This is a genomic window from Actinacidiphila glaucinigra, from assembly GCF_900188405.1.
GTDB classification, from domain to species: Bacteria; Actinomycetota; Actinomycetes; order Streptomycetales; family Streptomycetaceae; genus Actinacidiphila; species Actinacidiphila glaucinigra.
Genome location: NZ_FZOF01000006.1, coordinates 56159 through 281434 on the forward strand (window position 1 = coordinate 56159; position 225276 = coordinate 281434).

Here is a 225276-nt window from a genome sequence, read left to right on the forward strand (position 1 = left end):
GCCGGGCCCGGAATGGATCGGAGGGGACCGGGTGCCTGGACGCACCCGGCCCCCTCCGGGCCTTTCGGGACGGACGCCGGTCAGCCGCGCAGGGCCTGGACGGCGGCCTCCAGCCGCTTGCCGAACTCCTCGTCGGCACGGCGGAAGTTGCCGATCGCGCGCTCGGCGATGTCGTCGCGCGACACCTTGGCGATGAAGCCGGAGAGGTTGGCGACCAGGCGCTCCCTCTCCTCCTCCGACATCAGCCGGTAGAGGTCGCCGGCCTGAGCGAAGTCGTCGTCCTCGGCGTGCGAGGGCGCCTCGTGGTTGCCGGTGTACCCGGTGACCGCGGTGGCCGACCACAGGGGACGGCCGGTCTGGGCCGGGCCGCCGAAGCTGTTCGGCTCGTAGTTCCTGGCCCCGCCGTGGCGGCCGTCGTAGAGCGCTCCGTCGCGGCCGTGGGTGCGCGCCTCGGTCGCGTGCGGGCGGTTCACCGGCAGGTGGTCGGCGTTGATGCCGACGCGGTACCGGTGGGCGTCGCCGTAGGCGAAGAGCCGGCCCTGCAGCATCTTGTCCGGGGACGGGCCGATGCCGGGCACGAAGTGCGCCGGGGAGAAGATCGACTGCTCGACCTCGGCGAACACGTTCTGCGGGTTGCGGTTGAGCTCCAGCCTGCCGATCTCGATCGGCGGGTAGTCCTCGTGCGGCCACACCTTGGTGAGGTCGAACGGGTTGAAGCGGTAGGCCGCCGCCTCGGCCGCGGGCATGATCTGCACCTGCACGGTCCAACTGGGGAACTCGCCGCGCTCGATGGCCTCGCGCAGGTCGCGCTGGTGGGAGTCGGGGTCCTCACCGGCGATCCGGTTGGCCTCGCCCTGGGTGAGGTTCCTGATGCCCTGGTCCGTCTTGAAGTGGTACTTGACCCAGAAGACCTCGTCCGCCTCGTTGGTCCACTGGTAGGTGTGCGAGCCGTAGCCGTTCATGTGGCGGTAGCTCGCGGGGATGCCGCGGTCACCGAACAGCCAGGTCACCTGGTGCGTCGACTCCGGGGACAGACTCCAGAAGTCCCAGACGTTGTCCGCCTCCTGGGAGCCGGTGTACGGGTCGCGCTTCTGGGTGTGGATGAAGTCGGGGAACTTGACGGCGTCCTTGATGAAGAACACCGGGGTGTTGTTGCCGACGAGGTCGTAGTTGCCCTCCTCGGTGTAGAACTTCAGCGCGAAGCCCCGGGGGTCGCGCACCGCGTCCGCCGCGCCGAGGTTGCCCGCCACGGTGGAGAACCGCAGGAAGGTCTCCGTCTGCTTGCCGACCTCGGAGAGGAACTTCGCCCGCGTGTACTTCGTCACGTCCGAGGTCACGGTGAAGGTGCCGTAGGCGCCGGCGCCGCGGGCGTGCACCACGCGCTCCGGGATGCGCTCGCGGTTGAAGCGGGCGAGCTTCTCCAGCAACTGCTGGTCCTGGACCAGGACCGGCCCTCCCAGGCCCGCGGTCTCGCTGTTCTGGTTGTCCGCGACCGGGGCGCCCGCCTCCGTCGTCAGCGGGCCGGTCTCCTGAACCGTCACGTGCCTCTCCCTGGGTTGGTGCTGTGCCGTGGCTTTCGCCGGAAGCGATCCTACGATAGACAGAGTCCAAGTCAAGAAGAGTCCCAAACTCATACCCGGTCGGAACACGGACTGTCACTGTTAAGCTGTTCGCATCCCACTGATAGGTGAAATGGAATGAGTGACCTGCTGGAACGACTGCGCGGCCGCGGGTGGCGCATGACCGCGCAGCGGCGCGTCGTGGCCGAGGTCCTGGACGGCGACCACGTCCACCTGACCGCCGACGAGGTGCACGCCCGGGCGGCGGCCCGGCTGCCCGAGATCTCCCGCGCGACCGTCTACAACACCCTGGGTGAACTGGTCTCGCTCGGCGAGGTCATAGAGGTCGCCACCGACGGCCGCGCCAAGCGCTACGACCCCAACGCCCACCGGCCGCACCAGCACCTGGTGTGCTCCGGCTGCGGCACCGTCCGGGACGTCCACCCGCACGGCGATCCGCTGGCGGACCTGCCCGACGCGGAGCGCTTCGGCTTCACCGTCTCCCAGGCGGAGGTCACCTACCGGGGCCTGTGCCCCGCCTGCGCCTGACGCTGGGCCGCCCGCCGCACGCGTTCCGCGGCCTTGCGCACCCCCGGCTCCGGCCGGGTGCGCCCCACCCACACCGTCTCCACCGGCACCTGCCCCGCCACCTTGGAGAGCGCCTCGAAGGCCTCCCTGGCCACCCCGGGGTCCGGGTCCACGGCCAGCGGCGCCAACTGCCGCAGCAGCCCCTCCCGCGGTACGAGCCGGCCCGCCGCGCGCACCGCGGCCCGGCGCACCACCGGCGGCCACGGGGCGCGCACTTCACGCGCCACCCGCAGCAGCAGCGGTCCGTCCGAGGCGTCCCCGCACTCCCCCAGCCCCGTCACCAGCCCGGCCACCAGCCGCGGCGGACTCTGCGGGCCGCAGCGCAGCAGCTGTCTGCGGTACGCCAGCGCCGGGGGCTCGCCCCTGCTGTACAGCCGCCAGCGGGCCTGGGCGCGGACGATCCGCGCCGGATCGGCCAGCGGCGCCGTCAGCCGGGCCGCGGGCACGTCGTCCGGCAGCGCCGCGACCGCCAGCTCCCGCACGGCCGCCGAGCGGGCCCACAGCAGCCGCCCCGCCTGGTCCGGGTCCATCTGCAGCAGCCGCTCGGCGCACAGCCTGCGGCAGACCTGGTCCGGGTCGCGCAGCGCCGTGCGCACCAGGTCGCCGCGTACGAACTCACCCAGCTGCAGGGCCAGCTCGACCCCGAACCGCCGGGTCAGCGGGTCCGCGTCGGCCGCCAGCGCACGCACCGCACGCCGGGCCTCGGGGGCCGCCAGCACCCCGCGGTACGCCTCCGGGGTGTGCACGGCCCGGCTCCGTCCGCGCAGCCTCAGCAGCAGCCGTACGGCCGCGGCGGCCTCGTCCGGGGCGGTACGGCGCAGCAGCGCCTCCAGCGCCGGGTCACGGACCTGGTCCACCCAGTCCGCCGTGCGCAGCGCCAGGGCCGACGCCACCAGCGGGCCGCTGTGCACCGCGAGCTCCTCCACGGCGGCCTGCCGGGTCCGCCCGTCCCGGTCCATCGCGGCCAGCAGCAACCGCAGCGGCTCGCTGTCGCCGGGCGCCGGGGGTGCGCCCTCCTGCGCCCGCGCGGCACGGTCCAGCAGCAGCCACAACCGGGGCGGCGCCGCGGCCAGCGCCTTCAGCGCCGCCGCGCGGTCGTAGGCGGCGTCCTCGTCCCCGGCGGCGCCCCGCAGCTCACGGAGCAGCCCCTCCACGTCCGCGGCCGCGCACAGGCGACCCCACCGCGTCACATCCCTGAGTTCCGTCGGCCGCCGCTTACGCCGCCTGCGAAGCAACCCCGCCTCCTCGCGCCGCCTGAGGGCCCGCCCTCAGGATCGCGCGCCGGCGCCGGCCGGCCCAGGACCGTCCGCACCCTTTTGCCCGAACCATGCCTTGGCTGTACCGAACGCATACGAGAAGGGCCCGGAAGCCATGGCTTCCGGGCCCTTCTCTTCAGTAGCGGGGACAGGATTTGAACCTGCGACCTCTGGGTTATGAGCCCAGCGAGCTACCGAGCTGCTCCACCCCGCGTCGTTGTGCCCTTAGATTAACCTCCCCGGGCTGAGCAGCGCAAATCGCTTCTCACGCGGAGAGCTCGTGCTCCAGGGCGTCGGTCAGCCGGGCCGCCCGCTCGGCCACCTCGGCGGGGCCGCACTCGATGGCGCGGGCGCACCACGCCTTGGCGTCCGCGAGCTGTCCGTGCCGCGCGGCCAGCAGTGCCAGCCGCAGCGCGGCGCGTCCGTGCCCCGCGTCGGCGGCACGGGTCCACCACAGGGCCGCCTCCGGCTCCGCGCCCTCGCGGGCGAGGAGCAGCCCGAGGTTGAAGGCCCCGTTGCGGCTGCCGCCCTCGGCGGCCTCGCGGTACCAGTGGGCGGCGTCGACGACGTCCCCGCGCTTGGCGGCGCACATGCCGAGCCGCACCTGGGCGCGGCGGTGCCCCTGGCCGGCGGCGCGGGCGTACCACTCCTCGGCCTCGGCGGCGGCCTCCTGCGTGTCCTGGGCGTCCAGCAGCGCCCCCAGCCGGAACGCGCCCTCCGGGCTGCCGCCGCCCGCGGCGCAGCGCAGGTGGCGCTCGGCGCCGTGCGCGTCGCCCTCCTTCTGCAGGGCGATGGCCACCTGGAGCGCGGCCTCGCCGTGCCCGCTGGCCGCGGCGCGCTCGTACCAGCGCCGCGCGGTGGCGTCGTCGCCCCGTCCGGCGTACAGGATGCCGAGGTTGAAGGCGGCGTCCACGCTGCCCGCCTCGGCGGCCTTGGAGAACCACGGCTCGGCACCCGCGGCGTCGCCGCGCTGCAGCAGCAGCACGGCGAGCGCGTTCGCGGCCTCGCGGTGCCCGGTGTAGGCGGCCTTGCGGTACCACTGCTCGGCCTGGGTGGTGCGGCCCTGGCCGGCGCAGAGCAGCCCGAGGTTGAAGGCGCCGTTGACGTCCCCCGCATCCAGTGCCGCCCGGTACCAGCGCTCGGCGGTCTGGGTCTCGCCCTCCCGGGCGTGGAGTGCGCCCAGGGCGTTGGCCGCGTTGCCGTCGCCCGCGTTGGCGGCGCGCCGCCACCAGGTGGCGGCGCCGTCGACGTCGCCGGCGTCGCGCAGCAGGAAGCCGAGCGCGCAGGCGGCGCGCGGCTCCCCGTCGCGGGCGGCGGTCAGGTACCAGCGCTTGGCCTCCTCGAACTCGCCGCGCTCCTCCAGGAGCGTGCCGAGACGCAGGGCGGCCCTGCGGTGCCGGCGGGCGGCGGCCTGCCGGTACCACTGCTCGGCCTCGCGCTCCTCGCCGCGCTCGGCGCAGATGCGGGCGAGCCGGTAGGCGGCCTCGCGGTGGCCGTGCTCGGCGGCGGCGTGGAACCAGCGCTCGGCGCCGACGTCGCGCCGGTGGTCCAGGAGGTCGGCCAGCGCGTACGCGCCCAGGGTGTGCCCGGACTCGGCGGCCTGGCGCAGCCAGTACTCCGCCCCGGGTTCGTCGCCGCGCTCGCGGAAGTGCCGACCGAGCGCGTGCGCGGCCGCGGCGGAACCGGCGACCGCGGCGATCCGCCACCATGCGGCGGCCTCTTCGGCGTAACCGCGCTGGTGCAGCAGCAGGCCCAGGTTGTTGGCGGCGGGACGGTCCCCTCCGGCGGCGGCGCCGCGCAGATGGGGCTCGGCGCCCTCCAGGTCGCCGCGGCGCAGCAGCATGGTGCCCAGCACGCTCATGGCCCCGATGTCGCCGTGCTCGGCGGCCCGCCGGTGGCGCGCCTCGAGTTCGGCCTCCTCGCGGGCCTCCAGGGTCTCCTCGTCGGGGAGTTCGGACTCGATGAGGCGCTCATCGTCGAGGCCGCCCACCCGCGGGCCGGGCAGCAGGTCGGCGACGGCAGGCACGAGTGCGGCCCCGGCCGCGGGCACGGTCGTCCGCCCCGCGGACCCGGTATCCCGGATCTGACGAGTGTTCAGCAGCCTTGCACCATCCCCCATGAGGTCCATCGTCGCATCACCCGTACCCGCAGTACACCTGGTATGCGGCAAACCTGCAGGTTCTGCCGGTCCCAGTCGGTCACTTCGTAGGTCACTACAGCGTTTTGTCGACTTCCCGACAGGATGCCAGCCGAAACCTCTGCGGAAGGAGTTCCCCCCAACAAGTGAAAGGGCCCGGAGTCTATTGACTCCGGGCCCTCTCCAACAGTAGCGGGGACAGGATTTGAACCTGCGACCTCTGGGTTATGAGCCCAGCGAGCTACCGAGCTGCTCCACCCCGCGTCGGTGCACCAACAGTACCACGACGCGGGATGGGTCTCTTCAGCCCGTCTTCTCCGCCTGCTGCTCGGCGTCCTTCGCGCGCTTCAGCGCGTCGGCGAGATCCTTCTGCGCCTGGCCGTACGCGCCCCAGTCGCCGTCCTTGAGGGCCTTCTGACCCGCGTCGTACGCCTGCTGGGCGTCCTCCAGGGCCTGGGCGACCGTCGGGTTGCCCGCGGCCGGCGGCTCGGTGCCCCCGCCGCCACCGGTCTCCGGTGGCGTCACGGGCTCGCCGCCGTCCGAACCGAAGACGGCGTCGAGCGCCTGCCCGAGCGTGTCCTCGAACTCGGTCTGGCCGCCGTAGCTCACCAGCACCTTCTTCAGCAGCGGGTAATTGGTGCCCGCGCCGCGGACGTAGACCGGCTCCACGTAGAGCAGCCCGCCGTCGAGGGGCACGGTCAGCAGGTTGCCGTACTCGACCTCCGAGTCGCCGCCCTTGAGCAGCCTGATCTTCTCCGCCACATTGGGGTCGGAGTTGAACTGGCTCTGCACCTGCTGCGGGCCGGACACCGTGGTGTTCGACGGCAGCTTCAGCACCCTGATCGCGCCGTACTCCGGACTCTTCGCGTCCGCGTCGACGGCCATGAAGGCGCTGAGGTTCTCGCGCTTGTTCGGCGTGAACGTCGTGGTGAGCGAGAACGCCTGGTCGTTCTGGCCGGGCATCTTCAGGCTCAGGTAGTACGGCGGCACCGACTTCCCGGTCCTGGCGGCAGGGTCGTTGGGCACCGCCCACACCTCGCTGCCGCTGTAGAAGGTCGACGCCTTGGTGACGTGGTAGCGCGTCAGCAGCTCCCGCTGCACCTTGAACAGGTCCTGCGGGTAGCGCAGATGCGCCATCAGCGCGTCGCCGATCGCCGTCTTGGGCTGGACGGTGTCCGGGAAGGCCTTCATCCAGGTCTTCAGCACCGGGTCCTTCGTGTCCCACTGGTAGAGCGTGACCTTGCCGCTGTACGCGTCGACGGTCGCCTTCACCGAGTTGCGGATGTAGTTGACCTGGTTCTGCTGCGCCAGCACGGCGCGCTGCCCGTCGGTCAGCGAGTCCGCGGTGGTGTCGCCCAGCGTCGTGCGCGACGAGTACGGGTAGCCGTTGCTCGTCGTGTACGCGTCGACGATCCACACGATCCGGCCGTCCACGACCGCCGGGTAGGAGTCGCCGTCGATCGTCAGCCAGGGCGCGACCGCCTCGACCCGCTCCTTGGGCATGCGGTTGTACAGGATCTGCGAGTCGTCGCCGACGGCGCCCGAGTAGAAGATCTGCGGCTCGCCGAACGACACCGCGTAGGCGAGCCGGGTCACCGGGTTCTTCAGGCCGACACCGCTCTTGGCGGTGTACGTGTACGGCTTCTCACCGTTGTCGTCGGTGTAGTCGATCTCCGGGGTGGACTTGTCCCCGACGATGGACCACTGCTTGGTCTGCTCGCCGTAGTAGATCCGCTGCTGGTACGTCCCGAGGTCGCCCTTGGTCGGCAGGTTGTACTCGGTGAAGTCCGGCTCGCCGCTGGCCGTCGTGGTGGTGCCCTTGGCCGCCACCATGCCGTAGCCGTGCGTGTACTTGAAGTGGTCGTTGATCCAGCTGTGCTGCGGGATGCCCTCCAGGTTCAGCTCCCGCAGGCCCACCACGGTGTCCTGCTCCTTGCCGTCGATCGTGTAGCGGTCGACGTCGAGCGTGGACGGGAAGGCGTAGTAGCCGCGCACCTTCTGCAGCTGCTGGTAGGTCGGCGAGACCACGTTCGGGTCGAGCAGGCGGATGGACGCCGCCGTGTCGGCGTCGCTGCGCAGCTTCTCCTTGGCGTCGCCGCTCGTGCCCGTGTAGTCCGTCACATCGGCGTGGTCGATGCCGTACGCCTCACGCGTGGCGTCGATGTTCTTCTGGATGTACGGCTGCTCCTTGGCGGCCTCGTTGGGCTGCACCTGGAACTTCTGCACGATCGCCGGGTACAGGCCGCCGATCAGGATCGCCGAGAGCACCATCAGGCCGAAGCCGATCAGCGGCAGCGACCAGGTGCGCCGCCACAGGGTGGCGAAGAACAGCAGCGCGCAGATGATGGCGATGGCGAACAGGATCGTCTTGGCCGGCAGGTAGGCGTTGGCGTCCACGTACCGCAGACCCGTCCAGTCGCCCGACCTGAGGTTGCCGGACTTCACCGCCAGGGAGTACCGGTCCAGCCAGTACGCGACCGCCTTCAGGGTGACGAACAGTCCCAGGAGCACCGACAGGTGCCCGGTCGCCGCCGCCGTGGCCCGGCCGCCCGGGGAGGTGATCCGCAGGCCCCCGTACAGGTAGTGCACCAGCGCCGCCGCCAGCAGAGACAGCACGACGGCCGCGAAGCCGAAGCTCAGCAGGAAGCGGAACCAGGGCAGGTCGAAGGCGTAGAACGAGATGTCGACGTGGAACTGCGGGTCCTTGGTGCCGAACGGGGTGGAGTTCGTCCACAGCAGCCATGTGCGCCACTGGCTGGAGGCGGACGCGCCCGCGATCAGCCCCACGAGCGCGCAGACGGTGAGCAGCACCCACTTCTTGTAGGGGGCGATGCCCATCCGGTAGCGGTCGAGGCTCTGCTGCTCCATCGACATCGCGCTCAGCGGCGGCCGCAGCCGGTGCGCCAGGTACACGTTGACGCCGACGGCCGCGGCCATCAGCAGGCCGAAGACGAAGAACAGGCCGATCTTGGTCCACAGTGTGGTGGTGAAGACCGAGGAGTAGTCGACGGAGCGGTACCAGAGCCAGTCGGTCCAGAAGCCCGCGAACATGACGAACGCCATGGCCAGCACGGCCAGTACGCCCAGGGTCATCAGCAGTGTCCGGGCTCGCCGCGACGGGCGGCCCACTCTGATCCGTGGCCCGTGCGGACCCCCGCCACGGTCCGGCATCTGGAATACCAAGGTGCGCACCTCGAAGTGTCGGTCTCCGTCGGACGCCGTCCCGGCGCCCACTGATGCAACTTACTCAGCGTTTACTCAGTTCCCCAAGGCTCCCGATTGGGGATGCGGGTCACAGAACAGGCAGGATATTGAGCATGTCCAACATCACGTCCGAGGGTGCGCCGCTCGCCGCGAACCCGCTCACCCGTGCCGTCCTGGAGATCGACGACTACGCGTCCGGCCTGGGCTGGGACCAGCCCGCCCGGCTCTTCGCCCTGGTCGACACCGCGGCGCTGCGCACACAGGAACCTAAGCTCGCCGAGGAACTCGGCCTCGGCGAACAGACAGCGGCCGGGCTGACCCCCATCGAGCAGGACGAGCTTCCGGCGGGTGCCGCGCTGGACGAGTTCCTCGCCACCATCGCCTGGCCGGGCGTCGTCAGCGGCTGCGCGCTCACCGTGGAGCGGCTGATGCTGCCGCCGTCCGCGGAGGAGTCCATCCCGGAGGGGCTGGACGACGCCGCGCTGGCCCGCTGGGTCGCCGGGCACCCCGACCGCCAGGAGGTCCGCATGACGGTGGGCGTGCTGCGGGACGGGTCCCGGGAGGCGGCCGTACGGCTGCGCGAGAAGGACTCCCCCACCGAGGTGCTGACCGGCTCCGCTCTGGTGCCGGGGCTGGCCGAGGCCCTGGCGGCGACCTTCGAGGACTGACGCCGACGGCCCCGGGGCGCGTTGCCCCGGGGCCGTCGGACCGTGCGCACGCGCCCCGGCTCAGCCCTTCGTGCAGGAGGGCAGGGCCGACGTACGGCCCTCGCGGATGTCCTTGAGCGCGTCCATGGCGTCGTCGATGGTCTTCACCTTGACCAGGGTGAGGCCGCTCGGGGTGTCGGCCGCCGCCTCCGCGCAGTTGTCCGCGGGGGTGAGGAAGTACTCGGCGCCCTTCTGGCGCGCGCCGATGGTCTTCATGTCTATACCGCCGATGGGGCCGACCTTGCCCTGGTCGTCGATCGTCCCGGTGCCCGCGACGAACTTGCCGCCGGTGAGGTCCTCGGGGGTGAGCTTGTCGACGATGCCCAGCGCGAACATCAGGCCGGCGCTCGGGCCGCCGACGTCCGCCAGCTTGATGTCGATCTTGAACGGGAAGGTGTGCTCGACCCCGGCCTGGATGCCCACGACCGCCCGGGCCGCGCCGTCGTCGTCCGACTTCGCCGTGGTGATGGTCACGTCCCGGGTGGCGTCGCCCTTCGCGCCCTTGGGCACGACGGTGAAGACCACCTTCTGCCCCGCCTTGTGCTTGGTGACCAGCTCGGCGACATCGCCCGCCACCTTCACCGGCCGGCCGTCCACGGCCTTGACCACGTCGCCCGCGTGCAGCTCGCCCTCGGCGGGGGCGCCCTTGACCACGGCGGCCACGATCACCCGGGAGCCGACGGGTATGCCGAGCTCGTCGAGCGCCGCGACCTTCGCGCTGTCCTGGGACTGCGTGAACTCCTCGGCGTTCTCCTGGTCGGCCTGCTCGGCCGTCTGTCCCTTGGGGTAGAGCGTGTCGTGCTCGACGACCTTCTGGTCGTGCGCCAGCCAGCCGACGACCGCCTCGACCAGGTTCATCGAGTAGTCCGCGCTCGTCACCCGCACCGTGGTCATGTTGAGGTGACCGCTGGTCGGGTACGTCTTGTGCCCCGAGATCTGCAGCACCGGATCCCCGCCGTGCGACCCGAGCGTGTTCACCGTGGGCCCCGGCGACATCTCCGCGTACGGGACGCGCCACAGCAGCGCGACGCACAGCAGCGCTATCAGGGTCAGAGTCGATGCGAGCAGCGTCGCGGTGCGGCGTGGCATGGAACGACAGTACGGTACGTGACCGTCGGCCGCCCCGTGGGCCCTCAGGCCGGTCCGCCCGATCCGGTGCGCTGCATCGCCTCGCGGAAGCGCTCGTAGTCGGCGAGCGAGGCACCGTCCCCGGTGGAGCGCGTACGCGCCGCCCAGCTTCCCCAGACGGCCGCGGCGATGGCGGCGACCAGCGGGATGAGCAACCATGCGAGCGCTGCCACTTCGGCCTCCTGGACGCGCATGCCGATCAAGAACTATGAGCAGACTAATCTTCTGCTGCTACAACGTTCAGAGCGGGTCGCAGGTTACGCAACCGCAGGTGGGCCACCCAGTGGAGAGGCCGGTGGGGGACCGCGCGCCCGGTGGTCAGTGGGCGCAGGCTCCGACCCACTCCTCGGTCCCGTCGGCGAAGGCCTGGTGCTTCCAGACGGGGACCTCGCGCTTGAGGTCGTCGATCAGCCTCCGGCAGGCGGCGAAGGCCTCGGCCCGGTGCGGGCAGGAGACCGCGACGACGACCGCGAGGTCGCCGACCCGCAGTTCGCCCACACGGTGGACGGCGGCCAGTGCCCTGACCGGGAAGTCCGCGGCCACCTTCTCCGCGACCCGGCGCAGCTCCGCCTCCGCGCTGGGGTGCGCCGAGTAGCCGAGCCCGGTCACCTCGGCGCCCGAGGGGCCGTCGTGATCACGGACCGTGCCGACGAACAGCGCGGTGCCCCCGGCGGAGTCGTGCCCCACCGCGCGGAAGACCTCGTCCACGGACAGTTCGGTGTCCCGGATCGCGATGAGCCGGAGGGGTTCGTCGTGCGTCTGTGCCATGCGGCTCATGCTGCCCCATCGCCCGTCATGCGGAAACCCCCTTCCGGAGCGAGTTCGCGCGGCGACGCTCAGACACCGCGGCGTCTGCGCGCCCTCCGCACCATCGCCGCCGTGCCGACCAGGGCGACCGTCGCGCCCGCCGCCCCGAGCGTGGCCGCGTCCTTGCGCCCCAGGCGCCGCCCGACGACGGAGTTGCGGCCGGAGACCTCCTCCAGCAGGACGGCCAGCACCTCCTCGTTGGTCCACCTCGGCCGCCAGCCCGACTCGTGCAGCCTGCTGCCGCTGACCACCCAGGGATGCATCGTGTACGCCAGGTCGCCCGCCGGGGAGGGGGTGAGCCCCAGCCGGTGCAGCCGGGAGGCCGCGCCGAGCGCCACCGCGGGCGGCAGCTCCATGCGCCGGATGCCCGAGAGCTCCTCGACCTCCTCCTGCTCCAGCCAGCCGTCGCAGCCCACGGCCATCTCGCCGTCGACCTTCTCCAGCGCCGCGTCCTCCAGCGCCGTCACCAGGTCCTCGACGTGGCAGAACTGCCAGCAGGGGCGGCTGCCGCCCACCACCAGCAGGCGCGGCGACTCGAAGTAGCGGGTGAGCGCGGTGTCGGTGCCGCCCACCAGCACGGCCGGGCGCAGGATCGTCACGTTGAGGCCGGGATGGGCACGGGGGGCGCGCTTGCCGAGCCGCTCGATCTCCAGCAGGTCGCCCACGAAGGACGCCTCCGCGGTCGCGCGCAGGGGCGCGTCCTCCGCGAGCGGCACGTCGTTGTCCGCATGGGCGCCGTAGACCATGGCCGAGGTGCACAGCACCACGCGCCGCACGCCCGCGGCAGCCGCCGCGGTGAGCACCGTCTGGGTGCCGCGCACGTTGAAGGCGCTCCGCGCCTTGGGGTCGGACTCCAGGTCCAGGTCGAGCGCGAGGTGGACGACGACGTCCACGCCGCGCAGCCGCTCGGCGATCGCCGGGTCGCGTACGTCGAGCACCGCCCACTGGGCGCCGGGAACGTCACCGCGGCGCTCGTCGATCGCCACGACCTTCTTGACCTGGTCGGATTCGGCCAGCCGCAGGGCCAGCAGCAGGCCGACACCGGAAGCGGCGCCGGTGACGGCGACCACGGGTCCGGCGGGGGCCCGGCCGCCGCTCCGCTCTGGGCGAACGGTCGGTTCTGGGGAACTCACCAGGTGTCTCCCACGGTTGTCTCTGGTACCGGGTGCGCGGTCCGCAACCGCGGTCCGTACGCAGCCATCCTGCCTGACGGGTGTCTAGGCTGGAGGTACAGCCCACAACACACAGAGCCGAGGAAACCGTGAGCGACATCCCATTCGGATTCGGAGTCCCTCCCGAGGAGCCCGAGGAAGGGGACGACGGCAAGAAGCCGGGCGGTTCCGGCGACGGCTCCCGGGGACCGGCCGGTCCCTTCGGTTTCGGGGGCGCGAATCCCTTCGGCGGCGGCGCGGGCGGGGACAACCCCTTCGCCGCGATGTTCGGTTCGCTGAACCCCAACGACCTGGGCGCGGCCTTCCAGCAGCTGGGCCAGATGCTCTCGTACGAGGGCGGCCCGGTGAACTGGGACATGGCCAAGGACATCGCCCGGCAGACGGTGGCCCAGGGCACCCCCGATGGCTCGAAGGACGTCAGCGTGGGCCCCGCGGACCGGGCGAAGGTCCAGGAGGCGCTGCGGCTGGCCGACCTGTGGCTCGACGGGGTGACGTCGATGCCCTCCGGCGCCGGCTCGGCCGTGGCGTGGAGCCGCGCCGAGTGGGTCGAGGCGACCCTTCCGGTGTGGAAGGAGCTGGTCGACCCGGTCGCCGAGCGTGTCGGCACGGCGATGGGCGACGTGCTGCCCGAGGAGATGCAGGCCATGGCGGGCCCGCTGCTGGGCATGATGCGCTCCATGGGCGGCGCCATGTTCGGTACCCAGATCGGGCAGGCGCTGGGCACGCTCGCCGGTGAGGTCGTGGGCTCGACCGACATCGGCCTGCCGCTCGGCCCGGCCGGCAAGGCCGCGCTGCTCCCCGCGAACGTCGAGGCCTTCGGCCGGGGCCTGAGCGTGCCGCAGGACGAGGTCCGGCTCTACCTGGCGCTGCGCGAGGCGGCGCACCAGCGGCTGTTCGCCCATGTGCCGTGGCTGCGGGCACACCTGTTCGGCGCCGTCGAGGGTTACGCCCGCGGTATCAAGGTGGACACCGCGAAGCTGGAGGACGCGGTCGGCCACCTCGACCCGTCGAACCCCGAGGCGCTCCAGGACGCCCTGCAGCAGGGCATGTTCCAGCCCGAGGACACCCCGGCGCAGAAGGCGGCGCTGGCCCGCCTGGAGACGGCCCTCGCCCTCGTCGAGGGCTGGGTGGACGCGGTCGTGCACGCGGCCGCGGCGCCGCACCTGCCGTCGGCCGGGGCGCTGCGCGAGACGCTGCGCCGCCGCCGGGCGAGCGGCGGCCCCGCGGAGCAGACCTTCGCCACGCTGATCGGTCTGGAGCTGCGGCCCCGCCGGCTGCGGGACGCCTCCCGGCTGTGGGCCTCGCTCACCGACGCGCGCGGCGTCGACGGGCGCGACGGGCTGTGGGCCCACCCGGACATGCTGCCGACTGCCGCGGACCTGGACGACCCCGACGGCTTCGTCCACCACGAGCAGCTGGACTTCTCCGAACTCGACAAGATGCTCGGCGAGGCCGCGGGCGGTCATGTGAAGGACGTCCGGCGGGACGAGGACGAACGCGGCGGCACCGACGAGGGCAAGGGCGAAGACGAGAAGTGAGTCTGCACGACGACGCGGTGCGCGTCCTGAAGGACTGGTCCGCGCCCGACACGGGCCAGGAGCGGCTCCGGGAGACCTATCTGGCCCACCTGCAGGAGCACCCGGACGGCATGTGGAAGGCCTGCGCCGAGGGACACCTCACGGGCAGCGCGCTGGTGGTGGACCCGGAGCGCGGAAGGGTGCTGCTGACCTTGCACAAGAAGCTCGGGATGTGGCTGCAGATGGGCGGTCACTGCGAGCCGGAAGACACCTCGCTGGCCGCTGCCGCGCTGCGCGAGGGTGTCGAGGAGTCGGGCATCCGCGGGCTCGCCCTGCTGCGCCCCGAGCCGGTCAACCTCGACCGTCACCTGACGCCGTGCGCCTGGCACCTGGACGTGCAGTACGCGGCGGTGGCCCCGCCCGGCGCGGTGGAGGAGATCAGCGAGGAGTCGCTGGACCTGAAGTGGTACTCCTACGACGAGGTCGCCGACGTCGCGGACGGTTCCGTCCGGACGCTGCTGGCCCGCACCCGCGCGCTGCTCTGAGGCGGCGCGCGGGGCGGGACCCGCGGCGGGCGGTCAGCGGTTGCTGAAGATGTTGCCTTGGTTCATGCCGTGCGCGCCCTGCTGGCCGAAGCCGTACTGCGCGGCGACGCCCCCGCCGAGCTGGGCGTTCTGCGGCGGCATCAGCTCGCTGGGCTGCACCAGGACGTAGCCCTGGCCGAGGAAGTTGAGCTCCCAGCCCTCACCGGTGTTGCCGCGCCGCCGCCAGACGCCGGAGGAGCTGGTCTGGGCCTGCATCTGCACCCGCAGCGACGACGACCAGGCGACGACCGCGTCGGAGTCGGCGGAGACGTACTTGTCCGGGGTGACCGGCATCAGCAGCGGCTTGCCCGAGGTCATCAGCGCGACCTTGCCGTGCCCCGTGATGTTGAGGTTGTAGGCGCCGCTGCCGGAGATGCCGAACTGGCTGTCGACGGAGATGACCTCCCAGTGCAGCCCGGAGTCGAGCGCCAGCACATAGGCGCCGTCCACGGTCAGGCCCTCCTGGTCCACGTCGACGACGTGGACGTGCTGGGCGAGGTTGGCCAGGTAGACCGTGCCCTGCCCGGAGCAGCGCATCAGGTCCAGGCCCTCACCGGTGCGGTGGCGGGCCGAGCGCTGGGCGTGGCTCTGGTACTCGCCGTCGAACTCGATCAGGCCCTGGTACGCGACCATGGCTCCCTTGCGGGCCAGGCAGTCGGTGCGGCCGTCGAGCCTGACCCGCAGCAGGTACGGGTTCTGGAGTGCGTACTGGTCCTCGGTCTGGACCTCGGTGTAGCCGAAAAGCGGGCTCTGCATGGTCTCTCGCTCCCCCTCAGCCCCGGACTCGGAGGCGGTCGGTGCTGTCCTCGCTGGGCTGTACGACGACGAAGCCCTGGCCGGAGAAGCCGATCTGGAAGGCCTCGCCGCTGCCGCGCCCGATGAGGGCGGACGCCTTGAAGCTGCGCTTCGCCTTCGTCTTCAGCCCGCTCGACCAGGCCACGAGCGCGTCCGGGTCGACGTAGGTCTCGTCCTCGCCGCGGCCGCAGTCGACCACCACCGGGGTGCCGCGCGAGGTGATGGCCACCCAGCCGGTACCCGAGATCCCGACGTTGAACAGACCCTGGCCGGCGAACTTGGCCAGCCCCTTCACCCGCTCCACGCCCCACTGCAGGTGGGCGTCGAAGGCGAGCAGATTGCTGCCGTTGACCGACAGGGCCTCGTTGTTGAGGTAGACGCACACGACGTCGGCGCCGTAGTCCGCGAGGTACAGCAGGCCGTCGCCGGAGCACTTCATGATCGGTGCGCCCTCGCCGGTGAGCCACTGCGAGGCCATCTGGCGGACGGCGGGCGGGTTGGGCTCGTACTGGACGAAGCCCTCGTAGGCGACCATCGAGCCGGTGCGCGCGAAGAGGTCCTGGCCGCTCTGCATGGCCACCTTCAGCATGCTGCTGCCGTGGTTCTCCATGCGGGCGGTGACCGGTGCCGGGGCGTACCCGGAGATCATTGACTGGTCCATGACGGGCTCCCCCTCAGACCTCGTACGGCTGGACGATGATGAAGTTGCCCGGGGCGCCCCGGAACTGCAGGTTCACGGTCTCCCCGCTGTGTCCCGGGTAGGCGTTCCGGCGCAGCCTCACCTGGCTGGAGAGCACCACCTGCGAGGCCGCCGACCAGGCGACGATCGCGTTGCTGTCGGCGTAGGTGGTCGGGGTGACCGGCAGCACCACCGGGGTGCCGTGGGTCTTGACCACGACCGTGCCCGTGCCCTGGAACTGCATGGTGAACAGGGCGCCGCCGGGGATGCCGTGGCCCTCGATACGGCGGACCTCGTGCTGCAGGGACTCGTCGAAGGCGAGCACGTTCTCGGCGGAGACGCAGATGGCGTCGCCCTGGAGCTCGATGGGGTGCAGGTAGGCCGCTTCCTCGGCGAAGAAGACCTGGCCGCGGCCGGTGCAGCGCATCAGCTGCATCTCCTGGCCGGTCATGTTGCCGACGACGCGGCCGGTGAACCCGGCCCCCTTGTAGCCGAATTCGACCTTGCCCTGGTAGAGCACCATGCTGCCCTGGCGGGCGAGTACGGGCTGGCCGCCGGCCTGGGAGAGGTCGGCGCGCATCAGTTTCGGGTTCTGCTGGGTCCAGCGCTGGCCGGTGGGCAGCTCGCGGTACTTCTGCATGGCGGCCGCCAGTCCGGCGCCGGGGGTCTGCGGTACCTGGCCGGCGTGCGGGGCCTGCGGCGGCTGGCCGAAGGCGGGCTGACCGAACGCGGGCTGACCCGGCATGCCCTGACCGGGCATCGGCTGACCGGGGACGGGCTGGCCGTACGGCGCCGGGCCCGGCGCGGGCTGGCCGTACGCGGGCTGGCCGAAGGGCGGCTGACCCGGCATCTGGCCCGGGACCTGACCCGGAGGCGCCTGCGGCGGCGGGACCTGGCCGAACGGCGGCTGGCCCGGGGGTGCCTGCGGCGGGGCCTGGGGCGGCGGCGTGGTCATCGGCGCCACCATGGTGGGGGCGGCGTGCACGGGCGCCGGGGCCGGAGCGGGCGGAGCGCCGAAGGCCGGTGCGGGCTGCGGCGGGGCGGGCGGCCCGGTGGCCACCGGCGGCGCGAAGCCGGGCGCGGGGCCCGCCGGCGGCGCGAAGCCCGGTGCCGCGGCCGGCTGCTCGGGCGCGGCCTGCTGCTCCTCGGCGACCTCGCCGCCGAAGTTCTTGAGCAGGGCGTCCAGTCCGCCGTCGAAGCCCTGGCCGACGGCGGCGAAGCGCCAGACGTCCTTGAGGTAGAAGTCGGCGAGCATGACCGCGCGCTCGGTGCTGAACTCGGCGCCGGTGAAGGCGTAGCGGGCGACCTCCTCGCCCCCGGCGACGATCCTGACGTAACCCGGGGCGATCTGCGACATCTGCCCGGCGCCGTCGATCGTCGCGGTGAAGCTCAGCTTCTGGATCTGCGCGGGAATCCGGTCCAGGGTGACCCGGAAGGACTCGGTGTCCCCGGCCTGCGTCCCCAGCTGCTGGATCGCCTCCTCGGGCGACTTGGGCTGGTTGTAGAAGATGAAGTAGCGGTCGTCGGAGAGCTGTTCCCCGGCGTCGAGCCCGAAGCAGCTGATGTCGAAGCCGAGACCGGGTCCGCTGATCTGCACGCCGATGTACAGATCCGTCCCCGCGGTCAGGTCGCTGATCTTGGCCTTGTGGCCGCGCTGGAATTCCCTGGCCATTGCTAAGGACCGTCCCCCCATCCGTACGAACGTACTTGTTGCGTTGCGCCAGGCTAACCGCTGGCCGTGACAGGGGCTATTCCCCCGCTATTCCTCGCGTGCCGTGGGCGGGTGCGGCAACCGGGCCGCGGCGACGACGCCCTCCAGGTAGCCGCGCGCGCGTTCGGTGCGCGGGTAGGACTCCAGCAGCTTCCAGAAGTCCGGCCCGTGACCGGGCACCAGGAGGTGGGCCAGTTCGTGGAGGAGGACGTAGTCGACGACGTACTCGGGCATGCCCTGGAGCCGGTGGGACAGGCGGATGCTGCCCTCGGCCGGTGTGCACGAGCCCCAGCGGGAGTTCTGGTTGGTGACCCAGCGCACGGTCCGCGGTATCGCGCGGCCGCCGAGGTATTGCGCGGACAGCTGCGCCGCGCGGGCGGACAGCTCGTCGTCGCCGAGCCGGCGGCGGCTCTCCTGGGCGGCGAGCTTGTCGAGCATGACCGTCACCCAGCGCTTCTCCTCGGCGGCGGACATCCGGGCGGGGATGAGGACCACGGTGACGTCGCCCTCGCGGTACGCCGAGACCGTCCGGCGTCGTCGGGCGCTTCGGCGCACTTCCACCGCGCTGGTCCTGGAGGCGCGCGGGGGCTGGCCGGAAAGGCTCTGGGCGGGGTCGGCGGACACGCCCCGACGTTACCCGTACCGGGTCCGGGAAGTCCCGCCCCCGGTGGTGCCCGGTGAAAAAGGAGGGCGGGAAGTTGCCGGGTGCCGGTCATATCGAATGATCATTTGCAGCGCCTGTGGATAACTTTTGCGGTCCCTCCGCGGATTCCGGGCATGCTGGTCCGGTACGGAATCGGAACGATCTCTCGATCGGGAACTGAGCCCACGGGGGTGGCGATGCGTCCCATGCTCAAGCCGGCGATGCGCCGCAGTTGGCGCAGCCGGGAAAGTCTGCAGTTCGGCGTCGACCCGGCGCACGCGGTGGTCCTGGACCCGGTGGACGGCGCGGCCGCCGCCTTCCTCGACCTGCTCGACGGCACGCGCGGGCTCGGCCCGCTCGCCCGCGAGGCCGAGTCGCTGGGGCTGCGGCCCCCGCAGGCCCGGCGGCTGCTCGGGCTGCTGGCCGAGGGCGGTGTGCTCGACGACGCGACGGCGCACACCGAGCTGTCCGAGACCATACGGCACCACTCTGCCGCGCTGGACCGGCTCCGCCCCGACCTCGCGGCGCTGTCCGTGGTGCACTCCGACCCGGGCGGCGCGGCGGACCGGATGGGCCGGCGGCGGGCCGCCCGCGTACGGGTGGCCGGGGCCGGCCGGGTCGGCGCGACGGTCGCGGCGGTCCTCTCCGCGGCGGGAGTGGGCCGGGTCGACGTGCGCGACGGCGGCCGGGTCGAGCCCTGGGACACCGCGCCGGGCGGCATCCCCGCCGAGCACATCGGCGAGCGCCGGGACGCGGCGGCGCGCGGTCTGGTGCGCAGGGCGGCGCCCGATCCGCGGGCGGCGGCGGTGGGCCGCCGGGGGCCGTCCGCCGTGCCGGAGCCCGGACTGTCGCTGGTGGTGGTCGCGCCGCGGGACGGCCTGGCCGCCTACGCCCCCGACGCACGGGAGGCCGAGCCGCTGATGGCCGCCGGGATCCCCCACCTCTACACGGGGGTGCTGGAAGGCCGGGGAGTGGTGGGTCCCCTGGTGGTGCCGGGGAGCACGGGGTGTGCGGGATGCCTGGGACTGCGGATGGCCGACGCCGACGCGGCCTGGCCGAGGGTGCTGGCGCAGTTGCGGTCCGGCCGGGGCGGGGTCCCCGCCTGCGACATCGCGCTGGCCACCACGGTCGCGGGGCTGGCCGCGGCGCACGCCCTGGCCTTCGTCGACGGGGGGCGGCCGCCGAGCTGCGGCGGACGCGTCGAGATGGGCCTCGCCCGGCTGACGACGGAGGTGCGGCCGGTGCCGGGGGACCGCCGGTGCGGGTGCGGTGCGCACACGGCGGATGCCGGGGTGACCGACGACGCAGGAGGTTTGTGACACCGCCGGTGCCATGGTCCGGGAGGGGCGGGGGACAATGACGACGTGACCGATCGGAAAGAGGGGGCGCATGTCTGATCTTCCGCGCAAAGCGGTGACCCGTACCGCCAAGTTGGCGGCGCTCCCACTGGGATTCGCCGGGCGGGCGACGCTGGGGCTGGGCAAGCGGCTCGGCGGGCGCCCCGCGGAAGAGGTCGCCACCGAGCTGCAGGAGCGGACGGCCGAACAGCTCTTCAAGGTCCTCGGTGAGCTGAAGGGCGGTGCCATGAAGTTCGGCCAGGCCCTGTCGGTCTTCGAGGCGGCCCTGCCCGAGGAGGTCGCGGGCCCCTACCGTGCCGCCCTCACCAAGCTTCAGGACGCGGCGCCGCCGATGCCCGCCCGTACCGTGCACGCCGTGCTGGCCGAGCGCCTCGGCGAGGACTGGCGCGGGTTCTTCGCCGAGTTCGACGACCGGCCGGCGGCGGCCGCCTCGATCGGGCAGGTGCACCGGGCGGTGTGGCACGACGGCCGCAAGGTCGCGGTGAAGGTCCAGTACCCCGGCGCGGGGGACGCCCTGCTGTCGGACCTCAACCAACTCGGCCGGGTGGCGAGGCTGTTCGGGCCGCTCATTCCCGGCATGGACATCAAGCCGCTGATCTCGGAGCTGCGCGACCGGGTCGCGGAGGAGCTGGACTACGAGCTGGAGGCGCAGGCCCAGGACGCCCACGCGGTCGAGTTCGCCGACGACCCCGACGTGGTGGTGCCCGACGTGGTGCACCGCACGGACCAGGTGCTGGTCACGGAGTGGATGGACGGGGTGCCGTTGGCCGAGGTGATCTCGGGGGGCACCGCGGAGATGCGCGACCGCGCGGGCCAGTTGCTGGCGCGCTTCCTCTTCGCCGGTCCGGCCCGCACCGGGCTGCTCCACGCCGATCCGCACCCGGGCAACTTCCGGCTGCTGGTCGACGACGGCCCCGCGCAGGGCTGGCGGCTGGGCGTGCTGGACTTCGGCACGGTGGACCGCCTCCCCGAGGGCCTGCCGCTGCCCATAGGGTCGGCGCTGCGCCTGGCGCTGGCCGACGACGCGGACTCGGTGCACGCGATGCTCTGCCAGGAGGGCTTCGTCAAGCCGACGGTCGAGCTCGACCCCGACGCCGTGCTGGACTACCTGCGGCCGATCATCGAGCCCGCGGCGGTGGAGGAGTTCACCTTCGCGCGCGGCTGGATGCGCGCGCAGGCGGCGCGGATCGCCGATCCGCGCTCGCCCGCGCACCAGCTGGGCAAGCAGCTCAACCTGCCGCCCTCGTACCTGCTCATCCACCGGGTGACGCTCAGCACCATCGGGGTGCTGTGCCAGCTGGCGGCCACGGTCAGGCTGCGGGACGAGCTGCTCGCATGGCTGCCCGGCTTCTCCGGGGAGGACCTGGCCCCGCTGCCCGAGACCGAGGACGCCTCAGCCTAGGCGCAGCGGGGCCGGCGGGCCCTACCACCAGGAGGAGTCCAGCCGGCCCTCGATGCCGCGGATGTTGGTACGGGCGCAGTCGTCGCAGAAGTACACGCGACTGCCGTTCTCGACGGAGCAGGTCCAGGTGAGGGGAAGTCCCTCGGCGACGGCCCCGCACCGGGCGCATGTCGTCGTCGTGGGAGCAGTCCCGACCCGTTCGAATTGAGTCTTCTGGTCCACTTTGTGACGATATCGCGGGGGCGGTCGAAAACGACCGGCCCCGCGGTTGTGTGTCGTTGCCGATGTGTGAGCGCTACTGCATCACGGCCATCGCCAGCGCCCGGCGGGCGCGGAGCGAGGCGCGTTCGGCACGGCGCTGCAGGCGCCGGGCGTTGAGCACGCGGAGGGCCATCCGTTCGTGCTCGGCCTCGTAGAGGCGCTCTTGCATATGGGCACGAGCCAGGGCTTCTGGCATGAGTTGCATTTCGAGGTTCCTGTTCTGGCGCTCAGTGGGAGCGTCGGACGGCGGGGCGGGGCGTTCGGTGACGGACGGGTTCATCGGGGCCTGCTTCTTGGGGTCGTGCGTGAGGGGACGGTCGATCGTTCCGACGGCGGGACGCTTCATGCCACAACAGCGTTCTTGCGCGGACGGCCACGGGGACGCTTGCGCGGCACCACGACACCCTGGACGAAGAGCTCGCCACCCCAGACACCCCAGGGCTCACGGCGGTCCTTCGCACCGGCGAGGCAGGCCTCGCGGACCGGGCAGGTCTGGCAGAGCGACTTGGCGTACTCGACGTCGGCCGGGGACTCGGCGAAGAAGACCTCCGGGTCGAAGGTCCGGCAGGGGACGGGGACGCCGAGGCGGTCGATCTCGTCGTCGAGCTCGGTGAGGGGCAGCAAGGGGACCTCCGGGTCAGGGTCGGGCGGAGCGGCGCGGAACGCGGGCGGGTGTACGGGGGCGGGTACGGACGGTGCGTGCGGGGTGAGATGCACGATCGCTTCGTTCCTCATCTGTTTGTCGGGGGGTGGGGAAAACAGAAGGGCCGCGGATCCCGGTCTGGGATTCCGCGGCCCTGAAGGCGCCGGCCTGATCGTCGATCAGACTGGATCACTCCAGGGTTCGAGCCCGCGGAAGGCCCACTTCGGGTGCTGCTGCTTCTGGGTTCCGGCACCATTGGTCGCCGCAAAGGCATAGGCCTGGGCCTCAGCCATCACTGCCACCGCCGGCGCCTGCGTCGGTCGCTCGCCGCCGCGCTCCCGAATGGAGAGAACGGTGGTGGGCAGTTCGACGGACAGGCGGCTGGACAGACCGGTGCCACGGAGTGAGACACCAAGGGAGCAGGCGGCGGCGACCGGACGATCGGTCATTTTCGTCATGAAGCTGGTCACTGGTCTCGCCTCCTCTCGGCGTCTCGTAGGGCTGGTCTGGCAGGTGGTGCTGGGTCAGTACATCACGGATTGCACCGCTCCGGGAAGGTCCTTCACAGAGCCGCGTCGTCCGCGCTCACGCAGGCTATGGGGATTTCCTCGGGGCGCGCAAACTATTTTCCGGGCTCTTCTTCGACAACTTCCCCAGCAGCTTCCTCAACGGCCTCGTCACCGGCCGCACCGCCGGGCTCGCCACCCGTACACAGGGCGAGGACGTCGGCACCGAACTTGTCCAGTTTGCGGGCCCCGACCCCGGAGATGACGGACAATTCACCCTCAGAGGTGGGCCGCACCTCGGCGATCGCCAGCAGCGTCTTGTCGGTGAAGACGCAGTAGGCCGGCTGGCCCAGCGCCTTCGCCTGCTCCACCCGCCACTCGCGCAGCCGCTCGTACAGCGCCTCGTCCATGTCGGAGGGGCAGTCCTCACAGCGCATCAGCTTGATCTCGCCCGCGTCGGACAGGGTGCGGCCGCACACGCGGCACTGCACCGGCCCGCGCCGCTTCCTGCCGCCGGAGCCGCGCTCCACGCCGCCCGTGGCGGCCGAACGGCCGCCCGCCCTGCCCCGGGCCGCCGAGCCCGGCCGCAGCCCGTCCAGGAAGCGCGAGGGCCGCCTGCCGCCGCGTCCGCCCGGCGAGCGGGACAGCGCCCAGGACAGGGAGAGGTGGAACCGGGCGCGGGTGACGCCGACGTAGAGCAGCCGGCGCTCCTCCTCGACCTGCTCGTCGGTCTTGGCGTAGGTGATCGGCATCGTGCCCTCGGTCAGGCCGACCAGGAACACCGCGTCCCACTCCAGGCCTTTGGCGGCGTGCAGCGAGGCCAGGGTGACGCCCTCGACGGTCGGGGCGTGCTGGGCGCCGGCGCGTTCGTCGAGCTCGGCGACGAAGTCCGCGAGCGTGGCCTGCGGCCGGGCCCGGTGGAAGTCCTCGGCCAGCCGCACCAGGGCCGCCAGCGACTCCCATCGGTCGCGGACCGCGCCCGACCCGGCCGGGGGTTCGGTGGACCAGCCGCGGGTGCTGAGCACCGCCCGCACGTGCGCGGGCAGATCCGCGTCGTCCAGGCCCGGGTCGGAGCCGCCGCCCGCCCGCGCGGCACCGCGCAGCAGCATCCCGGCCTCGCGGACCTCGGGGCGCTCGAAGAAGCGCTCGGCGCCGCGCAGCTGGTAGGGCACGCCGGCGTCGGCGAGTGCCTGCTCGTAGACCTCGGACTGCGCGTTCACCCGGTACAGCACGGCGATCTCGCTGGGGCGCACGCCCTCGTCCATCAGCTCGCGGATCCGCCGGGCGGTGCCCTCGGCCTCGGCGGGCTCGTCCGGGTACTCGGTGTAGACCGGCTCGGGGCCGGCCTCGCGCTGCGAGACCAGCTCCAGGCGGTGCTGGGCGGCCTGGCCGCGGGCCTGGGACAGCAGCCCGTTGGCGAGGTGCACCACCTGAGGGGTGGAGCGGTAGTCGCGGACCAGCTTCACCACCGTCGCCTGCGGATGCCGGCCGCGGAACCCGAGGAGGAACTCCGGGGTGGCGCCGGTGAAGGAGTAGATGGTCTGCGAGGCGTCGCCGACGACGCAGACGCTGTCCCGGCCGCCGAGCCACAGGTCCAGCAGGCGCTGCTGCAGCGGGCTGACGTCCTGGTACTCGTCGACGACGAAGTGCTGGTACTGGGAGCGGACGGCGTCGGCGACGTCCGGCCGGTCCTCCAGGACGCCGACGGTGAGCAGCAGCACGTCCTCGAAGTCGATGACCCCGCGGTCCCGCTTGAGCTGCTCGTAGGTGGTGTAGATCCGGGCGATCTCGGCGGGGTCGCGCGGCACGTCCCGGGCGGCCTTGGCGGCGGCCGCCGGATAGTCCTCGGGAGCGGTCTGGGTGACCTTGGCCCACTCGATCTCGCCGGTGACGTCGCGCAGTTCGTTGCGGTCGAGCCGGATGCGGGAACGGGCCCCGGCCTCCGCCACGAGCTGGATCTTGCGCTCGGCCAGCCGCGGCATCTCGCCGCCGACGGCCCGCGGCCAGAAGTACTGCAGCTGACGCAGCGCCGCGGAGTGGAAGGTGCGCGCCTGCACACCGCCCGCGCCGAGCTGCCGCAGCCGCCCGCGCATCTCCCCGGCCGCGCGGGCGGTGAAGGTGACGGCGAGCACACTGGACGGCTGCAGTATCCCGGCCCGCACCCCGTACGCGATCCGGTGGGTGATCGCGCGCGTCTTGCCCGTGCCGGCTCCCGCCAGCACGCACACCGGGCCGTGCAGGGCGGTGGCGACGGCGCGCTGCTCGGGGTCGAGCCCGGCGAGCACGGCGTCCGCCGAGTCCGGTACGGCGGGGAAGTCCGGGAAGAGCGGGGTGTGGGTTGGTGCAGTCACCCCGCCATGCTGCCAGGTCCCGGGAGACGGCCGGGAAAGTTATCCACAGCTGAGGTGGGATGGTCGTACCGCGAACGATTGCAAGGAATGCCGCGGCGAGGGGTTAGCGTTCTCGGGATCGACGTCATCCCCAGCCTTGAAGGAGCGAACGCCGATGTCCGGCACTGTGACGATGTACAGCACCACGTGGTGCGGATACTGCCGACGCCTGAAGGGTCAGCTGGACCGTGAGGGCATCGCCTTCACGGAGGTCAACATCGAGCACGACCCGGACTCGGCGAAGTTCGTCGAGAGCGTCAACGGCGGCAACCAGCTCGTCCCGACGCTCCTGGTGTCCCCCAAGAGCGGCGCCGAGGCTGTCGCGCTCAGCAACCCGAGCCTGGCCCAGGTGAAGCAGGCCCTCGCGGGCTGAGGCCGCAGCGGCCCGGCCGGGCGGCAAGCCCGGCCGGGCCGCACGGGCCCGCGTTCAGCGGCGGGCGGGCAGCGGCATCCCGTACCAGCGCTCGATCAGCCGCGCCGCGATGGAGATCCCGTAGGGCGGCAGCACCTCGCCGGTCTCCATCGCCTTGCGGTACTCCTCGCGGGAGAACCAGCGCGCCTCGTGCAGTTCCTCGCCGTCCACGGTGATCTCCGCGGACGTGGCGCGCGCCATGAAGCCCAGCATCAGGCTGGAGGGGAACGGCCAGGGCTGGCTGGAGACGTACGACACCTCGCCGACGGTCACCCCGGCCTCCTCGGCGACCTCGCGCACCACGGCCTGTTCGAGGGACTCCCCCGGCTCCACGAAGCCCGCGAGCGTCGAGAAGCGCCCCTCCGGCCAGTGCACCTGGCGGCCCAGCAGCGCCCGGTCCTCCTCGTCGGTGACCAGCATGATCACCGCGGGGTCGGTGCGCGGGTAGTGCTCCGCGCCGCAGGCAGGGCAGCGGCGGATGTGGCCCGCGGCCGCCACCACGGTGCGCTCCCCGCAGCGCGAGCAGAAGCGGTGCATGCGCTGCCAGTTCTCCAGCGCGACCGCGTGCACCATCAGGCCGGCGTCGCGGTCCGACAGCAGGGCCCCGACCTCCCGGAGCCCGGCCGGGCGGGCCGCCTCGTCCAGGCGTCCGGGCAGCGAGTCCTTCTGCAGCGCGAAGTAGCGGACCCCCTCGTCGTCGACGCCGAGGAAGTAGCGGTGCACCTCGCTCTCCGGCGCCTCGAAGCTCGGCATCATGACCAGCTCGGTGCGGCCGTCCGGGGTGTCCTCGACCAGGACCTGACCCCCGGAGACCACGAACACCTGCGTCTTGGGGTGGCTCCAGGCGGCGGCCAGCCAGGCCTCGTCGAGCCGGTGCTCGGCGGCGCGGTCTACGCCGGACGGGCGGGCGAGGGGCGGCGGGAAGGCCGTCGTGTCGAAGGTGGGACCGGTTCCGGACGTATCGGACAAGATTCCTGTCAACTCCCCGTAGCGCGCGGATGGGTGCGGATGCTCACAGAGTCGTGAACTCGCTCCAGAGGTACGCGGACGTCTCCACGCCCTTGAGCAGAAGGTCCAGTTCCACCTTCTCGTTCACCGAGTGCCAACCGTCGGACGGCACGGAAATTCCCAGGAACAGGACGGGGACATCGAGAACGTCCTGCAGGTCGGCCGCCGGGCCCGAGCCGCCCTCGCGGGTGAACAGGACCTCCTTGCCGAAGGCCCGGCTCATCGCCCGGGTCACCGCGCGCAGCGCTGGGTGCTCCAGCGGGGTCAGGCAGGGGCGGGTGGCCCCCCAGAAGGTGATCTCGTGCCGGATCCCGGCCGGGACGCGTGCGGCGACCCAGTCGGCGACCAGCCGCTGCACCCGGTCGGTGTCCTGGCCGGCCACCAGCCGGAAGGACAGCTTCAGCTGCGCCGAGGACGGCACGATCGTCTTGCCGCCGGGACCCTGGTAGCCGCCGCCGATGCCGTTGACCTCGGCGGTCGGCCGGGCCCAGACCCGCTCCAGGGTGGAGTAGCCGGCCTCGCCGCTCGTCGCGTGCGACCTGGCGGTGCGCAGCCAGCGCTCCTCGTCGAAGGGCAGCCGGGCGAACAGTTCGCGCTCGTGGTCGGTGAGCTCCTGGACGCCGTCGTAGAAGCCGGGGATCGCCACCCGGCCGTCCGCGTCGTGGAGCGCCGCGGCGAGCCGGGCCGCCTCGGTCGCCGGGTTGGGGACGGCGCCGCCGAAGGACCCGGAGTGGATGTCCTGGTCGGGGCCGTGGAGGTCGATCTGGCAGTCGGCCAGGCCGCGCATGCCGGTGCACACGGTCGGGGTGTCCTCGTCCCACATGCCGGTGTCCGAGACGATCACGGTGTCGCAGGCCAGCCGCCCGGCGTGGGCGCGCACGAGGTCGGCGAAGTGCGGGGAGCCGGACTCCTCCTCGCCCTCGATCAGCAGCTTCAGATGCACCGCGGGGGCGGTGCGGCCGGTGGCGGCCAGGTGCGCGCGGACGCCGAGTGTGTGGAAGAACACCTGGCCCTTGTCGTCCGCGGCGCCCCGTCCGTACATCCGGCCGTCGCGGATCCGCGGCTCGAAGGGCTCGCCGTCCCAGCCGTCCTCGAGGGCGGCGGGCTGCACGTCGTGGTGGCCGTAGACGAGCACAGTCGGCGCGTCCGCGGCGTCGGAGGGCCACTCGGCGAAGACCGCGGGGGCACCGGGGGTCTCCCACACCTCGGCCACCGGGAAACCGGTCTCCTTCAGCTTCGCCGCCAGCCACTCGGCGCTGCGCCGTACGTCGGCCGCGCGCTCCGGATCGGCCGAGACCGAGGGGATGCGCAGCCATTCGGCGAGGTCGCCGAGGAAGGCCTCGCGATGGGCTTCGACGTACGTACGGACGACGCTGTCCGGGGTGGTGCTCATGGCCTTGAGCCTATCGGGCCGTGCCGGGACCCCCGGCGTCGGCACCGTGCGCGGCCCCCGGCCCGGATTCGCGTCCGGGCGCCGGCCCGCCCAGCAGCAGGCGTTCCAGCGCGGCCCGGTCGGGCAGCGGCCCGGGCCGGGTCAGCTCCCCGGTACGCACGTGCAGGAAAGCCGCGGTGACCTGCGACAACGGCACTCCGCGCTGCTCGGCCCAGGCGAGCCGGTAGACGGCCAGCTGCAACGGGTCGGCGGTGCCGGCCCGCCCGGTCTTCCAGTCGACGATCTCGTAGCCGTCACCCTCCCGGTACACCGCGTCGATCCGGCCGCGGATCACCCTCCCGGCGAGACCGAGCTGGAACGGCGCCTCGACGCGGTAGGGGGTGCGCTCGGCGTACGGGGTCCGCAGGAAGGCCTCCTTGAGCGCGGCGAGGTCGCGCTCGTCGGCGATCTCGTCGTCGCCCTCCATGCCGGGCAGATCCTCGGGGGCGATCAGCGGCAGCTCCTCGAAGCGGGACTCGACCCAGGCGTGGAAGCGGGTGCCGCGCCGGGCCGCGGGCCGCGGCGGACGGGGCATGGGGCGGGCCAGCTCGCGGGCGAAGCCGTCGGGGTCGGCGGCCAGCCGCAGCAGCGCGGAGGCGCTGAGCGTGGTGGGCAGCAGGACGTCCCGGACGGCCGCCCGGGAGCGGAGCAGCTCCTCGGTGAGGGCGTCGAGGTCCCGGTCCCAGGACGCGACGGCGCGGGCCTCCTCGGGGAGCAGGGCCCGCGCTCCGCCTCCGTACCCGTGCGCGGGCGGACCGGGCTGGTCGGGGATGGCGGGGCGGTCGGCCGGCAGGTCCTCCCGGCCGCCGGCGTCGTCCTCGCCGTAGGGGCCTTCGTACGGATCCTCGTACGCGTCGTAGTCGCCGTACGTGTCGTAGTCGCCGTACGCGTCGTAGTCGTCGAACGCCTCGTACGGCGGCTCCTCCTCGTCCTCGGGGGGCGGCGGCCACTCGGGGTCGGACGGCGCGGCCGCCGGGTGCGCGGCCGGGGCCTGGAGATGGGCCAGCACATTGCGCGCGGCCTCGCGGCGACGGGCCATGGCGGCCTGGTCCAGGGGCAGCGGCCACGGTGTCTCGCCCGTACGGGCCAGGGCCGGGTTGCCGGCGTCGGGCGCGGGCTCCTCGGCCCAGTGCTCGACCTCGCCGTGGCCGGCCTCGCAGTGCGCGCGCAGCGCCTCGAGGAAGGCGGACGGGCCGAAGGGCCGCTTCTGGCTGGGCCCCCACCAGTGGCCGGAGCCGAGCAGCAGGGAGCGCGGCCGGGTGAAGGTGACGTAGCCGAGCCGCAGCTCCTCGACCCGGTTGTGCTCGGCCATGGCCGCCTTGAAGCCGGCCAGGCCCGCCCGCGACCACTCCTCGACGTCGGGGAGGGTGGCGGCGTCACCGCGCAGCGCGTGCGGCAGCACCTTGGCGTTGAAGTGCCACAGCTCGCGGCCCCGCTCGCTCGGGAAGCCCTTGCGGACCAGCCCCGGGACGGCCACGACGTCCCACTCCAGGCCCTTGGACTTGTGCGCGGTGAGCACCTTCACCGTGTTCTCGCCGCCGGGCAGGGAGCTGTCCAGGCCCTTCTCGTACTGCGCGGCGGTGCGCAGGAAGCCGAGGAAGGCCAGCAGCGTGGCCTCGCCGTCCAGGGAGGCGAAGCCGGCCGCGATGTCCAGGAAGGCGTGCAGGGTCTCCCGGCGGCGGGCGGCCAGCGCGTGCGGGGACGCGGAGAGCTCGACCTCCAGGCCGGTGACGGCGAGCACCCGGTGCAGGACGTCCATGAGCGGGTCGGCGAGGGAGCGGCGCAGCTCGCGTATCTCGGTGGCCAGGCGCGCGAAGCGCACGCGCGCCTCGGCCGAGAAGGGCAGGCGGTCCTCGGGCTCGCCGTCGACGAAGGTCTCCAGTGCGTCGGCGAGCGAGATCACCTCGGCCGGGTCGACGCCCTCCACCGCGGCGGCCAGCCGGTCCGCGGTGTCGCCGCGGCCCGGCACCAGCAGCCGCGCGCGCCGCCCGAGCAGGGCCAGGTCGCGCGGCCCGATCCGCCAGCGCGGCCCGGTGAGCAGCCGGACGAGGGCGGCGTTGGCCGTCGGGTCCTGCAGCACCTCGCAGACGGCGACCAGGTCGGCGACCTCCGGCAGGTGCAGCAGCCCGGAAAGGCCGACCACCTCCACCGGCACGTCGCGGGCGACGAGGGCCGCGTGGATGTCGGCGAAGTGAGCCGCGGCCCGGCACAGCACGGCGATCTCGCCGGGCGCGGTGCCCGTGCGGACCAGGTGCGCGATGGAGTCGGCGATCCAGGCGATCTCCTCCTCCTGGGTGGGCAGCAGCGCGCAGCGCACCACGCCGTCCCGTTCGGCGCCGGGTGCGGGCCGCAGGGCCTCGACGCCCTCGTGGCGCTCGCGCAGCTCTACGGCGAGGTCGTTGGCGAGGTCGAGCAGCCGGCCGCCGCTGCGCCGGTTCTCCGACAGGGACTGGCGGCGGGCGGGCGTCCCGTCGGCGTGCGCGAAGTGGAGCGGGAAGTCGTCGAGGTTGGCCACCGAGGCGCCGCGCCAGCCGTAGATGGCCTGGCAGGGGTCGCCGACCGCGGTCACCGGATGGCCCGTGCCGTCGCCGAACAGGGCGGAGAGCAGCAGGCCCTGGGCGACGGAGGTGTCCTGGTACTCGTCGAGCAGCACCACGGCGTACTGCTCGCGCAGGATGCGGCCGACCTCGGGGCGGGTGCGGGCCAGGGTCGCCGACAGGGCGATCTGGTCGCCGAAGTCGAGCAGGTCGCGCTGCTTCTTCTCGGCGCGGTACGCGGCGGCGAGCCCGGTCAGGTCGGCGCGGGCGCGGGCCGTCTCGGGGAGCCTGCGCAGATCCGCGTTGGTGAGCCGGACGCCGTCGAGGGCGGCGAGCCACTCCCGGTCGTGGGCGAGCAGCCGCTCGGGCGGCACGAGGTGCTCCGCCAGCTCGCCCTCCAGCGCCAGCAGATCGCTGACCAGGCTCGGGATGCCCTTGGTGAGCGCCGGGAAGGGGCCGGGCGCGGCCCGCAGGACGCGCGCCGCGAGCTGGTAGCGCGTCGCGTCGGCGAGCAGCCGCGCGGTCGGCTCCAGCCCGATGCGCAGCCCGTGCTCCTTGAGCAGCTGTCCGGCGAAGGCGTGGTAGGTGGAGATCTGCGGCTCGCCCGGCGCGTGGTCGGGGTCCGCCGGGTCGGGGTCGCCGACGCCGGCCCGGACGAGGGCCTTGCGCACGCGCTCCGACAGCTCCCCGGCGGCCTTGTTGGTGAACGTCAGCCCCAGCACCTGCTCGGGCGCGACCTGCCCGGTGCCGACCAGCCACACCACGCGGGCCGCCATGACGGTCGTCTTCCCGGAACCGGCACCGGCCACGATCACCTGCGGGGCGAGCGGCGCGGTGATGCACGCCGTCTGCTCCGGGGTGAACGGGATGCCCAGCAACTCCTTCAGCTGCTCGGGACCGGTGATGCGGGAGGACACGAAGGGGAGGTTATCGGGCGCCACCGACAGCGGACCCCGCCGCCCGGCCGGCCGGCTGTCATCGGTTCGGGCGCATTCCGCCCTACCGATGTAGAACATCGCGTTCTACGCTGGAAGCATGGAGCGCATCCCGGTACGCGAGCTGAACCAGAACACCAGCGCCGTGCTCGCGCGCGTGCAGCACGGCGAAACATTGGAGGTGACCGTGAGCGGAACCCCGGTGGCCCGTCTCGTGCCCGTCTCGGGCAGCCAGTCCGTACTGGACCGCATGGTCGCCGAGGGACGCGCCACCCCACCCGCGGCCTCAGGTCCGATCCCGGCGCCGCCTGTGCTCGGCGATCCGGGGATCGACACGGCGGCCGCACTCGTCGCCATGCGCGAGGAGGAGCGCTGGTGATCTACCTGGATTCGGCGGCGATCGTGAAGATGGTCCGCCGGGAGCAGGGCACACGGGAGTTGATCGCTTGGCTGAACGACCGCCCTGGCGAACCCCTGGTGTCGTCGTCGCTCGTCGAGGTGGAGGTGCCACGTGCCTTGCGCCGGTCGGCCCCGCAGGCACTCGCCGGCGTCCCCGGTGTGATCACCCGGCTCTACCGGATCGAGATCGACGCGGCCGTCCGTGCCACGGCTTCCGCCTACAGTGATCCGCTGCTCCGCTCGCTCGACTCGATCCACCTCGCGACGGCGCAGCTCCTGGCCGGTCAGGCGGGCGCGGATCCGCTCGTGTACGTCACGTACGACCAGCGCCTGCTGAAGGCGGCGCAGGACATCGGGCTGCGGGCCGAGGCACCCGGCGGCTGAGCCGTACCCCCGTCACTCCACGACGTGCCGTCCCTCCGAGCGGGCGCTGCAGGAGGCGCGGAAGGCGCAGTTCTCGCAGTGCTGGCCGGTGGAGGGGGTGAAGCGCTCGTCGAGGACGCGGGCGGCCGCGCCGGCGAGCAGGGCGTCGGCCCAGTCGCCGCTCAGCGCCTCCTGGTGCTGGACGGTGGGCTGGGTGTCGCCGCCGTCGCGGCGGGCCGCGCCGATGCGGAGCTGGACGAGCTCGGCGCCGCCGGGGGCGGGCCGGGTGCCGTGGAAGAGCTCGTCGACGGCGCCCTCGCGGACGGCCAGCTGGTAGACGGCGAGCTGCGGGTGGCCCTCGACCTCGGCGGCGGTGGGCTTGGCCTTGCCGGTCTTGAAGTCGACGACGTAGGCGTTGCCGTCCGCGTCGGTCTCGACGCGGTCCATGCTGCCGCGGATGCGGACGGCCACCTCCCCGGCCTCCAGGGTGACGTCGAAGCCGTGCTCGGAGGCGACGGCCTGGCGGCCGCGTTCCATGACGTGCCAGCGCAGGAAGCGCTCCAGGGCGGCGCGGGCGTTCTCCTTCTCCTGCTGGGACTTCCAGGGCGCGTCGAAGGCCAGCGCGTTCCACACCGAGTCCAGCCGCTCCATGAGCACGTCCAGGTCGGCCGGGGTGCTGCCGGAGGCGACCTCGTCGGCGAGGACGTGCAGGACGTTGCCGAAGCCCTGGGCCGCCGTGGAGGGCGGCTCGGCCTTCACTTCGCGGCCGAGGAACCACTGCAGGGCGCAGGTGTTGGCCAGCTGGTCCAGCGCGCTGCCGGAGAGGGTGACCGGCTTGTCGCGGTCCCGCAGCGGCACCTCGGAGCGGGTCGGCTCGTACAGGCCCCACCAGCGTTCGGGGTGGGCGGCGGGCACCAGGGGCTGGCCGGCGTCCTCCAGGGCCGCGAGCCGCGCCAGGCGGCGGGCGGCGGCCTCACGCAGGGCCGGGGAGACGGCCGGGTCGACGGTGGTGGCGCGCAGCTCGGCGACGAGGGCCGCGACCGACAGCGGGCGGCGCGCCCGGTGGGTGACGTCGGCGGGCTCGACGCCGAGCTCGGTGAGGAAGCGGGAGGGCTGGTCGCCGTCGTCGGCGGCCGCCTTCACGGCGGTCACGACGAGCCGCTCGCGGGCCCGGGTGGCCGCGACGTAGAAGAGCCGGCGCTCCTCGGCGAGCAGCGCGCCCGGGGTGAGCGGCTCGGCGAGGCCGTCGCGCCCGATGCGGTCGGCCTCCAGCAGCGAGCCGCGGCGCCGCAGGTCGGGCCAGAGCCCCTCCTGGACGCCGGCGACGACGACGAGCCCCCACTCCAGGCCCTTGGAGCGGTGCGCGGTCATCAGCCGTACGGCGTCGGGGCGTACGGCTCGGCGGGTCAGCACGTCGGCGGCGATGTCCTGGGCGGACAGCTCCTCCAGGAAGTTCAGCGCGCCGCGGCCGCCGGTGCGCTCCTCGGCGCGGGCGGCGGCGTCGAAGAGCACGCACATCGCGTCCAGGTCCCGGTCGGCGTTGCGTCCGGCCGCGCCGCCGCGCGCGGCGGCCCGCTCCAGCCGGCCGGGCCAGGGGGTGCCGTCCCACAACCCCCACAGCGCCTCCTCGGCGGTGCCGCCGCCGGCCAGCAGCTCGCGTCCCTTGCGCAGCAGCCCGCCGAGCCGCTGGGCGCCCCGTGCGTACGAGGGGTCGTGCGCCACCAGCCGCTCGGGCTCCGCCAGCGCCTCGGCGATCAGCTCGTCCGACGGCCGCGGCACGGCGGCCCCGGCGGCCCGCTCCTCCTCGCGCAGGGCGCGGCCCAGGCGGCGCAGGTCGGCGGCGTCCATGCCGCCGAGCGGGGAGCCCAGCAGGGTGAGGGCGTCCTCGACGCGCAGGCCCGGCTCCGGGGCGTCGGGCAGGGCGGCGTGGGCGCAGACCCGCAGGGCGAGCAGCAGCGGGGCCACGGCGGGCTCGTCGCGCAGCGGGAGGTCGTCGCCGTCGATGTCGACGGGCACCCCGGCGGAGGTCAGGGCCCGCCGCAGCACGGGCAGCGAGCGGGAGCCGGCGCGGACCAGGACGGCCATGTCGGACCAGGGGACGCCGTCCTCCAGGTGGGCGCGGCGCAGGACGTCGGCGATGCCGTCGAGTTCGGCGCCGGGCGTGGGGTAGGTGCGGACGGCGACCGAGCCCCCGTCGCGGACCGGCGCGAGCTCGCGGTGGGCGCGGACGGCGGCGGCCGGGAGCCGGGTCAGCGGCATCCGGCGGGTGAGGAGCCGGGTCGCGGCCAGCAGGCCGGCGCCGGAGCGGCGGGACGTGGTCAGGACCCGGACGCCGGCGGGGCGGCCGTCGGCGTGCCGGAAGGCGTCGGGGAAGCCGAGGATGCCGTTCACGTCGGCGCCGCGGAAGGCGTAGATGGACTGGTCGGGGTCGCCGAAGGCCACCAGGTGGCGGCCGCCGCCGGCGAGCGCCTGCAGCAGCCGCACCTGCGCCGGATCGGTGTCCTGGTACTCGTCGACGTAGACGGCCTCGTAGGCCCCGGCGAGGTGGCGGGACACCTCGGGACGCCCGGCCAGCAGCACCGCGCGGTGCACCAGTTCCGCGTAGTCGACGACGCCCTGGAGGTCGAGGACGTCCAGGTACTCGGCGAGGAAGCCGGCCGCCGCCGACCAGTCGGGGCGGCCGGTGCGGCCGGCGAACGCGGCCAGGGCGCGCGGGCCGAGGCCCAGCTCGCGGGTGCGGGCCAGCACCGCCCGCACCTCGTCGGCGAAGCCGCGGGTGGTCAGCGCCGCGCGCAGCTCGTCCGGCCAGCGCACCCCGGTCCGCCCCCGCCGCTCCAGTTCGGCCTCGCCCGCCAGGAGCTCGCGCACCGCCAGGTCCTGCTCGGGGCCGGACATCAGCCGCAGCGGGTCGGCGAAGAGCTCGGGGTCCTGGTGGGCGCGGACCAGGGCGTAGCAGAAGGAGTGGAAGGTGGTGGCCTGCGGTGCGGCCGCGCCGCCCATCCGGGCGGTCATGCGGTCCCGCAGTTCACCCGCGGCTTTGCGGCTGAAGGTGAGGACGAGGATCCGTTCCGGGTCGGTGCCGCGCCGCACGCGTTCGGCGACGGCCTCGACCAGGGTGGTGGTCTTCCCGGTGCCCGGTCCGGCGAGGACGAGGAGCGGACCGCCCGGGTGCTCAACCACCGCGCGCTGTGCGGCGTCCAGTTCAGGGGGCGTCACCGGTTCCGGAGCGGTCCGTAGCAGCCGGTAGCCGCCGGAAGGCCCGACCGTCCCCCCGGAGCGCCGTGCGGCGGCGTCCGTCTGGCGTGTGGAGGAGGAGGTCACGTGGTTCGCCGGTTCCGTGTGCGTGCGGGTGCTTGTGCGGTGGCCTGTGCCGCCGGTGGCCGGGTGAGGCCGGGTGCCGACGGTACGCCACCGGTCACCGGGGCCGCCGCGCGTCCCGTCCTTCCCGTACGGATGCGGGAGCGGCCGGGCGCGGGCTGCCGTACTCCGTCCGGACGGCCGATCGCATCAACCGGTCCCGGATGGCGGAAGCTGGATGGTGTGAGCGTCCGGTCGTCAGTCGTCCTTGCCGGGGCCGGGCACGGGGTCCGTGCCGTCCCAGCGGGCCCCGCGCATGTCGAGACGGGGTATGTGGCCCTTAGCCGCCCGCGGAGCCGGGCGAAGCGGGGTGCCCTCGGCGCGGTAGTGCTCCAGGGCGCGCAGCTCGTGGCCCGGCAGCAGCCCGCCGTCCGCGCGCACCACGCGCCACCACGGCACGGCCCCGCCGTACAGCGCCATGACGTGGCCCACCTGCCGGGGGCCGCCCTCCCCCAGCCATTCGGCGACGTCGCCGTACGTCATGACCCGTCCGGGCGGGATCCGCTCGGCGACGTCCAGCACGCGCTCCGCGTACGCGGGGAGCTCCGGGACGTCGTCCGGAGCATCCTCCGGGTCGTGCGCGGTGTCCTTGCTCATCCGTCACATGGTGCCCCACGGCACCGACAGCGGCGGGCGCAGGGAGCGCGCGCAGGGGCGCCCAGAACGGCGAATTGCCCCCTCCTGCGCCCATGCGCGGGCTGCTCGTGCCACCATCATCCGGGCGGTGACTGGTGATACGAGATCAAAAAGAGACAGCCGGAGAGCACGACGTGAGCGGGAACGGAGCCGCTCGCGCGGTCCCCGCTGCCTCCGAGGGCCCGGGGGACGCCGCCCCGGCCGGAGGTTCGTCCGCCGTGCCGCAGGCCCCGCGGGCGCCCGGTGACGCGGACGAGGCGGCCCGCGGCCTGCCGTCCACGGGTGCCGCGGCGACCCCCGGCGACGACGCCGTGACCGCAGCGGACGACGGGCCCCCCGGTGAGACGCCGGCCACAGCCCCGCCCGCGCGGGCCGCCGCGTCCTGCGGGCCGGACGACGGGCCGCGAGCCGCCGGGGCGACCGGCGCGGACCACTCCGACGGTGACGGCGCGGCCGCTCCGGCGGAGGAGCCGGCCCCGTCCGCACCGCGGTCGGCCGATGTCACCGCGGAGCCCGGCGCGCCGGAGGAGGACGCCGGGGACGAGGCCACCGCGGCGAAGCCGCCTCACGGTGGACACGGACACGACGCGGACGACGGCTCACGGGCCACCGGAACCTCCCCGCACACCGACCCGGTGGCGCGCGACGAACCGCTGCTGCCCGCGCGCGTGCACCGGCCCGTCGACCTCGTGCGCTTCCTCTTCGGGCTGCTCGGCATCGCGATCGTGCTGATGATCGCGGGCTTCGCGCACGCGACGACCTCCGGCGTGGAGCAGGACATCGCCGAGGGCGCGACGCACGCGCCCGAGCCGCTGATCACGATCGCCGGGCTGCTGGCGACCGTGGCGGTGCTGATCGTGCCCGTGGCGTTCGCCGTGGAGCGGCTGATCAAGCGGGACGGGCTGCGCATCGCGGACGGCGTGCTGGCCGCGGTCCTGGCCCACGGGGTGTCGCTCGCGACCGACCTGTGGGTCTCGGACGCGGCGCCGGTGGCGATCCGGGACGCGCTGACCCGGGACGCGCCCGGCGGCGGGATCACCGACCCCGTCCACGGCTATCTGGCCCCGGTGATCGCCTACATGACCGCGGTCGGCATGGCCCGGCGTCCGCGCTGGCGGGTGGCGCTGTGGTTCGTGCTGGTCGTGGACTCCTTCGCGGTGCTGGTGGGCGGCTACACCACTCCGTTCTCGATCATCGTCACCGTGCTCATCGGCTGGACGGTGGCCTACGGCACCCTCTACGGGGTCGGCTCGCCGAACGTCCGCCCGACCGGCCAGAACCTGCTCGCGGGCCTGCGCAGGGTGGGCTTCGCCCCGCTGACGGCGGTCCGCGCCGAGGACGAGTTCCCCGACGCGCCGGACTCCGACCGCGGCCGCCGCTACCTGGTGACCCTGGAGGACGGCCCGCTGCTGGACGTCACGGTGGTGGACCGCGAGCAGCAGGCGCACGGCTTCTTCTACCGGATGTGGCGCCGCCTCCAGCTGCGCGGGATCACCCAGCGGCGCAGCCTGCAGTCGCTGCGCCAGGCGCTGGAGCAGGAGGCGCTGCTCGCCTACGCGGCCATCGCCGCCGGCGCCAAGGCCCCGCGGCTGATCGCCACCTCGGAGCTGGGCCCGGACGCCGTGATGCTGGTCTACGAGCACATGGGCGGACGCTCGCTGGACGCGCTGCCGGACGAGGAGATCACCGACGACGTCCTGCACGGCGCCTGGGAGCAGGTGCGGGCGCTGCAGTCGCGGCGGATCGCGCACCGCAGGCTGGTCGGCGAGGCGCTGAAGATGGATCGTTCCGGCGGCGTCTTCCTGACCGATCTGCGCGGCGGGGAGATCGCCGCGGGCGACATCGTGCTGCGCATGGACGTGGCGCAGCTGCTCACCACCCTGGCGCTGCGCGTCGGCCCGGAGCGGTCGGTGGCCTCGGCCGTGGCCGTGCTGGGCCCGGACGCCGTCGCCGACTCCCTGCCGCTGCTGCAGCCGATCGCGCTGAGCCGCACCACCCGGGCCACGCTGAAGCAGCTCGCCAGGGAGCGGGCGCAGCGCGAGCGCGACGCCGTGCTGGCCGCGTCCCGGGCCCGGCGCGCGGACGGGGAGGCCGGGGAGACCGCCGCCAAGGACGCGGGCAAGGAGACCAAGGCCGAGCGGCGGGCCGAGAAGAAGGCGATGGAGGACGCGCTGGAGGGGGTCCGCGAGGAGGACCTGCTCACCCGGATCCGCCACCAGGTGCTGCTCATCCGTCCGCAGGCCCCGGTGGAGCCGGTGCGGCTGGAGCGGGTGCGGCCGCGCACACTGATCAGCATCATCGCCGGTGCCTTCGCCGCGTACTTCCTGCTCTCCCAGATCAGCAGCATCGACCCGGCGACACTGCTGGGCCAGGCGAACTGGATCTGGGTGATCGTGGCCGTGCTGGCCTCCGCGCTCAGCTACGTCGCGGCGGCGATGGCGCTGTCCGGCTTCGTGCCGGAGAAGCTGTCCTTCCTGCGCACCACGCTGGCGCAGATCGCCGGCTCCTTCGTGAAGCTGGTGGCCCCGGCCGCCATCGGCGGTGTGGCGCTCAACACGCGCTATCTGCAGAAGTCGGGCGTACGCCCCGGCCTCGCGGTGGCGAGCGTGGGCGCCTCGCAGCTGGTCGGCCTCGGCTCGCACATCAGCCTGCTGCTGGTGTTCGGCTACATCACCGGCACCGAGAAGACGCCCTCGCTGTCGCCGTCCCGGACGGTGATGGCGGGGCTGCTGACGGCCGGCGTGCTCTTCCTGGTCGTCACCGCCGTACCGCCGCTGCGGCGCTTCGTCTCCACCCGGGTGCGGGCGCTGTTCGCCGGGGTGGTGCCGCGCATGCTGGACGTGCTGCAGCAGCCGATGAAGCTCACCACGGGCATCGGCGGCACGCTGCTGCTGACCCTCGCCTTCGTGCTGTGCCTGGACGCGAGCATCCGCACCTTCCACGGCGAGGTGAACTTCGCGGCGATCGCGGTGGTCTTCCTGGCGGGCAACGCCCTGGGCTCGGCGGCCCCGACCCCGGGTGGCCTGGGCGCGGTCGAGGGCGCGCTGATCGCCGGTCTGACCACCATCGGCCACCTGGACTCGGCGACGGCCACCTCCGCGGTGCTGCTGTTCCGGGTGCTGACCTTCTGGCTGCCGGTGCTGCCGGGCTGGCTGGCGTTCACCACGCTCACCAGGCGGCAGGCGCTGTGACGCGGGCCCACTGACAGGAGATGTCAGTGGGCCGCCCCTACGGTCCCCGGTCATGGAGACCACGCACATCGTCGAACTGCGGCAGTACACCCTGCGCCCCGGCGCCCGGGACACCCTGACGAAGCTGTTCGAGCGCGAGTTCGTCACCGGCCAGGAGGCCGCCGGGATCCGGGTCGGCGGCCGTTTCGCCGACCTGGACGACCCGGACCGCTTCGTGTGGATGCGCGGCTTCCCCGGGATGCCCGCGCGGCTCCGCTCGCTGCGCGCCTTCTACGGGGGCCCGGTGTGGCGGGCGCACCGGGACGCCGCCAACGCCACCATGACCGACTCGGACGACGTCCTGCTGCTGCGCGGCCCCGGCTACCGCGTACCGCCGGACGCGGGCCAGGTCGTCGTGACCGTCTGCCACCCCGCCGACCCGGAGGTCTTCGCCGGGGCCCTCGCGGGGCCCGGCGGGCTGCCGGCGGACTCCGCGGTGCACCGCAGCGAGCACGCGGTGAACGACTTCCCGGCGCTGCCCGTCCGTACCGGCGAGGACGTCGTCCTCTGGTTCACCGCCTTCGCCGACGCCCGGGAGCGGCCCGGAGGGCCCGCGCTGCCCGCCGCGGCGGCACGGCTCCCGCTGCTGCGGCCCCCGCAGCGACTGCGGCTGGCGCCGGTACGCGTACCGGCACCCGAGGACCGGGGGCCTCAGCGCAGGATGTCGCCGAGGTCGTAGCCGACCGGTTCCTCCAGCTGAGCGTAGGAGCAGCCGGCGGGGTCGCGGTCGGGCCGCCAGCGGCGGAACTGGGCGGTGTGCCGGAAGCGGTCGCCCTGCATGTGGTCGTAGGCCACCTCCAGGACGCGCTCGGGCCGCAGCGGGATCCAGGAGAGGTTCTTCCCCGCGCTCCAGCGGCTCTGGGCCCCGGGCATGCGGCCGCCGGGCTCTGCCTCGGCCCAGTCCGCCCAGGGGTGGCCCTCGGCGGACTCCATGCGCAGCGGCTCCAGTTCGGCGACGAGTTCCTCGCGGCGCCGCATGGGGAAGGAGGCGCAGACGCCGACGTGCTGGAGCCGGCCGGCGGCGTCGTGCAGGCCGAGCAGGAGGGAGCCGACGATGGGGCCGGACTTGTGCCAGCGGAAACCGGCGAGCACGCAGTCGGCGGTGCGCTCGTGCTTCACCTTGATCATCACGCGTTCGTCGGGGCGGTATCCGACGTCGGTGGGCTTGGCGACGACGCCGTCCAGTCCGGCGCCCTCGTACTGCTCGAACCACCGCCGCGCGAGTTCGACGTCGGTGGTGGCGGGGGCGACGTGGACCGGCGCCCGTGCCGGGCCGAGCGCGTCGACGAGGGCCTGGCGGCGCCAGGTCTGCGGGTCGGCCATCAGGGAGCGGTCGCCGAGTGCCAGCAGGTCGAAGGCGACGAGGGAGGCGGGGGTGCGTTCGGCGAGCTGGCGCACCCGGGAGTCGGCGGGGTGGATGCGCTCCAGCAGCGCGTCGAAGTCCAGCCGGCCCTCGCGGGCGATGACGATCTCCCCGTCGACGACGGCACGCGGCGGGAGTTCGGCGCGGACCGCCTCGACGACCTCCGGGAAGTAGCGGGTCAGCGGCTTGCCGGTGCGGCTGCCGATGTCCACCTCGGCGCCGTCCCGGAAGACGATGGCGCGGAAGCCGTCCCATTTGCCCTCGTACAGCATGCCGGGCGGGATCGCGGCGGCGGACTTGGCGAGCATCGGCTTCACGGGCGGCATCACCGGGAGGTCCATGCCGCGATTCTCCGCCCGACAGGCGCCGCCCGCCCGTCGGGCCTACCGTGTCGGGGACGGGAGAGGCGGTCACGCGAGAGGCGGTGGCGGCATGGCGGAGGCGGTCGAGCTGACCGTCGGCGAGCGGACGGTCCGGATCTCGAACCCGGGGAAGGTGTACTTCCCGGAACCGGGCTTCACCAAGCTGGACGTGGCCCGCTACTACCTCGCGGTCGGCGACGGCGTCCTGCGGGCGCTGCGCGACCGGCCGACGACGATGGAGCGTTACCCGGACGGGGTCGAGGGCGAGTCGTTCTTCCAGAAGCGCGCGCCGAAGAACACCCCGGACTGGATCCCCACCGGCCGCATCCGCTTCCCCTCGGGCCGGCACGCCGACGAGATCTGCCCGACCGAGACGGCCGCGGTCGTCTGGGGCGCCAACCTCGGCTGCCTCACCTTCCACCCCTGGCCGGTCCGGCGCGGCGACCTCGACCACCCGGACGAGCTGCGCATCGACCTCGACCCGCAGCCCGGCACCGACTTCTCCGACGCGGTGCGCGTCGCCGTCGAGCTGCGCGGGCTGCTGGAGGAACTGGGACTGCGCGGCTGGCCCAAGACCTCCGGCGGGCGGGGCCTGCACGTCTTCGTCCCCATCGAGCCGGAATGGACGTTCACGGGGGTGCGGCGGGCCGCCATCGCCATCGCCCGCGAGATGGAGCGGCGGATGCCCGACCAGGTCACCAGCGCGTGGTGGAAGGAGGAGCGCGGCGAGAAGATCTTCGTCGACTACAACCAGACCGCGCGCGACCGCACCATCGCCTCCGCCTACTCCGTACGGCCCAAGCCGAACGCCCCGGTCTCCGCGCCGCTGCGCTGGGAGGAGGTCCCGCAGGTGCACCCGCTGGACTTCGACCTGGTCACGATGCCCGCGCGGTTCGCGGAGCTGGGCGACGTGCACGCCGGCATGGAGGCGCAGGCCCACCGGCTGGACGCCGTCCTGGAACTGGCCGAGCGCGACGAACACGACCGCGGGCTGGGCGACATGCCGTACCCGCCGGACCACCCCAAGATGCCCGGGGAGCCGCTGCGGGTGCAGCCGAGCCGGGCCAGGCGCAAGCCGGACGGCGAGGCCGGCGGGGACTGACCGCGCGGCACGGGGCACGGCACGACCTCTTCCCACCGCGACCGCGCTGACGCATCATCAGGCGCATGCCCGCGCCTCGACCCGTGCCCCTGGACGAGTACCCGGTCCATCAGATCGCCCGTTCCATGCGCCATGTCGCGACCGGCGACCGCAACGCCTACGACCGCTCGATCTTCCACTTCTTCGACCACGAGGGCCGCGCCCTGCTCGTCACGGGCCTCGGCGTCTACCCCAACCTCGGTGTCACCGACGCCTACGCGACCCTGACCCGCGGCAGCGCCATGCTCGCCGTGCGCGCCTCCGACGCGCTCGGCGAGGACCGCATGCGGCAGCATGTCGGGCCGCTGCGCGTGGACGTCCTGGAACCGCTTCGCAGGCTCCGGCTGACCTGCGACGACGAGTTCCTCTCCTACGACCTGGAATGGGAGGCCGCCTTCCCGGCCGTCGAGGAGCCGCACCACGCCCAGTACCGGGGCGGCCGGCTCTTCCTGGAGGCCAGCCGCTTCGTCCAGGCCGGCACCTGCCACGGCGTGGTCCGCACCGGCGACGGCGAGGAGATCCGCGTGGAACGCGGACGCTGGACGGCCACGCGGGACCGCAGCTGGGGGGTGCGCCCGGTGCCCGGCGAGGCCCCGGGGCGGGCCGAGGAGGAGCACCGCCCGCACGGTTTCCACTGGCTGTGGATACCGATCCGGTTCGACGACCGCTTCGTCATGGTGATCGCCCAGGAGGACGCCGACGGCTACCGCTCCCTGGACGAGGCCCTGCAGATCACCGAGCACGGCCCGGACCGGCAACTGGGCCGGGCCGCGGTCGACATCACCTACCGGGAGGGCACCCGGGTGCCGGTCTCGGCCGTCGTCCACCTCGACAGCGGGAAGATCGAGGCCGAGGTGATGGTCTCCAGCCCGCTCGCCGTCGGCGCCGGATACCCGCCCGCCCGCGACTGGCAGCACGGCGAGTGGAAGGGCCGCGGATGGCTCGACCGCCGTGCGTATGACCTGACGGATCCGGCGGTCATGGCGCCCACCGCGTACGGAGTCACCGACCACGCCGCGCGTTTCGCCTGGGACGGCCGGGTCGGCTACGGCATCTTTGAGCACGGCAGCTTCGGCCGCCACACCCCCAGCGGCTTCACCGGTCAGGAGGCCATGTGACAACGGTGCGCACCACCACCCGCGATCCCCGACTGCTGCGCAGCCGCCTCGACGAGTGGCTGGCCGCGAAGCACCCCGGCGCCCACAGCCGCGGCGTGCACCTCCCCGCCGCCAACGGGCTGTCCAGCGAGACCGTCCTGTTCGACCTGGCCGTCCCCCACCCGGAGGGCACCGCGCGCCAGCGCATCCGCCCCTGCGTGCTGCGGCTGGCCGGCGACCCCGACGCCTACGCCGTCTTCCCGACGTACGACATGGCCGAGCAGTACCGCGTCATCCGCACGGTCGCCGCCCGCACCCGCGTCCCCGTGCCCGAACTGCTGTGGCTGGAGCCCGACCCGGGGCCGCTCGGCGCGCCGTTCTTCGTCATGGAGCGCGTCCCCGGGCGCGTCCCGCCGGACGTCATGCCCTACACCTACGGCGGCAACTGGCTCTTCGACGCCTCCGAGGAGGACCGGGCCCGGCTGGAGCGCTCGACGGTGCGGGTCCTCGCCGAACTCCACACCGTCCCCGGCGAGGGGACGCTGCGCGCCCACGTCGACGCCCAACGCGCCTACTACGAATGGGTCGTCGACGGACCGGCCCGCTCCCGACTGATCGAGCGGGCCTTCGCCTGGCTGGAGAAGCACTGGCCGGCCGACCCCGGGCCGTCCGTGCTCAGCTGGGGCGACGCCCGGATCGGCAACATCGTCTACGACGCGGACTTCTCCCCGGTCGCCGTCCTCGACTGGGAGATGGCCTCCTCCGGCCCCCGCGAACTCGACCTCGCCTGGCTGGTGTACCTGCACCGCTTCTTCCAGGACCTCACCGTCACCGCCGGCTTCCCCGGCATGCCGGACTTCCTCGACCGCGACCGCATCGCCGCGACCTACGCGGAACTCACCGGGCACACCCCGCGCGACCTGGACTTCCACCTCCTGTACGCCGCGCTGCGGCACGCGGTCCTGATGCTGCGCATCGGTCACCGCCAGGTCCACTTCGGGGAGCGCGAGATGCCGGCCGACCCCGACGCGCTGATCCTGCACCGGGACACGCTGGAGGCGATGCTGGAGGGCCGCCACCGCTGACCCCCACGACCGGCCCGGAACCTCACGATCCGTGACCACGGGGTCGCCCGGGGCGCCCGCAGCGGCGCTCCCGGCGGCCCCGCGGCCTGTTCCGGCGCGGCCCGGCGGGCCCGGGCGTCCCACGAACTGCGGCCGGACGTCATCCGTGCCACCCTGACGGGGGAACGGGATGTGTTTATTCACCCGTTTGTCATGTCGTGCACCGCTGTGTCCCGGTACGGGCTGCGACCCTCGGTCGGAAGGGCTCGCGCCGTCGTGAGGAGTACGCATGCACCAACACCTCGCCCGCACCGTCACGGCAGCCCTCTTCCTCGGAGCCTCCGCGTTCGTCACCATGCCGGCCCAGGCCGCCCCCGCGGACCCCTCCTCCCCCACGGTCTTCGCCCACCGCGGCGCCTCCACCGAGGCCCCCGAGAACACCCTGGCGGCCGTGCGCCGGGCCCACGAGCAGCACATCAAGTGGATCGAGAACGACGTCCAGCGCACCAAGGACGGGGCCCTGGTCGTGATCCACGACGCGACGCTGAGCCGCACCACCGACGTCGAGCAGGTCTTCCCCGACCGCTCCCCCTGGCGCGTCGCCGACTTCACCCTCGCCGAGATCCGCCGGCTCGACGCCGGCAGCTGGTTCGCCCCGCGCTTCCGCGGCGAGCGCGTCCCGACGCTGCAGGAGTACCTGACCCTCCTCGACCGCGACCAGCAGGGCCTGCTGCTGGAGCTCAAGCAGCCGGAGCTCTACCCGGGCGTCGAGAAGCAGACCGTCGACGCCCTCGAGAAGGCGGGCTGGCTCGACCAGGCCCACCTCGCCGGCCGCTTGGTCATCCAGAGCTTCAGCGCCGACGCCCTGCGCCGCACCCACGAACTGCGCCCGGCCGTCGTGACCGGCTTCCTGGGCAGCCCGCCGGTCTCCCGCCTGAAGGAGTACGCGGCCTTCGCCGACCAGATCAACCCGGACGAGAAGGACGTCACCTACGCCTACGTGCAGGCCGTCCACAGCGTCGACGGCCCCGACGGCAAGCCGCTGCGCGTGAACGCCTGGACGGTCGACGACCTCACCACCGCCGTCCGCATGGCGGCCCTCGGCGCCGACGGCATCATCACCAACCGCCCGGACGTCATCCGCAACGGCGTGCAGTGACCCGGACAGGAGGGTGCGGGACCCGTTGAACCGCGCGGCCCGCGGCGACGTACCAGTCACCGTGGGTGGCACAGGGTCGCCGACGCCGGAGAAAGGTCCCGCCGATCCCGTGGATGCCAGCCGTCCCGTCAGCGACACCCGCGAAGGCCACGCCCGGCCCGAGGTGCCGGGCCTCGAAGGGCTCCGCGGCCTGGCCGCCCTGTACGTGCTCCTGTTCCACTGCTGGCTCTACACGTTCCCCGGGTATCCCGACAGTTCGGCCCCCTGGTGGCTGGACGGGCTCATGTACGGGCGCCTGGCCGTCGTCTTCTTCCTGGTGCTGTCCGGGTTCTCCCTGGCCATCTCCCCGGCGCGGGACGGCTGGCGGCCGGGCGGTACCGCCCCTTTCCTGCGCCGCCGGGCCTGGCGCATCCTTCCCCCGTATTGGGCGGCGCTCGCGTTGAGCCTGGTCGTCGCCTGGTTCGTGGTGCCGGCCTCGCACTTCGGGCCGCCCACCGGCGCGACGGTCCTGGTGTACGGCCTCGTCGCCCAGGACGTGTTCACCGCGCCGACGCCGAACGGCACGTTCTGGTCGATCGCGGTGGAGGCGGAGCTCTACCTGCTCTTCCCGCTGCTCCTGCTCGTGCGGCGGCGGCTGGGCACGGTGGTGCTGGTCGCGGGCGTGACACTCCCGGTCGTCGCCCGCGGCCTGATGGCGCCGGGCGCGTCCCCGGTGGAGGGCGACAACTGGCTCACCCCGCATCTGGCCCCGGTGTTCGTCGCCGGACTGGTGGGCGCGGGGATCGTCGTCGCCCCGGCCCGGGTCCGGCGCCTGCCGTGGCACTGGTTCGCCGTGGCGGCCGCCGCGCCGGTCGCGGTGCTCGCCGCCGTCAAGGGCCCGGTCTGGACGGTGGACCACTACTTCTGGGTGGACCTCGCCGTCGCGCCGGCCATGACGATGCTGATCGCAGCGGTCGCCACGGGGCGACCGGCCCTCCTGCTGCGGCTGCTGACCGCGCGTCCCGTCCGGGGCCTGGGCAATGTGTCGTACAGCCTCTATCTGATCCATCTGCCGGTCGTCATGGCCGTCATCCGGCGCGTCGCCCCGCGGTTCGTCGCCCCCGGACTGCCCACGTTCTGGTTCACGCTCCTGGTGGCGCTGCCCGTCTCACTGCTGGGGGCGTGGCTGTTCGCCCGGGTCTTCGAGCTGCCCTTCAAACGGCACCGCTCGTGGAAGTCCCTTCCGGTGCCCCGCCGTTCCGTCGCCGCCGCCCCGGCGGCACGGCGTGAACCGGCCGGGGCCACGACGGCAGGTCCGTGACGTCCGGCCCGTGACATCCGGCCCGTGACATCCGGCCGATAGGGACGACGAAGGCCCACGGCGTCCGAACCGGTCGGACGCCGTGGGCCTTCGCTCTCCCGTCGGTCAGTAGACCGGCTTGTCCGGCTCGATCGTGTTGACCCAGCCGATGACGCCGCCGCCGACGTGGACCGCGTCGGCGAAGCCCGCGGACTTCAGCACGGCGAGCACCTCGGCGGAACGGACACCGGTCTTGCAGTGCAGGACGATCTTCTTGTCCTGCGGCAGGTCCTGCAGGGCGCTGCCCATGAGGAACTCGTTCTTGGGGATCAGACGGGCGCCCGGGATGGAGACGATCTCGTACTCGTTGGGCTCGCGGACGTCGATGATGTCGATGTTCTCGCCGTCGTCGATCCACTCCTTGAGCTGCTTCGGAGTGATCGTCGACCCCATCGCCGCCTCCTGCGCCTCCTCGGAGACGACACCGCAGAAGGCCTCGTAGTCGATGAGCTCGGTGACGGTCGGGTTCTCGCCGCAGACCGCGCAGTCCGGGTCCTTGCGGACCTTGACCTGGCGGTACTGCATCTCCAGGGCGTCGTAGATCATCAGCCGGCCGACCAGCGGCTCGCCGGTGCCGGTGAGGACCTTGATCGCCTCGGTGACCTGGATGGAGCCGATGGACGCGCACAGCACGCCCAGCACGCCGCCCTCGGCGCAGGAGGGGACCATGCCCGGCGGCGGGGGCTCGGGGTAGAGGCAGCGGTAGCAGGGGCCGTGCTCGGACCAGAAGACGGACGCCTGGCCGTCGAAGCGGTAGATGGAGCCCCAGACGTACGGCTTGTTCAGCAGCACGCACGCGTCGTTGACCAGGTAGCGGGTCGCGAAGTTGTCCGTGCCGTCGACGATCAGGTCGTACTGGCTGAAGATGTCCATCACGTTGTCGGCCTCGAGCCGCTCCTCGTGAAGGACCACGTTGACGTAGGGGTTGATGCCCTTGACGCTGTCGCGGGCGGACTCCGCCTTGGAGCGGCCGATGTCCGCCTGGCTGTGGATGATCTGGCGCTGCAGGTTGGACTCGTCGACCTCGTCGAACTCCACGATGCCGAGCGTGCCCACACCGGCGGCGGCCAGGTACATCAGGGCGGGCGAACCGAGACCGCCGGCGCCCACACAGAGCACCTTCGCGTTCTTCAGCCGCTTCTGCCCGTCCATCCCCACATCGGGGATGATCAGGTGGCGGGAGTACCTGCGGACCTCGTCGACGGTGAGCTCGGCGGCCGGCTCGACCAGGGGTGGCAGCGACACGGGGACTCCGTTTGTCGATCGATCACTACGGATGTTCTCCCCGTAACACTGCCACGCCCTTCTTCATTCCGAGACTGCCGTTCCGAAGGCCGAGACGGATTTTGGTCACATGCTGGGCGGCGGCTGACGGCGCAGCATGCGCGATGCCTCGTCCCAGTAACCCGGCAGGCCGTCCCAGGCAGCGTGGTCGGTGCGGTCGGTGAAGTAGACCGTCGCCGCGCCCTGCCAGCGGGCGATCCGCATGGCGTTCTCCAGGTGCGGTGCGGGGACGCCGTGCACCAGGTGGCAGAAGCGCTCCGGCGGGTACGCGGCCGTCCATTCCGGGGCCTCCGACCAGCGGTACTGCGTCCACGGCCCGGCGAAGGTCACCAGTTGGTCGGCGGCCTCGGCGTAGCCCTCGTACGGATGGCAGCCGTGGCCCAGCACGACGTGGCCGGTGCTGCCGCCCTCCACGCTCAGCAGCGCGCGCACGGTGGTGATCACCCGCCGGCAGTCGGCGAGCTCGGAACTCGTGGTCGGGGCACGGTCGAGGTAGAAGCCGTCGACCCGGTACCAGTCGAGGAAGCGGTGCGCGTCGGCGACCAGCTGCCCGAAGGGGCGCGCCCCGTGCCGGGTGTCCAGGTAGCCGAGCACGGGCACCGCCGCGTCGCGCAGCCGGGCGCACGCCTCGGTGTAGAGCGGGTCGATCCGGGCGCCGGGGCCGCGCGCCACATTGAGCACCACCCAGTGCATCGGGGCCTCCGGGCGGGCCAGTTCGGCCCATTCGCCCGGGGCGACCAGCGGGTGCGCGTACGCGGGGACCCCGAAGCCCAGTCCGTCACAGCGGTCGACCGGCCTGCGCAGGCCGCTCGGATTCACACGCGGCATGCCGCCTCCATCCAGACGTCGGCGAGGGATTCCTCGAGGGCGATGCGCGGACGCCACCCGAGTCGGTCGCGGGCGGTGCGGATGTCGGCCTGCTGCCAGACCCCGCAGCCGTCCGGGTAGTGGGCGTGGCCGCTGCCGTTCGCCATCAGGTGCGGGTCCTCCACCTCGTGGAGGGCGCCCGTGTAGCCCGCGGCGTTGGCCAGGGCCGCGGCGACCTCGCGCAGCGGTACGGACCGGCCCGTGCCGATGTTGACCAGGCCCTGGGCGGCGGAGAGCGAGGCCGCGTGCACGGCACGGGCCACGTCGCGCACATCCACGAAGTCCCGCTGCACGCCGAGGCCGGTCAGCTTCAGGTCGCCGTCGCCGGTCTGCATCGCCCGGCGCATCGCCTCCGCGAGCCGCCCGATCGGCGAGGCGGTGGACGTCCCCGGTCCGACCGGGGTGAAGACCCTCAGCACCACGGCGTCGAGCCCCGAGCCCAGGACGAGTTCCGTCCCGGCCAGCTTGCTGACCCCGTACGGGCCGCCCGGCCGGGGCACGGCGTCCTCTGCCGTCGAGGAACCGGTGGGCGAGGGCCCGTACTCCGCGGCGCAGCCCACCTGGACCAGCCGGGCCGAGGTGGCGCTGCGGCGCATCGCCTCGCACACGGAGGCGACCGCGATCGTGTTGTGCCGGGTGAGTTCGCGTGCCCCGCCGCGTGTGGCGCCCGCGCAGTTGACGACGACCCCGGGGTGGACGGCGTCCATGAAGCGCGCCAGCGCGCCGGGACTGCCGGACGACAGGTCGAAGCGCACGTCGGCGTCGTCGCTGCGGCCGAGCGCGGTCAGCTGCACGGCGGGGTCGGCCAGCAGCCGCTCGGCCACGTGGCGGCCGACGAATCCGTTGGCGCCCAGGAGGAGGACTCTCATAGCGAGCGCCTCCGCTGCGCGTGCCGTGGCCTGGGGTGCGGGTGGGTCATCGTGGGTTGCTCCTTGGCTTCTTCTTCGGAACGGTGGGGTGTGCCGGGCCGGACCGGCCGCCGCCCGCTCATCGCGGCGCCGCCGCGGCCGTGTACGCCGAGGCGCGCGAGAGCGTGGTCAGGGCGTGGGCCGCCAGCGCAAGGGCGGCGGCCCCGCAGGCCAGGGCGGGGACGGCGCCCGGCGGCAGGGGGAACCGGTCCAGCAGGGCGGCGGCGAGGGCCACGGCCTCGGTGGCGCAGGCGAGCCCGGTGCCGATGGCGGCGGGGTCCGGGTGGCCGTGCACCGCGAGCAGCCGGGCGGTGAACAGCAGCAGGGCGAGCGCGGCGGGACCGGCCAGCGCGGCGGGCGTGAGCGGGGCGCCGGCCACGGCGCGGGCCGCGCACAGCAGCGCGAGCGCACAGGCGAGGAAGAGCGCGAGCGTGCCCGCCAGCAGCGGCCGTACGGCGCCGCCGAACTCCTCCAGGGTGCGGCTGCGCAGCAGATGGCCCCGGGAACGCACCGCGAAGCGGTGGGCGCACCAGGCGGCCGGTGCGAGGGAGAGTGCCAGCGCGGTCAGCTCGGCGGCGTCCGCGGCGGGCAGCGCGCCCCCGGCGAGACCGTCCACGGCGCGCGGCCCGTACAGCCCGAAGACCACCAGCCAGCAGCTCCACACCGCCCCGCCCGGGCCCGTGCCGTAGGGCGCCCTCAACGGTCCGCGGCGCAGGGCGGCGAGGAGCGTCAGCAGCAGCAGCGGCACGGCCACGGCGACCACCGTGACCGACGGCAGCACGCGCAGCGCCCCGCTCGCGGCGGCGCAGACGGCGCCCGGGGCGAGGGTGAGCAGCAGCGCGGGGCGGTCGGCGGGCCGTCCCGCGGCGGACGGGGCGCCGGCGCGGGGCACCCGGGCGTACAGCTCCTCGGCGAGGGTGAAGACGTCGCGGTGCCGGAAGCCCGCCGCGACACGGTCGGTGACGCCCTGCGCCTCCAGCCCCGCCACGATCTCCAGCGGGTCCACGGCCTCGGCGCACAGCCGCTGGTGACGGTGCATCAGGGCCCGGACGGGGTCGGCGGGGCCGCGCTTGCGGGGGGCGCCCCTGCGGGCGCCGGTGCCGCTCTCCTGTACGTGGCTCATGCGCGCTCCCGCCTCTCGGCTCCGGCGTACGCGGGCTCGCGGGCGGCGAGCGCCCAGGCGGGCGCGGCCGTCCAGCGGCCGGGGACCCGGGACTCCGCGGGCCTGCCGAAGGGGACGGGGGTGCCGTCCGGGTCGCGCAGCGGGGCGTGGCGCCCGGGCGCGTGGGCGACCAGGTCGAGGTAGATCTCGCGGAACGCCGCCAGGTTCCGCTCGACGGTGAAGAGCTCCAGGGCGCGCTCGCGGGCGGCGGCACCGAGCCGCTGCCGGCGCTCGGGGTCGCGCAGCAGGGCGACGCAGGCCTCGGCGAGCGCCTTGGGGTTGCGCGGCGGCACGACCAGGCCGGTCCCGCCGATGACCTCCCGTACGGCGCCGGCCTCCGTCGACACGGTGGCCCGGCCGCAGAGCATGGCCTCGACCAGGGTGACCGGGAAGCCCTCGACGACGCTGGAGAGGACGACCACGTCGCCTGCCGCGTACGCGTCGGGCAGCGCCGGGGCGCCCGGCGAGCCGAGCTCCTCGAAGGTGACCGGGCTCTCCCCCGCGGTGACGGCGTCGGCCGCCTCGTCCGGGAAGAGCTGCGCCGCCAGGGAGCGGCACTGCTCCAGGTACGCGGGGTCGCCCTCGCCGGCGCGGACGACGCGCAGCCGCGCCCCGGGCTCCTCCTTGCGCACCTCCCCGAAGGCGTGCAGCAGCCCGATCAGGTCCTTGCCGCGGTCGGCCCGGCCGACCCAGACCAGCGTGGGGTCGCCGCCCTCGGCCTCGGCGGCCGGCTCGGGCAGGGGCCCCTGGTAGCCGGGGTAGACCGTGCGGACGCGCTCCCGGTCGGCGCCGCAGTGCTCCTGCCAGCGGCGCGCGTGGGCGTTGCCGGGGGTGACCAGGGCGGCCCTGCGGTAGGCCTCGCCCGCCAGGTGGCGGTGGAAGGCGGCGAGCAGGGCGCGTACGGGGGCGGACAGGCCCGCGGCGCGGTGCAGCAGCAGGGTCTCGCGCAGCCGCACGCCGTACTCGGTCACCAGCAGCGGCGTGCCGAAGAACCGTTTGGCCAGCAGCGCGGGCAGCAGCGCGGTGCCTCCTGTCACGGCGTGGCAGAGGTCGGCGGTGGCGAGGGCGTCGCCGAACTCGTCGTACCAGGGCGCGGAGAGCGGCCGCAGCACGCGCTCCACCTGGTCGGCGGCGAGCAGCAGGTCGCCCACCCCGGCCTGCGCGACCAGGGGTCGCGCGCCGGGCGCCCGGCACACCTCCTCCAGTACGCGCACCGCGTGCTCGGAGCGGAGCAGCGCCGGGATGCCGCCGTCCTCGCGGGCGAGTTCGGCGAGGCCGTAGAGCACGGAGGCGAAACGGTCCGCCACACCATTGGCCCCGGCGTCCCCGGCCAGCACCCCGACCAGGTCGCGGTACTGCTCCAGTGCCTGCGCCCGCCTGCGGCGCGCCTTGCCGGACACGGCCCCGGCCCCCGGCGCGGGCCCCCACAGCGGCAGCGCGCGCACGTCCCGCACCTGGGGCGGCAGCGCCACCATCCCGGCGGCCTCGGCCCGTTCGCTCCTGCCGAGCGCGTACACCGCGAACTCGTGCCCGGTGAGCCCGCGTACGAGCCGGTCGACCCAGGCACCCCCCTCACCCCGGGCGTACGGATAACCACCCTCCGCGAGTAATGCGATACGCACGTCTGCCCCCTCTCGGCACCGGTCTGTTCGGGCGCGATGACCGTATTCCGGCGAAGTGGGGGCACGGCGGACGGTTGTCCGCCGTGCCACCGAAAGGGGTGAAGAGACGTAACTTTCCCCACCGTTGTGCGTTGTGACCGAGTAGACGTTCGCCGGGGCAGTGCCCCGGGCCGGGCGGAGCGCGTTCCGCTCGCCCGGGGGGCACCGCGGGTGCCCGTCACCGTGACCGGCCAGGAAACGCGCCTGCTCGTGTCACGAGGAAGCCCCGGGGCGAGTGCCCCGGGGCTTCCGCTTGCGGTCGATCGCGCGCCGTCCGGCACGCGCCGCGGGATCCGGCTGAGGGAGCCCCGGCGGACGGCGGCGGCGCGAAGCGACCCGCCGGGTGCGAGCCCGGCGGGTCAGGCGGGTCAGCCGGTGGTCGCCAGGGCGCGCCGGCGGGCGGCGCGGCGGGCGGCGGACTCGTCCGGGTCGAGCACCGGGACCGCCGCCAGCAGCCCCTTGGTGTACTCGTGCTCCGGCGCCTCGTAGACCCGGCCCGCGGGCCCGTACTCCACGATCCGCCCCGCCCGCATCACCGCGACGTTGTCGCTGACCTGGCGCACCACGGCCAGGTCGTGGGCGATGAAGACCAGCGCGAGTCCCAGCTCCCGCTGCAGTTCGCCCAGCAGCCGGATGACCTGGGCCTGCGTCGTGACGTCGAGCGCCGACACCGGCTCGTCGCAGACGATCAGCCGCGGCTCGGGCGCCAGCGCCCGGGCGATGCCGACCCGCTGCCGCTGCCCGCCGCTGAACTCGTGCGGATAGCGGTGGTACCAGTCGGGGTCGAGCCCGACCCGCTCCAGCAGTTCCCGCACGCGGGCGACGATCGCGGCGTCGTCGAGCACGCCCGCCGTCCGCAGCGGGTCCGCGATGGACTCGCCGATGCTGCGCCGCGGGTTGAGCGAGGACACCGGGTCCTGGAAGACCATCTGCAGTCCCGGCGTGCCCGCGCCGGAGCGCGCGCCCGGGCGCCGCAGTTCGCCGCCGGTGGGCTCCAGGAGCCCGACGAGCATCCGCCCCAGGGTGGTCTTGCCGCTGCCGCTCTCCCCGACGACGCCGAGCGTCTCTCCCGCGCGCACGGTCAGCGAGACGCCGTCGACCGCCGCGACCCGGGTGCCTCGCCGACCGAACTCCCGCCGTACGCCGACGGCTTCGAGGAGGACCTCGCCCGTGGCGGCGCCGCGCGGCTCGGCCGTGCCCAGCCGCGGGACCGCGGCCACCAGGTCACGGGTGTACGGCTGGCGCGGCGCGCCCAGCACGGTGCCGACCGGTCCGCGCTCCACGGCGCGGCCGTCCTTCATCACCAGCACCTCGTCGACGCTCCCGGCCACCACGCCGAGGTCGTGGGTGACCAGCAGCAGGCCCATCCCGGTCTCCTGCCGCAGTTCGCCGAGCAGGTCGAGGATCTGCGCCTGGACGGTGACGTCGAGGGCCGTCGTCGGTTCGTCGGCGACGAGCAGCCGCGGCTCGCAGGCGAGCGCCATGGCGATGAGGGCCCGCTGGCGCATGCCGCCGCTGAACTCGTGCGGCCGGAAGCGGGCCCGCCTCGGTGCGTCGGCGATGCCGACCCGGTCGAGCACCTCGACCGCCCGCCCACGGGCCGCCCGCCGGGAGGCCTTGGGGTGGTGCACCCGGTACACCTCGGCGATCTGGTCGCCGATCGCGAAGTACGGGTCGAGCGAGGACAGCGGGTCCTGGAAGACCATCGCCGCCAGCCCGCCGCGCAGCCCGCGCAGTTCCCTCTCCCCCGCGGTGAGGACGTCGACGCCGGCCACCCGCACCGAGCCGCCGATCCGCGCGCCGCTGCCGCGGTGCAGTCCCAGCAGGGCGAAGGCGGTGGCGCTCTTGCCGCTGCCGGACTCGCCGACGACGCCCAGGGCACCGCCCTGCTCCACGGAGAAGGACAGCCCGTCCACGGCGCGGACGGTGCCCGTGCCGGTGGGGAAGTCGATCGTGAGGTCCTCGACCTCGATCAGCGGTGACGTCATGCCAGCACCACCCGTCGGTCGGCCACCGCGTACAGGACGTCCGCGACGGCGTTGGCGAGGACCACGAAGAATCCGGTGACCAGCACGAGCCCGACGACGACCGGCAGGTCCTCGGTCCTGACCGAGTCCACCAGGCTCTTGCCGAGCCCGGGGATGCCGAAGAGCGACTCGGTGAGCACCGCGCCGCCGAACATCGTCCCGAGGTCCAGTGCCGTCAGCGCGATGACCGGGGGCAGGGCGCCGCGCAGCGCGTGCCGTCCGATGACGGAACGCTCGCGGACGCCGTAGGCGCGGAAGGTGCGCACATGGTCCTCGGAGAGTGTGTCCAGCATCGAACTGCGGGTCAGCCGGGCGTACTTGGCGCTCTCCAGGATGGCCAGGGAGAGCCAGGGCAGCACCAGGTTCCAGGCCCACTGCTCGGGGTCCTCGGTCAGCGGGACGTAGGAGGGGAAGGGCAGCCAGCCCAGCACCGAGACGAAGAGCAGCATCAGCAGGATGCCGATGATGAAGACGGGCACGGCGTTGCCGGCGAGGGTGACCGCGGTCAGCAGCCGTTCGGTGATCCCGCCGTGGCGCAGCGCCGAGAGCACTCCGGTGCCGACGCCGATGACCAGCCACAGCGCCATCGCGCCGAGGGAGAGCGAGGCGGTGGCCGGCAGCCGCTGCGCGAGCAGGGAGGTGACCTGCTCGCCGTTCTGGTACGAGAAGCCCAGGCACGGGGCGCCGCAGTGCTCGGTGCCGACCCCGGTGCTGATGTCGGTACCGGCGAACAGGCCGTGCAGGAAGTGGGCGTACTGCGCGAGGGCCGGGTCGTCGAGGCCGAGCTGGGTGCGGACCTGGGCGACCTGGTCGGCGGTGCACTTGGGCCCGCAGGCCAGCCGGGCCGGGTCACCGGGCAGGACGTAGAAGAGCGCGTAGACCGCGATGCTCAGCACGAGGAGCACCAGCAGGGCGGCCAGCAGGCGGCGCAGCGCGAACCGGGTGAGCAGCGTCACGGCCGGGCCCCCTTCCGCCCGCGGGCCACGGCCCGCAGGCGGGTGCCCGCCCGCGGGTCGAGGGCGGTGCGCACGCCGTCGCCGAGCGCGGTGAACGCGAGGACGGTGACGAAGATCAGGCCGGCGGGCAGCAGCACGTACGTCGGATCGGCCTGGTACCAGGTGGTCGCGGAGGAGAGCATCTGTCCCCAGGAGGGCGTGGGCGGCTTGACGCCGATGCCGAGGAAGGACAGTCCCGCCTCGGAGGCGATGTTGGAGGGCACCAGCAGCGCGCTGTAGGTCACCACGGGCGCGGCCAGCGACGGCAGGAGTTCGCGGCGGGCGATCCGCCACCGGCCGGCGCCGCCGAGCCGGGCGGCGGCCACGTAGTCGAGGGACTTCAGGCTCAGGGTCTGGGCCCGGACGATGCGGGAGGTGCCGCCCCAGCCGAGCAGGCCGAGGACGAGGACCAGCAGCACCGGCCGCGGGAAGCCGGCGGGGACGATCGCCAGCAGGGCGATGGCGAAGACCAGGGTGGGCAGCGCCAGCATGACGTCGGTGGTCCGGCTGAGCAGGTTGTCCAGGAAGCGGTTGCCGAGTCCGGCGGCGAGGCCGACCGCGACCCCGAGGACGACCTGCACGACGGTGGCGGCGAGGCCGATGCCGAGCGAGATCCGCGCGCCGTACACGAGGCGGGCGAACAGGTCGCGCCCGGTGCCGGGTTCGACGCCGAGCCAGTGGTCGGCGCTCACACCGCCGAAGGAGCCGACCGGGACGCCGCCGAGGGCGGAGTCGACGGCGGAGGCGTGGTACGCGTCCGGGTCCTGGCCCTCCAGGGCCGCGAGCAGCGGGGCGGCGAGGGCCACCAGGACGAGCAGGACGATCACGGCGACGCCGGCGAGGGCCGCGCGCTGGGCGCGCAGCCGCCGCCAGAGCTGCCGGGCGCCCGGCGCGGCCTCGGGGGTGTCCGAGGCCGCGCCGGGCGCGGCGAGCACGTCGGAGGTGGTCACTTGACCGAGACCTGCGCGACGTCGAGCACTCCGGTCCAGTCGCTGATGACGACGTTCTTGACGTCCTTGCCGTACAGGCGCTTGTAGACGGGGTGCACCAGCGGCACGGTCAGCGCCTGCTCGCCGATCTTCTTGTCGAGGGCGCCCCAGCGGACGGCCGCGGCCTTGAGGTCGGTGAGCTTGTTGATCTCGTCGATCTCCTTGTTCACCGCCGGGTCGTCCAGCTGCGCGTTGTTGAAGTTGTAGCCGTCCTGGACGATCTGCCGGCCGTCGAAGATCGGGGCCAGGAAGGGGCCGCCGGACGGCCAGTCGGCGCCCCAGCCGGCGAGGAAGAAGCCCGGCTCGGTCTTGACGCCGTGGATCTTCTCGCTGTAGGCGCTGGACTCCAGGCCCTCCAGCTTGACGGTGATGCCGGCCTTCTTCAGGGCGTCCTGCAGGGCGGTGGCGACCTCGGGGCCCTGCTCGTCGCCGCCGCTGCTGTCGTGGGTCAGCGTGACGGTCAGGCCCTTCGGGTAACCGGCCTCCTTCAGCAGCTCCTTGGCCTTGGCGGCGTCGCCGCTCTTGCCGGCCGGGAACGCGTCGTACGGGGTGTAGCCGAAGGACTCCTGCGCGGGCAGGAAGGTGGTGGCGGGCTCGGCGAGGGAGGAGCCGCCGAGGGCGTTGACGACGGTGCTGCGGTCGACCGCGTAGGAGATGGCCTGGCGCACCTTGGGGTCGTCGAAGGGCTTCACCTTCGGGTTGAAGGAGATGTAGTCGGTGTAGCCGAAGTGGCCGGTGCCGACGCGGCCCGCGAGCTCCTTGTCGCCGGTGATCTTGGCGAGTTCGGCGGCGGTGAGGTTGGTGTCGGTGGTGACGGCGGCCGCGTCCTTGCCGGAGCCGGAGGACAGGCGCTGGTTGATCACGGCGGCGTCGAGGCCGGAGCGGACGTCGATGCGGTCCGGGTAGGCCTTGCGCTCCTCGTCGGTCTTCGCGTCCCAGTGGGTGTTGCGCTCCAGGACGAGGTGCTCGCCGTCGTTCTCGTTGGCGACGACCTTGTAGGGGCCGGAGGAGACCGGGTGGTTCTCGTACTTGGTGCCGGTGTCCTTCGCCTTCGGCACGGGGGCGAAGGAGGTCTGGGTGGCCAGGAGCGGGAAGTCGCCCTCGGGCTTGTTCAGGTGGAAGACGATGGTCTTCGCGTCCGGGGTCTCGATGGAGGCCAGGCCGCCCTTGTCCTTGTACGGGCCCTGGTACTCCTTGCCGCCGGTCAGCCAGTCGCGCAGGTAGGGGGCGCCACCGGACAGTTCGGCGGCGAAGGAGCGCTCGATGCCGTACTTGATGTCGGCCGTGGTGATCGCGCTGCCGTCTTCGTACTTCAGCCCGTCCTTGAGGTGGTACGTCCAGACGGTGGCGTCCTTGTTGGGCGTGCCGGTGTCGGTGGCCAGGTCGGGGACGACCTTCGAGCCGTCCGCGCCGTTCTCGCGGTTGCGGGTCGTCAGCGTGCGGAAGACCAGGCCGGGGACGTTGCCGCCGCCGGAGGTGTAGAGCCGCGCCGGGTCGAAGTCCTCCTGCGGGGACTGGTTGAGGACGTAGAGCGTGCCGCCCTTGGCGGGCTTGCCGCCGGCCGCCTTGGCCCCGCTGTCCTCCGGACCGCACGCGGCGGCGCCGCCGGTGATCGCCAGGACGACGGCGGCCGCTGCGAGGCGGCGGGGTGTGACGGACAGGTGAGACATCGAAGATCCCTTTCGCGGCTGCGAGATGGAGAGGAAGGCGGGGCTGGTGAGGACCCGCAGGCAGCGGCGACGGACCCCGCGAAGGGGACCGTGAAGGATCGTTCGAACGTCGAGACGCGCGCCCACGGGTCGGAGAGGACCGGGGCGAGGGGAGATGTGCCCTCTACGCGCCCGGCACCGTGGAACGGCGACACAGGATGTCGGCGACGCAGTGCCCGGCCACGCCGATGAGCGCCAGCTCGATGCTGGCGTCGGCGTCTGTGGCAGGGCTGTGCGGCATGCCGAAAACATTGAACGATTAATCGCCCGATGTCAAAAAGCTAGCCCCGGGGGTAGGGCCAGGCGTTGGGCTTGCAGGTCAGGCCTCCGTAGTTGAGGAACTTGGTCTGCTGCATCATGACCGGGGCGAGGGCGCCCTGCTTGGGGCAGAGCACATGGCCGTAGCCGAGCCGGTGCCCGACCTCGTGGTTGATCAGCATCTCGCGGTAGGCGAGCATCCGGTCCGGGCCGTAGGTCTCCGATCCCTGGGCCCAGCGGTACGCGTTGATCATCGTCCGCGGAGTCGACGCCGCGTCACATGACACATTGTCAACCGTCGTGTCCAGGCCGGACTTGGCGCACCAGACGGCCGTGGTTCCCGGACTGGCCAGGGTGATCACGATGTCGGCGGGGCCCGTTGAGACCCGCTCGAAGGTGCGGGCCCCGCCGTGGGCCCAACTCCGCTTGTCGTTCAGTGTCCTGTAGACCGCGTCCGCGAAGAGCCGGGCATTCAGCGGCAGGCCCTTCTCGACGTCCACCCGCACCCGCAGCAGCGTGCCCTTGCCGGGGGCCTTCTCGCGGCCGCTCACGGTCTGGAACTTCCCGGCCAGGCTCAGGTCCTGGTCGAGCGGGTAGGCCTTGGTCATCGCCTGGCCGTAGGTGAGCGGAGCGGCGACCGCGGAGGGTGAGGTCGAGGGGGTCGGCCGGCCCTGGGAGCGGGACGCGGCGTCGTCGGCGCCCCGGCTGCCGTCCGGCGCCGCACCGGCGGCGGACGAGTGACGCTTCTCACCCCCGGCGGCCATCTGGCCCGCCACGACGACGGCCAGCACGGTCACGACCGCCGCGGCCGCGGCGCCGCTGAGGGCGCGAGTCCTGACGGTCTTCTTGGGCTGTTCGGGTGGTTCCCCGCCTTCCCCGGCCTCCCCGGCGCCCTCCACGGGTGCCCCGGGTCCGGTGGCGGCGGATGAGGCGGAGGCCCGGGGGGCGTCGAAGGCCTCGACGAAGTCCTGCCGCGGGCCGGGGACGTTCCGGGCCCCCGCGCCGGACGCCCGGCGCTGGCGCGGGAAGCCGGATATTCGGGGCGCGGTGCGGACGCGCCCGTCGAGGGGGTCGTCGTCCTCCGGGTACTCGGTGCCGAGCGCGGTGTCCGCCAGCTCGGCGGGCCGGGTGCCGCGCGGCGTGCGCGGCGGGACCCAGGAACCGGCCCGGCCCCAGGCGGAGTGCTCCTGGTGCTCGGGGTGGGAGCGGCCCGGGGCGTCCTGGTGGCCGTGCCCGGGGTCGCCGGGCCGGAAGCCGTCCCGGCCGCCCGGCGCGGAACCACCGGGCGCCTGGCCCGGTCCGCCCGTACGGGGCGGGGTCGGCGCCGGGCCGGGACGCCGGCGGCGGCCGTTGCCCGAGGTGCCGCCGGCTATGCCCGGTACGTCGTCGCGGCGGCCGTCACGGCCGCCCGGTGCGCTGTGCCTGCCCATGAAGTCAGTGATCCGTCCGCGCGTCCGTGGCGTCCAGCAGTTCGCGGAAGGCCCGCTCCACCGCATCGGGGTGCTCCATCATCGCGACGTGCCCGCTGTCGGGGAGCGTCAGCAGCCGCGCGTCACGGAACGTCCGGGCGGCACGGTACGCCATCCGGGGGGAGATCAGCTTGTCCCGGCCGCCGTACACCAGCAGCGTCGGTGCGAGCACCCGCTCGGCCTGCCGCCACAGGTTGTGCTGGCCGCCGAGTGTGTAGGCGTCGACGATGCCGCGCGCCGAGCGGGTCAGCGCGTCCCAGAAGTACGGCAGTCTCAGCCGGCGCTCGTACTCCGTGGCGTGCTCGGCGAAGGACTCCTCGCTGACCTGCGACGGATCGCCGTAGCAGAGTTCCAGCAACTGCTTGGTGCGCCGCTCCGCGGACCAGTCTCGGGTCGCGCGGGTCACCACCGCGGTGGCGCCCGGCACCCCGAGGAGGGCGGTCGGCCACGCGCCGCGCCGGGGCGGCACCTCCGGCAGCGCCGGCGAGATCAGCGTCAGGGTGCGGACCAGGTCGGGCCGGGCCGCGGCGACCTTGGTGACGACGGCTCCGCCCAGCGAGTTGCCGAAGAGGTGCACGGGCCCGCGCCCGGAAGCCTCCAGCAGGCGCACGACGGCACGCGCGTGCCCCCCGATCGAGTAGTTGCCGTCGTCCGGCGGCGGCGAATGCCCGAAACCGGGCAGGTCCAGGGCCTCGCAGGTCACCCGGTCCGCCAGCAGCCGCATCAGCGCCGACCAGTTGGAGGAGGACCCGCCCAGGCCGTGAACGAAGAGCGCGGGCGGCAGCCCTCCGGCCTGCTCCGCCCGCGCTCGTACGGTCAGCGTCCGCCCTGGCAGGGCCACCGTCCGCACCGTCTCCCCGTCCCCGGCTCTGGCTCCCGAAGGCGGTACGGGCACGGCGGCGAGTGCGGCTTCGGAAGACTCCGTCGAGGACATGGGGCAATGTTACGAGGTGATCACGCGTGGGCTCGTGTGTTCGCACTCACACGCGTCGTGGGGATTTTCCGCCTCTCCCGTCACTCTGCACACCCCTTGCCTGTCTCCTACGCTCGCATAAGGGGAAAGAGGGGGACAGTGGGTAGCAGCGGGGGACGGCAGCGCACGACCAGAGGAATCGGGAGGTGCCCGTGTCCGACGACATCGAGACCTTCGACGACGACGTCATCGACGACCTGGAGGACGCCGAGGCCGACATCGAGGCCCCCGAGGCGGACATCGCCGAACAGCACCTCGAACTGCTGCAGCACCGCGATGTCCCGATCACCGAACGCCCTGACGACGCCGATCCGGCGGACGTGGCCGAGCAGCACAGGGTCGTGGAACTCGACGAGGACGACTATCGCTGAGTTCCACTTGGTGAGAATGTGCGTTCGCACAGCGCATGCCCCCGCTACCGAAAAGTACGATGGCACCCGCAGCGCAGAACGACATCACTTGGGAGGCGGCGTGACAGCCATCGAGCAGACTGAGGCGCGCCCTCGCGGCACACGCCTGCCGCGCCGGGCCCGGAGGAACCAGCTGCTGGGCGCGGCTCAGGAGGTGTTCGTCGCCCAGGGGTACCACGCCGCCGCGATGGACGACATCGCCGAGCGTGCGGGCGTCAGCAAGCCCGTGCTCTACCAGCACTTTCCCGGCAAGCTCGAGCTCTACCTGGCCCTGCTGGACCAGCACTGCGAGGCACTGCTGGACGCGGTGCGCACCGCACTGGCCTCCACCACCGACAACAAGCAGCGGGTGGCGGCGACCATGGACGCGTACTTCGCGTACGTGGAGGACGAGGGCGGCGCCTTCCGCCTGGTCTTCGAGTCCGACCTCACCAACGAGCCGGCCGTCCGCGAACGCGTCGACAAGGTCGCGCTGCAGTGCGCCGAGGCGATCAGCGAGGTCATCGCCGAGGACACGGGGCTGACCACCGAGCAGTCCATGCTGCTCGCCGTCGGCCTCGGCGGCGTCTCGCAGGTCGTGGCCCGCTACTGGCTCTCCAGCGGCAGCTCCATGCCCCGCGACACCGCGGTGCAGTTGCTGACCTCCCTGGCCTGGCGCGGCATCGCGGGCTTCCCGCTGCACGGCTCCGAGCACTGACGACGTCCCGTCGGGTGTTCGCTCTGGGCGTGCCCGTCCGCGGGTGTCCCGGTGCCGGGCGCGGCTAATGTGTCCTGCGTACGGCGCGATTTCCAACCGCGCACACCGCAGACCGTTCGGAGGGACAAAAGCCGTGGAGGTCAAGATCGGCGTGCAGCACGCGCCGCGCGAGATCATCATCGAGAGCGCGCAGACGGCCGAGGAGGTCGAGAAGGCCGTCTCCGAGGCGCTGACGGGCACCGGCAAGCTGCTCAGCCTCACCGACGAGCACGGCAAGCGCGTGCTCGTGCCGGCCGACCGGCTGGCCTACGTGGAGATCGGCGAGCCGGCGACGCGCCGGGTCGGCTTCGGCGCCCAGCTCTAGGTACAGCCTGGCCGCTCCCGTGACGGGAGGACGTACGGCGGGTCACCCCCGAATGGGGTGACCCGCCGTTTCGCCGTCCGGACCCGCGGGGTAGGACCCGTGCGACCGAAGTCTCCGGGAGGGGCCGCACGATGATGTGGGAAGCGCTCGCGTTCGCCGCCGTCGGACTGTCCGTCGCGTACGCCGCCACACGATTGCTCCCCCGCCGGCGCCTTCCCGCGGCGACGCTGGTGCTCGCCACGGGAGCCGTCGCCGCCGTGCTCGGCGGCCTCATCACCCGTACCGTCCTCGGTTCCGACCGGTTCCTGATCAACCTCGCCGTGTCGGTGGGGGTGGCCGCCGTCCTGCTCTCGCTGCTGGTGCGCCCACCGCGGAGCACCCGCCGGTCCTCGCCGCGCACGGCCTGAGCCGCGCGGTCCGCTCAGGCGGACAGGCCCAGCGCCGCCATCCGCTTGGTGTGGGCCTCGGTGATCCGGGTGAACATCCGGCCGACCTCCGCGAGGTCGAAGCCGTCGGCGACCCCGCCGACCAGCATCGTGCTGAGCGCGTCCCGGTCCGCCACGACCCGCTGCGCCTGCGACAGCGCCTCGCCCATCAGCCGGCGCGCCCACAGCGCGAGCCGCCCGCCGACCCGGGGCTCGGCCTCGATGGCGGAGCGCACCTTCTCCACCGCGAAGGAGGCGTGCCCGGTGTCGTCCAGCACCGCCAGCACCAGTTCGCGGGTGTCGGTGTCGAGCCGGGCGGCGACCTCGCGGTAGAAGTCGGACGCGATGGAGTCGCCGACGTACGCCTTGACCAGGCCCTCCAGCCAGTCCGACGGAGCGGTCTGGCGGTGGAACTCGTCGAGTGCGGCGGCGAAGGGCTCCATCGCCGCGGTCGGGTCCGCCTCGATGGTGGTGAGCCGCGCGCGGAGCTGCTCGAAGTGGTGGAACTCGGCGGACGCCATCGCCGCGAGCTCCGCCTTGTCCTCCAGGGACGGCGCGAGCTTCGCGTCCTCCGCGAGCCGCTCGAAGGCGGCCAGCTCGCCGTACGCGAGTGCCCCGAGCAGGTCCACGACCGCCGCGCGGTACTGCGGCTCCGCGGAGGCCGCGGCCCAGTCCTTGGCGGCGATGGTCGTCTCGGCGGGGGTGTCGGCGGGGGTGTCAGGCGTCTCCATGCTGCGCACAATAGCCAACCCCACCAGTGCGGCAACCATCCCGTGCGGCCCGCCGCGCGGGAGCCGCGGCGTGACCTGTCCCACGTACCGGAAAATCCATCCTCCGCGGGTGCGTGATTCCGGGGTACAGTGATATGGACCCGCCAGGTGACCCGGCGGGTCGCGCATGAATGGATGCCCGGTCGGTGGCCCGATCGGCTCCTACCGACCGCCCTCCCCACGTGGGGAGGGGACAGCTTCGCGGCGCGCACGAGGGCAGTGGTCCCGCGCACCTCGGCCATCAACGGCCGGACGACACTCCGCGGTCAGCGCAGTTCCTTGCGCCCGACCCTCCCCGGAAACCGCTCGGCGCCGCGTCCCAATAGAAGAGGCAGCATCCTGACCACCACCACGACTTTCCGCGATCTGGGGATCCTCCCCGAGACCGCCGAGGCCCTCGAGGCCGTCGGCATCATCACTCCCTTCCCGATCCAGGAGATGACGCTTCCCGTCGCCCTCGCGGGCAACGACGTCATCGGCCAGGCCAAGACCGGCACCGGCAAGACCCTGGGCTTCGGCCTCCCGCTCCTGGAGCGGGTCGTCGTCCCGGTCGACGTCGAGGCCGGGCGTGCCAGGCCCGAGGACCTCGTCGACGGGCCGCAGGCCCTGATCATCGTCCCCACCCGTGAGCTGTGCACGCAGGTCAGCAACGACCTGCTGACCGCGGGCAAGGTGCGCAACGTCCGCGTTCTGGCGATCTACGGCGGCCGCGCGTACGAGCCCCAGGTCGAGGCCCTGAAGAAGGGCGTCGACGTGGTCGTCGGCACCCCGGGCCGGCTGCTCGACCTCGCGGGCCAGAAGAAGCTCAACCTGCGCAACGTCCGCGCGCTCGTCCTCGACGAGGCCGACGAGATGCTCGACCTGGGCTTCCTGCCCGACGTCGAGAAGATCATCGAGATGCTGCCCGCCAAGCGGCAGACGATGCTGTTCTCCGCGACGATGCCGGGCGCCGTCATCGGCCTCGCCCGCCGCTACATGTCGCAGCCCACGCACATCCGGGCCACCTCGCCGGACGACGAGGGCGCGACCGTCGCCAACATCACCCAGCACATCTTCCGCGCCCACTCGCTGGACAAGCCGGAGCTCGTCTCCCGGGTGCTGCAGGCCGACGGCCGCGGCCTGGCGATGATCTTCTGCCGCACCAAGCGCACGGCCGCCGACCTCGCGGAGCAGCTGGAGCAGCGCGGCTTCGCCTCCGGCGCCGTCCACGGCGACCTCGGCCAGGGTGCCCGCGAGCAGGCGCTGCGCGCCTTCCGCAACGGCAAGGTCGACGTCCTGGTCTGCACCGACGTCGCCGCCCGCGGCATCGACGTCGAGGGCGTCACGCACGTGATCAACTACCAGACGCCGGAGGACGAGAAGACCTACCTCCACCGCATCGGCCGCACCGGCCGCGCGGGTGCGTCCGGCACGGCGATCACGCTGGTCGACTGGGACGACATCCCGCGCTGGCAGCTGATCAACAAGGCGCTGGACCTGCCGTTCAACGAGCCGGAGGAGACCTACTCCACCTCGGCCCACCTGTACGAGCTGCTCGGCATCCCCGAGGGCACCAAGGGCGTGCTGCCGCGTGCGGAGCGCACCCGTGCCGGACTGGACGCCGAGGAGATCGAGGACCTCGGCGAGACCGGCGGCCGCGGCCGTGGCCGTGGCGGCCGCAAGTCCGGCCCCGCCGCCTCCGCCGAGGCGGAGGAGCGTCCGGCACGTACCCGTACGCCGCGCCAGCGCCGCCGCACCCGCGGCGGGCAGTCGGTCGGCGAGGCGCCCGCCGGGGCGGAGGCGGCCGTGGAGACCGCCGAGGCTCCGGCGACCGAGGCCGCGGCCCCGCGCCGTCGCCGCCGCACCCGTGCGGGGGCCGCGGGTACCGCGGGCACCGAGACCGTCGCGGACGCCCCGGTGGCCGAGGAGGTCCCGGCCCCGCGCCGCCGCCGCACCCGGTCCGCCGCCACCACCGCCACCGGCGCCGAGGCTCCGGCCGCTTCCGAGGCCCCGGCCCCGGAAGCCGCACCCGCCGAGGGCGAGGGCGCGGCCAAGACCGTCCGCCGCCGTCGCCGCACGCGGGCGGCCAAGCCGGCCGACGAGGCCACCGGCTGACGTCACACCCGTACCGCCGACGGCCGGGCGCCCCTGACGGGGGTGCCCGGCCGTCGGCGTTCCGTCTGCGCGGCGCCCGGGGTTGGGGATCGCGTCGTGTGAGGGCAACCCGGCCCGGCTAGCCTCGCCCCATGAGCCGACCGCCCTTCCTGACGCTGCCCGAGAACGCCACCGCGTACCCCCTGGAGACGGCCCGCGGCGTCTTCGCCGTGCTGGACGCCCTCCCGCCGGCCGGCACGCCGCGGCGCGGCACCGCTCTGCTGGTGCCCGGGTTCACCGGCAGCAAGGAGGACTTCCTCGCGCTGCTGGAACCGCTGGCGGCCGCCGGCTACCGCACGGTCGCCGTGGACGGCCGGGGCCAGCACCAGTCGCCCGGCCCGCGGGACGAGGCGGCGTACGCGCAAGGAGAACTGGCCGCCGACGTGGTCGCGCAGACCGCCGCGCTGGCCACCGCGGCCGGCGAGCCGGTGCATCTGCTGGGGCACTCGATGGGCGGCCTGGTCGTCCGCGCCGCCGTCCTGGCCGCGCACGACGAGGGCGCCGCCCTGCCCTGGGCGTCCCTGACCCTCATGAGCTCCGGCCCGGCCGCCATCGAAGCGGCGCAGCAGGCCCGTACGAAGCTGCTGGTGGAGGCCCTGTCGGCGATGGACATGGAGAGCGTGTGGCACGCGATGCGCGAGCTGGACGCCGAGGACCTCGAGGGCACGGCGAACGCCGCGGGCCCGGTCGAGGAGTTCCTGCACCGCCGCTGGCTGGCGACGGTGCCCGAGCAGCTGATCGTCACCGGCCGGCAGCTGATCGACGAGCCGGACCGGGTGGCGGAGCTAGCGGCGGTGCCGCTGCCGAAGCTGGTGCTCTCGGGCGCGGTGGACTACGCGTGGCCCGTCCCGTGGCTGGACGCGATGGCCGAGCGCCTCGGGGCGCGCCGGGTGGTCGTCGAGGGGGCCGAGCACTCCCCCAACGCCGAGCGGCCGGCCCCCACCGCGCGGGCCCTCGCCGACTTCTGGGACGGCGCCGGACCCGGGGCCTGAGCCCGGTCTACAGGCGCGCCTGGAGGTGCTCCCAGAAGCCGTCGCGCAGCACGCGCCGCAGGTCGGCGTGGCCGCGCAGCGAGATGTTGAGCATGCCCTCGGCCTCGACGAGGAGTTCCTGGTCGAAGGCCGGCGGCAGGTACGGGTGGCCTGGCAGCAGCTCGGCCAGGGAGTCGCGGCCGCGGGTCGCCAGCCACTGCGAGGCGACCCGGGCCCCGACGAAGTGCACGTCCTCGCGGCTCGGGATGGGACCGGTGGGGATCGGTGCGTCGCCGTAGACGGGGGTCGTGCGCCGGGTGATGTACGACTTGCAGAAGTCCAGGTCGAGGGTGCGCAGGCTGTCGACCTCCCACAGCAGCGGGTCGGCCTGGTTGCGGCCGTCGGCGGCCTCGATGCCCCACAGGTGGACGCGGGCGCCGTAGCCCTGGGCGGCCTCGACCGCGGACACCAGGTCCTCGTCGCCGCCGATGAGGACGGCGTCGCTGATGGCGCGGTGCCGGGCCAGTGACTCCAGGTCGCTGCGGATCAGGGAGTCGACGCCCTTCTGCTGGCGGCTGGCGTTGAGGTTGCCGAGCCGGACCTTGACGTCGGGGAGCTCGGCGATGCGTTCCTGTTCCGCGGTGTGGATGCGGCGGCGGGCCCCGTCGTACCAGTAGACCCGCAGCAGGCGGCTGTCGGCGAAGAGGGTGCGGGCCCGGTCGATGAAGGCCTCGATGATGCCCTCGGCGTCGAGTTCGAAGGCCCTTCGGTCCTCGGTGCCGGCGACGAGGCGACCGGCCGCGGCGTACACGTACCCGGCGTCGACGAACACGGCGTGGGTCGCCGGGGTCGTGGCGACCTCGGCGAGCACCCGCTGCAGGAGCTCGTTCGTGCGCTCGATGCCGGCGGCGATGGCGGAAAGGGCGTCGTCGTTCATAGAGATCACATTGTCCGGCGCTTCCGTCCGCACACACAACCGGAACCAGGACCGCCGGTACCGGTGGCTACCCGCCAGTAGATGCGTGGGAAAAATTTTCTTTAGGACAGGGAAGGTTTTCGTCGGGGCAACTGTTGTTGGTACATGAATGACCCCGGCAGGTAACGGCTGCGAAGCAGCCCCGTACTCCAATGGAGGAGTGCCCGGACGCGAAGGGAGAAGCCGTGAACACCATGCGCTTCGAGATCATGCGCCTCAACGACCAGGACGGCCGTGCCGTCGACTGCACGGTCGTGGACGCCGCCTCCGTCGACCAGATCGTCCAGCAGGCCGCCGCGATCGGCCAGCGCATCTACATCCGCCCCGCCCAGTAAGGCTCCGTCACCCCGGCGCGGCCGCACGGCCGTACGCCATGAACGCGAAGGGCCCCGTACACCACGGTACGGGGCCCTTGTCGCGTCCGGATTCCGCCGACGGGCCGTCAGCCCTCGCCGCGGATGAAGCCGAAGACCCCGTTGGCGACCTGCTGCACCGCGATCGCCGAGAGCAGCATGCCGGAGAGCCGGGTGACCAGCACCACGCCGCCGTCCTTGATCAGACGGATGATCACCAGCGAGTAACGCATCGTCAGCCAGAGCACCACGTGCATCGCGGCGATGGCGATCCACACCGACAGCTGCTGCCCGAGACCGTGCGCGCGCTGCACCGCGAGGATCACCGTGACGATCGCTCCCGGTCCGGCGAGCAGGGGCATGCCCAGCGGCACCAGCGCGACGTTGACGTCCTTGGTCTGGGTGGGCTCGTCCGCCTTGCCGGTGAGCAGGTCGAGGGCGATGAGCAGCAGGAGCAGGCCGCCGGCGATCATCAGGGCCGGCACCGAGACGTGCAGGTAGTCGAGGATCTGCTGGCCGCAGATGCCGAAGACGGTGATGACGCCCAGCGCGACGGCGGCGGCCTGCCAGGCCATGCGGCGCTGGACCTTGGCCGCGCGGCCGGAGGTGAGGGCGAGGAAGATCGGGGTGATCCCGGGCGGGTCCATGATCACGAAGAGTGTGACGAAGACCGAGCCGAACAGGGTGAGGGAGAAGAGATCCATGGGCCTAGCGGTGGTGCGGTTACAGGGGCAGGGGGAAAAGGTCGGAAGCGTCGGGCGGTCACGGGACGATGGGCGCCGCGCCGGTGGCCCGGCGGACGATCTCCCGGTAGACCTCGGGGTCGGTCGTGTACTCGCCGAGCCGGACGGTCTTGCGGGTGCCGTGGTAGTCGCTGGACCCGGTGGTGAGCAGTCCCAGCTCCGAGGCGAGGGCGCGCAGGTGGGCGCGGGTGGGCTCGTCGTGGTCCATGTGGTCCACCTCGATGCCGTCCAGCCCGGCCGCGGCCAGCTCGTGGATGACGCTCTCGGGCACGCAGGTGCCGCGCTTGACGGCGGCGGGATGGGCGAAGACCGTCACCCCGCCCGCGTTCCTCACGAGCCGGACCGCCTCGAAGGGGTCGAGTTCGTGCTTCTCGGCGTAGGCGCGGCCGCCCGGCCCGATCCACTCGGGTGTGAACGCCTCGGCGATGCTGTCCACCAGCCCCGCCTCGATGAGCGCCTGGGCGATGTGCGGCCGGCCCACGGCACCGTCGCCGGCGATCTCGGCCACGCGGTCCCAGGTCACCGGCACGCCGTGCTCGCGGAGCCGGGCGACCATGGCCTGCGCGCGGGGCAGCCGGTCGTCGCGTACGAGCTCGCGCTCCCGGTGGAGCTCCGGTTCCTGCGGGTCGAAGAGGTAGGCGAGCATGTGCAGGCTCACCCCGTCGATGCGGCAGGACAGTTCGGCGCCGGTGACCAGGACGGGGGCCGGGGCGCCCGCGGCGCGCAGTTCGGCCAGCGCCTTCTCGGCCTCGGCGTGGCCGCCGACCGTGTCGTGGTCGGTGAGGGCGACGACGTCCAGCCCGGCCGCGCCCGCGGCGCGGACCAGCTCTGCGGGGGTGTCCGTGCCGTCGGAGGCCGTGGAGTGGGCGTGCAGGTCGATTCGCACTCAGGTCACTCCAGGCGCTCGGTGCTCGGACGGATTCAGGGGTTGCGATTACCAGGATAACTGCCCGGCCAACCTCTGAATCTCAGGAGAGCAAGCGAGGGGAGAGCGCCCCGCACGGTACGAGATCGACTTCGGCGCCGGCCTCGCGCAGATCGGTCAGTATCAGCTCGTCGTACATGAGCAGGCCCGACTCCTCCGGCCACACGATCGCCCACAGCCAGAGCCCGAACGACTCCCCCGCGAAGACCGCGCGGTCCGGTGGCGTCCCGTTCACGTGCCACAGGCCGGTCGGCCGCCCCGCCGCGATCACCTTGGCGGCCGGCGGCTTGCCGAGGCACATCGCCGGTCCGGGGTCGGGCCCCGGGATCCCGGCGAACCTCGCCCCGAGCCCGACCCCGAGCTCCTCCGCCACCAGCACCATCTCGCCCTGCCCGCCGAGCGGCCCCGGACCCGAGCACGCCACCGCCGTGGCCCGCCCGCCGCTGCGGTCGTCCCCCGCGGACGCGACCCCGGTGAACAGCCAGCCGACGGGCAGCGGCCAGGGCATCCACACCGGGACGCGCGACCGGCTCACCACCACGCCGAGGGCTTCCACACTCGGCGGGACGACAGGCTGCAACGGGTACACGGCGCCGTGCTCGTCGCACTGCCAGGAGTCGGCGAAGAGTCCGGGCGCCCGGACCCGGCCACCGCACTTCGGGCAACTGGGTTCGCCCCTCATAACGCCCCACGGTCCTCCGGCGGCGTGCCCGCGTCAAGGACGATCACCCGTCCGAGTTCGGCGCGTGGCGCCGTCGTACGGCACACCTCCCCCACCGGCCACTCCCCGGCCGGCGGAGGGCCCGCCGGGCCCGCCTGAGGGGCTGTCACGGGCCCCCGGGGCTCAGTCCGTCAGCCCGACCGCGGCGCGCAGGGGGTCACGCAGGTCGGTCCCGGCCTGCAGCCAGCGCTCCTGGAGCGCCCCGGCGCCCCGCACCCGCTTCCAGGCGGCCTCGTTCGCCGTCATCGGCAGCAGCGGGAAGAAGCGGACCGGGTCCATCGGGTCGTCGAGTTCCAGGTCCTCCACGAGACCGCCGGGCTCGGCGACCAGGACGGCCGAGAACGCCGCCCCGGGCCACAGCGGTTCGCCCACGTCCAGCGAGTTCCCCGGCGTGACGACGACGCCCTCGACCTGGGGACTGGCGGCCAGCACGGCGAGCGGCCGCAGGACCTTGTCGGTGTCGGCGCCGCGCCCGCCGCGCAGGGTGAGCACGAGTTCCGCGCGCGGGCCGCGCACCGGGTCCGCGACGACGGTGACGGGGTCGTTCATCGGCGCGCGCGACATGCCGAGGGTCGCGTAGCGCAGCAGCTCACCGTCGCGGAAACGCAGCACCTCGATCCGCTCGGTGCCCAGGAAGGTGACCGCGGCGCGGGCGTCCGGTTCGCCGAAGGCCATGCGCAGCCGCGTCTCCACCAACCCCAGTACGTCGACCATGGAGTGAGCATAGAGCGCGTATGGAACGTGCAAAGCCGCGGTTTCGCTCCAGGGCCGCCTGATAAGGTGGGCCGTCGGCTACGCCCCTTGAGGCGTACACGTCTTTCCCCCAGCGGGGATCGGCCGGAGGAGGTGGGGCTGCAATGGATCCTAGTCGACCGTGCAGTACCGGCAGCTCTTCCGCCCGGCAACCCTCCTGATCCCCAGCGTTCCGTACCCGGTCGTCCGGGCGTGAAACCAAAGAACCACGGAACCGCCGGGGAATCCCGGAAATTTCCGCGAGCGCGATCGCGTGACATCACCGCGTGCCCGCTCCCGAGACCTGTCCGGGTCACCCTGCCGCTTCCGGAAGAGCTCCCTGAACTGCGCAGTGATCAACGGTGATCACCCCTGCCCTGATCCGCATTTCAGCCCGGCCAGTCCGTGAAGGAGCTTGCCATGTCGATGATCCGCGACCTGCGCGCAGTCGTCCGCCCCGCCCTGCGCAAGAGCAGCACGTCATACGACTACGGCCCGGACCGCTCCCGCACCTCGTCGGCCACGCCGAGCTCGGTCGTGGACTGCGCCGTCTACCGGGACGGGCGCCGCGGCAGCGACCACATCTCACCGCGCGAGGCCCTGGAGAAGGTGTGCGGCGGCGACGAGGGCTTCGTCTGGATCGGCCTGCACGAGCCGTCGGAGCGGGAGTTCGCGGAGATCGCCGAGGTGTTCGGGCTGCACCCGCTGGCCGTGGAGGACGCCGTCCACGCCCACCAGCGGCCCAAGCTGGAGCGTTACGACGACACGCTCTTCATGGTCTTCAAGACCATCCGCTACGTCGAGCACGCCGAACTCACCGCCACCAGCGAGGTGGTGGAGAGCGGCGAGGTGATGGTCTTCACCGGCCGGCACTTCGTCATCACCGTCCGGCACGGCGGCCACGGCTCGCTGCGCGCCCTGCGGCACCGCCTCGAGGACGACCCCGAGCTGCTCGCCAAGGGCCCCTCCGCGGTGCTGCACGCCATCGCCGACCAGGTCGTCGACGACTACCTGGCGGTCAGCGAGGCCGTCCAGGACGACATCGACGAGGTGGAGATCGACGTCTTCTCCGCCCAGGGCAAGTCACCGCGTGCCACCGACGCCGGGCGCATCTACCAGCTCAAGCGCGAGGTGCTGGAGTTCAAGCGGGCGGTCTCCCCGCTGCTGCGCCCGATGCAGATGCTCAGCGAGCGGCCGATGCGCGTGGTCGACCCGGAGATCCAGAAGTACTTCCGGGACGTCGCCGACCACGTCGCCCGCGTCCACGAGATGGTCGTCGGCTTCGACGACCTGCTCAACTCGATCCTGCAGGCCAACCTCGCCCAGGCGGCCGTCGCGCAGAACGAGGACATGCGCAAGATCACCTCGTGGGCGGCGATCATCGCCGTCCCGACCATGATCTGCGGTGTCTACGGGATGAACTTCGACTACATGCCCGAGCTGCGCTGGAGGTTCGGCTACCCGATGGTGCTGGTCGCCATCGGCGGGATCTGCTTCGCCATCCACCGCATCCTGCGCCGCAACGGCTGGCTGTAGGGCGGGCCCTAACCGGCCTTCCTGCGGTCCGCCATGATCACCAGGGCCAGCCCCGCGAGGATCACCGCGAGCGCCGGGTAGGCCGCCGCGGGCGGGGTCTGGCCCAGCCAGACCGCCGCCACCAGGGCGGCGCCCGGCGTCTCCAGCAGGATCGCGGTGGACGTGGTCGACGCCCCGAGCCCGCGCACCACGCGGTTGAGCAGACTGTGCCCGAGCAGCTGCGCGGCCGCGGTCAGGGCGATGAGCTTCGCCCAGGTGCCGCCGTCGTAGCCGCCGAGCGCCGAGCCCGAGGCCAGGCAGGCGGCCAGCAGGGCCACGGCCGTGGTGGAGTAGCAGACGTAGGTGTACGCGGTCGTGCTGACGGTCCGTCGCACCTCCGCGCCGAGCAGGACGTACCCCGCCGCCGCGATGCCGCCGCCCAGCGCCAGGGCGTCCCCGGCCAGGGCGCGCGGTGACAGCGACAGGTCGACGCCCGTCAGCAGCACCACGCCGGCGACCGCCAGCGCGGAGCCCAGCCAGACCATCCGCGGCGGCCGGTGGCCACGCAGGAACAGGATCAGGGTGGTCCACACCGGCGTCGTCGTGGCCAGCGCCGTCGAGGACGCGACCGAGGTCATGGTCACGCTCGGCAGCCACAGCCCGAAGTGCAGCGCCAGCACCAGGCCGGACGCGATCGACAGCCAGAACGCCCGACGTCCCATCCCCCGCAGCTCCCGCCGGTGCCGCAGCCAGGCGAAGGGGCTCAGCACCCCGACGGCCATGGCGTTCCGCCAGAAGGCGATGGCCAGCGCGGGCGCGGCGGTCGCCGCGATCAGCGGCGCGGACAGGGAGACACCGGCGATGGCGACCGCCAGGAGCGCGAAGTCCAGGGGTGCCTTCGCGTGCGGGGCCACGCCGGACTCGGCGTCCGCCTTCGGTACGGCGGGCATGGTTCTGGCGGGCGGCGCGGCGGACACGCGGGGTCTCCTCGGGCAGGGCGGGACGGTGACCCCCTTAGCGTAAGGCCCGTACTGGCCCAGAGCTCCTGTCGTCTCAGCATGTGTGCGGAACCACGGCGGCGCCCGGCGCGGGCCACGCCATAGGGTGGGACGCATGACGGACACCGTGACGCAGCCGCAGCTGGACCAGGCCCTGATCGAGGAGGCCGTGAAGAAGTCCGGTCTGCTCTGGGCCGACGGTCAGGCCCTGTGGCACGCCTGGGTCGACGGTGCCGTGGTGGTCGTCGGCGGCGGCCCCGGCGAGCAGCCGCTGCCCGGGCCGGGACTCACCGACGGCGGCACCGCCACGGTCACCGTCCGCAGCAAGGACAAGGGCGGCCGGCTGGTCGTCTTCCCGGTCCGGGTCACCGAGCTGCGCCCGGACGGCGAGGCGTGGACGGCCGCGGTGGAGGAGCTCAAGGGCAAGCGGCTCAACGCGCCGGACGCCGCGACGATGACCCTGCGCTGGGCCCGCGAGTGCCGCGTGCTGCGGCTGGAGCCCGCCGGCGACCTCCTGGAACGCCCCGGCGCGATGCCGGACGGCCGCGGCGCGGCGGCCCCGGTGCCGACGGCCGCGATCACCCGCCGCCCCATCCCGGCGGGCCTGCCGAAGCTGCTGCTGCGGCGCCGCAGGAAGGCCTGAGCCCCGTCGCCCCCTACTGGGTGACGGTCTTGCCGTAGTCGACGACGTCGTCCTCGTCCGGCGCGCGCAGCGTGAAGTCCTTGCCCCAGTCGTCCATGGTCAACGTGCCCGCGCCGCCCGCGCGTTCGTAGCGCAGCGGGTACGGCTTGCCCTCCAGGGACACGTCGATCGTGCCTCCGTCTCCGCCGTCCGCGGAGACGGCGATGGTGCGGACGCCGCCGACCGTGCGGTGGTCCCCGACGGTGAGCGCGCCGCGCAGCACGAACAGGCCCTCCAGCAGCACCTCCTTGTCGGTGAAGCCGCTGAACTGGTCGTACGCGGGGTCCGCGGCGGGCACCTTGACGTACTTGTTCTTGAGCTTGGCGCCGACCTGGTCGCCGTAGAAACCGGCGCCCGCCTTGAGGTAGAGGTCGTCGCCCACCCGCAGTAGTTCGAAAGTGCTGCCCTTGGAGGTGACCTCGCCCAGGCCGCCGTTGCCGCGCAGCCGCATGTCGAGCGTGTAGGTGAGGCCCCTGCTGACGACGGTGCCGGTCAGCCGCACGGTGTCGGCCGCGTCGGCGGCGGTGCGGGCACGCTTCTCGATGGTCTCGGCCGGCAGCTTGCCGACCCCGTTGGTCCCCGCGTCCGGATCGCCCGCGCACCCTGTCGCTCCGGCGAGGAGGAGGGCCGCGCCCAGAAGGCTCACGAGGACGGACGACCTGCGGCCGAGAATCACGTGTTCTCTTCCTCCTGCGGTGGTGCGCGCCCGTCACACGAGGGGAGCGGCGAAGCGGAGCCGAAGCCACCGCAGCGTACCGCTGGCCGGGTGAACCGCTGTGAACGCCGTGCGAAGCCCCCGTGGAGCATTACCGCGCGCCCTGTCCTCGGGGGCGGCGTTAGCCTGGCGGCATGCCAGCGGGAACCTCCCGGGTCTTCGTCTCGCACCTGTCCGGGGTGCGGGTCTTCGATCCCAACGGCGACCAGGTCGGCCGGGTCCGGGACGTGGTCGTGATGCTGCGGGTCGGGGGCCGGCCCCCGCGTGTGCTGGGACTGGTGGTGGAGGTCGTCAGCCGGCGCCGGATCTTCCTGCCGATCACGCGGGTGACGGGGGTGGAGTCCGGCCAGGTGATCACCACCGGTGTCGTCAACATGCAGCGCTTCGAGCAGCGCCCGACCGAGACCCTGGTCCTCGGAGAGCTGCTCGACCGCCGGGTGACGCTCGTCGAGACCGGCGAGGACGTGACCGTGCTGGACGTGTCCATGGTGCGGCTGGCCGCGCGCCGGGACTGGGAGATCGACAAGGCGTTCGTCCGCCGCGGCAAGGGCGGCCCGCTGCGGCGCAGCGGCCTGACACTGACCGTGGAGTGGTCGGCGGTCACCGGTTTCTCGCTGGACGAGCACGCGCAGGGCGCGGAGGCGCTGCTCGCCACCTTCGACCAGTTGCGCGCCGCCGACCTGGCGAACGTCCTGCACCATCTGTCCCCCAAGCGCCGCGCCGAGGTCGCCGCCGCCCTCGACGACGACCGGCTCGCCGACGTCCTGGAGGAGCTGCCGGACGACGACCAGGTGGAGATCCTCGGCAAGCTGAAGCAGGAGCGGGCCGCCGACGTGCTGGAGGCGATGGACCCGGACGACGCCGCCGACCTGCTGGCCGAGCTGCCCGTGGAGGAGCAGGAACGGCTGCTCGGGCTGATGGAGCCGCACGAGGCGGCCGACATGCGGCGGCTGATGTCGTACGAGGAGCGCACCGCCGGCGGTCTGATGACCACCGAGCCGATCGTGCTGCGCCCCGACGCCACCGTCGCCGACGCCCTGGCGCGGGTCCGCAACCCGGACCTGTCCCCCGCGCTCGCCGCCCAGGTGTACGTCTGCCGCCCGCCGGACGAGACCCCGACCGGCAAGTACCTGGGCACGGTGCACTTCCAGCGGCTGCTGCGCGACCCCCCGTTCACCCTCGTCAGCGCGCTCCTCGACAGCGATCTGCAGCCGCTGGCGCCGGACACCCCGCTGCCGGCGGTGACCAGCTTCCTCGCCACGTACAACATGGTGTCCGTGCCGGTCGTCGACGACAGCGGCTCGCTGCTGGGCGCCGTCACCGTCGACGACGTCCTGGACCACCTGCTGCCGGAGGACTGGCGCGAGACGGAGTTGCACGAGGCGGAGCTGAACGAGGCGGACCAGTGAGCGACGAGCGCCCCCGCATCCGCCTCGACCAGCCGCGGGTGCGGCGGATCAGCCTCCTGCCCTCCTACGACCCGGAGGCCTTCGGGCGGCTGTCGGAGAAGATCGCCCGCTTCCTGGGGACCGGCCGCTTCATCGTCTGGATGACGGTGGTGATCATTGCGTGGGTGGCGTGGAACGCGCTGGCGCCGCGCCATCTGCGCTGGGACTCGTACCCCTTCATCTTCCTCACCCTGATGCTGTCGCTGCAGGCCTCCTACGCCGCCCCGCTGATCCTGCTGGCGCAGAACCGGCAGGACGACCGCGACCGGGTCAACCTGGAGCAGGACCGCAAGGCGAACGACCGCAGCATCGCCGACACCGAGTACCTGACCCGCGAGGTGGCCGCGCTGCGGCTGGGCCTGGGCGAGGTCGCCACGCGCGACTGGATCCGCTCGGAACTGCAGGACCTGATGAAGGACATCGACGAGCGGCAGCGGGCCGAGGCGGAGTGACCGCCGCGGTCCCGGCCGGGGCGGGTGTGAACCCGCCCACCGGGGGTCCTGCGGGCACGGTGCGGGACGTACCATCGACGCATGGCTACCGATGCGTACGGCTCCTCCCCCTCGCCCGACGCGGTGCGCGCCGCGCTCGCGACGGTGAACGACCCCGAGATCCACAAGCCGATCACCGACCTCGGCATGGTCAAATCGGTCGACATCGCGGACGACGGCGCCGTGCGGGTTGCCGTGTACCTGACGGTTTCGGGCTGCCCGCTGCGGGACACCATCACCAACCTGGTGACCACCGCCGTCGCGAAGGTCCCCGGGGTCACCGGGGTGAGCGTCGAGCTGGACGTGATGAGCGACGAGCAGCGCCGGGAGCTGACCACCTCGCTGCGCGGCGGCCAGGCGGAGCGGGAGATCCCGTTCGCCAAGCCCGGTTCGCTGACCCGGGTGTACGCGGTCGCCTCCGGCAAGGGCGGCGTCGGCAAGTCCTCGGTGACGGTGAACCTGGCCGCCGCGATGGCCGCCGACGGCCTGAAGGTCGGTGTCGTCGACGCCGACATCTACGGCCACAGCGTGCCGCGGATGCTGGGCGCGGACGGCCGTCCGACCCAGGTCGAGAACATGATCATGCCGCCCTCGGCCAACGGCGTGAAGGTCATCTCCATCGGCATGTTCACCCCGGGCAACGCCCCGGTGGTGTGGCGCGGGCCGATGCTCCACCGCGCGCTGCAGCAGTTCCTCGCCGACGTGTACTGGGGCGACCTGGACGTGCTGCTGCTCGACCTGCCGCCCGGCACCGGCGACATCGCGATCTCCGTCGCGCAGCTCGTCCCGAACGCCGAGATCCTCGTGGTCACCACGCCCCAGCAGGCGGCGGCCGAGGTCGCCGAGCGCGCGGGCACCATCGCCGTGCAGACCCACCAGAAGATCGTCGGTGTCATCGAGAACATGTCCGGGCTGCCCTGCCCGCACTGCGGCGAGATGGTCGACGTCTTCGGCACCGGCGGCGGCGAGCGCGTCGCCGAGGGCCTGACCCGCACCACCGGGGCCACCGTGCCGGTGCTCGGCCAGATCCCCATCGACGTGCGGCTGCGCGAGGGCGGCGACGACGGCCGCCCGGTCGTCCTCACCGACCCGCAGTCCCCGGCCGGCTCGGCGCTGCGGGGCATCGCGGGCAAGCTCGGCGGGCGCCAGCGCGGCCTGGCCGGCCTGTCGCTCGGTATCACCCCGCGCAACAAGTTCTGATCCGGGCGCGTTCGTCCGGCGGGCCGGACGCGAGCGGCCCCGGGAACACCTCAGGGGCGCCTCCCAGGCCGGGAGGCGCCCCTGAGCCGTCTCTCACGGCCGGTACGCGGTGATGTCCTTCACCTGGGCCAGGCCGAGGCCGTAGGCGCTCGTCCCGCGCCCGAAGGCACCCAGGTGCACCCCGCGCGCCGATCCGGCCATCACCCAGCCGTACTCCGACTCCCGGTAGTGGAAGGGCGTGGGGACGCCGTCCACCGGCAGGGTGAGCGCCGACCAGCCGGGGCCCTCGAGGCTGTCCGCGAGGTCCCAGGCGATGGCGGTCTGCTGGTCGAGCCAGTTCTGCCGCAGGTGCCGCTCCATCTGGGTGGGCCAGGTGCAGGACAGCAGCCCCGAACCCGCCAGCCAGGCGGCCGTGGCGACCGAGGTGGCCTCCAGCACGCCGGTACCGTCCGAGCTGCGCCGGACCGGGCGCTCGGCGACCGTGACGACCACCACGAAGCGGCGGTTGTCGGGGGTGGGCTCGACCTTGACGGACGGTTCGTCGCCGTGGCCGGTCGAGCCGTGCTCGACCGTGCCGTCGGCGTTCATGCCGACCGGGGCGAGCCAGCGGTCCCCGCTGAACGCCTCGTCCAGCCCGTACCAGGGGAAGTCGGCCTTGAGATAGCCGTCGGCCATACGATCCGCCGGATCAGCTGTGGTCTCCATACGCGCGGCGCCTCCTCCATAAGGGCAAACAAAGGGAGAATAGCCACTCGCGCTGCGTGATCGGGGCAGGCCCCCGGATCAGGTGGCGTCGGAATCGAACGGCGGGGCCTCGCCGGGCGTCAGGCCGTCACGCTTGCGCAGCCGGTCCGGGGTGCCCGAGGAGCCCGACGAAGCCGCGCCGGTGCCGCTGTCACGGCCGTGCACGGCGTCGGTGACCGACGACATCTCCTCCTTGAAGTCGAATCCGTTGCGGATCTCCTTCAGGCCCAGCTCGTCGTTGTCCAGCAGCTGCTTGCGGACGAAGTTCTTGGGATTCAGGTCCTCGAACTCGAAGTCCTTGAACTCCGGACCCAGCTCGCTGCGGATGTCGGCCTTGGCGCTGTCCGAGAACTCCCGCACCTTGCGGACGAACTGCATCACGTCCTTGATGACCTTGGGCAGCTTGTCCGGCCCGAACACGAGCACGGCAAGGATCACGAGCGCGACGACCTCCAGCGCGCCTATGTCTGAAAACACCGTGCAGCTCCTCGTGGTCCTCGGCCGATGGACGGAATCCGGCGGATCTCACCGTACCTGCCCCAACCGTCTGCACGGGAGTGGGCAGGGTCAACAGTAGGCCGCGCCCCGGTAAATCCCGAATTCGCCGGGCTCAGCTCCCGCCGGCTGCCGAGCCGAGGGTCAGTTCCACGGCGCGCTCCTTGCCGTCCCGCTTCACGGTCAGCTGCAGCGTGTCGCCGGGCCGGTGGGCGCGGATCCGCACGATCAGCTCCTCGCCGTTGTGCACCCGCTTGCCGTCGATGGCGGTGATCACATCGCCCGGTTCGATGCCCGCCTTGGCGCCCGGGCCGTTCGGGGTCACCGAGTCCCCCTCGCCCTGGCCCTCGGGGCTGACCTGGGCGCCGTCCCCGGAGTACTGCAGGTTGATGCTGACGCCGATCACCGGGTGGGTGGCCTCGCCGTCGTTGATCAGCTGCTCGGCGACCCGCTTGGCCTGGTTGACGGGGATGGCGAAGCCGAGGCCGATGCTCCCGCCCTGGCTGCCGTTGCCGAAGGGGTCGGTGCCGCTGTCCGCCGAGCGGATGGCGCTGTTGATCCCAATGACCAGGCCCTTGGCGTCGACCAGCGGGCCGCCGGAGTTTCCGGGGTTGATCGGGGCGTCGGTCTGGATGGCGTCGACGTAGCTGACGTCGTTGCTGTTGGTCTCCCCGCCGGCGGTGATCGGGCGCTGGGTGGCGCTGATGATGCCGGAGGTGACGGTCCCCTCCAGGCCGTACGGGGCACCGATGGCCACGACCGGGTCGCCGACCTGGGCGGCGTCGGAGTCGCCGAGGGTCAGCGGATGGAGCCCCTTGACGCCGTTGACCTTGATGACCGCCAGGTCGTAGCCGGTGTCCCGGCCCACGATGGTGGCGGGCTTCACCTGGCCGCCGTTGAAGGTCACCGAGATGGTGCCGCCCTTGGCGACGCCCTCCACCACGTGGTTGTTGGTGAGGATGTGGCCCTCGCCGTCCAGCACGAAGCCGGTGCCGGTGCCCTCCCCGTCGTCGCCCTTGACGTGGATGTAGACGACGCCGGGCAGCACCTGGGCGGCGATGCCCGCGATGCTGTCCGGGGCCCGGGTGCCGGCCGACGCGGTGGCCTGCGGCAGGGTCACGTCCGGCGCGCCGCCGCTGTCGTGGACGTAGGCGCCCAGCGCCCCGCCGATGCCGCCGGCGATCAGGGTGACGGCGACCAGGGCGGCCGCCAGAGGGGCGCGCCGGCTGCCCGTCGGCTGGGGGGTGGGCCGCTGCGGGCCGGTGGTGCCGCCCGGAGGCGCCCAGGGGTCGTAACGCTGCCACTGGCCGACCGACAGCGGCGGCGGGGGCATGGGCGCGGGGTGGTGCGGCGGGGCCGCGGGGTGGTGCGGCGGGGCCGCGCCGGCGGGGTGCTGCACGGGCGGCGCGGGCGCCCAGGGGCCGGGCTCGCCGTACGGCGGGGTGTCGTACGGGTCCGGGGCGTGCCGCGGGGCCGCTTCGGCGGAGGGCCCGGCGGGTGCCTCGGGCGCGTCCGGGGCGGGCCGGTCCTGCGGCTCAGGGGGAACCGGCGTGACCGTCTCCGGCCGGCTCCACCACTTCGGCCCTTCGGCCTTCCCCTCGTCCACGGTGCTCCCCTACGACGACCAGTCCTCCCTGGATTGAACCAGGAGTCGGCGCCGCCCGCAGCCGACCGCTCAGCGGGTCACGGGGAAGTGGCCGACCAGGGGGACGACCGAGTCGAGCGGAACGGGCGCGATCGGGGAGGCCGCGGTGCCGCTCGTCGCCTCGGGGGAGGCGGACGGGGCCGCCGTCGACGGCGGGGCCAGGGCGGGTGCCGGGGTCACCCCTGGGACGGCGGACGCGGCCGGGGCGGCGATCGACCGCTCGTCGGCGGACAGGCCCAGTGGCCGGGTCACGGTGCCGCCGGGCCCGCGGCCGTCGGGCGCGCCGACGCCGTACGGGTGCATGCCGCCCGAGACGGGGTGCAGCAGGTCGCTGGTGGCGGTGCTCCACACGTCGGCGGCCGCGCGGGCCGTACCACCGGTGAACGGCGTCGTGGGGGCACCCGCACCGCTGCGGGAGAGCGGGCTGCCGCCGGCTCCGTCGACCGCTGCGTCCAGCGGCAGGGCGCCGCCGAGCGCGATGGCCGCCATGGAGACCGCGCCGGCCGCGGCGAACGCGAAACGGCGCCGGCCGCGGACCGCGGCGACGGACGGGGCGGGGCCGACGGGCGCGACCGCGGCGCCTGAGCGGCCGCTCTCGTGGATCCGGAAGCCGCGGGACGCGGAGGCGGACAGCGGCAGCGAGAACTCCTCGCGCGCCTTCCCGAACAGGCCGTCGCCGAGGCGCTCACCGCCGAGGCTGGCCGTCTCCATCAGTCCGCCGTCGCCGAAGGGTCCCCTTCCGCCGTCGCCGTCACCCCCGGGCAACTCCTGGAGGCGGGCGAGCAGGCCCGCCGAGAGCGCGGGCGGCGCGGTGGCGGCCACCACGTCCTTCATCCGGCGCTGCTCGTCGGCCGCGGACTTGCAGTCGGCGCAGGTCGCCAGGTGGGCCAGCACCCGGTCGCGGGCGTCGTCGTGCAGCTCGCCGTCGACGAAGGCGGCGAGATGGTCACCCAAGTGCTGGTCGGCACACGTGAGGTGCCGGCTGACACCGTTGCTCACGTGCTCCCGCCCTCCAGGGCCGGCCGGCCGGTGGCCAGGACGGGCGCGCGGCCCGGACGGGCGGCCGGCGCGCGGTGCTCCAGCGCCTTGCGCAGATGCGAACGACCGCGGTGGATACGGCTGCGCACGGTGCCCAGCTTCACGCCGAGCGTCGCGGCGATCTCCTCGTAGGAGAGCCCCTCGATGTCACAGAGCACGACGGCCGCGCGGAACTCCGGGGCGAGGGTGTCCAGCGCCTGCTGGATGTCCGCGTCGAAGTGGGTGTCGGCGAAGTGCTGCGCCGGGGACGGCTCGCGGCTCGGCAGCCGCTCGGCGGCGTCGTCGCCGAGGGCGTCGAAGCGGATGCGCTGCCGCCGGCGGACCATGTCGAGGAAGAGGTTGGTGGTGATGCGGTGCAGCCAGCCCTCGAAGGTGCCGGGGGTGTACGTCGACAGCGAGCGGAAGACCCGGACGAAGACCTCCTGCGTGAGGTCCTCGGCGTCGTGCTGGTTACCGGTGAGGCGGTACGCGAGGCGGTAGACCCGGGCGCTGTGCGTACTGACGATCTCCTCCCAGGAAGGGGGAGTCCACGCCTGGTTGTCCCGGTCGGTGGCGAAGGTCGCATTGGCGGCCACAGTCGCGGACTCGTCGGTGCGCGGACGGTCGTCAGCTGTATCGGTCACGGATTTCGGCTCGCCGGCCGCCCTGCGGAAGCGCGACAGCACTCCCCGGTGACCCGCCGCAGCCGCACCTCCCCTGTCGGCTCTGGTGGTGTCCAGTAGAGCCCCTACCATAGCCACCTCGCCCGTTAGCTCCGGATAAATGCCGGGCGCATCGCTCCCGGCCCCTGTCGTTCAGGTCCGTCGCAGATACCAACGCGCGGTCCCATCTGCGGGTTCCCGACCGCAACGGATACAGTCGCCGGGCGGGCTGCAACCGTCAGGCGGACAGGAGAGGGCAATTACCGGCAACCGGCAGGCGAGCTGGGCGTTCGCGGACGCCTTCGTCGCCGAGGACGACGCGCTGATACGAGCCCGCGGGCGAGCTCGTGAGGCAGGCGTGCGCCCGGTCTCCCCCGGCACCGGCGCCGCGCTGCGGCTGCTGGCCGCCGCCACGGACGCCAAGGCGGTCGTGGAGATCGGTACCGGTGCCGGGGTCTCCGGCATCCACCTGCTGCACGGCATGCGCCCCGACGGCGTGCTGACCACCGTCGACACCGAGCCCGACCGCCAGCAGCTCGCCCGCACCGCCTACCGGGAGGCGGGGTTCGCGGGGAACCGCGCCCGCTTCATCCCCGGGCGGGCGCTGGACGTCCTGCCCCGGCTCGCCGACGGCGGCTACGACCTGGTGTTCTGCGACGGGGACCGGCTGGAGTACCCGGACTATCTGGGCGAATCGTTGCGCCTGCTGCGTCCCGGGGGGCTGGTCTGCTTCGAGGGGGCCTTCGCGCAGGGCCGCTCCATGGACGCCGCCCACTCCGAGCCGGAGGTCATCCGGCTGCGCGAGCTGATGCGGACGGTACGGGACAACGCGGCCCTCGCCCCCGTCCTGCTGCCCACCGACGACGGTCTGCTCTGCGCGGTACGGCGCGGCTGAGAATTCCCCCGCCCGGAATGCACCCGTTTCCGGAGCGGCGCCCGAACGGACAAACAAGTGGGCCCCCGGCGCATGACGCCAGGGGCCCAAGGCTTGGATTGGCCGGTTCAGGCGATGGCCTTCTTCAAAGCCTCGCCGAGTGCATCCGCCTCGTCCGGAGTCAGCTCGACGACAAGCCGTCCGCCGCCCTCGAGCGGAACGCGCATGATGATGCTCCGCCCCTCCTTGGTCACCTCGAGCGGGCCATCACCCGTCCGCGGCTTCATGGCCGCCATGCTCGTTCCCCTTCCTGAAACCAGCTCTTCGCACACGGTGGCCCAGGCGCCACCGGACTCGAACACATTGGTTCTCAGCCATTATCCCGCATCGGGTGACCCGATGACCAACATCGGTTCCCATCCGTTCGAGAACCCTGTCCCGCAAAACCGTCCATTTCGGTGATCGCACTCTCGGGCGCGTTTGACGGAGGTCACATGTCCGCACCCGGCGATCTCCGGCATGCTGACCCCGAACGTGAGCCGCGACGAAGGGGACCACATGGCCGACACCGTGCTGTACGAGGTGAGCGACGGGCTCGCCACCATCACCCTGAACCGCCCCGAGGTGATGAACTCACTGAACGTCGACACCAAGGTCGCGCTGCGGGACGCCCTCCAGGCGGCGGGCGCCGACCCCGCGGTGCGGGCCGTGCTGCTGACCGCGAACGGCAAGGCCTTCTGCGTCGGCCAGGACCTCAAGGAGCACGTCGGGTTCCTCCAGGAGGAGGGCGGCGGGCCGGCCATGTCCACGGTGCGGGAGCACTACAACCCGATCGTCACCGCGATCGCGACCATGCCCAAGCCGGTCGTGGCGGGGGTCAACGGGGTCGCCGCGGGCGCCGGCGCGGGCTTCGCCTTCGCCTGCGACTACCGCGTGGTGGCCGACACGGCCGCCTTCAACACCTCCTTCGTCGGCGTCGCCCTGACCGCCGACTCCGGGGCCTCCTGGACGCTGCCCCGGCTGGTCGGCCGCAGCCGCGCCGCCGACCTGCTGCTCTTCCCGCGCACGCTCGGCGCGCAGGAGGCGTACGAGCTGGGTATCGCCAACCGCCTGGTCCCGGCCGGCGAGCTGGCCGCCGAGGCCGCCTCGGTCGCCCGCCGGCTCGCCGAGGGCCCGACGGTGGCCTACGCGGCGGTCAAGGCCTCGCTCGCCTACGGCGAGGGCCACTCACTGCTCGACACCCTGGCAAAGGAGGACGAGCTGCAGACGGCCGCCGGCGCCTCCGAGGACCACCGGATCGCCGTCGAGGCCTTCCTGAAGAAGGAGAAGCCCCGCTTCCTCGGCCGCTGAGCCGGGGCTGCGGAGGCGCGGCCGGGGCGCTCAGCGACGGGCGCAGCAGTCGGCCAGGTGGTCGTCCACCAGGCCGCAGGCCTGCATCAGCGCGTAGGCGGTGGTGGGGCCGACGAAGCGGAAGCCGCGCTTCTTGAGGTCCTTGGCCAGCGCGGTGGACTCCGCCGTGACGGCCGGCACGTCCGCGACCGTGCGGGGTGCCGGACGTCCGGCGGGGTCCGGCGCGTACGACCAGATCAGGGCGTCCAGGCCGCCCTCGTACCCCTCGCGCAGCGCCAGGGTGGCGTGCGCGTTGGCGATGGCGGCGTCGATCTTCGCTCGGTTGCGGATGATGCCGGGGTCGGCGAGCAGGCGCTCCCGGTCCTCGTCGGTGAAGGCGGCGACCGCCTCCGGGGAGAAGTCAGCGAAGGCCTTCCGGAAGCCCTCGCGGCGCCGCAGGATCGTGATCCAGGACAGGCCCGACTGGAAGGCCTCCAGGCTCAGCCGCTCGTACAGGGCCGCCTCGCCGTGCACCGGGCGGCCCCATTCGGTGTCGTGGTACTGGACGTAGTCGTCCGTGGACAGCCCCCACGGGCAGCGCGCCAGGCCGTCCGGCCCGGTCACCGCGCCGCCGTCGCTCACAGCCCGCCCCCGGGGCCGCGCGGGTCCTCGGGCGGCCGCGGGGCCTGCTCGGCGTCCTTGACCAGCGAGTGGCCGCCGAGCCGGGTGGCGTGGGCGCCGGCCAGCGCGGCCTCCAGGTCGGCGATGTGGGCGTCGCGCTGGGCCAGTTCCGCGCCGAGGCGCTCCAGCACGTCGTCGACGTCCAGCATGCGGTAGCCGCGCACGGTCACCGGCAGGCGCAGCCGCTCGACGTCCGCACGGCCCACCGGCCGCTCCGGCGGCAGCCTGTCGTCCACCCGGTCCGGCTCCACGTCGCGGAGCACCCCGCTGTCGCCGAGCACCGCGAGGGCGACCGCGGCGACCACCGCGACCAACGCGATGAGAATGAACCAGAACAAGACCTCTCCCGGGGTCGGCGCGACGTATACGCCACGATCGTGCCACGTCGCGCCGCGCCTGCGGTGTGCGGTCGGCGACTATCTTCGATCGGCGTACGACATTTCGAGGGAGCGCGACATGCTGCGGCTGGGCACACGGGAATTCGGCGGGCACGAACCCGTGATCATGGCGATCGTGAACCGGACGCCGGACTCGTTCTACGACCAGGGCGCCACGTTCACCGACGCACCGGCCCTCGAACGCGTCGAGCGCGCGGTCGCGGAGGGCGCCGCGATCATCGACGTCGGCGGGGTGAAGGCGGGCCCCGGCGAGGAGGTCTCGGCGCAGGAGGAGATCCGCAGGACCGTGGGTTTCGTCGCCGAGGTGCGCCGGCGCCACCCCGACGTGGTGATCAGTGTCGACACCTGGCGCCACGAGGTCGGTGAGGCCGTCTGCGAGGTGGGCGCGGACCTGCTCAACGACGCCTGGGGCGGCGTCGACCCACGGCTGGCCGAGGTCGCCGCGAAGCACGGCGTCGGCCTGGTGTGCACCCACGCGGGCGGCGCGCGGCCGCGGACGCGGCCGCACCGGGTGGGCTACGAGGACGTGATGGCCGACATCCTGAAGGTGACGGTGGACCTCGCCGAGCGGGCGGCCGCGCTCGGGGTGCGGCGCGACGCCATCCTCATCGACCCCGGCCACGACTTCGGGAAGAACACCCGGCACTCGCTGGAGGCGACGCGGCGGCTGCCGGAGATGACGGCCACGGGCTGGCCGGTGCTGGTCTCGCTGTCCAACAAGGACTTCGTGGGCGAGACCCTGGACCGCCCCGTCAAGGAGCGGCTGATCGGCACCCTGGCGACGACCGCCGTCTCGGCGTGGCTCGGCGCCCAGGTGTACCGGGTGCACGAGGTCGCCGAGACGCGTCAGGTGCTGGACATGGTGGCCTCGATCGCGGGACACCGGCCCCCGGCGGTCGCCCGGCGGGGGCTGGCGTAGGGCCTGTCAGTCGCCGGTCTCCTTGGTCACCAGGGCGACCGCCTCGTCGACGTCGTCCGTGACGTGGAGGAGTTCCAGGTCGACGGGGGACGCCTTGCCGCCGTCCACGACGGTGTCGCGGACCCAGTCGACCAGGCCGCGCCAGTAGGCGGAGCCGAACAGGACGATGGGGAACTGCGTGACCTTGCGGGTCTGGACCAGCGTGAGGGCCTCGAAGAGCTCGTCGAGGGTGCCGAAGCCGCCCGGCAGCACGATGAAGCCGGAGGCGTACTTCACGAACATCGTCTTGCGGACGAAGAAGTACCGGAAGTTCACGCCGATGTCGACGTAGGGGTTGAGCCCCTGCTCGAAGGGCAGCTCGATGCCCAGGCCCACCGAGACCCCGCCGGCCTCGCAGGCGCCCCGGTTGGCCGCCTCCATGGCGCCCGGGCCGCCCCCGGTGATGACGGCGAAGCCCGCCTCGGCCAGGGCGCGGCCGATGCGGACCCCGGTCTCGTAGTCGGCCGAGCCCTCGGCGGTACGGGCGGAGCCGAAGACGCTGACCGCCTTGCCGAGTTCGGCGAGCGCGCCGAAGCCCTCGACGAACTCCGACTGGATGCGCATCACACGCCACGGGTCGCCGTGAACCCAGTCGGAGGGTCCACGGGTGTCCAGCAGCCGCTGGTCGGTCGTGGACTTCTGCACCTGGCCCCGGCGCCGTACGACGGGCCCGGTGTGGCGCTCGGGCCAGCCGCGCCCCGTGGGGCGGCCCTCCGCCGCGGCTGTCTCGGCGGCGGCCGCCTCCTCCGCGTCAGTGTCCATGTCGCGCTCCTTTCGCTGCCGTCCGGTCAGGGTACGACCGTGTCCGCCGGGCGGATCAAGAACGCGCCGCTGAATTGCTCGTTACGAGAGCCAGGCACGCAGCTTCTCCTCCGCCTCCAGGACGGCGGCGACGGCGACGTGCTCCTCGCGGGTGTGGGCGAGCCGGGGGTCGCCGGGACCGTAGTTGACCGCGGGAACGCCCAGCACGGAGAAGCGGGCCACGTCGGTCCAGGCCTCCTTGGGCGCGGGCTCGGTGCCGATGGCCTCGACGAAGGCGGCCGCCGCCGGGTGGGACAGGCCCGGCAGGGCGCCGGGGGCGCTGTCCGTGAGCCGCACCTCGTAGCCCTCGAAGACCTCGCGGACGTGGTCGAACGCCTCGGCCTCGGAACGGTCCGGGGCGAAGCGGAAGTTGACGATCACCGCGCAGGAGTCGGGGATCACGTTGCCGGCGTGACCGCCCTCGATCATGACCGCGTTGAGCCCCTCGCGGTAGACGAGGCCGTCGACGGCCGCCTGCCGGGGCTCGTAGGCGGCGAGCCGGGCCAGCACGGGCGCGGCCTTGTGGATGGCGTTCTCGCCCAGCCAGCTGCGCGCGGAGTGGGCGCGGCGGCCGGTGGTCTCCACGCGGACCCGCAGGGTGCCCTGGCAGCCGCCCTCCACCTTGGCGTCGGTGGGCTCCAGCAGGACGGCGAAGTCGCCGGCGAGCCATTCCGGGTGGTTCTCGGCGAGCCGCTTGAGCCCGTTGTGCTCCGCCGCGATCTCCTCGGCGTCGTAGAAGACGAAGGTCAGGTCGCGGTTGGGAGCGGTGAGGGTGGCGGCGAGCCGCAGCTGGACGGCGACCCCGGACTTCATGTCGGAGGTGCCGCAGCCCCACAGGACGCCGTCCTCGTCGAGGCGGGACGGCACGTTCTCGGCGATCGGCACGGTGTCCAGGTGCCCGGCGAGCACGACCCGCTCGGCCCGGCCCAGCCGCGTGCGGGCGACGACCGCGTCCCCGTCCCGGTCCACCGTCAGGTGCGGCAGGGCGCGCAGGGCGCTCTCCACGGCGTCCGCCAGCGGTTTCTCGGCGAGGCTGACGGAGGGGATGTCGACGAGCTGCGCCGTCACGGCGGCGGCGTCCTGACTGAGATCGAGCACGGGCCGTTCCATGCCGCCGACCCTACCGGGGGGCGGGTCGGGGCCCCGGCACAGCGGGCTTCGGTACGGTGTGCGCGTGCCGAAGCCACCGTCGACCTCGACACCCGCCGCACGCGCCCCCCGCAGGCGGGGGCGCGCAGCCCGTCTGGTCACCGCAGGCCTGGTCCTGCTGGGGGTCGCGGGCTACGCCGCGTACCACCTGGCCGGGGTCGGCGGCGGTCCGCGCCATCCGGCGTGCACGGTGACCACGCAGGCGGGCAGCCTCACCCTGGAGCCGCAGCAGGCGGCGAACGCCTCGACGATCGCCGCGGTGGCGACCTCGCGCGGGCTGCCGGAGCGGGCGGTGACGATAGCGCTGGCCACCTCCATGCAGGAGTCGGCGCTGCGCAATCTCGACCACGGCGACCGCGACTCGGTCGGACTGTTCCAGCAGCGCCCTTCGCAGGGCTGGGGCACGGCCGCGCAGATCATGGACCCGGTCTACGCCTCCAACGAATTCTTCGACGGCCTGGTGAAGATCCACGGCTATTCCCGACTGCCCCTCACGGTGGCCGCGCAGAAAGTGCAGAAGAGCGGCTTCCCGCAGGCGTACGCCAAGCACGAGGCGGACGCCGCGCTGCTGGCCGGCGCGCTGACCGGCCGCCACGCCGGGGCGCTGACCTGCGTCACCCCGGTCGCCGCGGGGACGGTCTCCGGGGGCGACCCGGCGAAGGTGCGGCAGCGGCTGGTGCGCGAGTTCGGGGCCGATGTGGCGCCGCGGACCACCGAGACGCCCGCGGACCCGCGGGACAAGGCCGCGCAGGACGCCAAGAACGGTGCGCGGGGCGGGGGTCCGGCCCGGCGCACGGTGTCCGTGCCGTCGGCCCAGGCGGGGAACGAGGCGCGCGGCGACGAGAGCCGGCGGGGCTGGGAGCTGGCCCAGTGGGCGGTGGCGCACGCTCATGAACTGAAGGTGGAGAAGGTCTCCTTCGGGAACCACGAGTGGGCGGCGGAGACCTCCGACCGCGGCTGGACCGCGTCGAATTCCGACGCCGCGCACAAGACCGCGGGCGACGTCAGGATCACCGTCGCGCAATAGTGCGGGTATTCACCCCCAGGCGGGTGATTGATACGCCAAACCCATCAGATGTGAATCCCCTCGTTCGGGGGTGCGAAAAAAGCTTCTGATCAAGGGCTGTGACGTTTCCGCGGCACTTCCGGCTCCGTCCGAATTGATCCGCTTTACCGCCCCGGGAATCCGATCGCATTACCAACTCTTTACTCTTCGCGGCCGCAACCTTCGGCCCCCTTCACGCGGTAGTCACGACGTCCGCCCCGCGGACATGTCACGTCGAAACTGTCGTCTCTCCGTAAAAGGAGCACCATGTCTCTCCCCCTCGCGCGTCGGATCGCCCGGGCCGCTCTGCTGGTCGGCGCGGCCGCGGCTCCCCTCATCGGTGCCGGTGCCGCGTCCGCCGCCGCGCTGCCGCAGGTCGGCGACCTGGGTGGGCTGACCAACGTGGACAAGGCCCCCGAGCTCACCGGCACCGTGAACGGTGTGGCCAAGCAGTCCGGTGCCGTCAAGACCGTGCAGGAGGCGCTGCCCGCGACGACCGAGACGGTCGGCGGCCTGGCCAAGAGCGCACAGCCGACCGTCAAGGGCACGGCGACGCAGGCCGCCACGACCGTCGGCGGCGCCGCCCAGGAGCTCGGGAAGACCGCCAAGGGCTCCGGGCTGCCGGGCGGCCTCCCCTCCACCGGCCAACTGCCCCTCCAGGGGCTCCCCATCGGCGGCTGACCCCCCACAGCCGCACCGAAAGGGCCCGGGGAGCGCTGCTCCCCGGGCCCTTTGCGCCGTCGTCGCGGTGCCGCGGCTCAGGAGGACAGCCGGCGCACCGCCGCCGCCACCCGCTCGTCCGTGGCCGTGAAGGCGATCCGTACGTACCGCTCCCCCGCCGCGCCGTAGAAGTCGCCGGGCGCCACGAGGATGCCCTGCTTGGACAGGTCCGCGACGGTGTCCCAGCAGGACTCGTCGCGCGTCGCCCACAGATACAGGCTCGCCTCGCTGTGCTCGACGCGGAAGCCGGCGGTCTCGAAGGCCTCCCGCAGCGCCGCCCGCCGCCGCGCGTAGCGCTCGCGCTGCCGGGCCACATGCGCGTCGTCCCCGAGCGCGGCGACCGTGGCGGCCTGCACCGGGGCGGGCGTCATCATGCCGCCGTGCTTGCGGATCTGCAGCAGCTCGCCGAGCACGGCCGGGTCGCCCAGGAGGAAGGCCGAGCGGTAGCCGGCCAGGTTGGAGCGCTTGGACAGGGAGTGGACGGCCACGATGCCCTCGTAGGAGCCGCCGCAGACGTCCGGGTGCAGGACCGAGACCGGGTCGGCGTCCCAGCCCAGCTCCAGGTAGCACTCGTCGCTGAACACCAGCACGCCGTGCTCGCGCGCCCAGGCGACCGCACGGGTCAGCTCGTCCTTGGACAGCACCCGACCGGTGGGGTTGGAGGGGCTGTTGAGCCACAGGAGCCGCAGTCCGGCCGGGTCGGGCTCGGTCGGTTCGTCGTAGACGACCGCCTCGGCGCCGGCCAGCCGCGCCCCGACCTCGTACGTCGGGTAGGCCAGCCGCGGGTACGCCACCTTGTCGCCCGCGCCGAGGCCCAGTTGGGTCGGCAGCCAGGCGACCAGCTCCTTGGAGCCGACCACCGGCAGCACGTGCGCGTCGGTCAGCCCGTCGGCCCCCAGCCGGCGCCCGGCCCAGCCGGTGATGGCGGCGCGCAGCTCGGGCGTCCCCCACACGGTCGGGTACCCGGGGCTGTCCGCGGCCCCGGCCAGGGCCCGCTGCACGATGTGCGGGACGGGGTCGACCGGGGTGCCGACCGACAGGTCGACGATGCCGCCGGGATGGGCGGCGGCCGTGGCCTTGTACGGTTCGAGCCGGTCCCACGGGAAGACGGGGAGTCTGGACGAGACTGGCTGCGCCACGGTGGTGCTCACTTTCCGTTCCTCGCAGGCACGCGGCCTGCCACTGCCTCAAACACGGCGGTCCCGTACGGCGGGGTGCCGTACGGGACCGCCCGGCAACTGTCGGGTCACTCGCCCTGCGGGGGCAGGGCGGCGATGAAGGGGTGGTCGCGCTCGATCAGCCCGAGCTTGGAGGCACCACCGGGCGAGCCGAGCTCGTCGAAGAACTCGACGTTCGCCTTGTAGTAGTCCTTCCACTCCTCCGGGGTGTCGTCCTCGTAGAAGATGGCCTCCACCGGGCAGACCGGCTCACAGGCTCCGCAGTCGACGCATTCGTCCGGGTGGATGTACAAGGACCGCTGGCCCTCGTAGATGCAGTCGACGGGGCACTCCTCGATGCACGCCTTGTCCTTGACGTCGACACAAGGCTGCGCGATGACGTAGGTCACGCTGTCGTTCCTCCTCGATAGGGCTGTCTCGCGCGGGAGCGCGGCGTCGTAGATGCCCGCCCCTAGTATCTCCGTTCTTGGGCAGCAGACGAACAGGAGGGGCGGTCATGAGCATGGATTTCACCGCCGGAGGCCGGCTCGAGGTGCGCATAACCCCTTCTGACGTGGGCAAACGCGTCTCGTTGCGGAGGGTCGCGGAGATCGTCGAGGGACGGCCGGTGTTCGCCGACGCCGTCGGGATTCTCACATCGTGGGACGAAGGGGTGCTTATCGTCACCCGTAGGGACGGGGAAACCGTCCGCATCGCGGAATCGTCCCTGGTGGCGGGCAAGATCGTGCCCGACGCACCGGCGCGCCGCGGGGCCCGCGCGCCCCGCGCGACGGCCCGGGAACTGCAGGAATCGGCCTCCCGCTGCTGGCCCGCGCAGGAGACCGCCCGGCTGGGCGCATGGACGCTCCGGGCGGCCGGCGGCTTCACCCGGCGCGCCAACTCCGTGCTGCCGCTCGGCGATCCGGGCGTCCCGCTGACGGAGGCCGTCGCGCGGATCGCCCGCTGGTACGGCGACCGCGGACTGCCGCCGTATGTGCAGGTCACCACCGGCGGGGAGGACTCCGACGAGACGCTGGCGGAGGCGCTCGGCGGACTCGGCTGGACGGCGGAGGGCCACGCCCTGCTGCGCACGGCCGCCCTGGCGCCGATCGCCGACCTGCCGGGTGCCGAGGCCGTGCACCTGTCCCGCGAGGCCGACGCGGAGTGGCTCGCCCGCTACCACCGCACGGGTGACGTGGGCGACGCGGCGCTGAAGGTGCTGGGCGGCGGTCCTTCGGTCTGGTTCGCCACGGTGCCGGGGGAGGGCGACTCCGCCGGCGCCGGTCCCGCGGCGATCGGCCGCTGCGCCGTCGACGGCCGGTTCGCCTCCTTCGGCGCCGTCGAGGTGGCTCCGGACCACCGGCGGCGCGGGCTGGCCCGGGCCGTGATGGCGGCGCTCGCCCGCAAGGCCCTGGACGAGGGCGCCTCCGGCGCGTACCTGCAGGTCGAGACCGACAACGAAGGCGCACGCGCCCTCTACGACCGGATGGGCTTCACCACCCACCACGCCTACCACTACCGGCGCGGCCCGCTGCCCGCGGGAGGGTGAGAAGCCCGGCATGGACGACGCCATCACGCAGCGCTTCAGCGAGGCCGCCCGCGAGCCGCGCCCCGACCTCGCGGAGCTGTGCCTGCTCATCGGGGCCGTGGCCGACCCTTCCCTCGACGAGGCCGGGACGGACGCGGCGCAGATGGAACTCGACCGCCTCGCCGGGCTCCTGCCGTACGGTCTCGCCGCACCCGCCGACTGGGCCGACGCCGCCGCGGAACTGCTCGGCGGCCGCTGCGGGTTCGGCGGCTCGCCCGCCGACTACCAGCGGCTGGAGTCCTCGCTGCTGCACGAGGTGCTGCGGCGGCGGCGCGGGCTGCCGATCCTGCTGTCGGTGGTCTGGATGGAGGTCGTCCGGCGCGCCGGCGGCCCGGTCCACGGGGTCGCCCTCCCGGGGCACTTCGTCGTGGGCTTCGGCGACCCCGCCGGCGCCTTCGTACTGGCCGACCCCTTCAACGGCGGCCGCCGGCTCGGCGAGGAGGACGTACGGCTGCTGGTGGCGGGCGCGACGGGGACCGCGCCGTCCCCGGCGATGATGGAGCCCGCGGATCCGCTGGACATCGTGCTGCGCGTGCTCAACAACATCCGCGCCTGGGCCTCGGCGCGGCCCGAGCACCTGGGCACGCAGCTGTGGGCGGTGGAACTGGCGCTGCTGCTGCCCCACCATCCGGCACGGCTGCGCTTCGAGCACGCGCAGTTGCTGGTGCGCAAGGGGGACTTCGCGCGGGGCGCGACGGAGATGGAGGCGTACGCGGAGGTACTCGCGGAAGCGGAACCGGACGCCGCGACGGCCATGCGCCGGCAGGCGCGGGCCGCCCGCGCGCTCCTCAACTGACCCCTCCGGGGGTGAGGGTGCTGCGGGTGGGCGGGTGCGGGTTCGTCTCGCTCCCTTCGGTCGCAAAGACGCGGGCTGCGGACGGGAAGGTGGCGGCCTGGGGCTTCACCGCAGGGTGCGGGCCGGTGGGTCGCGAGGGTTCAGGCGCCGTAGCGGGGTGCCTTTGCGTTGGCGGGGGGTCTCGTTTCCGTCCGCGGGCAGATGGCCGCTTCCACGCCTTCGCCGTGCGGTGGGCGCGCCCGCCGTAACCCGCGTCTGCGGCTGATTCGAGGTGCTGACGAGGGGCGGGCGGGACATCGGGCCCGCTTTCGCCGAACATTTCGGCGAAACAGAGCCCGATCTCGAGAAGGCCACCCGCCGAGCCCCGTGCCTGCCGGGGAAGCACCCGCAGACGCCGGTTACGGCGGGCGCGCCACCCACGAACGGTGGGCGTGGCCACCGGCCATCTGTACCCGCGGACGGCGACGAGACCCGCGCCGCCGGAAACGCCATCCGCTCCGGAGCCTGAACCCCCGCCACGCACCCACCCGCACACCGCCGAGGAGGGCCGCCCCACCCTCCCCCCTCCGCAGCCGGCCGCATTGCGCCCGGAGGGCGCGAGACGGCGGGAGGGCCGAGTCCCCTAGAGCCAGCCGCGTTCCAGGGCGATGCGCACCGCTTCGGCGCGGTTGCGGGCGGCGGTCTTCTGGATCGCGGTGGAGAGGTAGTTGCGGACGGTCCCCTCGGACAGGTGGAGGCGGCGGGCGATGTCCGCGTTGAGGGATCCGTCGGCCGCCGCGCGCAGGACGTCGCGCTCGCGCGGGGTGAGGGGGTCGGCCCCCTCCGACAGCGCGGCCGCCGCGAGCACCGGGTCGATCACCTTCTCCCCCCGCAGCACCCTGCGTACCGCCTCCGCGAGTTGCCCCGCGGGCGCGTCCTTGACCAGGAACGCGTCGGCGCCCGCCTCCATGGCCCGGCGCAGGTACCCGGGCCGGCCGAACGTGGTGACGATGACGACCCGCACCTGCGGCAGTTCCGCCCGTACTGCGGCGGCCGCGTCGAGGCCGGTCATCGCGCCGGGCATCTCGATGTCGAGCAGCGCCACCTGCGCCCCGGCGTCGCGGGCCGCGCCGACGACGTCCTCGCCGCGGGCGACCTGCGCGACCACCTCGATGTCCCCCTCAAGGCCCAGCAGCGCGGCCAGGGCCTCGCGCACCATCGACTGGTCCTCCGCCAGCAGCACCCGGATCATGGCCGTGAGCGTAGTCGGCCGGGACGACGGCGCGGAGGGTGAAGCCGCCGTCCGCTGCGGTCTCCAGGCGGCCGCCGGCGAGCAGCAGGCGCTCCTGCAGGCCGGTCAGGCCGTTGCCGCGGCGTGCGCCGCCGGTCCCGGGGCCCCGCCCGTCGTCGGCGACGGTGAGCCGTACCGTGCCATCGTCCTCGTCGACGGTGACCGTGCAGCAGGAGGCCCCGCTGTGCCGTACGACGTTGGTGACGGCCTCGCGCAGGGCCCAGGCCAGCGCTCCCTCGGCCTCCGGGGTGAGCGGGGCGGTCACCGTCCCGGGCAGCCGGGGGCGGATGCCGGCGGCCTGCAGGACCTCTCTGGCGCCGGCGAGCTCGGCGGCGAGGGTGGGCCTGCGGTAGCCGCTGACGGCCTCGCGGACGTCCACCAGGGCCTGCCGGCTGACCCGCTCGATGTCGGCGACCTGCGCGGCGGCGTCCTCGGGGCGGCCAGGGAGCATGCGTCCGGCCAGTTCGCTCTTGAGGGTGATCAGGGACAGCGAGTGGCCGAGCAGGTCGTGCAGGTCGCGGGCGAGTCGCAGCCGCTCCTCGGTGGCGGCCAGCTGGGCGACGGCCGCCCGGGCCTCGCGCAGCTCGCGGGTGGTCCGCACCAGCTGGCGCACGCCCGTCATGGCGTATCCGCCGAGCAGGCAGGGCACGAGCAGCGAGAGCACCAGGTCCGCGCTCGCCCCGGTGAGCCCGGCGACGGCCGCGAGCACCGCGGTGACCAGCGGGATCGCCCAGCGGGCCTGGCGGCCGGGCAGGACCGCCCCGCAGCCGACGGCGAGGTAGACGAACAGCACGAGGAAGGCGTCGCCCAGGGTGAAGGTCATCAGCAGGCCCAGCGCGCCGAGCAGCAGGAGCTGCCCGTACACCCAGCGCGGCTGGTGTTCGGCGTTGGTCCGCAGGAAGACGATGCACAGGTAGGCGGTGACGAAGGCGGCGAGCCCGAGCCAGCCGAGCACGGTCGCGGTGAGGCCGTGACCGCCCTCGGCGAGGTCGCTGACCGGGGCGCCGAGGTAGAGCATCCACATGGCCACCCAGACCAGCTTGACGATGGCCTGGCGGCGGTTCTCCGGGGCCCTGCCGATCGCCGGGGCGTCCCGGGGCTCGGCGGGCTCCCGCTGCTGCGTCGTTCCGGCGGGCACGGTCCCTCTCCTCTCAGGCCTTCGCGGTGTCCTTGCGGTACATCCAAGCGGCTGTCGCAGCGAACACCAGCCCGTACACGACCAGCACGGCGACGTCCCCGGCGTGCGGGGCCCGGCCGGACTCGACGGCCTGTCCGAGCGCCGCGTACGGCCGGGCCGGCAGCAGGTTCGCGATGTCGCGCAGCCAGCCGGGGAAGGAGTCGAAGGGCACCCACAGGCCGCCGAGCAGGGCGAGCCCGAAGTAGGCGATCATCGCTACGGGGCGGGCGGTCTCCGCCGAGGCGACGTAGCCGATGGCCACGCCCAGCGCGGCGAAGACGAAGCTCCCGGCCCAGCTGGTGAGCAGCACCCCGGCCCACTGCCAGGCGGCCATCCGCACGCCCTTCACGGCGCCGCCGGCGAGCAGTACGAGCAGGATCGAGGGCAGGCTGACGGTGGCGGCCGCGGCGACCTTGGCCAGCACGTAGCCGCGCCCGGGGAGGGCGGTGAGCCGCAGCTGGCGCACCCAGCCCTTGTCGCGCTCGCGGGCGATCCGCTCGGAGTTGCCCATGAGCACGGCGGTCATGGCGCCGAAGGCGCACATCGCGACCATGTAGTACGGCACCATCGCGGCCTTCTGACCGGCCGTCAGGATCATGAAGAGCAGCACCGGGTACAGCACCGAGAAGAACATGAACTTGCGGTTGCGCAGGACGCGCAGGATCTCCAGCCGGGCCAGCGTCCTCATCGCGCCGCCACCTCCTTCTCCTTCTCGGACGACTCCGTGATGGCCAGGAAGGCCTGCTCCAGGCCGAGCCCGGCGACCTCCAGGTGCCGGGGGTAGAGCCCGGCGGCGTAGACGGCGTGCACCGTCGCGTCGGCGTCCGTGGAGCGGATGCGCACCGTGCGGCCGGTGATCTCCACGTCCGTGACCCGCGGCAGTGCCCGCAGCGCGGACTCCTCCGGCGGGGTGTCCAGGTCGAAGACGATACGCCGGACCCCGGCCCGCGCCTTGATCTCGGCGGCGGTGCCGTCGGCCACCAGCCGGCCGCCCTGCAGGACGAGCACCCGGTCGGCGACGGCGTCCGCCTCCTCCAGGTAGTGGGTCGCGAAGAGCACCGTGCGGCCCTGCTTCACCTGGCCGCGCATGGCCTCCCAGAAGGCCTGCCGGGCGGAGACGTCCATGCCGGTGGTGGGCTCGTCGAGGATCAGCAGGTCGCTCGCGCCCGCCGTGGCCAGGGCGAAGCGCACGCGCTGCTCCTGGCCGCCGGAGAGCTTGTCGACCTTGCGGTCGGCGACGGACTCCAGTCCGGCGGCCGCCATCACCTCGGCGACGGGGTGGGCGCGCGGGTGCAGGTCGCAGGCGAGCCGTACGAGCTCGCGCACGGTGACCTCCTCCATGAGGCCGCCGCTCTGCAGCACGGCGCCGACCCGGCCCTCGGCGATCGCCCGGCGCGGGGTGGTGCCGAAGACCTCGACGGTGCCGGAGTCGGGGGTGCGCAGCCCCAGCAGCAGGTCCAGGGTGGTCGACTTGCCCGCGCCGTTGGGGCCCAGCAGGGCGACGGTCTCACCGGGGTGGAGGGTCAGGCTCAGGTCGTCGACGGCCCGGACCTGACCGAAGCTCTTGCTCACGTGCGTGAACACTGTTGCGGTCATGGCTGCAGCCTCGCCGACGGCGGGACCGGGGCGGCAGTGCCGGGCGTCCTGTCCCGCGGATGACAGATGTCATGGGTGTGGCCCCGGTACGGGTACCGGGGCCACAGCCGTCACACGTGGATCGGGCGACCGGGGGTCAGGAGCTGCCCTCGATGGTCACCGTCTTCTTGGCGGCGTCGGAGGTCTGCAGCGCGGGCAGCATCGCGGAGGCGACGTCCTCCGGGGTGACGGCGGTCTTGCTGCCGTCGCCGCGTTCGACCAGCACGCCGTCGAAGGCGCCGCCGTACAGGCCCTGGAGCACCTTGCGGTCGATGTACGGGGTCAGCTTGCCGTCCTGGTCCGGCACCATCGTGAGGATCTGCGACAGCGACTTCTGCGGGCTGAACGGGATCTCCGCGGCGCCCGCGCGGACGGTGACGAAGCCGGACATGGCCGTCTTCCCGAAGCCGTCGACGGCCTTGTCGAGCTCCTCCTGGGTCACCTTGGGCTCGACGGTGGTGGCCTTCAGGCTCACCGTGCCGGGCTTGCCGGTGGCGACCTGCGTGGAGTACGCGCCGATCACCGCGTCGATCGAGGCGGCCGCGTCCACGCCCTGGTGAGGCTTGCCGGGGACGGCGACGGCCTTGCCGTTCACGAACTTGACCATGCCCTCGGAGCCGGAGCCGCCGAGCCCCTGGGAGAGCTTCTCCAGCTGGGCGCGGAGCTTCTCGCTGTCCGTGGTCAGCACCGGGTCGGCCGCACGCGAGACGCCGAACAGCGAGCCGATGACGGTGACCGGGTTGTAGTCGCGGTGCGCCACGTTGCCGACGGTGGCGTCGGTGTCGAAGACGAGACCGGCGGCCGCGGGCTTGAGCGCCTTGCGCTCGTCGCCGATGGTGACGGTGAGCGGCGCGTTCTTGCGGGAGCCGAGCGCCTGGTCGAGGAGCGCGACGGCCTGGTCCTTGGTCTTGCCGCCGATCCCGACGCCGTAGACGGTCGTGCCGGCCGGCACGTCGGAGTGGTCCATCAGCAGTCCGGCGCCGTAGGCGATGCCGAGCACGCCGAGCACGCCGACGCCCACCAGTATGAGCTTGGAGCGGCCCTTGGCCTTGGGCTCCGCCGCGCTCTGGCGGGCGGGGGGCGCCGCCGGCTCGTCCTGCTCGAAGCGGTACATCTCGCCGCCGGCCGGGGCCGGCCGGGTGACCGACGGCCCCGCGGGGGGAACCGCCGGGATGCCGCTGACGACGGTGTCCCCGGACAGCCGCCCGGACGCGGAGGTCGGGAACGGCGTCGGGTACGGCGAGCGGCCGGTCGCGGGCCCCGCCGGGGGCACGCGCATCTCACCGGTGACCGGGCCCGCGGTGGGCCCGGACGGCGGCTGCTGCCCCGGGAAGGGCATACCGGCCCCGGGACCCGCGGGTCCCGCGCCGGGACCGCCGGGGAACGGGCGCTGCGGCGGAGCGGGGCGCCCCGGTCCGGCCGGACCACCGGGACCGACGGGGCCACCGGGGCCACCCGGAGCACCGGGTGCCACGGGGCCGGCGGGACCCACCGGCCCGCCGGGGCCACCCGGCGCCACGGGACCGCCGGGACCGCCGGGGCCGGCCGGGCCGACCGCGCCGTCGTTCAGGTACGGGATGCCACCGCGCCGGGGCCCGCCGGGGGCGGCACCCTGTCCGGGGACCGGACCGCGCTCCGGGGGGCCGGGCTGGGCGGGGATGTCGCCGCGCTGCATCGGCTGGGTGAGCTCGGGAGCGGAGAACTCCTGGGTCGCCTCGGGAGCGGCCGGCGAGGCCTTCCGCGGCGCGAACCAGTCGCTCGTCGGCTTCTCGCCCCTCGGCGCGGGAGCCGGCTCCGCGGCGGGCTCGGGCGAGGGCGCCGGGGCGCCCTGACCGGCCCCGGTGCCGCCGCCGGCGTTCCAGCCGGCGGGCGGGGCCGACTCGGCCGCGGGGGCGGCCGGTGCGGACCCGCCGGGTGCCTCGCCCTCCGCGCCGCCCTCGACGGGCGTACGGACGACGACCGGCGGGATCGGCCGGGACCCGGGGATGTTGATGCGCACCCGGGTCGTCAGTGTGGTCTCGGTCTTGGTCTCCTCCGCTGCGGGAGCATCGGCGGGCTCCCCGTTCGCAGCACCCTCGCGCGGGCCCTCCTGCGGATGCAGCGACGGAAACGGTCGGGTTCCGTACGGCGGGGTACCCGACGGGTACGCGGCTCCGCCCCGGCCCTGGGGGCCGGGGGACGGACGATCAGTTTCACGACTCAAAGCAGGCTCTCCCGGTTCGCTTCGCCACCCGTCACGGCCTTTCCGCGGGCGGCCCGGCGGCGCGCACCACCATACTGGGCACCGCGTCGGAGCCGCCTGCCCGCCGGATGGAGACCGCCCTGATCAAAGGGGTTTATGTGACGCCGGCCATCAAAACGGACGACGTTCGCTCCGTAACGGACGCAACGTGGCGCCTATGGTGCCTCAAGTGATCCACCGGCGGGAGGACGGGGTTGCACAAGCGTGGCCGACATCACGCCCGCCATCGCTCCGCCCAACAGGTAGACGTACGGGCTGATTCCGTTGGCGAACAGGAAATCACCCTCCGGGCGGGCGGAACTGAGCAGCATCACGGTGATCAGCCACAGCGCCGCCGGCACCACGGCGCCCAGCCGCGTTCCGGTGAGCCTGGCACCGCCGTGGAAGAGCGCCGCGCTCCCGGCGAGCGCCAGCAGCAACCCGCCCGGGAACCAGGCCGCCTGGACCAGCGACCCCGCGACGCCGACCAGGGCGCCCAGGACCGCGAGCACGGGGTAGGCCGCGCGCCTCATGCCCCGGTCCCCGCGAACAGGTCGTCCTCCAGGTCCCCGGCCGGCTCGGGGACGCCCTTGACCAGGCGGTAGAACTCGGCGCCGAACAGGGGCTGTCCGAGGTCGTTGGAGAGCGCGAAGAACGGGCCGTCGACCGCGATCTGGGTGACGTGGGCCTTCATCGCCGCGGCCTTCCGCTCGGCGTAGCGGGCCTCCACGTCGATGGCGGCGGCCACCTGGTCGTCGTCGACCAGGCCCGGTACGTCGTCGGCGGTCGCGATGCCCTCGAAGGGGATCTGCCCGCCCGCCGCGTGCAGCCGGGCGAAGCCCTCCTCGACCACGCGGCGCGGGATGCAGTTCCAGTAGACCTTGGCGATGGCGTGCGGGGCGCCGAGGTCGCGCCGGTAGGCCGGCTCCGCGGCCAGTTCCGCGGCGCGCATGGCGACCCGGTGCGCCTTGATGTGGTCGGGGTGGCCGTAGCCGCCGTCGGGGTCGTAGGCGACCAGGACCTGCGGACGGACCTCGCGGATCACCTCCACGAGGTACGAGGCCGCGAGGTCGAGGTCCGCCTGCCAGAAGCTGTCGGGCCGGTCGTTCTGCGGCACGCCCATCATCCCGGAGTCCCGGAAGCGGCCGGGGCCGCCCAGGAAACGGTGGTCGGTGACGCCGAGCTGGACCATGGCGTCGGCGAGTTCGCCGGTCCGGTGCGCGCCGAGGGTGTCGTCGCGATCCGGTGCCAGGTGGGCCAGCTCGGGCGGGATGACCTCGCCCTCCTCACCGAGGGTGCACGTCACCAGGGTGACGTGCGCGCCCTCGGCGGCGTACTTGGCCATGGTGGCGCCGTTGTTGATCGACTCGTCGTCGGGGTGCGCGTGGACGAGCAGCAGTCGCCGGGCGGGCAGTGCGGTCATGAGAAGAGCCTAGGGCAGGCCCTGGGGCTGTCCCGGGGTGAGCCACGGGCTCAGAACTTGAAGTCCCCGATCATGCCCGCGACATTGCTGGTGAGGTCCCGGATCGTCGGCGCGATGGAGGAACTCGCCAGGTAGAACCCGAGCAGTACGCAGACCACCGCATGCCCCGCTTTCAAACCGGCCTTCCTGACCAGCAGGAAGACGACGATCAGCAGCAGCAGCACCGCCGAAATCGAAAGTGCCACAGCGGCTCACCTCCAGGGCCTCGTGGTCCGACAGCAGTTGCCAACCGTTTGTTACCCACTCTCGGCAGTGGATCATAACTTTGTGGCGCACCGCATAGCTCGTCGCACGGGAGCACGCGGGGGCGCATGGCCGGATCTCGCGGTTGGCGTGCGCGGGGCTCGGCCGGCGGGCGGGTGACACACTCCCCCCATGACGCAAGCGCTCTCGTTCCCGCGGCAGTACGCCCGCACGCAGCGGTTCTCGCTCGGCGCCCCGCGCGCCTTCACCGTGTCGCCGGACGGCGACCGGGTCGTCTTCCTGCGCTCCCGCTCCGGCACCGACCGCTCGCACCTGCTGTGGGTGCTGGACCCGGAGTCCGGCGCCGAGCGGGTCGCGGCGGACCCCGAGGTGCTGCTGTCCGGCGCGGCGGAGGAGCTGTCGCCGCAGGAGAGGGCGCGCCGGGAGCGCAGCCGGGAGGGCTCGGCCGGAATCGTCGGCTATGCGACCGACGACGCCGTGGAACTGGCCGCGTTCGCCTTGTCCGGGCGGCTGTTCACGGCGGAGCTGCGGGCGGGCACCGCCCGGGAGATCGCCGTGCCGGGTCCGGTGGTGGACCCGCGTCCGTCGCCGGACGGCCGCCTGGTGGCCTACGTGGCGGACGGCGCGCTGCGCGTGGTGGCCGCCGACGGCGGCGGGGACAGGGTGCTGGCCGGACCGGAGGGACCGGACGTCACCTACGGTCTGGCCGAGTTCATCGCCGCCGAGGAGATGTCCCGCAGCCGCGGCTACTGGTGGTCCCCGGACGGCACCGGTGTGCTGGCGGCCCGGGTGGACGCGTCGCCGGTCCGCCACTGGTGGATCGCCGACCCCGCGAACCCGGGCCAGGCTCCGGCCGAGGTGGCCTACCCGGCGGCGGGCACGCCGAACGCCGAGGTCACGCTGGTGCTGCTGACGCTGGACGGCACGGCCACCGCGGTGGAGTGGGACCGCGAACGCTACCCGTACCTGGCGCAGGTGCACTGGTCGGCGGCGGGCCCGCCGCTGCTGCTCGTCCAGACCCGCGACCAGCGCGAGCAGCTGTACCTGACGGTGGACACCGCCACCGGCGGCACCCGGGAGGTGCACCGGGACCGCGATGGAATCTGGCTTGATCTTTTCGCCGGGGTGCCCGCGTGGATGTCCGGCGAGCGCCTGGTCCGGATCTCCGACGAGAACGGCTCGCGGTCGCTGTTCGTCGGCGAACAGCCGTGGACGGGACCGGAGTTGCACGTACGTGCGATGCTCGGCAGGGATGGCGACGGCATCCTGCTGTCGGCCTCCGCGGGGCACGGCGCCAAGGACCCGGAGACCGGCGAGATCCATGTGTACCGGGCCGACGGGGGGCCGGGCGGACCGGTCCGGCTGAGCGATGCGCCGGGCGTGCACTCGGCGGTGCGCGCCGGGGCCGTCACGGTGCTGTCGTCCGCGTCGCTGGAGTCGGCGGCCACGGCCGTACGGGTGCTGCGGGACGGCGAGCGGGTGGCGGAGATCGCCTCCCACTCCGAGACCCCGGTCCTCACCGCGCGCCCGGCGCTGGTCGCCGCCGGCGAGCGCGGCGTCCCGGCGGCGGTGCTGCTCCCCTCGGGGCACCGGGAGGGCGACGGGCCGCTGCCGGTGCTGATGGACCCCTACGGCGGGCCGCACGGCCAGATGGTGGTGAGCGCCCAGCGCGGCTATCTGCAGGCGCAGTGGCTGGCCGACCAGGGCTTCGCGGTGGTCGTCGCGGACGGCCGGGGCACCCCCGGTCACTCCCCCGCCTGGGAGAAGGCGATCGCCGGCGACTTCGCGGGCGTCACGCTCGACGACCAGGTCCACGCGCTGCACGCGCTGGCCGGCCACTACCCCCTGGACCTCACCCGGGTGGGCATCCGCGGCTGGTCCTACGGCGGCTACCTGGCGGCGCTCGCGGTGCTGCGCCGCCCGGACGTCTTCCACGCCGCGGTGGCGGGCGCCCCGGTCACCGACTGGCGGCTGTACGACACGCACTACACCGAGCGCTACCTCGGGCACCCCGAGGAGGAGCCGGCGGTGTACGCCGCCAACTCGCTGGTCACCGACGCCGGTCTGAGCGACCCGGCGGACGAGGTCCGGCCGCTGATGATCATCCACGGCCTCGCCGACGACAACGTGGTGGCCGCCCACACCCTGCGGCTGTCCTCCGCGCTGCTGGCCGCCGGCCGCCCGCACGAGGTGCTGCCGCTGTCCGGGGTCACGCACATGACGCCGCAGGAGGAGGTCGCCGAGAACCTGCTCCTGCTCCAGGTCGCGTTCCTCAAGCGCTCCCTGGGCGTCTCGCGGGGTTAGGCCCCGGAAAGGGCCCGCCCTAGGGCGGGTCCTGCAGGTACGCCGCCCGCGCCTCGGAGGCGGGGCCGGGCGGCGGCGGCTGCCCGTAGGAGCCGAAGACGGGGAGGACGGCGGTCTGCTCGTACAGCGGCATGGACAGGTTGTCGGCGGCCGCCGGGATCTCCGCCTCCACATACGGGTCGCCGCCGGGCACGCCCACCGCCGCCAGATCGCCGGGGACGAGCAGCAGCGTCACCACCAGGGCGGCGCCCACCGCGAAGGCGGCGGCGAAGTCGTCGGCGCCCGGGGCGTCGATCCGGGAGGTGCCGATCACCGGGACCGCGGTCACGGTCGCCAGCGCGGCCACGGAGATGCCCAGCGCACGGGCGAACGGGGCCCGCGCGAACGCGGCGAGGCCAGCGGCCGCGGCCAGCCCGGCGGTCGCCCAGACCAGCCACTCGTAGGGCGCCCCCAGTTGGGAGTCGACCAGGTAGCCGCCCTTGGCGGTCCGCCAGAAGAAGCCCGGCGGCAGCGGCGCCCGCGGGTCGGACCGCCGGGAGAACTCCAGGACGCCGGCGATGAGCGCGACCACCAGCAGCAGCATCCCGGCCAGCACCCCCGCCGCGGGCCGCGGCGGGGCGGGCGCGTCCTCGCCGGTGCGCCGTACGACGAGGAGCAGCACGAGGGCGCCGGCGATCTGCGCGCCCGCGGTCAGCAGCAGCGCCCCCTGCAGCCCGGGCGGGCCGCCGCCCGCGGAGGGGGCCAGGAGGTACACCGTGGGGGTGCGCAGCGCGAGGGTGACCACCGCGGCCGCCCCGAGGACCCCGACGCCGCCGGGCTTGAGGGACGCGACCGCGGCGGCCACGTAGAGCCCGAGGAGCAGCAGGTCCACGGTCGAGGTCACCAGCGGCGCCCCGCCGACCGGCACCACGAGTCCCGCCCACACCCTGACGGCGCCCTCCGCCCGGAACTGCACGAGGTCCTGGCCCAGCCAGACCGCCTCGGCGGCCCCCAGGGCCGCGCAGACCGTTCCTCCGAGCCGATACGCCTGCCGCATGGCCACCTCCCCGGCCCTTCCGGCAGCACTGTCGTTTGGCCTTCCCAGGGGATACGCAGCGGACCGCCCCACCGTTCACCGCGGACGCACGGCGGCCGGCCGGGGTGATGCGCGATCACCCCGGCCGGCCCACGGCACCCGCACGGCCGTACGCTGCTCAGCGTGGCACGTCCGTATATCGGTGATGCGTCGGTCAAGTTGCCTGCGTGTAAAAGAGTTTCATCCTGAATCCTCCGCATTCGCCGACGGAATGCGGAAGGTGTCAAGCACGCGTTCACGACAGTATCCAAAACCTTGCCCCAAGATAACGGCGATCTTCTCCTCGGATCGCTTCACCCCCTTGACTGGCCGCCAAATCCATTGCCCAATACCGGCTAGCTAGCCACGGGCGTTCACAGGCGCCACCAAAACTCTTTGGTGCGGGGGCAGATGAGCATGTCCAGTCCGAGCACGGCCGCGAAGGGGCCGGAACCCGTTCCGGCAGAGGCGCCCGCCCATGTCGAGGGCACCGGGCAGCAGCCCCCGGAACTCGTCGGGCGCTCCCCCGGCCGGCTCGCCTGGCTGCGCTTCCGGCGCGACCGCACGGGCATGATCTGCGCCGGCGTCGTCATCTTCTACCTGGTCGTGGCGCTGGCCGCGCCGCTGATCTCCAAGGTGTACGGGAAGAACCCGTACGAGCTGTACGGCCAGGACCTCGGGCTGCTGAACAGCTACGGGATCCCGCTCAAGCCCAACGGCGGCATCGACGGCGACTTCTGGTTCGGGCTCGAACCCCAGCTCGGCCGGGACGTGTTCACCCTGCTGATCTACGGGATCCGCACCTCGCTGGGCATCGCCCTCGCCGTGACCACGGTCTCCGTCGTCGTCGGCGTGCTGATCGGGCTCGTCCAGGGCTATCTCGGCGGGCGCAGCGACTACTTCCTGGGCCGGTTCTCGGACCTGATGCTCTCCTTCCCGCAGCAGTTGTTCTTCATCGCCTTCACCCCGGTGATCGTGGCGCTCTTCGTCTCCCCGCGCGACGAGGAACCGACCTATGTGCGCATCGCGGCGCTGGTCATCGTCCAGTTCGTGCTCGGCTGGATGAGTGTGGGACGGCTGGTCCGGGCCCAGGTGCTGAGCCTGCGCGAACGCGAGTTCATCGAGGCCGCGCGGATCAGCGGCGCCTCGTCGGGGCGGATCATCCGCAAGGAACTGCTGCCCAACATCTGGTCCACGATCCTCGTCCAGTCGACCCTGCTGCTCCCGGTGAACGTCACCGCCGAGGCGGGCCTTTCCTATCTCGGCGTCGGAATCCTGCCGCCCACCCCGGACTGGGGACTGATGTTCCAGCAGGCCGCGGCGTACTACGAATCCGACGTCACGTTCATGTTCTTCCCCGGCATCGCCATGGTGATCTTCGTGGTCGCCTTCAACCTGCTCGGGGACTCGGTCCGGGACGCACTCGATCCCAAGACCGTGCGCTAGGTGTCCAGGCCGCCGCGCCTGGCCCCTGTGGGGGGAGACCGGGCACGTCGGTATCCGCAGTTCGGTTCACTGACAGGCAGGGATCAATGAGAATTCGCAAGGCGCGTCATGCCTCCGCGTTCCTGGCGTTGGGAGCTCTGACACTGTCCGCCGCGTGCAGCAGCGGTGGCGGCGGGGGGACGGGCACCGGCGGCGGCGAGGGCAAGCAGGCCACCGTGCAGAACTTCGGCATCGGCACGGCCGCCGACTCCAAGGGCCCCGCCCCGGAGGTCCCGGGCGCCGCGAAGGGCGGCACGGCGTACGACCTCGACCAGGCGGGCTTCGACTACCTGGACCCCGGCCAGCAGTACGTCAGTGACCAGTTGTCGGTCCAGCTGCTCTACAACCGCTCGCTGACCGGCTACAAGATCGACGCCAAGACCGGGAAGACGATCCTGGTGGGCGACCTCGCCACCGACACCGGCAAGTCCTCCGACGGCGCGAAGACCTGGACCTACACCCTCAAGGACGGCCTGAAGTTCGAGGACGGCTCCCCGGTCACCTCCAAGGACGTCAAGTACGGCATCGAGCGGCTGTTCGCCGACTACCAGACGCAGGGCCCGCAGTACATCCAGAAGTGGCTCTACGGCGCCGACTACCGCAAGGCCTACACCGGCCCGTACGAGGGCAAGGAGATCCCGGCCGACAAGATCGACACGCCGGACGACAAGACCATCGTCTTCCACTTCCAGGAGGCGCACGCCGACGCGCCCTACGCGGCGGCGATGCCGAACATCTCGCCGGTGCCGAAGGCCAAGGACGACAAGCAGAAGTACAACAACCACCCGGTCGCGACCGGCCCGTACAAGATCGCCAGCTACAAGCCGGGCAAGGAGCTGGTCTTCGAGCGCAACACCAACTGGGACCCGAAGACCGACCCGATCCGCAACGCCTACCCGGACAGCTGGAACTTCCAGCTGGGTATCGCCGAGCCCGGCCTGACCAACCGGCTCGCCGCCGAGGACGGCAACGACAAGTACGCGGTGAACCTCTCCGGTTCCTCCGACCCGTCGAAGATGCAGACGCTGACGACGGACGCGCAGTACAAGTCGCGGACGGTGAACCAGTACCAGCCGTACGTCGAGGTCATCAACATCAACACCAAGCGGATCACCGACCCGAAGATCCGCCAGGCGATCATGTACGCCTTCCCGATGACCCAGGTCCAGCAGGCCTTCGGCGGCGGCGCGCAGGGCGAGCTCGGCACCACCCTGCTCAGCCCGACGGTGGCCGGCTGGAAGAAGTACGACCCCTTCGGCAAGCTCGACAAGCCCACCGGCGACATCGAGAAGGCCAAGGAACTGCTGAAGGAGGCCGGGGTCACCGGCAAGATCAAGCTCTCCTACGCCTACGCCAACACCCCGCGCTGGCAGAACGTGTCGCTGACCCTGGAGAAGGCCCTGGAGAAGGCCGGCTTCGACGTCCAGCGCAAGGCCATCGACCCGACCTCGTACTACACGGTCGTCGGCAAGCTCGACACCCCGTACGACATCTACCGCACCGGCTGGGGCGCGGACTGGCCCAGCGCCTCGACCGTGGTCCCGCCGACCATGGACGGCCGCAACCTCGCCGACGGCACCAACAACTACTCGTTCCTCAACGACGAGCACGTCAACTCCGAGATCGACCGGATCCTGGCGGTCACGGACATCAAGAAGCAGAACGACGAGTGGCGGACCCTGTCGGAGTACGTGCTGAAGAACGACACGTCGCAGATCCCGTTCATCTTCGACAAGTACTTCAACATCCACGGCTCGGGCCTCGGCGGCGTCACCTACAACGAGGTCTACGGGACCATCAACCCGAACACGATCTTCGTCAAGCAGTAGCCACACCGCACCCGCGCCGGTCCCGGCCTCTCCCCGGGCCGGGACCGGCGCCCCGACGGAACCGACGGAGCCTGACCCATGCTGCGTTTCCTGGTACGCCGTGTGCTGGGCGCGCTGGTCATCCTGCTGCTGATCAGCGCCATCACGTACTTCCTCTTCTTCTTCCTGCCGTCCGACCCGGCGCTGCTGTCCTGCGGCAAGAACTGCAGCCCGCAGAACGTCGCCCTGATCCGCAAGAACCTCGGTCTGGACCTGCCGATCTGGACCCAGTACTGGCACTTCATGGTCGGCATCTTCGCCGGCCGGGACATGCCCATCGGCCACTGCCCGGCGCCGTGCTTCGGCTACTCCTTCGCCGACCAGCAACTCGTCTGGGACACCATCGCCGACCGCTACCCGACCACGCTGTCGCTGGCGATCGGCGGCGCCACCGTCTTCCTGTGTGTCGGCGTCGGTCTCGGCCTCGTCTCCGCCTGGCAGCAGGGCAGGGCCTTCGACCGCATCGCCAGCGGCGTCTCGCTGGTCGGCAACTCCGTGCAGATCTACTTCCTCGGCCCCATCGCCATCGGCCTGTTCGCCTCCAGCTGGCACGTGCTGGACCGCGGACACGACCCCGACTGGTCGCACGACCCATGGGGCTCGGTGCAGGGGCTGATCCTGCCCTGCATGGTGCTCTCGGTGATCTTCTGGTCCAACTACAGCCGGCAGACCCGCTCGCTGATGGTGGAGCAGATGTCCGAGGACCACATCCGGGCCGCGCGCGCCAAGGGCATGTCCTCCCGCTACGTGTTCCTGCGGTACGCGCTGCGCGGCGCCGCCGCGTCCATCATCACCATCTTCGGCATCGACCTGAGCGCCGTCCTCGGCGGCGCGATCATCACCGAGGTCACCTTCGGACTGCACGGCCTCGGCCTGCTCTCCGTGCAGGCGGTGCTCCGCAGCGACCTGCCGCTGGAGATGGCCGTGATGCTGATCGGCGCCACGATCATCGTCGTCTGCAACATCGTCGTCGACGCCGCCTACGCCCTCATCGACCCGCGGATCAGGCTGTCGTGAGCCGGGACGCCTGCCGGCACGCAGAGGAGAAGCACCGTTGAGCATCCTCACCAAGACCGAGGCGGGGCCGCCCGGGCCCGGGGACCCCGCGCCGTCCGGGCCGTTCCTGTCGGTCCGCGACCTGTACGTGCAGTTCGCCACCGAGGACGGCGTGGTCAAGGCCGTCGACGGGCTCTCCTTCGACCTGGAGCGGGGCAGGACCCTGGGCATCGTCGGCGAGTCCGGCTCGGGCAAGTCGGTCACCAACCTGGCCGTCCTCGGTCTGCACAACCCGCGCAACACCACCATCCGCGGTGAGATCGTGCTGGACGGGCAGGAGCTGACGGGCGCCTCCGAGCGGACCCTGGAGCGGCTGCGCGGCCGGAAGATGGCGATGATCTTCCAGGACTCGCTCACCGCGCTCTCCCCGTACTACACGGTCGGCCGGCAGATCGCCGAGCCGTACATGAAGCACATGGGCGCCTCGCGGAAGGCCGCCCGGGAGCGGGCGATCGAGATGCTGGCCCGGGTGGGCATCCCGCAGCCGCGGCTGCGGGTGGACGACTTCCCGCACCAGTTCTCCGGGGGCATGCGGCAGCGCGCGATGATCGCGATGGCGCTGGTCTGCGACCCGGCGCTGGTCATCGCGGACGAGCCGACGACGGCCCTGGACGTCACCGTGCAGGCCCAGATCCTCGACCTGCTCAAGGACCTGCAGCGGGAGACCGGCACGGCGATCGTCATCATCACCCACGACCTGGGGGTGGTCGCGAACACGGCGGACGACGTGATGGTGATGTACGCGGGGCGCTGCGTGGAGCGCGGCACCGTGCGCGAGATCCTGAAGTCGCCCGAACACCCCTACTCCTGGGGCCTGCTGGCCTCCATCCCACGGCTGTCGGCACCGGTGGACCTGCCCCTGTCCCCGATCCCCGGCGCCCCGCCCAGCCTGCTCAACCCGCCCTCCGGGTGCCCCTTCCACCCGCGCTGCGCCTTCGCCGAGGAGGTGGGCGGCGGGCGCTGCGCGACCGTGCGGCCCGGCATACCCGAGGACGAACGGCGCGGCTTCGCCTGCCATCTGGGCCGGGAACGGAAACGGGAGATCTTCACCGGGCAGATCCAGCCGCGGCTGGGCGGAGGTGCGCGGTGAGCGTCCCGCAGCAGGACCACGCGCCGAGGGAGACCATGAACCCGCTGCTCGAAGTGACCGGCCTGCGCAAGTACTTCCCCGTGCGGGGCGGCTTCCTGGTCAAGCGCCATGTGGCGGACGTACGGGCGGTCGACGGCATCGACTTCACCATCGCCGAGGGCGAGAGCCTCGGTCTGGTCGGCGAGTCGGGCTGCGGCAAGTCCACCACCGGGCGCCTGGTGACCAGGCTGCTGGAGCCCAGTGCGGGACGGATCGCCTACCGGGGCCGGGACATCACCCACTCCACGCGCAAGGAGCTGGCCCCGATCCGCTCCGAGATCCAGATGATCTTCCAGGATCCGTACGCCTCGCTGAACCCGCGGCAGACCGTCGGGCACATCGTGTCGGCACCGCTGGAGATCAACGGGATCAATCCGCCGGGCGGCCGCGAGAAGCGGGTCCGCGAGCTGCTGGAGACCGTGGGCCTCAACCCCGAGCACTACAACCGCTTCCCGCACGAGTTCTCCGGCGGCCAGCGGCAGCGCATCGGGGTGGCCAGGGCGCTGGCGCTGGAGCCCAAGCTCATCGTGGCGGACGAGCCGGTCTCGGCGCTGGACGTGTCGATCCAGGCCCAGGTGGTCAACCTGCTGCAGCGCCTGCAGCGGGAACTGGGGATCGCCTTCCTCTTCATCGCCCACGACCTCGCGGTGGTACGGCACTTCTCGCAGCGCGTGGCCGTGATGTACCTCGGGCGGATCGTCGAGGTCGGCGAGCGCCGGGACATCTACGAGCGGCCCCGCCACCCGTACACCCACGCGCTGCTGTCCGCCTCCCCCGAGCCGGACCCGGACGACCGGAACGCGACCGAGAGGATCCGCCTCGCCGGCGACGTGCCCTCGCCCGTGTCGCCGCCGTCCGGCTGCCGCTTCCGTACGCGCTGCTGGAAGGCGCAGGACAGGTGCGCGGCCGAGGAGCCGCCCCTGGTCCGCCTGGAGGGGAACCGGGAGGGGCACCTGAGCGCGTGCCACTTCCCCGAGGAGCCGACGACCGCGGCGCGGGGCGAGGACATCGTCCTCGACCCCGCACTGGCCGCGCTCGAGGAGACGACCGCCGACAAGACCCTTTGACCCGGGCCGACAGACGTCTCCGTTCGGACCCCGGCCCGCGCCCACACCCCTGCACCACCGGGCGCGGGCCGTGCCCTGTTGTGGCTCGGTTCGCCTCCGGGGCGCCCTCGGCGCCTTCGGCTCACTCGCCCCCGGCCTCGGGCGGCACCACCGTCTTCTCCTCTGCGAAGTGGCAGGCGCTGTCGTGCGCCGCCGGGGAGTCCACGTCGCGGAAGACCGCGGGCACGGCCAGTGCCGGCACCTCCAGGGTGCAGCGTTCCCGGGCCTTCCAGCAGCGGGTGCGGAAGCGGCAGCCCGACGGCGGATCGGCGGGCGAGGGGACGTCACCGGTGAGGATGATGCGCTCGCGGTGCTCGCGCGCGTCCGGGTCCGGCACCGGCACGGCCGACAGCAGCGCCTGGGTGTACGGGTGGGTGGGGTGCTCGTAGATCTGGGTGTCGTCGCCGGTCTCGACGATCCGCCCGAGGTACATCACCGCCACCCGGTCGGAGATGTGCCGGACGATGGACAGGTCGTGCGCGATGAAGACGTAGGAGAGGTCGAACTCGTCCTGCAGCCTCTCCATCAGGTTGACGACCTGCGCCTGCACCGAGACGTCCAGCGCCGAGACCGGCTCGTCGGCGACGATGACCTCGGGGCGCAGCGCCAGGCCGCGGGCGATGCCGATGCGCTGCCGCTGGCCGCCGGAGAACTGGTGCGGATAGCGGTTGAGGTGCTCGGGGTTGAGGCCGACGACGTCCAGCAGTTCGCGCACCCGGCGGCGCCGGTCGCCCTTGGGCGCGACGTCCGGATGGATCTCGTAGGGCTCGCCGACGATGTCGCCGACCGTCATCCGCGGGTTCAGCGAGGTGTACGGGTCCTGGAACACCATCTGGATGTTCCGGCGCACGGCCTTCAGCGCCCGGCCCGACAGCTTGGTGATGTCCTCGCCCTTGTAGAGGATCTGGCCCTTGGTGGCCCGCTCCAGGTGCACCAGCAGCCGGGCCACGGTGGACTTGCCGCAGCCGGACTCGCCGACGACGCCCAGGGTCTCGCCGCGGTACAGGTCGAGGTCCACGCCGTCGACCGCCTTCACGGCGCCGACCTGCCGCTTGAACAGGATCCCCTGGGTGAGCGGGAAGTGCTTGTACAACCCGCGTACCTGGAGCACGGGCTCACCGCTGGTGCTCACCGAGGCACTCCCTCCAGAAGTGGCAGGCGCTGCCCCGCCGGGCGCTGATCCGGTACAGCTCCGGCTCGTCGGTGGCGCACACGTCGCGGGCCAGCGGGCAGCGCGGATGGAAGGCGCAACCGGTGGGGATGTTCAGCAGGTTCGGGGGCAGGCCCTTGATCGCGTAGAGCTCCCGGCCCTTCTGGTCCAGGCGCGGGATCGACTCCAGCAGGCCCTTGGTGTACGGGTGCGCCGGGCGCTTGTAGATCTCGTGCACGGGCGCGGTCTCCACGATGCGCCCGGCGTACATCACCGCGATGTGGTCCGCGACGTCGGCGACCACGCCGAGGTCGTGGGTGATCAGGATCAGGCCCATGCCGTACTCGCGCTGCAGCTCCGCGAGGAGCTCCATGACCTGCGCCTGCACGGTGACGTCGAGTGCGGTGGTCGGCTCGTCGGCGATGATCAGCTCGGGCTCCAGGGCGAGCGCCATCGCGATCATGACGCGCTGGCGCATGCCACCGGAGAACTGGTGCGGATACTGCCCGACGCGATCGCGCGCCGCGGGGATGCGCACCCGGTCCATCAGCTCCACGGCCCTGGCCCGGGCGTCCTTGCGGGACATCCCCCGGTGCACCCGGAACATCTCGCCGAGTTGCTCGCCCACGGTCAGCACCGGGTTGAGGGCGGACAGCGCGTCCTGGAAGATCATCGCCATCCTGGCGCCGCGCACCCTGCGGCGCTCCTCGGCGCCCATGGTGAGCAGGTCCTCGCCGCGGAAGAGGATCTCGCCTCGGGTGACGAACCCGGGCGGCGAGTCGAGGATGCCCATGACGGCCTGCGCGGTCACCGACTTGCCGGAGCCGGACTCGCCGAGCACGGCGAGCGTCTGGCGGGGGCGCACCGCGTAGGAGACCCCGTTGACGGCCCGGGCGACGCCGTCCCGGGTGCGGAACTCCACGTGCAGATCGCGTACGTCGAGCAGGGGCGGCTCGTCCTGGGCCGCGGTGGCCGTCGCTCCTTCGTCCATCAGCGCAGCTTGGGGTCGAGGGCGTCGCGCACCGCGTCACCGAGCATGATGAAGGCCAGCACCGTCACGCTCAGCGCGCCGGCCGGCCAGAGCAGCATGTGCGGGGCGTTGCGGATCTGGGTGGAGGCCTGGGAGATGTCGATGCCCCAGGAGACGGTGGGCGGTTTCAGCCCGACACCGAGGTACGACAGGGTGGCCTCCAGGGAGATGTACGTGCCGAGCGCGATGGTCGCGACGACGATGACGGGCGCGACGGCGTTGGGCGCGATGTGCCGCAGCAGCACCCGGGTGTTGCCGGCGCCGAGGGCGCGGGCGGCCTGGACGTAGTCGTTCTGCTTGGCGGTGATCACCGAGCCGCGGGCGATGCGGCCGATCTGCGGCCAGCCGAGCAGCACGATGAAGCCCACCACCGGCCAGACGGTGGTGCTGGTGACCACGGACAGGAAGACCAGTCCGCCGAGGACGATCGGGATGCCGAAGAAGATGTCGCTCACCCGTGAGAGCACCGCGTCCGCCCAGCTCCCGTGGTAGCCGGCGAGGCCGCCGAGCAGCGCGCCGAGCAGGGCGGCGCCGACGGTGGCGCAGACGCCGACGGTCACCGAGGCGCGCGCCCCGTGGACGACCCGGGTGTAGACGTCGCACCCCTGGGTGTCGAAGCCGAAGGGGTGGCCGGGCGCGGAGCCCTGCTGGGAGTTGTCCAGGTTGCAGCTGAGCGGGTTGCCGGGGGCGATGAGCCGCGGCCAGACGGAGATGACGACGAGGAAGAGGATGACCAGCGCGGCGATCACGAAGACCGGGTTGCGCCGCAGGTCCCGCCAGGCGTCCGACCACAGGCTGTGCGGCCGGTCCGCGCCGGGCCGGTCCGCGGGGACGGCCGGTGCCCTGCCGGGGCCGGGCGCCCGTTCCAGGCTGCGTGCCTCGTCCTGGCCGAGTCCCATGGCGGCCCCCGTCCCGCCGGCCGGCTCCACGGCCTCGTCGGGGTGGTTGCGCGGCTCAGGCATAGCGGATCCTCGGGTCGAGGACGGCGTAGAGGAGGTCGACCAGCAGGTTCGCCAGGAGGAAGACGATGACCAGGATGGTCACGAAGCCCACCACGGTGGCCGAGTCCAGCCGGAGGATGCCCTGGTAGAGCTGGTAGCCCACGCCGTGGATGTTGAAGATGCGCTCGGTGACGATGGCCCCTCCCATCAGCGCCCCGATGTCGGTGCCGATGAAGGTGACCACCGGGATGAGCGAGTTGCGCAGCAGATGACGGGTGATCACCCGGCGGCGCGGCAGGCCCTTGGCGACGGCGGTCCTGACGTAGTCGGCGCGGATGTTCTCCACGACGGAGGTGCGGCTGAGCCGGGTGACGTAGGCGAGCGAGGTCAGGGCCAGCACGAGCGCCGGCACGATCAGTTCGTCGAACCGGGCCTCGGAGGAGACCGAGGGCGCGATGAGGTTCCACTTGACGCCGAGCAGGTACTGCAGCACGTAGCCGGTGACGAAGGTCGGCACGGAGATGACCAGGAGGGTGCCGAGCAGCGTCGCGGTGTCCGCGGGACGGCCGCGGCGCAGCCCGGTGAGCACACCGAGGGTGATGCCGATGACGATCTCGAAGAGGATGGCGAGGACCGTCAGCCGCAGCGTGACGGGCAGGGCGGAGGCCAGCAGCTCGGTGACCGGCCGGCCGTTCCAGGCGACCCCGAAGTCGCCCCGGAAGATCTGCCCCATGTAGCGCAGGTACTGCTGCCACAGCGGGTGGTCCAGGTACAGGTCGTGGCGGATCTGCGCGGCCGTGGCGGGGTCGCAGGCGCGGTCCCCGCAGCGGGCCTGGACCGGGTCGCCGAGCGCGTACACCATGACGAAGATCAGCACGGTGGTGCCGGCGAAGACCGGGATCATCTGCAGCAGACGGCGGATGACGTACCGTCCCATGGGCGTCAGCCGACCTTGATCTGGTTGAAGACGGGGACGCTGAACGGGTTGAGGGCGACGCCCGAGAGCCGCTGCGACCAGCCCGCGCTGCCGTTCTGGTACCACAGGGCGATCGCCGGGACCTGCTGCGGCAGGATCCGCTCGGCCTCCTTGAAGGTGTCGACGGCCTTGGCGCGGTCGCTCTCGGCGTTCGCCCGGTCGATCAGCCGGTCGAAGCGGGGGTCGCTGAAATGGGCGTCGTTGGAGGAGGCGCCGGTGTAGTACAGCGGCTGCAGGAAGTTCTGGATCAGCGGGTAGTCCATCTGCCAGCCGGCCCGGAACGGGTTCTTCATCTGCCGGCCCACGATCTGGTTGCGGAAGTCGGCGAAGGTGCCGACGGGGTCGCCGACGCAGGCGTCGTCCTTGCCCAGCGCGTTGTTGATGCTGTTGCAGACCGCGTCGACCCAGTCCCGGTGGGAGCCGCTGTCCGCGTTGTACGTGATCCTCATGGTGCCGCCGGGCAGGCCGCCGCCCTCCTTGACCAGCTGCCTGGCCCGGGCGGGGTCGTACTCGCAGACCCGGCCGCAGAGCGTGTCGTCGAAGCCGCCCTCCGCGCCGAGCACGGGTGAGGTCCAGTCCCGTGCCGGGATGCGGGTGTTCTGGAAGATCTTCCGGGTGATCTGCTTGCGGTTGATCGCCATGGAGATGCCCTGGCGGAGCTTCTCGGAGTCCTCGCCCGACCAGGCCTTGTCGTAGAGCGGGAAGGCGAGGGTCTGGATGATGCCGGCCGGCGTGTTGAGGTAGCGGCCGTCCAGGTCGGCCCGCACGTTCTTCAACTGGGCGGCGGGGACGTCGTCGACCAGGTCGAGGTTGCCGGCCTGCAGGTCGGTGTAGGCGGTGTTGTTGTCCGTGTAGACCTTGAGGTCCACGCCTCCGTTGACGGCCGCGTCGCCGCCCTTGTACCCGTCCCAGGCGCGCAACTGCATGCCCTGGCCCTTGGTGTAGGACTCGACGCGGTACGGGCCGTTGCCGACGGGCTTCCTCAGCCAGGCGGCGTGGTCCGTGAAGAAGACCCGCGGCAGGGGCATGAAGGCGGCGTAGCCGAGGGTGTCGGGCCAGGTGGAGAACTTCTGGTTGAGTTCGACGGTGAAGTTCAGGTCGTCCTGCCTGGTCAGGCCGGAGAGCTTTTGGGCGGCCGGCTTCCCGGACTCCGGATGGACCTTGTCGTAGCCCTCGACGTACCGGAAGAAGGACGCGTTGATCTGCTTGTTCGTCACGAGCGCCGCGTAGTTCCAGGCGTCGATGAACGAAGCGGAGGTGACCTTCTCGCCGTTGCCGAAGGTCCAGCCGTCCTTGAGCCTGATCCTGAACGTCCGCTGGTCCGTGGTCTCGATCGAGTCGGCGAGGACGTTCTCCGCGGCCGCCGTCCTCGGGTCGTACTTCTTCAGACCGCGGAAGATCATGTCCAGCACCTTGCCGCCCTGCACCTCATTGGTGTTGGCGGGCTCCAGCGGATTCTGCGGATCGGTCCACGAGGCGCTGAGCACCCCGGAGCCGTCCGTCGCGCGGCCGCCGTCCCCACCTCCGCAGCCCGTCGCCACCAGGGCGGCCACGGCCGCGCCGACGGCCCACCTCGCCGCGCTCCGTCGCATCGGATGCCTCCTCGGGGAGCTCTACGCCATGAAGGACACGAGGCTCACCATGACATCGCAAACCCTGACATATTGCACAGCGGCTCACCGGCCCGCGGGCACCCCCGAAGAGGACTGAGGGTTTTCCCTATACGCCGGGCCGTCAATAAGGGCCATCCCGATAGTCGGGTTAAATTTCGACCAAAAAAATAAAGGATCCATCACGACGAACCGGCGCTCGTTGACGCGGCCATAATTCGGTTGCGAAAGTCCCATCAACCCGTCAGGCCCGGCCGGAATACGCACGACCTGCGCAGACGACCCGGGTGCAAATGTTTCGGCCGTGCTACACGAGTATGTCAGAAGCGGCCGGCGAAGAAAGTTCAATCTTGCTATTCGTTCGAACGAACCGACTGAGAGTGTGAGCCGTGGGCCGTTACCTGCTGCGCCGACTGATCAACCACGTGGCGCTGGTTCTCATCGCGGCTTCACTCACGTACTTCCTGGCGGCGATCAGCCTGAACCCGCGCGCCAACTTCGCCGGCCGCAACCCCCCGGTGGCGGCCTCCTCGGTGACGGCCACGCTGAACGACTACAACCTCAACCCCGACACCCCGGTCGTGGTCCGCTTCGCCCACTGGGCGAACGGCGTGGCCCACGGGGACCTCGGACGGACCGTCACCGGCGGTGAGGTCAACGACGAGTTCGCCCGGCGCGTCGGGGTGAGCACGCGCCTGCTGCTGATCGCCACCATCCTCGGCTCCATCGGCGGTGTCCTGGTCGGCGCCTGGGGGGCCATCAGGCAGTACCGGACATCGGACCGGGTCACCACGCTGGCCTCGTTCTTCGTCCTGGCCATGCCGGTGTTCGTCATCGCGGTGACGTTCAAGCTCTGGGCGATCGACATCAACGACGCCGTCGGGCACAAGGTCATCGAGTACACCGGTGAGTACGATCCCGGCCTGACCGGGACGGGGGAGATCCTCCTCAGCCGGCTGCAGCACCTGCTGCTGCCCAGCCTGACCCTGATCGTCATCCAGGTCGCCCTCTACAGCCGCTACCAGCGCAGCACCATGCTGGACGTGCTCGGCAGCGACTTCCTGCGCACCGCCCGGGCCAAGGGCCTGTCGCGGCGGGCGGCGCTGATGAAGCACGGCCTGCGCACCGCGGTCCTCCCCGTGGTCCCGCTGCTGGTCTACAACGTCGTCCTGCTCTTCACCGGTGCGACCTTCACCGAGAAGATCTACGGCTGGCACGGCATGGGCGAGTGGCTGGTCAACTCCATCAGCACGAACGACGTCAACGCGGTCGCCGCCGTCGGCATGTTCACGGCGTTCGTGGTCCTGATCGCCGGCCTTCTGTCCGATGTGCTCTACGCGGCGCTCGATCCCCGCGTACGGGTGCGCTGAGACCCACCGCACCCCTCCGCCGCCCCGATCCCGCGTTCCCAGGAGCCTCCACCCATGGCCGTCCAGACCCCCTCCGTACAGCCGCCCTCGCAGGCGCCCGCCGCGCCGGGCGACCAGCCCGCCCGGCGCCGCGCGAGCGGCCGGCTCCGGCTCACCGCAGTCCGCTTCTCGCGCAACCGCATGGCCCTGTTCGGGCTGGTCATGCTGGTCCTGCTCTTCCTGATGGCCTACGTCTCACCGCTGTTCTACAAGTGGGACTACACCGAGCTCGACTTCACCGCCTTCCAGAAGCCGCCCTCGGGCGAGCACTGGTTCGGCACCGACCAGACGGGCTCCGACCTCTTCGCGCTCACCGCGCGCGGCATGCAGAAGTCGCTGGTCATCGGCATCCTGACCGGCCTCATCTGCACGTTCGTCGCCGCCGCGGTCGGCGCCGGCGCGGGCTACTTCGGCGGCTGGACGGACCGTTCCCTGATGTGGGTGGTCGACCTGCTGCTGGTGATGCCCAGCTTCCTGATCATCGCGGTGCTCTCGCCCCTGTTCCAGGGCACGACCTGGCTGGTGTTCGTGGTGCTGCTGGCGGCGTTCAGCTGGATGATCACCGGACGCGTGGTCCGCAGCATGACGCTCACCCTCAAGGACCGCGAATTCGTCAAGGCCGCCAAGTACATGGGCGTGCCCGCACCGGTCATCATCTTCCGGCACATCCTGCCGTCGATGGCCTCGATGCTGATCATCGACGGGACGATCCAGGTCGGCGCGGCGATCATCGGCGAGACCAGCCTGTCGTACTTCGGCTTCGGCGTGCAGTCCCCCGACGTCTCCCTGGGCACCGTCATCGCCACCGGCACGCCGGCGGCCCCGTCCTTCCCGTGGCTGTTCTACTTCCCGGCCGGGTGCCTGGTGCTGATCTGCCTGTCGATCGCCTTCATCGGCGACGGCCTGCGCGACGCGCTCGACCCCAACTCCAGCGGCGCCAAGGCCCGCGCCCCCCGCACCGCCAAGAGCACGTCCACGGAAGGACGCACGTCGTGAGCGAGACGCCCCCCGCCCTCGAGGTCACCGACCTCCACGTCTCCTTCCCGAGCGAGGCCGGGCCGGTCAGGGCCGTACGGGGTGTGTCCTTCTCCGTGCGTCCCGGCGAGGTCCTCGGCATCGTCGGCGAGTCCGGCTCCGGCAAGTCCGTCTCCTCCCTCGCGGTCCTCGGGCTGCTCCCGGAGACCGCCGACATCAAGGGCTCGGTCAAACTCCACGGCCGCGAGCTGCTGGAGCTGGACGACCGGGACATGACGGAGATCCGCGGCAAGGACATCGCGATGGTCTTCCAGGACCCGTTGTCCGCGCTGACCCCGGTCTACTCGGTCGGCGACCAGATCGTCGAGGCGCTGCGGATCCACCAGGACCTGGACAAGGCCCAGGCCCGCAAGCGCGCGGTCGAACTGCTGGACCTGGTGGGCATCCCCGACCCGGCGCGGCGCGCCGGCGCCTTCCCGCACGAGTTCTCCGGCGGCATGCGCCAGCGCGCGATGATCGCCATGGCGATCGCCAACGACCCCGAGGTGATCATCGCCGACGAGCCGACGACCGCCCTGGACGTGACCATCCAGGCGCAGATCCTGGACGTCCTGAAGAAGGCCCAGGAGGTCACCGGCGCCGCCATCGTCATGATCACCCATGACCTGGGCGTGGTGGCCGGCTTCGCGGACCGGGTCCAGGTGATGTACGCGGGCCGCCCGGTGGAGACCGGGACCGTGGACGACGTCTACTACCGCCCGCGCATGCCGTACACCATCGGCCTGCTCGGCTCGATCCCCCGGCTCGACGACGGCGGACGCCACGCGCTCACCCCGATCGACGGCAACCCGCCCTCGCTGGTGGACCTGCCGGCCGGCTGCCCCTTCGCGGCCCGCTGCCCCATCGCGACCGACCTGTGCCGGCGCGTCGAGCCCGAGCTGACGGTGCGCGAGGGGGGCAACCACCCCACGGCCTGCCACCGCAGCCACGAGCTGGTGGCGGGCGGCTCCCTGGACCCCGCGACCATCTACCCGGTGCCGCCGCTGCCGAAGGCCCCGGCCGATTCCGTACCCCGCGAGGACCGTACCCCGGTGCTGGAGGTCGACGGGCTGGTCAAGCACTTCCCGCTGCTCTACGGCGCGGTCGTCAAGCGCAAGGTGGGCGAGGTACGCGCCGTCGACGGCATCAGCTTCGACATCCGCGAGGGCGAGACGCTCGGCCTGGTGGGCGAGTCGGGCTGCGGCAAGACCACCACGCTGCTGGAGATCCTCGACCTGCCCTCCGGGCAGTCCGGCACGGTCACCGTCTTCGGCAAGGACATCCGGGGCCTGAAAGGCGCCGAGCGCAAGGCGCTCCGCCGTGACCTGCAGGTGGTCTTCCAGGACCCGATGGCCGCGCTCGACCCGCGGATGCCGGTCGGCGACATCCTCGGCGAGCCCCTGAAGACCCACGGCTGGTCCCGGGACCGCATCGCCGCCCGGGTGCCGGAGCTGCTGGGCCAGGTCGGCCTCGACCCCGACCACGTGGACCGCTTCCCCGCGGAGTTCTCCGGCGGTCAGCGGCAGCGCATCAGCATCGCGCGGGCGCTGGCGCTGGAGCCCAAGCTGGTCGTCCTCGACGAGCCGGTCTCGGCCCTGGACGTCTCCATCCAGGCCGGTGTGCTCAACCTGCTGGACGAGCTCAAGGCGCGCATGAACCTGAGCTACCTCTTCGTGGCGCACGATCTGTCCGTCGTACGGCACATCGCCGACCGGATCGCGGTGATGTACCTCGGCCGGATCGTCGAACTCGGCTCCGCCGAGGCCGTCTTCGGGGCGCCCTCCCACCCGTACACCCAGGCGCTGCTCTCCGCCGTGCCGCTGCCCGACCCCCGCAAGGAGCGCGAGCGCAGGCGCATCCTGCTCACCGGCGACCTTCCCAGCCCCGCGGACGTGCCGACCGGCTGCCGATTCCGCAACCGCTGCCCGAAGTTCGCCTCCCTCGACGAGTCCGACCGCGGCCGGTGCCGCGAGGAGGACCCGGCACCGACCGGCCTGGCGGGCGACCACACCGCGGCCTGCCACTTCGCCGCCGCCGTCACCGTCGTGTGATGTCCCACCCCGCAAGAGGAGAGAGAGTCCGTTGAAGAGAACACGTATGTCCGTCGCCGTGGTCGCGCTGGCCACGGCGAGCGCGCTGGCCCTGACCGCGTGCGGCGGCGGGGACGGGAAGAGCGCCGCGTCCAAGAAGGACTCGGTGCCCAAGTCCAGCGTCAACAACATCAAGGCCACCGACCGCGACCAGCTCAAGCAGGGCGGCACCCTGAACTGGCCGATCGGTGAGATCGCCGAGAACTTCAACTACAACCAGATCGACGGCACCCTCGCCGACGGCATCGACGTCGAGCGCGCCGTGATGCCGATCATCATGATGGCGGACGCCACCGGCACGGTGACCCCGAACCCGGACTACCTGACCTCGGCGGAGGCCTCGGACAGCTCCGGCAAGCAGGTCGTCACGTACAAGATCAACCCCAAGGCCAAGTGGTCCGACGGCACGGCGCTGTCCTGGAAGGACTTCGAGGCCAGCTGGAAGGCGCTGAACGGCAAGGACGCCAAGTACAAGATCTCCTCCAGCACCGGCTACGAGCTGATCAGCAGCGTCGCCAAGGGCGCGAACGACCAGGAGGCCGTGGTCACCTTCTCCAGCCCCTTCGGCGACTGGAAGAGCCTGTTCACCCCGCTGTACCCGGCGCAGGTCATCGGCACCCCCGACGGCTTCAACACCGGCTACCTGGGCAAGTTCCCGGTCACCGCGGGTGCCTTCAAGTTCCAGGGCATCGACAAGACCACCAAGACCCTGACCGTCGTGCGCGACGACAGCTGGTGGGGCAACAAGGCCATCCTGGACAAGATCATCTACCGCGCCCTGGACGCGGATGCCACCGCCGGCGCCTTCGCCAACGGCGAGGTCGACTTCTTCAGCGTCGGCCCCGACCCGGCCGGCTACAAGCAGGCCCAGCAGGTCAAGGGCGCCGACCTCCGCAAGGCGGCCGGCCCCAACTACCGCCATGTCACCTTCAACGGCGCCCGCGGCCCGCTGAAGGACGTCAAGGTCCGCCAGGCCATCATGTCCGCCCTGAACCGGCAGGCCATCGCCGAGTCCGACCTGCAGGGCCTGGACTGGGACGCCAAGCCGCTGAACAACCACTTCTTCGTCACCAACCAGAAGGGCTACAAGGACAACTCCGCCGGCATCGGCACCTTCGACCAGGCCAAGGCCAAGAGCCTGCTGGACGAGGCCGGCTGGAAGCAGGGCGGCGAGTTCCGCACCAAGGGCGGCAAGACCCTGGAGCTGGACTTCGTCATCCCGGCCAACGTCAGCACCTCCGCCAACGAGGGCAAGCTGATGCAGCCGATGCTCAAGGCGGTCGGCATCAAGATGAACATCAAGTCGGTGCCGCTGCAGGAGTTCTTCGACAAGTACGTCAACACCGGCAGCTTCGACCTGACGGCCTTCTCCTGGCTCGGCACGCCCTTCCCGGTGTCGTCGACCAAGTCGATCTACGCCAAGCCCGTGGGTGACAACATCCAGCAGAACTACACCGGCGTGGGCAGCGACGAACTCGACGCGGCCATGAACAAGGCCGCCGCGGACACCGACCCGGCCCAGGCGATCGACGACGCCAACGCCTCGGACCTGCTGATCTGGCAGCAGGCCAACCTGCTCCCGCTGTACCAGCGTCCCGACATCTACGCGGTGAAGAAGAACCTGGTCAACATCGGCGCCTACGGCTTCCAGGACCTGCGCTACGAGAACATCGGCTTCCTGAAGTAGACCCCGCCGGCTCCCGGTACCCCGTCCGCCCCGTCACCGCCCGGTGACGGGGCGGACGCGTTCCCGCGAACGGGTGCCGAACGCCCGAGGGGCGCCCGCGCGGTGTTCTCGCGGGCGCCCCTCGTGGGTGGTGCGGGTGGTGCTCAGTTCACCGCGTGGACGACGTCCTTCTCCTCGGCGAAGTGGCACGCCGACTCGTGCGCGGCCGGGGTGTCGTCGCCGACGAAGCGCTGCGGGATGGCCAGCAGCGGCTCCTCGGTGGCGCACCGGTCCTGGGCCTTCCAGCAGCGGGTGCGGAAACGGCACCCGGACGGCGGGTTGGCGGGCGACGGGACGTCACCGGTGAGGATGATGCGCTCGCGGTGCTCGCGCGCCTCCGGGTCCGGCACCGGCACGGCCGACAGCAGCGCCTGGGTGTACGGGTGGGTCGGGTGGTCGTAGATCTCGGTGTCGGTACCAATCTCGGCCATCTTGCCCAGGTACATCACGCCGACGCGGTCGGAGATGTGGCGGACGATGGACAGGTCGTGCGCGATGAAGATGTAGGAGAGGTTGAACTCGTCCTGCAGCTTCTCCATCAGGTTGATGACCTGCGCCTGCACGGAGACGTCCAGCGCCGAGACCGGCTCGTCGCAGATAATGATCTCCGGGTTGAGCGCCAGGCCGCGGGCGATGCCGATGCGCTGCCGCTGACCGCCGGAGAACTGGTGCGGGTACCGGTTGATGTACTCCGGGTTGAGGCCGACGACGTCCAGCAGCTCCTGCACCTTGCGGCGCCGGTCGCCCTTCGGGGCCACCTCGGGGTGGATGTCGTAGGTCTCGCCGATGATGTCGCCGACCGTCATGCGCGGGTTCAGCGAGGTGTACGGGTCCTGGAACACCATCTGGATGTTCCGGCGCACGGCCTTCAGGGCGCGGCGGGACAGCTTGGTGATGTCCTGCCCCTTGTAGAAGACCTCGCCGGCGGTGGCCCGCTCCAGGTTCATCAGCAGCTTGGCCACGGTGGACTTGCCGCAGCCGGACTCGCCCACGATGCCCAGGGTCTCGCCCTGGTACAGGTCGAAGGAGATCCCGTCGACGGCCTTGACGGCGCCGACCTGCTTCTTGAAGAGGATGCCCTGGGTCAGCGGGAAGTGCTTGACCAGGTTGCGCACCTGGAGGATCGGCTCGCCGCGCTCGACCGGCTTGGCGATCGCGGCCTCCACCGCCGCCACCTCGTCGGAGACGGCCTCGTCGTTCTTGGTGACGTCAGCCATGGATCGTCTCCTTCCAGAAGTGGCACGCGCTGCCGCGGCCCGGCAGCTCGCTGCCGTCCTGCTCGGTCACCCGGTGCAGCGTGGGGACCTCGGTGCGGCAGATGTCCTGCGCCATCTCGCAGCGCGGGTTGAAGGCGCAGCCAGTGGGGATGCGCAGCAGGTTCGGGGGCAGGCCCTTGATCGCGTAGAGCTCCTGGCCCTTCTGGTCCAGGCGCGGGATCGACTCCAGCAGGCCCTTGGTGTAGGGGTGCGCCGGGCGCTTGTAGATCTCGTGCACGGGCGCGGTCTCGACGATCCGGCCCGCGTACATCACGGCGATCTTGTCCGCGACGTCGGCGACCACGCCGAGGTCGTGGGTGATCAGGATCAGGCCCATGTTGTACTCGCGCTGCAGATCCGCGAGCAGGTCCATGACCTGCGCCTGCACCGTCACGTCGAGCGCGGTGGTCGGCTCGTCGGCGATGATCAGCTCGGGCTCCAGGGCGAGCGCCATCGCGATCATGATGCGCTGGCGCATACCGCCGGAGAACTGGTGCGGGTAGTCGTTGACCCGCTCCCTCGCCGCCGGGATGCGGACCCGGTCCATCATCTCGATGGCCTTGGCCTTGGCTTCCTTCTTGGACAGGCCCTGGTGGACCCGGAACATCTCGCCCAGCTGGTAGCCGACGGTGAGCACCGGGTTCAGCGAGGACAGCGCGTCCTGGAAGATCATCGCGATCTTGCGGCCGCGGATCTTCCGGCGCTCCTCGTTGGACATCTTGAGCATGTCCCGGCCCTGGAAGAGGATCTCGCCGTGCGGGATCTTCCCAGGCGGCATGTCGAGGATGCCCATGATCGCCTGCGCGGTGACGGACTTGCCGGAGCCGGACTCGCCCAGCACCGCCAGGGTCTCGCCCGCCGACACCGTGTAGTTCACGCCGTTGACGGCCTTGGCGACGCCGTCCCGGGTGTGGAACTCCACGTGCAGGTCGCGCACTTCCAGCAGCGGCGTGGCGGCGTCCCCGGTACGGGGCGCGGGCACGTCCGCGTTCTTGTCGATGATGGTCACGTACGCCTCCCTCAGCGCAGCTTGGGGTCGAGGGCGTTGCGGACCGCATCGCCGAGCATGATGAACGCCAGGACCGTGATGCTCAGCATGATCGACGGGTACAGCATGATGTGCTGCGCCGTACGGATCTGCTGGGCACCGCCGGAGATGTCCTGGCCCCAGGAGACCACGGACGTGGGCAGACCGAGGCCGAGGTAGGACAGGGTCGCCTCGGCCGAGATGTAGCCGCCGAGCGCGATGGTGGCGACCACGATCACCGGGGCCACGGCGTTCGGAAGGATGTGCTTCATCAGGATCCGGCTGGTGCTCGCGCCCAGCGCCTGGGCCGCGTGCACGTAGTCGGCCTGCTTGATCGTGATCACCGAACCGCGCATGACGCGGGCGATCTGCGTCCAGCCGAGGAAGGCCAGGGCGCCGGAGACCACCCAGACGGTGCGGTCGGTGAAGGAGTTCAGGACGACCAGCGTGCCGAGCAGGAAGGGCACCGCGAAGAAGACGTCGGTGAGCCGGGACAGGATCGTGTCGACCCAGCCGCCGAAGTAGCCGGCGATCATGCCGACCAGGCCGCCCAGCACGGTGACCAGGACGGTCACGCTGACGCCGACCGTGATCGAGGCGCGGGTCCCGTAGATCACACGGGCGAAGACGCTGCGGCCCTGCCCGTCGTAACCGAGCCACTCCGCGGAGAAGACCTTGCCGTACTCGGGCTTGCCCAGGTAGTGGTTCCGCAGGTCGGCGTAGGTCGGCGAGGCGCTGGTGAACAGGCCCGGGAAGACCGCGATCAGCAGGAGGAGCAGGATCAGGATGCCGGAGACCACGAAGTAGGGGTTGCGGCGCAGGTCCCGCCAGGCGTCGCCCCACAGGCTGCGCGCCTTCTCCGCCTGGGGCGCGGGCCCCGTGGCGGCAGCGGCGTCCGCGGCCGTGGCGGCCATCGGGTCCGCGTTCTCGACGGCGGTCTTGGTGACGTCAGGCATAACGGATCCTCGGGTCCAGGACCGCGTAGAGCAGGTCGACGAGCAGGCTGGTGAAGAGGAACACCAGCACGAGGACGGTGACGAGGCCGACCAGCGTGGTCCCCTCGCGGCGCAGGATCGACTCGTAGATCGTGCCGCCGACACCGTGGATGTTGAACAGGCCCTCGGTGACGACCGCGCCGCCCATCAGGGCGCCGATGTCGGTGCCGAGGAAGGTGACGACGGGGATCATCGAGTTGCGCATCAGGTGCACACCGATCACGCGGCGCCGGGGCAGGCCCTTGGCGACGGCGGTCCGCATGTAGTCGGCGCGCAGGTTCTCGGCTATGGAGGTACGGGTCAGACGCGCCACGTACGCCAGCGAGAGGGCGGCCAGCACGATGGCCGGCATCAGCAGCTGGCTGTAGTTCGTGTCGTCCTGGACGTTCGGTGTCATCCAGCCGAGCTGGAAGGCGAAGACCAGCTTGAAGATGAAGCCGAGGACGAAGACCGGGACCGAGATCAGCAGCAGGGTGAAGATCAGCACCAGCGAGTCGGCGAGCTTGCCCGCCCGCATGCCGGCCCAGACACCGAGGGCGATGCCCACGACCAGTTCGATCGCGAAGGCGAGCGAGGCGAGCCGGATCGTCACCGGGAAGGCCTCGCCGAGCACGTCCCGCACCGGCCGACCGCTGGCAATCTGGTTGCCGAAGTCGAAGTGCAGGATGATGCCCGTCATGTAATCCCAGTACTGCTTCAGGATCGGCTGGTCGAGCCCCAGGTCGTGACGGATCCGCGCCACGGTCGTCGGATCCGCGCCCTTGTCACCGAAGAGCGCCCGTACGGGGTCGCCGGGGAGGGCGTAGACCATGAGAAAGATGAGCAGAGTCGTCCCGATGAAAACCGGGATCATCTGGAGCAGTCGCCGCGCGACGTAACGCCCCATCGTGCCTCCATGTCAGTCGCTGTGGCAGCAGAGATGGGCCCTTCTCCCGTCCTCCTCTTCGGGAAGACGGGAGAAGGGCCCCCCAGCCGTTGCCTGCACCCTGCGCGTCCGACGTCCCCGTCAGTCCCGCACCGGTGTGCTCACTACGCGATGGTTACTTCTTGACCTCGACGCCGGTGAGGACCGGGTCACCGTTCTGGGCGTACTGGACGTTCGAGACGTTCTCCGAGTAGCCGGCGTTGACCTTGTAGTACCAGAGCGGGATGGCGGGCATGAGCTCGACCATCTTCTTCTCGACGGCCTGGTACTCCTTGACCGACTCGTCCAGGGTGGGCGCGATGTCGGCCTTCTTGATCATCGAGTCCAGCTCCTTGTTGGAGAAGCCGGACTGGTTGCCCGCCGAGGTGGTGGCGTACAGGTCGCGGATGAAGTTGGCGTTCACGGGGTAGTCGAGCACCCAGCCACTGCGGTAGATCGACTTGACCTCGTGGGCCTCACGCGCGTCCAGGTCGCTCTGGAAGTCGGCCTTGGAGTCGCCGGCGCACTTGATGCCGGTCGCGTTGGAGATGCTGTTGCAGACAGCCTCCACCCACTCCTTGTGGCCGCCATCGGCGTTGTACTGGATGGAGATCTTGTTGCCGGGGACGCCGCCGCCGGCCTTGATGAGCTCCTTGGCCTTCGCGGGGTCGTACTTGAAGACGTCGCCGCCCACGTTGTCCTGGTAGCCGAGAACGCCCTTGGCGACGAAGCCGGTGGCGGGCTCACGGGTGCCCTGGAGAACGGTCTTGGTGATGGTGTCGCGGTCGATCGCCATCGACAGACCCTGGATGACCTTGGGGTCGACGTTCTTCCACTGCTTGGAGTAGAAGGCCGGGACGATGGACTGGATGGCGGAGTACGCCTGGTCCACGGCGCGGTCACCGAGGTCGTCGCGGTAGACCGGGAGGTCCTTCGGGCCGATCTGACGCAGGACGTCGACGTTGCCCGACTTCAGGTCCTCGTACGCAGCCTCGAGGCCGGTGTAGTTCTTGAAGATCACACCGCCGTTCTTCGCCTTGTCCGGGCCCTTGTAGCCGTCGAAGCGCTTGACCTCGATCTGCTTCTTGTGGTCCCACTTGACGAACTGGTACGGGCCGTTGCCGACCGGGTTCTCGCCCGCGGCCTTCGGGTCCTTGTAGAAGGACTCCGGCAGCGGCGAGAACACCTCGTAGCCGAGCTTGTACACGAAGTACGGGATCGGGGTGGTGAGCTCGATCGTGAAGGTCTTGTCGTCGACGACCTTCAGGCCGGACATGGCGTCGGCCTTCGGCTTCGCACCCTCCTTGGCGGGGTGGACGTCCTCGAAGCCCTTGATGTCGGCGAACCACGACGCGTTGGTCTGGGCGTTGTTGATGTTGGCGGCCCAGTTCCACGCCTTGACGTAGGACTCCGCGGTCACCGGGGTGCCGTCGTGGAAGGTCCAGCCGTCCTTCAGGGTGACCGTGAAGGTCTTGTTGTCCTTGGTGTCCACCGACTGGGCGTTCACCATGACGATCTTGCCCTGGGGGTCGTAGTCCACGAGCTGCGCGAACAGCGAGCGGACGACGATGCTGCCGTTGGACTCCATGGTGTTGGCAGGCTGCAGGGGGTTCTGCGGCTCGCCGACCTCGACGGAGAACTTGCCGTTGGGGTTGACGCCGCCAGCGTCGTTCTTGCTGCCCTTGTCGCCGCCGCCGCCACCGCAAGCGGTAGCAGCCATAGCGACGATGATCGCACCTGCGACCCAAGTGGCGCTCTTGGCACCGCGCATGGGTTTGCCTCCTCAGGAGTCACTGTTCTTACGTGAAAGGGCCGGCCTCACTGACACCCCTGACAGTGATTCCGGTCACCTGTGCTCGTGAGTCGGCGCTCCCCATAAGCGCTTGGACCCATTGACCCGAGCTCAACGGCTCCAACTATCGGTCACGTTGGGCCTACGAACCACACACTTACGATCTCGTTTTGGTCACAACCGGTCCAAAACAATCCCGCAATTCGGACATTTGGATTGTAGACAGACACCGACGAAACGGACTTGTAACACAAGTACCGGTGAACGCCGTCCGGTATCCGGACGTCGCCGGACTGAAATCCGGTTGCCCTCAAAGCGCGTAGATTCCACGCGAATGTACGTGGCTGACGGGCCGACAGGGAACGAGCTGTCGCGCCCACGCCACTGGCGCAACCGCGACACATCGGCACCCCTGGAGCCGCACCGCGCACGGCGGGCGCCGCGGCGGTGAGTTCGGTCACATCGGACCCCGGAAAGGGCCCCGATTGTGACCGGCCTCACGCGGAACGGCGCTCCGGCCGCTCCGGGATCACCACAGATGTGCCGCCATGTCGTACATACGCCACCGCCGACCGCAAGCGGCCGCGAAGCGGCCCGGCCGCCCCCGTGGGACCGGGGACGGCCGGGCCGGTGTCTGCACCGCCGGGGGCCCGGTCCGCGCCGGCGGGGCGCGGACCGGGACGGCCTCAGCGCTTGGCGCGGGACGCGGTGCGGCCGCGCTCCTTCTGGTCCAGGACGACCTTGCGGATGCGGACGGTCTCCGGGGTCACCTCGACGCACTCGTCGTCGCGGCAGAACTCCAGCGACTGCTCCAGGGAGAGCTTGCGCGGCGGGACGATCGCCTCGAACGAGTCGGCCGACGAGGACCGCATGTTCGTGAGCTTCTTCTCCTTGGTGATGTTGACGTCCATGTCGTCGGAGCGGGAGTTCTCGCCGACGATCATGCCCTCGTACACCTCGGTGCCCGGGTCGGTGAACAGCACGCCGCGCTCCTGGAGGTTCGTCATCGCGAAGGCGGTGACGGCACCGGCGCGGTCGGCGACCAGGGAGCCGTTGTTGCGGGTCACCAGCTGGCCGAACCACGGCTCGTGACCCTCGTGGATGGAGTGGGCGATGCCCGTGCCGCGCGTTCCGGTCAGGAACTCGGTACGGAAGCCGATCAGACCGCGGGAGGGGACGACGAACTCCATGCGGACCCAGCCGGAGCCGTGGTTGGACATGTTGTCCATCCGGCCCTTGCGGGTGCCCATGAGCTGCGTCACGGCGCCCATGTGCTCCTCGGGCACGTCGATGGTGATGCGCTCGACCGGCTCGTGGACCTTGCCGTCGACCTCGCGGGTGACCACCTGCGGCTTGCCGACGGTCAGCTCGAAGCCCTCACGGCGCATCTGCTCGACCAGGATGGCGAGCGCGAGCTCACCGCGGCCCTGGACCTCCCAGGCGTCCGGACGCTCGGTGTCCAGCACCCGGAGGGAGACGTTGCCGATCAGCTCGCGGTCGAGACGGTCCTTGACCTGGCGTGCGGTGACCTTGCGGTCCTTGACCGCGGACTTGACGGCGCCCTTGCCGCCGGGGCCGCGACCGACCAGCGGGGAGGTGTTGGTGCCGATGGTCATGGAGATCGCGGGCTCGTCCACCGTGATCAGCGGCAGCGCGACCGGGTTCTCCGGGTCGGCCAAGGTCTCGCCGATGGTGATGTCCGGGATGCCCGCGACGGCGCAGATGTCACCGGGGCCGGCCTTCTCGGCGGGCTTGCGGGTGAGCGCCTCGGTCATCAGCAGCTCGGTGATGCGCACGTTCTGGATCGAACCGTCGCGCTTGATCCACGCGACCGTCTGGCCCTTCGTGAGCTCGCCCTGCTCGACGCGGAGCAGCGCGATACGGCCCAGGAAGTTGTCGGCGTCCAGGTTGGTGACATGCGCCTGCAGCGGGGCGGCCTCGTCGTACACCGGCGCCGGGACGTGCTCCAGCAGCGTGGAGAAGAACGGCTCCAGGCTGTCGCTGTCGGCGGGGACGGTGCCGTTCTCCGGCTTGGTCAGCGAGGCCACACCGTCGCGCGCGCAGGCGTAGACGATCGGGAACTCGATCTGGTCCTCGTCGGCGTCCAGGTCCAGGAACAGGTCGTACGTCTCGTTGACGACCTCGTCGATCCGGGAGTCCGGGCGGTCGGTCTTGTTGATGCAGAGGATGACCGGCAGCTTCGCGGACAGCGCCTTGCGCAGCACGAAGCGGGTCTGCGGCAGGGGGCCCTCGGAGGCGTCCACCAGCAGCACGACCGCGTCGACCATCGACAGGCCGCGCTCGACCTCGCCGCCGAAGTCGGCGTGGCCGGGGGTGTCGATGATGTTGATCGTGATGGGCTCGCCGCCACCCTTGGGGTGGTACTTCACGGCCGTGTTCTTCGCGAGAATGGTGATGCCCTTCTCGCGCTCCAGGTCGTTGGAGTCCATCATCCGGTCGTCCAGATGCTGGTGCGCGGCGAAGGCTCCGGCCTGCTTGAGCATGGCGTCCACCAGCGTCGTCTTGCCGTGGTCGACGTGGGCGACGATGGCGACATTACGAATGTCGTTACGCGTGGGCATACTGGGGCGCTTCTCCCGGGTAGGTAGGTGGGGCGGCGTGCCCTCGTCGGCACACCTAGCCCGCCGGGCGAGTCAAGCCACGGCCTCACCCCATGGTACGGGGCCCCGGCGGCAAGGACCGCCCGGGCATGATCGTCCGACCTCCGGCCACGGCCTGTGGGGCCCGCACCCGGGCGGGGGCGAGGGAGAGCGGTACGTCCCCCGCGGGGAGCGCGGGTCCCGGCCATGACGGAGGTCACAGGCGTGTGCGCGCGGCGCACAGGGCCGGGGCCGCGACGAACGGCGTCACGGCCCCGGCCCTGTGCGGCGCCCGACGGCGCTCCCCCTGTTACTTCCTGTTATTCCCTGTTACTTCCTGAAGCCGATGTCCTGGAAGCGCGGCGTCGCGAAGCCGAAGGCGCCCGCGTTGAGGACGTCCTTGCGCAGGGCGACCAGCTCGGGGCGCTGGTAGAGGGGGATGGAGCCGGCGGCCGACCAGATGCGGGCGTCGGCGCGGGCGGCGTAGTCGCGGGCCTTGGCCGGGTCGAGCTCGCCGGCGGCCTGGTCGAAGAGCTGGTCGATGAGGTCGGTGCCGACCCGGGGGTAGTTCTGCTCGACGACCAGGGAGCCGTCCGGCGCGGGCTCGGGCTTGGCGAAGATCGGTCGGGTGTCGGTCGCCGGGAAGGGGGTGCCGGGCCAGCCGTAGAGGGCGAGGTCGAAGTCGCCGGCCGCGACGTGGTCGCGGAAGAAGCTGTCGTCGGCGACCCGCTGCAGCTCGGTGCGGACGCCGATGCCCGAGAGCATGGTGGCGATGCGGTCGCCGACCGTGTTCAGGGTCGCCGAGGACTTGGGCAGGACGAAGCGCAGCGTCAGCGCCTTGCCGTCCTTGCGCAGCACCGTCTTGGCCGGTTCGACGACGCTGACCTCGACCTTGTGCGCGGGCGCCGCCTGGTTGCGCTCCGCGGCCCCGGCGCCGCTGCGGGCCGCTCCCCCGGACCCGGGGTCCAGGGCGGTGCGCTGCCAGCCCGCTGCGGCGAGCATGGCGCGGGCGGCCTTGGTGTCGGCGGTGCCCAGAGCGGAGCTGTGGTCGGCGTACCCGGACTGGGTGAGCAGCAGCAGATGGTTGCCGAGCGGTTCGTCGGGCAGGCCGAGCGGTCCCAGCACCGCCTTGGCGATGGCCCGCCGGTCCACCGCGCGGGCCACGGCGTGCCGCACGTCCTCGTCGGCGAGCGGCCCGGTGGAACCGTTGAGCGCGAGCTGTGTGTAGGAGGCGGCACGCGTCCGGTAGACGGCCACGTTCTTGCCGGTCACGTCACGGTCGACCTCCGCCACGTCCAGCGCGCCGGAGGCGAGATCGGCGGCCCGCTGGTGTGCGGGCGTGGCGGTGAGGACCAGCTCCGACAGCTTGGCGCGGTCGCCCCACCACTTGGTGTTGCGGACCAGCGTGACGGACTTGCCGCTCGCGCTGCGGACGGAGAAGGGCCCGCCGGTCACCTTCAGCGCGCGGCGCGCCCCCTCGTTGAAGGCCTTGGCGGTGCCGGTGACGGCCTTGGGGTAGAGCGGGGTGAACAGCGACTGCCAGTCCGCGTACCGCTTCCCGAAGGTGACCTTCACCTCGTGCGCGTCCTTGCCGGCGGTGACCGAGGAGATCCGGTCGTACCCGGCGTTGCGCGCGGTCCAGTACGCGTCGTCGGCGCCGCGCAGCGCCTTCCACTGGGCGGTGAAGTCGGCGGCGCCGATCGGGCGGCCGTCGCTCCAGACCGCCTTGGGGTTCAGCCGGTACGACACGACCTGCTGCGGCTCGGTGCGCACCACCTTCGCCGACCGCAGCAGATCGGTGTCCATCTGCGGGCGGCCCTGGCCGTCCAGCCGGAAGGCGGCCGGCAGTGCGGCCCCGGCGACCAGGGAGGTGGTCTCGTTCGCCCCGGCCTGGAACGCGTTCAGGGTGCCGGGGGCCGCGTCCACGGCCCAGCGCAGGGTGCCTCCGTCGCGTACCCCGTTCCGGGGCGCCGAGGCGAGGTCGGTCCCGGCGAGGGGGTCGTCCTTGCCGGCCGTGCACCCGGCGGAGGCGGCGACCACGGCGGCGAGTGCCACGGCGGTCGCGGAGCGGATCAAGGTGGCGCTGCGGGCCATGCGTGCGTACCTCCGCGAGGGGGCCATGATCACAGGGCGGTCTATTTGCCGCTTATCGCACCTACTGAAAGCCATTTCGCGACCGGGACGCCCTCGACACGTCGCGTGCCCCCGTCCTCCCACCCGCCCGGCGCAACGCCTCGGCGGGCTCCTGCCCCCGCGCACCGGAGACCGCCCCGCACGGGTGCGCGGCCTTCGGGGGAATCGCGCGCCACGGCGCGTTCGCACCGGGCGCGCTCCACCCGTAGGTGGGAGAATCCCTGCAGATCTCTTCCCAAGCGCGACTGTGACGCGCGACACTCGCTTGGCGCCAGCGTCGTGCACCCGCAACGTGGCGGAGGTGAGGACAGCCATGTCCCTGCAGGACGAACTTGCTTCGGTACAGCGCCGGCTGGATGAACTGGGCCGGGCCGTGTCCAAGCTGGAACAGCACGTCGGCGACAGCCTGGACATGAGGCGTGTGCGTGCCGACACCAAGCACCTCAGCGACGATCTCGCGCTGCTGCGCGACAGCGTCGGCACCACCCCGGCCGGGCAGAAGCCGCGGCAGGAGATGGTGACGATCCCCGATACGCCGTACGACCCCAGTCTCTGGTCCGGCGCGGAAGACGAAGGGCTGGGGGCGCCGGACCGCCGAGCGCCCTAGGGAGTAGTCCTTGGCCACCGACACACAACCCCCCGCTCCACCGACTCCACCCGCTCCACCCGCGCGCCACGGCGTCCTTTCCGCCGGGCGCGCGGCCATTGCGGCACGACATCTGCGCACCGACCGCTGGTGGCTGCAGCCCCTGCTGACCGCGCTCGGCCTGAGCGCCTTCGTCGTCTACTCGACCTGGCGGGCCTTCGCGAACGCGTACTACTACGCCGAGCCGTACGTCTCGCCGTTCTACTCGCCCTGTCTGGGCTCGAACTGCGTGGACATGCCGCTCGGCGCCCGCTGGCCGCTCTTCGGCGAGTGGTGGGGGCTGTCCCCCGCCCTGCTGGTGCTGATCTTCCCGCTGGGCTTCCGGCTGACCTGCTACTACTACCGCAAGGCGTACTACCGAGGCTTCTGGGCCTCGCCGCCCGCCTGCGCGGTGGCCGAGCCGCACGAGAAGTACACCGGTGAGACGCGGTTCCCGCTGATCCTGCAGAACATCCACCGGTACTTCTTCTACTTCGCCATCCCGGTCGCCCTCATCCTGACCTACGACGTCGTGCTCGCCTTCCGGGACGAGCAGGGGGCGTGGGGCCACATGGGCCTGGGCACCCTGGTGCTGCTGGTGAACATCGCCCTGATCTGGGCGTACACCGCCTCGTGCCACTCCTGCCGGCACATCGTCGGCGGCCGTCTGCGGCACTTCTCCAAGCACCCGGTGCGGTACCGCATGTGGACCTGGGTGGGGAAGCTCAACTCCCGCCACATGCTTCTGGCCTGGCTGTCGCTGGTGAGCGTGGCGCTCGCCGATCTCTATGTCTACCTGGTCGCCAGTGGGGCGTTCGACGATCCGAGGTTCTTCTGATGGCACAAGTCGAACGGCACGCGTACGACGTCGTCGTGGTCGGCGCGGGCGGGGCGGGGCTGCGCGCCGCCATCGAGGCGCGCGAGCAGGGCATGCGTACCGCCGTGATCTGCAAGTCGCTCTTCGGCAAGGCGCACACCGTGATGGCCGAGGGCGGCATCGCCGCGAGCATGGCCAACGTCAATCCGCACGACAACTGGCAGGTCCACTTCCGCGACACCATGCGCGGCGGGAAGTTCCTCAACCAGTGGCGGATGGCGGAGCTGCACGCCCGGGAGGCGCCGGACCGGGTGTGGGAGCTGGAGACCTGGGGCGCGCTCTTCGACCGCACGAAGGACGGGCGGATCTCCCAGCGCAACTTCGGCGGCCACGAGTACCCGCGCCTGGCGCACGTCGGCGACCGTACGGGCCTGGAGCTGATCCGCACCCTCCAGCAGAAGATCGTCTCGCTGCAGCAGGAGGACCACCGCGAGCACGGGGACTACGAGGCCCGGCTGAAGGTCTTCCAGGAGTGCACGGTCACCCGGGTGCTCAAGGAGGACGAGGGAGGCGGGACGGAGGAGTCCGCCGGCCGGGGGCGCGGAGGGAAGGTCTCCGGCGTCTTCGGCTACGTCCGCGAGTCGGGCCGGTTCTTCGTCATCGAGGCACCCGCCGTGGTGCTGGCGACCGGCGGCATCGGCAAGTCCTTCAAGGTGACCTCGAACTCCTGGGAGTACACCGGCGACGGGCACGCGCTGGCGCTGCTGGCCGGGGCACCGCTGATCAACATGGAGTTCGTGCAGTTCCACCCGACGGGGATGGTCTGGCCGCCGTCGGTGAAGGGCATCCTCGTCACCGAGTCGGTCCGCGGCGACGGCGGGGTGCTGCGCAACTCCGAGGGCAAGCGGTTCATGTTCGACTACGTCCCGGACGTCTTCAAGGAGAAGTACGCGCAGAGCGAGGACGAGGGCGACCGCTGGTACGAGGACCCGGACAACAACCGCCGGCCGCCCGAGCTGCTCCCCCGGGACGAGGTGGCCCGCGCGATCAACTCCGAGGTCAAGGCCGGCCGCGGCTCCCCGCACGGCGGGGTGTTCCTGGACGTCTCGACCCGGCTGTCCGCCGAGGTCATCCGGCGCAAACTGCCGTCGATGCACCACCAGTTCAAGGAGCTGGCGGACGTCGACATCACCGCCGAGGCCATGGAGGTCGGCCCCACCTGCCACTACGTGATGGGCGGTGTGGACGTCGACCCGGACACGGCGGCGGCGACCGGGGTACCGGGGCTGTTCGCCGCGGGCGAGGTGGCCGGCGGCATGCACGGCTCCAACCGGCTGGGCGGCAACTCACTGTCCGACCTGCTGGTCTTCGGGCGCCGGGCGGGCCTGCACGCGGCCGAGTACACGGCCGGGCTCGGCGGCGCACGTCCGGCCGTCGTGGAGTGGCAGGTCGACGCCGCCGCCGCCGAGGCGCTGCGGCCGTTCAGCGCCGAGGCCGAGACCGTACCGGACGGCGTCCCGGAGAACCCGTACACGCTCCACCAGGAGCTGCAGCAGACGATGAACGACCTGGTCGGCATCATCCGCCGGCAGGGCGAGATGGAGGAGGCGCTGACCCGGCTGGACGCCCTGCGGGTGCGGGCCCGGCGGGCCGGCGTCGAGGGGCACCGGCAGTTCAACCCGGGCTGGCACCTCGCCATCGACCTGCGGAACATGCTGCTGGTGAGCGAGTGCGTGGCCCGGGCGGCGCTGGAGCGCACGGAGTCCCGGGGCGGTCACACCCGGGACGACCACCCGGCGATGGACCGCCGCTGGCGCAAGCTCAACCTGGTCTGCGAACTCTCCGATCCGGCCGACGCGTTCGGCGAGGTGTCGGTCGGGCGGCGTGAGATGGACCCGATCCGGCCCGACCTGCTCGCGCTCTTCGAGAAGGACGAGTTGCTCAAGTACCTGACGGACGAGGAGCTGGACCGGTGAGCACGTACACGGCGCACTTCAGGGTCTGGCGCGGCGACGCGGACGGCGGCGGGCTGCGGGACTACCGGGTCGAGGTCCACGACGGCGAGGTGGTCCTCGACATCATCCACCGGCTGCAGGCCACCCAGGCGGGCGACCTGGCGGTGCGCTGGAACTGCAAGGCCGGCAAGTGCGGCTCGTGCAGCGCGGAGGTCAACGGCAGGCCGCGGCTGATGTGCATGACCCGCATGTCGGTGTTCGGCCGGGACGAGACCATCACGGTCACGCCGATGCGGACCTTCCCCGTGGTGCGGGACCTGGTGACGGACGTGTCCTTCAACTACGACAAGGCGCGGGAGGTGCCGTCCTTCGTCCCGCCCGAGGGGGTGGCACCGGGCGAGTACCGGATGCTCCAGGAGGACGTGGAGCGCTCGCAGGAGTTCCGCAAGTGCATCGAGTGCTTCCTGTGCCAGGACACCTGCCACGTGGTCCGTGACCACGAGGAGAACAAGAAGGCCTTCGCGGGTCCGCGCTTCCTGATGCGGGTGGCGGAGCTGGACATGCACCCGCTGGACGCGGCGGAGGAGCAGGGCCTGGACCGCAAGCGGTCGGCGCAGGACGAGCACGGGCTCGGATACTGCAACATCACCAAGTGCTGCACCGAGGTCTGCCCCGAGCACATCAAGATCACCGACAACGCGCTCATCCCGCTCAAGGAGCGCGCGGTGGACCGCAAGTACGACCCGCTGGTCTGGCTCGGCGACAAGATCCGGCGCAGGACCTGAGCCCCCGGTTCTCCCCCGTGGTGGAGGCGCTGCTCAGAAGAGGCTGAGCAGCGCCTCTATCGTGTCCTCGCCCGTGCTGCCCCCGCCGTCCGAGGGCAGGTCCAGCTCGAACCAGACGGTCTTGCCGCGGTGGGTGCGGCGCGAGCCCCAGCGGGTGCTGAGCAGGGAGACCAGTTGCAGTCCGCGGCCGCCCTCGTCGGTGGCGCGGGCCCGCCGGCGGCGCGGCTGGGCGAGGGCGTCGTCCCAGACCTCGCAGACCAGTGTGCGGTCGCGCAGCAGGCGCAGCCGGATGTCGCCCTGGCCGTGCCGCAGCGCGTTGGTGACCAGTTCGCTGACGAGCAGTTCGGTGGTGTCGACCAGCGCGGCCAGGTCCCAGGAGACCAGGCACTCGCGGGCGAGCTCGCGGGCGCGGGCCACGGAGCGGGGGTTGGGCTCCAGCGTCCAGTCCCCGACGGAGTCGGCGGGCAGGCCGTGGACGCGGGCCATGAGCAGGGCGATGTCGTCCTCGCCGTGGGCGGTGTCGAGCCGGGCGAGTATGTGGTCGCAGACGTCCTCCAGCGGGCGCTGGGGTTCGTCCAGCGCGGCGCGGAAGGCACGCAGGCCCTCGTCGAGCGGGTGGTTGCGGGACTCGACGAGACCGTCGGTGTAGAGGGCGAGGAGGGCGCCGTCCGGCAGGTCGACCTCGACCTCCTCGAAGGGCTCGCCGCCGACGCCCAGCGGCATGCCGGTGGGCACCTCCAGCATCATGGCCTGCTCGCCGGGTTCGACGAGGACCGGCGGCAGGTGGCCGGCGTTGGCGATGGTGACCCGGCGGGTGATGGCGTCGTAGACGGCGTACACACAGGTGGCGAGGTAGACCTCGGACAGGTCCGAGCCGTCGCCCCCCTTGCCGCGCCGGCTGCTGCGGCCGTCGCCGCTGCCGCCGAGCCCGCGGGCGACCTCGTCGAGGGCGGAGAGCACGTCGGCGGGTTCGATGTCCAGCAGCGCCAGGGTGCGTACGGCGGTGCGCAGTTCGCCCATGGCGACGGCGGCGCGCAGACCGCGGCCCATCACGTCGCCGACGACGAGCGCGGTGCGGTGGCCGGGGAGTTCGATGACGTCGAACCAGTCGCCGCCGACCTCGGTCTCCATGTTGCCGGGCAGATAGCGGCAGGCGATGTCGAGTCCGGCGGCCTCGGGGTTGCCGGGCGGGAGCAGGCTGCGCTGCAGGATGAGGGCGCGTTCGTGCTCGCGCCGGTAGAGCCGGGCGTTGTCGATGAAGACGGCGGCGCGCGCGGCGAGTTCCTCGGCGAGCATCCGGTCGCGCTCGGAGAAGGGCTCACTGCCCTTGGCGCGGGCGAACTGGACCAGGCCCAGCACGGTGTCGCGGGCGACGACGGGCACGGCGAGGGTGGACTGCACCAGGCCCCCGCCGAGTTCGCCGAGCTCCACCTCCCCGTCGCCGGCGTCGGCGCCTATGACCTGGGTCTGGGCGGTGCGCAGGGCGCCCGCCCAGGGCGAGTTGAAGGGGTAGCGGTGGACGGCGCCCACCGAGACCGGGCCGCCCGCGTGGCCGCCGTCCAGCGGGGTCACGGGCGCGTCGGAGACGGCGCTGGCGAAGGCGACCCGGCGGACCTCGCCGCTGCCGTCGGCGGTGCCGACCGGGCCCTCCTCGCCGACCAGGAGCGCCTGGTAGAGGTCGACCGAGGCCAGGTCGCAGAAGTGCGGCACGGCGACGTCGAGCAGTTCGCGGGCGGTGGTCTCCAGGTCCAGGGAGCTGCCGATGCGCCGGCTGGCCTCGTTGAGCAGGGCGAGGTTGCGGCGGGTGTGCGCGGCCTCCCGCTCGGCGCGCTGGCGTCCGGTGACGTCCTGGGCGACGCCGGCGACGCCGATGGGCCGTCCGCTGCCGCTGTGCAGCCGGTACAGGGAGATCGCCCAGCGCCTGCGGTTGTTGGTGCCGGACCCCGAGGGGACGGTGCCGACGATCGTCATGTCCAGGACCGGGTCGCCGCTGTCCAGCACCTGCTTGAGGGCGGCGGTGAGCCGGTCCGCCTCGACGCGGGAGAGGAAGTCGTGCGGGGTGCGGCCGCGGTGGTCGCCGGGGTTGCGGCCGAAGACGGTGGAGAAGCGCTGGTTGACGCGGAGCAGCTTGAGGTTGGTGTCGAAGAGGATGAAGCCCATCGGCGACTGGCCGAACACCGCCTGCGAGGAGGCGAGGTCGGTCTCGATCTGGCGCAGCACGCGGACGTCCACGGCGATGCAGAGCGCCCCGCGCCGGCCCGTCTCGCTCCGCGAGGGCATGACGTAGACCTCGGCCAGGCCCTCCTGGCCGGCCTTGTCGCGGTACGGCACGGTGCCGATCCACTCGCGCCCGTCGAGGATCTCCGCGACCCGCTCGTGCGCCCGGGTGCGCTGGTCCTCGGGGACGAAGGCGGTGATGGGGTCCTGACCGAGCGCCTCGGACGCGGATACGCCGAAGAACTCCTCGGCGCGCTCGCTCCACTGCTCGATCCGCCCGTCGGGGCCGAGGGAGAACGAGGCCACCCGGATGTAGTCGTAGAGGGAGCCGGGCGGACTGGACTGCCAGGCGCTCTGTGTCACGGCCTCAGCGTTCCGGGGCCCAACAACCCCCGACGGCTCATCGCTCACGCCCGACCCCTCCAGCTCACACATACGGACCGGCTGGTGCCGAGTATTCAGCATTACCCCCGTTCCGCACATGCACTTGTCGATCACAGCATCATCTCGAGGCGTACGAATTCCGCCGACGCCCCACTTCAACTACCCTGCTCCGGGCCGCCGAACCGTGCGTGACCGGTCATCCGCGGAGGCCGCCGGCGGGGGTCGCCGCGGCGGGGAGGGCGAGCTCGAACCAGACCGTCTTGCCCTGCGGGCCGTGCCGGGTGCCCCAGCGCCGGGAGGTGCGGGCGACCAGTTGCAGCCCGCGGCCGCCCTCGTCGTCCTCGCCCGCGGCGCGCCGGCGGGGCGGGTCGGGCAGCGGGTCGGAGACCTCGACCAGGAGCGAGGTGCCGCGCACCATCCGCACCCCGATGGGCCCGCGGGCGTACCGCAGGGAGTTGGTGACGAGTTCGCTGACGAGCAGCACGGTGACGTCGGTGAGCTCGCGCAGCCCCCACCGCGCCAGGGTGTCCGTCACGTTCCGCCGGGCACGGCGTACGGCGCTCGGCTCGGCCGTGAACACCCAGTGGGCCGTGCTGCCCTCCGGGAGGCCGCCGAGGCGGGCCATGAGCAGGGCCACGTCGTCGGGTTCGCGGCCCTGGGCGAGGGTGGCCAGCAGGTCGTCGCAGGCCTGCTCCAGGGAGCGCAGCGGCCGGCGGGCGAGCACCGACCGCAGCCGGTCCATGCCGACCCCGATGTCCTCGCCGCGCGCCTCGACCAGCCCGTCGGTGTAGAGCACGAGGACGGAGGCGTCGGGCACGTCGAGCTCGACGGACTCGAAGTCGACGCCGCCGACGCCCAGCGGCACGCCGGCTGGGGACTCCAGCAGCCGGGCCCGGCCGCCCCCGTGGGTCGCGGGCTCCACCAGGACGGGCGGCGGATGCCCGGCGCGGGCCACGGCGAGCCGCCGGGTGGAGGGGTCGTAGACGGCGTACACGCAGGTCGCCGTCCAGCCCTCGGCGGTGCCCGCGGCGAGGTCGTCACCGAGGTCGTCGACGCGGCGCAGCAGTTCCTCCGGCGCCATCTCCAGCGCGGCCAGGGTCCGCACGGCGGTGCGCAGCCGGCCCATCGTGGCGGCGGCGCGCAGCCCGTGGCCGACGACGTCCCCGACGACGAGGGCGACCCGCCCGCCGGCGAGCGGGATGACGTCGAACCAGTCGCCGCCGGCGGCCGCCCCGCTGCTGCCGGGGACGTAGCGGAAGGCGAGGTCGACGCCGGGCGGCTCGGGCACGCTCCGCGGCAGCAGGCTGCGCTGCAGCATCAGGGCGCCCTCGCGTTCGCGGATGTAGAGGCGGGCGTTGTCCAGGGCGGCCGCGGAGCGGTCGCACAGCTCCATGGCGAGTTCGACGTCGTCCTGGTCGAAGGGTTGCCGGCCGCCGGCGCGGCTGACGACCAGCAGCCCGAGGACGATGCCGCGGGCGCGCAGCGGGGCGACCAGCAGCGAGTGGATGCCGAGGTCCAGGGCGGCCTGCACCTTGGGGTCGCCGGGGAAGGTGGCGACGGAGTCGCGCAGTTCGTCCGCGCCGCGCACCAGGGCGGGCCGCGCGCTGTGCAGCACGGAGCCGAAGACGGACGCCCGGTCGACCTGGATGACCTTGCCGATGCCGATCATCCGGTCGACCGCGGGGCCCTCCTTGATCGCCCCGATGCCGAGCTGGCGCATCTCCGTGCGCTCCCCGTACAGGGCGCCGGGCAGCTCCCCGCCGTCCGGCACGGCCGCGTGCAGGATCACCCCGCTGTAGTCGCTGAACCGCGGGACGACGGTCCTGGCCAGCTGCTCGGCGATGCGCCGTACGTCCAGCAGGTCCGCCAGGCGCGAGCCGACGTCGTTGAGCAGGGCCAGCCGGCGCCGGGTGCGCTCGATCTTCTCGGCGCTCTGCTGGCGCTCCGTCACGTCCATCACGCTGCAGCTGATCCCCAGCACCCGGCCCGCGCGGTCCTCCAGCCGGTGGTACGACACCGAGCGCCAGCCGCCGGACGGTCCGGGCACGACGACGTCGATGACCGGGCGGCCGGTGGCGAGCACGTGCCGCTGGAGGGTGGTGAGCTCGTCGGCGGCCCCGGCGGTCACGATCTCCTCGACGCGGTGGCCGAGGGTCTGCGCGGCGGGGACCTCGTTCATCCGCGTCAGGGCGTCGTTGACACGGACGTAGCGCAGCTCGGTGTCGAAGATCGCGACGCCCAGGGGCGAGGAGTCGAAGAGCGAGTCCAGTGCCGCCAGGTCGTGCTCCATGCCGCGGATCCGGCTGGTCTCGGCGATCGACACCAGGACGAAGGGCCGGCCGTCGCCGTCCACGAGGAGCGAGGCCCGCGCCTCGACCTGCACCCGGTGGCCGTCGCGGTGCCGGACGGAAAGCACGCCGTCCCAGTGGCCGGTGCGCAGCAGTTCGGCCAGGATCGGCTCGACGGGGCCGGGGCGGGGCACGGAGGCCGTCCGGCGCCCGGCGGGCGCGGCTTTCCCGGGCCGCTCCGCCCGCCCGCCGTCCTCGGCGGGGTCGAGCAGGGTGGAGACCCGGCGGCCCACGACCTTCTCGCCGGGCCAGCCGAGCATCTCCTCCGCGAGGGGGCTCCAGAGCAGGACCCGGCCCGAGGTGTCGAGGATGACGACGGCCGGCCGCAGGGTGTCCATCAGCGTCCCGGAGCCGGTGGGCCCGCCCGCCGCCGGTCCCGGGGATCCGGGCCGGAGCCCGGCGTGGGCGCGCTCGCGCGCGGCCGGGGACTCGGGGTGTCCCGGGTCCTCGCCCTTCGCAGTGCCGCCCTCGCTCCCGCTCACGTGTGGGGACCCCAGACCATTGCAGGGCCACCGGCTCGGGGCCGGCCGACCGCCTACGGATCAATCCCCACATACCCGATATTCCGCGCTGCGTATCCCGCACGGGGTCCGTCTCCGGCTCTCCCACCGTCTCGCGCCCTTCGGGCGCAAAGCGGCGGGCTGTGGATGGGAGGGTGGGGCCGGAGCCCTCGTGGCAGTGTGCGGGTCCGGGGGTGGCGGGGGTTCGGGCTCCGGAGCGGATGGCGTTTCCGGCGGCGCGGGTCTCGTTGCCGTCCGCGGGTACAGAGGGCCGGTGGCCACGCCCACTCTTCGTGGGTGGCGCGCCCGCCGTAACCGGCGTCTGCGGGTGCTTCCCCGACAGGCACGGGGCTCGGTGCGTGGTCTGCCGGGATCGGGCTCTGTTCCGCCGACATAGTCGGCGAAAGCGGGCCCGATGTCCCGCCCACCCCTCACCAGCACCTCCAATCAGCCGCAGACGCCGGTCACGGCGGGCGCGCCCACCAGCGGCAGTAGGCGTGGAAGCGGCCATCTGCACCCGCGGACGGCAACGAGACCCCAGCCACCGGACACGCGACCGCTCCGGAGCCTGAACCCCCGCCGCCCACCGGCCCGCACCCTGCGGTGAAGCCCCGGGCCCCCACCCTCCCCTCCGCAGCCCGCATCTTTGCGCCCGAAGGGCGCGAGACGGACCCGCACCCGACCACCCACCCCGCCCGTCGACCCGGTGCGTGCCGGGTGGGTGCGGTCAGCCCCGGGTCGGGCCCCGGTCGGCGGCCCGGGCCGCCGCCCAGGCGGCCGCGGGACGGTCCTGGTCGAGCCAGTCGACCTCGTCGAGGCGGTCGGGGGTGAGCCAGCGCAGCTCGTCGTGGTCCTCCAGGGGCCGCGGCTCCCCGGAGAGGATGCGGGCGGTCCACACCTGCAGGACGTAGCCCGGCTTGAGCGGCCACTCGCCGGGGACCCGTTCCAGCGCCTCGGCCTCCACGCCCAGTTCCTCGCGCAGTTCCCGGATCAGCGCCTGCGGCGCCGTCTCGCCCGCCTCGAGCTTGCCGCCGGGCAGCTCCCAGCGCCCCGCCAGCTCCGGCGGCGCGCTGCGCCGCGCCGCGAGCAGCCTGCCGTGGTCGAGCACGGCCGCGCCGACCACCACCGTCACGTCGTGCGTCGTCATGGGCGGCACCCTATCCGGGCGTCTGTCCCCGTCGGCTCCTGCGGCGGCTCCCGGGGCGGACGGCTAGGACGCGCGCCGGTCGATCCGCTCGACGAGGTAGAGCTGCTTGTGGCCGCGCGCGTCGAGGGTGTCGGCGACGCGTTCGGCCTCCTGCCGGGTGGCGTAGCGGCCGACCCGGTAGCGGTTGCCGTTGTCGTCCTGACGTATGACGACCCAGACCAGCTCGCTCATCGGATCTCCTCCAGGTGCGCCACGTTGGCCCGGTCGTCGTCCTCGCCGCTCGGGGCGCCGGCGAACCAGGCGTCGAGGATCTCCCTGAGCAGGGGTTCGCTGGTCAGACGCAGGCTCAGGGCGAGGGCGTTGGCGTCGTTCCACTTGCGGGCGCCGTCCGCGGAGTACGCGTCGGCGCAGAGGGCGGCGCGGACTCCGGGCACCTTGTTGGCGGCGATGGACGCTCCCGTGCCCGTCCAGCAGCACACGACGGCCTGGTCGGCGCGGCCCTCCGCGAGGTCCCGGGCGGCGCTCTCCGCGCTCCAGGCCCAGTCCTTGCGGTCGCCGGCGCGCAGGGCGCCATAGGCCATCACGGTGTGGCCGCGGCGGCGCAGTTCGTCGACGAGCAGCCGCGCAACCGGCTCGTCCATGTCCGAGGAAACGGCGATGCGCATATGCCGGAGCCTACGCCCGAACGTGACGCGCCGGACACGTTCGGGCAGTATTCGACTCGATCGGGCCATGTTCGATTGGGAGTTGACTCAGAAGGGGCTCTTGTCCGCGCCGTTCGCGCATCGGCGTGCGCCCCGGCGCCGCCCCGCACGGCCCGCGCACCGCCGGCGCCGCGCCGGCACCCGGCCCACCAGCGGGCTTGCCGGCGACGGCGCACAAGGGGCGCGGCCCGCGGTACGGACCCGGACCCGGCCGCCCCACCCCGCCGGCGCCGCCCGGCGTCCGGGCGGGGTCACTTCACCGGCATCCGGTACGACACCCGGTAGCGGTCGGCCGGGATGACGAGGTCCGCGGTCTCGACGGGCAGCCCCGACGCGTAGTACGTACGGCGGATCTCGATGACCACGTGCCCGGGCACCCCGCCCAGCACCGCGGTCTCCTCCGCGAGCCCGGGCCGGGCGCCGACGTCCTCGGCCACGTTGTCGACCACGACGTCGAGCGCGGCCATGCGCTCCACCACTCCCTGCCCGGCCAACGGGCCCTCCTCCGGCAGCAGGACGGGCGAGCGGCCGGTCACCGACAGCGGCTCCCACGAGGTGGCGAGCATCATCGGCTCGCCCTCCGTCCGGTAGAGGTAGCGCGTGCGCATCACGCGGTCGCCGGGCTTGATGCCCAGCCTCTCGGCGATGCGCGCGGTGGCCGTGTCCTGGAAGCTGTTCGACTCCCAGGTGCCCTTGAAGCCCTCGTCGGCCTGCTCCTGACGGAACGGCGTCGCCTGGCCGCTGCCCGGCCGGTAGCCCGTGCGCACGACCAGCCGAGGGTCGGGGCGCTCGCGCACATACGTGCCGGAGCCGGACCGGCCCTCGACGAAGCCCTCGGCCATCAGCACCTTGCGGGCTTCCAGGGCGACGGTGTCCGACACCCCGTACTCCGCGCGGATGCGTGCCTGCGACGGCAGGCGGGTGTGCGGTGGGAGGCTGCCGTCGAGGATCTTCCGGCGGAGATCCTCGGCGACGCGCAGGTACGCGGGCTGCTCACCGAAAGGCACGTGCCCCTCCCTCGGGTTGACTGTGTGCAACAGCTTGACAACTCAGGGTTGCCACCCGCAAGCCTTCCGCAGGGCTTTACCCGTGTCGCGTCACCCGGGCAGCAGATCGAAGGCCGCGAGAACCACCCTCGCGTGCTGCTCCGCCTGCTGGCGCACCGGGATCCAGCGGGCCCGGTGCGCCGTCTCGTACGCCTCGCACCACTCCGCCACCAGCCGCTCCAGCAGTTCCCGTACGGCGGCCACCGGGGCGGGCGGGAGTTCCGCCGTACGCACCACCCGCAGCAGCATCGCGGCGGCGCGCAACGGCAGTCGCTGCGCGTAGATCTCGACGCTGCTGACCCGGGCCCGGGTCATCGCGGGCAGCGGCGGAGCGGCGGCCGTGCGCAGCGCCGGGTCCCAGTCCGCGGCGAGCGCCGGGCCGACCGCGACGATCTCCTGCGCGGCGCGCAGCAACGGCCCGCCGTCATCGGGCAGGTGCGGCCGGACCTCCCCGATGAGCCCGCCGACCAGCAGGCTGGCGCGGCGCAGCGCCTCCCCCGCCGTGCGCAGCGCGTGCTCGGCACTCGGGTGCGGCGAGGTGTCGGCGGCGCGGTCGCACGCCCACATGGGCACCTCGGCGATCGCGGTGACCCCGCCGTACCGGTGGGCGTACGTCCAGGTGGAGTTGGACGCGTCCTCGCGCGGGCCGCCGGGCGGCGGCAGCACGTACACCCCGGGACCGGGGCTCGGCCAGTGGAAGGCGTCGGAGGAACCGGCCTCCAGGGGGATGTCGAACTCGGCGGCGGACTTGGCGATCCGCTCCGCGAGCCGCGGGATGTCCCGGGTCACCTGGATGAAGGTGCCGCCCACGTCGATGCCGTGCAGCGAGCACTGCAGCACCGGCCGCAGTTCGTCGATGACCCCGATCAGCGCCCGGGTCTCGGGCAGTGCCCCGTCCAGCGTGCCGTCGTCCGGCAGCCACTCGGGCTGCTCCGCGGCGCGCGGGCGGAAGAAGTGCCGGTAGTGGCCGAGCATGGTGAACCGGGCGTCCGGGACGGCCTCGTTGAGCCGGGCGCCGTCCGGGTCCGCGCAGAGCAGGAAGTGCCAGGCGGCGTCGGTGCCGTCGCGCAGCACGGGGTCGGCGGTGACCCGCCGGGCCAGCAGCAGCGCGGTGGCGCCGCCGACCATCTCGTTGGCGTGCGGGCCGGCCACCACCAGGACGTTGCGCGTTCCGTGCCCGACCGAGAGCAGCAGCAGCGGCTCCCCGGCCCGGGACAGGCCCACCGTCCGCAGCCGGCAGACGTCGGGACGGCGGAGCACCAGGGCCCTGGCCGCCGCGGCGACCTCGTCCACGGTCGGGTAGCGCTCGCCGACAGCGGTGTCCCCCCGAGATGTCATGCAGCCCCCCGCCTCGGTCCCTACGGTCAGGTTCGGATTGTTCCAATCCGTACGGAGCCGGGGCTAGGCCCTGTCGTCAAAGTGGCTCCTCCCGGCCGGATGCGGGGGGAGCCACCGCGGCGACGGGGGTCTCGAGCGTGTCGGGCGGCGGTCCGGCCCGACACGACGGAGGGGTACGGCTGCGTCGGCAGCCGTACCCCTCCTCCGCTCGGCGGGTGTCAGTGCCGGCGGGCGGCCTGGCGGCGACGGGTCGCGAGGACCACACCGCCACCGGCGGCCAGCAGCACGGCCGCGGCGGCCGAGAGCATGCCCACGTTGCCGCTGCCGGTCTCGGCGAGGTCGCCCGAGCCGCCGTTGGGGGACTCGGAGGTCTCGGCCTCGACGGACTCGGACGCCGAGGCGGACGCCGACGCCGACGCCGACTCCGAGGCGGGGGCGGTGGCCGAGGGGGTCTCGGTCGCGGCGGGGGTGGTCTCCTCGCCGCCGGCCGGGGTGGTCTCGTCACCGGCGGGGGTGGTCTCGTCGCCCGAGGGGGTGGTCGGGGTGGAGGTGGCGGGGGTGGACGGGACGGTCTGCGTGGTGCAGTCCTTCGTGCCGCCGTTCCACCAGGCGATCTTCTTGTCGCCGATGACCGCGTGGTTCGGGCCCTCGGGCAGGTCGCCGTGCTCGTAGCCGTCGTTGGCGTCCAGGACGCCGTCGTACTTCTTGTTGCCGTAGTACAGGTCGATCTGCGCGAAGCAGGTGACGTCCGGCACGGCCACGTCCAGCGTGTCGGTGCCGGTGGTGATCTTCACGGTGTCCCAGTCGTGGAACACCTGCTTGCCGGAGGTCTGGAAGGTGGCACCGTGGGTGCGGTAGGAGGCGAGGGACACGGTGCAGGACGCGGAGCCGTCCGCGACCCGGACCTTGACGTGGACCTTGCCGTCCTCGCCGGGCTTGAGGTTGACGTCGTCGACCTTGACCGACGGGTACCAGGCCGTGCCGTCGAGCGAGAACTCGCAGCGGTCGGTGGAGGTCTTGGTGCCGCCGCCCTGGCCGGGCTTGTAGCCGTGGTGGCCACCGCGGTCCCAGCCCTTGCCGCCCGGGCAGTCGCCGGCCCAGGCGGAGGTGGCACCCACGGCGGTGAGGGCGACGGCCGCGGCGCTCACGCCCAGCAGCCGTCCGACGGTGACACGTCGCGATATGGACATGCAGAAACCCAATCTTGGCGTTGCGTGGCCCGGCAGGCGCGGCTGACGGCGGCTCTCCCCGTACGTGAGCAGGCCGAGGCGTCACCGGGCGAGTGGTCGAAGTGCACACGGGGCTCATCGGCCCCAGTGGCACCACGCATCGTCGTGGCTCTGTCAATGGGCTGTCAACCTGGGGCGGTGCAAAGGCTCGTGGACCGAGGTCTCGATCCGGCACACCGCGGCCATGGCGCCGAAGGCCAGCACCCGCACCAGATCGGCGTCGTAGGGGTCCGGATCGGCGATCCGCCAGGCCTCCGCGTCCGCCTCGGTGATCCGGTACGGGGCGAGGGCGGCGAGCAGCGCCAGCCGGGCGCCGGGGCGTTGGGCGGCGGGCACCCCGGCGAGCACCGCGGCGGTCCGGTCGCCGCCCAGCGGCTCGGGAGTGCCGTCCCAGGCGTCCACGGCGGCCACCACCGCCTCCCGGGCGGCGTCGCCGAGCCGTCCCCCTCCCACGGCGGCCGCCCGCCGCAGCGCGGCGAAGGCGGTGCCCACCGGGGCGTCCTCGGCCCACTGCGGCGCGGGGCCGGCCGGGCCGCGCAGCAGGGGCAGGCTGGCCCCGGGCGGCAGGGGCCTGCGGACGGTACGGGCCAGTGCCCGGCCACCGAGGCTGCGCACCAGCCGCAGCCGCTGCAGCCCGCCGGGCAGCAGGTCCTCGGTCAGCAGCGCGGACACCATCCGGTTGACGAAGTGGAAGGCGAGGGCGGTGCCGATGAACTCCGGTGCGTCCCGCGGGCCGAAGGGGCGCACCGCGGCCCCCGGAGCGCCGGGGTTCGCGGTCGCCCTGCCCCAGGCGACCAGCGCGGCCCGGCCGGGGTCGTCCGGCGTGCCTCCGCGGGCGACCGTCTCGGCGAGGCGGTGGTCACCGGTGGCGTGCAGCAGGACGGTGTGCGCGTCCACGCAGAAGGGGCAGCGGTTCGCGGCCGACACCCCCAGGGCGACCAGCTCCTTGTCGGTGCGCGGGACCCGGCCGGCGAGCAGCGACTCGCGCAGCACGGCCCAGGTCGCCGCGAGCAGGTCGGGGGCGGCGGACAGCGCGACGAAGGTCGGGGCGTGGCCGACGCCGAAGTCGGCGGTGAGCTGGGCGTAGACCTCGGCGGTCCGGCCGGTGGCGTCGCCGGGCGGCGCGGGAGTGGTGAGACGGAAGGGCGTGGCCATGGCCGGGCCTCCTCGCTGGACGGCTCGTGGACGGTGGTGTTCGCGTCGGGACGATCGTGGCCGCCCGGGGGCCGTCCGGTCGTCGTCCGGGGGAAGGGATCCGGCACTGCTCCGGGCGCCTGGGCCGGGGGCTGGACTACTCCACCGGGAGTAGCCGCGGAGCCGTCTTCGGGGAGGACGTGCCGCCCGGGGCGGCGGCGTAGGGTGCGGGCATGGGTGGCACGCTGATCGGGCGTCAGGGGTTGGCCGGGCTGCGGGGGTGGCGGGGCGTCGCCTTCGACGCGGTGATCGGCGTCGTCCTGGCCGTCGACGTCCTGCTCCTTCCCGGGGTGCCGCGCCCCTCGAACGCCCTCGACCTGGCACTGGGCCTGGTGGGCGCGCTGGCGGTGGCCGGGAGCCGCCGCCGGCCCGCGGCGGCGCTGCTGCTGTGCACCGGCTGCATGCTGGCCTACGCGCTGCGGGTGCACCCCGGCCCCTCGGCGGCGTTCCCCGTGCTGGTCGCGATCCACATGGCGGTCAGGGCGGGCGGCAAGCGGCTGCCGGTGCAGCTGTCGGCGCTGGCGTTCCTCGCCGGCTACCTCGCCTCCGGGCAGCCCGCGCCCACCTCCGCGCAGTCCACCGCGCTGCTGCTCGGCTGGTTCCTGGCCTCGGTCGCCATGGCCGTGGTGGGCCGGCACCGCCGGGCCTATCTGGAGCAGCTGGAGCAGCGGGCGCTGGACGCCGAACGCACCCGCGAGGAGGCGGCGTTGCGCCGGGCCGGCGAGGAGCGGCTGCGGATCGCCCGGGAGCTGCACGACTCGCTCACCCACAGCATCTCGATCATCAAGCTGCAGGCCGGGGTCGCCGTCCATCTGGCCCGCAAGCGCGGCGAGGAGGTGCCCGACGCGCTGCTGGCGATCCAGGAGGCGAGCGGGGAGGCGATGCGCGAGCTGCGCGCGACCCTGGAGGTGCTGCGCGGCACCGGGGGCGGCCACGGCGTGGACCGGATCGAGGACCTGGTGGAGCGCTCGCGCACGGCCGGGCTGCCGACCGGCGTCACGGTCGGCGGACGCGAACGGCCGCTGGGCGACGCGGTCGACCGGGCCGCGTACCGCATCGTGCAGGAGGCGCTCACCAACGTCACCCGGCACGCCGGGCCGGAGCCCCGGGCCACCGTCCGCATCGAGTACGGCGACCGCGAGCTGGTGGTGCAGGTCGACGACGACGGCACGGCGGCCCCCGGGGACGGCCTGGTGCCCGGGGTCGGGCTGACCGGGATGCGGGAGCGGGTGACCGCGCTCGGCGGGCGGCTGCGGGCCGGACCGCGGCCCGAGGGCGGCTTCTCCGTACGGGCCGAACTCCCCCTGGACCCCCTTCCCCCGGCCGACGGCGGGACGGCGGCCGGGGCGGCGGGGGCGGCCGGGGCGCCGCTGGAGGAGGTGTCGTGATCCGTGTGCTGATCGTCGACGACCAGGCGCTGATGCGGGCCGGTTTCCGCGCCCTCCTCGACGCCGAGGAGGGCATCGAGGTGGTGGCCGAGGCGGGCGACGGGCAGCAGGGCGTCGAACTCGCCCGGCGGCATGTGCCCGACGTGGTGCTCCTCGACGTCCAGATGCCCGTGCTCGACGGGATCGGCGCAACCCGGCTGATCGCCGCCGATCCGCGGCTGGCCGGGGTGCACGTGGTCATCCTCACCAACTACGGCCTGGACGAGTACGTCTTCGACGCGCTGCGCGCCGGGGCCAGCGGCTTCCTGCTGAAGGACACCGAACCCGCCGACCTCGTCCAGGCCATCCACGTCGCCCGGCGCGGCGACGCCCTGCTCTCCCCCGCCATCACCCGCAGGCTGATCGGCGAGTTCGTCTCGCGGCCGCCCGACGCCACGCACGCGGCGGGCCTGGAGGCGCTCACCAACCGGGAGCGCGAGGTGCTCGCGCTCGTCGCCCGCGGGCTCGCCAACGACGAGATCGCCGGGCGGATGGTCATCAGCCCGCTGACCGCCAAGACCCACGTCAGCCGGGCGATGACCAAGCTGGGCGCCCGCGACCGCGCCCAACTGGTCGTCTACGCCTACGAGTCCGGGCTGATCACACCGAAGGGTTCGCCGCAGCGACCGTCGTGGCCAGCCCCAGCGCCTCCCGCGCCCTGACCGCCTCCGCGTGGCCGCTGTGCGCGTCCGCGTCCTCGTAGTGCTCGTAGTAGGCGTCCGCGTCCTTCGCCGCGGCAGCCTGGGCCCAGTACGCGCGTGCCTTCCCGGCCTCCGCCGCGAGCGCGGCGACCGGCTCCGCGGCGTCGGCCGGCCAGTCGTGTGCCCGCAGCGCCCGGGCCTCCATGGCGAGGGCCACCGTGACCTCGCCTGCCCACTTCCGGTAGCCGTCGAGGTCGTCCTCCACGTACTCCTCCTCCGGCCCCCCGGCCATGGCCTCGTTGAGGGCGTTGGCGGCCTCCAGATAGGCGACCTGGTGGGCGTCGAGCGTGCTCGCGTCCTGCCGCAGAGAGCCCTTGAGCGTGCCCTTCTCCTTGCCGAACACGCAGGTCACCTCGCGGTCGCCGAGCTTCCAGGTCTCCCGGTCCGGGGCGTAGTAGTACACCTTGACGTCCGCCGGCACCGCCCAGGCGTCCATGGCATAACCGTCGGCCAGCCGCTGGCAGCGCTCCTCCACGCGGTCCCTGAGCGCCGCGTCGCCCGGGTAGGCCTGGGGCCCGGGCAGCCGGAACGTCCCGACAACCTCGGCGGCGTGCCTCTGGGCGCAGGGCACGGTGTCCATGTCGGCGGCGGGGGCCTGCAGGCCCCCGCCGGGGGTGTCGAAGCACTCGCCCCGGCGCAGCGAGAAGGCGCCGCCGTCCCGGGCCCCTTCCCTGGCGCCCTCCTTGAAGCCCTTGACGAAGGCGCCGGCGCCGCCGCCGACGAGCACGAGCGCGCACAGCAGCGTGCCGACGGACGAGAGCACCAGGCCGGTCACGGCCATGCCCTTGCCGCGCTCGCCCGTCCGCCGGATCTGCACCAGCGCGATCGCCCCGAGCACGACGCCGACCACCGGCACCATGCACAGCAGCCCGGTCACCAGCGCGGCCACGGCGAGCCCGTTCAGCGGCGCCCGCCGCGGCGCGGGCGGCAACGCGTTCGGCGGCGCGGGCTGGTGGGGGTACGGGGGATACGGCGGAGGCTGCACGGAACGGCTCCTCACGGACGGGCGAACGTGGCGAACGGCCGCGCGAATATATCCCGGCCTCCGCCACCGGCAGTCGGCGGCCGCCATCAGGGTTCTCCGAACCGGGCGCAGACACCCGAGGGGGAGCCACGATGTCCGCCGACGCGGCCCAACAGGCCTGGGACCGCATCGACTCCTGGCTGGGCGCGCACGCCCCGGCGTACGCCATGCTCAACCCGCCGGCGCCGGAGGAGGAGATCGCCGCGGTGCAGCGGCGCATGGGCGTCACCTTCCCGCCGGACCTGGTGGCCACGCTGCGCCGCCACGACGGGGCGCACGAGGACTTCCTCCTGCCGACACACGATCGCCTGCTGGGCACCCGCGGATGCGAGGAACGGTCCGGGTTCCTGCGCGGCATGCTGGCCGAGGTCCTCGACGCGGACGACGAGGAGGACGACGAGGAGGACGACGACGGCGCCTACTGGCACCACCACTTCGTGCAGTTCGCCTCCTACGACATCACCGCGGACGGCCTGACCGTGGACTGCCGCCCCGGCACGTCCTTCGGCGCCGTCGGCCGCTTCTTCGACGAGTCCGGCACCGACTTCGGCCACGCCCCGTCGCTGGGCGCGTATCTGGGCGACGTCGCGAACAGCCTGGAGCGCGGGCTGCCCTTCCAGGGCGGCCGGACCTGGCCCGTCGTCAGCGACGGCGCCCTGGAGTGGGACGCCTCCGAGCGCTCCCACCCCGAGTGGGGCGATCCGTCGGACCCGCCGCCCTCCGCCGACGACGCCTCGCTGCCGGCGCTGCCGCCACGCGGCTCCGAGGAGCCGCTGCGCGCCGTCCACGTGCGCAAGCTGGGCGGTCTCGGCGCGCTCGTGGCCACGCTCCCCCGCGAGACGGTCGCCACCGCCGCCGCCCGGCAGACCCGCCGCCTTGCCGACGAGACCGGCCTGGCCCGGTACCCCGAGGTCGCCGCGGCCCTGGACGCCCTCGTCGGCGGCCGCCCCGTCGAGCTCACCGGCACCGGTCCGCTCGGGCTCCGGCTGCGCCAGGTCCGCCGCGAGGCTTCCGCCCACCACAACGGCGTCCGCGGGCAGGCCGTGACATGCCTCGTGCTGCTGCTCACCGACCTGCCGCACCGGGCGCTGGTGAGGACGGCCGACGTGCGTTCCCGGATCTCGCCGGACTGGCGCGCCGCGCTCCACGCCGACCTCGGCTCCCCTCCGCTGCCGCCGGAGCCGGACACCGCCTTCTGGACGACGCTGGACAACCCCGCGATCGATGCGGGCCGTCGGAGCACGGGCGTATGACGACGCGACGGACTGTGCCGGCCGCGGGGGCGGCGCTGCTCGCGGCCGGGTGCGCCGCGCGGCGGCCGGAGGCGGAGCGGCACGAGGGGGCGCAGGGCCCGGCACGGACGGACACCGTCCCGTTGCGGCGGCGCTTCCCGCTGCCCCGCCCTGTCAAAGGCCCGGGGGCTGGTCTGCCTCGACGGCGTCGACCCGGTGGCCGCCGCGTCAGCGTAAGCCGGGGCAGGTCAGGACGTGCAGAGCGTCCGCTCCAGCACCTCGTTGACGGCCTTGGCCTGTTCCTCGGTGAGCTGGTGGCCGGCACTGCCGAAGCGCGACTGCGCGGCGGCCACCGCGTTGCCGCCTCCGTTGATGGTGGCGCACTGCTGGCGCGCGTTGGCGACGGCCTTGTCCGCGTCGGCGGCCAGGGCCGGGTCGACGGCCTTGAGCGCGGCGAGGAGCGCCGCGCGCTCGACCCCGGTCGGTTCCTCCGGGATGCCCTCGCTGATGTCCGGCACCTTCGAGCCGGGCGCCCCGGCGGACGGCGTGGCGCCGCCCTCGGGCCCGCCGCCGGCGTCGTCGGTGCCGGAGCTGCAGGCGGGGACCGCGAGGAGCACGGCGGCAAGGAGCACTGCGGTGCTGAGGCGTGTACGCATGCCCGCCATGGTGGCCCGCGGCACGCCCGGCCCCCGCCGGTGCGCGGTTTCCGTCGCCGTGCTGTGACCTACGGGAGGACGCTCAGCGCCCCGTCACCCTGCGCAGCAGCCGCCGTACCCGCGACGGCGCGGGGGCGGGGGCGGCGTCCTCGCCGAGGGCACGCCGGAGCTGGGCGAAGTGGTCGGCGCGGGTCTCGGAGAGGTACGGGTCCTTCAGCAGCGGCTCGGCGATCCGCCAGGCGCGCCGGTGGTCGCCCTCGTAGTGGCACACGTACGCCTTGGCCAGTTCCAGGACCTGCTTGAAGGGCACCCGCCCGGTGTGGTCGAGATCGACCTCGTCCTGCACCGCGCTGATCAGGGCCAGCCGCTCGTCGACCGTGTACTCGTCCTTGGCGATGCGTTCCAGCAGCTCGGCCGGGATCGGCCGGACGACCTCGAAGACGAGTGTGGAGCGGATCGGCGCGCCGGCGATCTCGATGTACGGCAGCAGGGCGCCGGTGCTGTGGTGCAGCCAGGGCAGGCGGGGGCTCGCGAAGTCCTGGTGCAGCACGACGGCACCGGGCTCCAGGCGCGGGAGGAAACGTTCCGCCACACATCGGAACACCCGCGCCGTCTTGGCGATGTCGATGTGCAGGAACTCGATGGGGCTCTTGTCCTGCGGGTCGGAGGTGTTCCAGATGTCGCCGGCGTGGACCTCGACGAACCCCATGAACGGTGCCAGCGCCGCCTCGAAGTCCTCCCGGAAGGAGTTGCCGCCCTCCGGCGCCTTGCCCGCCTTGAAGAACCGCTGGGTGGCGAAGGTGCCCTTGCCCACGCGGAAGAAGTCGTAGGCGTGCAGCCGGCCCTTCTTCTCGTCGAACGCCGGGTTCTCCCGCAGCCCCTTGGCGATGGCGTAGGTGGAGCCGCCGCCGCCGGAGCCCAGCTCGACGAGGGCGCCGGTGCCGTTCACGTGGTGACGGGCCACCAGGTAGAGGAACTTCTGCTCCCAGTCGCTCATCTGGGCGTAGGGGATGTCCTCGGGGAGTACCACGTCGTCGAACATCGAGTAGAGCCTGCCGAGGGAAGCCATCGTTTCCTCACGTCTCGGAGCCGGGATGCGCCGATTCCACCTCGCGTCCCGCGTGCCCGGAAAGGACCTGCACACGATGTGCATCCCGGCGACCCGAACGATTCACCGCCCGGCGACCCCCCGTACACCCACCGGCCCCCGCCTGGCATGTGCGCGCGAAACGACGAGGGGCCGGGCCCCGAGGGGCCCGGCCCGGACGCCGGACGGGACGTCGCGCGGGCGACGTCGCCGGAACGCGGGATCAGACGTTGAAGCGGAACTCCACGACGTCGCCGTCCTGCATGACGTAGTCCTTGCCCTCCATGCGGGCCTTGCCCTTGGCGCGGGCCTCGGGGATGGAGCCGCACTCGACGAGGTCGCCGAAGGAGACGATCTCCGCCTTGATGAAGCCCTTCTGGAAGTCGGTGTGGATGACACCGGCGGCCTCGGGGGCGGTGGCGCCCTTCTTGATCGTCCAGGCGCGGGCCTCCTTGGGCCCGGCCGTGAGGTACGTCTGCAGGCCGAGGGTGTCGAAGCCGACGCGCGCGAGGGTGGCGAGGCCCGGCTCCTCCTGCCCCATGGACTGGAGCAGCTCCAGGGCCTCCTCGTCGTCCAGCTCGATCAGCTCGGACTCGATCTTGGCGTTGAGGAAGATCGCCTCGGCGGGCGCCACCAGGGCGCGCTGCTCGGCCTTGAAGGCCTCGTCGGTCAGCTCGTCCTCGTCCACGTTGAAGACGTAGAGGAAGGGCTTGGTGGTCAGCAGGTGCAGCTCGTGCAGGAGGCCGGCCTTCTCCGTGCCGGCGGTGATGCCGGCGGAGAACAGGGTGCGGCCGTCCTCAAGGATCTGCTGGGCCTCCTGGACGGCGGCGAGCACCGCCGCCTTCTCCTTCTGCAGCCGCGCGTCCTTGGTCAGCCGCGGCAGGACCTTCTCGATGGTCTGCAGGTCGGCGAGGATCAGCTCGGTGTTGATCGTCTCGATGTCGTCCTTGGGGGACACCTTGCCGTCGACGTGCACCACGTCCGGGTCGACGAAGGCCCGGATGACCTGGCAGATGGCATCGGACTCGCGGATGTTCGCGAGGAACTTGTTGCCCAGGCCCGCGCCCTCGCTGGCGCCGCGCACGATGCCGGCGATGTCGACGAAGTCCACGGTCGCCGGGAGCTTGCGCTGCGAGTCGAAGATCCCCGCGAGCTTGTCCAGGCGCGGGTCGGGGACACCGACGACGCCGACGTTGGGCTCGATCGTGGCGAACGGGTAGTTGGCCGCCAGCACGTCGTTCTTGGTCAGGGCGTTGAACAGGGTCGACTTGCCGACGTTCGGCAGGCCGACGATTCCGATCGTGAGCGACACGTGACGACTTCCCAGGGCGAGAGGTGGGTGGAATGGGCCGCCACGCCCGGGCAGGGCGACCGGCGGACCGATCCACCAGTCTACGGAACGCACCGGCCCTCGGACGGGCCGCGGCCCCGAGCGGCCCCCTCGGGCGGTGAAAAGTCGTGTCCTGCCCCCGTTTCCCCCCTCCTCGGCGCCTACGTTGGGTGCGTGGAGCAACACAGCGCGCGCACACCCCACAAGAACAGCGGTGCACCCACCGCCGCCTCCCCGCTGCCCCGGCCGGCCCGCCCGCAGCGCCGCCCGCAGGGCGCGACAGCCGTCCGGGGCGGTCTGCCCCGGGGGCCGCTGCTGCTGCGGGCCGCCCGGCTGCGCCGGACGGAGCCCCGGCTGACCGGACTGGGCACGGGCGTCTTCATCACGCTGGCCGCCCTCGCCGGCGGCGCCGCGGACTCCCTGATCACCGGCGAGCCGGGCACCCTCTTCGGGGTCGTCTTCCTGCTGGCCTGCCTCGCCGCCGGGCTCTTCGTACGGCCGTACGACCTGTCGGCGGCGCCGGTCAGCGCGCCCATCGCCTTCACCATCGCGCTGGCCGTGACGGCCGACGGCGAGGGCGGGGGCTTCACGGGCCATGTGATGGGCCTGCTGACCGGGCTGGCCACCCTGACGGGCTGGCTGTACGGGGGCACGGTCGGTGCCGCGGTGATCGCGGCCGCGCGGAAGGTGGCCTATGTGATGCGCGAACGGCGCCGCTGAGCGCCCCGCTCCCCCCGGCCCCGCGGCCGGGGGGCGCCTTCGCGGGCACCGTTCCCCGGCCACCTGCCGCCGGCCGCCGTGGTCAGGAGCGGACCGCGGCCGCCGCCATGCCCGCGCCGACGATGCCCGCGTTGTTCTGCAGCGCGGCCGGCACGATCTCGGCCCTGATGCCGGTCAGCAGCGGCAGGAACTTGTCGGCCTTGCGGCTGACCCCGCCGCCGAGGATGAACAGCTCGGGCGAGAAGAGCATCTCGACGTGGGCCAGGTACTTGTCCAGGCGCTTGGCCCAGTGCTCCCAGGTGAGGCCCTCGTCGTCCTTGGCCTTGGTGGAGGCCTTCTTCTCGGCGTCGTGGCCGTGCAGTTCCAGATGGCCGAGCTCCGTGTTGGGCAGCAGGCTGCCGTCGACGAAGACGGCGCTGCCGATGCCCGTGCCGAGGGTGAGCACGATGACCGTGCCCTTGCGGCCGCGGCCCGCCCCGTACTCCATCTCGGCCATGCCGGCGGCGTCCGCGTCGTTGAGCAGGGTCACCGCGCAGCCGACCTTCTGGGACAGGAGCCCCGCGGCGTCCATGTCGATCCAGCCCTTGTCGACGTTCGCCGCCGTACGCGTCATGCCGTGCGTCACCACTCCGGGGAACGTGGCCCCCACCGGGCCCGTCCACCCGAAGTGGTCGACGACCTGCTTCACGCACTCCGCGACGGCGTCGGGGGTCGCGGGATGGGGGGTGAGCACTTTGAAGCGCTCCTCCGCCAGTTCACCACGCCCGAGGTCGACCGGGGCACCCTTGATGCCCGATCCGCCGATGTCCACACCGAAAACGCTCATGCCCCAACGCTACGACGTGGCACGGTCGGTCACCCCTCGGAGGTGTCGCCCCGCATCAGTTCGCCGGCCTCGGCGCGCAGGTCCCGGCGGAGCTCCTTGGGCAGCGAGAAGGTGATCGACTCCTCGGCGGCCTTGACGATCTCCACGTCCTCGAAGCCGCGGCCGGCCAGCCACTCCAGCACCTGCTCGACGAGCACCTCGGGCACGGAGGCCCCGGAGGTGACGCCGACCGTGGAGACGCCGTCCAGCCACGCCGGGTCGATCTCGTCGGCGAAGTCCACCAGGTACGCGGCACGGGCGCCGGCCAGCTTGGCGACCTCGACCAGGCGCACGGAGTTGGAGGAGTTGCGCGAGCCGACCACGATGACCAGGTCGGCCTCGGCGCCCATCTGCTTCACGGCGAGCTGGCGGTTCTGCGTGGCGTAGCAGATGTCGTCGCTCGGCGGCGAGATCAGCAGCGGGAACTTCTCCTTGAGCGCGTCGACGGTCTCCATGGTCTCGTCCACGGAGAGCGTGGTCTGGGAGAGCCAGACGACCTTGGACGGGTCGCGGACCTCGACCTTCTCGACGTCACCGGGGCCGTCGACCAGGGTGATGTGGTCGGGGGCCTCACCGGAGGTGCCGATGACCTCCTCGTGGCCCTCGTGGCCGATCAGGAGGATGTCGTAGTCCTCATTGGCGAACCGCACGGCCTCCTTGTGGACCTTGGTGACCAGCGGGCAGGTGGCGTCGATCGTGGCGAGCCGGCCCTTGGCGGCCTCCTCGTGGACGACCGGGGCGACGCCGTGGGCGGAGAACATGACGATCGACCCCGGCGGCACCTCCTCCGTCTGCTCGACGAAGATCGCGCCCTTCCGCTCCAGGGTCTGCACGACGTACTTGTTGTGGACGATCTCGTGGCGGACGTAGATCGGGGCCCCGTACTGCTCCAGGGCCTTCTCGACGGCGATCACGGCACGGTCCACACCCGCGCAGTAGCCTCGCGGGGCGGCGAGCAGGACGCGGCGGGAAGTCGTAGCGGTCATGTGCCCATCGTACGGGGCCCGGACGGGGCCCCACCGCTGCCCCGGGTGCCCCGGCCGGGGGTGCGGGGGCGGTGCCGGAGCGTCCCGGGGCGCACGCGGCGGACCCGCCCGGACGGACCAAACAAGGCGCGGGGGGCGGGGCTCAGCTGCAGCGCCGCGGACGCCGCGCGGCGCGGCGGGCGGCGAGCACCCAGCCGGCCGCGAGGGCGGCCCCCGCCAGGGGCAGGCAGGTGAAGCAGCCGCAGCCGGGACCGTAGCGGCCGACGCGGAACCCGGCGTGGACACGCGGCGGCCGTTCGGACGGGGGGCAGCCGTACCGGCCGGGTCGGCGCATGGGACCTCCCAGGACCTGCCGGTGACGCGGGCGTCACCGGCGACACTCCTGCCCAGCCTGCGCGGCGGCGGGGCGGGAGGACAGCGGGGCGTGCCATTCGGGTCGGGCGGGAAGGGCGTCACTGTCCGTGGCGGGGGCTAGTCTCGGCGTATGGCTCTGAACACGTCCGCGGAGACGCCGATCCCGGTCGGCGAGGTGTCCCGGCTGATCGGCGGCTGGATCGACCGGCTCGGCCCCGTGTGGGTCGAGGGGCAGATCACCCAGTTGTCGCGGCGCCCGGGGGCGGGCGTGGTGTTCCTGACGCTGCGCGATCCGTCGCACGACATCTCGCTCAGCGTGACGTGCCGCCGGGCGGTCTTCGACGCCTTCGACGGGGCGGTCGGCGAGGGCGCACGGGTCGTGGTGAACGCCAAGCCGGAGTGGTACGCGCCGCGCGGCCAGCTGTCGCTGCGCGCGGCGGAGATCCGCCCGATAGGCGTCGGCGACCTGCTGCTGCGGCTGGAGCAGCTGAAGAAGCGGCTGGCGGGCGAGGGCCTGTTCGCCCCGGAGCGCAAGCGGCCGCTGCCGTTCCTGCCGCAGCTGATCGGGCTGGTCTGCGGCCGGGCCTCGGCCGCCGAGCGGGACGTGCTGGAGAACGCCCGGCTGCGCTGGCCCGCGGTCCGCTTCGAGGTGCGCAACGTGCCCGTCCAGGGGGCGTACGCGGTGCCGCAGGTGATCGAGGCGGTGCGCGGCCTGGACGCCCACCCCGAGGTCGACGTGATCATCGTGGCGCGGGGCGGCGGCAGCGTGGAGGACCTGCTGCCGTTCTCGGACGAACGGCTGGTGCGGACGGTGGCGGAGTGCCGTACGCCCGTGGTGTCGGCGATCGGGCACGAGCCGGACACCCCGCTGCTGGACCTGGTCGCCGATCTGCGCGCCTCGACGCCGACCGACGCCGCCAAGCGTGTCGTGCCGGACGTGGGCGAGGAGCTGGCCCGGGTCGAGCAGCTGCGGCAGCGGTCGCTGCGGGTGATGCGCGGGCTGCTGGACCGGGAGGAGCGCGGGCTGGCCGCCGCGGTGAGCCGGCCGTGCATGGCGCGGCCCCATCTGATGGTGGACGAGCGCGAGGAGCAGGTCGCCGCCCTGCTGGAGCGGTCCCGCCGCCATCTGCGGCACCGGCTGGAGCGGGCGGAGGACGAGCTGGCGCACACCCGGGCCCGGGTCGTGGCGCTCTCCCCGGCCGCGACGCTGCAGCGCGGATACGCGGTGCTGCAGCGCGAGGACGGGCAGGTCGTGCGCGCCGCGGACGAGGTGGCCGAGGAGGAGAAGCTGCGCGCCCGGGTGGCCGAGGGCGAGTTCACCGTCCGCGTCACGCGCTGACCGCGAGGGCAGCGGCCCGGCCGGGGCGCCGCGCGCCCGGCCGCCGTGTCGGAGGGCGGCCCTAGGCTGGTGCCATGGCAGATCAGGACACGCTGGGGTACGAGCAGGCCCGCGACGAGCTCGTCGACGTCGTTCGCCGACTGGAGGCCGGGGGCTCCACGCTCGAGGAGTCCCTCGCCCTGTGGGAACGGGGGGAGCAGCTCGCCAAGGTGTGCCGCGACTGGCTGGAGGGCGCCCGCGCCCGGCTGGACGCGGCCCTGGCGCAGGAGTCCGGCGGCGCCGGGGAGGGTCCGGAGGCCGCCGAAGAGGAGTGACCGGTTGAGCGGGGCGCGGGCGGCGTGACCCGCTTCACGGGCGGTAGTTGAAAATTTGATTGAAATTTCATCTATAGTGACGGGGAGTTCCGACGCGCCCGTCCCCAGGGCGCCGCTCCACATCCCCACCGAGGTACCCCATGACGCTCCAGCTGGACCCCGCCGCCCAGAACCTCCTCTTCCGCGAGGCGCGCACCGCCAACGCGTTCACCGACGAGCCGGTGACCGAGGAGCAGGTCCAGGACGTGTACGACCTGGTCAAGTACGCCCCCACCGCCTACAACCAGCAGCCGCTGCGCATCGTGCTGGTGCGCTCCCCCGAGGCCCGCGAGCGCCTGGTGCGCCACATGAACGAGGGCAACCGGGCGAAGACCGCCGCGGCGCCGCTGGTCGCGGTCCTGGCCGCCGACAACGAGTTCCACGAGGAGCTGCCGGCCCAGTTCCCGGCCTTCCCGCAGGCCAAGGAGGTGCTCTTCGGCGAGCGCCCGGCGCGTGAGGCGTCCGCGGGCTTCAACGCCGCGCTGCAGGTCGGCTACTTCATCCTGGGCGTGCGGGCCGCGGGCCTGGCCGCCGGACCCATGACCGGCTACGACGCCGATGCCGTCGACAAGGAGTTCTTCCCCGACGGCGACCACTCCGTGCTGGCCGTGGTCAACATCGGCAAGCCGGGCGAGAACGCCTGGCGCGAGCGCGGACCGCGCCTGGCGTACGACGAGGTCGTCACCACCGTCTGACGAGCACCCGCCGCCGTCACCGTCACCGCCGCCGGCCCGAGGCCGGCGGCGGTGACGCGCTTCAGCCCTGGCGGCCGCCCCGCTCCTCGAGCGCGCCGGCCAGTTCCGCGAGCCGGGCCATCGGGGCGGTGCCGGTGACCATCGTGGTCACCCCGCCCTTCTCGCGCACGAGGGCGTCGTACTTGTCGCCCTCGTAGCGCTGCCAGGTCTCGCCGTCGACGGTGCGGGTGCCGACCCGCTTCGCCTCGTGGCTCTTGCGGGCGACGAACTTCTCCGTGGCCTCGTTGCTCTGCTCGACGGCCGCGTACTCGTTCTTCGGGTCGACGAAGCCCAGGTGCCACCGCACGGCCTCCGGGTCGGTGGACTCGTACGTCACCGAGGTCGCCCGCCAGTCCTTGCCGAGCCCCTCCGGGGCCGCCACCAGGTAGGGGGCGTCGCGCCGTGCCTGGTCGAGCTCGACCCGGTAGCCGACGGGCTTGACGGGGTCGTGGTTCTCATCGTGCGGGATGAAGAGCCAGATGCCTCCGGCGACGACCCCGATCGCCGCCATCGAGAGCACCATGTCCCGCAGTGTTTCCGTGCCGCGCTTCTTTGCCACGCCCCCTATGGTCCCCCATGCCCCGGACCGTCCGGCCGCCCGGGGTCGCACCCGGCGGGAAATGCGCTCATGTGACGGGCGGCCTGCTCATCCTGGCGGGGTCCGGATAAGGTCGTAACACCCTCTTATCCCGGCCGTCCTCGTACAGAAAGGTGCGCTGAGATGACCGAGCAGCATGAACACCACAGTCTGCCGCCGCAGCTCGAGGTGAATCCCGAGGCCCCCGACCGCAACCTCGCCCTGGAGCTCGTCCGGGTCACCGAGGCCGCCGCCATGGCCGCCGGCCGCTGGGTCGGACGCGGTGACAAGAACGGCGCGGACGGCGCGGCCGTCAAGGCCATGCGCACCCTCGTCTCCACCGTGTCGATGAACGGCGTCGTCGTCATCGGCGAGGGGGAGAAGGACGAGGCCCCGATGCTCTTCAACGGCGAGCGCATCGGCGACGGGAACGGCGCGGAGTGCGACATCGCCGTGGACCCGATCGACGGCACCACCCTGACCGCCAAGGGCATGCCCAACGCCATCGCGGTGCTCGCCGCCGCCGACCGCGGCGCGATGTACGACCCCTCGGCCGTCTTCTACATGGACAAGCTGGTCACCGGCCCCGAGGCCGCTGACTACGTCGACATCACCGCCCCGCCCTCGGTCAACATCCGCCGGGTCGCCAAGGCGAAGGGCAGCGCCCCCGAGGACGTCACGGTCGTCATCCTCGACCGTCCCCGGCACGACGGCATCGTCAAGGAGATCCGGGAGACCGGCGCGCGCATCAAGTTCATCTCCGACGGCGACGTGGCCGGCGCGATCATGGCCGTCCGCGAGGGCACCGGCGTCGACATGCTGATGGGCGTCGGCGGAACGCCCGAGGGCATCATCGCGGCCTGCGCCATCAAGTGCCTCGGCGGCACGATCCAGGGCAAGCTGTGGCCGAAGGACGAGGCGGAGAAGCAGCGCGCCCTGGACGCGGGCCACGACCTGGAGCGGATCCTGCACACGGACGACCTGGTCAGGGGCGACAACGTGTTCTTCGTCGCCACCGGCATCACCGACGGCGAACTGCTGCGCGGAGTGCGGTACCGCGCCGAGACCGCCATCACCCAGTCGCTGGTCATGCGCTCGAAGTCCGGCACGATCCGCCAGATCGACTCCACGCACCGCCTGTCGAAGCTGCGCGCCTACAGCACCATCGACTTCGACCGCGCGCGCTGAGCCGCCGCGGCCCGCGCCGCACCGTGCACCGGCGCACGAGGACCGGGACCCGCCGCGCCGGCGGGGTCCCGGTCCTCGTCCGTTCGTTCAGCCCGCCGCGGCGATCCGCGTCCCGGGCCTTTGCAGTTCCGCCTCCCGGCGGCGGCGCCGGGCCAGTACGACCCTGCGCTCCGCGGCGGTCATCCCGCCCCACACGCCGTAGGGCTCGGGCTGGAGCAGCGCGTGTTCGCGGCACTCCAGCATCACCGGGCAGCGCGCGCACACCCGCTTGGCGGCCTCCTCCCGGGACAGCCGCGCCGCTGTCGGCTCCTTGGACGGCGCGAAGAACAGACCCGCCTCGTCACTGCGGCACGCCGCCTCCGAGTGCCATGGGCCGCCCAGGTCCCGGGGGTGACTCAGGGAGGACCTGGAGGCTGCCGGGGGCTCGATCGGTTGAAGCACGGGATACTCCTGACGACGGCTCGGCTTGGTGTCACCCTTGCCCGTCGCTGCGGTGCCGGTGCGTCTCCACGGGTCTGTCGGCGTGAGGAGGGCTGCGGCGAGCGACGTGTCCCCTTGCCCTACCCGCTGTACGCGCGTTCATGCGCACAGTGCCGGGCGCGACGCCCGCCGGGCCGGTGCCGCTTGCCGCCGATCCCCTTGTACGGCACGGGAGTTGACCCGCGTCGCGGTCAGCCGTCGAGTTCGGCGGGGCCGAGCCCCTTCTTCTTCACGCGCTTGCCGCGGCGCGGCTTGGCCTCGACGCCGCCCCAGAAGGCGAAGCCCTGCACCTTGATGACCGGGGCGTTCGGGTCGGGCGCCTCGTACGCCTTCACGTCGGAGCCGCCCATGATCCCCACGACGCCGCCGCCGTGCAGGGTGACGTTCTCCGGGACCTTGATCTCGACGCCGCCCATGATGGCGGTGCAGTTGATGACCAGCTCGGGGCTGGTGAAGGTGGCCTCGGTGAGGTCGATGACGACGCCGCCCAGGATGGCCACGGCGTTGATCTTCGAACCGACCCGCCAGCGGCCCTTGCGCTCGGCGCCGCCGAGGATGCCGATCAGGTTGGGGTTCTCCCCGGAGCCGTCGGGCACCCAGTGGTGCACCCCCGGCGACGGGGCGGGCGCGCTCGCGGTACGCCCCGCGGGGAGGTCGCGGACGTACGGCTCCAGTTCGCCGACGGTCTTGGCCGCATAGACCCCGTCGAGCCGCTCGGAGTGCTCCTCGGTGGTCAGACGGCCCTCCGCGAGGGCATCGCGAAGGATGTCGGCCACCCGGTCGCGGTCCGCGTCGGACGCGCGAATGTCGGCTTCGGCCACGGGGCGCACGGGGTGCTGTTCACGCTTCTGGAGCGACGACTCATCCACTCGACTACCGTACACAAACGCGATAGATCGCGACTAGGCCGTGTCGTCAAATGAGCGCCGGCCGCCCGAAGGGCGGGCACCGCGGTGTCTGGTGCGGTGCATCGCAAGGCGGAGAGTCGTCCTCGTAGTGGGCTACTCGGACGATTCGACAACGCAGCGAGGTGCCGTGCCAGGCGCCGCGGGGGCAGGCGGGCGTTTGACGACACGACCTAGGCCCGGTGAGGGTCACCTCACACATCCGGCACCCCGCGAACGTTCTACGCTTGTTGGGCTTCTATGACGCAGCGCCAGTGAGGATGTCCACAAATGCCCCCTTCCTCCCACCCGGAGTTCGCCTATACCGACCTGCTCCCCCTCGGTGAGGACACCACTCCGTACCGTCTGATCACCTCCGAGGGCGTCAGCACCTTCGAGGCCGACGGCCGGACGTTCCTCAAGGTGGAGCCGGAGGCGCTGCGCAAGCTCGCCGCCGAGGCGATGCACGACATCTCCCACTACCTGCGGCCGGCGCACCTCGCCCAGCTGCGCCGGATCCTCGACGACCCCGAGGCGTCCCCCAACGACCGCTTCGTCGCCCTGGACCTGCTGAAGAACGCCAACATCGCCGCGGCCGGCGTCCTGCCGATGTGCCAGGACACGGGCACCGCGATCGTGATGGGCAAGCGCGGCCAGAACGTGCTCACGCAGGGCGGCGACGAGGCCGCCCTGTCGCACGGCATCTTCGACGCGTACACCAAGCTCAACCTGCGCTACTCCCAGATGGCCCCGATCACCATGTGGGAGGAGAAGAACACCGGCTCCAACCTGCCCGCGCAGATCGAGCTGTACGCGACCGACGGCGGCGCCTACAAGTTCCTCTTCATGGCCAAGGGCGGCGGCTCGGCCAACAAGTCCTTCCTCTACCAGGAGACCAAGGCGGTCCTGAACGAGGCCTCCATGATGAAGTTCCTGGAGGAGAAGATCCGTTCGCTCGGCACGGCCGCCTGCCCGCCGTACCACCTGGCGATCGTGGTCGGCGGCACCTCCGCCGAGTACGCCCTGAAGACCGCCAAGTACGCCTCCGCGCACTACCTGGACGAACTCCCCGGCGAGGGCTCCCCGGCCGGCCACGGCTTCCGGGACAAGGAGCTGGAGGAGAAGGTCTTCGAGCTGACGCAGAGGATCGGCATCGGCGCGCAGTTCGGCGGCAAGTACTTCTGCCACGACGTGCGCGTGGTGCGGCTGCCCCGGCACGGCGCCTCCCTGCCGGTCGCCATCGCCGTGTCCTGCTCCGCCGACCGCCAGGCCGTGGCGAAGATCACCGCCGAGGGCGTCTTCCTGGAGCAGCTGGAGACCGACCCCGCCCGGTACCTGCCGGAGACCACCGACGAGCACCTGTCGGACGAGGACGTCGTGCGCGTCGACCTCAACCGCCCGATGGACGAGGTGCTGGCGGAGCTGTCCAAGTACCCGGTCAAGACCCGGCTGTCGCTGACCGGCCCGCTGGTCGTCGCCCGCGACATCGCGCACGCGAAGATCAAGGAGCGGCTGGACGCGGGCGAGGAGATGCCGCAGTACCTGCGCGACCACCCGGTCTACTACGCGGGCCCGGCCAAGACCCCCGAGGGCTACGCCTCCGGCTCCTTCGGCCCCACCACCGCCGGCCGCATGGACTCCTACGTCGAGCAGTTCCAGGCCGCGGGCGGCTCCAAGGTCATGCTCGCCAAGGGCAACCGCTCGAAGCAGGTCACCGACGCGTGCGCCGCGCACGGCGGTTTCTACCTCGGCTCGATCGGCGGCCCGGCGGCGCGCCTGGCGCAGGACTGCATCAAGAAGGTCGAAGTCGTCGAGTACGCCGAGCTCGGCATGGAGGCGGTCTGGAGGATCGAGGTCGAGGACTTCCCGGCCTTCATCGTCGTCGACGACAAGGGCAACGACTTCTTCACCGATCCGGCGCCCGCGCCGACGTTCACCAGCATCCCGGTGCGCCCCCGGGCGTGACCCGTCCGGGACGGCCCGGCACCGCGTGCGCGGTGCCGGGCCGTCCCGTTTCCCCGGCCTTTCCCCGGCCCGTGCGGGGCCGCCTCCGGGGCGGCCGCGAGGGGGAATGAAACGTGCCGCGCCGCTGTCCTACCGAGGGGTTCTACTGGGAAGTACCCGGTACGCCCGACGATGTCCGCGATGGAAGGAATTCCGGCCATGCCCGAGCAGGACGCAGGGGACCAGCACGAGTACCGCACCGAGCACGACTCGATGGGCGAGGTGCGCGTCCCGGCCCACGCCAAGTGGCGGGCGCAGACCCAGCGGGCGGTGGAGAACTTCCCCATCAGCGGACGCGGGCTGGAGCGCGCCCACATCGAGGCGCTCGCCCGGATCAAGGCGGCGGCGGCCAAGGTCAACGCGGAGCTGGGCGTCCTGGACAAGGACGTGTCGGAGGCGATCCAGGAGGCCGCCGCCGAGGTGGCCGAGGGGCGCTGGGACGGGCACTTCCCGATCGACGTGTTCCAGACCGGGTCCGGCACCTCGTCCAACATGAACGCCAACGAGGTCATCGCGACCCTGGCGAGCGAGCGGCTCGGCCGCGCGGTGCACCCCAACGACCACGTCAACGCGAGCCAGTCCTCCAACGACGTCTTCCCCTCCTCCCTGCACATCGCCGCGACCGCCGCGGTGACCGGCGACCTGATCCCGGCGCTGGAGCACCTGGCGGCGTCGCTGGAGCGCAAGGCCGCGGAGTTCGCGGACGTGGTGAAGTCCGGCCGTACGCATCTGATGGACGCCACGCCGGTGACGCTGGGCCAGGAGTTCGGCGGCTACGCGGCCCAGGTCCGGTACGGGGTGGAGCGGCTGCGGGCCTCGCTGCCCCGGCTGGCGGAGCTGCCGCTGGGCGGCACCGCGGTCGGCACGGGGATCAACACCCCGCCCGGTTTCTCGGTGGCGGTCATCGCCGAGGTGGCGCGGACGACCGGGCTGCCGCTGACCGAGGCGCGGGACCACTTCGAGGCGCAGGGCGCCCGCGACGGCGTCGTGGAGACCTCCGGGCAGTTGCGCACGATCGCCGTGGGCCTGACCAAGATCGCCAACGATCTGCGCTGGATGGGCTCCGGGCCGCGCACCGGTCTCGCCGAGATCGCCCTGCCGGATCTGCAGCCCGGTTCCTCGATCATGCCGGGCAAGGTGAACCCGGTGATCCCCGAGGCGGTGCTGATGGTGGCCGCGCAGGTCATCGGCAACGACGTGACGATCACGACGGCCGGCGCCGCGGGCAACTTCGAGCTGAACGTGATGCTCCCGGTGATCGCCCGGAACGTGCTGGAGTCGGTCCGGCTGCTCGCGAACGTCTCCCGGCTGCTGGCGGACCGCACGGTCGACGGGATCACGGCGAACGCGGAGCGGGCCCGTGAGTACGCGGAGTCCTCGCCGTCGGTCGTCACCCCGCTCAACAAGTACATCGGCTACGAGGAGGCGGCCAAGGTCGCCAAGCGGTCGCTGGCCGAGCGGAAGACCATCCGCGAGGTGGTGCTGGAGTCCGGCTACGTGGAGCGGGGGCTGCTCACCCTGGAGCAGCTGGACGAGGCGCTCGACGTGCTGCGGATGACCCGGCCCTGACGGTGCGCCGCGCCGCCGTCCCGGCCCGTCCCGCGCCCGGCGTGACGGGCCGGCGTGACGAACGCTCGGCTCAAGGGTGACGCCTCCGTAACACGGGGTCCGTAAGATCCGTTCATGACAGCGGACATCCTTCTTTCTCCGGGAGCCGGCCGGGACGGTGGCACGGGCCACTGGGCCCCCGGCGAGCAGGTGCTGTGGCGATACCGCGGCAACGGCAGCGACGCGGTGCACATCTGCCGTCCGGTGACCGTGGTCCGCGACGACCCGGAACTGCTGGCGGTGTGGATGGCGCCGGGCACCGAGTGCGTCAAGCCGGTCCTCGCGGACGGCTCGCCGATCCACCACGAGCCGCTGGAGACCCGCTACCTCAGGCCGCGTACGACGTCCGTGGACCGCTGGTGGGGCGCGGGCGTGCTGAAGCTGGCCCGGCCGGAGGAGCCCTGGTCGGTGTGGCTGTTCTGGGAGCAGGGCTGGCGCTTCAAGAACTGGTACGTGAACCTGGAGGAGCCGCGGCGCCGCTGGTCGGGCGGGGTCGACTCGGAGGACCACTTCCTGGACATCCACGTCACCCCCGACCGCGGCTGGCAGTGGCGGGACGAGGACGAGTTCGCGCAGGCGCAGACCGCCGGCCTGATGACGGCGGCCACGGCCGAGCGGGTGCGGGAGGCCGGCCGCCGGGCGGTCGGGGTGATCGGCGCCTGGGGGCGGCCCTTCCGGGACGGATGGGAGCACTGGCGTCCGAATCCGGCGTGGCCGGTACCGGCCCTTCCGGTTGACTGGGATCGTCCGGCAAGGTGACCGCGTGAGCGGCTTGCCCGGGACCCCTACCCCAATCGTAAGATCGTGGCCCATAGTGCTGCACAAAACACAGGCTCACACTAGAGTTTGACGCTATGTCACCAAGGTCATACGGGAGGCCCGGGCTGTGGGAGTCGGCGGCTACGAGGACATACGGCTGGACCGCACCGGCCAGGCCGAGGGGTTCGACGCCATAGGTGACCGCTACGACGAGGCCTTCCCGCACAAGGAAGGCCAGGTCACCGCGGGCGAACGGCTCCTGACGCGGCTCCCCGCGGGCTCCCGGGTCCTGGACCTGGGCTGCGGCACGGGGCTGCCGACCGGCCGTCAGCTGGTCGAGGCCGGGCACAAGGTGACGGGTGTGGACCTCTCCGCGGGGATGCTCGCGCTCGCCCGCCGGCACGTGCCGCGGGCGGACTTCCACCGGGCCGACATCGCCGACCTGCGGACCGGCGGCCGCCACGGACCGGGCGGCCCGCAGGACCTGGGCCGCTTCGACGCCGTCGTGGCCTTCTTCTCGCTGCTGATGCTGCCTCGCGTGGAGATCCCGCTGGCCCTGCGCAGCGTCCACGACCTCCTCGTCCCGGGCGGTATGTTCACCCTTTCGATGGTGGAAGCCGACGTGGATGACTTCGCGATTCCGTTCCTTGGTAACACCATCCGGGTATCGGGTTATCTACGGGACGAATTGCGCCAGGTGGTCGCCGAAGCGGGATTCACGGTCCTTGAGGAGGATTCGTACGCGTACGCGCCGCACACCACCGAAGTGCCGCCGGAGGAGCAGCTCTTCCTGCACTGCCGACGACCCGCCTGACGCGGCCGCCCCGCCACGTGCCCGGCATGTGACGCACCCGACCGGATGGAACGACCAGCGTGAGCACGGAGCGCATTTCTGAGCAGGCCGCCGTCCAGGGGACGACGGCCGGCCCGGCACGTCCGGGCGACACCGAACCCGTACCGGATCCACGGGCCGGCTTCCGGCTGCCCCCGGACCCGGGCCCTGGCGCCGAGGCGGTCACGCCCCCGTCCGGGGCGCGGACCCCCGGCCGGTCCCCGGACCCGGCCGCCGCGGGCGAGCGCCCGCGCCGCGGCCGCCGGAGCGGCGGCGCCAAGCGCGGCGCGGCTGCCGGCGGGGCCGGCGATCCCGGCGGCGCGTCCACGCCGCCGGCGCAGCGTCAGACCCCCTCCGACGTCCCCGCGTCGACCCCCGCCCCCGCCAAGCCCGGCCGCGGCGGCCGGCGTGCGCGCGGCGGACGTTCCGCGCGGCAGTCCTCCGAGGTGCGGGACCGTCAGGCCGCCCGGGTGGTGGCCGGGGAGGGTGTGGCCGCCGTCCAGCACATGACGGCCGTCCCCGCGGACGGCGCCCGCGGACGCCAGACCGTACGGCTGCGCACCCCCGAGGCCCCCGGCGGCGCCCCGGCGACCGGTGAGTCCTGGAACCGCGCCGCGGGCCGGGACCGGCGGGCCGCCACCGCCATGGCCGCACCCGTGGAGCCCGGCCGCCGCGCCACCGCGGGCGGCGGGACCCCGGGCGTCCCGGGCGTTCCCGGCCCCGCGCAGCCGGAGGGCGGCGAGTCGCGCACCCGGCAGCGCACCCCCGACACGACGCTGCCCACCTCCCGGGCGACCGGCCGGCAGGGCGGCCGCGGCGGCCCCGCGGGCGGGCACCCGGTGGACGAGGACTCCACCGGAGGCCAGCCGCTGAAGAAGATCGGACCGCAGAACCGCGGCCGGGCGGGACAGGCCGAGACCGACCGGCTGCGCTACATCGGCGCGGCCACCCGCCGCATCGCCCGCGGCCTGGACCTCGACGAGATCGTGCTGGGCCTGTGCCGCTCGGCGGTGCCCGCCTTCGCCGACGCGATCCTGGTCTACCTGCGCGACCCGCTGCCGGTCGGCGACGAGCGCCCCTCCGGTCCGCTGGTGCTGCGGCTGCGGCGCACCGACCGGGTGCCGGACGAGGACGCCCCGGAGCCGGTGGAGGGACTGCTCATGCCGGTCGTCCCCTCCACGGAGGGCGCCTACGGCTCGGCCGCCGAGGTCGTGAACGTCCCCGTGGACGGCCCGCTGGCCGAGGTGCTGCGCGGGGTGCGTCCGGTGTTCTCGGAGAACGCGCAGTCCACGGCGGCCCTCCACGAGCTGGTCGGGGGCTGCCGTGAGGCGGAGTTCGGCGAGACCTTAGACCTTCCGGCCGGACGCCGGGCGATCCTGGCACCACTGCGCGGCCGCCGCCGGGTGATCGGCGCGACCGTGCTGCTGCGTCGTCCCGAGCGCGCGCCGTTCGACCAGGACGACCTGCTGATCGCGGCCCAGCTGGCCACCCACACCGCGCTCGGCGTGGACAAGGCGGTGCTCTACGACCGCGAGGCGTCCATCGCCGACTCCCTGCAGCGCGAGATGCTGCCGGACTCCCTGCCTGAGCCCACCGGGGTCCGGCTGGCCAGCCGCTACCTGCCCGCCGCCGAGTCCGCCCGGGTCGGCGGCGACTGGTACGACGCGATCCCGCTGCCCGGCAGCCGGGTGGCGCTGGTGGTCGGCGACGTCATGGGCCACTCCATGACCTCGGCGGCGATCATGGGCCAGCTGCGGACGACCGTGCAGACCCTGGCGGGCCTGGACCTGTCGCCGCAGGAGGTGCTCTACCACCTGGACGAGCAGGCCCAGCGGCTCGGCCAGGACCGCATGGCCACCTGCATCTACGCGGTCTACGACCCGATAGCGCACCGGGTGACCATCGCCAACGCGGGCCACCCGCCGCCGGTGCTGCTGCACGCCAGCGGCCTGGCCGAGGTGCTGCGCGTGCCGCCGGGCGCGCCGATCGGCGTGGGCGGCGTGCCCTTCGAGGCGGTGGAGCTGCCCGCCCCGGCCGGGGCCACGCTGCTGCTGTACACCGACGGCCTGGTGGAGTCCCGCGCCCGTGACGTGTGGGGCGGCATCGAGATGCTGCGCGAGCGGCTGCACACGGCGTCGGCGGTGGTGTGCCCGCCGCCGCTGGAGCCGCTGTGCGACGAGGTGCTGGAGATCGTCGGGCCGGGCGACCGGGACGACGACATCGCGCTGCTGGCCGCCCGCTTCGACGGCATCGCGCCGCGCGACGTCGCCTACTGGTTCCTGGAGCCGCGGGCGCAGACGGCCGGCCGGGCCCGGCGGCTGGTACGCCAGGCGCTCAGCCGCTGGAACCTGGAGCCGCTGGCCGAGGCGACGGAGCTGCTGGTCAGCGAGGTGGTGACCAATGCGGTGCGATACGCCGAGCGTCCCATCACGCTGCGGCTGCTCCGCACCGACGTGCTGCGCTGCGAGGTCGGCGACGACGCCCCGACGCTGCCGCGGATGCGCCACGCCCAGCCGCAGGACGAGGGCGGGCGCGGGCTCTATCTGGTCAACCGGATGGCGCAGCGCTGGGGAGCGACGCGGCTGAGCGCCGGGAAGGTGGTCTGGTTCGAAATGGGCATTCCGGGCGGTGTCGACCGGTAGACACTCCGTATCCGTACACGTTTTATTTTTGGACATTGTCCAGATCCATGGCGTGAAGCCATTGTCCGGCGTGCCGAGCCGGTGATTCAGTGTTTGTGTGGTCGTTAGCGACCAGGAGCCCCCGACGGACTCTTCCGAAGATCGACGGGAGGACACATTCACATGAGCACCCCCTACACCACCAGCAACGCCGGGATCCCGGTGGAGAGCGACGCGCATTCGCTCACGGTGGGCTCGGACGGCCCGGTTCTCCTCCAGGACCACTACCTGATCGAGAAGATGGCGCAGTTCAACCGCGAACGGGTCCCGGAGCGTGTGGTGCACGCCAAGGGCTCGGGCGCCTACGGCGTCTTCGAGGTGACCAACGACGTCAGCCAGTTCACCAAGGCCGACCTCTTCCAGCCGGGACGCCGCACGGAGATGCTGGCCCGCTTCTCCACGGTCGCCGGCGAGCTGGGCAGTCCCGACACCTGGCGCGACCCGCGCGGCTTCGCCCTGAAGTTCTACACCGAGTACGGCAACTACGACCTGGTCGGCAACAACACCCCGGTCTTCTTCGTGCGCGACGCGATGAAGTTCCAGGACTTCATCCGCAGCCAGAAGCGCCGCCCCGACTCCGGCCTGCGTGACAACAACATGCAGTGGGACTTCTGGACGCTGTCCCCCGAGTCGGCGCACATGGTCACCTGGCTGATGGGCGACCGCGGCGTGCCCAGGACCTACCGCCACATGAACGGCTACGGCTCCCACACCTACATGTGGGTCAACGGCGGCGGCGAGCGGCACTGGATCAAGTACCACTTCAAGACCGACCAGGGCATCGACTTCCTCACCCAGGAGGAGGCCGACCACTTCGCGGGCGCCGACGGCGATCTGCACCGCCGGGACCTCTTCCAGGCCATCGAGCGCGGCGAACACCCCTCGTGGACGCTGTACGTGCAGGTCATGCCGTTCGACGACGCCGCGGACTACCGGTTCAACCCCTTCGACCTCACCAAGGTGTGGCCGCACGGCGACTACCCGCTGATCGAGGTCGGCCGGATGACCCTGAACAGGAACCCCGAGGACTACTTCATCCACATCGAGCAGGCCGCCTTCGAGCCCAACAACATGGTGCCCGGCATCGGCCCCTCGCCGGACAAGATGCTCCTCGGCCGGCTCTTCTCGTACGCCGACACCCACCGCTACCGGATCGGCCCCAACTACGCCCAGTTGCCGCCGAACCGGCCGCACACCGAGGTGCGCTCGTACGCCAAGGACGGCCCGATGCGCTACGAGCCGTCGCGCACCGCCGCCCCCTACGCGCCGAACTCCGTCGGCGGGCCCGAGGCCGACATCGCCCGCTTCGGCGACCCGGCCGGCTGGGAGGTCGCGGGGAACATGGTGCACGAGCCGTACAAGCTGCACCGTGAGGACGACGACTTCGGCCAGGCCGGGACGATGGTCCGCAAGGTCCTGGACGACGCCGCCCGCGACCGGCTGGTCTCCAACGTGTCGGGCCATCTGATGAACGGGGTCAGCGCCCCCGTCCTGGCACGCGCGGTCGAGTACTGGCGCAACATCGACAAGGAGGTCGGCGACCGCATCGCCGCCAACGTCAACGGCCTGTAGGCAGGACCTCCCCACCGCCGCAGCCCCGGAGCACGTGATGTCCGTCCGTGCCCCGGGGCTGCATCGCGCCCGCCGGGACGGAACCGGCCGGGCCCCGCGCGCATCCCATCGGCATGCGGACGAGACGGTGGGCGAGGGCGGGGGCCGTCGTACCCCTGGCGGTGACGGCGGTGGGCTGCGGGGCCCTGGGGGCGGGCGGCCCCGACTGCACGGACATCGGGGCGCGGTCGGGGGTGCGGCTCGTGTTCGACACGGAGCCGGGCACGACCTACCGGCTCTGCGCCGGCGCGGTGTGCTCGCGGAGCGGAACGGGCGACGGGCGGGAGATGCTGCTCGCCGTGGACCTGCCCGGGGCGACCGGGCCGAAGCGGGTCGCGGTGCGCTTCACCGGCACCCCGCAGGACGCCCCGGGGACCGCGGCCGGGCCCGCGGTGGACGAGCGCGTCGACGTCACGCTCGAGAAGTGGCAGCCGAACGGCCCGGGCTGCGAGCCCACCGCGTATCAGGCCCGTCTCGGGTACGAACCGGGAAAAGGCCTGTTCAGGAAGGGTTAGGTCACCGGCGCGTCACTATGCACAAGATCTATACACCGTAGGTATACGCGTCGTGTAGAGTCCTCGGTCATGAGCATCGGCCACACCCTGCTCGGACTCCTGGAGTCCGGCCCGCGCCACGGGTACGACCTGAAGCGGGCATTCGACGGCAAGTTCGGTCACGACCGCCCGCTGCACTACGGGCAGGTCTACTCGACGATGGCGCGGCTGCTGAAGCACGGGCTGGTCGAGGTCGACGGCATCGAGCCCGGCGGCGGCCCGGAACGCAAGCGGTACGCCATCACCGAGGCCGGGATCACCGACGTCGAGAAGTGGCTCGCGCAGCCGGAGAAGCCCGAGCCCTACCTGCAGAACACCCTCTACACCAAGGTCGTCCTCGCGCTGCTCACCGGGCGCAGCGCCGCCGGTCTGCTCGACACCCAGCGGTCCGAGCATCTGCGGCTGATGCGGGAACTGACCGAACGCAAACGACACGGCGACCTCGCGGACCAGCTCGTCTGCGACCACGCCCTGTTCCACCTGGAGGCGGACCTGCGGTGGCTGGAGCTCACCGCCGCCCGCCTCGACCTACTCGCGGCGGAGGTAGCCGAGTGAGCACCACGGACAACCTGATGGAGGCCGTCGACCTGCACAAGGCGTACGGCCCGACCCCCGCCCTGGACGGCGCGGAGTTCGCGATCCGCGCCGGGGAGGTGGTCGCCGTCATGGGGCCGTCCGGCTCGGGCAAGTCGACGCTGCTGCACTGCCTGGCCGGCATCGTCCGGCCGGACTCCGGAAGCGTGCTGTACCGGGGACGCGACCTGACCGCGATGAGCGACGCCGAGCGCAGCGCGCTGCGCCGCGGCGAGTTCGGCTTCGTCTTCCAGTTCGGCCAGCTCGTCCCGGAGCTGACCTGCGTGGAGAACGTCGCGCTGCCGCTGCGGCTGAACGGCACCCGGCGCAAGGAGGCCGAGGCCCGGGCCTCGGAGTGGCTGGCCCGGCTGGAGGTCGGCGAACTGGCGGGCAAGCGCCCCGGCGAGATCTCCGGCGGTCAGGGCCAGCGCGTCGCGGTGGCCAGGGCCCTGGTCACCGGCCCGCGGGTGATCTTCGCCGACGAGCCGACCGGCGCCCTGGACTCCCTCAACGGCGAGCGCGTGATGCGCCTGCTCACCGACGCCGCCCGTGACACCGACGCCGCCGTCGTCCTCGTCACGCACGAGACGCGGGTGGCCGCCTACTCCGACCGCGAGGTCGTCGTACGCGACGGCAAGTCCCGCGACATGGAGAGGGTGGCATGAGCACCACCCACCCCTCCCCCGGCGGCGGCACCCTCGCCACCTGGGTCCGCGACCTCGGCCTGGGCATCCGCTTCGCGGTGACCGGCGGCCGCGAGGGCTGGACCCGCACCCTGCTCACCGCGGTCGGCGTCGGCCTCGGAGTGGCGATGCTGCTGCTGGCGGCCGCCGTGCCGGCCATGATGGGCGCCCGCAACGACCGCGGCTACGACCGGGACTACTCCTGGTTCAACGAGCCGCCGAAGCGGACCGCCAGCACCGTGCTGTTCGCGCCGGCCGACACCAGCTTCCGCGACGACTCCATCCGCGGTCTGCTCCTCAAGGCCGACGGCGACCGGCCGGTGCTGCCGCCGGGCGTCGAGGCGATGCCCGCGTCCGGCGAGATGGTGGTCTCCCCCGCGCTGAAGAAGCTGCTCGACCAGCCCGGCAGCAAGCTGCTGCGGGAACGGCTGGACTACCGCCCCGCCGGCGTCATCGGCGACCAGGGACTGCTCGGGCCCGCCGAACTGGCCTACTACGCGGGCAGCGACAAGCTCGTCGCGCGGAGCCAGGACGGGTCCACCGGGAACGCCACCCGCATCCCGCACTTCGGGCGCGGCGAGTCGAAGCCCGAGCCCCTGGGCGGCGTGCTGACCATGCTGGTCATCATCATCGTCGTGGTGCTGCTGATGCCGGTGGCCGTCTTCATCGGCACCGCCGTCCGCTTCGGCGGCGAACGCCGGGACCGGCGGCTGGCCGCGCTGCGGCTGGTCGGCGCGGACAGCAGGACGACGCGGCGGATCGCGGCCGGGGAAGCGCTTTTCGGATCGCTGCTCGGACTCGTCGTGGGCACGGGGATCTTCCTGATAACCCGGCAGTTCTCGACCGAGGTGACGCTGTACGACATCAGCGTCTTCCCGTACGACATCACGCCCGGTCCCGGGCTGGCGGCCCTGGTGGCGCTGGCGGTTCCCGGCGCGGCCGTCGCGGTCACCCTGCTGGCGATGCGCGGCATCGCCGTCGAGCCGCTCGGCGTGGTGCGCAAGGCCACGGCGCAGAAGCGGCGGCTGTGGTGGCGCCTGCTGATCCCGCTGGCCGGGCTCGGACTGCTGGCTCCGCTGTTCGGGACCGTCTCCCAGGAAGACGCCGGGGTCAACCCCTACCAGGTGACGGCCGGTGTGGTCCTGCTGCTGGTCGGTCTCACCACCGTGCTGCCCTGGCTGGTCGAGTCCGTCGTCGGCCGCTTCCGCGGCGGCCCGCTGCCCTGGCAGCTGGCCACGCGGCGCGTCCAGCTCGACAGCAGTGCCGCCGCCCGCATGGTCAGCGGTGTCACCGTCGCCGTCGCGGGGGCGATAGCCCTCCAGTCGCTCTTCACGGGGGTGCAGAGCGACTTCGTCACGGCGACCGGCGACGACCCGGACCGCGCCCAGCTCAGCGTCTCGCAGTCCGTCGACAGCGGGGCGCAGGCGCAGCGCGTGGAGAAGGCCTTCGCCGACACCCCGGGCATCCGCGACGTGCTCGGCGTCATCCAGGACGACGCCGTCCAGGGAAACGCCTCGACGCTGAAGTCCGAGGACATCACTTACGCGACCCTCGTCGTGGGGGACTGCGCGACGCTGCGCGAACTCGCCCGCGTCGGGGCCGGCTGCGCCGACGGCGACGTGTTCCTGGTCCAGGATCCGGGAGGCTACGGCGACATGAGCTTCGCCAAGCCCGGCGACACGCTCGACCTCAACACACCGGTCACGGACAAGTACACCGGCACGCCGCAGCCGTGGCGCATCCCGGCCGACGCCCGCACGGCTCGGTCCCGCGTCTCGCCGGACGGGGAACAGACGTGGGGTGTGCTGGCCACCCCCGCCGCCCTGGACGTGGCGGCACTGCCCTCGCCCAGCGTCCGGCTCATGCTCCGGACCGACCCGGGATCGCCGGACGCCGTCGAACACGCCCGCAACACCGCGGCGCGGATCGACCCCACGCTCACCGTCTTCGAGCTGACCGCCACCCACGAGTCCCGCAAGTTCACGACCATCCGGCGCGGACTGTTCATCGGCGCCACGGCGACCCTGGCCCTGATCGGCGCCAGCCTGCTGGTCTCCATGCTGGAGCAACTGCGCGAGCGCAGGAAGCTGCTGGCCGTCCTGGTCGCCTTCGGCACCCGGCGGTCCGTGCTCGGGCTGTCGGTGCTCTGGCAGACCGCGCTGCCGGTCGCCCTGGGGCTCGCCCTCGCCATCGTCGGCGGTGCCGGTCTCGGCGCCGTCCTGCGGACGATGGTGGGTGAGAGCCCCCATGTCGACTGGGCGAGCGTGGGCGTCATGACGGGTGCCGGCGCGGGGGTGGTCGTCCTGGTCACCCTGCTGAGCCTGCCGCCGCTGTGGCGCATGATGCGGCCGGACGGGCTGCGCACCGAGTGACCCCGGGCGGTTCGCCCGTCAGCGGGCGAACCGCACCGGAAGCGGTTTCAGGGCACCGCGCAGCGCGGAGGCGAAAGCCTCGAACTCCTCCGCGCGCGCGGTGCCCGCGCGCATCGCCAGCGCGATCCGCCGCGACGGCGCCGGGTCGGCGAAGAACCCCGTGGCCAGGTCCGCGCTGCGTCCGGTCTCCACCGGGACCGCCGTCCTCGGCAGCAGCGTCACCCCGAGCCCGCCAGCCACCAGTTGCACCAGCGTGGACAGCCCCGCCGCGGTCGTGGTGGCGGTCGCCCCCTCGGTGCGGCCCGCCTCCCGGCAGACGTCCAGCGCCTGGTCGCGCAGGCAGTGGCCCTCCTCCAGCAGCAGCAGATCCAGCTGCCGCAGGGCCGCCCTGGGGATGTCCGTCCGTCCGGCCAGCCAGTGGTCCCGCGGGGTGACCAGGACGAAGTCCTCGTCGAAGAGCGGCAGTTCGGCGACGGAGGGAACACCGAGCGGGACGGCGAGGAGCAGCAGGTCCAGCCGGCCCGCCGCGAGGCCGTCCAGCAGCGAGGACGTCTGCTCCTCGTGCACCTGGAGGTCGAGTTCCGGGTACGCGCCGTGGACCAGCCGCAGCACGGTCGGCAGCAGATACGGCGCGACCGTGGGGATCACCCCGAGCCGCAGCACCCCGGTGAAGGGCGCACGCGCCGCCTCCGCCTCGTCCAGCAGGTCCCCGAGCGCCTCCAGCACCGCGTGCGCCCGGACCGCGACGCGCTCCCCCGCCGAGGTCAGCAGCACCTTGCGGGTCGTGCGCTCCACGAGCACCACTCCGAGCGCCTCCTCCAGCGCGGCGACCGCCCCGGACAGCGCCGGCTGGCTCGTCCCGATCGCCGAGGCCGCGTCCCTGAAGTGCAGGTGCTCGGCGACCGCCGCGAAGGCCCGCAACTGGGACAGACTGGGCTGGCGCCGGCTCGTGCGCTGACTGCTGATAACCGCCTCCGATCAAGCGCTTCCCAGTCTAGTTGCGCGGGCGATCAATGGCCGCAGGAGCCCGGCCGCCGCTGGCATCAGCCCTGTGGCACCGGTCACTGTGCGCAGCGGGTCGGCGCAACCTCACTCGTCGATAAGAGGTGCCGATCAATGCGACCCGTCGGGACGATTTCACTGATCAATGGGCTCATGGCAGGGTGATCGGGACCCATCGAGGGACCGCCGCGGCCACCCCGCGCCCGGGTCCCGACCCTCACTAGGAGTGTGCGTGCTCACCGTCGGTGACAAGTTCCCCCTGTTCGAACTGACCGCCTGTGTGGACCTCGACCCCGAGAAGGCCTTCGCCCAGATCGACCACAAGTCGTACGAGGGCAAGTGGAAGGTCTACTTCGCGTGGCCGAAGGACAGCGAATAACCCACCTTGTGGAAGCTCATCTTCCGCATGTGATAATCGCTCTCTGATGGCGCTCGCAGGCCGCTGACCAGCGGAAATGATCAACAGGTCAGCGAACGAGCGCAGGGAGCACGATGACACCGATAGCCGTAGCCGACACGATCCACTCGGACATGCTCGTCCCCCTCGGTATGTACCGACGGGTCTCCGAGGACAAGACCCTGAAGGGTCGCACCTCGACGTGGCGTGAGATCGAGGAGCAGGTCAAGGAGCAGGAGAGCGCGATCCGCGCCTTCGCGAAGACCCTCCCCTTCGAGGCCGCCATCACGCGGGACTACTGCGACAACAACACGCCGGCATCGGACCCCTTCATCATCCGAGACGACTTCGAGCGCATGCTCAAGGATCTCGAAGCCGGAGTGATCCGAGGCATCCTCTTCCTGCACTCGGACCGGCTCGCCCGCCTCGTCTACGACGCCGCCCGCGTGTGCCGCGTCTTCGAGATGAACCCGGAGTACGTCGGCCTGTCCGTCGAGGGCAGTGTCGACCTCTCGACCGTCGAGGGTCGAGGCATGTTCGTCATGCAGGCCACCGTGGGCAACATGGAGATCGGCAACATCAAGCGGCGTGTGACCCGCACGAACCGCCGCGTCGCAGAGAAGGGCGTCATGCACGGGGCGCCCCGCCCGTTCGGCTGGAACGACGACCGGCGGACCCTGCACAACGAAGAGGCGAAGATCGTCCGTGACGCCATCCTCGCCATCCCCGGCGGGTACACGGTCGCCGACTTCAAGCGGAAGCTCACCGAGTACGGGTACGTCCCGAAGCAGACGAAACGATCCGGCGAGGGCCGCCGCGCGATCCAGCACAGCGCCGCCGAGGCCATCCTGATCAACCCTCGCGTAGCCGGGTACCGGCTGCACGTACCCGAGTCCGTCCGGCGGAGCGCGAAGGCTCGCCTGTGGCTCCCGGACTTCATCACCTACAAGGACGGGAAGCCGGTCGTCGGCGACTGGGAGGCCATCACCACACACGACGAGTGGAAGGCCGCGACGGACGAGATCAAGGCTCGCAAGGCGGCCAACAAGACGGGCCTCAAGGGCAAGAAGCACACCACCACGGCCACGCACCTGTGCTCGGGGATCGCGCGTTGCGGGAAGTGCTCCACGCCGATGTGGTCGAACCCGTACTCGGAGAAGCACCACCCCACGGCGTTCAAGCTGTACGGCTTCCGGTACGCCTGCCTGACGAGTCAGGGCGGGTGCGGAGGAGTCACGCGCGTGGGGCCGCCGGTCGACACGTTCGTCGAGCACGCGTTCCTCGCTCACACGAACCGCGGGCTCGGGGATTCCGTCGAGAAGGCTGCGCAGCTCGACGAGTCGATTCACGACAGCCGCCTTGACGAGATCGCGGACGAGATCGCCGACGTGAACGAGCGGCGGCGCGTGAAACGGATCTCGACCTCGGCCGCCCTGGACATGATCGAGGAGCTGGAGGCCGAGCGGGATGCACTCCTCTCGGAGCGGGGGAAGATCGCGCTCCAGAAGCGGCAACAGGCGCTGCTCAGTCCGGAGGCCCTGTCGGACTGGGAGAACCTGACCATGTCGGAGAAGCGGGCGCGGCTCAAGACGAGCATCCGGGCCGTGATCGTGCACCCGTCCGGCAGGGGTAAGCGGTTCGACGAGGATCTGATCGAGATCGTCTGGAAGGACAACCCGGCCGCCTGAGCCGGGGAAAGGGGAAGACCCCCCTCCCTACTTCGGGCGGGGGGTCTTCTCTGTGGGCTTCAAGCCCCACTGCTTCATCACCACGCGACGCCAGGCGTCGTTACGTACGGGCGCATTGGCCAACTGTCGTTCCGTCCACGCTTCGAGTCGCTCGGGGGTCACGGGGCGACCCTCCCGTTCGCCTGGAAGGCCGCGTACGTGACCGGCATCAGCTCGGCAAAGATCGCCTCGACCTGTTCGGCACACATCGCGATCTCGCGCTGAGGGTGGGAGGGGAAGCGGGCGGCCTCCTCCTCGGTGCGGAGGCTGAGGAAGTGCATCAGGCTCCGTGCGTTCAGCGTGACGTACATGGACGAGTAGATGCTGACCGGCAGGACGGATCGGGCGACCTCGCGGGCGATGCCCTCGCCGAGCATCTCGCGGTAGTAGGCCCACGCCTCGTACGCGCTCATCTCGATGGAGCGGCGGGCGGTGTACCGCTGCATGCGGGTGCCGGGCTCGAAGGTGTATCGGCCGGGCCTGCCGACCTGGACGACCTTGCGGTCATCCGCCGGCAGGTAGAAGACGGGCTTCAGCTCGCGGTACCGGGCCGACTCCTCGTTGTACGAGGCCACGCGGTGACGCTGCCACTCGCGGAGGACGAAGATCGGCGCCTCGACGTACAGCGTCATGGAGTTGTGCTCGAAGGGCGAGCCGTGACGATCCCGCATGAGGAAGTTGATCAGGCCCTTCTCGGCCGGGCCGAAGGTGCCGGTCGGCAGGGACTCGGCACCCTTCGTCGAGACTCGGGCGGCGAACACCACGTCCTCGTCAGCCGCGGAGTGCTTGACGAGCTGGACGGTCATGTCGTCGCGGAAGGTGGGGTCGGTCACGGGTTTTCTCCTTGAGTCACAGGTTTACAGTCAGGCCGCGTTTCGGGCGGCCCATTCCTCGTAGGACCGCCGGGACTGCTTCGTGAGGTGCCACATGCCGTAGTCGCACTGGTAGGCACGGTTCTCGCGGTCGATCGGTCCGTGGTGCTCGAAGCGGGCGGCGTGACGGTCGCGCTTGGCCTGGGCCCGGCCGAGTGCCTTCTCGGCGGCACGGCGGTCCGGGAAGGCCCGCTTGTCGGAGCACTCGCAGGACTGGAAGTCGACGGTCTTCATAGTGGTCTCTCCTTCGGTTTCAGTGGCGGGCGATGATGCTGCGGTTACGGGCCATGCGCATGTACGTCAGGACGGTCTGACGCTCTACGTCGAGGTAGGCGGCGAGGTGTCGGGCGGGGTTGAGTACCCCGTCGATCTCGGCCTTCAGGTAGTGCTCGGCCAGGCGGACGAGGAAGGCATTCGGCACGGGGCCAGTCCCCCGGAGGGCCTTCAGCTCGGCGATGTCGGCCTCGGTCATCTTGGGGGCGCGGAGGATCTCGTGCACGGTCATGGTGGCTTCCGTTCTGTGTCATGACGCCCGGAACTTGTCGCACGGGCAGGTAGGTATCTGGCAGGCGCCTCGGGAGTTGCCGGCCATCGAGTGAGTGAAGGGCGCGTGGCCGCATTCGGGGTGGAAGCACCAGCCCTTCCAGCCCTTCTTGCCGTCCACGTTGGCGAGCATCGCGCCGGGGGCGTAGAGCTTGACCATGTGGCCAGAGCCGCCGATCGAGAGCTTGTTCGCGAAGGCTTTGACCTCGACCTCGCTCGCGAACGGCCCCCAGTTCAGGCCGCGGCGACCGTCCTTCCAGGTGTGGACGAGGGCGATCCAGTCCCGCATCTGGAGGATCTCGCCGACCTCCTTGATTACGGCCTTGGCCATCTGGTCGGCGCTCTCGAAGGTGGGGTCCTCCAAGAGCGCCTTGACCGCCTCGACCTCTTCCTTGCGGGGGGTGATTCTCATGGTCTCACCCTAACACCATGACCACACGTTTACATGACGAGCGGGATGAGCTGCATCACACGGTCGTGGAGCTGGGCGAGGCTGCCATCGTTGCGGATCACGTCGTCGAAGAGGTATCCGGCGAGGGCGTTCTCGCTCTCGTGGCCCGGCTCGCCGACCGTGGTCAGGTCCGGCCGCTCGATCGCGACGACCAGGCCGCCACGCTTCCGGATCGCGTCGGCCTCGTTGGGGAAGCGCACGTCCGTGATGACGGTCGGCCCCCACGTCCCGAAGGTGCGGAAGAGGGCGTTCACCCACACGTCCTCGCCGAGGCTCGCCCGGCCGCCCTCGGTGCCGAGGCGCTGGAGGTAGACGCGGACCTCGGGGAACACCTGCTTGACCTCCTCCCATCCATAGGTGTCGACCTCGTACTTCAGGGAGGTGAACCCGTCGCGGTACGAGGAGTCGTCGAGGACGGGGTTCATCGCGTAGAGCATGGCCCGCACGTTGTCCGCGAAGGCTCGGCGGGTCCATCCCGCGTCGAGGAGGGCCTGTGCGGCGGCGTCCTTGCCGGAGCGGGCCTTGCCGGCGAATCCGATCAGGGGGGCGTTCACTGGGGGTTCCTTTCGATCAGGTCGATACGGGGGGCGGTCACTTGATCAGGCTCACGGTGATGGGCTCGGCCTCGTCGATCGCGGTCTCGAAGGACCACTCGCCCGCCATCAGCGACTTGCGCTGCTGAAGGTTGGCGTGTCGGGCCTGGATCGCGCGGAGCATCGCGTCGACCTCGCGGTACTCGCGCTCGATCGCGTTCAGCCGGTCGAGTCGACGGGCGCGGGCGAACGTGGCGGCCTTCTCGTACACGAACTTGCGGTCGCGGCGGTGCAGCTCGACCAGGGCCCGGATGATCTCCCGCGTCCGGGCCGTGGCCCCGTCCGGGGCCGGGTAGTCGCCGATGCCGGTCTGTATGCGGCGGATGCTGAAGCGCCAGTCGATCTGGTCGGCGTGGACGATCGCGGAGTTCGCCAGGCGGGAGCCGAGGACTTCGAGCGTCCCGGACACTCCCCCGCGGCTCCACGTGTTCTGACCGTAGGCGACCTCGAAGGCGGACGGGAGCAGCTCGAAGGCGGTCTCCCCGGAGGCGCCGGGCACGCGGGGCTCGTCGTACATCGGGGCGATCTCGACGACTCCGCTCACGCGGGGGCCGGTCAGCTCGTAGGCGGTAACCCACGGCTTCGAGGCTTCGCTCAGGCGCTCGACGGTGACGACGCCGAAGGACAGGACGAGGGTGGTGGTCATGGTCGTGTCTCTCTTCTCTGTGGTGGGGTGGCCGCCCCCGGCTTTCCCTGTGCCAGGGGCGGCCTGTGTGGATGGTGGAAGGTCAGGCGCCGTAGCAGGACTGGACGGGGATGCCCTCGCCCTTGGCGTGGGTGATGCAGGACTCGGCGCACTCGGCGAAGAACGCGAGGGCCATCTCGGCGGCCTCGTCGATGTCGTCGGCGAACTCGAAGCGGGGGTTCTGCATCGGCATGGACTCGTCGCCGAACATCAGGTGCAGTCGGCGGCCCCGCCAGTAGATCCGGCCTCCGCCTCGCCAGTTGTTCGAGTTCTGCTCGTGGAGCATCGCGTCGCCCATCGGACCGCGCTCGATACGGACTCGGACGGTCGCACCATCGGACAGGGTGACGGCTTCGGTGTACGCGCTCATGGTGGGTTCCCTTCGGGTCAGGAGGAGGTGCCGGCGGAACGCGCGGCGTAGAAGCGGAGGGCCTCGCGGGCCTGGGCTCGGGCGTACGGGCCGCCGTAGAAGCCGGACACGGTGTCGACGGCCTCCCACTCGGGCTCGTCGGCCTCGGGGTCGTCGGTCTGCTCGATGACGACGGTCCACACGTCGCCGGAGAGCCACGCCTCGTACTCCTGCATCTCGGCTTCGATGTAGCCCTCGGAGAGGAGGCCGCGGTCGAGGTGGTACATCTCCTCGCCGGTCATGTACCAGAGGGAGCGGGGGCCGTTGTCGGGGCCGGACTCCAGGACGATGCCGCCGTGCATGATCGCGACGTACCGCGTGAAGGCCTCGATGCCCTTCCACTGGTTCCAGGCCAGGCGGCGCCAGATGTGGGCGAGGGGGCCGCCCTTCGGGTCGACCGGCGGGTACTGGCCGAGGTGGGTGTCGATGGTGATCACGTGGACTTCGGTGTCGGCGTCCTTGCGGGGGTTCTCGGCGTGCTCGTCGCGGACCAGGCGGGCGCGGAGTCGGCCGTCTTCGGTGGTGGCGAGGGCTTCGGACATGGCGTGTGCTCCTTCGGGGGTAGGGGCCGCCCCGGCTTTCCCTGTGCCAGGGCGGCCCGTGGTGATGTGGTCAGGCGGCCTGAGTGGCGGCCTGGGCCTCGGTGTCCCACTCGGGGACCGGGCGGCCGATCTCGGCGTACCGGGCGGCTCGCTTCGCGGCGTTCGCCGCACCCGAGTACGGGCAGCCCTTGTGACGGCGGGGAGGGGCGGGCTTGGCGCCCTTCCGGTCCCGCATGTGGGAGTAGTAGGACTCGAACTCGACGCCGCACAGCTCGTCGACCAGGGCCCAGCGGTGCTCGCTACCGGGGTAGCCGTGGTGGGCTCCGGCGCATCGGGTGCGGGTGCATCCGTCCGGCTCGTCGACCGGGGTCTCTCGGGGCGAGTAGCCCAGCTCGGTCATGCGGGCCCAGGCGGCTTCGAGGCTCGCGAGGTTGCGCGGGTTGGCCTTCATGAAGGGGGCGAGGAACGGGGCGGTCATGATGTCTCCACTTCGGGTCGGTGCGGCTGGACGGGCGGGGGACGGTCAGGCGGTCGCGGCCTCCTCCTCGGCGTGGATCTCGTCGAGCACGGCGTCCGCGTGGCGCTGGAGGATTCCGTACGCGACCTCGTGCGACTCGTAGGCGTCGGCCATCACGCGGATGATCCGGCCGTAGTTGGCCATGAAGGCGAGGTAGGGGCCGAAGGTGAGGGACTGGGCGCGGTGCATGTCCTCCGTGATCACGGCCTTCTCTGCGGCGAAGTCCTCGCCGACGACGGAACGGGTGCGGTACGGGGTGCGGTAGGCGGTCATGTCGGGTCCTTTCGGGGGGGGGTGGTCAGGCGGCGGCGGGGAGGTAGCCGAGGGTGCCGGCGGAGTCGACGGCCCAGACCTCGCCGGGGTCGAGGACGAGATCGCGGGTGGTGATCTCCGAGGCGCAGTGGTCGCAGCGGAAGCGGCCGGAGGCGGTAGCGCCGAAGGGGGCGGACGAGCACTCGGCGCAGATGACGACGATCACGGGTAGCCTTTCGAGAGGCGGTCCCTCCCCATTCCCTGTGGGGAGGGGCCGCTTTGCGTCAGCGGGCGAGGGCGGCGAGAAGGTTCTTCACGCGGCCGAAGGTGGTCAGGTACAGGGCGGCAAGGGCGGTCTTCATCAGCCCTCGGCCGTCTCGATCGCGTCGAAGAGGGCGAGCAGCTCGTCCGAGAGCCTCAGCTCGTACTCGCTGACGTGCCGGACCTCCTCGGGCGGGAGCATCTCGACGGGGAGGGCGAAGGCGAGCTTCGCGGCGGCCTCGGAGAGGTTCAGGAGCGTGTGCCACTCGTCGGTCATGGGGTCGTAGTCCTCGCGCCACTTGTCGACCTCTCGCGTGATGGCGAGGACTGCGCGGGCGGCGGTCTGGATGCTCTCGAAGGCGATCGATCCGGGGGTGTTCACGGACGGCGTCATGTCTGCCTCTTTCTGGGGGAGTTGGGGGGCCGCCCCTGTCGGTTCCCTGTGCGTCAGGGGCGGCCCGTGGTGCGTGGAGTGATCAGGCGGCGATGGCTCGGCGTCCGCCGACCCGCGTCTGTCCGAGGTCGGCACTGCGGGCTGCGGCCTCTCCGGCGGCCCTGCCGCTACCGGACCGGCGGGAGGAACCGCTACTCCGGGCGTTCGGGTATGCCTGCCGGAAGCGGGCCGCGGTGACGGCCTTCCGGTCCGCGAGGACCAGCTCGGCGCTGCGGCCGGTCGCAGTCGGTCCGGCCTCCTGGCGGGTGCGGGCCTCGATCTCCCGGAGCCGCTTGTCGATGGTCAGGATGAACCCGGCTATCCACGACTTCCGGTAGGTGATCGTCTTCTCACCCGGCCGGGGGCGGCCCTGCCGCATCCCGTTGAACATCTGAAGGAGAAGGCTGGTGAACAGCAGCTCCACCCGGTCGAGGTCGGACTCGTACCCGAACATGTGGACCTCGCCGCCGAGGTCGATCCCCTTGCAGTTCAGGGCCGTTGCGATGTACCCGAGGAGGAGCCGTCGGTCGTTGGCGTAGTTGCCAGTGATCTTGATGATGCGGTCGCCGGGCCGGTCCTGCGACGGGTCGGAGTCGGCGAGCATCGCCCGCTCGATCCCGTACTTCGCCATGAGAGCGGCGGCCTTCGCGAAGTAGGTCTGTGCCTCCTCGGGGGTGGCGGCCGGGTCCTCGGCCTTCGCCAGGATGGCGCGGATTCGGGCGAGCTTGCCGTCTTCAGGCATGGGGGTAGTCATGATTGGCCTTTCAAGGGGAGTTACTGACCTGCGCCGGTCGGCATCGTCAGAGGGGAGGAACCGCCTCCCGCTGACCTCCTTTCGGAGGTTTCGCCTTTGCGCTGGGGTGTGGGTCAGGCGCGGAGCTTGACCGTGGTCGACTGCATGACGGCCGAGTACTGGCCGACCATGAGCGCCTGTACCGTCTGGCGGTGCTCGGTGTCCTTGAGCGGGAGGACCGCCCCGAGGGCCCGGCACACACGCTCGATCAGACCGGCCATGTCCTCGCGGTCGACCAGGGCCGCACAGGCGATGCAGGCGTGCCAGATCCCGTCGTCGTCGAACAGCACCGCGTCACCGGCCCCGTTCGTCAGACCGACGACCGGCCGGTCCGGGCTGAGTACGTACTTCCAGCGGGCGACGCCGGGCAGGTTGCAGAAGTCGCAGTCCATGAGTCCTCGTTCCGGGTTGGGGGGCCGCCCCGGCTTTCCCTGTGCCAGGGCGGCCCGTAGGGGTTGGGTGATCAGACCTGCGAGGGCTTGGCCGACTTGCGGCCGGAGGTGTTCATCGCGTCGCGTACGGCGGTAAGCGCGTCCTTGACCTCGGAGAGCTGCGCGGCGTGCGCTACGGCCTGCGAGAGCTGCCAGGCGGTCACCTTGTAGGCCGTGGCCTCGGTGTCCTCCGCGTGCTCGGCGAGCCACTTCCGGCTGATGTCCGCGAGGACCAGATCGGTAGCCTCGGCGAGGACGGCGGCCCGGAGGAGGGTCTCCCAGTGGCTTTCCATCCACAGGTTCATCAGGTGGGCGCGACGCTCGACCCCGGCGAGAGCGGAGATCGCTCGGCCTTCCAGCTCCCGCCGCTCGTTCGCGGCCGAGTGGAGACCCTTGTCCGAGAACTTGCGGGCCGAGTAGCGCATCTCTTCGCGCTCGGTGGACAGGGCGAGACAGACGACCTCGCGGTGACGCTCGACGGTGCCGGCGGCGTGCTGGATCGCCGCGACGAGGGGGGACGTGCTCATGTGATCCTCACAATCGGGTGATGCGGGCTGGCATCTTCAGAGGGCAGGAACCGCCTGCCGCTGACGCCCCGAGGGGCGTTTCGCCTTTGCATCCGAGGGGGGGAGGTGGCCGCCCCTGCCCATTCCCTGTGGGAGGGGCGGCCGGGGAAGATCAGGCCCGCGCCAAGTCGCGGTTAGAGGTGACCTCCTGCACGGAGATCCCGTGCTCGTGCATCACGCCGCAGTCGTCGCCGTCGCAGTAACCGGACTCGGCGCACTCCTCGCGGAGCATCTGTGCGTGCATCTCGGCGCAACCCTGTGCGTACTGCCAGGCCGACCACAGGGAGGTGAAGCGGGACTCCGCGTCGCGCTCGTACCCCTCGCGCTGGGTGACCAGGAACGTGCCGCCCTTGACGGGCTCGACCTCCCAGTGCCCCATGAGGTCGCCGTTCTCGCGCCAGACGCGCACCTCGTGCGTCGGCTCGCACTCACCCTCGAACGTGCACCCCGTGCCGTCGCAGTAACCGGTGAAGCAGTGCCACGACTCGGCCGGGTCGCACTCGCTTTCCTGGCACGTGTCGCACTCGCGCTGGTTCATCACGTGCATGCCGCAGCACTCGCAGTCGTGGGCGCCTCGGATGATCTCCTGCGACTCGTCCTCGATCAGGTCCCAACCCTCGGGGATGAACTCCCACACGTCGGCGGGCTCGTCGTCGAGGTAGTGGTCGATGTACGTCGTCTCGCCGTCCGCGTCCTCGACGATCAGCATCAGGTAGTACGCGGCAACACCGGGGGCAACGATGGTCGACATGTGTCCTCGCAATCAGGGGTGATGCAGGGCTGGCATCTTCAGAGGGGAGGAACCGAACCTCCCGCTGACACCCCCCACCACGGCCAGACCAGGGCCGTAGGGGCACGCGGGGTGTTTCGCCTTGGGGTGGCCGCCCCCGCTTTCCCTGTGCGGGGGCGACCTGACCACACCTTTACAGGCAGGGCTTAGGAACTGACGCGCTCCGAGAGCTGCGCTTCCAGTTCGGCTATGCGCTTACGCGCCTGGTCGTAGTCGTAGGACACCTGGTCGAGGCGGTTGCGCAGGTTGTACGCAATGGTCAGGAGGTCGAAGCGCTGAACCTCGCGCTTGGCCAGGTTGACCGGGCGGGAGAGCTTCGGCCGCTCAAGCTCGGCGATCTGCTCGGCCGTGAGGTACACGGGGCCGGCGCAGTAGGTGCACTTCTCCCCTGCATCCCGCTCGGAGAGGTTCCGCTCGTAGACGTTGAAGTCCACGTGCTCGTAGCACCGGAAGTCACCCTCGGACCGCATGACCCCTACCGCCTTGCCGTACTTGCGGTCGATGTCGCTGAACACGAACTTCATGGTTCCTGCCTCTCAGCTTAGCCGCTCGATCACACCTTAACAAGCGGCTGAGATTTTCGCCGAACCGTCCGGTCCGGCGCTGCTCTAACCTTACCACATTCGCTGTGGCCTGCCGTCTCGGCCGCTTACTTGGCAGACATCCCGGTCGTTTCCGGGCGGGCATTCCCTGGTCTGCCGTTCGGCGCGGTGCCGATCGAGCTGCTCACAGCTTAACACGGTTCCGGGCCCGTTCCACAACCCCCGTTGTGAGCTGCGGTTTTGCCTGCCTGCCGTGCCTGCCGGTCGTCGTTGCCGGGCTCGTTCGTCCTGCTGTGGTCACAGCTTAACAGACTCTCGGGGCGGTGTGTCCAATCGGCCTGCCTGCCCTTCCTACGTACGTACGTAGGGACGACGACGGGCGACGACGGGCGACGACGGGCGACGACGGACGACGACGGGCAACGGTCGACGGTCGACGACGACGACGACGGGCAACGGGCTCGGCAGGCTCGGCATGCGCCGCTGTCCGTATGGCCCGGCCTATGCCGCATGCCCTGTCATGTGTCGCTGTGTGCGCTGTGCCTACCTATGGCGCATGCATGCACGTGTGCCCACATCACGCATGCTGTGTGCTCTCGATTCACTTACGCATGCGTTCACGCGTGATGTCTCGTGTGTCCGTTTCGACCCCGAACGCCGGCCTCGCACACGTGTGTCTGATGTGTCGCAAACACGCCGGCCTGGCCCTCGATGGGTGGGGATGTGACCCCTCGCCGGATTTTTTCCAGCCCGCTCCGTCTTAGCAGCTCGGATTCTGCCACAGTTCCAGGGTCGACGAGGGCTGCGCCGGCACTTTGCCGCGGCGAGAGAAGCCCCAGGTCAGCGGCGGCAAGAGCGTTCTGCAGCACCCCTCGCAGCGGTGCACAGGAACGGATGCCGGCGGTTGGGGTCAGCGCCGCCCGCTTCGCCCCTCAGCACCGCCCAGCTCGGCCGCGCTCGCCCGCCTGAAGTACGTCTCTACGTCTTCCCGCAGTGCCGCCCTACCGGGCGGCCATCGCCGCTGGAGTCTTCCCGAAGGGGCGGCCTCCGGCCGCCACAGACGTTTGCCATCTTCCCGCTGTCGGCCCCTTCCGGGGCCGCTCTGCTCCTTCGCCGCTGCTCCTTCGCCGTCGCCCTTCGGGCGCCGCCGGTAAGTGACGCAGATCACAGGCTTCCGTCTTTCCGGAATCAAGATCAACTTGCGACTTATATATGTAAGTACGTAAGTCGCAAGGCTCGCGAATAGCAGGCTTGGGCCCCCGTAAGGGGGCCACCTGAGAGAAGACGAAAGACGCGAAGACGTCTTTACGTCTTTCGCGTGTAGGGGGTCTGCTTGAAGATCCTCGAACTTTGCGCCGGGTATGGCGGCCTGGGAATGGCTGTCGCTCCCCTCGTAGGTGGACACATCGCTTACGTGGCAGAGAGCGCGCCAGGCCCGAGCGCTGTTCTTGCAGCTAGGCACCCGGATGCCCCGAACCTGGGCGACATCCGAGAGATCGACTGGGAACAGCTCGTCGGCGAGGTCGACGTAATCACCGCAGGGTTCCCCTGCCAGGACATCAGCATTGCGGGGAACCGGGTTGGAATTCGAGGCTCTCGTTCTGGAGTGTGGGTCAACGTCCTCGACGCAATTCGCGTCATACGACCGAGAGTCGCGTTCCTGGAAAACGTCTCGAACCTCCGGACGCGGGGCCTCGAAGTCGTCCTCGGTGACCTGGCCGAGATCGGGTACAGCGCGCGGTGGGTGTGCGTTCGAGCTACCGCAGCTTCGAGCCCTCACCTCCGTGACCGGTGGTTCTGTATCGCGACCCCTGAAGACGCCGACCGCGAACCTGGGCAGTAACGGGGGCGCTCGCCCTCCTGCTGAGCGTCGAGCTGGTGGCCACGGGCCGACCCTCGACGACGAGGTTTGCTACCTCCTCCCCTACTCGGATGCGATCCGGGAAGGGCGGGAGCCTGAACCTGCGGTCGACGGACCGCACTCCCCCGCTCACTGGTGGGGCGAGTACCTCCCCGCCATCCGGCAGTGGGAGGAAGTGACCGGCCGTGCCGCTCCCCCGCCTACCGAGGTGGGCCGGAAGGGCGGGCCGAGAGTCACGGTCGAGTGGGTTGAGTGGCTCATGGGCCTCCCCCTCGGCCACGTAACAGACGTGCCGGGCCTGACGCGCGGGCAACAGCTCCAGATCCTCGGGAACGGTGTCGTCCCCCAACAGGCGTCGACCGCTTTCAGGGCTCTCCTCTTGGAGGTGTGATGCCGAACTGGGCAGGCTCCGACCGGAAAGAGAGACTGCCGGCCGACTGGCCGCGCATCCGACTTCGCGTCCTGCGACGGGACGGACATCGCTGCACTCACCGAGACGACTACGGGGTGCGATGCGATGAGCCCGCTACGGACGTGGATCACATCGTGCCTGGTGATGACCATCGAGAGACCAACCTACGAGCGCTCTGCGGGTTTCACCACCAGGCCAAATCCTCTCGCGAGGGAGCCCTCGCTCTGGCCGCGAAGCGGCGACGCAACAACGCACGATTCCGCAGGACGGAGGCTCATCCCGGCCTGATCGGTTAGGAGGTGAGCCCATGCCCGGCCCTGTACCGAACCGCGAGGCCGACCTCGCCCGCCCGCGTGAGCGCAAGGGCAGTGACGCTCAGTCGGTGACGCGAGGCGTCGCCCGGCCCACGAAGATCCCGAACGCGGATCGCAACTGGCACCCGATCGCGAAGCGCCTGTGGGACTCCCTGAAGGAGTCCGGGCAGGCCGACTTCTACCAGCAGAGTGACTGGGCCCTCGCCTACTCGCTGTGCGAAGACCTCTCCTACTACAAGAAGAGTGGCAAGCGGTCGGGGCAGATGCTCCAGACCATCTACAGCGCTTTCGAGCGGCTGCTCGTCGCTGAAGGCGACCGGCGCCGTGTGCGTATCGAGCTGCACGAGCCCGCACCAGAGAAGCAGTCCGCGGCCGTGGTCGCGATTGCCGACTACAAGAAGGATCTCGGACTCGCCGAGTAGCGCCGGGGGGTGAGTCATGGCCGCGACCGCAGCCCTCACCCTCGAAGAGATCGAGGCCCTGGAGCCGGAGTTCCACGGGCCGACCTGGCAGAAGGACGCCTTCGGTCAGTGGAAGTTGCCGGCGCGCACGCTCGGCTGGCAGATCGCCGGATGGTGCGCTGAGTACCTCGACGGCGAGGGCTCCACGGACGAGGAGCGGGTTCCCTGGAAGTTCACTCGGGAACAGCTCCGCTTCCTCCTGTGGTGGTACGCGATCGACGAGGACGGCGAGTTCGTCTACAGGACCGGTGTCTTGCAACGGCTGAAGGGCTGGGGCAAGGACCCGCTCTTGGCCGTGATCAGCCTCGTCGAGTTCGTGGGCCCCTCGCGCTTCTCCCACTGGGACGAGAACGGGGAGCCGGTAGCCAAGCCGCACCCGCAAGCGTGGGTGCAGGTGACGGCCGTCAGCCAAGAGCAGACGACGAACACCATGGGCTACCTCCCCGTGCTGATGTCCGAGCGTCTCATTCAGACGTACGGCATCAAGATGGGTGCCGAGCTGATCCGGGCCGACCGGGGGCGTAAGCGCCTTCAGGCGGTGACCAGCTCCTACCGTGCGATCGAGGGCAAGCGGACGACTTTCACGCTGCTCAACGAAACGCATCACTGGATCTTGGGCAACGGCGGCCACAAGATGTACGAGACCATCGACGGTAACGCGACGAAGATGGACTCCCGCTACCTGTCGATCACCAACGCCTTCATGCCCGGCGAAGACTCCGTTGCCGAGCGAATGCGCGAGGCGTACGAGAAGGTCCGCGAGGGCCTGGCGGCCGACGTTGGCGCACTGTACGACTCGATCGAGGCCCACCCGAAGACCCCGCTGACGGCAGAGGCCCTGCGGATCGTCATCCCGAAGATCAGGGGCGACGCCGTGTGGCTCAAGGTCGAGTCCATCATCAAGTCCGTTCTGAACCTGACGATCTCGGCCGCGCGCTCGCGGCGCATGTACCTCAATCAGATCGTCGCCGAAGAGGACGCGATCTTCGGTCCGGCTGAGTGGGATGTCCTGCGGGACGACTCCAAGACGCTTCAGCCTGGCGACGAGATCACCCTCGGGTTCGACGGCGGCAAGACCGACGACGCGACCGCCTTGATAGCGCTCCGCGTCAAGGACATGTGCGCGTTCGTGCTCGGCCTGTGGGAGAAGCCGGACGGCCCGGCCGGGCAGAACTGGGAAGTCCCCCGCGCACAGGTCGACTCCGCCGTTCACAGCGCCTTCGGCTCCTTCACAGTGCAGGGCTTCTACGCCGATGTCGCCCTATGGGAGAGCTACATCAGCGAATGGTCCGAGACGTACGGCGAGGGCCTGGCCGTGAAGGCGCCCGGCAAGGACTCGATCGGCTGGGACATGCGAACGTCACTGAAGGCATCGACGATGGCGCACGAGCGCCTGATGCGCAGCGTCTTCGATCGCAAGCTGATCCACGATGGCGACCTCAAGCTCCGCCGGCACGCGCTGAACGCGCGTCGCCGGGTGAACAACTACGGCATCTCATTCGGCAAGGAAAGCCGGGAGAGCCCCAAGAAGGTCGACGCTTACGCGGCGCTCATGCTGGCGCACGAGGCCCTGGTCGACCTTCGAGCCCGTGGCAAGAAGGTCCGCAAGCGGACCGGCCGCGGGTTCTTCCTGTAGCCCTGTAAACCTGTGACCGAGGGTGGTGAACGATGGCCGACACCTCGCCTGCCGCTCTGGCGGTGCAGCTCCTCGCCATCCTTGGCCGGGACAAGGACCGGCTGACCCGTATCGACGACTACCTCCATGGTCGTCACGACGATCCGTACATGCCGGCGATGGCAGATGACGAGTATCGGCTCCTCGCGAGGCGGGCCGTCTCCAACTGGATGCCTCTCCTGGTCAACACCCCGGCACAGGCCCTCTACGTGGACGGCTACCGGGCAGGCGACGACGCCAACAAGGGCGCCGCGACCGACCTTTCCTCCCCGCAGTGGGAGCACTGGCAGCGGTCCCGCCTCGACGCCCGGCAGTCCGCCGTCTACAAGGGCGCACTCACGTACGGGCATGCCTTCACGCTGACTGAGCGGGTGGCGGGCAAGGTCCTGACGAAGGGCCTGTCTCCGCTTCGCACGTCGGCGCTGTACGAGGACGCCGCGAACGACGACACGCCTTACGCGGCGTTGTCGGTGACGGCCTGGCCGAAGGACGGCAAGCCCGGCCGGGCACGCATGTGGGACGCCAGGTTCGAGTACGCGGTGACCTTCAAGGCACTGGGCGACAGCGAAGGCGTCCGGGCTACGAGGGGCAAGCGCCACGGGTCGAGCGAGTGTCCTGTCACGCGCTTCGCTGCGGCCGTTGACCTCGAAGGCCGGACCATCGGCGTGATCGAGGTCATGATCCCGTTGCAGAACCGGATCAATCAAACGATCTTCGATTTGCTGGTCGCCCAGACGTACGCCTCGGTGAAGGTGCGGACCGCTACGGGCATGGCCCCGCCGGTCCAGCGCGACCCGGATACAGGCGAGATCGTCTACGACGAGCAGGGCAACCCGATCCCCCTGCCGATCAACCACAACGCCAAGCGGTTCCTCTTCGCCGAGGACCCCGACGTTCGCTTCGGCTCGCTGGACGAAACCCCGCTCGGGGGCTTCATCGACTCGATCGACATGAGCATCCGGCACCTTAGCGCCATCGCGCAGGTACCGCCTCACCACCTTCTCGGGCAGATCGCCAACCTCTCGGCCGAGGCTCTCCAGGCCGCCGAGACGGCGCTGTCCCGGAAGATCCAGGAGTTCCGCACCTTGTTTGGCGAAGCGTGGGAGCGGGTCTTCCGCCTGGCCGCCGAGCTGGAAGGCTCCGGCGCTGCGGACGACTTCAAGGGCGAGGTTCTGTGGCGTGACATGGAACAGCGCTCCCTCGCGCAGGCCGCTGACGCGCTGGGCAAGCTGCGCGAGCAGCTCGGCATCCCGGCGAAGGGTCTGTGGAAGCGCGTCCCGCAGGTCACGCAAACCGAGCTGGACGAGTGGGACGACCTCGCGGACGAGGAAGACAGCGTGAAGCAGCTCGCTTCCGCGCTCACTCGGGCAACACCGGAGCCGGTCACCGCGGATGAAGTGCCGGCGGCTGCATGACGAGGAAGACCAGGGCGGCTGAGACCGATGATGTCTCGGCCGCCTTCCACGTCGCGCTGACGCAGATCGGCGCACAGACCACAGCTGAGGCCCTGTCTTTGTGGGCGGATGTTCCGGTCGACCTGCGAGGGGCTACGGCTGCGGGTTGGCTCAAGCGGGCGATCACGCTCGTGATGACCAGGCGTCGCCAGTCGCGGGATCTCGCGCGGGCCTACTACCGGCTTGCCCGAGCACTCCAGACAGGGACGACGGTCGCTGACCCGTATCACCCTGAGCCCACTCACGTGACGCTCGCCGACCTTCGGCGCGAGTTCGCGGCCCTGGCCGGTACGTACAAGCCGCCGACCCAGCCCCCATCGGACTCACCTCCTCCTCGGGACTCCACGACCTCGAGTTCCGCCGGCACTGATGAAGACCCGGAAGACGACGACCAGGGCCAGGCGCCCGGCGACGGTTCGGGGCCAGTCGATGACGAGGACGAGGACCAGGACGACGACTCGGGGCGGGTCGACGACGAGGACCAGGACCAGGACGACGAGGACGACGAGGACTGGGAGCGCATCCTCGTCGAGGAGCTGAAGGGCCTCCGCGAGGAAGAGGAGCGGATCGAGCGCGAGGCCGAGGAGGAACTCCGCATCGTGCTGGAGGCCCTCGGGCCCCGCAACCTCGATCAGAAGCTCACGGTCGAGGACGCCGACCCGGACGACTCTCACCGCCAGGCGGGCGCCCGTCAGGCCGCAGCCGCCTCGCGCGTCGCCATGAACGGCGCCCGGTCCTCGAACTGGACGCACATGACCCGCGACCGGCGGGCCCTCGGGTACGTACGCCTGTCGCGTACGGGCACCCCGTGCGGCTGGTGTGCAGTGCTCATCAGCCGTGGCCCGGTCTACAAGAGCCGCGAGTCCGCCCTGTTCAAGGACGGCGACAAGTACCACGACAACTGCAACTGCTACGCGATGCCGATCTGGAATCGGGATCAGTACCAGTCGAGCGAGCTGACCGCACTGTCGCGTCAGTACATGGCCCTGTGGCCCGAGGTCACGAAGGGCAAGAGCGGCAAGGCCGCCGTAAGCGTCTGGCGGCGCTTCATCCGCCAACAGCAAAGAGCCGCAGCCCAGGAGGCGCGGCAGTCCACGAGCACGGCCCCGGAGGCGTGAAGTGTCTGACGAGAAGCCCAACGAGGAGAACCCGACCGGCGAGACTCCGCCCGGCCCGAAGCCGGACGACGAGCAGAAGCCGGACGACAAGGCAGGTGCCGGCGGAGAGTCCGGCCAGTCCGAAGACGAGCTTCCCGACTGGGCCCGCAAGGAGCTGGTGAAGGTACGCGGCGAGGCAGCCGGTTACCGCACTCGCCTGCGCGACGCCGAGACGAAGCTCTCTGCGGCCAAGAGCCCGGAGGAGTTCGAGTCTGCCCTCGCCGAGGTGAAGACGGAGAACGCCCGCCTTGAGCGGTCTCTCCTCGTGACGAAGGTTGCGAGCAAGTACGAGCTTCCTGACCTCCTCTCCGAGTCGCTGAAGGGCGAGACGGCCGAGGAACTGGAGACCCACGCGAAGGCCCTTCAGGCGCTTCTCACCCCGACCGCCCCCGAGTCCCTGGGTGGCGGCCTCAACCCGTCCGACGAGGACGACGGGGAGATGGACCCTCGCAAGCTCGCGAGGCGATCCCGGCGCTTCTAGCGCCTCCCGATGACCCCCCTCACTCAACCCCCGTGCTGACCGGCCGGGGGTTTTTCCATGCCCCCGGAGGAAGCCCCAGTGCCCACCGTTCAGCATCAGATCGTCAAGCCCCAGAAGCTCGCCGCAACCGCGGTCGGCATGCTGGAGCAGGAACTCATCATCCCCAACCTCATGCAGAAGCAGGGGATCGACCAGTTCAAGGGCGCGGAGAACGACACCATCTCCGTCCCGGTCGAGGGCGTCCTGCCGTTCCACGACTACGCGTTCCGCAACGACCGTACGAACCCGATCGTGTTCGACGAGTACAACGAGCGGAAGATCCCCGTCACCTTCGGCGGCAACGTCTACTCGGCCGTCAAGCTGACCGACGAGCAGTACGACTTCGACATCGACCAGTGGTCGAAGCTCCTGCGCCCGCAGGTGAAGGCGGTCGCCCGTGGTCTGGCCCGCCGGGCTGTCTCCACCCTGACCGGCGCCACCTACAACGTCAAGATCGGCAACGCGCAGCAGAACCTTCGCGGCGCGCTGATCGAGGCCCGACGCGTCCTGAACGCGTTCCACGCCCCGGAGGGGAACCGGTACCTCCTGGTCGGTACCGACTTCGAGTCGGCCCTCCTGAACGACGACAAGATGAACCTCGCCTCGAACGTCGGTGACGACGTGGCCGAGTCCGCTCTCCGGACTGCGACCCTGGGCGACCGGTACGGCTTCCGCATCGTGGTCGACCAGACCATTCCGGCCGACGAGGCGTACGCCTTCTCCGGCTCCGCGTTCATCTTCCTGACCGGTGCGCCGGCGGTTCCGCAGTCCGTTCCCTTCGGTGCGACGACCTCCTTCGAGAGCATCGCGGCCCGCTGGGTCCGTGACTACGACCCGACGTACATGCAGGACCGAAGCGTCGTGAACACCTACGCCGGTTTCTCGGTGGTCAAGGACGTGCTTGTCGGCTGGGACGGCGCGAACGGCAAGGAGATCATCTCGACCTCTGAGCACTTCGTGCGTGGCATCAAGCTCAAGCTCGACGACAAGAGCGACTACCCGGCCGCCGCGTCCGAGCTGGCCCAGATCACCGGCATCAGCGACGCGAAGGTGTGGACCCCGGCGGGCTACAAGCCGGAGACCGACCCCTCCAACGTCTGATCGTGAGGCGGGCCGCGTGACCTGGGGCAGACCGGGAGCGCGGCCCGCCCGCCCTTCATGGAAGGAGGTCGGGTGATGGCTTACGCCACCCTCGACGAGCTGAAGGGCCGCCTCGACTGGGACCTCGATCCCGACGAGCTGAGGATCGCAGCGGGGGCACTGGAAGACGCCTCGGACCTGGCGGTCGCCTACGGCCGCGAGTGGCCCGAGGACAAGGTGCCCCGGCTGGTACGGACGCTCGTACTGAAGGCCGCGGCGAGGTACCTGCGGAACCCGAACGGCTACACACAGAGCCGGGCCGGAGACGAGACGCTCGCATGGTCGGACATCGGCCGTGACGCCGGCACCGTGTACTACACACGCGAGGAGATCCGGCTCCTTGAGGAGCTGGCCGGACGGAAGCGCGGCATCGTCGGCGTGCCCGTCTCGGCGTGGGGCACGAAGCCGCAGAGCGTAGATGCCGGCGGATACGTCCCGGTCGACTACGGCGGCGACACCTTCCCCCTCTTCGGGGATGCGGTGAACCCCTGGTGAGCGTGCAACGCAGGCGAGGCCAGGCGGCGACCGTGTGGGCGACGCAAGAGATCGTCGACAACCGGGGGAACACGGTCATCGCCGTGGACGAGGACAACCCGATCACAGTCCGGGCCGCCTTCATCCCCCAGCGAAGCGGCAAGGCCGAAGTTCCTGGTCAGCAACAGATCAACGTCACGCGGATGATCGTGGACGCCCATGTCGAGGGCGTGACCCTGTGGTCCCGCGTCCACTGGCAGGGCCGCATGTGGGACGTGGTGACACCCCCGGCCTACCACCACGGCGACCGCCGCACTCGGCACTGGTCGATCGACATTCGGGAGCGGCCCTGATGGCACACATCTACGAGTACGGCAAGAAGGACCGAAGGCGGCTTGAGCGGCGGGTGTCGGTTCTCCCTGGCGTTCAGGCCGAACTCGACAAGAAGCGCTTCGAGATCGCGGTCAGGGCCGAGGCCCTGCTTCTCCAGCACCGCAAGGAAGGTGTCTCGGAGATCGACGTCGAGGACGGCCACGTCGACAAGTACGTGATCCTTCAGGACTCCTTCAAGACGAAGCGCGAAGCCAAGAAGCTCGGCAACGTCAACTCCGCCCTGTCCATCGAGTTTGGTCACGGCATGGTCGTCCAGAAGCGCACGGACAAGAACGGCGCCGAGTTCGAGGTCATCATCCCGGCCCACGACGGTCTCCACATCCTCGGCCGCGCGGCCAACTTGCCGAAGACGAAGCGCGGCAAGAAGGAGAAGCTCGACTAGTGGCAGGAATCCCCAACCACATCAAGGCCCTGGCGGAACTGTCGCCGGTCGAGGATCTCCTCCTCGCCGTCCTGCGCGAGGGCCTTCCGGGAATCCGAGTGAAGTCACTCGTCGACCTGCACGAGACATTCCCCATGGTCCTCGTTCGTCGAGATCCCACCTGGGGTCGATGGCAGGGCGACACCAGATTCACGGACGCCGCCCGGATCGTCATCAACTGCTTTGCGCCAGACCCTGACGGGGACGAAGACGCAGCGATCCTCTCCGAGGCCGTCCGCGTCATCATGCGGGATGCCTGGCTGAATCAAAAGGTGTATCCCCGCAGGGGCCACATCATCCGCGTGGACATGAACTCCTCGCCGCGACGGGCAACGGACTGGGCGACCGCTACCGGTCCCGTCCAGTACGCCGACCTCCCCACGGGAATCGTGCGTTACGAGTCGATCTTCGACGTGCATATCCGCAAGCCGCGGATTCGCCCCTACATCCCCTGACCAACCCAATCCACGCAAGGCCCGGAGCTTTCGAGTTCCGGGCCTTTTGCATGCCCGAGTAAGGATGCAGCCCCTTGGCCATCAACGACAACGCAACCCTCGTCGTCGGGTCTGGCAACTACCTGACGGCCCCCGTCGGCACCGCCATTCCCGCTGACCTTCTGAGCCCCACTTCGCCGTGGCAGAACGTTGGTCACACCTCTCTGGAGGATGTCTTCGGCATCACCTCCGAGGGTGGCGAGGCGACCACGATCGGAACTCTCCAGAACAAGTCGCTCCGGACGAAGTACTCGGCGCGAACGGAAACCATGACCTTCACTTTGCAGCAGTTCGACACTGCCGCTCTGAAGCTCTACTTCGGTTCCAACGCCCCCATTCTGCCGGACGGTTCGGTCGGCGTTCCGACTGAGCCGCAGCCGACTCAGGCTGCATTCCTGGCCATCTTCGTGGACGGCGATAACCATTTCGCCTTCTACGCGCCCAAGGCGGAAATCTACCGAGCCGACGACATGGCGATCTCCGACACGGAGTCCCTCGCCGGTCTGCCGCTCGGCGTGAAGCCGATCTCCTACAGCTCGAACGCCTGGACGTACGCGATCACCCCGCTCGGCGGCTCCCTCGCGACCGGCGCGACGGCCGGCAGCCCCGGCACCTTCACCCCGTCCGGCTCTGTGACCCCGGACAACCTCGGCGCGATGGTCGGCGTGATCGCCTCCCCGGCGACCGCGTGGACGACCGGTCAGCACGTCGTCCTCGGTGACGCCTCCAAGGCGTACTGGAACGGCACTGCCTGGGTCGCGGGCCAGGCGTAACAACTCCCCGGCGCGGGCGCATTGCGGACCCGCCCGCGCCGGGTGACCCCCCTTTCTCTTCGGTCCGCTTCCCCCTTTTCGCTTTCTCTCTTGGAGGTCCGCAACCCCATGGCTTCTTTCTCCCTCGACGACATCCGCGCCGCCGCTGAGCGCAAGTACGGCAGCACTGACATCGAGTTCGGCGGCGAGACCGTCCGCCTCCTGAACCCCCTGCGCCTGTCCAAGGCCCGCCGTGACGAGCTGCTCGCCATTCAGGACCAGCTCGGCAAGGACGAGGCCGACCAGGCGGCCGTGATGGCGGAGGCGATTCGCTGTGTGGCCGAGTCGGCGGGTGCCGCCGAGAAGCTGCTCAAGGAGGTCGGTGACGACCTCGCGATCCTCGCCGAGATTTTCGGTCACTACGGATCGAGCACCCAGGCGGGGGAAGCCTCGGCCTCGCAGGGCTGATCGACGAATACGGGGAGGGCCTCTATCCGGATCTGCTCTTTCACTTCGGCGTCGACTTGGCCGAGGTGATTGCAGGCCGGGGGCCCTCTCCCGCCCTCGTCCTTCTGCTTGTGCAGAGGCTTCCTGATACCTCCCTCACGATCGCTCTTGCGTCGGGCGGTCGTGAACATTTCGGCTGGGGCCAGGACCGGCATTTGGCGGCTGACGTTTTCGACGCACTGAATCAGAACACCAGGGCTACCGGCCAATGGGGCAAGGGCAAGGCTCCGAAGATCCCTGCCTATCCGAGACCGAAGGCGAAGAAGGCCGACAAGAAGAAGGCCGAGAAGCCTAAGCCGCGGACCGTCGCGGAGATTTACAAGCACTTCCAGCGGAGGTAAGCCCGGTGGCGGAAGCCCAGATTGTCGGCCGCGTAGCGGTCAAGGTGATGCCGGACACTTCCGGCTTCAAGCAGGATCTGAAGGAAAAGCTCGAAAAGATCGAGAACGACCTCGCGATCACGATCCGGACGAAGGCTGATCCCAAGGGTGCTCAGTCGGATGTCCTTCAGATCGTCCGCGAGATCAACCGGCATAACAAGGACACCGACGTTCGGAAGATCCGCTTCTATACGAAGCTGGATTACCACGGCATGGCGACCGAGGTCACGAACGCGGTCCGGGAGTACCAGAACAAGGCCAACAAGCATCGCGTCGTCTTCAGCGCCACGGGCCGCCAGGTCGTACAGGAGGCCCGCCGCACCCGCCAGGAGGCGAACGCGGAGCTGACCGACCTGCACCTTGCGGTGAACCTCGACAATCAGGGCTCCGTCCTGGCGGCGGTCGGCAAGGTGAAGGCGGCCCTCGTCGCGCTCGGCGAGACGGACATCGAGGTCGACCTCAACGAGGACTCGCTGAACGCGGCGGCCGAGCTGTTCGAGGACCGCCTCGACGAGATCGGCTCTATCGAGCTGCGGGTCGACAAGTCCTCGCAGAACTCGGTGAAGTCGGCCATCGCGCAGATCGATCGCGAGTTGGAGAAGCTCGCCGAGGTCGAGATCCGGGTCAAGGTCGATCAGGCGTCGCTCGAAGCCGAGCGCCGCAAGCTGGAGAAGGCACTCCGGCTGGAGCTGAAGGTCGACCCGCGCTCCTCGAACTCGGTCAAGGCGGCCATCGCGCAGATCGATGCCGAGTTGGCGAAGCGCAAGGAGATCGACCTCTCGGTCAAGCTGGACGACAAGTCGCTCCAGAAGGCGCGGGAGCGTCTTGAGAAGCACCTGACGCTAGACCTCACGGTCGACAAGAAGTCGATGTCCTCTGTCGAGGCCGCGCTGAAGCAGGTCGAGGACCAGCTCGACGAGCTGTCCCGCGAAGAGATCAAGGTCAAGCTCGACAAGCGGTCACTCCTCGTCGCTCAGACCCAGTTGAAGGGCATCCTCGACGCAGAGGTTCAGGCGAAGGTCACCGCGGATCGGGCCGCCGCTCAGCAGGCAGCGGACGAGATTCAGGCCCAGCTCGACGAGATCAGGGTCCGGCCGGATCTCGACGCGAAGCAGGTAGCCCAGACGAAGCGGCAGCTCGAAGCTGCCTTCGCGCAGATGCGGAACCTCCGGGCGAAGATCACCCCCGAGCTTGACGCACTGGCGAAGCGCGATGTCGAGCGGGACATCGACGACCTTCAGGACCGGATCGACAAGCTGAAGTCGGACATCGAGCCGGAGGTGTCCCGTACGGGCATCGCGGCCGTCCTGGCGCACATGGCGGCCCTGACTCGGGACCGCATCGTCGACCTGATCCCGCGCGTGAAGCTGTCGGCCGCTGCGGCGGCCGTGGCGACACTGAAGGCCCTGTCTGGCGCCCGCGTCCTGGGCGATCTGTTCCGGAATCTCTGGGACTCGATCAAGAACCTGGACAAGGCCGCCCCGATCATCGGCAGCCTGGCGACCGCGATCCTGGGCCTGGGCGGGTCCGGCATCGCCGCGACGAGCAACCTCGCCGCCCTGTCCGCGTCGCTCGCGTCCATCGCCCCGACAGCTCTCCTCCTGCCCGGCCTGTTCGGCGGCATAGCGGTGGGCCTGGGCGTCACGATCGCCGCGTTCAAGGACTTCAACAAGCGGGTTCCCGAGGTCAAGCAGGCCCTCTCCGGCCTTCAGGACGCGATCAGTGACAACTTCTGGGCGAAGGCCGAGAAGCCGATCCGGGCCGTAGTCGACGACTTGCTCCCCAAGTTCACGTCCGGGGTCAAGAAGACGGCGACCGAGCTGGGCGGGTTCTTCGGCCAGTTCGCGACGGAGCTGGGGACCTCCCTCGGTCCCGTGCTCGACCAGATGTTCACGGACCTGTCGGCCTCGATCGGCAACGCGACGAAGGGTACGGACACCTTCGCGTCGATCATCGCCCGCCTGGGCTCGGTCGGCACGAGCTATCTGCCGGCCCTGGCCAACTGGTTCGTCGACATCGCCGAGAAGTTCGACGCCTTCCTCAAGCGGAAGGGTGAGAACGGTCTCAAGGAGGACATCGACCAGGGCATCGACGCCCTCAAGGACTTGGGCTCGGTCCTCTTCAACGTCGGCGGCATCCTCGCGGGTGTCGCGCGGGCGGCCACCGCTGCCGGCGGATCAACGCTTCACACGCTGGCCGACGCGCTCCAGCGCATCCACGCGATCGTGGACAGCAAGGGTTTCCAGTCGGGCCTGACGCAGGTCTTCTACGCCGCCCATCAGGCGATGCAGGAGATCGCTACCGTCTCCGGCCCGGCGGTCGAGCGGTTCTTCAAGTCGCTGGGCGGCCTGTTGACCTCGGTCCTCCCGCAGGTCGGCGCCATCATCGGCACGGCCCTTGGCGCCGTCGCTGACGCCCTTGCACAGCCCGCGGTGACCGATGGCATCAAGGCTCTGCTCGACGGCGTTCAGAGTGCCGTCGAGGCTCTGGCGCCTGCCATGGCTCCACTGGGCGAGGCCCTCGGTTCGATCGCCTCCCTGGCGGGCACGTTGCTGTCCTCGCTCGGCCCGCTCGTCGCGGCCGTGCTGACTCCTCTGTCGCAGGCGTTCACCCAGCTCGTTCCCGTGATCGAACCCCTGGTCACGCTCCTCGGTGACGCCCTGGGCGGCGTAGTCGCTGCGCTGGCCCCGCTCCTCCTGGGCCTGGTCTCGGCGCTGACTCCTTTGATCGAGGCCCTGGTTACCGGCCTGGCCCCGATCGTCCCTCTGATCTCCGCCGCGCTCGCGGTCATGTCGGCCGCGCTCATGCCGGTGATCGATGTCCTGATCGAGATCCTCTCGGCCGCGATCCTGCCCCTGATTCCAGTGGTGCAGCGTCTCGCCGCCGAGTTCCTGCCGAAGATATCCGAGGCGTTCGCTCACGTGGCGGAGGCCCTGACGCCTCTTCTGAACATCCTGAAGCAGGTCGTCGACTTCATCATGCCGATCCTGGTTCCCGCTATTGAGTGGCTCGCAGGAATCCTCCTTGACTCACTGGTCGAGGCCCTCGACGGCGTGGGGAAGTACTTCGACGCCACCTTCGATTACGTGATGGCTGTCTGGGAGTTCTTCTCGGACCTCTTTCACGGAAACTGGGATCAGCTCTGGGGCGACATCCTGAACATCGGTAAGGCGTTCTGGAACCAGATCAAGGCCGCCTTCCAAATCCTGCTCAACATCGGGATCATCGGCGCCTTCGGTAAGGGTTGGAAGATCCTGAAGGCCGGATGGGAAGCCGGATGGACGGCGATCAGGACGTTCGGTACAAGCCTCTGGGCTTCGATCCGAACCAACTTCGCCACCTTCATGACGACCCTGCGGGAAACCCCGACTGCGGCACTGGCGGCACTTCGGAAGTTCTTCGGCGATACCTGGGTGTCTATCCGCACCGCAGCCGTAGAAGCCTGGGAGGCCGTGAAGCGGGTCTTCATGTCGAAGGTCGGCGAGACGGTCACGACGGTCAGGGAACTGCCCGGCAAGGTCAAGGCAGCATTCGGGGACGCCAAGACGCTCCTCCTGAGTGCCGGCCGCGCGATCATCAGGGGCCTGATCGACGGACTGAAGTCGATGTTCAGCTCGGTCCGGTCCACCCTCGGTGGCCTGACGGACAAGCTGAAGGACTGGAAGGGTCCGGCCCCGAAGGACGCCCGGCTTCTGTACGACGCCGGTCAGCTCATCATCAAGGGTCTGATCAAGGGCCTTGAGTCGCAGTACGACAAGGTTCGACAGAGCCTCGTCGACCTCACGTCGAAGATCCCGAAGAACGCCTCGAAGGGCCTGAAGGACCGGATCAGCAAGGACCGGACCAAGCTGCTTCAGCTTGCCGCGGATTGGGATGCCGGCGCTAAGAAGCTCGAAGCGGCGCGGGACAAGCTCGACCGGATTCGCGAGGACGCGAAGAACTTCCGCGACGAGATCCGCGACAAGGTCATCGACACGGGCGACGTGACGAAGATCGAGGACGACTCTTTCGAGGGGATCAAGAAGGGCCTCACGGATGCGGTCGAGAAGGCGAAGAGGTTCGCGGAGGTCCTGAAGAAGCTGAAGGCTCTGGGGCTCAACGCGACCAGCTTCGAGCAAATCGCCTCGGCCGGTCCCGAGGCCGGGCTGAAGGCCGCGGAGGAAATCGCCAACGCTGGCAAGGATGGCGTCGACTCGATCAACGACTTGCAAAAGGAGTTGGAGAAGTACGCCACCAGCGCCGGTAACACCGCGTCGCACTATCTGTTCGACGCCGGTATCAAGGCGGCCGAGGGTCTGGTGAAGGGCCTCGAAAAGGAACAGGCCGCGATCGAGAAGCAAATGCTGAAGATCGCGGACGCCATGGTCAAGGCCATCAAGAAGGCGCTCGATATCCACAGCCCGTCGCGGCTGTTCCGCAAGCTCGGACAGTTCGTCGGCAAGGGCTTCGGCCTGGGCGTCGAGGACGAACAGGGCCGCGTCGAGCGGGCGACGAACGCCCTCGCGTCCAGCGCCACGGCGGGCGCTGCCTCCGGCCAGGTCACGGCCGCTGTCTCTGGCGGCCTCTCGGCCGGGACCGGCCAGTCGGTCACGAAGGTTCTGAACTACTACGCGGGCTCCAACGGCGGCTCCCTCTCGTCCGAGGAGGAGCTGTTCGCGGCTGCCTCGCGGGCAAGGATGGTCGGCTGGTGAAGCTCGAACTGAGTTCACCTTCGGACAGGCTCGACCTGGCCGAGATAGAGACGGATGGAGTTGGGTTCCAGGCCCTTGCCGGCATCACCGGCTTGGGCCTGCCCCAGCTCTCCGTGCAGTGGCTCGAAGGGGCCGGGGACGGCGCCGCCTACCGTGGGCGGCGCGTCCTCCCCCGCGACATCGACATCCCCCTCGACATCGTGGGGCGCAACCGGGGGCACCTCGCCGACCTGATGACCCGCCTTGCGCGGGTCCTGGCCGACGACTGCACCCTTACCTACATCGACTCTGACGGGGTGCGCTGGTCGACTCCGGTCCGCTGGACTGGTGGCGGTGCCATCGACCCCAGCTCGGGCGAGCGGGACGTTCAGACCGTCGTCAGCCTGCGGGCCCCGAGTCCGTACTTCCTCTCGGAGTCGGCACAGACGGTCACGGTCGGCGGCACGGCGGCAGGCGCATTCCTGTCCACCCTGTCGGCGATGCCGATCTCCTCTTCGCAGGCGATCGGCTCCATTCAGCTGACGAACGAGGGAGACGTACCGGCCTACCCCGTGTGGGAGGTGACCGGGCCGGGCGACACCTTCAAGGCGATCAGCCCCACAGGCGAGACGATCCAATGGAACGGGACGCTCGCGGTCGGCGAGAAGCTGATCGTCGACATGGGCGCCGGCACCGTGAAGGACGGCAACGGGGTCAACAAGTACAGCCTCCTTGCCACGGCCCCCCGCTTCTGGTCTGTCCCGCCCGGCCCCTCGACGGCGACCGCCTCCCTCCTGAACATCACCTCGGCCTCGAAGGTCGTGTGTTCCTGGCGACCTCGTAAGTGGGTGGTGATCTAGTGCGGCAAGAGGATCTCCTCGTCGAGGTCCGGGACAAGACGCTGACCCGCGTTGGGGCGATCCCCGCGGATCTGCTCACCCTGGAAGCGACGGAAGTACACAACAACGTCGGTACGTGGAAGCTCCAGATCAACGCGGAGCATCCGCTCGCCGCCGTCCTGTCGACGCCCGGCGCAGGCATCATCGTCACTGGCCCTGTGGACGTTCTGTTCTCGGGGCCGGTGACGAGGGCCGAGACGGCGGCGAGTGCGACTGACCCCCTGGGCACGCTGACGGTCGAGGGCGTGGACGACACGGTGATCCTGTCGGACATGCTCGCGTGGCCGGACCCGGCTCAGGGTGACGTGACGAAGCAGTCCAAGGACACGGACGACCGTACGGGCCCGGCCGAGACGCTGATGCACGCGTACGTGAATGCCAACGTCGGGCCGGGTGCCCCCTCCAACCGGCGCAAGGCCGGGCTCACTATGGGCACGAACGGAGCGAGGGGCGCCTCGGTCTCGAAGTCGGCCCGCTTCGAGCAGCTCGGCGAGCTATGCACGGGCATGGCCGAACCGGCGGGCCTGGGCTTCCGTGTGGTGCAGCGCGGATCGAGCCTGGTCTTCGAGACGTATGCGGTCGCGGACCGCACGAAGGATGCCCGGCTGGGCGTCACGAACAACACGCTCGCCGGTCAGCGGGTGAGCACCTCGACCCCGCTGAAGACTCAGGTACTCGTCGGCGGCGATGGGGACGGCACGAACCGCGTGTTCGTGGGCGTGAACAATGCCGCGTCGACTCAGGCCGAGACGGACTGGGGCCGCCGAATCGAGTCGTTCGTCGACGAGCGGTCCACGACCGACACGACCGAGCTGACCCAGAAGGGTAACGAGGCCCTCGCGGACGGCGGAGCGACGATCCGGGCGGCTCAGGCCGTACCGATGGAGGATTCGGCCCTCGACTTCGGCCGCGACTGGTTCCTCGGTGACAAGGTAAGCGTCATCGTCGGCAACACCGAGATGGCGGCCATCGTCACGGGGTACGTGCTGAAGGTCGACGGCGACGGTTACCGGATGGGCGCGACGCTCGGCGACCCGACTCCGCTCAGCCCGAGCGCTGGCGCGGCGAAGGCAGCGAGGGAGTTGAAGTCTCGCGTCTCCTCGCTGGAGCGGACGGCAGAGGCCGTACCGCCTGGCGTTCGTGTCATCGCCACTACCGGTTACACGCAGGCCACCCCGCCTACGAGCTACCCGGCGAATCAGACGGTCGAGTTCTACCTCTCCGACACGGGAGCTACTGCCGGCGGATGGGACTTCGGAGGCAAGTTCGGCTTCGTCCAGACGCGGGCATGGTCCGGCGGTGACGCCGTGCAGACGTGGCGCCGGGTCCACTCGAACACCACGGCGCACGAGATGTGGGTACGGGGCGGCAATGCTTCCGGCTGGTCGCCCTGGCGGCAGGTCGGTTTCGACACCCAGCTTGCGGCTACGGCGGTCACCCAGACGACTGCGGTCGCGAGCTACCCCGAGGGGACCTCGACTCTCTACCTGACGAACACCGAGGCCACGACCGGCGGTTGGGACTTCGGCGGCAAGTGGGGAATCCTCACCACCCGCAAGCTCCGAGGCGACGCCGTACAGACGTGGCAGCGCGCGAACTCGAACTCCACCACAGAGACGTGGTGGCGATGCGGCAGCGGTACCGGCTGGGGCCCCTGGCGGAAGGACACCTTCGAGGACAGGACTCCGAAGGGCATCGTCTCGATCACCTCCATCACGGCCTCAACCCCGTACGTGGGGGACACGGCCGCGATCGTCTACACCCAGGCGTTCACGGCGGAAGCCGGGCGCTGTTACCGGGTGACGTTCCGGGCCCTGTCGGCAGACACGGATGCGACGGGCGACAACGCCGACTCGAACATCCGGTACGCGAAGCAAAGCATGCTCACGACGATCCGTTGGGCCGCCGGCACTTCCGTGACGACGAGCAGTACCTCGGCCGGTGAGATGGCCACCACGACGTTCGACGACGACAGCGTTACCGCGACTGGCATCAACCTGAACGCCTTCATCAACAACGCCCCCGCCGGCACCGTCACGGTGGGTGTGGCGATCAACGCTCGACGGGTCGCAGCTACGTACGGCCAAGTCCGCGTCCTCCCCGGCGGCGTCGGGGCGATCGTGGTCGAGGACGTGGGCGCGGCCGTCTAAGGAGACTCCCCTTTGGCTATCACCTCTTACCCCTTTGACGCCCAGGCCGTCACCGAGACGCAGTTCTCGCAGATGTTCCGCGAGTTCCAGGACTCCGGAGTCGTCGCGTCCTACGAGGCATCCGGCTTCCTGGTCTCCGCCGGCACCGGCATGGTGGTCAACGTTCAGCCGGGCCTCGCCTTCCTGCGGGGGCACTTCGTCAACTCGACTGCGATCGAGCCTGTGACGATCCCGGCCGCGAACACCTCGGTCCGTGTCGACCGGCTGGTCCTGCGACTCGACCCGTCGCTGAACTCGATCGTCCTGGCGGTGAAGCAGGGCACCGCCGGCTCGACCACTCCCCCGGCCCTGACCCAGACCGACACGGGCATTTACGAGATGACCCTCGCCGAGATCAAGGTCAACGCGAGCGTCACCTCGATCACGTCCGGAGACATCACCTCGACCCGAATCATCGTCGGGACGCGCGTCGGGTCGTGGGCCACGATCACGCGCCCCGCGTCCCCGCGCAAGGGACAGCTCGGCTTCAACAACTCGACGACGACATGGGAGTTCTGGAGCGGCTCGGCCTGGGTGTCGCTCGTCTCCTCGGTCGACTGGGCGAGCCTCACCGGCAAGCCCGCCACTTTCACCCCGTCCACGCACTCGCACCTGTGGGCGGACATCAGCGACCGTCCTTCGTCCCTGCCTCCGTCCGCGCATACGCACGACTGGGCTCAGGTGACGGGCAAGCCGACGACCTTCGTCCCGAGCGCGCACGGGCACGCGTGGACGGACCTGACCGGAGTCCCGGCCACTTTCGCCCCGGCGACACACTCCCACTCGTGGACGAGCATCACCTCGAAGCCGAGCACCTTCACCCCGTCGTCCCACTCGCACTCGTCCTACCTTGAGTCGGGGGACACGATCTCGTGGGCCAACGGCTCGAAGCGTGTCCATCAGGACTCGGTGTCGGGCTCCGGGACGTATTACGCGGTGTGGGTGCAGGGTGATGGCACCTTCGCGCGGAACACCTCGTCCCGCCGCTTCAAGCAGAACATCCGGGATATCGACATCGACCCCGAGGCAGTTCTGTCCCTGCGTCCCCGCGTCTACGACCGGCGACCCAAGGAGGAGGGCAGCGACGATTACCTCCGGGACGAGTTCGGTCTGATCGCCGAAGAGGTCGCGGAGACGCTTCCGGAGATCGTCACGTACGACGAGGAGGGGCGCATCGACGCCCTCCGTTATGACCTTCTCGGGGTCGCTCTCCTGTCTGTGGTGCAGGACCAGGCCGACCGCATCGAGCGCCTGGAAGCGCAGCTCCGGGAGCTGGCCCGTTGAGTTTTGACCCCAGTGTTCAGGTAGCGATGGTCTCTGCCGGCGGAGTGGTGACAGCCGCCCTCGTCGGCGTCCTGGTCGAGCTTGTCCGCCGTCAGGGGACAGCCATTGCCGAGGTGCGCGAGAACGCGCAGGAGGCCCGCGATCAGGTCTCCAATACACACGCCACGAACCTTCGAGACGACCTGGACCGCGTGATCGCGGGACTCGATCGCGTCCTCGAAGGACAGGCCGAGCACAGCCGGGACATCCGCGAGCTGCGGAAGGAACTGTCCCACGAACGCGCCGAGCGCCTGGCGGTGTCCGAGCGTCTCGACTCGCACATCTCGTCTGTCTCCGCCGCCTAAGACCCCTCTCCCCCCGAGGCCCTGTCCCCATGGACGGGGCTTTTTGCATGCCCGGAGGTATGTCCCCTTGAGTCTCTCGATCGTGTCCCGCAAGGCATGGGGCGCTAAGCCCTGGGACGGCAGTCCCGACCAAGTGTCCCTGTCCGAGCGGACTGAGTTCTTCGTCCACTATCACGGCGGTGTCCCCGCCCACTCGACCGGCGTTGCTGTCCCGCGCGAGGTCGAGAAGATCCACCTCGCGAACAAGTGGGCCGGGGTCGGCTACAACTTCATGGTCGACCAGGACGGGACTATCTACGAGGGCCGGGGATGGAGCCTTCAGGGCGCCCACTGTCCCGACCACAACGTCTCGGGCTTCGGCGTGTACGTCGCGATCGGCGGCGACCAGAAGCCCACGGACAAGGCCCTCGCGAGCGTGCGCGCCCTGTACGACGAGGCGTGCAAGAAGACCGGCCGGGCCCTGGCGAAGCGGGGCCACAAGGACGGCTTCGCGACGGCCTGTCCCGGCGTCCACCTGTACGCGTGGGTGAAGGACGGCATGCCCGCCCCGAAGGGCTCCAAGCCGCCGGTAGAGCCTCCGAAGGGCCCGAAGCCTCCGGCCCCGAAGCCGCCCGTGTCGCGCATCGTCGATCTGTCGGCCGGAGTGAAGCCTGGCGCCAAGCACAAGCAGGTGCGCGAGCTTCAGCAGCTCCTCATCAAGGCGGGGTACGGCCCGATCAAGGGGGCCGTCACCGACTTCTACGGCCCGGAGACCATGCGCGCAGTCGCACGTTTCCACGACCGGAACCCGAAGTACCGCACCGGCCTGCATGACCCGCGGATCGGACCGAAGGGCTTCGTCGCGCTCCAGAAGCAGGCGGGCCGCCGGTGAGCAAGCATCGCAAGCCTGTAGCCGCTTTCCTGTCCTTCCTGCCTGTCCGCTACCGCTCGCGAGCCGGGGCCATCGTCGCGGCCCTGGGCGTGCTGGTGAGCGTCCTCGCCATCGTCTACGCCGACCGTCCCGAGGTTGCCCTGATCATCCAGGTGGCGACCGCTCTCGGGCTGGTCGACGGTCCCGACTCCGAGTAGCACAGCGCCCCCCTGTCGACCCTTTCGGGCTGGCAGGGGGGCGCCTTCTTGTGTCTCAGGACTGGGACGCCTGGGCCACCTTCCGCGCTTCGATCTCCTCCATCGTGGTGATCGGTGTCCGTCTCGTCCGGCGCGCGCCCGTCTTCGCTGCGGCCTTCTTGGCGGGGGGCTTGCTCGCTACGACCGCTCGCAGCGGGGCGTCTTCCTCAGTGCCCTCCGGGTTCAGAGGGCCGAACAGGGCCTCAACAGGGGCCACATCCACGGCGCACAGGTCGCGCGTCCTGGCCTCGCCGTTCTCGGGCTGGAGGGTGTAGCGGACAGCGGGTCTGTCCCGCCGCTCACAGATGTCACACACTCGCACGGTGATCGTCACGTCCATCTCTCTGTGTCTCCTCGCCCGTGCGGAACTTGCCTCTGTAGAGATTGTCCCGCACGGACGGGGCGTTAGTCACGGCTTTCCGGTTAGGCGTTCTGAAGGCGGCTGAGGTAGCGGCTACCGGTGCGACGGTCGCGCCCGAGGAGCTTCGCGAGCGCGGGGCCGGTGACGGCCTTGCCCTGCCCGATCAGGGTGTCGGCGGCCTGGCGGATCTCCTCGTCGGTCGCGGTAGGGCGGCCGGGACGGCGCTTCGCGCGGGCCTTGGCCACCTCGTCGACCGGCGGCTCGGTGCCGTCAAGAGTGGGCTGAATGGGCTCGTCGTCCTGGTCCTGGTGCTCGTCGACCTCGGGAGCCTGGTCCGCCGGCACCTCGACGACCGCGGCCTTCGGCTTCGCAGAGCGGATGACCATGTGCGCCACGTGACCGGCGACGATCGCGGGGACGGAGGAGACGGCGGCGACCAGCTCCTTCGAGGTGGTCATGTATCCGGCCGCGATCCAGTGGGCGACGACCTGACCGGCGAGGGTCATCCCGAGGGCTCCGATCGCACCGACGATCGCCGTACCCCGGCCCTTCTCGCCCTTGCGCTTGCTCTCGGTGAACCAGACGGCGACGACTGCGTACACGCTCATGCAGACCGGCATGCCGGCGGAGACGACCTCGCCCCATCCGGCGAGGCGGGCGAGCTGGTACTCGCCGGGGGCGCCCATGGCCAGGGCGACAGAGAGGACCACGGCACCTACGACGTAGGCGTACCAGGGCAGGCGGGCGTGAGTGGGCATAGCTGTGCCTTTCAGGGGTGGGTGTGAGGGAAGTGCGAGGGGGCCGTCAGGCGCGCATGAGGGCGCGGATCTCGGCAGCGCGAGAGGTCACGTCGGGCATGGCCGGGGCGACCGGCGCGGGGGCGTGGTCGGTGATCTCGCCCGTGGTGCAGTCGATCTCGAAGGCGATCGAGCCCGTCCCGAGGGCGCACTCGGCGCAGATGCCGGTGTCCTGGCCAGCCGGGAGGAGGTTGCCGCAGCGGTCGGCGCACTCGGCGTACGACTTCCAGGCGCGCTTGCGCTCGGGCCGCTTGCGGTCGAGGCGGTCAGCGATCAGCTTCGCGGCGCTGTAGACCTTGGACGGCAGGCCAGCGGTCACGGCGTCGGTGATCTCGGTGATGGTGGCCCCGCGGTCGAGCCAATCCACCACGGCCGGGACGAGGCGGCTCACGTGCCGGTCGGACAGCTTGAGGCGGGCGTCGAACGCAGCGAGGCGGCGCAGGATGCGGGCGGCCTCGGCAGCCTGCTTGTCGTCCTGCTTGTCGCTGGAGCCCTCCCCCTCCTCAGCCCCGAACGGCGCGGCCTCGTCCTGGACGGGCTCAGCCGGAGGGAAGGGAGGGTTCTTGTCCCCGTCCTTTGAAAGATCCTTTTCCCCGTAAGGGGACGTGCCCGTGTTCCGAGTGGCCGAAGTAGCGGTGACCGGACGGGTGGGAACCGGAGAAGAAGCCAGGTGAGGAGCCTCATACACGTCCACGGTCGAGACGATCTGGTTCGTCTCGCCGTCGCGGCCGGTCTTCGTCACCCAGTACCCGAGGTCGCGCAGCTCCTTGACGGCCTTCGCGACGGCGCCGCGACCCTGCGGGTAGTTGTCAGACAGGGTGCGAACGTTCTCCTTGACCCCGTTGGGCAGGGAGAGGACAAGGGCGAGGATGCCGCGCGCCGTGTGGGACATGCGCGGGTCCTGGATCGCGCGGTTCGCGATGATCACGAAGTCGCGCTCGTGCTTCGGGATACGATGAATCTGCATGGGAGCTGCTGTCTCCTGTGCCATCCGGCCAGAGGTTGCACCCTCGTGTCCGGTACCAGGCCCTCGGAGGTTGCACCCTCCGGGGGCCGCCCCTTTTTCAGGGGCCGTTGTAAGGTTGTACTTGCCACGGCTTCGCCGTGTGATCACAGCTTGACATGGACCCCACGGCACCGTCAACCTTGATCCGTAAGCCTGATCCTCCGTCACTCCGAACGGCCGGGGGAATAGCCACACCACAAGGGGGACGCATGCCGCCGAGGAAGATCGTCAACGAGCAAGAGGTCATCCGCTGGTTCGAGGAGAATCGAACGTATACGTGGATGCAGGAGGAGTACCGCAGGAAGTACGGGATCGAGACAACGATCCCAATGTGGTCCGCCTTCCGTCGCCGTCGCGGCATCGACCGCCGGCACATGCGGGCCTCGGACCTGCTTCCCTGGCGCATGAAGGACGAGCACCGGCACCTGTACCCGGCAATGATGCTTCGGGCGGAGGCGCGCGAACGCGCAGGTCGGGGGGTCACCGGGCGCGAGGAGACGCGCCTCGCCGCCTGGCGGACCATGCTCAAGGAGGAGAACCTCGTCGTCCACTACGACGCGGATACGGAGGAGGGTTTCTTCTACGTCCCGCGCGAGGAGGGCGACACGGACATCATTCGTGAGCCGCCCCAGGCGAAGCGAGGCAACAAGCCGCAGGACTGACGTCTTACTACCCTTCGGTAGCGGTATACCCCCGTCTGATCCCGGACGGGGGTTTTCTCGTCCTTGAGGAGTACGACGCCCGTAGGGCTGTTGACCTACCGTTTACCCAGGTACGAAGGGGTGCCCGCGGGTGCCTCTTCTCACACTTAAACCGCTTTGGTCTAACGTTGACACGGGATGGACCGGGCGCGTAGAACAGATGTGCAACACAGCACTACGCAAGGAGGGGGGCGCTGCTCATGCGCGCCGAAAGCCGGGGAGTTCCATGTGCACCTTGGGTTCCATGCCAGGAACACCAGACCAGAGTGCCGGGCATCAGACCCTTGGACGAGATCAGGAACAGCCTCCCTGGTGGCATGAGGGTCGTGGGTGACCCTGCCGACTGGGACTGCGCCCTTCTGGTCCGCCTTGAACTCTCGCCCCGCCTCCTCCGTGAGGCGCTCGACCTGCTCCGCCAGGCCGGTTTGGAGCCGGTCAGCGAGGACGAGCACGAGGCGGAGATGCACGACAGCTGTACGGCCCGCCTGTGGCTGGTGCCGATCGACCCCTCGGACCCCTTTGAGAGCCCCGCTTACCAGGAGATCGCTGCGTGAAGTTCGTTGACCTGACGCCCGCCTCGACCGTCCCGCGTGACGGCTGGGACCGTCCGCTCGTCATCCCGAAGCAGGGGGGCAAGCCGAAGGCCCTGACCCGTACGACGACGTTCATCGACTGCATCGAGGACAAGAGCGCCATCTCGGATTGGAAGGCGCGGATGACCCTGGTCGGGGCCATGAAGCGCCCGTCCATGCTCGACGTGGTGAAGCAGCTCGACCCCGAGAACCCGGACGACAAGCGCAAGCTGAACGCCCTTGCCGAACAGGCTCAGGACATCTCCGGCGCCAACGTGAAGCGGGAGAAGGGGACTCATCTCCACACGCTGTCGGAGTACGTCGACCGCGGGGAGGCCCTGCCCGCCGGCACCCCCGTGAACGACCTGCGGGACATGACCGCGTACATGGGTGCGACGGTCGAGTTCACCGTGAAGGGCGTGGAGAAGTTCGTCGTCGTGCCCGAGCTGGGCACGGGCGGAACGTTCGACCGCACCCTCGAATACGCCGGGCCCGGCCCGGACGGAGAGCGCGTCGAGGGCCTGTTCATCGGCGACCTGAAGACGGGCTCCGTGCAGTACGGGGCCCTGAAGATGGCGGCTCAGCTCGCCGTCTACAGCCGGGGCGAGTTCTACGACTACACCCGCTTCCCCGTCGACCCGGCGGACCGGAAGGCGTTCGCCGCCTGGAAGAAACGGGAGGTGCCGGCGGACGAGGCCGCGACCGCGTACCGCCCCATGCCCGAGGTCTCCCAGAAGTGGGGGATCATCATCAACCTGCCTTCGGGCTCGGGTGAGTGCACCCTTCATTGGGTGGACCTTGAGATCGGCTGGGCTGCCGCCAAGCTCGCGAAGGAGATCCGCGCCATGCGGAGCGTGAAGAACGCGATGCTCCCGTGGGTGACGGGCCTCACAGATTCCAAGGTCGCTTAAGTCCAGCCCGCGTGTTAAGTTTAGACCACAGAGAGAACGAGGGAGTGAAGTGAAGGCAGACCAGGCAGAGCTTGTCTCGTCCTACGCGGACGGGACGATCGGCGTCACGATCAAGTACGGCAAGTCGTACGAGGACACCTGGGCGGTGTTCCGTGGCACCGTGGCGCAGGTCCGTGCCCTCATCATCGACTACTTCGGGTTCGAGAGTAAAGGTGTGACCGGCCTGTCCCTGAGCGATCTCGTCGTCAACGCGACGAACCTCGCGCACGGGAAGGGCAACATCGCCGCGATCCTCGACGCCCGGATCATCCCGAGCGACGCTCCCCCGTCCGCCCCTGAGTCCGCCCCGGCGGATGACCCGTGGGCGGCTGCCTCGGCCTCGCAGCCGGAGCAGAAGACCGAGAACGGGTCTGCCTGGATTCTCGGTGAGATCGAGAAGCAGAGCACCCTCGACGACCTGAAGAAGCTGTGGGCGGCGAATCAGGCGATGTTCGCCGACGCCGCCGTGATGGCTGCCTACAAGGCCCGTGGTCGGGCCCTGAAGTCCGCATGAGACAGGCAGCCCCCCTCGCAGTCCTCGTCGCGCTCCTGGCCCTCACCGTGCTGGGTTCCGTGACCACACCACGGCTCGCAGAGCCGACCCCCCATTTCCGTACAGAAGGAGAACCGAGTGCCCCTGAACTTCGCTGAGATCCCGACCGCTGGTGGCGGCTGGCTCAAGCCCAACGAGCTGAAGGACGCCCTCGCCATCATGGTCGAGGTCAAGAGCTACGAGCCCCAGCGGCCCACCCCGAACGGCCCGAAGGACAGCGCGCTGTGCGACGTGACCGTGTTCAAGGACAAGGCCGCGCTCGACGCTCTGTCCCCGGAGATCAACCAGGGGATGCGCATCGAACAGACCATCCTCGCCCGTGACCTGTCCGGGCTGGTGGGCAGCGCGACCATCGTGCAGATCACCCAGATTCCGCCGAAGCGCCCCGGCGCGCACCCGGCCTGGGTCTGGCGTCCGGTCTCTGACGCCATGGTTCGCCAGGCGGTCATGAACTACGCCGAGCAGCGCGAAGCCGCGGTGAACGCGGCCGTCGCCGAGGCGCCTGACTTCGACTGATGCTTCGGTTCTTCGCGGGGCCGATGGGCGCCGGCAAGTCAACGCTCGCGCTTCAGATGGCCTTCAACTACCGCCAGGCGGGACGCGAGGGGCTGCTGTTGACCGGGCCGAGTCGGGATGGCCGCATGTCGTCCCGGCTCGGCGTGGCCGAGGAAGCCTTCCAGATCACGGAGTCATCCGATCTGGTCGGCCTCCTCTCCGGCTCCGGCTCCTTCGCTGTCGTGGACGAGGCCCAGTTCCTCACCCCGCGACAGGTCGAGCAGCTCGCGGCAGTGGTGGACCGGGAAGGAATGGCGGTCGATGCCTTCGGCCTCCTGACCGACTTCCGGTCCCACCTCTTCCCCGGCTCTGGCCGCCTGGTCGAGCTGGCCGACGCAGTGATCCGCCTACAGGCGGATGTCTTCTGCTGGTGTCAGCGGCCGGGCCTGATCAACGCCCGCATCGAAGGAGGCCGGGTCGCCCGCTCTGGAGCGCAAGTCCAGGTCGGCGATGTCGGCTCGACGTACCGCGTCCTGTGCCGACTGCACTGGGCGCAAGGAATCGCAGAGAAAGGACAGTAGGTGCTCACTCCCGCACGGTCGCTCGCGCTGCATGCCGAGTCCGGCAAGGAGCTGCCGAGGGTCGAGGCGTTCGACGCCCTGTACGGCATGGGATGCCGCCCGCGTCACGGCGAGGTCATCATGATTGCCGGTCGCAGTGGCACCCAGAAGTCGGGCTTCGCTCTGTTCTGGACGGCGATGATGGCCCTCCCGACGCTGTACTTCTCGGCGGACATGTCGGCCTTCACCGCGTCCTCGCGCCTGGCGTCGATGATGACGGGCGACACGACGGAGATGGTCGAGGCCGGGATGGGTGCCGGCGGACGACACCGGCAGGAGTACCTCAACTCTCTCTCGGGCCTGCCGTTCACCTTCTCGTTCGGATCGCCGATCACCTGGAAGGCGGTCGACGAGGAACTCGAAGCCTGGGTCGAGCTGTGGGACGACTACCCGGCCGTCATGGTGTTCGACAACCTGATGGATTTCGACGGGGCCGAGTCGGACTACACCGAGCAGATGGCCGTCATGTCTGGCCTGACTGAGCTTGCCCGCTCGACCGGCGCGACCGTGATCGTCCTGCATCACGCCTCCGACAAGTCGTGGGAGGCCAAGTCGGACCCGTGGGCCCCGCCGTCCCGTGACCAGGTGAAGGGCGGCCTCTCGGAGAAGCCCGAGCTGTCCCTCTCCGTGGCGCTGGACCCGACCTCGCACGAGTACCGGGTCGCGGTGATCAAACAGCGCATGGGCCCCTGCGATCCCACGGCCCGCCGGTATGCGTCGATGCGCTGCCATCCCGAGGTGACGCGCTTCTCGAAGCTCGAACGGGTCGTCCCGATCGCCTCGCCGTCTCAGCCCTGGTCGCCTACGGCCGTCATCAATTCTTAAGGGAGGGGTGTAAACCTTTGAGCGAGATCACTACCCGGAACCGGGCCAACAAGCGCAAGGGCGCGGCCTGGGAGACCGAACTTCTCGCGGGCCTGCGGTCCGTGGGCGAGGACGCCGAGCGGCTCCGCCTGACCGGCGCAGAGGACGAGGGCGACCTCGTGATCCGGGAGACCGGCGGCACGTACCTCGTGATCGAGGCGAAGAACGCCGCGCTCACGCCGGGCCCGTTCCTCGACGAGGCCGAGGTCGAGCGCCTGAACTTCGCGAGGCACAGGGACCTCGACCCGTTCGACGTGGACTCGATCGTCATCGTGAAGCGCCGGGGGAAGAACTGGCGGAAGGCGTTCGTCCTGACCACGGTCGAGAACTTCTTTGGCCTGGGGGACGAGTGAGCGCCCTCACCTTCGAGGAGGCCGCCGAGTACGAGCGCCTGGTCGAGGAGCTGGGCCGGTTCGACCCGGAGACGGCTCCCGCCGCAGGACTCGAATCCCTCGGTTACGACGACGACAAGGGCTGGTTCGTCGGAAGGCGGGCCGCGTGAGGTTCGGCCGAGTCGACAACGACCAGGAGGGCGAAGGCGAAAAGCCGACGCTCGAATCCGTCCTCGAATACTACGGGGTTGATTACAACTCCATGCGGGCGACTGGAATGGTCGCCTGCCCGTTCCACGACGACAACACCCCGTCGTTCTCGTGGAACACCGACAAACAGCTTTGGAAGTGCCATTCCTGCGGGAAGGGCGGTGACTCGTTCACCCTGATCATGGAAAAGGAGGGCACCGATTTTGTCGGAGCACGAGCCTTTGCGGCCTCTCTCTCCCTCGCAACGCGAGATGCTGGAGGAGGCGACGAGCGCCTATCAGGCAGCTCTTACGCCGGGCGCCGCAAAGTATCTGCTCGGCCGGGGAATCGGCCGCGAGGAGGCGGCTACACACCGGCTTGGCGTCGTCGGTGAGCATCCCTTTCCGGGGCACGAGAGGTTCCGCGGCATGCTCGCGATTCCGTACCTCGACCGGAATGGGATGCCGCTGACCATTCGCTTCCGGTGCCTGGAAGACCACGATCACAGGGCGCACTTCCACGGGAAGTACAACTCCATCAAGGATGACCCGCCCCGCATTTTCGGGGTCGACTCGATCCATGAGGCGGGGGACACCCTCGACATCACGGAGGGCGAACTCGACCGGATCATCCTGCGGAAGATCGGGCTTTACGCGGTCGCCCTTCCGGGCGCCTCGATCTTCCAGGGCCGACACAGGCGAATGCTGGCGGGCTTCAACCGGCTTCGTGTGTGGGGAGATCCCGACGATGCCGGCGCTGAATTCACGGCGAAGGTCTGTCGGGCCCTGCGGTCCGCGAAGGGCATGCGGCTGACGGCCGGAGACGTGACAGACACCTACATGCAGGGGGGCGCTCAGGTGCTTCTCGACCTGATCAGGGAGGACGACCAGTGACCGAGGCGACGGCAAAGAAGACGGCGGCGAAGAGGCCCGCGCGGGTGGCTGACCCGCTGGCCTCGGTGGTGGCCGAGGTGCACGGCGCGGCCAAGGGGATAGGGGACCTGCCCTCGACCCTGATCGGTGGCCACCTGCCCGAGCGTGGGGCGGACAACTACCGCAAGCGCGGTGACGACTGGGACCGGATCAACCAGGACCGCGAGGCGGTGGGTCGCCTGGGCATTGACGGCCTGGCCGTTCAGGTCGCCTTCGCGGCCTTCGGCGGCAGGACTCTCGACGAGATCCGCGGTGGCCTCGTCCGCCTGGCCTCGCTCGCTGTGGCGGCCATCGGCCAGATCGACCGGGAGGGGAAGTGACCCACGTTGCGCGCGTGCTCCGCGCAGCCGCCAAGCGGCTGGAGGACCACGAACTGAAGGACCCGCTCGGCGCTGACTTCTACGTGGGGCCCGGCATCGACGAGTCGGTCCGGCTCCTTCGCCAGTGGGCCGACGACTGCGAGGCGGGCAAGAAGTGAGCGAGCCCCTGCCGGGTGAGCCCGGCCCCACACTGAAGCGGCTGTACGAGGAGCTGGAGCCGGACGTACGGGAGACCCTCGTCGTCCGTCTCCTCGACGGCTCCTCGGCCGAGCGCCTGGCCCTCGTCCTCCGCCGGCACGGGCACACCGTGTCTGCTTCCACGATCCGTACGTACCGCCGATCCCTTCGCGATGGAGTGTAAAGGTTGTCCCACTCAGAGCTGTTGAACGACCTCCTGTCGACGCCGACCGCCCCGGCCCTCCCTGGCCGCCAGACCGACCCGGAGAAGGACTTCACCCGTCAGATCGAGGTGTCCGGCGACGCGGCCGAGGTGACCGTTCGCGGGCCCGAGGGCATCGACCCGGAGTCGAGTGCGGCCGACGTGCTCCGCGCTCACCAGCTCGACCCTGCCGAGTGGGAGGTGACCGGCTTCCGGTCGTCTGAGTGGACGATGGCGAATGGTGAGCCGGGCGTCTCGGCCCGCTTCACCTTCGGCCGCATGAAGGCGTCCGCCACCTTCGAGGCGCCGAACCTCGATGAGCTTCTCGGGGCGATCCGTGCCTACCAGCCGTGGGCGCCCGAGGCCCGGCCCGAGGGTGAGTGGACGTACGTCGTCGCCCTGGGCGACATGCAGTTCGGCAAGGTCGACGGG

Annotated in this window: 220 protein-coding genes, 2 tRNA genes and 1 pseudogene (1 of these 223 running past the window's edge); 105 read left to right on the top strand and 118 right to left on the bottom strand. The window is 71.6% G+C overall.

The window, feature by feature from the left end; translation table 11 throughout:
* Positions 1-80: 80 nt before the first annotated feature.
* Entirely contained in the window at positions 81-1541 is a 1461-nt protein-coding gene (locus CHF15_RS13765; protein WP_089224056.1) for a catalase, read from the bottom strand.
* 156 nt (positions 1542-1697) lie between these two features.
* On the opposite strand from CHF15_RS13765, the gene CHF15_RS13770 reads away from it, so the two are divergent.
* Positions 1698-2108 (top strand): Fur family transcriptional regulator, encoded by a 411-nt coding sequence (locus CHF15_RS13770; protein WP_089224057.1) that lies wholly within the window; start codon positions 1698-1700, stop codon positions 2106-2108.
* On the opposite strand, the gene CHF15_RS13775 is transcribed toward CHF15_RS13770, so the two are convergent.
* The 5 genes from CHF15_RS13775 to CHF15_RS13795 form a co-directional block, all read right to left on the bottom strand.
* Complete coding sequence (locus tag CHF15_RS13775; protein WP_089224058.1) at positions 2078-3337, bottom strand: hypothetical protein; 1260 nt, start codon at positions 3335-3337, stop codon at positions 2078-2080. The genes CHF15_RS13770 and CHF15_RS13775 overlap by 31 nt on opposite strands.
* A 206-nt stretch (positions 3338-3543) precedes the next feature.
* Positions 3544-3617: transfer RNA gene (locus tag CHF15_RS13780), tRNA-Met, on the bottom strand.
* 51 nt (positions 3618-3668) lie between these two features.
* Positions 3669-5531 carry a tetratricopeptide repeat protein gene (locus CHF15_RS13785; RefSeq protein ID WP_410169638.1) on the bottom strand — a complete coding sequence of 621 codons (1863 nt, stop codon included), beginning with the start codon at positions 5529-5531 and terminating at the stop codon, positions 3669-3671.
* A 199-nt stretch (positions 5532-5730) separates the two neighbouring features.
* A tRNA-Met gene (locus CHF15_RS13790) sits at positions 5731-5804 on the bottom strand.
* Positions 5805-5843: 39 nt separating this feature from the next.
* A complete protein-coding gene (locus CHF15_RS13795) occupies positions 5844-8711 on the bottom strand; it encodes a UPF0182 family membrane protein (protein ID WP_245938846.1) in 2868 nt (955 codons plus the stop codon).
* A 146-nt stretch (positions 8712-8857) separates the two neighbouring features.
* Here CHF15_RS13795 and CHF15_RS13800 point away from each other — a divergent pair, with 146 nt between their 5' ends.
* The gene (locus CHF15_RS13800; RefSeq protein ID WP_089224059.1) at positions 8858-9412 is read left to right on the top strand and encodes a PPA1309 family protein; all 555 of its coding nucleotides are present in this window, start codon (positions 8858-8860) and stop codon (positions 9410-9412) included.
* 60 nt (positions 9413-9472) lie between these two features.
* Here CHF15_RS13800 and CHF15_RS13805 read toward each other — a convergent pair whose 3' ends face one another.
* The 4 genes from CHF15_RS13805 to CHF15_RS13820 all read right to left on the bottom strand — a co-directional run bounded on the left by CHF15_RS13805 (position 9473) and on the right by CHF15_RS13820 (position 12519).
* Positions 9473-10540, bottom strand: a complete 1068-nt coding sequence (locus CHF15_RS13805) for a YlbL family protein (protein WP_089224060.1) — start codon at positions 10538-10540, stop codon at positions 9473-9475.
* Positions 10541-10584: 44 nt separating this feature from the next.
* The gene (locus tag CHF15_RS44850) at positions 10585-10752 is read right to left on the bottom strand and encodes a hypothetical protein (protein ID WP_179279782.1); all 168 of its coding nucleotides are present in this window, start codon (positions 10750-10752) and stop codon (positions 10585-10587) included.
* A 145-nt stretch (positions 10753-10897) separates the two neighbouring features.
* Entirely contained in the window at positions 10898-11356 is a 459-nt protein-coding gene (locus tag CHF15_RS13815; RefSeq protein ID WP_089224062.1) for a molybdenum cofactor biosynthesis protein MoaE, read from the bottom strand.
* A 59-nt stretch (positions 11357-11415) separates the two neighbouring features.
* The gene (locus CHF15_RS13820; RefSeq protein ID WP_089224063.1) at positions 11416-12519 is read right to left on the bottom strand and encodes an SDR family oxidoreductase; all 1104 of its coding nucleotides are present in this window, start codon (positions 12517-12519) and stop codon (positions 11416-11418) included.
* Positions 12520-12647: 128 nt separating this feature from the next.
* On the opposite strand from CHF15_RS13820, the gene CHF15_RS13825 reads away from it, so the two are divergent.
* Both CHF15_RS13825 and CHF15_RS13830 read left to right on the top strand, forming a co-directional pair.
* On the top strand, positions 12648-14096 hold the full coding sequence (locus CHF15_RS13825; RefSeq protein ID WP_089224064.1) for a zinc-dependent metalloprotease: 1449 nt from the start codon (positions 12648-12650) through the stop codon (positions 14094-14096).
* On the top strand, positions 14093-14620 hold the full coding sequence (locus CHF15_RS13830) for an NUDIX hydrolase (RefSeq protein WP_089224065.1): 528 nt from the start codon (positions 14093-14095) through the stop codon (positions 14618-14620). Before CHF15_RS13825 ends, CHF15_RS13830 begins: the two co-directional genes overlap by 4 nt.
* A 33-nt stretch (positions 14621-14653) precedes the next feature.
* Here CHF15_RS13830 and CHF15_RS13835 read toward each other — a convergent pair whose 3' ends face one another.
* The 4 genes from CHF15_RS13835 to CHF15_RS13850 form a co-directional block, all read right to left on the bottom strand.
* A complete protein-coding gene (locus CHF15_RS13835) occupies positions 14654-15415 on the bottom strand; it encodes an AIM24 family protein (protein WP_018561535.1) in 762 nt (253 codons plus the stop codon).
* 16 nt (positions 15416-15431) lie between these two features.
* On the bottom strand, positions 15432-16115 hold the full coding sequence (locus tag CHF15_RS13840; RefSeq protein WP_089224066.1) for an AIM24 family protein: 684 nt from the start codon (positions 16113-16115) through the stop codon (positions 15432-15434).
* A gap of 13 nt (positions 16116-16128) precedes the next feature.
* Positions 16129-17805 carry a TerD family protein gene (locus CHF15_RS13845; RefSeq protein ID WP_089224067.1) on the bottom strand — a complete coding sequence of 559 codons (1677 nt, stop codon included), beginning with the start codon at positions 17803-17805 and terminating at the stop codon, positions 16129-16131.
* A gap of 87 nt (positions 17806-17892) precedes the next feature.
* Positions 17893-18468: a M48 metallopeptidase family protein gene (locus CHF15_RS13850; protein WP_089224068.1), complete on the bottom strand. Its 576-nt coding sequence runs from the start codon at positions 18466-18468 to the stop codon at positions 17893-17895.
* Between the two features lie 216 nt (positions 18469-18684).
* On the opposite strand from CHF15_RS13850, the gene CHF15_RS13855 reads away from it, so the two are divergent.
* Both CHF15_RS13855 and CHF15_RS13860 read left to right on the top strand, forming a co-directional pair.
* Positions 18685-19806, top strand: coding sequence for a TOMM precursor leader peptide-binding protein (locus CHF15_RS13855; RefSeq protein WP_245938819.1), 1122 nt, complete (start codon positions 18685-18687; stop codon positions 19804-19806).
* Between the two features lie 70 nt (positions 19807-19876).
* The gene (locus CHF15_RS13860; RefSeq protein WP_089224070.1) at positions 19877-21247 is read left to right on the top strand and encodes an ABC1 kinase family protein; all 1371 of its coding nucleotides are present in this window, start codon (positions 19877-19879) and stop codon (positions 21245-21247) included.
* Positions 21248-21268: 21 nt separating this feature from the next.
* Here the strand turns inward: CHF15_RS13860 and CHF15_RS13865 are convergent, their stop codons facing one another.
* From CHF15_RS13865 to CHF15_RS13885, 5 genes are all read right to left on the bottom strand, one after another.
* On the bottom strand, positions 21269-21469 hold the full coding sequence (locus CHF15_RS13865) for a hypothetical protein (RefSeq protein WP_089224071.1): 201 nt from the start codon (positions 21467-21469) through the stop codon (positions 21269-21271).
* Between the two features lie 73 nt (positions 21470-21542).
* Entirely contained in the window at positions 21543-21854 is a 312-nt protein-coding gene (locus CHF15_RS13870; protein ID WP_089224072.1) for a hypothetical protein, read from the bottom strand.
* On the bottom strand, positions 21851-22225 hold the full coding sequence (locus tag CHF15_RS13875) for a WhiB family transcriptional regulator (protein WP_089224073.1): 375 nt from the start codon (positions 22223-22225) through the stop codon (positions 21851-21853). Before CHF15_RS13875 ends, CHF15_RS13870 begins: the two co-directional genes overlap by 4 nt.
* Positions 22226-22330: 105 nt before the next feature.
* On the bottom strand, positions 22331-22609 hold the full coding sequence (locus tag CHF15_RS13880) for a hypothetical protein (protein WP_089224436.1): 279 nt from the start codon (positions 22607-22609) through the stop codon (positions 22331-22333).
* 164 nt (positions 22610-22773) lie between these two features.
* Positions 22774-25008 carry an ATP-dependent DNA helicase UvrD2 gene (locus tag CHF15_RS13885; RefSeq protein WP_089224074.1) on the bottom strand — a complete coding sequence of 745 codons (2235 nt, stop codon included), beginning with the start codon at positions 25006-25008 and terminating at the stop codon, positions 22774-22776.
* A 154-nt stretch (positions 25009-25162) separates the two neighbouring features.
* Between CHF15_RS13885 and CHF15_RS13890 the strand changes: the two genes are divergently transcribed.
* Complete coding sequence (locus CHF15_RS13890) at positions 25163-25420, top strand: glutaredoxin domain-containing protein (RefSeq protein ID WP_018561524.1); 258 nt, start codon at positions 25163-25165, stop codon at positions 25418-25420.
* A gap of 54 nt (positions 25421-25474) precedes the next feature.
* Here CHF15_RS13890 and nudC read toward each other — a convergent pair whose 3' ends face one another.
* Genes nudC through CHF15_RS13905 form a run of 3 tightly spaced genes read right to left on the bottom strand, consistent with a single transcriptional unit; the run spans position 25475 to position 31353 of the window.
* Positions 25475-26428, bottom strand: coding sequence for an NAD(+) diphosphatase (gene nudC, locus CHF15_RS13895; RefSeq protein ID WP_089224075.1), 954 nt, complete (start codon positions 26426-26428; stop codon positions 25475-25477).
* 43 nt (positions 26429-26471) lie between these two features.
* Positions 26472-27860 (bottom strand): dipeptidase, encoded by a 1389-nt coding sequence (locus tag CHF15_RS13900; RefSeq protein WP_089224437.1) that lies wholly within the window; start codon positions 27858-27860, stop codon positions 26472-26474.
* Between the two features lie 10 nt (positions 27861-27870).
* Positions 27871-31353: an ATP-dependent helicase gene (locus CHF15_RS13905; protein WP_089224438.1), complete on the bottom strand. Its 3483-nt coding sequence runs from the start codon at positions 31351-31353 to the stop codon at positions 27871-27873.
* 118 nt (positions 31354-31471) lie between these two features.
* Here CHF15_RS13905 and CHF15_RS13910 point away from each other — a divergent pair, with 118 nt between their 5' ends.
* Positions 31472-31750, top strand: a complete 279-nt coding sequence (locus tag CHF15_RS13910; protein WP_089224076.1) for a type II toxin-antitoxin system Phd/YefM family antitoxin — start codon at positions 31472-31474, stop codon at positions 31748-31750.
* Entirely contained in the window at positions 31747-32154 is a 408-nt protein-coding gene (locus tag CHF15_RS13915; RefSeq protein ID WP_089224077.1) for a type II toxin-antitoxin system VapC family toxin, read from the top strand. Before CHF15_RS13910 ends, CHF15_RS13915 begins: the two co-directional genes overlap by 4 nt.
* Before the next feature lie 12 nt (positions 32155-32166).
* Here CHF15_RS13915 and CHF15_RS13920 read toward each other — a convergent pair whose 3' ends face one another.
* Both CHF15_RS13920 and CHF15_RS13925 read right to left on the bottom strand, forming a co-directional pair.
* A complete protein-coding gene (locus CHF15_RS13920) occupies positions 32167-35454 on the bottom strand; it encodes an ATP-dependent helicase (RefSeq protein WP_089224078.1) in 3288 nt (1095 codons plus the stop codon).
* A gap of 234 nt (positions 35455-35688) precedes the next feature.
* Positions 35689-36087, bottom strand: a complete 399-nt coding sequence (locus CHF15_RS13925) for an MGMT family protein (protein WP_089224079.1) — start codon at positions 36085-36087, stop codon at positions 35689-35691.
* 173 nt (positions 36088-36260) lie between these two features.
* Here CHF15_RS13925 and CHF15_RS13930 point away from each other — a divergent pair, with 173 nt between their 5' ends.
* Both CHF15_RS13930 and CHF15_RS13935 read left to right on the top strand, forming a co-directional pair.
* A complete protein-coding gene (locus CHF15_RS13930; RefSeq protein WP_107418549.1) occupies positions 36261-39317 on the top strand; it encodes a lysylphosphatidylglycerol synthase transmembrane domain-containing protein in 3057 nt (1018 codons plus the stop codon).
* 52 nt (positions 39318-39369) lie between these two features.
* A complete protein-coding gene (locus tag CHF15_RS13935) occupies positions 39370-40035 on the top strand; it encodes an NIPSNAP family protein (protein WP_089224080.1) in 666 nt (221 codons plus the stop codon).
* Here the strand turns inward: CHF15_RS13935 and CHF15_RS13940 are convergent.
* Positions 40008-41060, bottom strand: coding sequence for an ATP-dependent DNA ligase (locus CHF15_RS13940; RefSeq protein WP_089224081.1), 1053 nt, complete (start codon positions 41058-41060; stop codon positions 40008-40010). The genes CHF15_RS13935 and CHF15_RS13940 overlap by 28 nt on opposite strands.
* A 91-nt stretch (positions 41061-41151) precedes the next feature.
* On the opposite strand from CHF15_RS13940, the gene ligD reads away from it, so the two are divergent.
* The 5 genes from ligD to CHF15_RS13965 all read left to right on the top strand — a co-directional run bounded on the left by ligD (position 41152) and on the right by CHF15_RS13965 (position 46842).
* Positions 41152-42183 (top strand): non-homologous end-joining DNA ligase, encoded by a 1032-nt coding sequence (gene ligD, locus CHF15_RS13945; protein WP_089224082.1) that lies wholly within the window; start codon positions 41152-41154, stop codon positions 42181-42183.
* Positions 42184-42248: 65 nt separating this feature from the next.
* Positions 42249-43340, top strand: coding sequence for a hypothetical protein (locus CHF15_RS13950; RefSeq protein ID WP_089224083.1), 1092 nt, complete (start codon positions 42249-42251; stop codon positions 43338-43340).
* The gene (locus tag CHF15_RS13955; protein ID WP_089224084.1) at positions 43337-44404 is read left to right on the top strand and encodes a phosphotransferase family protein; all 1068 of its coding nucleotides are present in this window, start codon (positions 43337-43339) and stop codon (positions 44402-44404) included. Before CHF15_RS13950 ends, CHF15_RS13955 begins: the two co-directional genes overlap by 4 nt.
* Positions 44405-44672: 268 nt before the next feature.
* The gene (locus tag CHF15_RS13960; RefSeq protein ID WP_089224085.1) at positions 44673-45542 is read left to right on the top strand and encodes a glycerophosphodiester phosphodiesterase; all 870 of its coding nucleotides are present in this window, start codon (positions 44673-44675) and stop codon (positions 45540-45542) included.
* A gap of 109 nt (positions 45543-45651) precedes the next feature.
* The gene (locus tag CHF15_RS13965; protein WP_089224086.1) at positions 45652-46842 is read left to right on the top strand and encodes an acyltransferase family protein; all 1191 of its coding nucleotides are present in this window, start codon (positions 45652-45654) and stop codon (positions 46840-46842) included.
* A 105-nt stretch (positions 46843-46947) separates the two neighbouring features.
* Here the strand turns inward: CHF15_RS13965 and moeZ are convergent, their stop codons facing one another.
* From moeZ to CHF15_RS14020, 12 genes are all read right to left on the bottom strand, one after another.
* Complete coding sequence (gene moeZ, locus CHF15_RS13970; RefSeq protein WP_089224087.1) at positions 46948-48126, bottom strand: adenylyltransferase/sulfurtransferase MoeZ; 1179 nt, start codon at positions 48124-48126, stop codon at positions 46948-46950.
* Between the two features lie 105 nt (positions 48127-48231).
* On the bottom strand, positions 48232-48993 hold the full coding sequence (locus CHF15_RS13975) for a spherulation-specific family 4 protein (protein ID WP_089224088.1): 762 nt from the start codon (positions 48991-48993) through the stop codon (positions 48232-48234).
* Positions 48981-49901, bottom strand: a complete 921-nt coding sequence (locus CHF15_RS13980; RefSeq protein ID WP_089224089.1) for an NAD-dependent epimerase/dehydratase family protein — start codon at positions 49899-49901, stop codon at positions 48981-48983. The genes CHF15_RS13975 and CHF15_RS13980 overlap by 13 nt, the downstream gene beginning before the upstream one ends.
* Positions 49902-50019: 118 nt before the next feature.
* The gene (locus tag CHF15_RS13985) at positions 50020-51063 is read right to left on the bottom strand and encodes a hypothetical protein (RefSeq protein WP_089224090.1); all 1044 of its coding nucleotides are present in this window, start codon (positions 51061-51063) and stop codon (positions 50020-50022) included.
* On the bottom strand, positions 51060-52724 hold the full coding sequence (locus CHF15_RS13990; protein ID WP_089224091.1) for a DUF3492 domain-containing protein: 1665 nt from the start codon (positions 52722-52724) through the stop codon (positions 51060-51062). Before CHF15_RS13990 ends, CHF15_RS13985 begins: the two co-directional genes overlap by 4 nt.
* A 407-nt stretch (positions 52725-53131) precedes the next feature.
* Entirely contained in the window at positions 53132-54751 is a 1620-nt protein-coding gene (locus CHF15_RS13995; protein WP_089224092.1) for a dipeptide ABC transporter ATP-binding protein, read from the bottom strand.
* Complete coding sequence (locus tag CHF15_RS14000) at positions 54748-55746, bottom strand: ABC transporter permease (protein ID WP_089224093.1); 999 nt, start codon at positions 55744-55746, stop codon at positions 54748-54750. The genes CHF15_RS13995 and CHF15_RS14000 overlap by 4 nt, the downstream gene beginning before the upstream one ends.
* Complete coding sequence (locus CHF15_RS14005) at positions 55743-56735, bottom strand: ABC transporter permease (RefSeq protein WP_089224094.1); 993 nt, start codon at positions 56733-56735, stop codon at positions 55743-55745. Before CHF15_RS14005 ends, CHF15_RS14000 begins: the two co-directional genes overlap by 4 nt.
* Positions 56732-58444 carry an ABC transporter substrate-binding protein gene (locus tag CHF15_RS14010; RefSeq protein ID WP_089224095.1) on the bottom strand — a complete coding sequence of 571 codons (1713 nt, stop codon included), beginning with the start codon at positions 58442-58444 and terminating at the stop codon, positions 56732-56734. The genes CHF15_RS14005 and CHF15_RS14010 overlap by 4 nt, the downstream gene beginning before the upstream one ends.
* Before the next feature lie 163 nt (positions 58445-58607).
* Positions 58608-58724 carry an Ms4533A family Cys-rich leader peptide gene (locus CHF15_RS46580; protein ID WP_018561500.1) on the bottom strand — a complete coding sequence of 39 codons (117 nt, stop codon included), beginning with the start codon at positions 58722-58724 and terminating at the stop codon, positions 58608-58610.
* 40 nt (positions 58725-58764) lie between these two features.
* Positions 58765-60171, bottom strand: a complete 1407-nt coding sequence (locus CHF15_RS14015) for a DUF3152 domain-containing protein (protein ID WP_089224096.1) — start codon at positions 60169-60171, stop codon at positions 58765-58767.
* Between the two features lie 4 nt (positions 60172-60175).
* Positions 60176-61144 (bottom strand): alpha/beta fold hydrolase, encoded by a 969-nt coding sequence (locus CHF15_RS14020; protein WP_089224097.1) that lies wholly within the window; start codon positions 61142-61144, stop codon positions 60176-60178.
* A 191-nt stretch (positions 61145-61335) separates the two neighbouring features.
* Between CHF15_RS14020 and CHF15_RS14025 the strand changes: the two genes are divergently transcribed.
* From CHF15_RS14025 to CHF15_RS14040, 4 genes are all read left to right on the top strand, one after another.
* A complete protein-coding gene (locus CHF15_RS14025; protein ID WP_202470921.1) occupies positions 61336-61554 on the top strand; it encodes a hypothetical protein in 219 nt (72 codons plus the stop codon).
* A 100-nt stretch (positions 61555-61654) separates the two neighbouring features.
* On the top strand, positions 61655-62290 hold the full coding sequence (locus CHF15_RS14030) for a TetR/AcrR family transcriptional regulator (RefSeq protein WP_089224098.1): 636 nt from the start codon (positions 61655-61657) through the stop codon (positions 62288-62290).
* A gap of 133 nt (positions 62291-62423) precedes the next feature.
* The gene (locus CHF15_RS14035; protein WP_089224099.1) at positions 62424-62654 is read left to right on the top strand and encodes a DUF3107 domain-containing protein; all 231 of its coding nucleotides are present in this window, start codon (positions 62424-62426) and stop codon (positions 62652-62654) included.
* Positions 62655-62785: 131 nt separating this feature from the next.
* Positions 62786-63061, top strand: a complete 276-nt coding sequence (locus CHF15_RS14040) for a hypothetical protein (RefSeq protein WP_089224100.1) — start codon at positions 62786-62788, stop codon at positions 63059-63061.
* Positions 63062-63075: 14 nt separating this feature from the next.
* Here CHF15_RS14040 and CHF15_RS14045 read toward each other — a convergent pair whose 3' ends face one another.
* Positions 63076-63810, bottom strand: a complete 735-nt coding sequence (locus CHF15_RS14045) for a ferritin-like fold-containing protein (RefSeq protein ID WP_089224101.1) — start codon at positions 63808-63810, stop codon at positions 63076-63078.
* Positions 63811-64287: 477 nt separating this feature from the next.
* Here CHF15_RS14045 and CHF15_RS14055 point away from each other — a divergent pair, with 477 nt between their 5' ends.
* Both CHF15_RS14055 and CHF15_RS14060 read left to right on the top strand, forming a co-directional pair.
* Positions 64288-65943 (top strand): DEAD/DEAH box helicase, encoded by a 1656-nt coding sequence (locus CHF15_RS14055; RefSeq protein ID WP_089224103.1) that lies wholly within the window; start codon positions 64288-64290, stop codon positions 65941-65943.
* A 131-nt stretch (positions 65944-66074) separates the two neighbouring features.
* Positions 66075-66974: an alpha/beta fold hydrolase gene (locus CHF15_RS14060; protein ID WP_089224104.1), complete on the top strand. Its 900-nt coding sequence runs from the start codon at positions 66075-66077 to the stop codon at positions 66972-66974.
* Positions 66975-66981: 7 nt separating this feature from the next.
* Here the strand turns inward: CHF15_RS14060 and CHF15_RS14065 are convergent, their stop codons facing one another.
* Positions 66982-67890 carry an NYN domain-containing protein gene (locus CHF15_RS14065; RefSeq protein ID WP_089224105.1) on the bottom strand — a complete coding sequence of 303 codons (909 nt, stop codon included), beginning with the start codon at positions 67888-67890 and terminating at the stop codon, positions 66982-66984.
* 224 nt (positions 67891-68114) lie between these two features.
* Between CHF15_RS14065 and CHF15_RS44855 the strand changes: the two genes are divergently transcribed.
* Entirely contained in the window at positions 68115-68264 is a 150-nt protein-coding gene (locus tag CHF15_RS44855) for a hypothetical protein (protein WP_158689826.1), read from the top strand.
* A 107-nt stretch (positions 68265-68371) separates the two neighbouring features.
* Here CHF15_RS44855 and CHF15_RS14075 read toward each other — a convergent pair whose 3' ends face one another.
* The 4 genes from CHF15_RS14075 to CHF15_RS14090 all read right to left on the bottom strand — a co-directional run bounded on the left by CHF15_RS14075 (position 68372) and on the right by CHF15_RS14090 (position 71385).
* Entirely contained in the window at positions 68372-68986 is a 615-nt protein-coding gene (locus CHF15_RS14075) for a MarC family protein (RefSeq protein ID WP_089224106.1), read from the bottom strand.
* Positions 68987-69044: 58 nt separating this feature from the next.
* Positions 69045-69911 carry a PHP domain-containing protein gene (locus CHF15_RS14080; RefSeq protein ID WP_089224107.1) on the bottom strand — a complete coding sequence of 289 codons (867 nt, stop codon included), beginning with the start codon at positions 69909-69911 and terminating at the stop codon, positions 69045-69047.
* 82 nt (positions 69912-69993) lie between these two features.
* Positions 69994-70632, bottom strand: a complete 639-nt coding sequence (locus CHF15_RS14085; protein WP_026251441.1) for a DUF6758 family protein — start codon at positions 70630-70632, stop codon at positions 69994-69996.
* A gap of 162 nt (positions 70633-70794) precedes the next feature.
* The gene (locus CHF15_RS14090; protein ID WP_089224108.1) at positions 70795-71385 is read right to left on the bottom strand and encodes a suppressor of fused domain protein; all 591 of its coding nucleotides are present in this window, start codon (positions 71383-71385) and stop codon (positions 70795-70797) included.
* 438 nt (positions 71386-71823) lie between these two features.
* On the opposite strand from CHF15_RS14090, the gene CHF15_RS14095 reads away from it, so the two are divergent.
* A complete protein-coding gene (locus CHF15_RS14095; protein ID WP_089224109.1) occupies positions 71824-72939 on the top strand; it encodes a magnesium and cobalt transport protein CorA in 1116 nt (371 codons plus the stop codon).
* Between the two features lie 8 nt (positions 72940-72947).
* Here CHF15_RS14095 and CHF15_RS14100 read toward each other — a convergent pair whose 3' ends face one another.
* The gene (locus tag CHF15_RS14100) at positions 72948-73868 is read right to left on the bottom strand and encodes a DMT family transporter (protein ID WP_375816845.1); all 921 of its coding nucleotides are present in this window, start codon (positions 73866-73868) and stop codon (positions 72948-72950) included.
* Positions 73869-74031: 163 nt separating this feature from the next.
* Here CHF15_RS14100 and CHF15_RS14105 point away from each other — a divergent pair, with 163 nt between their 5' ends.
* Entirely contained in the window at positions 74032-74559 is a 528-nt protein-coding gene (locus CHF15_RS14105) for a hypothetical protein (RefSeq protein ID WP_089224111.1), read from the top strand.
* A gap of 13 nt (positions 74560-74572) precedes the next feature.
* On the opposite strand, the gene CHF15_RS14110 is transcribed toward CHF15_RS14105, so the two are convergent.
* On the bottom strand, positions 74573-75274 hold the full coding sequence (locus CHF15_RS14110) for a hypothetical protein (protein WP_089224112.1): 702 nt from the start codon (positions 75272-75274) through the stop codon (positions 74573-74575).
* 173 nt (positions 75275-75447) lie between these two features.
* On the opposite strand from CHF15_RS14110, the gene CHF15_RS14115 reads away from it, so the two are divergent.
* The 3 genes from CHF15_RS14115 (at position 75448) to CHF15_RS14125 (ending at position 78452) form a co-directional block, all read left to right on the top strand.
* Positions 75448-76722: a magnesium transporter MgtE N-terminal domain-containing protein gene (locus tag CHF15_RS14115; protein WP_089224113.1), complete on the top strand. Its 1275-nt coding sequence runs from the start codon at positions 75448-75450 to the stop codon at positions 76720-76722.
* Positions 76671-77213, top strand: a complete 543-nt coding sequence (locus tag CHF15_RS14120; RefSeq protein WP_245938849.1) for a DUF1003 domain-containing protein — start codon at positions 76671-76673, stop codon at positions 77211-77213. Before CHF15_RS14115 ends, CHF15_RS14120 begins: the two co-directional genes overlap by 52 nt.
* Positions 77214-77294: 81 nt before the next feature.
* Positions 77295-78452, top strand: coding sequence for an Mrp/NBP35 family ATP-binding protein (locus CHF15_RS14125; protein ID WP_089224115.1), 1158 nt, complete (start codon positions 77295-77297; stop codon positions 78450-78452).
* Positions 78453-78545: 93 nt separating this feature from the next.
* Here the strand turns inward: CHF15_RS14125 and CHF15_RS14130 are convergent, their stop codons facing one another.
* The 5 genes from CHF15_RS14130 to sigE all read right to left on the bottom strand — a co-directional run bounded on the left by CHF15_RS14130 (position 78546) and on the right by sigE (position 83108).
* Positions 78546-79157 (bottom strand): hypothetical protein, encoded by a 612-nt coding sequence (locus tag CHF15_RS14130; protein ID WP_245938821.1) that lies wholly within the window; start codon positions 79155-79157, stop codon positions 78546-78548.
* Positions 79158-79235: 78 nt separating this feature from the next.
* Positions 79236-79673, bottom strand: a complete 438-nt coding sequence (locus CHF15_RS14135; RefSeq protein WP_089224117.1) for a sec-independent translocase — start codon at positions 79671-79673, stop codon at positions 79236-79238.
* 133 nt (positions 79674-79806) lie between these two features.
* Entirely contained in the window at positions 79807-81297 is a 1491-nt protein-coding gene (locus tag CHF15_RS14140) for a S1C family serine protease (protein WP_089224118.1), read from the bottom strand.
* Positions 81298-81366: 69 nt separating this feature from the next.
* Positions 81367-82335, bottom strand: coding sequence for a zf-HC2 domain-containing protein (locus CHF15_RS14145; RefSeq protein ID WP_089224119.1), 969 nt, complete (start codon positions 82333-82335; stop codon positions 81367-81369).
* Positions 82332-83108: an RNA polymerase sigma factor SigE gene (sigE, locus tag CHF15_RS14150; protein ID WP_026251437.1), complete on the bottom strand. Its 777-nt coding sequence runs from the start codon at positions 83106-83108 to the stop codon at positions 82332-82334. The genes CHF15_RS14145 and sigE overlap by 4 nt, the downstream gene beginning before the upstream one ends.
* A gap of 136 nt (positions 83109-83244) precedes the next feature.
* On the opposite strand from sigE, the gene CHF15_RS14155 reads away from it, so the two are divergent.
* Positions 83245-83910, top strand: a complete 666-nt coding sequence (locus CHF15_RS14155) for an O-methyltransferase (RefSeq protein WP_026251436.1) — start codon at positions 83245-83247, stop codon at positions 83908-83910.
* A 107-nt stretch (positions 83911-84017) separates the two neighbouring features.
* Here the strand turns inward: CHF15_RS14155 and CHF15_RS14160 are convergent, their stop codons facing one another.
* Entirely contained in the window at positions 84018-84185 is a 168-nt protein-coding gene (locus CHF15_RS14160) for a DUF3117 domain-containing protein (RefSeq protein ID WP_018561471.1), read from the bottom strand.
* 262 nt (positions 84186-84447) lie between these two features.
* On the opposite strand from CHF15_RS14160, the gene chcB reads away from it, so the two are divergent.
* A complete protein-coding gene (gene chcB / locus CHF15_RS14165; RefSeq protein ID WP_089224440.1) occupies positions 84448-85239 on the top strand; it encodes a 2-cyclohexenylcarbonyl CoA isomerase in 792 nt (263 codons plus the stop codon).
* A 30-nt stretch (positions 85240-85269) separates the two neighbouring features.
* Here the strand turns inward: chcB and CHF15_RS14170 are convergent, their stop codons facing one another.
* Together CHF15_RS14170 and CHF15_RS14175 are read right to left on the bottom strand one after the other, a co-directional pair.
* On the bottom strand, positions 85270-85860 hold the full coding sequence (locus CHF15_RS14170; RefSeq protein ID WP_089224120.1) for a DNA-3-methyladenine glycosylase I: 591 nt from the start codon (positions 85858-85860) through the stop codon (positions 85270-85272).
* Positions 85857-86237 (bottom strand): cell division protein DivIVA, encoded by a 381-nt coding sequence (locus CHF15_RS14175; RefSeq protein ID WP_089224121.1) that lies wholly within the window; start codon positions 86235-86237, stop codon positions 85857-85859. Before CHF15_RS14175 ends, CHF15_RS14170 begins: the two co-directional genes overlap by 4 nt.
* Positions 86238-86355: 118 nt before the next feature.
* Here CHF15_RS14175 and folP point away from each other — a divergent pair, with 118 nt between their 5' ends.
* On the top strand, positions 86356-87216 hold the full coding sequence (folP, locus tag CHF15_RS14180) for a dihydropteroate synthase (RefSeq protein WP_089224122.1): 861 nt from the start codon (positions 86356-86358) through the stop codon (positions 87214-87216).
* Between the two features lie 6 nt (positions 87217-87222).
* On the opposite strand, the gene CHF15_RS14185 is transcribed toward folP, so the two are convergent.
* On the bottom strand, positions 87223-88017 hold the full coding sequence (locus tag CHF15_RS14185; RefSeq protein WP_089224123.1) for an LOG family protein: 795 nt from the start codon (positions 88015-88017) through the stop codon (positions 87223-87225).
* An 81-nt stretch (positions 88018-88098) separates the two neighbouring features.
* Positions 88099-89166 (bottom strand): succinyl-diaminopimelate desuccinylase, encoded by a 1068-nt coding sequence (dapE, locus tag CHF15_RS14190; protein ID WP_089224124.1) that lies wholly within the window; start codon positions 89164-89166, stop codon positions 88099-88101.
* 64 nt (positions 89167-89230) lie between these two features.
* Here dapE and CHF15_RS14195 point away from each other — a divergent pair, with 64 nt between their 5' ends.
* Entirely contained in the window at positions 89231-90232 is a 1002-nt protein-coding gene (locus CHF15_RS14195; RefSeq protein ID WP_089224125.1) for a heavy metal transporter, read from the top strand.
* 285 nt (positions 90233-90517) lie between these two features.
* Entirely contained in the window at positions 90518-90931 is a 414-nt protein-coding gene (locus tag CHF15_RS14200) for a hypothetical protein (RefSeq protein ID WP_089224126.1), read from the top strand.
* A gap of 77 nt (positions 90932-91008) precedes the next feature.
* On the opposite strand, the gene dapC is transcribed toward CHF15_RS14200, so the two are convergent.
* Together dapC and fdxA are read right to left on the bottom strand one after the other, a co-directional pair.
* On the bottom strand, positions 91009-92121 hold the full coding sequence (dapC, locus tag CHF15_RS14205) for a succinyldiaminopimelate transaminase (RefSeq protein ID WP_089224127.1): 1113 nt from the start codon (positions 92119-92121) through the stop codon (positions 91009-91011).
* A 95-nt stretch (positions 92122-92216) separates the two neighbouring features.
* The gene (gene fdxA / locus CHF15_RS14210) at positions 92217-92537 is read right to left on the bottom strand and encodes a ferredoxin (protein ID WP_018561461.1); all 321 of its coding nucleotides are present in this window, start codon (positions 92535-92537) and stop codon (positions 92217-92219) included.
* A gap of 113 nt (positions 92538-92650) precedes the next feature.
* On the opposite strand from fdxA, the gene CHF15_RS14215 reads away from it, so the two are divergent.
* The gene (locus CHF15_RS14215) at positions 92651-93676 is read left to right on the top strand and encodes a GNAT family N-acetyltransferase (protein ID WP_179279807.1); all 1026 of its coding nucleotides are present in this window, start codon (positions 92651-92653) and stop codon (positions 93674-93676) included.
* Between the two features lie 10 nt (positions 93677-93686).
* A complete protein-coding gene (locus tag CHF15_RS14220; RefSeq protein ID WP_089224129.1) occupies positions 93687-94511 on the top strand; it encodes a transglutaminase family protein in 825 nt (274 codons plus the stop codon).
* Positions 94512-95133: 622 nt separating this feature from the next.
* Here CHF15_RS14220 and CHF15_RS14225 read toward each other — a convergent pair.
* The 8 genes from CHF15_RS14225 to CHF15_RS14270 all read right to left on the bottom strand — a co-directional run bounded on the left by CHF15_RS14225 (position 95134) and on the right by CHF15_RS14270 (position 102482).
* Entirely contained in the window at positions 95134-95742 is a 609-nt protein-coding gene (locus CHF15_RS14225) for a response regulator transcription factor (RefSeq protein ID WP_089224130.1), read from the bottom strand.
* Positions 95672-96919: a sensor histidine kinase gene (locus CHF15_RS14230; RefSeq protein ID WP_089224131.1), complete on the bottom strand. Its 1248-nt coding sequence runs from the start codon at positions 96917-96919 to the stop codon at positions 95672-95674. Before CHF15_RS14230 ends, CHF15_RS14225 begins: the two co-directional genes overlap by 71 nt.
* Positions 96920-96932: 13 nt before the next feature.
* Positions 96933-97646: an ABC transporter permease gene (locus tag CHF15_RS14235; RefSeq protein WP_089224132.1), complete on the bottom strand. Its 714-nt coding sequence runs from the start codon at positions 97644-97646 to the stop codon at positions 96933-96935.
* Positions 97643-98554 (bottom strand): ABC transporter ATP-binding protein, encoded by a 912-nt coding sequence (locus CHF15_RS14240; RefSeq protein WP_089224133.1) that lies wholly within the window; start codon positions 98552-98554, stop codon positions 97643-97645. Before CHF15_RS14240 ends, CHF15_RS14235 begins: the two co-directional genes overlap by 4 nt.
* Before the next feature lie 136 nt (positions 98555-98690).
* Positions 98691-100796 (bottom strand): VanW family protein, encoded by a 2106-nt coding sequence (locus tag CHF15_RS44860; RefSeq protein ID WP_245938822.1) that lies wholly within the window; start codon positions 100794-100796, stop codon positions 98691-98693.
* Between the two features lie 194 nt (positions 100797-100990).
* A complete protein-coding gene (locus CHF15_RS14260; protein WP_089224137.1) occupies positions 100991-101347 on the bottom strand; it encodes a DUF6113 family protein in 357 nt (118 codons plus the stop codon).
* Complete coding sequence (gene mshB, locus CHF15_RS14265) at positions 101344-102237, bottom strand: N-acetyl-1-D-myo-inositol-2-amino-2-deoxy-alpha-D-glucopyranoside deacetylase (protein WP_089224138.1); 894 nt, start codon at positions 102235-102237, stop codon at positions 101344-101346. Before mshB ends, CHF15_RS14260 begins: the two co-directional genes overlap by 4 nt.
* A 50-nt stretch (positions 102238-102287) precedes the next feature.
* Positions 102288-102482: a hypothetical protein gene (locus tag CHF15_RS14270; RefSeq protein ID WP_026251431.1), complete on the bottom strand. Its 195-nt coding sequence runs from the start codon at positions 102480-102482 to the stop codon at positions 102288-102290.
* 190 nt (positions 102483-102672) lie between these two features.
* Here CHF15_RS14270 and CHF15_RS14275 point away from each other — a divergent pair, with 190 nt between their 5' ends.
* Positions 102673-104805 (top strand): S9 family peptidase, encoded by a 2133-nt coding sequence (locus CHF15_RS14275; RefSeq protein ID WP_089224139.1) that lies wholly within the window; start codon positions 102673-102675, stop codon positions 104803-104805.
* Between the two features lie 19 nt (positions 104806-104824).
* Here CHF15_RS14275 and CHF15_RS14280 read toward each other — a convergent pair whose 3' ends face one another.
* Positions 104825-105841 carry a hypothetical protein gene (locus CHF15_RS14280; RefSeq protein WP_089224140.1) on the bottom strand — a complete coding sequence of 339 codons (1017 nt, stop codon included), beginning with the start codon at positions 105839-105841 and terminating at the stop codon, positions 104825-104827.
* Between the two features lie 435 nt (positions 105842-106276).
* Here CHF15_RS14280 and CHF15_RS14285 point away from each other — a divergent pair, with 435 nt between their 5' ends.
* From CHF15_RS14285 to CHF15_RS14305, 5 genes are all read left to right on the top strand, one after another.
* Positions 106277-107305 carry an ABC transporter permease gene (locus CHF15_RS14285; RefSeq protein ID WP_089224141.1) on the top strand — a complete coding sequence of 343 codons (1029 nt, stop codon included), beginning with the start codon at positions 106277-106279 and terminating at the stop codon, positions 107303-107305.
* An 86-nt stretch (positions 107306-107391) separates the two neighbouring features.
* Positions 107392-109173 carry an ABC transporter substrate-binding protein gene (locus CHF15_RS14290; protein ID WP_179279785.1) on the top strand — a complete coding sequence of 594 codons (1782 nt, stop codon included), beginning with the start codon at positions 107392-107394 and terminating at the stop codon, positions 109171-109173.
* Between the two features lie 78 nt (positions 109174-109251).
* Positions 109252-110229, top strand: coding sequence for an ABC transporter permease (locus CHF15_RS14295; RefSeq protein WP_089224143.1), 978 nt, complete (start codon positions 109252-109254; stop codon positions 110227-110229).
* A 37-nt stretch (positions 110230-110266) separates the two neighbouring features.
* Positions 110267-111358 carry an ABC transporter ATP-binding protein gene (locus CHF15_RS14300; protein ID WP_089224144.1) on the top strand — a complete coding sequence of 364 codons (1092 nt, stop codon included), beginning with the start codon at positions 110267-110269 and terminating at the stop codon, positions 111356-111358.
* Between the two features lie 35 nt (positions 111359-111393).
* A complete protein-coding gene (locus tag CHF15_RS14305) occupies positions 111394-112464 on the top strand; it encodes an ABC transporter ATP-binding protein (RefSeq protein ID WP_089224441.1) in 1071 nt (356 codons plus the stop codon).
* Positions 112465-112585: 121 nt separating this feature from the next.
* On the opposite strand, the gene CHF15_RS14310 is transcribed toward CHF15_RS14305, so the two are convergent.
* Genes CHF15_RS14310 through CHF15_RS14330 form a run of 5 tightly spaced genes read right to left on the bottom strand, consistent with a single transcriptional unit; the run spans position 112586 to position 118192 of the window.
* Positions 112586-113635 carry an ABC transporter ATP-binding protein gene (locus tag CHF15_RS14310; protein ID WP_089224145.1) on the bottom strand — a complete coding sequence of 350 codons (1050 nt, stop codon included), beginning with the start codon at positions 113633-113635 and terminating at the stop codon, positions 112586-112588.
* On the bottom strand, positions 113619-114644 hold the full coding sequence (locus tag CHF15_RS14315) for an ABC transporter ATP-binding protein (RefSeq protein ID WP_089224146.1): 1026 nt from the start codon (positions 114642-114644) through the stop codon (positions 113619-113621). Before CHF15_RS14315 ends, CHF15_RS14310 begins: the two co-directional genes overlap by 17 nt.
* Positions 114644-115645, bottom strand: a complete 1002-nt coding sequence (locus CHF15_RS14320) for an ABC transporter permease (RefSeq protein WP_089224147.1) — start codon at positions 115643-115645, stop codon at positions 114644-114646. The genes CHF15_RS14315 and CHF15_RS14320 overlap by 1 nt, the downstream gene beginning before the upstream one ends.
* A complete protein-coding gene (locus CHF15_RS14325) occupies positions 115638-116561 on the bottom strand; it encodes an ABC transporter permease (RefSeq protein WP_089224148.1) in 924 nt (307 codons plus the stop codon). The genes CHF15_RS14320 and CHF15_RS14325 overlap by 8 nt, the downstream gene beginning before the upstream one ends.
* Before the next feature lie 5 nt (positions 116562-116566).
* Positions 116567-118192 carry a peptide ABC transporter substrate-binding protein gene (locus CHF15_RS14330; RefSeq protein WP_089224149.1) on the bottom strand — a complete coding sequence of 542 codons (1626 nt, stop codon included), beginning with the start codon at positions 118190-118192 and terminating at the stop codon, positions 116567-116569.
* Between the two features lie 407 nt (positions 118193-118599).
* On the opposite strand from CHF15_RS14330, the gene CHF15_RS14335 reads away from it, so the two are divergent.
* From CHF15_RS14335 to CHF15_RS14350, 4 genes are read left to right on the top strand one after another with little or no spacing between them, the layout of a single operon-like run.
* The gene (locus tag CHF15_RS14335) at positions 118600-119580 is read left to right on the top strand and encodes an ABC transporter permease (RefSeq protein ID WP_089224150.1); all 981 of its coding nucleotides are present in this window, start codon (positions 118600-118602) and stop codon (positions 119578-119580) included.
* Between the two features lie 54 nt (positions 119581-119634).
* Positions 119635-120615: an ABC transporter permease gene (locus tag CHF15_RS14340; RefSeq protein ID WP_089224151.1), complete on the top strand. Its 981-nt coding sequence runs from the start codon at positions 119635-119637 to the stop codon at positions 120613-120615.
* Positions 120612-122684 carry an ABC transporter ATP-binding protein gene (locus tag CHF15_RS14345; protein ID WP_089224152.1) on the top strand — a complete coding sequence of 691 codons (2073 nt, stop codon included), beginning with the start codon at positions 120612-120614 and terminating at the stop codon, positions 122682-122684. The genes CHF15_RS14340 and CHF15_RS14345 overlap by 4 nt, the downstream gene beginning before the upstream one ends.
* Before the next feature lie 31 nt (positions 122685-122715).
* Positions 122716-124410, top strand: a complete 1695-nt coding sequence (locus CHF15_RS14350; protein WP_245938823.1) for an ABC transporter family substrate-binding protein — start codon at positions 122716-122718, stop codon at positions 124408-124410.
* Positions 124411-124553: 143 nt separating this feature from the next.
* Here CHF15_RS14350 and CHF15_RS14355 read toward each other — a convergent pair whose 3' ends face one another.
* The 7 genes from CHF15_RS14355 to CHF15_RS14385 form a co-directional block, all read right to left on the bottom strand.
* Positions 124554-125666, bottom strand: coding sequence for an ABC transporter ATP-binding protein (locus CHF15_RS14355; protein WP_089224154.1), 1113 nt, complete (start codon positions 125664-125666; stop codon positions 124554-124556).
* Complete coding sequence (locus tag CHF15_RS14360) at positions 125659-126714, bottom strand: ABC transporter ATP-binding protein (protein WP_089224155.1); 1056 nt, start codon at positions 126712-126714, stop codon at positions 125659-125661. Before CHF15_RS14360 ends, CHF15_RS14355 begins: the two co-directional genes overlap by 8 nt.
* An 11-nt stretch (positions 126715-126725) precedes the next feature.
* Positions 126726-127688, bottom strand: a complete 963-nt coding sequence (locus CHF15_RS14365) for an ABC transporter permease (protein ID WP_089224156.1) — start codon at positions 127686-127688, stop codon at positions 126726-126728.
* Positions 127681-128613, bottom strand: coding sequence for an ABC transporter permease (locus tag CHF15_RS14370; protein ID WP_089224157.1), 933 nt, complete (start codon positions 128611-128613; stop codon positions 127681-127683). Before CHF15_RS14370 ends, CHF15_RS14365 begins: the two co-directional genes overlap by 8 nt.
* A gap of 154 nt (positions 128614-128767) precedes the next feature.
* A complete protein-coding gene (locus CHF15_RS14375) occupies positions 128768-130402 on the bottom strand; it encodes a peptide ABC transporter substrate-binding protein (RefSeq protein WP_089224158.1) in 1635 nt (544 codons plus the stop codon).
* A 707-nt stretch (positions 130403-131109) separates the two neighbouring features.
* Entirely contained in the window at positions 131110-133005 is a 1896-nt protein-coding gene (typA, locus tag CHF15_RS14380) for a translational GTPase TypA (RefSeq protein WP_089224159.1), read from the bottom strand.
* Between the two features lie 348 nt (positions 133006-133353).
* Positions 133354-135117, bottom strand: coding sequence for an ABC transporter family substrate-binding protein (locus CHF15_RS14385; RefSeq protein WP_089224160.1), 1764 nt, complete (start codon positions 135115-135117; stop codon positions 133354-133356).
* Between the two features lie 352 nt (positions 135118-135469).
* On the opposite strand from CHF15_RS14385, the gene CHF15_RS14390 reads away from it, so the two are divergent.
* Genes CHF15_RS14390 through CHF15_RS14405 form a run of 4 tightly spaced genes read left to right on the top strand, consistent with a single transcriptional unit; the run spans position 135470 to position 139338 of the window.
* A complete protein-coding gene (locus CHF15_RS14390; RefSeq protein WP_018561431.1) occupies positions 135470-135763 on the top strand; it encodes a hypothetical protein in 294 nt (97 codons plus the stop codon).
* Positions 135764-135773: 10 nt separating this feature from the next.
* Positions 135774-136619 carry a hypothetical protein gene (locus CHF15_RS14395; protein ID WP_089224161.1) on the top strand — a complete coding sequence of 282 codons (846 nt, stop codon included), beginning with the start codon at positions 135774-135776 and terminating at the stop codon, positions 136617-136619.
* Positions 136619-138574, top strand: coding sequence for a fumarate reductase/succinate dehydrogenase flavoprotein subunit (locus tag CHF15_RS14400; RefSeq protein WP_089224162.1), 1956 nt, complete (start codon positions 136619-136621; stop codon positions 138572-138574). The genes CHF15_RS14395 and CHF15_RS14400 overlap by 1 nt, the downstream gene beginning before the upstream one ends.
* On the top strand, positions 138571-139338 hold the full coding sequence (locus tag CHF15_RS14405) for a succinate dehydrogenase/fumarate reductase iron-sulfur subunit (RefSeq protein ID WP_018561428.1): 768 nt from the start codon (positions 138571-138573) through the stop codon (positions 139336-139338). The genes CHF15_RS14400 and CHF15_RS14405 overlap by 4 nt, the downstream gene beginning before the upstream one ends.
* Before the next feature lie 33 nt (positions 139339-139371).
* On the opposite strand, the gene CHF15_RS14410 is transcribed toward CHF15_RS14405, so the two are convergent.
* The 9 genes from CHF15_RS14410 to CHF15_RS14445 all read right to left on the bottom strand — a co-directional run bounded on the left by CHF15_RS14410 (position 139372) and on the right by CHF15_RS14445 (position 151406).
* On the bottom strand, positions 139372-141990 hold the full coding sequence (locus tag CHF15_RS14410; protein WP_378354377.1) for a SpoIIE family protein phosphatase: 2619 nt from the start codon (positions 141988-141990) through the stop codon (positions 139372-139374).
* A 145-nt stretch (positions 141991-142135) separates the two neighbouring features.
* On the bottom strand, positions 142136-144769 hold the full coding sequence (locus CHF15_RS14415) for a SpoIIE family protein phosphatase (RefSeq protein ID WP_089224164.1): 2634 nt from the start codon (positions 144767-144769) through the stop codon (positions 142136-142138).
* 745 nt (positions 144770-145514) lie between these two features.
* Complete coding sequence (locus CHF15_RS14420) at positions 145515-145934, bottom strand: (deoxy)nucleoside triphosphate pyrophosphohydrolase (RefSeq protein WP_089224165.1); 420 nt, start codon at positions 145932-145934, stop codon at positions 145515-145517.
* Between the two features lie 63 nt (positions 145935-145997).
* Positions 145998-146165 carry an SPOR domain-containing protein gene (locus CHF15_RS44390; RefSeq protein WP_143681566.1) on the bottom strand — a complete coding sequence of 56 codons (168 nt, stop codon included), beginning with the start codon at positions 146163-146165 and terminating at the stop codon, positions 145998-146000.
* Positions 146162-146599, bottom strand: coding sequence for an RpiB/LacA/LacB family sugar-phosphate isomerase (locus CHF15_RS14425; RefSeq protein WP_089224166.1), 438 nt, complete (start codon positions 146597-146599; stop codon positions 146162-146164). The genes CHF15_RS44390 and CHF15_RS14425 overlap by 4 nt, the downstream gene beginning before the upstream one ends.
* A 290-nt stretch (positions 146600-146889) precedes the next feature.
* Complete coding sequence (locus CHF15_RS14430; protein WP_089224167.1) at positions 146890-147645, bottom strand: GntR family transcriptional regulator; 756 nt, start codon at positions 147643-147645, stop codon at positions 146890-146892.
* 90 nt (positions 147646-147735) lie between these two features.
* Positions 147736-149022 carry a M14 family zinc carboxypeptidase gene (locus CHF15_RS14435; protein ID WP_089224168.1) on the bottom strand — a complete coding sequence of 429 codons (1287 nt, stop codon included), beginning with the start codon at positions 149020-149022 and terminating at the stop codon, positions 147736-147738.
* A 218-nt stretch (positions 149023-149240) separates the two neighbouring features.
* A complete protein-coding gene (locus CHF15_RS14440; protein WP_089224169.1) occupies positions 149241-150212 on the bottom strand; it encodes a hypothetical protein in 972 nt (323 codons plus the stop codon).
* Between the two features lie 153 nt (positions 150213-150365).
* Positions 150366-151406, bottom strand: coding sequence for a carboxymuconolactone decarboxylase family protein (locus tag CHF15_RS14445; RefSeq protein ID WP_089224170.1), 1041 nt, complete (start codon positions 151404-151406; stop codon positions 150366-150368).
* A gap of 212 nt (positions 151407-151618) precedes the next feature.
* Between CHF15_RS14445 and CHF15_RS14450 the strand changes: the two genes are divergently transcribed.
* A complete protein-coding gene (locus CHF15_RS14450; RefSeq protein ID WP_089224171.1) occupies positions 151619-152833 on the top strand; it encodes a sensor histidine kinase in 1215 nt (404 codons plus the stop codon).
* On the top strand, positions 152830-153534 hold the full coding sequence (locus CHF15_RS14455; RefSeq protein ID WP_089224172.1) for a response regulator: 705 nt from the start codon (positions 152830-152832) through the stop codon (positions 153532-153534). The genes CHF15_RS14450 and CHF15_RS14455 overlap by 4 nt, the downstream gene beginning before the upstream one ends.
* Here the strand turns inward: CHF15_RS14455 and CHF15_RS14460 are convergent.
* Positions 153473-154558, bottom strand: a complete 1086-nt coding sequence (locus CHF15_RS14460; protein ID WP_179279786.1) for a DUF4190 domain-containing protein — start codon at positions 154556-154558, stop codon at positions 153473-153475. The two genes, CHF15_RS14455 and CHF15_RS14460, sit on opposite strands and share 62 nt — an antisense overlap.
* 131 nt (positions 154559-154689) lie before the next feature.
* On the opposite strand from CHF15_RS14460, the gene CHF15_RS14465 reads away from it, so the two are divergent.
* Positions 154690-155850: an SMI1/KNR4 family protein gene (locus CHF15_RS14465; protein WP_089224173.1), complete on the top strand. Its 1161-nt coding sequence runs from the start codon at positions 154690-154692 to the stop codon at positions 155848-155850.
* Between the two features lie 227 nt (positions 155851-156077).
* Here the strand turns inward: CHF15_RS14465 and CHF15_RS14470 are convergent, their stop codons facing one another.
* The 3 genes from CHF15_RS14470 to ychF form a co-directional block, all read right to left on the bottom strand.
* A complete protein-coding gene (locus tag CHF15_RS14470; RefSeq protein WP_143681567.1) occupies positions 156078-156485 on the bottom strand; it encodes a hypothetical protein in 408 nt (135 codons plus the stop codon).
* 82 nt (positions 156486-156567) lie between these two features.
* Positions 156568-157554, bottom strand: coding sequence for a class I SAM-dependent methyltransferase (locus CHF15_RS14475; RefSeq protein WP_179279787.1), 987 nt, complete (start codon positions 157552-157554; stop codon positions 156568-156570).
* 241 nt (positions 157555-157795) lie between these two features.
* Positions 157796-158884 carry a redox-regulated ATPase YchF gene (gene ychF, locus CHF15_RS14480; protein ID WP_018561413.1) on the bottom strand — a complete coding sequence of 363 codons (1089 nt, stop codon included), beginning with the start codon at positions 158882-158884 and terminating at the stop codon, positions 157796-157798.
* A gap of 192 nt (positions 158885-159076) precedes the next feature.
* Here ychF and CHF15_RS14485 point away from each other — a divergent pair, with 192 nt between their 5' ends.
* Entirely contained in the window at positions 159077-159622 is a 546-nt protein-coding gene (locus tag CHF15_RS14485) for a DUF6542 domain-containing protein (RefSeq protein WP_179279788.1), read from the top strand.
* Between the two features lie 82 nt (positions 159623-159704).
* Here the strand turns inward: CHF15_RS14485 and ppgK are convergent, their stop codons facing one another.
* The 3 genes from ppgK to CHF15_RS14500 form a co-directional block, all read right to left on the bottom strand.
* On the bottom strand, positions 159705-160448 hold the full coding sequence (ppgK, locus tag CHF15_RS14490; RefSeq protein ID WP_089224176.1) for a polyphosphate--glucose phosphotransferase: 744 nt from the start codon (positions 160446-160448) through the stop codon (positions 159705-159707).
* Between the two features lie 29 nt (positions 160449-160477).
* The gene (locus CHF15_RS14495) at positions 160478-161473 is read right to left on the bottom strand and encodes a 4-hydroxy-3-methylbut-2-enyl diphosphate reductase (protein ID WP_089224177.1); all 996 of its coding nucleotides are present in this window, start codon (positions 161471-161473) and stop codon (positions 160478-160480) included.
* Positions 161474-161615: 142 nt separating this feature from the next.
* Complete coding sequence (locus CHF15_RS14500) at positions 161616-161807, bottom strand: hypothetical protein (protein WP_089224178.1); 192 nt, start codon at positions 161805-161807, stop codon at positions 161616-161618.
* A 150-nt stretch (positions 161808-161957) separates the two neighbouring features.
* Between CHF15_RS14500 and xseA the strand changes: the two genes are divergently transcribed.
* The 3 genes from xseA to CHF15_RS14515 all read left to right on the top strand — a co-directional run bounded on the left by xseA (position 161958) and on the right by CHF15_RS14515 (position 164214).
* Positions 161958-163166: an exodeoxyribonuclease VII large subunit gene (xseA, locus tag CHF15_RS14505; protein ID WP_089224179.1), complete on the top strand. Its 1209-nt coding sequence runs from the start codon at positions 161958-161960 to the stop codon at positions 163164-163166.
* Positions 163167-163240: 74 nt separating this feature from the next.
* Positions 163241-163480 carry an exodeoxyribonuclease VII small subunit gene (locus tag CHF15_RS14510; protein ID WP_089224180.1) on the top strand — a complete coding sequence of 80 codons (240 nt, stop codon included), beginning with the start codon at positions 163241-163243 and terminating at the stop codon, positions 163478-163480.
* Positions 163481-163620: 140 nt separating this feature from the next.
* Positions 163621-164214 carry a malonic semialdehyde reductase gene (locus CHF15_RS14515; RefSeq protein ID WP_089224181.1) on the top strand — a complete coding sequence of 198 codons (594 nt, stop codon included), beginning with the start codon at positions 163621-163623 and terminating at the stop codon, positions 164212-164214.
* A gap of 61 nt (positions 164215-164275) precedes the next feature.
* Here the strand turns inward: CHF15_RS14515 and CHF15_RS14520 are convergent, their stop codons facing one another.
* Positions 164276-164812, bottom strand: coding sequence for a DUF4245 domain-containing protein (locus CHF15_RS14520; protein WP_089224182.1), 537 nt, complete (start codon positions 164810-164812; stop codon positions 164276-164278).
* A gap of 162 nt (positions 164813-164974) precedes the next feature.
* Between CHF15_RS14520 and glpX the strand changes: the two genes are divergently transcribed.
* The gene (glpX, locus tag CHF15_RS14525; protein WP_089224183.1) at positions 164975-166018 is read left to right on the top strand and encodes a class II fructose-bisphosphatase; all 1044 of its coding nucleotides are present in this window, start codon (positions 164975-164977) and stop codon (positions 166016-166018) included.
* 87 nt (positions 166019-166105) lie between these two features.
* On the opposite strand, the gene CHF15_RS14530 is transcribed toward glpX, so the two are convergent.
* Positions 166106-166459 carry a WhiB family transcriptional regulator gene (locus tag CHF15_RS14530; protein WP_018561404.1) on the bottom strand — a complete coding sequence of 118 codons (354 nt, stop codon included), beginning with the start codon at positions 166457-166459 and terminating at the stop codon, positions 166106-166108.
* A 230-nt stretch (positions 166460-166689) separates the two neighbouring features.
* Positions 166690-167367: a DUF1707 SHOCT-like domain-containing protein gene (locus CHF15_RS14535; RefSeq protein WP_089224184.1), complete on the bottom strand. Its 678-nt coding sequence runs from the start codon at positions 167365-167367 to the stop codon at positions 166690-166692.
* 306 nt (positions 167368-167673) lie between these two features.
* Between CHF15_RS14535 and CHF15_RS14540 the strand changes: the two genes are divergently transcribed.
* The 10 genes from CHF15_RS14540 to CHF15_RS14585 all read left to right on the top strand — a co-directional run bounded on the left by CHF15_RS14540 (position 167674) and on the right by CHF15_RS14585 (position 181059).
* Positions 167674-169347 (top strand): fumarate hydratase, encoded by a 1674-nt coding sequence (locus tag CHF15_RS14540; protein WP_089224185.1) that lies wholly within the window; start codon positions 167674-167676, stop codon positions 169345-169347.
* 198 nt (positions 169348-169545) lie between these two features.
* The gene (locus CHF15_RS14545) at positions 169546-170955 is read left to right on the top strand and encodes a class II fumarate hydratase (protein WP_089224186.1); all 1410 of its coding nucleotides are present in this window, start codon (positions 169546-169548) and stop codon (positions 170953-170955) included.
* 114 nt (positions 170956-171069) lie between these two features.
* Positions 171070-171753 carry a cytidylyl-2-hydroxypropylphosphonate hydrolase gene (gene fomD, locus CHF15_RS14550; RefSeq protein ID WP_089224187.1) on the top strand — a complete coding sequence of 228 codons (684 nt, stop codon included), beginning with the start codon at positions 171070-171072 and terminating at the stop codon, positions 171751-171753.
* A 127-nt stretch (positions 171754-171880) separates the two neighbouring features.
* The gene (locus CHF15_RS14555) at positions 171881-172567 is read left to right on the top strand and encodes a class I SAM-dependent DNA methyltransferase (RefSeq protein WP_089224188.1); all 687 of its coding nucleotides are present in this window, start codon (positions 171881-171883) and stop codon (positions 172565-172567) included.
* A 524-nt stretch (positions 172568-173091) separates the two neighbouring features.
* Positions 173092-175227 carry a SpoIIE family protein phosphatase gene (locus tag CHF15_RS14560; RefSeq protein WP_410169641.1) on the top strand — a complete coding sequence of 712 codons (2136 nt, stop codon included), beginning with the start codon at positions 173092-173094 and terminating at the stop codon, positions 175225-175227.
* 162 nt (positions 175228-175389) lie between these two features.
* A complete protein-coding gene (locus tag CHF15_RS14565) occupies positions 175390-176838 on the top strand; it encodes a catalase (protein ID WP_089224190.1) in 1449 nt (482 codons plus the stop codon).
* A gap of 113 nt (positions 176839-176951) precedes the next feature.
* Positions 176952-177392: a hypothetical protein gene (locus CHF15_RS14570; RefSeq protein ID WP_143681568.1), complete on the top strand. Its 441-nt coding sequence runs from the start codon at positions 176952-176954 to the stop codon at positions 177390-177392.
* Between the two features lie 69 nt (positions 177393-177461).
* Complete coding sequence (locus CHF15_RS14575) at positions 177462-177986, top strand: PadR family transcriptional regulator (protein ID WP_089224192.1); 525 nt, start codon at positions 177462-177464, stop codon at positions 177984-177986.
* Between the two features lie 17 nt (positions 177987-178003).
* Positions 178004-178669 carry an ABC transporter ATP-binding protein gene (locus CHF15_RS14580; protein WP_179279808.1) on the top strand — a complete coding sequence of 222 codons (666 nt, stop codon included), beginning with the start codon at positions 178004-178006 and terminating at the stop codon, positions 178667-178669.
* Positions 178666-181059, top strand: coding sequence for an FtsX-like permease family protein (locus CHF15_RS14585; protein WP_089224194.1), 2394 nt, complete (start codon positions 178666-178668; stop codon positions 181057-181059). Before CHF15_RS14580 ends, CHF15_RS14585 begins: the two co-directional genes overlap by 4 nt.
* Positions 181060-181077: 18 nt before the next feature.
* Here CHF15_RS14585 and CHF15_RS14590 read toward each other — a convergent pair whose 3' ends face one another.
* Positions 181078-181980, bottom strand: a complete 903-nt coding sequence (locus CHF15_RS14590) for a hydrogen peroxide-inducible genes activator (RefSeq protein ID WP_245938824.1) — start codon at positions 181978-181980, stop codon at positions 181078-181080.
* A gap of 313 nt (positions 181981-182293) precedes the next feature.
* Here CHF15_RS14590 and CHF15_RS14595 point away from each other — a divergent pair.
* Together CHF15_RS14595 and CHF15_RS14600 are read left to right on the top strand one after the other, a co-directional pair.
* Positions 182294-182431 (top strand): annotated as a pseudogene (locus CHF15_RS14595) (peroxiredoxin); the annotation flags it as partial.
* 122 nt (positions 182432-182553) lie between these two features.
* Positions 182554-184146, top strand: a complete 1593-nt coding sequence (locus tag CHF15_RS14600; RefSeq protein WP_089224196.1) for a recombinase family protein — start codon at positions 182554-182556, stop codon at positions 184144-184146.
* 158 nt (positions 184147-184304) lie between these two features.
* Here the strand turns inward: CHF15_RS14600 and thyX are convergent, their stop codons facing one another.
* From thyX to CHF15_RS14685, 17 genes are all read right to left on the bottom strand, one after another.
* Entirely contained in the window at positions 184305-184991 is a 687-nt protein-coding gene (thyX, locus tag CHF15_RS14605; protein WP_220093292.1) for an FAD-dependent thymidylate synthase, read from the bottom strand.
* Between the two features lie 57 nt (positions 184992-185048).
* Positions 185049-185291, bottom strand: a complete 243-nt coding sequence (locus tag CHF15_RS14610; protein WP_089224198.1) for a hypothetical protein — start codon at positions 185289-185291, stop codon at positions 185049-185051.
* A gap of 19 nt (positions 185292-185310) precedes the next feature.
* Positions 185311-185562 (bottom strand): hypothetical protein, encoded by a 252-nt coding sequence (locus tag CHF15_RS14615; RefSeq protein ID WP_089224199.1) that lies wholly within the window; start codon positions 185560-185562, stop codon positions 185311-185313.
* Positions 185563-185580: 18 nt separating this feature from the next.
* Positions 185581-186012, bottom strand: coding sequence for a hypothetical protein (locus CHF15_RS14620; RefSeq protein ID WP_089224200.1), 432 nt, complete (start codon positions 186010-186012; stop codon positions 185581-185583).
* Between the two features lie 29 nt (positions 186013-186041).
* Positions 186042-186605 (bottom strand): deoxynucleotide monophosphate kinase family protein, encoded by a 564-nt coding sequence (locus CHF15_RS14625; protein ID WP_089224201.1) that lies wholly within the window; start codon positions 186603-186605, stop codon positions 186042-186044.
* 37 nt (positions 186606-186642) lie between these two features.
* Entirely contained in the window at positions 186643-187290 is a 648-nt protein-coding gene (locus tag CHF15_RS14630) for a hypothetical protein (protein ID WP_089224202.1), read from the bottom strand.
* Between the two features lie 82 nt (positions 187291-187372).
* The gene (locus tag CHF15_RS14635; RefSeq protein WP_089224203.1) at positions 187373-187699 is read right to left on the bottom strand and encodes a hypothetical protein; all 327 of its coding nucleotides are present in this window, start codon (positions 187697-187699) and stop codon (positions 187373-187375) included.
* Between the two features lie 17 nt (positions 187700-187716).
* A complete protein-coding gene (locus tag CHF15_RS14640) occupies positions 187717-188280 on the bottom strand; it encodes a hypothetical protein (RefSeq protein ID WP_089224204.1) in 564 nt (187 codons plus the stop codon).
* Positions 188281-188350: 70 nt separating this feature from the next.
* Positions 188351-188758, bottom strand: a complete 408-nt coding sequence (locus CHF15_RS14645) for a hypothetical protein (protein ID WP_089224205.1) — start codon at positions 188756-188758, stop codon at positions 188351-188353.
* 45 nt (positions 188759-188803) lie between these two features.
* Positions 188804-189070 carry a hypothetical protein gene (locus CHF15_RS14650; protein ID WP_089224206.1) on the bottom strand — a complete coding sequence of 89 codons (267 nt, stop codon included), beginning with the start codon at positions 189068-189070 and terminating at the stop codon, positions 188804-188806.
* Between the two features lie 25 nt (positions 189071-189095).
* The gene (locus CHF15_RS14655; RefSeq protein WP_089224207.1) at positions 189096-189275 is read right to left on the bottom strand and encodes a hypothetical protein; all 180 of its coding nucleotides are present in this window, start codon (positions 189273-189275) and stop codon (positions 189096-189098) included.
* Positions 189276-189410: 135 nt separating this feature from the next.
* Positions 189411-189704, bottom strand: coding sequence for a hypothetical protein (locus tag CHF15_RS14660; RefSeq protein WP_089224208.1), 294 nt, complete (start codon positions 189702-189704; stop codon positions 189411-189413).
* Between the two features lie 82 nt (positions 189705-189786).
* Positions 189787-190485 carry a DUF2786 domain-containing protein gene (locus tag CHF15_RS14665; RefSeq protein WP_220093288.1) on the bottom strand — a complete coding sequence of 233 codons (699 nt, stop codon included), beginning with the start codon at positions 190483-190485 and terminating at the stop codon, positions 189787-189789.
* Between the two features lie 125 nt (positions 190486-190610).
* Entirely contained in the window at positions 190611-190928 is a 318-nt protein-coding gene (locus tag CHF15_RS14670; RefSeq protein WP_089224210.1) for a hypothetical protein, read from the bottom strand.
* Positions 190929-190999: 71 nt separating this feature from the next.
* A complete protein-coding gene (locus CHF15_RS14675) occupies positions 191000-191494 on the bottom strand; it encodes a hypothetical protein (RefSeq protein WP_089224211.1) in 495 nt (164 codons plus the stop codon).
* Between the two features lie 151 nt (positions 191495-191645).
* On the bottom strand, positions 191646-192284 hold the full coding sequence (locus CHF15_RS14680; RefSeq protein ID WP_089224212.1) for a hypothetical protein: 639 nt from the start codon (positions 192282-192284) through the stop codon (positions 191646-191648).
* Positions 192285-192469: 185 nt separating this feature from the next.
* Complete coding sequence (locus CHF15_RS14685; RefSeq protein ID WP_089224213.1) at positions 192470-192847, bottom strand: hypothetical protein; 378 nt, start codon at positions 192845-192847, stop codon at positions 192470-192472.
* Positions 192848-194198: 1351 nt separating this feature from the next.
* Here CHF15_RS14685 and CHF15_RS14690 point away from each other — a divergent pair.
* The 21 genes from CHF15_RS14690 to CHF15_RS14805 all read left to right on the top strand — a co-directional run bounded on the left by CHF15_RS14690 (position 194199) and on the right by CHF15_RS14805 (position 215734).
* Positions 194199-194708: a DNA cytosine methyltransferase gene (locus CHF15_RS14690; RefSeq protein WP_220093289.1), complete on the top strand. Its 510-nt coding sequence runs from the start codon at positions 194199-194201 to the stop codon at positions 194706-194708.
* Between the two features lie 737 nt (positions 194709-195445).
* Positions 195446-195874, top strand: coding sequence for a phage terminase small subunit (locus CHF15_RS14705; protein WP_089224217.1), 429 nt, complete (start codon positions 195446-195448; stop codon positions 195872-195874).
* A gap of 16 nt (positions 195875-195890) precedes the next feature.
* Positions 195891-197549 (top strand): terminase, encoded by a 1659-nt coding sequence (locus CHF15_RS14710; protein ID WP_089224218.1) that lies wholly within the window; start codon positions 195891-195893, stop codon positions 197547-197549.
* A 32-nt stretch (positions 197550-197581) separates the two neighbouring features.
* On the top strand, positions 197582-199003 hold the full coding sequence (locus CHF15_RS14715) for a phage portal protein (RefSeq protein WP_089224219.1): 1422 nt from the start codon (positions 197582-197584) through the stop codon (positions 199001-199003).
* A 284-nt stretch (positions 199004-199287) separates the two neighbouring features.
* Positions 199288-200160, top strand: a complete 873-nt coding sequence (locus CHF15_RS14720) for a VG15 protein (RefSeq protein ID WP_245938825.1) — start codon at positions 199288-199290, stop codon at positions 200158-200160.
* Between the two features lies 1 nt (position 200161).
* Entirely contained in the window at positions 200162-200680 is a 519-nt protein-coding gene (locus tag CHF15_RS14725) for a hypothetical protein (RefSeq protein WP_089224221.1), read from the top strand.
* Positions 200681-200758: 78 nt separating this feature from the next.
* The gene (locus CHF15_RS14730; RefSeq protein ID WP_089224222.1) at positions 200759-201820 is read left to right on the top strand and encodes a phage major capsid protein; all 1062 of its coding nucleotides are present in this window, start codon (positions 200759-200761) and stop codon (positions 201818-201820) included.
* 75 nt (positions 201821-201895) lie between these two features.
* Positions 201896-202354 (top strand): hypothetical protein, encoded by a 459-nt coding sequence (locus tag CHF15_RS14735; protein WP_089224223.1) that lies wholly within the window; start codon positions 201896-201898, stop codon positions 202352-202354.
* A complete protein-coding gene (locus CHF15_RS14740) occupies positions 202351-202686 on the top strand; it encodes a phage head-tail adapter protein (RefSeq protein WP_245938826.1) in 336 nt (111 codons plus the stop codon). Before CHF15_RS14735 ends, CHF15_RS14740 begins: the two co-directional genes overlap by 4 nt.
* Positions 202686-203108, top strand: a complete 423-nt coding sequence (locus CHF15_RS14745; RefSeq protein ID WP_089224224.1) for a DUF5403 family protein — start codon at positions 202686-202688, stop codon at positions 203106-203108. Before CHF15_RS14740 ends, CHF15_RS14745 begins: the two co-directional genes overlap by 1 nt.
* Complete coding sequence (locus tag CHF15_RS14750) at positions 203108-203602, top strand: hypothetical protein (RefSeq protein WP_089224225.1); 495 nt, start codon at positions 203108-203110, stop codon at positions 203600-203602. The genes CHF15_RS14745 and CHF15_RS14750 overlap by 1 nt, the downstream gene beginning before the upstream one ends.
* Before the next feature lie 74 nt (positions 203603-203676).
* Positions 203677-204414: a phage tail tube protein gene (locus CHF15_RS14755; protein WP_089224226.1), complete on the top strand. Its 738-nt coding sequence runs from the start codon at positions 203677-203679 to the stop codon at positions 204412-204414.
* A gap of 108 nt (positions 204415-204522) precedes the next feature.
* Positions 204523-204861: a phage tail assembly protein gene (locus tag CHF15_RS14760; protein WP_089224227.1), complete on the top strand. Its 339-nt coding sequence runs from the start codon at positions 204523-204525 to the stop codon at positions 204859-204861.
* A 65-nt stretch (positions 204862-204926) separates the two neighbouring features.
* Positions 204927-205241 (top strand): hypothetical protein, encoded by a 315-nt coding sequence (locus CHF15_RS14765; RefSeq protein ID WP_089224445.1) that lies wholly within the window; start codon positions 204927-204929, stop codon positions 205239-205241.
* Positions 205242-205246: 5 nt separating this feature from the next.
* Positions 205247-209971 carry a hypothetical protein gene (locus CHF15_RS14770; RefSeq protein ID WP_089224228.1) on the top strand — a complete coding sequence of 1575 codons (4725 nt, stop codon included), beginning with the start codon at positions 205247-205249 and terminating at the stop codon, positions 209969-209971.
* Complete coding sequence (locus tag CHF15_RS14775) at positions 209968-210810, top strand: phage distal tail protein (protein ID WP_245938827.1); 843 nt, start codon at positions 209968-209970, stop codon at positions 210808-210810. The genes CHF15_RS14770 and CHF15_RS14775 overlap by 4 nt, the downstream gene beginning before the upstream one ends.
* Complete coding sequence (locus CHF15_RS14780) at positions 210810-212999, top strand: Gp37-like protein (protein WP_089224230.1); 2190 nt, start codon at positions 210810-210812, stop codon at positions 212997-212999. The genes CHF15_RS14775 and CHF15_RS14780 overlap by 1 nt, the downstream gene beginning before the upstream one ends.
* Positions 213000-213011: 12 nt before the next feature.
* Positions 213012-214322, top strand: coding sequence for a tail fiber domain-containing protein (locus CHF15_RS14785; protein WP_089224231.1), 1311 nt, complete (start codon positions 213012-213014; stop codon positions 214320-214322).
* 47 nt (positions 214323-214369) lie between these two features.
* On the top strand, positions 214370-214666 hold the full coding sequence (locus CHF15_RS14790; RefSeq protein WP_245938828.1) for a DUF2746 domain-containing protein: 297 nt from the start codon (positions 214370-214372) through the stop codon (positions 214664-214666).
* A 67-nt stretch (positions 214667-214733) separates the two neighbouring features.
* On the top strand, positions 214734-215537 hold the full coding sequence (locus CHF15_RS45450) for a peptidoglycan recognition protein family protein (protein ID WP_220093290.1): 804 nt from the start codon (positions 214734-214736) through the stop codon (positions 215535-215537).
* Positions 215534-215734 (top strand): DUF7439 family protein, encoded by a 201-nt coding sequence (locus CHF15_RS14805; RefSeq protein ID WP_089224233.1) that lies wholly within the window; start codon positions 215534-215536, stop codon positions 215732-215734. Before CHF15_RS45450 ends, CHF15_RS14805 begins: the two co-directional genes overlap by 4 nt.
* Positions 215735-215789: 55 nt before the next feature.
* Here CHF15_RS14805 and CHF15_RS14810 read toward each other — a convergent pair whose 3' ends face one another.
* The 3 genes from CHF15_RS14810 to CHF15_RS14820 form a co-directional block, all read right to left on the bottom strand.
* Entirely contained in the window at positions 215790-216113 is a 324-nt protein-coding gene (locus CHF15_RS14810) for a hypothetical protein (RefSeq protein WP_089224234.1), read from the bottom strand.
* Positions 216114-216196: 83 nt separating this feature from the next.
* A complete protein-coding gene (locus CHF15_RS14815; protein ID WP_089224235.1) occupies positions 216197-216892 on the bottom strand; it encodes an MFS transporter in 696 nt (231 codons plus the stop codon).
* A gap of 46 nt (positions 216893-216938) precedes the next feature.
* Positions 216939-217898: a helix-turn-helix domain-containing protein gene (locus CHF15_RS14820; RefSeq protein ID WP_089224236.1), complete on the bottom strand. Its 960-nt coding sequence runs from the start codon at positions 217896-217898 to the stop codon at positions 216939-216941.
* 248 nt (positions 217899-218146) lie between these two features.
* On the opposite strand from CHF15_RS14820, the gene CHF15_RS14825 reads away from it, so the two are divergent.
* The 15 genes from CHF15_RS14825 to CHF15_RS14885 all read left to right on the top strand — a co-directional run.
* Positions 218147-218599, top strand: a complete 453-nt coding sequence (locus CHF15_RS14825; RefSeq protein WP_089224237.1) for a hypothetical protein — start codon at positions 218147-218149, stop codon at positions 218597-218599.
* A 365-nt stretch (positions 218600-218964) separates the two neighbouring features.
* Complete coding sequence (locus CHF15_RS14830; RefSeq protein WP_143681570.1) at positions 218965-219192, top strand: hypothetical protein; 228 nt, start codon at positions 218965-218967, stop codon at positions 219190-219192.
* Positions 219189-220121, top strand: coding sequence for a hypothetical protein (locus CHF15_RS14835; RefSeq protein ID WP_089224239.1), 933 nt, complete (start codon positions 219189-219191; stop codon positions 220119-220121). The genes CHF15_RS14830 and CHF15_RS14835 overlap by 4 nt, the downstream gene beginning before the upstream one ends.
* Before the next feature lie 49 nt (positions 220122-220170).
* Complete coding sequence (locus CHF15_RS14840; protein ID WP_089224240.1) at positions 220171-220674, top strand: hypothetical protein; 504 nt, start codon at positions 220171-220173, stop codon at positions 220672-220674.
* Between the two features lie 117 nt (positions 220675-220791).
* Positions 220792-221229, top strand: coding sequence for a hypothetical protein (locus CHF15_RS14845; protein ID WP_089224241.1), 438 nt, complete (start codon positions 220792-220794; stop codon positions 221227-221229).
* Positions 221229-221789: a thymidine kinase gene (locus CHF15_RS14850; RefSeq protein WP_089224242.1), complete on the top strand. Its 561-nt coding sequence runs from the start codon at positions 221229-221231 to the stop codon at positions 221787-221789. Before CHF15_RS14845 ends, CHF15_RS14850 begins: the two co-directional genes overlap by 1 nt.
* Positions 221790-222653, top strand: coding sequence for an AAA family ATPase (locus tag CHF15_RS14855; protein WP_089224243.1), 864 nt, complete (start codon positions 221790-221792; stop codon positions 222651-222653).
* Between the two features lie 17 nt (positions 222654-222670).
* The gene (locus tag CHF15_RS14860) at positions 222671-223045 is read left to right on the top strand and encodes a PDDEXK family nuclease (protein WP_089224244.1); all 375 of its coding nucleotides are present in this window, start codon (positions 222671-222673) and stop codon (positions 223043-223045) included.
* A complete protein-coding gene (locus CHF15_RS44865; RefSeq protein WP_179279790.1) occupies positions 223042-223194 on the top strand; it encodes a hypothetical protein in 153 nt (50 codons plus the stop codon). The genes CHF15_RS14860 and CHF15_RS44865 overlap by 4 nt, the downstream gene beginning before the upstream one ends.
* Positions 223195-223301: 107 nt before the next feature.
* Complete coding sequence (locus CHF15_RS14865) at positions 223302-223607, top strand: CHC2 zinc finger domain-containing protein (protein ID WP_245938853.1); 306 nt, start codon at positions 223302-223304, stop codon at positions 223605-223607.
* Entirely contained in the window at positions 223489-224106 is a 618-nt protein-coding gene (locus CHF15_RS14870; RefSeq protein WP_245938854.1) for a toprim domain-containing protein, read from the top strand. The genes CHF15_RS14865 and CHF15_RS14870 overlap by 119 nt, the downstream gene beginning before the upstream one ends.
* Positions 224103-224465: a hypothetical protein gene (locus CHF15_RS14875; protein WP_089224247.1), complete on the top strand. Its 363-nt coding sequence runs from the start codon at positions 224103-224105 to the stop codon at positions 224463-224465. Before CHF15_RS14870 ends, CHF15_RS14875 begins: the two co-directional genes overlap by 4 nt.
* Positions 224466-224479: 14 nt before the next feature.
* Positions 224480-224623: a hypothetical protein gene (locus CHF15_RS44870; protein WP_179279791.1), complete on the top strand. Its 144-nt coding sequence runs from the start codon at positions 224480-224482 to the stop codon at positions 224621-224623.
* Complete coding sequence (locus CHF15_RS14880; RefSeq protein WP_089224248.1) at positions 224620-224826, top strand: hypothetical protein; 207 nt, start codon at positions 224620-224622, stop codon at positions 224824-224826. The genes CHF15_RS44870 and CHF15_RS14880 overlap by 4 nt, the downstream gene beginning before the upstream one ends.
* Positions 224827-224829: 3 nt before the next feature.
* A protein-coding gene (locus tag CHF15_RS14885; RefSeq protein ID WP_089224249.1) for a hypothetical protein crosses the window boundary here: on the top strand, positions 224830-225276 show its beginning. Its footprint extends 750 nt past the window's final position; 447 of the gene's 1197 nt are visible here — the first part of the coding sequence; it begins with the start codon at positions 224830-224832; the stop codon falls past the right edge of the window.

What these genes read in the sequence shown, in the direction of transcription:
- CHF15_RS14560 (WP_410169641.1), top strand. Translation starts at nt 173,092, where the DNA reads ATGACGGCCGTCCCCGCGGACGGCGCCCGCGGACGCCAGACCGTACGG.
- CHF15_RS13860 (WP_089224070.1), top strand. Translation starts at nt 19,877, where the DNA reads ATGTCTGATCTTCCGCGCAAAGCGGTGACCCGTACCGCCAAGTTGGCG.
- CHF15_RS14815 (WP_089224235.1), bottom strand. Translation starts at nt 216,892, where the DNA reads ATGCCCACTCACGCCCGCCTGCCCTGGTACGCCTACGTCGTAGGTGCC.
- CHF15_RS44390 (WP_143681566.1), bottom strand. Translation starts at nt 146,165, where the DNA reads ATGAGCGAGCTGGTCTGGGTCGTCATACGTCAGGACGACAACGGCAAC.
- CHF15_RS14600 (WP_089224196.1), top strand. Translation starts at nt 182,554, where the DNA reads ATGACACCGATAGCCGTAGCCGACACGATCCACTCGGACATGCTCGTC.
- CHF15_RS14375 (WP_089224158.1), bottom strand. Translation starts at nt 130,402, where the DNA reads ATGCGCGGTGCCAAGAGCGCCACTTGGGTCGCAGGTGCGATCATCGTC.
- CHF15_RS14075 (WP_089224106.1), bottom strand. Translation starts at nt 68,986, where the DNA reads ATGGATCTCTTCTCCCTCACCCTGTTCGGCTCGGTCTTCGTCACACTC.
- CHF15_RS14635 (WP_089224203.1), bottom strand. Translation starts at nt 187,699, where the DNA reads ATGAGCGCGTACACCGAAGCCGTCACCCTGTCCGATGGTGCGACCGTC.
- CHF15_RS14715 (WP_089224219.1), top strand. Translation starts at nt 197,582, where the DNA reads ATGGCCGACACCTCGCCTGCCGCTCTGGCGGTGCAGCTCCTCGCCATC.
- CHF15_RS14670 (WP_089224210.1), bottom strand. Translation starts at nt 190,928, where the DNA reads ATGGACTGCGACTTCTGCAACCTGCCCGGCGTCGCCCGCTGGAAGTAC.
- mshB (WP_089224138.1), bottom strand. Translation starts at nt 102,237, where the DNA reads ATGACCGCACTGCCCGCCCGGCGACTGCTGCTCGTCCACGCGCACCCC.
- CHF15_RS13925 (WP_089224079.1), bottom strand. Translation starts at nt 36,087, where the DNA reads ATGAGCAAGGACACCGCGCACGACCCGGAGGATGCTCCGGACGACGTC.
- CHF15_RS13900 (WP_089224437.1), bottom strand. Translation starts at nt 27,860, where the DNA reads ATGAGCACCACCCCGGACAGCGTCGTCCGTACGTACGTCGAAGCCCAT.
- CHF15_RS13840 (WP_089224066.1), bottom strand. Translation starts at nt 16,115, where the DNA reads ATGGACCAGTCAATGATCTCCGGGTACGCCCCGGCACCGGTCACCGCC.
- CHF15_RS14010 (WP_089224095.1), bottom strand. Translation starts at nt 58,444, where the DNA reads ATGTCTCACCTGTCCGTCACACCCCGCCGCCTCGCAGCGGCCGCCGTC.
- CHF15_RS14760 (WP_089224227.1), top strand. Translation starts at nt 204,523, where the DNA reads ATGGCTTCTTTCTCCCTCGACGACATCCGCGCCGCCGCTGAGCGCAAG.
- CHF15_RS46580 (WP_018561500.1), bottom strand. Translation starts at nt 58,724, where the DNA reads ATGCCGCACAGCCCTGCCACAGACGCCGACGCCAGCATCGAGCTGGCG.
- CHF15_RS14685 (WP_089224213.1), bottom strand. Translation starts at nt 192,847, where the DNA reads ATGAAGTTCGTGTTCAGCGACATCGACCGCAAGTACGGCAAGGCGGTA.
- CHF15_RS14565 (WP_089224190.1), top strand. Translation starts at nt 175,390, where the DNA reads ATGAGCACCCCCTACACCACCAGCAACGCCGGGATCCCGGTGGAGAGC.
- CHF15_RS14220 (WP_089224129.1), top strand. Translation starts at nt 93,687, where the DNA reads ATGGACGACGCCATCACGCAGCGCTTCAGCGAGGCCGCCCGCGAGCCG.
- CHF15_RS14055 (WP_089224103.1), top strand. Translation starts at nt 64,288, where the DNA reads ATGACGCTTCCCGTCGCCCTCGCGGGCAACGACGTCATCGGCCAGGCC.
- CHF15_RS13800 (WP_089224059.1), top strand. Translation starts at nt 8,858, where the DNA reads ATGTCCAACATCACGTCCGAGGGTGCGCCGCTCGCCGCGAACCCGCTC.
- typA (WP_089224159.1), bottom strand. Translation starts at nt 133,005, where the DNA reads ATGCCCACGCGTAACGACATTCGTAATGTCGCCATCGTCGCCCACGTC.
- CHF15_RS14390 (WP_018561431.1), top strand. Translation starts at nt 135,470, where the DNA reads ATGTCCCTGCAGGACGAACTTGCTTCGGTACAGCGCCGGCTGGATGAA.
- CHF15_RS14675 (WP_089224211.1), bottom strand. Translation starts at nt 191,494, where the DNA reads ATGAGCACGTCCCCCCTCGTCGCGGCGATCCAGCACGCCGCCGGCACC.
- CHF15_RS14100 (WP_375816845.1), bottom strand. Translation starts at nt 73,868, where the DNA reads ATGCCCGCCGTACCGAAGGCGGACGCCGAGTCCGGCGTGGCCCCGCAC.
- CHF15_RS14330 (WP_089224149.1), bottom strand. Translation starts at nt 118,192, where the DNA reads ATGCGACGGAGCGCGGCGAGGTGGGCCGTCGGCGCGGCCGTGGCCGCC.
- CHF15_RS13890 (WP_018561524.1), top strand. Translation starts at nt 25,163, where the DNA reads ATGTCCGGCACTGTGACGATGTACAGCACCACGTGGTGCGGATACTGC.
- CHF15_RS14085 (WP_026251441.1), bottom strand. Translation starts at nt 70,632, where the DNA reads ATGAGGGGCGAACCCAGTTGCCCGAAGTGCGGTGGCCGGGTCCGGGCG.
- CHF15_RS14290 (WP_179279785.1), top strand. Translation starts at nt 107,392, where the DNA reads ATGAGAATTCGCAAGGCGCGTCATGCCTCCGCGTTCCTGGCGTTGGGA.
- CHF15_RS14440 (WP_089224169.1), bottom strand. Translation starts at nt 150,212, where the DNA reads ATGTCCATATCGCGACGTGTCACCGTCGGACGGCTGCTGGGCGTGAGC.
- CHF15_RS14020 (WP_089224097.1), bottom strand. Translation starts at nt 61,144, where the DNA reads ATGTCCTCGACGGAGTCTTCCGAAGCCGCACTCGCCGCCGTGCCCGTA.
- fomD (WP_089224187.1), top strand. Translation starts at nt 171,070, where the DNA reads ATGACAGCGGACATCCTTCTTTCTCCGGGAGCCGGCCGGGACGGTGGC.
- CHF15_RS14355 (WP_089224154.1), bottom strand. Translation starts at nt 125,666, where the DNA reads ATGGCTGACGTCACCAAGAACGACGAGGCCGTCTCCGACGAGGTGGCG.
- CHF15_RS13795 (WP_245938846.1), bottom strand. Translation starts at nt 8,711, where the DNA reads ATGCCGGACCGTGGCGGGGGTCCGCACGGGCCACGGATCAGAGTGGGC.
- CHF15_RS14275 (WP_089224139.1), top strand. Translation starts at nt 102,673, where the DNA reads ATGACGCAAGCGCTCTCGTTCCCGCGGCAGTACGCCCGCACGCAGCGG.
- CHF15_RS14710 (WP_089224218.1), top strand. Translation starts at nt 195,891, where the DNA reads ATGGCCGCGACCGCAGCCCTCACCCTCGAAGAGATCGAGGCCCTGGAG.
- CHF15_RS14610 (WP_089224198.1), bottom strand. Translation starts at nt 185,291, where the DNA reads ATGAAGACCGTCGACTTCCAGTCCTGCGAGTGCTCCGACAAGCGGGCC.
- CHF15_RS14040 (WP_089224100.1), top strand. Translation starts at nt 62,786, where the DNA reads ATGATGTGGGAAGCGCTCGCGTTCGCCGCCGTCGGACTGTCCGTCGCG.
- CHF15_RS14850 (WP_089224242.1), top strand. Translation starts at nt 221,229, where the DNA reads ATGCTTCGGTTCTTCGCGGGGCCGATGGGCGCCGGCAAGTCAACGCTC.
- CHF15_RS13940 (WP_089224081.1), bottom strand. Translation starts at nt 41,060, where the DNA reads ATGGACCTCCCGGTGATGCCGCCCGTGAAGCCGATGCTCGCCAAGTCC.
- CHF15_RS14215 (WP_179279807.1), top strand. Translation starts at nt 92,651, where the DNA reads ATGGATTTCACCGCCGGAGGCCGGCTCGAGGTGCGCATAACCCCTTCT.
- ppgK (WP_089224176.1), bottom strand. Translation starts at nt 160,448, where the DNA reads ATGAGCGTTTTCGGTGTGGACATCGGCGGATCGGGCATCAAGGGTGCC.
- folP (WP_089224122.1), top strand. Translation starts at nt 86,356, where the DNA reads ATGCTGCGGCTGGGCACACGGGAATTCGGCGGGCACGAACCCGTGATC.
- CHF15_RS13835 (WP_018561535.1), bottom strand. Translation starts at nt 15,415, where the DNA reads ATGCAGAGCCCGCTTTTCGGCTACACCGAGGTCCAGACCGAGGACCAG.
- CHF15_RS14105 (WP_089224111.1), top strand. Translation starts at nt 74,032, where the DNA reads ATGACGGACACCGTGACGCAGCCGCAGCTGGACCAGGCCCTGATCGAG.
- CHF15_RS13770 (WP_089224057.1), top strand. Translation starts at nt 1,698, where the DNA reads ATGAGTGACCTGCTGGAACGACTGCGCGGCCGCGGGTGGCGCATGACC.
- CHF15_RS13870 (WP_089224072.1), bottom strand. Translation starts at nt 21,854, where the DNA reads ATGAAGCGTCCCGCCGTCGGAACGATCGACCGTCCCCTCACGCACGAC.
- CHF15_RS14425 (WP_089224166.1), bottom strand. Translation starts at nt 146,599, where the DNA reads ATGCGCATCGCCGTTTCCTCGGACATGGACGAGCCGGTTGCGCGGCTG.
- CHF15_RS13980 (WP_089224089.1), bottom strand. Translation starts at nt 49,901, where the DNA reads ATGAGAGTCCTCCTCCTGGGCGCCAACGGATTCGTCGGCCGCCACGTG.
- chcB (WP_089224440.1), top strand. Translation starts at nt 84,448, where the DNA reads ATGGCCGACACCGTGCTGTACGAGGTGAGCGACGGGCTCGCCACCATC.
- CHF15_RS14280 (WP_089224140.1), bottom strand. Translation starts at nt 105,841, where the DNA reads ATGCGGCAGGCGTATCGGCTCGGAGGAACGGTCTGCGCGGCCCTGGGG.
- CHF15_RS14705 (WP_089224217.1), top strand. Translation starts at nt 195,446, where the DNA reads ATGCCCGGCCCTGTACCGAACCGCGAGGCCGACCTCGCCCGCCCGCGT.
- CHF15_RS13935 (WP_089224080.1), top strand. Translation starts at nt 39,370, where the DNA reads ATGGAGACCACGCACATCGTCGAACTGCGGCAGTACACCCTGCGCCCC.
- CHF15_RS14580 (WP_179279808.1), top strand. Translation starts at nt 178,004, where the DNA reads ATGGAGGCCGTCGACCTGCACAAGGCGTACGGCCCGACCCCCGCCCTG.
- CHF15_RS13855 (WP_245938819.1), top strand. Translation starts at nt 18,685, where the DNA reads ATGCGTCCCATGCTCAAGCCGGCGATGCGCCGCAGTTGGCGCAGCCGG.
- CHF15_RS14435 (WP_089224168.1), bottom strand. Translation starts at nt 149,022, where the DNA reads ATGACATCTCGGGGGGACACCGCTGTCGGCGAGCGCTACCCGACCGTG.
- CHF15_RS14385 (WP_089224160.1), bottom strand. Translation starts at nt 135,117, where the DNA reads ATGGCCCGCAGCGCCACCTTGATCCGCTCCGCGACCGCCGTGGCACTC.
- CHF15_RS14510 (WP_089224180.1), top strand. Translation starts at nt 163,241, where the DNA reads ATGGCAGATCAGGACACGCTGGGGTACGAGCAGGCCCGCGACGAGCTC.
- CHF15_RS14450 (WP_089224171.1), top strand. Translation starts at nt 151,619, where the DNA reads ATGGGTGGCACGCTGATCGGGCGTCAGGGGTTGGCCGGGCTGCGGGGG.
- CHF15_RS14665 (WP_220093288.1), bottom strand. Translation starts at nt 190,485, where the DNA reads ATGCCTGAAGACGGCAAGCTCGCCCGAATCCGCGCCATCCTGGCGAAG.
- CHF15_RS14225 (WP_089224130.1), bottom strand. Translation starts at nt 95,742, where the DNA reads ATGATCCGGGTGCTGCTGGCGGAGGACCAGTCGATGGTGCGCGAGGCC.
- CHF15_RS13880 (WP_089224436.1), bottom strand. Translation starts at nt 22,609, where the DNA reads ATGACGAAAATGACCGATCGTCCGGTCGCCGCCGCCTGCTCCCTTGGT.
- CHF15_RS13805 (WP_089224060.1), bottom strand. Translation starts at nt 10,540, where the DNA reads ATGCCACGCCGCACCGCGACGCTGCTCGCATCGACTCTGACCCTGATA.
- xseA (WP_089224179.1), top strand. Translation starts at nt 161,958, where the DNA reads ATGGCTCTGAACACGTCCGCGGAGACGCCGATCCCGGTCGGCGAGGTG.
- CHF15_RS14650 (WP_089224206.1), bottom strand. Translation starts at nt 189,070, where the DNA reads ATGACCGCCTACCGCACCCCGTACCGCACCCGTTCCGTCGTCGGCGAG.
- CHF15_RS14545 (WP_089224186.1), top strand. Translation starts at nt 169,546, where the DNA reads ATGCCCGAGCAGGACGCAGGGGACCAGCACGAGTACCGCACCGAGCAC.
- sigE (WP_026251437.1), bottom strand. Translation starts at nt 83,108, where the DNA reads ATGGTAGGGGCTCTACTGGACACCACCAGAGCCGACAGGGGAGGTGCG.
- CHF15_RS14620 (WP_089224200.1), bottom strand. Translation starts at nt 186,012, where the DNA reads ATGAGAATCACCCCCCGCAAGGAAGAGGTCGAGGCGGTCAAGGCGCTC.
- CHF15_RS14130 (WP_245938821.1), bottom strand. Translation starts at nt 79,157, where the DNA reads ATGGAGACCACAGCTGATCCGGCGGATCGTATGGCCGACGGCTATCTC.
- CHF15_RS13785 (WP_410169638.1), bottom strand. Translation starts at nt 5,531, where the DNA reads ATGGACCTCATGGGGGATGGTGCAAGGCTGCTGAACACTCGTCAGATC.
- CHF15_RS14640 (WP_089224204.1), bottom strand. Translation starts at nt 188,280, where the DNA reads ATGTCCGAAGCCCTCGCCACCACCGAAGACGGCCGACTCCGCGCCCGC.
- CHF15_RS13910 (WP_089224076.1), top strand. Translation starts at nt 31,472, where the DNA reads ATGGAGCGCATCCCGGTACGCGAGCTGAACCAGAACACCAGCGCCGTG.
- CHF15_RS13985 (WP_089224090.1), bottom strand. Translation starts at nt 51,063, where the DNA reads ATGAGCCACGTACAGGAGAGCGGCACCGGCGCCCGCAGGGGCGCCCCC.
- CHF15_RS14585 (WP_089224194.1), top strand. Translation starts at nt 178,666, where the DNA reads ATGAGCACCACCCACCCCTCCCCCGGCGGCGGCACCCTCGCCACCTGG.
- CHF15_RS14540 (WP_089224185.1), top strand. Translation starts at nt 167,674, where the DNA reads ATGCCCCCTTCCTCCCACCCGGAGTTCGCCTATACCGACCTGCTCCCC.
- CHF15_RS14500 (WP_089224178.1), bottom strand. Translation starts at nt 161,807, where the DNA reads ATGCGCCGACCCGGCCGGTACGGCTGCCCCCCGTCCGAACGGCCGCCG.
- CHF15_RS13845 (WP_089224067.1), bottom strand. Translation starts at nt 17,805, where the DNA reads ATGGCCAGGGAATTCCAGCGCGGCCACAAGGCCAAGATCAGCGACCTG.
- CHF15_RS14365 (WP_089224156.1), bottom strand. Translation starts at nt 127,688, where the DNA reads ATGCCTGACGTCACCAAGACCGCCGTCGAGAACGCGGACCCGATGGCC.
- CHF15_RS14285 (WP_089224141.1), top strand. Translation starts at nt 106,277, where the DNA reads ATGTCCAGTCCGAGCACGGCCGCGAAGGGGCCGGAACCCGTTCCGGCA.
- CHF15_RS14260 (WP_089224137.1), bottom strand. Translation starts at nt 101,347, where the DNA reads ATGAGGCGCGCGGCCTACCCCGTGCTCGCGGTCCTGGGCGCCCTGGTC.
- CHF15_RS14410 (WP_378354377.1), bottom strand. Translation starts at nt 141,990, where the DNA reads ATGTGTGAGCTGGAGGGGTCGGGCGTGAGCGATGAGCCGTCGGGGGTT.
- CHF15_RS14820 (WP_089224236.1), bottom strand. Translation starts at nt 217,898, where the DNA reads ATGCAGATTCATCGTATCCCGAAGCACGAGCGCGACTTCGTGATCATC.
- CHF15_RS13995 (WP_089224092.1), bottom strand. Translation starts at nt 54,751, where the DNA reads ATGACGTCACCGCTGATCGAGGTCGAGGACCTCACGATCGACTTCCCC.
- ligD (WP_089224082.1), top strand. Translation starts at nt 41,152, where the DNA reads ATGGCGGAGGCGGTCGAGCTGACCGTCGGCGAGCGGACGGTCCGGATC.
- CHF15_RS14680 (WP_089224212.1), bottom strand. Translation starts at nt 192,284, where the DNA reads ATGTCGACCATCGTTGCCCCCGGTGTTGCCGCGTACTACCTGATGCTG.
- CHF15_RS14865 (WP_245938853.1), top strand. Translation starts at nt 223,302, where the DNA reads ATGGTCGCCTGCCCGTTCCACGACGACAACACCCCGTCGTTCTCGTGG.
- CHF15_RS14745 (WP_089224224.1), top strand. Translation starts at nt 202,686, where the DNA reads ATGGCACACATCTACGAGTACGGCAAGAAGGACCGAAGGCGGCTTGAG.
- CHF15_RS14060 (WP_089224104.1), top strand. Translation starts at nt 66,075, where the DNA reads ATGAGCCGACCGCCCTTCCTGACGCTGCCCGAGAACGCCACCGCGTAC.
- CHF15_RS13950 (WP_089224083.1), top strand. Translation starts at nt 42,249, where the DNA reads ATGCCCGCGCCTCGACCCGTGCCCCTGGACGAGTACCCGGTCCATCAG.
- CHF15_RS14660 (WP_089224208.1), bottom strand. Translation starts at nt 189,704, where the DNA reads ATGACGCCGTCCGTGAACACCCCCGGATCGATCGCCTTCGAGAGCATC.
- CHF15_RS14445 (WP_089224170.1), bottom strand. Translation starts at nt 151,406, where the DNA reads ATGGCCACGCCCTTCCGTCTCACCACTCCCGCGCCGCCCGGCGACGCC.
- dapE (WP_089224124.1), bottom strand. Translation starts at nt 89,166, where the DNA reads ATGGAACGGCCCGTGCTCGATCTCAGTCAGGACGCCGCCGCCGTGACG.
- CHF15_RS14495 (WP_089224177.1), bottom strand. Translation starts at nt 161,473, where the DNA reads ATGACCGCTACGACTTCCCGCCGCGTCCTGCTCGCCGCCCCGCGAGGC.
- CHF15_RS14295 (WP_089224143.1), top strand. Translation starts at nt 109,252, where the DNA reads ATGCTGCGTTTCCTGGTACGCCGTGTGCTGGGCGCGCTGGTCATCCTG.
- CHF15_RS14735 (WP_089224223.1), top strand. Translation starts at nt 201,896, where the DNA reads ATGGCTTACGCCACCCTCGACGAGCTGAAGGGCCGCCTCGACTGGGAC.
- CHF15_RS14065 (WP_089224105.1), bottom strand. Translation starts at nt 67,890, where the DNA reads ATGAACGACGACGCCCTTTCCGCCATCGCCGCCGGCATCGAGCGCACG.
- CHF15_RS14240 (WP_089224133.1), bottom strand. Translation starts at nt 98,554, where the DNA reads ATGACCGCAACAGTGTTCACGCACGTGAGCAAGAGCTTCGGTCAGGTC.
- CHF15_RS13960 (WP_089224085.1), top strand. Translation starts at nt 44,673, where the DNA reads ATGCACCAACACCTCGCCCGCACCGTCACGGCAGCCCTCTTCCTCGGA.
- CHF15_RS14810 (WP_089224234.1), bottom strand. Translation starts at nt 216,113, where the DNA reads ATGGACGTGACGATCACCGTGCGAGTGTGTGACATCTGTGAGCGGCGG.
- CHF15_RS14125 (WP_089224115.1), top strand. Translation starts at nt 77,295, where the DNA reads ATGGCTACCGATGCGTACGGCTCCTCCCCCTCGCCCGACGCGGTGCGC.
- CHF15_RS14090 (WP_089224108.1), bottom strand. Translation starts at nt 71,385, where the DNA reads ATGGTCGACGTACTGGGGTTGGTGGAGACGCGGCTGCGCATGGCCTTC.
- CHF15_RS14570 (WP_143681568.1), top strand. Translation starts at nt 176,952, where the DNA reads ATGCGGACGAGACGGTGGGCGAGGGCGGGGGCCGTCGTACCCCTGGCG.
- CHF15_RS14045 (WP_089224101.1), bottom strand. Translation starts at nt 63,810, where the DNA reads ATGGAGACGCCTGACACCCCCGCCGACACCCCCGCCGAGACGACCATC.
- thyX (WP_220093292.1), bottom strand. Translation starts at nt 184,991, where the DNA reads ATGACCGTCCAGCTCGTCAAGCACTCCGCGGCTGACGAGGACGTGGTG.
- CHF15_RS14305 (WP_089224441.1), top strand. Translation starts at nt 111,394, where the DNA reads ATGAACCCGCTGCTCGAAGTGACCGGCCTGCGCAAGTACTTCCCCGTG.
- CHF15_RS14370 (WP_089224157.1), bottom strand. Translation starts at nt 128,613, where the DNA reads ATGGGGCGTTACGTCGCGCGGCGACTGCTCCAGATGATCCCGGTTTTC.
- CHF15_RS14470 (WP_143681567.1), bottom strand. Translation starts at nt 156,485, where the DNA reads ATGCGTACACGCCTCAGCACCGCAGTGCTCCTTGCCGCCGTGCTCCTC.
- CHF15_RS14200 (WP_089224126.1), top strand. Translation starts at nt 90,518, where the DNA reads ATGTCTCTCCCCCTCGCGCGTCGGATCGCCCGGGCCGCTCTGCTGGTC.
- CHF15_RS14235 (WP_089224132.1), bottom strand. Translation starts at nt 97,646, where the DNA reads ATGAGGACGCTGGCCCGGCTGGAGATCCTGCGCGTCCTGCGCAACCGC.
- CHF15_RS14645 (WP_089224205.1), bottom strand. Translation starts at nt 188,758, where the DNA reads ATGACCGCCCCGTTCCTCGCCCCCTTCATGAAGGCCAACCCGCGCAAC.
- CHF15_RS14515 (WP_089224181.1), top strand. Translation starts at nt 163,621, where the DNA reads ATGACGCTCCAGCTGGACCCCGCCGCCCAGAACCTCCTCTTCCGCGAG.
- CHF15_RS14615 (WP_089224199.1), bottom strand. Translation starts at nt 185,562, where the DNA reads ATGACCGTGCACGAGATCCTCCGCGCCCCCAAGATGACCGAGGCCGAC.
- CHF15_RS14115 (WP_089224113.1), top strand. Translation starts at nt 75,448, where the DNA reads ATGCCAGCGGGAACCTCCCGGGTCTTCGTCTCGCACCTGTCCGGGGTG.
- CHF15_RS14825 (WP_089224237.1), top strand. Translation starts at nt 218,147, where the DNA reads ATGCCGCCGAGGAAGATCGTCAACGAGCAAGAGGTCATCCGCTGGTTC.
- CHF15_RS14095 (WP_089224109.1), top strand. Translation starts at nt 71,824, where the DNA reads ATGTCGATGATCCGCGACCTGCGCGCAGTCGTCCGCCCCGCCCTGCGC.
- CHF15_RS14015 (WP_089224096.1), bottom strand. Translation starts at nt 60,171, where the DNA reads ATGGGCAGGCACAGCGCACCGGGCGGCCGTGACGGCCGCCGCGACGAC.
- CHF15_RS14400 (WP_089224162.1), top strand. Translation starts at nt 136,619, where the DNA reads ATGGCACAAGTCGAACGGCACGCGTACGACGTCGTCGTGGTCGGCGCG.
- CHF15_RS13975 (WP_089224088.1), bottom strand. Translation starts at nt 48,993, where the DNA reads ATGCCGCGTGTGAATCCGAGCGGCCTGCGCAGGCCGGTCGACCGCTGT.
- glpX (WP_089224183.1), top strand. Translation starts at nt 164,975, where the DNA reads ATGACCGAGCAGCATGAACACCACAGTCTGCCGCCGCAGCTCGAGGTG.
- CHF15_RS14420 (WP_089224165.1), bottom strand. Translation starts at nt 145,934, where the DNA reads ATGACGACGCACGACGTGACGGTGGTGGTCGGCGCGGCCGTGCTCGAC.
- CHF15_RS14340 (WP_089224151.1), top strand. Translation starts at nt 119,635, where the DNA reads ATGGCCGTCCAGACCCCCTCCGTACAGCCGCCCTCGCAGGCGCCCGCC.
- CHF15_RS14575 (WP_089224192.1), top strand. Translation starts at nt 177,462, where the DNA reads ATGAGCATCGGCCACACCCTGCTCGGACTCCTGGAGTCCGGCCCGCGC.
- CHF15_RS14185 (WP_089224123.1), bottom strand. Translation starts at nt 88,017, where the DNA reads ATGGACACTGACGCGGAGGAGGCGGCCGCCGCCGAGACAGCCGCGGCG.
- CHF15_RS14160 (WP_018561471.1), bottom strand. Translation starts at nt 84,185, where the DNA reads ATGGCGGCCATGAAGCCGCGGACGGGTGATGGCCCGCTCGAGGTGACC.
- CHF15_RS14315 (WP_089224146.1), bottom strand. Translation starts at nt 114,644, where the DNA reads ATGGACGAAGGAGCGACGGCCACCGCGGCCCAGGACGAGCCGCCCCTG.
- CHF15_RS13815 (WP_089224062.1), bottom strand. Translation starts at nt 11,356, where the DNA reads ATGAGCCGCATGGCACAGACGCACGACGAACCCCTCCGGCTCATCGCG.
- CHF15_RS14325 (WP_089224148.1), bottom strand. Translation starts at nt 116,561, where the DNA reads ATGGGACGGTACGTCATCCGCCGTCTGCTGCAGATGATCCCGGTCTTC.
- CHF15_RS14475 (WP_179279787.1), bottom strand. Translation starts at nt 157,554, where the DNA reads ATGGCTTCCCTCGGCAGGCTCTACTCGATGTTCGACGACGTGGTACTC.
- CHF15_RS14320 (WP_089224147.1), bottom strand. Translation starts at nt 115,645, where the DNA reads ATGCCTGAGCCGCGCAACCACCCCGACGAGGCCGTGGAGCCGGCCGGC.
- CHF15_RS14465 (WP_089224173.1), top strand. Translation starts at nt 154,690, where the DNA reads ATGTCCGCCGACGCGGCCCAACAGGCCTGGGACCGCATCGACTCCTGG.
- CHF15_RS14630 (WP_089224202.1), bottom strand. Translation starts at nt 187,290, where the DNA reads ATGACCACCACCCTCGTCCTGTCCTTCGGCGTCGTCACCGTCGAGCGC.